Origin of the sequence: Enterobacter sp. ECC-175 (genome assembly GCF_043968675.1) — a bacterium.
Lineage (GTDB): Bacteria > Pseudomonadota > Gammaproteobacteria > Enterobacterales > Enterobacteriaceae > Enterobacter.
The window spans coordinates 912,566-1,143,251 of the sequence record NZ_CP143776.1; the positions used below are offsets into that span (position 1 = coordinate 912,566).

Genomic DNA, 230,686 nt, shown 5'->3' on the forward strand with positions numbered 1-230,686 from the left:
GGGAATGTAGATCATAAAGCCAATCTGGAACGCGGTTTTCAGCTCGCTCAGGAGATAGGCCGGGGTCACGACCGTGAGGTCCTGCTCTTTCGGGTCGCCCGACACGCCTGCAATCGACATCATCTGCGACATCGCCTTACTGCTGGTCTGCGCCAGCATAAAGTGCTTCAACGGCACCTCCGCCTTGCCGAACGCCTGCTTCAGGGTGATTTCGTCATTCTGAAACGGCACGACGGCGTCCTGGTAGATCGTGGTCCACACCGGGCGCATCACCAGCAGCGTCAGGGCCAGCGCGATGCCGGTCAGGATCTTGTTCGGCGGGCTTTGCTGCAGCCCGAGCGCCTGGCGGAGGATCGCCAGCACGATGATGAACCGGGTGAAGCAGGTCATCATCATCAGCATCACCGGGAGCAGGCCCAGCAGCGTCATCAGGATCAGGATTTCAATTTTGACGTTGTAATCCTGGCCGCCTTCCGTCGTCGCCGAGCTGAACAGCGTGATATCGCCGTTGGCCGCCAGCAGCGAAGGGGAAACGAGCAGTCCCCCCAGCAGCAGCCACGGCAGCGCGGCGCGAAGTGGTGCCCTCATCGCGTTAACTCGCCCAGCTCTTTGCTGTTGAACTCCAGAATGCGCAGGCCGTATTTGTCGTTAAGCACCACGGCTTCCGCCTTACCGAACAAAATGCCGTTCACTTTAATATCCAGCGGCTCGCCCGCCATTTTGTCCAGCTCCACCACCGAGTCGTGGCCTACGGTCATCAGCTCGGCCAGCGACACCTCAACGGAGGCCACTTCCAGCGTCAGGGTGACGGGAATGCGGCTAAACAGCGCCATTTTGCGCAGGTCGTCGATGGCCGCCGGGGATTCAGGCTCGGCCTGAATATCCATACGAATATTCCCCTCGACGGTCTCTTCCCGCGGCATGTCGCCGAGATTCAGGTCGCCAAAATCCAGGGACTGGCTCAGGTCTTGTTGCAGATCACTCATAATGCTTCTCGATGGTTCTGTCGTTTAATTCACAGAGGAATAACTTGCCGCTATCTTCAGCGATTTTGGCGTCAAAAATCTGTTCTTTACCGATATATACCGGAACATTGCTATTAATATTGACCGGGATGATGTCTCCGGGCTGGATTTTGGCCAGCTGGGCCACGGTCAAATTGAGGCTGGCAACCTGGCCATTCAGCTTCAGCGGCAGGCCGTAAAACATCTTCTCAATCTGCGCCCGGGTAGGCGGCTGCTGGCGAGCCGATGCGTTATCTGCATCGGGCGAACGCAGTCGCGCCAGCATTCGGTCAACGTGGGCGTTATCAAACAGCAGTGTGAAGCTGCCCTCGTCGTAGCCTTCCAGCGTAAACGTCACGCACCAGGACCACTGGTTGATCACCGTGGTGTTATCGCTTTTAACGTCAAACTCTTCGCCGAAGATCTCTTTATCGATTAACAGCCGGGTCAGGTCCAGACCGATTTTATTTTTTAAGCGGTCTTCCGTTTTGGTCACGGGCTGATCGATATCCAGCGATTTATTGCGGCTCTCTTTTCCCAGTCCGTAATAATCGTGAAGAATTTGTAATAACAACGTTCGTTCAATATTAAAAGCAATCGAACCTAACGGTGTGGCAAATATTTGGGTGTTTTTATAATGTTTATCGATGGCATAGGTCATCGATTTTAGCGCCACGTTAACGCGCAGCTTTTTAAGAAAATAAATACTTAAGCGCGCGTCGAAAATATCAAAACTGTCGTTCATCATTTTCGGCAGTTTATGCCACGGACGCCCAAGCTTGCTCACGTCGAGTTTTACCATATCGGGGAGCGCCTGACGTTGGTAGATTCTGATTCTCTGAGGAGCTGCTGGCATAGGTCTTCCGGATCACACACGCCCTAAGCGTAAAATAGCTTATCGGCATAATAAATATTTAAGTTTTTGGTGACCGTGTCGCTTTATCAGTGAGTCGGTCTCTTTTCCTGTAAAGGCTGATTACAGAGAGCCTTTATTAGGGATAGGCATTAGACGCTGATAGGCTTTCATAATCAAGATGCCTTCCATTATTAATTCGTTATTTCAGGCCAATTAATATGCATTAATTATTTCTGTAACTGCATGATATTTATAGATTAAAGTTTTAATACCCATTAAAAACAAGACAATTCCTAACGGGGCGTTATACTGCGCGTCAGTCATGAGTCTCCGGCGTTGAAAATACCGGATTAATTCATATTATCTCTATTCGAATACACGCCCTTAGCTATGTGCCGTAAATGGCGCATAAGGCATGTATGCGCCCTGAGTTAACAATTAGCTTAAATGTTGGTGAGTTGTTATGAGTATTGTTATTGAACATGAAGCCCGTAATGAAAATGGATTTATTGCCAGCGCGCCTGAAAGCATAAATGTATTTTCATTAGCACGTCGTGTTGCGAAATATAATGTGTCGGTACTCATTACGGGCGAAACGGGTACAGGGAAAGAGTGTGTTTCCCGCTACATTCATGAAAACGCCCTCGGAGCCGATGCGCCTTACGTTGGCGTTAACTGCGCCGCTATTCCTGAAAGCATGCTCGAAGCCATTTTATTCGGCTACGAAAAGGGTGCATTTACCGGCGCGGTGACAAGCGTTGCCGGTAAATTTGAACAGGCAAACGGCGGTACGTTACTGCTGGATGAAATTGGCGATATGCCGCTGGCGCTGCAGGCGAAATTACTGCGCGTGTTGCAGGAGCAGGAGGTTGAGCGCCTCGGCAGCCATAAAAAAATCCCGCTGGATATTCGCCTGGTGGCGTCCACCAATAAAGATTTGCAGCAGGAAATTGCCGAAGGTCGTTTTCGCCAGGATCTGTTCTACCGTATTTCGGTCGTGCCGATTCATATCAAACCGCTGCGCGAGCGCCGTCTGGATATTATTCCGATGGCAATGCGGTTTATCGCCAAATATAAAGCGTTCCACAAGGGCAACGTTCGTCTGAGCGAAGAGGCGCGACACGCGCTGCTGACCTATGACTGGCCGGGCAACGTGCGCGAGCTGGAGAACGTGATCCAACGCGGGATGATCCTGAGCAACGGCGAAGAGATCACCGCCAATGACTTTGGCCTGCCGACGCTCGCGCCGCTCGCAACCTTAGACGGCGTTGACGTGATGCCCGCCTACCGCGAGCAGCAGGCTGCGCCAGCGGCCATCAGCAACGTCAAGCTGCATGGCCGAATGGCGGAATATCAATACATCATCGAACTGCTGAAGCGCCATAACGGCAATAAATCTAAAACCGCCGCGTTTTTAGGGATTACGCCCCGCGCGCTGCGCTACCGGCTCGCCTCCATGCGCGAAGAAGGTATCGATATCGAATGCTACTCATAACGGGCGCCCGAGACTAACACTATGGACAAAATTACCGCTATCGGCCTGCACGCCAGCCAGCAGGCGATGCTGGACAGAATGCGCAACGCCGCCGCCGTGGCCGCCTCAGGCTCAACCGGCAGCGCGGGGTTCATCGCGCCGGGCGCTTCCCTTTCCGGCGTCACCGGCGCGCGCGACCTCTCTTTTTCGCAGGTTCTGAACAACGCCATCGACAACGTCGACGCCTTGCAGCATTCCGCGGGGGCGAAGCAAAAGGCGATTGAGCTTGGGCAAAGCGACGATCTGGCCGGGGCGATGATTGAATCGCAAAAAGCCAGCGTCGCCTTCTCCGCCATGATGCAGGTCCGTAACAAGCTCACCACTGCGCTAGACGAAGTGATGAATACTCCGCTGTAAGGTTTTCCCGTGCTGACTAAGTTAAAAGAAAGATTTTCTGCCTTACCCGTCCCGACCGGGCGCATTAAACCGCAGTGGCTGATGGCCGCGGGCGGCGTGGCGCTGGTTGCGGCAATCGTGTTTTCCCTGTGGCGCAGCAATCAGGGCTACGTGGCGCTGTACGGCAGCCAGGAAAAGCTGCCCGTCGCGCAGGTGGTTGAAGTGCTGGGGGCGGAATCTATCGCCTACCGCATTAACCCCGACAACGGCCAGATTCTGATCCCGGAGGACAAGCTCCCGCGCGCGCGCATGGCGCTGGCGGCGAAAGGCATTACCGCCGTGATGCCGGACGGCTACGAGCTGATGGATAAAGAAGAGATGCTCGGCAGCAGCCAGTTTGTTCAGAACGTGCGCTACAAGCGCAGCCTGGAAGGCGAGCTGGCGCGCAGCATCATGGCGCTGGATCCGGTTGAAAACGCGCGCGTGCATCTGGGGCTGAGCGAGTCCAGCTCGTTCGTGATGACCAACAAGCCGCAGAGCAGCGCGTCGGTGATGCTGCAGCTGCGCTACGGCAAGCACCTGGACGAGCAGCAGGTGGCGGCGATCGTCCAGCTCGTGGCGGGCAGCGTGCCGGGCATGCAGCCCGCCAGCGTGCGCGTGGTGGACCAAGCCGGCACGCTGCTGTCGGAAAATGCCCAGCAGGGCGGCACCAGCATGGCGAGCATTCGCCAGAGCCGCGACGTCATCGACCGCATCAAAAATGAAACCACCAACAACATCGCCGGGCTGCTCGCACCGCTGTTCGGCAGCGAGAACTTCCGCATCAGCGTGACGCCAACCGTCGACATGAGCAGCGTGGAAGAGACGCAGGAGCGTCTGGGCAAAGAGCCGCAGATCAGCGACGAAAATATCTCTCGCGAAAACACCACCAACGAGCTGGCGCTGGGGATACCCGGCTCGCTCAGCAACCGCCCGGTCAATCAGCCGACCGCCGTGACGCCGCCGATGGCAGCCAATCAGCAGACGGCGCAAACCCAGACGCAGACCAGCAATCCCAGCTCCCTTTCGAACCGCAGCCAGGAGCAGCGCAAATACGCGTTTGACCGCGATATTCGCCACATCCGCCACCCCGGCTACAAGCTGGAAAAGCTGCGCGTGGCGGTGGCGCTCAACCAGGCGGCCGCGCCGCTTGCCAACATGACGCCGGAACAGCTCACCGCGCTAACGAAGCTGGTTGAGGATGCCGCAGGCATTGAAAAAGCGCGCGGCGACTCCCTGACGCTGGACAGGCTGGCCTTTATCGACAGAACGCCGGACGGCCTCCCGGAGCTGAAATGGTGGCAGGACCCGAACATCCAGTACTGGGGGCAAAACGGCGGCATTGGCATGCTGATCCTGCTCACCCTGCTATTTGGCCTGCGCCCGCTGGCCCAGCGCTACGGGCGTCGTGAACCGGCCGAGCGGGCGGCAATCGAGGGCGGTGCGCAGAGCGAGGCGATTGAGAACAGCATGGTCACCACGGAATCTGGCCTGACGGGGCTGCCGGGCCCGGCATTCAACCAGGATACGGAACTGCCGCCGCAAAGCTCTGGCCTTGAAGCCAAGGTGGAGTACCTGCAGATGCTGGCGGAAAACGAAACTGAACGTATGGCAGAAGTCTTGAAACAATGGATCAACAGCAATGAGCGAACTGATAACAAGCAGCAGCAGTAAGGGCAGCACCGCGACGGGGCGCAGCCGGCTGGAGCAGGCCGCCATTTTGTTGCTCAGCGTGGGCGAAGAGGCTGCGGCTAAGGTGATGCAGAAGATGAACCGCGACGAGGTGATCCTGCTGAGCGACACCATGGCGCGTCTGCACGGCGTGAAGGTCGACCAGGCTCGCCACGCCATGAACAATTTTTTTGACGATTACCGCGAGCAGAGCGGCATCAACGGCGCGTCGCGCAGCTACCTGCGCGGCATTCTTGAGAAGGCGCTGGGCGGTGAAATTGCCGGCAGCGTGATCAACGGTATCTACGGCGATGAAATCCGCCACCGCATGGCGCGGCTGCAGTGGGTTGATATCCCGCAGCTTGCGGCGCTAATTGAGCAAGAGCACCTGCAGCTGCAGGCGGTGTTCCTCGCGTTTCTGCCGCCGGACGTGGCGGCGGGGGTGCTCAGCGCCCTGCCGCAGGAGCGGCAGGATGAAATCGTCTGGCGCATCGCCCGGCTGGACGACGTCAACCGCGACGTCATCAACGAGCTGGACCGCCTGATCGAGCGCGGCGTGTCGGTACTGTCCGAGCACGGTTCAAAAGTGGTCGGCATCAAGCACGCGGCCAACATTGTTAACCGCATTTCGAGTAACCAGCAGCAGCTGCTCAACCAGCTCCGCGAGCGCGATGCCGAGGTGGTGGACGAGCTGGAAGAGGAGATGTACGAGTTCTTCATCCTCAGCCGCCAGACCCCGGCGACCCTGCAGCGCCTGATGGAAGAGATTTCTATCGAAGAGTGGGCGATTGCGCTCAAGGGCACCGAGCCGGTGCTGCGTCAGGCCATTTTCAACGTCATGCCGAAGCGTCAGGTGACGTTGCTGCAATCCACCACCACCCGCCTGGGGCCGGTGCCGGTGAGCCGCATCGAGCATGTACGTAAAGAGATCATGGCGACGGTGCGCCAGCTGGCGGAAGAGGGCGAGATTCAGGTTCAGCTGTTCACCGAGCAAACCATGGAGTAACCCATGTACAAAAAACAGAGCTTACCGCTGAGCGCCCTGACCCCCAGCCGCCAGGCGGTGGTAAAACCGCGCCTGCATAAATTCCCGCCGCTGCGCAAGCGTCGCCCGGTGCAAAACCTCATCGACGACGCGCGCCAGGCGCTGGACGATGCCGCGCTGCAGTCGCAGCTGCAGCAGGGCTTTCAGGAAGGGCTGAACCGCGGCTTTGCCCAGGGCATGGAAGAGGGCAAAGAAGAGGGTTATCAGGAAGGGCTGCGGCTGGGGTTTGAAGAGGGCGTGCGCAAGGGCCGCTCCGAGGGCAAAACCCAGGCGCGCCAGCAGTTTCTTGAGGCCGCGCACCCCCTGGACAGCATCATCGCGTCGATGGAAACGTTCATGGCCAACTATGAACAGCGCCGCCGCGAAGAGCTTTTGCAGCTGGTGGAAAAAGTGACCCGTCAGGTGATCCGCTGCGAGCTGACGCTCCATCCCACGCAAATCCTCACCCTGGTGGAAGAGGCGCTGGCCGCGCTGCCGCAGCAGCCGGAGCAGGTGAAAGTCATGCTGAACAGCGAGGAACACCGCCGCATCAGCGAGGCCGAACCGGAGAAAGTGGCGCACTGGGGGTTGACCGCCGACCCGGACCTGGCGCCGGGCGAGTGCCGGGTGATCACCAATACCACCGAAATGGACGTGGGCTGCCAGCACCGCCTCGACCAGTGCATGGACGCCCTGAAGGCGAACCTGCTGCCGGAATCGCACGATGAGTGATCACGACTTCGAGCAGGTTTTACGCTCGCTGGAGAACATCAACCTCGCCCGCGTGGCCGGAAGGCTGGTGCGCGTGGCGGGTATTTTGCTGGAGTGCGTCGGCTGCCGCCTCGCCGTGGGCCAGCTGTGCCAGGTTGAAGGTGCGGACGGCGAGCTGATTGAGGCGCAGGTCGTCGGCTTTGATCGCGAAGTGACCTTCCTGATGCCCTTCAAACAGCCTGCCGGACTGATGGCGGGCGCGCGCGTTTATCCCATGGACAAACAGCACGGCGTGCTGATTGGCGACCAGTGGCTGGGCCGCGTGGTCAACGGCCTCGGCGAGCCGATTGATGATAAAGGCAAGCTGACCGGCGACACCGTGCTGCCGCAGCAGCTGCCGCAGGTGCATCCGCTAAGGCGCCAGCCGGTTGATGCGCCGCTCGACGTGGGCGTGCGGGCGATTAACGGCCTGCTGACCATCGGCAAAGGCCAGCGCGTCGGGCTGATGGCGGGCAGCGGCGTGGGGAAAAGCGTGCTGCTCGGCATGATCACCCGCTACACCCAGGCGGAGGTGGTGGTCGTGGGGCTGATCGGCGAGCGCGGGCGCGAGGTAAAAGAGTTTATTGAACACTCGCTGGGCGAAGCGGGGCGGCGCAAGTCGGTGATTGTCGCCGCGCCGGCGGACGAGTCGCCGCTGATGCGCATCAAGGCCACCGAGCTGTGCCATACCATCGCCAGCTACTACCGCGATAAAGGCAAAGACGTGCTGCTGCTGGTGGATTCCCTGACGCGCTACGCCATGGCGCAGCGCGAAATCGCCCTCTCGCTGGGCGAACCTCCTGCCACCAAAGGCTATCCGCCGTCGGCGTTTGGCCTGATCCCGAAGCTGGTGGAGAGCGCGGGCAACAGCGAAAGCTACGGCTCGATGACCGCCATTTATACGGTGCTGGCGGAGGGTGACGATCAGCAGGACCCGATCGTCGACTGCACGCGCGCCGTGCTCGATGGCCACATCGTGCTGTCGCGCCACCTGGCGGAGGCCGGGCACTATCCGGCAATCGATATTGGCCAGTCCATCAGCCGCTGCATGAGCCAGGTGACGCAGCAGGCGCATCAGCGCGCCGCGCGCACGCTAAAGCAGCTTTACGCTGAATATCAAAGCATTAAGCCGCTGATTCCGCTCGGCGGCTACGTGGCGGGGGCCGACCCGCTGGCCGACAAAGCGGTCAACCTCGCCCCGGCCATTACCCATTTTCTGCAGCAGGAGGTTCAGGATGCCGCACCGCTGGAGAAAACCATTGCCGACCTGAACGCGCTGGCGCAGGCAGGATAATTTCCGATGAGCAAACTGATTAACACGCTTGAACAGCTGCACCTGCTGCGTAACCGCGCGGTGCAGGATCTCAGCGCCCGGCTGGCCACGCAGCAGCAGCTGTGCCAGCGGCTGGAAAAGAACATTCACGCCCTGTCGAACCTGGCCAACAACACCGTGCAGGAGCTGCAGGGCGGCGCGACCATGCTCTGCAACCAGTCCGTCTACAAGCGCCACATTCAGCGCGTGATCGACTGGCAAAAGCAGGAGCAGGCGCTGGCGAACGTGGAGGCGCAGAAGCTGCAGGGCAACCTGCTGGCGGAGTCCCGCCGGGAGAAAAGCCTGGAGCTGGTGCTGGCCTCGCGCCGGGAAGCCCAGCGCCTTGAGCAGGAGCGACGCGATCAAAAAACCACCGACGCGGTATCGGCACAGTGCTGGCTGCGTCAACAACAGGCACAGCGACAGCGATAGTATGAGCAATCTGATGCAGACGCTGCTAAAACGCCAGCAGCAGAAAAAAACCTACGGCACCCCGTTCGTGAGCGTGGTTTGCCCCACCTGGAACCGCCGGGCGTTTTTGCCCTATCTGCTCTACATCTTCCAGTATCAGGACTACCCGGCCGACAGGCGCGAGCTGATTATTCTGGATGACTCGGCGCAGAGCAACGAAGACCTGATCGCCATGATGGTGGACCCTGCGGTGTGCACCGTGCGCTACGTTCACAGCCCGGAGCGGCTCGATCTGGGTAAAAAGCGCAACATGCTTAACGAGATGGCGAAGGGCGAGTACATCATCTGCTTCGACGATGACGACTACTATCCGCCGAACAAAATCAGCATGCAGGTGGCGGCGATGCAGCGCAACAACGCGCTGTTTTCCGGCAGCGACACCATCTACATCTGGTACAGCCACCTCGACAAGATTTACCGCACCCACGCGTTTGGGGAGCGCCACGCGCTGAACGGCACGTTTGGCTATCACCGCAACTTCCTGAAAAACCACCGCTATGATGACACCGCCACGCTGGCGGAAGAGCAGGCGTTTCTCAACAACTTCACCGCGCCGGTGCAGCAGATCGATCCGCGGGAGGCCATTCTGTGCATCTCGCACAGCGCCAATACCTACGACAAAGATTTTGTGCTCGGCTCCTGCACGCCCGTTGATCTGACGCTGGAGGATTTTGTCACCGACCGCAACCTGCTGAGCCACTACCGCCGCCTAAGCTCCGCGCCGCTCAGCGCCGCCGTGGACTGGCAGGCGTTTGGCAAGGTGGCGGTGATCTACGATCCCGAACGGCCAGAGATGCTGGAAGCCCAGCGGCAGAGCCTCGCTTCGCTGGGGTTAGGCGACGCGCAGCTGGTGCCCTTTGCCCGCACTCCTGACCACGGCGAGCTGGAGACGCACTGTGCGGTGCTGGAACAGGCGCAGCGCGAGCAGTGGCACAGCGTGGTGCTGATTGATGCGGCGGTGAAATACGTGCGCAAAGAGCACTCCCTCAAAACGGTGAACCGCCTGCTTGAGCGCCTGCCCCACATCGACTGGCAGGCGGTGGTGCTCGGCGGGCGTTACGACAACATTTCCGCGCTGAAGGCCCTGCCCGGCGTGGCGCGCGTGCTGAAGGGAGGCTGCGGATGCGCCTATGCGGTGAAGGGCGACTATATCCCCACGCTGCTTGACGTTTATCGGCAGGCACATCAGCAGGGGGCGGGCCTGGACGCCTGCTGGCCGCTGCTGATGCAGGCCCACTGCTGGCTGGGTCTACAGCCCAGCTTCGCTTTTTTACCCGAGATAAAAGATCCCGCAAGCGGCGACGTTATCGACTTTACCCACTGGTTTTTTCGCAAAAACTTTCAATGAGTATCGCCGCCACTGCCGCGGCTGGAGCAGCATGTATGGAACTGATAGAACACTACCAACCTGAATACGTGATTCGGTTTAACGCGCGGCAGGAGGCATGTAGCTGTCCGGCCTGCCAGGCCGCGTCCGGCGAGTGGCCGAAGACGCGCATCACGCTGGGCAACCAGCAGCGCGAGAGCCTTAACGCGGCCTGTGAAAGCGCCGCGCGTGAAATCCTCCTCAACCCGGACGCGTTTATGCTGCATGCCGGTGAGATCGAATCCGACGGCCACGAGCAGAACCCCTGGGACGAAGCCTTAAACCAGCAGTGTATCAATATGGCCGTGCATCCGGCGCTCGCGCTGGAGAGCAGCCTGTACGCCATCGGCGTGCTGCTCAGCAAAGCGCAGCGCTACGTGGAGGAGAACCAGCGCGATCCGCAGAACCTGAACGACATGGGCGAGCAGCTGGCGCAGCTGGCGGAGGCGGGCGTGTTAAGCGAGCAGCTCGCCCTGCTGCCGCCGATTGAGGTCAACCGAGTTGAGGCGCTGGGCGAGATGGGCGCGATGCGCCTGAATCTGAATCTTCCACCGATGCAGAAGATGATGTTCATGCTGAAGCTCAGCGAGCTGGCGGTAATGGAACCGGCTCGTCTGCAGGAGCGCCTGCGCGAGCTGGAGCAAAAGCCACTTCCTCTGCTGGAGGAGAAGCCCTGGATCCTGCGTAACGCGCTGATTTATCGTCTGTACGGAGAGGGAGTACCGGGGAACAGCGCCGACAACTACGGTGAAGCCCTGATGTCGCTTACCCGTCAGTTTTTCCAGTTGAAAATGCTGAGCGCGATGTGGCTGGAGGATAATCAGTCGCTAACGGAGGAGGTGTTTATCGTCCTGTTTAGCGCGTGGAGCAGTTGGCAAGCTCAGCAGCCACAGGCGGAAGACGCGAAACATACGGCAGATTACGTGCTGCTGCACGGGCTATCGTTAATTTAAAAAAAGGCGGCGTTTGCCGCCTTTTTTGTCACCGTGCTCGCGCATCAGAATGAAGGCGTATTCATTATAAAATCATCAGAATTGATAAATTCTTCAATATGAGCCCACCAGTCAGCATCGGAGAAATGGCTTAAACAGGCGTATTTTTTGCCGTTTGGGCACCACTCTGCAAACTGTTGCCCGTTTGGGAGGGCCCATTTTTTATGCAGCGTTTGCTTAAAGAACTTTTCATTCATAATCAGATGTCCGCACTGGCCATACTGGCAGCCCACATTTATACCCTGCGCATTCCAGCCTAAAACAGTATGCCTGTAGGGCAGACGGTACTGTGAGGGGATAATCGAATAGAGGGCGGATATTGCAATATCCGTATAGCCAGCGAGTGCGACCGGGCCTGAATCACAGGCAACCAGAAGCTGACAAAGGCTCATCAGGTAAATGGTTTGGGTAATGGAAAAGGCGTTGATCGCATTGAATGTGCCCGGTATTTCAAGGGGCATCGTTTTCCTGCTTTGATACTTGTTTTTATCGCTTCCAATAAATATAACCTGCCATCCAGCAGAGACAAAACGTTCCGCCAGCTTTTGCCAATGCTGCTTTGTCCATGTTCTGTTTGGTGCGCCAAGATTAGGATGTAGCAGAGCAACCTTGCCGCTGGTGATATGGTTATCGCGCATGAATTTTTCGACAGGCGCTTTATCAATGGCGTCAAAATCAAGTAACGCGCCTTTATCGGTATCCAGCGCGTCGCGGGTGACCTCACTGATAAATGCATCAGTCATATGGCACGCTGCGACAATTTGTTGCCATCTTTCGAAGAAATGCAGCAGCGAGAACCGGTTAGCCACTTCGATTTCAAAGTATTGCTCCGGCGTTAAGGCATGGATATCCCAATGCTCCACCCCAGAAGGGCTGTTGTCTATTAAATCGCGATAAAGTTTGTGAGTGACAAAAACAAATTTATCCTCAGGGAAGCGTTTTCTTAGCGCGTTTATAGCCCCCAGGCCATACACAATATCCCCCATCGATGCCGATGAATAAAATATCCTTTTGGCATTCCCTTCACGATGCCATCTTTCGATTTCATGCGTAAAGTGAATGTTTTCGTGCGGCAGATTGAACGTTGTGGTTAACGCCTCTTCTGGAATGGGTAATTCATCTTCTTCCTTCGTGGAAATGAGATGGCGTTCGCCTGGGTTATCCAGCACTGACAGATCGTCATCAAGCGTTGAGATAATATTTTTAGGATGAATGCCTAGCCATTGCAGGGCTGAAGGTGACAGACAGGTGGGAAGTTGATGAAAATAGTCACAGGCTGGCTGTAAAAGCGCGGCGTCATTATCCTGGTGCGATAATAAAAACAGGGAACTTTCGCCGCGTCGATTGCGAATTTTGAGTAGCAGCTCGTGAAGGGCTTTTCTATGAACCTCTGCCGTCATCGGGTGACGCGGCGCTATGCGCGAACAATAGTACACATTCTCCTGCGCGAACATCTCTTTTACCGTAGCGAACATCGTTTCGGGGATGCGGAAAATCGCCAGAAAACGCCGTTTCTGCTCATCTGAAAGCGCAGGGATAGTTTTTATCGGCAAATCCCGGGCAGCTGGGTCGCGTTTCTTGATGTAGTAAGCCGCGTCAAGAAAGTGATGCCATAAATAGCCGCAGCGCATTAATTCTGCGCTATTTCCCGTGAACCCCTTATTGCCGATAACCGCTTCACTCAGTTTCTTTCGCAGCGCGGTGTTGCTATCGGATGCAGCTCTTAATGCGTAGTCTCTGATGCTTGTTTCGTAAATGTGGGGTTTAATGATATGAATGTTGCGTTTGAAGAAGGTTGAAAAAATTACCAGGGCAAGACTGGCCGTGCTCGCCTCGACATGGACTTCAAGGGTTTCAACGTCATGATGGTTAAGCGTATTGGCTAAAGAGATCAGCGTATCGTTAAGATCGCCATCCTTATAGGCTATCTCGGAAATGCGGCAGGAGGGAATAGCTTGCGTATTAATATTTTTATGTTTTAAAACAAAAATACTTTCCCACTCTTCTGCGTCAGCTGAGTGAAGGCAGTTTGCAACCTGATGGCAAAAGTTAGACTGCGTGGTTTCGATAAAAATTCTAATTTTCACGACGTATTATCTTCAGCTTATTCTGTCTATAAATACTTTTAGAACGGTAAGGCAGGCCATTACTGTTGCTTAATCGTTTCGATGATCGACGTGGTGGAGATCGTTGGCGTTCGTGAGAGATAGACCACCTCACACAGTGATGAGAGATGATCAAATTTTCCTTTCCAGTCATCGCCCATCACCAGCGTTTGCGCATTGAACTGCCTGATATATTGCGCCTTTAACTCAAGCGATTCCTCCAGAAATACGTCATCAACACACTTCAATTCCTGGATAATGCGCATTCGCTCCTGCTGCTGATAGACCGGGAGTCGAGCCTTTTTATGCAAATTCAGTTGATCCGAGGATATACCGACAATAAGCCTATCCCCCAATGCTTTTGCTCGCTGTAAAATATTGAGATGACCAATATGGAAAACATCAAACGTGCCAAATGTGATAATTGTTTTCATTCATGTTTTCCGTTATGAGGATTCGCCGCGATATCCTGCGGTTGCTTCATCGATAATCTCCGCGGCGCGCAGGCCCGCGTTTCCGTCATTGAATGCATCACAGTATTCCGTTTTGATATATTCTACCGCTGCGGCATTTTTATCCCATGGATAGTCCTCAGAGAGGAAATACCGTAAGTCAGCCATGTCGCGAGCGTCTGGCAGCAATTTTCGAACCTGCTGTTCGGGGCTTTCAGGGTTGCTAAAGGATTTATTGCCCACCAGCAGCTCATCCATTCCCTCCCAGCGAAGCAAAATGACTTTCTTATCCGCATTGATAGCATCAAATATAAAGCCGCTGTTATCGCTGATAACATAGTCTGCGCGTTCCAGCAGGGCAAAAACGGACGTATTGTCCTCAACAATGTTCTTCAGGAAGCGTTTCGCCGTTTTAAGGCTCTGTCGTTCTTCTTTTTTGTACAACGTACCGTGGTGAAGCTTACAAATTAGGGTGTATTCGTTGCTTAACCGCACGAGTTTCTCCGCCCAGTGGGGTAATGAGCTTAGCTCGCCATACGTAGGGGCATACAGCAACGTTGGCTTTGAAGGATGGGGGGAAATATGGGATGGCAATGCCTGCGGATATCTTTTTTTATGCCAGTCATCAAAGCGAGGGTTACCAATAACTTTAACCCGATCGGCTAAATTCAGCGATTTTTCAGTGTAGTGGCTATAGCACAAAATAAGATCGTATTTGGCGTTCCAGGCTGCATGATTCCACTCATTTTTGGCCAGGCCATACACCGTGCGAACATGCTTACGTGCAATTTTCTCGACATAGGAAAGGTAATAAGGCGATACAAGGCAGTCATACACCTTTGCGCTTTTCAGCACCGCCGATAACAGCATAAAGCGTAGCCCGGGAACATTGATCGTTCCCAGGAAGCTGACCATGTTATTAACAAATTCAGCTTCAATGACGTCATTAATGATGATGTCACAGGGAATACCTTTATCCAAAAGGGCGGAAATAATATTGGCGTAGACATCATAGTGAAAAGCAGTTTCCATCAGGAAACCGATGCAGCGAGTTTCAGGATTGCTGGTTAACGACATATTCTTATATTCCCGGTACAGCGCACGAGGCTGTTACGAATCAATATTTTAACAATGGAGAACGGGGTGTAACGACCTCACAGCGGGGGGAGTGGCGTGAGCTTTCCGCTATGGCGCAGCCGATTAGCCCTGCTCATAGAGCCAGTTTTCCGGCTCGCTGATGTTCAGCAGGTTTTGCAGGATCTCCTGCTGCATTGAGAGCACGGCGATGTTGCTATCGTTGAGCGCTTTACACTCGGCGGCGACCTGCTCAAGCGCGTCCCAGAGGCCGTTGAGCTGGTGCTGATGCGTGGCGGGAAGACGGGAGAACAGCGTGCGCAGGCCCGGCGTGCCGACCGGAATGCCCAGCTGAGTCAGGAGCTGGTAGCGCTGCCTGCTGTTGTGTGAAAGGCGCTCGTAGCAGGCGATAAGCTGCGGGTTGAGCGCCTCCAGCTTTGCCGTATCGCGTGCGATAAGCCACTGACGCTGGTTGGAAAGCAGGGCTTTCAGGCTGCCGTAGGTTTCACGGTCTTCTACCATGCCCTGCACCAGGGTTTTTACGCACTGTGCGGCGTTACTCATTGTTACCTCTGATAATATTTCTCAATCGCGCCTGCCAGCGAATCAACGTCGATGCTGATTTTTCCGCTCGCAATGGCGTCTTTCATGCTGGCCACGCGCGCCATATCCACCTCTGGCAGAGCTGCCAGCTGGGTCTGCGCATCGCCAAGCACGGGATCGATGGCTGCGGTTTTGGCTGTTTTCATCTCGTCAGTGCCGGACGCGCGGGTCGTGGCCGTGCTGCTGGCCTGGTTGATCGCACTCGTCATTGCGTACTGGGTGGATGTCACTTTCATCGCATTACTCCATCTACGGATTGTTATTCGTCGTTTTCGCCAGAGCGGAAAGATCGTTTCCCGGCGCCTTACCTGGGTAAAGCGGCGCAATGGCGGAAAAACTTAAGCGCGGCGGCACTTTTTTATTTTGCTGCCGCAAAGCCGGTTCTGACCACGCCCATGTCGATCACCATCGCGGTGACTTCCCGCTCGCTGCTCTCGTTTTTCACCTTGATCATTTCGCCCTTGCGGCCTTTTTTGGCGGCGATCCCCATGGTGCGCGCCTCCACGCCGTCCTGGTCGGCAATCATCAGCACGCGCTGTCCGCGCTCCACCATCACCGGGGAATCCAGCTGGCTCTGGCTCAGGGGCTGCATCTCGCGCACGCGGCGCTTGAGCGTCAGGCCCACCGCGTCATCCGGCCGGGTGATATAGCCGCTGCGCAGGTTGCTGATGTTGAATTTTTTGCGCGTGAGGTCGGACGCCGCCAGCACGTGGCCGCGCTCCAGCGTGCGCGTCGGCATCAGCACCTGCAGGTAGATATCCGGTTTTACCGTAACCGCCACGTCCCAGCCGCTGCCGGCTTCGCAGCGCACGTCAAAGCGCAGGCGGCGCAGGTCGAGATGCTCGCCGCCGGGCATGCTTACGGCAAGCGGCGTGGGGCAGGGGGCGTATTGCGAAATTTCAGACGGGATAAACAGGTTCAGCTTCGCCTGGTAATCCTCCCAGCGGCTGCGCTGGGCCTCCTGGCGAATGGCGTCTGCGGCCTGCTGCTGCACGCGGGCGTAAACCTGCTTACGCGCGGTGGTGGCCTGAGGCTGCGCCGCCGCCGGAAGTGCGAACAGGCACAGCATTGCCGCCGGAACAGACCAGCGGAAAAAAGGTTTCCTGCATGCGCCTGTTGTAACAGATAAGTCTATTAAATTCATGGTGTTATAAACCTGGCACGATAGTTGCTTAATAGGTTGCAGCAACATGGACTCTTGCAGGTGTCCACCAAAGAAAGGAGTGAGTTGTGAGTATTACTTTTGACAAGGCATTGGGCGTTCATCCGCAGGCTGTAGCACTTCGACTTTCCAGGGCGGAACTGCTTTCAGCAAATCTGGCTAACGTCGATACCCCCAACTTCCAGGCTAAAGATATTGATTTTGCCGCAGAGATGCAACGCTCGCAGCGCGATTTCTTTCCCGGCTCCGCGCCGCAGGAGATGTACCGCGTGCCGTATCAACCCTCCTCGGACGGCAACACCGTTGCGCTGGACGTGGAGCAGGCCGAGTTTTCAAAAAACGTGCAGGACTATCAGATGAGCCTGGCGTTTTTAAATATGAAATTCACCGGTCTGAAAAAGGCAATTGAAGGTAAGTAATTGAAACAGGTAGCAAAGAATGGCTTTTAGCGATATTTACCGCGTGTCGGGTTCGGCGATGACGGCGCAAACCGTCCGGCTGAACACCATCGCCAGTAACCTCGCCAACGCCGAAACGCCGGCGGTGGACGAGGACAATGTGTATAAAGCGCGCCGCCCGGTGTTTGCGGCGGTTTACCAGAACGACGAGTTGACTAACCGCGACGCGATCTCCGGTGCCCGCGTGCAGGTGCTGGACGTGGTGGCGTCGGGAAATGCGGTGCAGCGCTACGAGCCGCACCACCCGATGGCGAACCCGGACGGCTACGTCTGGTATCCCGATATCAACGTGGTGGAGGAGATGGCGGACATGATGTCGGCGTCGCGTAACTTCGAAACCAACGTCGATGTTCTTAACAATGTGAAAAGCATGCAGCAGAGCCTGCTGCGGCTTGGCGAGGCGTAATAGATGAGCGTGAATGGCGTTTCCACCCAGTCCGGCGATACCACCACCACCCGGGACGGTACTGTATCCGCGAACGACAATACCGCTGCAGGGATGAACAACCTGTTTATGCAGCTGCTGGTGGCACAAATCCAGAACCAGGACCCGCTTAACCCTACCGACGGTACCGAATACGTCAGCCAGCTTGCGCAGCTGACGCAGGTGCAGTCGATGGAAAACATGATGGTCGGGATGCAGAACATCGGCGTGCTGATGGACAACCTGCAAACCCTGTCGACGGGCAACCTGGTGGGCCAGAAGGTGATGGTCAAAACCGACACCCTCCAGAGCGACGGCAGTACCAGCGTGGACGGTCGCCTGAACCTGGAACATGCCGCCAACACGGTGACCGTCATCCTGAAGGATGAGAACGGAACCGAAACCAAAATTGAGCTGGGCAAGCAGGAAGCCGGCGACGTGAACTTCACGATTAACCCGGAAGAGCTGGGGCTCAAAGAGGGTAAATACACGATGACCGTGGTCACCGACGTCGACGATGCGACGGTGCCGATCGAGGTGAGCGGCGTGGTGAATAACGTGCGTATTCCCATGGACGGCAGCGCGATCGTGCTCAACATTCCGGGCATCGGCGACGTGCCTTATCACCAGATTACGCAGTTTGGCCAGTCGCCTTCGAACAACAGCAACGCAAAAACATTGATGAGTTAACCAGGAACCACTATGAGCTTTGATATTGCCATCTCGGGCTTAAATGCCATCAACGAACAGCTGGGCGCGATCTCCAACAACATTGCCAACTCCGGCACCGTGGGCTTCAAGTCTGGGCGCGCGGAGTTTGCCTCTCTGTATGCGGAAGGCCAGCCGCTGGGCGTGGGCGTTACCGGCATTGCCCAGAGTATTTCCAAAAGCGGAAGCATTTTTTCCTCTGCTAGCAGCCTCGATCTGGCCATTAACGGCGAAGGCTTTTTCGTGATGCGCGACAGCGCGGGCTCCACTGCCTACACCCGCGCGGGCTATATGCAGACCGACAGCCACGGCAATCTGGTCAATAACCAGGGGATGTACCTGCAGGGCTACCCGGTGGACGCCAACGGCGTGATCCAGACCGGTACCGTCGGCAACCTGACCATCAGCAGCGGCTCGATTCCGGCGAAGGCGACCAGCTCGCTCGACTTCACGGCCAACCTCAACGCCAGTGAGGATAAGCCGAAGACGACCACGTTCGATCCGACCGACGATAGCTCCTACAACCACACCTACGCCACCCAGGTGTATGACTCGCTGGGCCGCGAGCACACCATGAAGCAGTATTTCGTCAAAACCGGCGATAACGCCTGGGAAGTGCACTACTACATGGACGACAAGCCGGTCGGCACCGCGCCGCAGGAATTGACCTTCACCGAGCAGGGCGTTCTGCTGACGCCTAACGGCACGGTCAAGCTTGATGCTAGCATCCCCGGCGCGGACAACATTGAGCTGGAGCTGAACTATAAGGGCACCACCCAGTTCGGCTCTGATTTCTCCGTCAGCAAAAACAACGGCAACGGCTATGCCTCCGGCGAGCGCACCGGGCAGACCATCGATAAGGACGGCAGCGTTTACGCCACCTTCTCTAACGGCCAGCGCCTGCTGCAGGGCCAGGTGATTCTGGCGACCTTTGCTAACCCGAACGGCCTTTCGTCACAAAACGGCACCACCTGGACCGAGACCGCCAGCTCCGGCTCGCCGCTGACCGGCACGCCGGGCTCCGGCCTGCTGGGCGCGCTGACGTCCAACACCCTGGAAGGCTCCAACGTTGACCTGACCTCAGAGCTGGTGGGGCTGATGACCGCCCAGCGTAACTATCAGGCCAACACCAAGGTGATCAGCACCAACGACAGCATGATGACGGCGCTGTTCCAGGCGGTGTAATGGACCACTTAATTTATACCGCCGTGAGCGGGGCATCGCGTAGCCTCGCCCAGCAGCAAATCCATGCGAATAACCTGGCAAACGTCAATACGCAGGGCTTTCGTCATGACCTGGAAAACGCCATCTCGCAGCAGATTCAGGGGGAGGGCTACGCCTCCCGCTTCCTGGTTCAGCCGCAGCAGGGCGGCGTTGACCTGACGCCTGGCGCAACCCGCGACACCGGGCGCGATCTCGACGTGGCGATCAAGGGCAGCGGGCTGATTGCGCTGGTGAGCGGCAACCGCGAGGTCTACACCCGCAACGGCCAGATGCAGGTCGGCCCGGAAGGGGATTTGACCATCGACGGCCTGCCGGTCTCCGGCGATAACGGTCCGATCGTGCTGCCGCCGTTTTCGTCCATCAGCATCGCCGACGACGGCGTGATCTCCATCGTGCCGGACGACGGCAACGTGGCCGCGCCGATAGACATCGACCGCATCAAGCTGGTGGACATTCCCGCGTCGCAGCTCAGCAAAAACGCGGCCGGATTTATGGTCACCAGCGCCAACGTGAACCCGCGGACGGAAGAGGTCGAGCTGGTTTCCGGCCATCTCGAAAGCTCCAACGTGTCCGCTATCAGCGAAATGGTCTCCAGCATTGCGCTTAACCGCCAGTTCGAAGCCCAAATCAAGATGATGAAGGCGGCGGAAGACCTGGCGACGGCGGGTAACCGCCTGCTGCGCAACACCTGATTGAGTAAGGAATAACGATGAATCCCGCTTTATGGATCAGTAAAACCGGCCTCGCCGCGCAAGACGCGAAGATGAGCGCGATCTCCAACAACCTGGCGAACGTGAACACCACCGGCTTCAAGCGCGACCGCGTGATGTTCGCCGATCTGTTCTATCAGAACCAGCGCACGCCGGGCGGCCAGCTTGACCAGAACAACACCTCGCCGACCGGCATTCAGTTCGGAACCGGCGTGAAGATCCTCGGTACCCAGAAAGAGTTCTCGACCGGCAACATTCAAAACACCGGGCAGAAGCTGGACGTGGCGATTACCGGCCAGGGCTTTTTCCAGGTAGAAACCAGCGACGGCGATATCGCCTACACCCGCGCCGGTAACTTCCAGAAAAACCCGGACGGCCTGCTGACCAACGCGCAGGGCCTGCCGCTGGTGCCGCAGATCGAGCTGCCGGACAACGTGAAGGATATCCAGATTGGCAAAGACGGCACCGTGACCGCCACGGTGGCGGGCGAAGCCGAGCCGGTCGAGCTGGGGCAAATTACGCTGGTGAACTTCGTCAATCCGGCCGGGCTGGAGGCCATCGGCGGCAACCTGTATCGCGAAACCGCGGCCAGCGGCGAAGCGGTTGAGGGCGTGGCCGGTGAGGAAGCCTTTGGCCAGCTGGAGCAGGGATCGCTGGAGGGGTCTAACGTGCAGGTGGTTGAAGAGATGGTCGACATGATCACCGTTCAGCGCGCCTACGAGATGAACGCCAAAATGGTCTCTGCGGCAGATGACATGCTGAAGTTTGTCACGCAGTCGATGTAACGCGTGAAGTGAAGTGAAGTGAACGAAAAATGAAAAAGCAGCTAGTTATTGGCTTTTTTGCGCTGCTGCTGGCTGGGTGTGAAAGCCCGGCCCTGCTGGTGCATAAAGACGACGCGGCCTACGCGCCGCCAGAAGATTTCTCCTTACCGCCGACGCAGGTTCAGGGCGGCGGGCTGTACAACACCAACTACAACTGGTCATTAACGCAGGATCGCCGCGCCTACCGCGTGGGCGATATTCTGACCATCAAGCTGGATGAGTCCACGCAGGCGAGCAAGCAGGCGCGTACCAACTTCGGCAAGAAAAACGACGTCGCCATCGGCGTGCCGGAGGCCTTCGGCCATTCGGTGGATAAGCTTTCCGGCTCGATAGACGGCAGCCGCAACTTTAACGGTAATGCCACCTCGCAGCAGCAAAACAGCCTGCGCGGTGCCATCACCGTTGCGGTCTACAAGGTGTTGCCGAACGGCGTGCTGGCGATCCGCGGCGAAAAATGGCTGACCCTCAACCAGGGCGATGAGTACATGCGCGTGACCGGGCTGGTGCGTGCGGAAGACATTGAGCGCGACAACTCGGTCTCTTCGCAGCGCATTGCCAACGCGCGGATCTCCTACGCCGGACGCGGCGCGCTCAGCGATGCCAACTCCGCAGGATGGCTGACCCGCTTCTTTAACCATCCGCTGTTCCCGATTTAATGGAGTCCGTAATGCGTAAGGCAATGCTTTTTCTGATGCTGCTGTGGACCGCAGGCGCGGCGGCCGAGCGGCTGGGCAACGTGGTGGATATTCAGGGCGTGCGCGGAAATCAGCTGGTGGGCTACAGCCTTGTCGTCGGCCTGGACGGGACGGGCGATAAAAACCAGGTGAAATTCACCAGCCAGTCGGTGACCAACATGCTGCGCCAGTTCGGCGTGCAGCTGCCGACCAAAATCGACCCGAAGGTCAAAAACGTGGCCGCGGTGGCGATCAGCGCCACGCTGCCGCCGGGCTACGCGCGCGGCCAGTCGATTGACGTCACCGTCTCGTCGATTGGCGATGCCAAGAGCCTGCGCGGCGGCACGCTGCTGCTGACCCAGCTGCGCGGAGCCGACGGCGAAGTCTACGCCCTGGCGCAGGGGAACGTGGTGGTGGGCGGCGTAAAGGCCGAGGGCAACAGCGGGTCGAGCGTGACGATCAACACCCCGACCGTGGGCCGCGTGCCGAACGGCGGGTCGGTCGAGCGTGAAATCCCCTCCGATTTCCAGCAGAACCAGCAGGTGATCCTCAACCTGAAGCGCCCAAGCTTTAAAACCGCCAACAGCGTGGCGGTGGCGCTTAATAACGCCTTCGGCTCGGGCACCGCCACGGCGCAAAGTGCCACCAACGTGGTGGTTAACGCCCCGCTGTCGGCGGGCGAGCGCGTTGCTTTTATGTCGATGCTGGAAGACGTGCAAATCAGCACCGCGAAGCAGCCGCCGCGCGTGGTGTTTAACGCCCGTACCGGCACGGTGGTGATTGGCGACGGCGTGGTGGTGCGCGCGGCGGCGGTCTCCCACGGCAACCTGACCGTGACTATCCGCGAATCTTCCAACGTGAGCCAGCCGGGCGCGTTTAGCCAGGGGCAAACCGTGGTCACGCCGGAAAGCGACGTTAACGTCGACCGTGGCCGGGGCCAGATGGTGACGATTTCGGCGGGCACCAGCCTGCGCAGCATCGTCAACACGCTCAACAGCCTGGGCGCCGCCCCGGACGACACGATGGCGATCCTGCAGGCGCTGCACGAAGCGGGTGCGCTGGATGCCGAACTGGTGGTGATTTAAGGAGTGACGATGCTAGACGCGATTCAATCCCGAACCAGCATCATGCCCGGCGACGTGACCGGGCAGGTGAAGCCGCAAAATCTCGAGCAGGCGGCGGAGCAGTTTGAGGCGATGTTCCTGCGCTCGCTGATGAAGCAGATGCGCAAAGCGTCGCAGGCGCTGGTGGACGATAACCCGTTCGATAGCAAGCAGCAGCGCATGATGCAGGAGTTCTACGACGATAAGCTCACCTCCCAGCTGGCGTCGCAGCGCAGCACCGGGCTGGCGCAGATGATTATCGCCCAGTTGGGAGCGCAGGAGAGCGTCGCGCTTAAGAATGCGCAGCCTTTGGCCGCTTTAGATGAACATCCACAGGAATTAAAAACCCCCGTTGTGCCGGTAATGCGTCGCGGGCAGGAGTAAACCATGAATATGTTCAATATTGCCTGGAGCGGCTTGCAGGCCGCGCAGTTTGGGATGAGCGTGACCTCCATGAACATCTCCAACGTGCTGACGCCGGGCTACAGCCGTCAGGGCATTATCCAGAGTTCGGTTGCCACCATGGGAGCGGGCGGCATGTCGGCGGGCGCGGGCGTGCAGGTCGACAGCATTCGCCGCGTCTCTGATCAGTACCTGACGAACCAGGTGTGGCAGAGCAACAGCAAGGCGAACTACTACGGCATTAATAACCAGTACCTCAGCTCGCTGGAAAAAGTCATCGGCACCGACTCAACGAGCCTGGGTACCGGGCTGGACGATTTTTTTTCCGCCCTCAGCGCTCTGACCAAAGAGCCGGAAAGCGAAGCCAACCGCCAGCAGCTGCTGAACCAGGCCGGCTCCCTGGCGACGCGCTTTAATAACATGAATGACTTCATCAACGGCCAGAAGACGTCCGTGGCGAACCAGCGCGACACCATCGTCGGGCAGATCAACAATCTGACGGCGGGCATTGCTGACTACAACAAAAAAATCATGGAGATGGACTCCACGGGCGGCAACAGCAACGTGCTGCGCGACCAGCGCGACGAGCTGGTTAAGCAGCTCAGCACCTATGCCGACGTGAAGATCACCGAAGACAGTAACGGCAGCTACACCGTGGCGATGAAAAACGGCCAGCCGCTGGTGAGCGGTAACGTGGCGGGCGAACTGAGCAACAGCCTGGACGCCAGCGGCAACCCGGTATTAAGCCTGAACTTTTCCAACACCACCTTCTCCCTGAACCCGTCCACGGGCGGGCAGCTCGGCGCGCTGTACGATTATGAAACCGGCGAGCTGGCGGACATGCAGGCCTCGGTGCAGGGCATGGCGGAAGCGGTGGCTACGCTCTTTAACGACCAGCTGGCGAAAGGGTTTGATAAGAACGGCAACCCCGGCAAGCCGCTGTTCAGCTTCGATCTCAATAACCCGAACGGGATTTTGCAGGTTAACGATCTCGATCCTAACGAGCTGGCGCTGTCCGACACCGCCGGCGAGCAGGGGAACGGCGGCAACCTGCAGGCGCTGATCGACCTGAAAAACACAAAAGTCGATATTGGCGGCATGGGCCACATGAGCCTGAACGAGGGCGCGGCGGCGATTATCTCCAACATCGGTATCGCCAGTAAAAAATCCCAGAGCGAGCTGGAGGCGGCGCAGGGCGTTTACGACCAGGCCCAGCAGCAGCGCAATAACCTCAGTGCGGTAAACCAGGATGAAGAGGCCATGAACCTGCAGATTTACATGCAGTCCTACCAGGCCAACGTCAAGGTGATTTCCACCGGCAACCAAATTTTCAGCGACCTGTTAAGCATGTTTTAACCGGCGCTAAGGAAGAGAGCGATGCGAATCAGTAGTCTTTATAATTCAGATGCCATGCTGGCGCAGCTTGGTGTTAACGGCACCCGGATGAGCAAGCTGATGGAGCAGATGGCTACCCAGAAGCGGATCAACGTGCCGTCCGACGATCCGGTCGCCGCGACGCGGCTGGTCCAGCTTAACCGCGAGCAGGCGGCGATCAAGCAGTATCAAAACAACATTACCGGCCTCAGCGGCGCGCTCTCCAGCCAGGAAGCGCACGTGACCGCCATGAGCAACCAGCTGCTGTCGCTGAACGACAAGCTGCTGGCGGCGGCAAACGGCACCCACAGCACCGCGGATATGGCCGGCTTCGGGGCCGAGCTTTCCTCGATGCTTGATTCGCTGGTCGCGTCAATTAACGCGCAGAACGAGAGCGGCGGTTACCTCTTCTCCGGCACCAAAACCGACACCAAGCCGGTGGTCTGGGACGAGACGCAGGGGAAATATATCTATCAGGGCAATAACGGCTCGCGCGAAACAACGGTAGCCAACGGCGTGAACGTGACGGAAAACACCCACGTGGTGGGGGCCTTTTCCGGCAGCGGCGACGATCTGGAGATGCTGAACAAGCTGAAGGCCCTGAGCGATAAAATGCAGGACCCGGACATTCCCGTGAGCGATTACCTGGATGATATCAACGAGATGATTTCGCTTTCTGGCCAGTCCCGCGATAAGGTCGCTGCCATCTTTACCGACCTCGGCGGGCGTCAAAACCGCCTGACGATGCTGAGCGACGCGCACACGGACGTCAGCATGGCAAACGATCAGGTGGTGCGCGATCTGTCCGACACCGACTGGGCGACGACCAGCATTAACCTGCAGATGTTCACCAACTCCGTGCAGATCACCAACAAAGCGTACAGCATGATCAGTCAGCTTTCGCTCTTTAGCATGATGTAATCGTCATGCAGGTTGGGTTAAAAACAACATCGCTTGCCACCACGCCCGCCCCCGTCAGAACATCGCCGGGGGCGGCAACGTCCGTTGCGCGTTCCGAGGCGCTGGCGAACGCCCGGCACGCCGGGCCGCAGTTTCCCGAGTCGGCGCTGCTTTCCCGGCGCCCGCTGCGCTATAACGTTCAGCTCAACCAGCAGCTGACGTCCGTGCAGCGGGCCGAGAGCTTCCTCAGCGAAACGGAGACGCAGCTGCTGATGCTGCGCCACCAGGCGACGCGCGGCGGCGGCGCGGACAGCGCAAAGGCGGTGAATGCGCTGCTGCGACAGCGCGGTACGCTCTCGGGCGGGACGGTCGATCGTAATTTCAACGTGACGCTGCAGCAGAAAAGCCAGGTGAACTTTACGCTGCCGGGGATGGAGAAAATGCTTGAGTCGTCGTCCGGCGAAACGCTGGTGTTTGCCCTTGGCGGCGGCAGGCGCGAGCTTACCGCCGTGGCAATTCCGCCGCAGGCAACGCCGCGTCAGGCGCTGATGCAGCTGAACGTTGGGCTGGGTAAGCTCGGCATTCACGCGACGCTGGGCGGGGAAGGCCAGGTACGTTTTCAGGTGGCGGAAGATCGCTGGGCGCGGGTGAGCCAGAATTTCAGCGTGCGCGGCGAAGGACAGCAGTTCCCGGCGGATGCCTTTACCCTGCTGGCACCGGTGGCGGAGCCAAGCCGGGAAGATGAGGTGGGCCAGCTCGCCAGCCAGTGGACGCCCGGCGCGAGCGGCAAGATGCAGCAAACGCTGGAGCAAATCACCCGCGAGCGCAGCAAATTGCACCAGCACCAGGAGCGCGTGTCGGCACGCATTCAGGATATGTCGGCGGCCTATACCCCGGACGAAGCGCTAGAGACGGCGCGGGCGCTGGGAAGCGCGTTAGCGAACGGTGGAACGCAGTACGGCGTGCTGGCGAAAGCGCTGGCAGCGCAGGGGAATGTGTCCTTGACGACGGTGAAGAATTTGCTGGGCTAGTGCTTTGAATGGCTGAGGCTTCTTGCCGCCAGCCAATGCGGGCAATGAAAAATCCCCTCTCCTTCAAGGGAGAGGGAGTACCGCAGGCTGCGGGGCTACTTCCTCAACGGATAGAGAAATATCGCACCGCTTTGTCCCACCACCAGCGGCTGCGTATCCACAAACAGCGGCTGCATCCAGAAATCCACGTGCATTAGCATATCCACCAGGCCATCAATCATCAGCCCTTTCTGCATCGTGCTGTAGTAAATCGGGGTGTAGGAAAAGAACTGTCTGCCGTTTTGCTGGTTAAGCTCCGTGAACTTCCCCTTCAGCACAAAGCGGTTGTCATTCGGATTGGTAATGGTCGTCAGGATCGCATTGTTCACGGTCTGCATGCGTGAATCGTACACTTCCTTTCGCTGCGACATCAGGTCGTAAAAGCCGAGCTGCAAGAATCCCTCAACGCTGGGCTGCGTGGAGGTTTGTGCCTGAATGATGCGCATGGCGGCGAGCGCAGTAAGGGCAGCCAGAATATAGGCCAGCAGCCATTTCCAGTTAAGTACAGGTTTCCATCTCACTGATTTTCCTCCTCGTCTCTCGAAGTATCAGGTTGTTCAGCTGGGTGGGGTCAATGCGCCAGTGGTAAATCGCCATCACCAGCTGCTTTTTATCGCAGCGGCTTTCCAGCGCAAAGGTGTAGTTGAGCGTTTGGTCAACGCTTTGGTAGTAGACCGACATGTCGGTTGATTGAGATTTGATCTGCTGGTTGATGGCATAAAGGGTGTCTTTGATCTTGCTGTAAAAGTCTTCTTTATTCATCGTCGGGCGGTTTGCTTCAGAAATCTCATAGATGCGGATGTTGCTGTACACCCCCGCCTCCTGCTCTGCGGCGACCAGCCGCGATCCCCGGAGGTTGGCGTATTGCCAGCCCGCGGTGCCGCTGACAATGACGACCATCACGAGCAGCACAAAAGCCGCCAGCCACTGCGGGAGCCGAAAGCGGGAGGCTTTTTCACGGGGGAAGACGCGGACGTGCGTCGCCTCCGCTTCCGCCTCAATCAGCCCTTGCGGGGCTGGCGGAAGGATCTCTGCCGAACCGCTAGCCTCTTCCTCCTGCTGCGGGACGGGCAGCAGGGCCGGGGCGTCGATCTCTTCGCTGTCACGCTCAACGGAGCGGCACCAGCACTGCTCCAGCAGATAACCCTTTTTGGGGATGGTTTTGATTATTCTCTGCGTTTTTCCATCATCTTCAAGCGCCGTGCGTAATGCATGAATTGCATTCGGCAAACTATTATTGCCAATAACGCGCCGCTCCCAGACCAGATTAGTAAGTTCTTCACGAGTAAGTATTTTTCCGGCATTGGTGACCAGCACATCCAGCAGTTTTAATTGATATTCACCAAGGCGTTTTCTTTCGCCGGTTACGAGGCTGATGATTGAGCCAGAGGGTAAATCGACTAACCAGTTGTTTACCGCATAATATGTTTTATTCATGGCAAGTAATGGTCGTTACCCACTCCTTAAGATTTAATTTTCAGGCATCGCACAAAAAATGTGCAAAATGCTTAATGTAAATTAATCATTAATTCCGTTTAAAATTCATCGAGAATTGCCGCTTGCCTGCGGAAATATGCAAAAAGACGCACTGCGAGGATGAAAAATGAAAAAAAATCCCACTTAGGGGGCGGGAAGTTTCATCCGGCATTTCAGGTCTTTTCTTAGGTGTGTTTAGGAAGTTTCTCTTCCGTGGCACATTTTTACGCGATAAAAGTGTGATATGCAACAAATTATTGAACGATCTCACCCCGGTCGTATTAACGCTTTTCGAAAAAAGTTAAAGCAAATCGGTTTTTGATCGTTTTATTTAGAATTTGTTTAGGAATGTAGCAGGGATGTTTTAATTGAACGCCGGGTAAATGAGACTCTTTTCAGGGAACATGTGAAAACGTAAGCAAATGTAATGGTTGTTTAAGTTTGAATGCCGCCGTGTCGCTTTGTATTCTTTTTTATTCGGTACTTAATGACAGTCGTGACTATTAATTGTCATTTTATTTTCGCACTGAAAATTCATTTTTTTTCATTTTCGATTTAATTCTCCGTCGGGCTGTGTCGTTTTACCTGAGTACCAGAGAGAAGAACCTGACGGACAGGTTCAAAAGGAGAATTTGAACATGGCACTTTCTATTTTTACTAACGCCTCTTCCATGGCATCCGTTAACGCGCTGAATAAATCCAACAGCATGCTGTCCACCGCGATGGAGCGTCTGGGTACTGGTAAGCGCATTAACTCTGCGGCAGATGACGCAGCGGGCCTGCAGATTGCTACCCGTCTTCAGGGCCAGTCCAACGGTATGAGCGTTGCTCAGCGCAACATCTCCGACGCCACCGCGCTGCTGCAGACCGCTGAAGGCGCGTTTGACGAAGTGAGCAACATCATGTACCGCATGAAAGACCTCGCCACGCAGGCAGCGAACGACACCAACGGTACCGAAGATCGTAAGGCGCTGCAGTCTGAAATGGACGAGCTGAACAGCGAACTCGACAACATCATGAACAACACCAAGTATGCTGGTGAAAGCCTGTTCGCAAGCGGCGGCAAATTCTCCTCTGCGATGAACTTCCAGATCGGCGCATCAACAGGTGAAAGCCTGAAAGTTGACGTGAGCAAAGAGCTGTCAACGGTTAAAGGCGCAAGCGGCCTGGGCGCACTGAAGTCGACTTCTGGCGCATCCGGCGCGCTGCTTACCTCCTCTGGTGCACAGGGCATGATCACCAAAGTTGAAAACGCTATCTCTCAGGTGGGTACGCTGCGCTCCAAGCTGGGTGCGAACATCAACCGTCTGGGCCACACCGCGGCGAACCTCGCGAACATGAAAGACAACACCGACCTGGCGTTGGGCAACATTCGCGACGCGGACTTCGCCTCCGAAGCGTCGAGCATGACCCGCAACCAGATGCTGGCGCAAACCAGTATGTCCATGCTGAAGCAGTCCAACAGCATGTCCGGTATGGTGATGAACCTGCTGGGCTAATCCACCTCACCGTTGCAAAAAACACCGCTGTAAGGCGGTGTTTTTGTATGCGGCACTTCCCTTCCTGTTTTCCCTTTAGGGGAAGAACGCCTTCCTTCCAGGTGTTAACTTCCTGAATTTAAATGACTTAAAAACTGGCACGATTGTTGCTTTAAACGGGCATGGTTTAGCAACAGGTGCGAACGGAGAACCTCAACATGGCAGATTTTAGCAGCATTGATCCCCAGACTCTGGCTCAGCAGCTGGCGACATACGACATCATGTCGATGCAAAACCAGTTGAAGACCAAATCGTCCACCATGAACGCGCAGAAAAAAGCCCTCGACGCGCTGAAAACCGCGCTGGGCGATTTCCGCACCGCGATGTCCGGGCTTAACGGTACCAACAGCGGCATGCTGAAAAACGCCGTCAGCATGAACCGGGAAGGCATTGCGAACGTTACTGCAAACTCAAACGCGCTGAAGGGCACCTACAACATTGAGGTGACGCAGCTCGCCTCTGCCCACCAGATCGGCTTTGACGGCATGACCGATGAGAGCATCAAAAATGCCACCGGCACCATGGACATTGAGCTGAACGGTGAAACCCTCTCCATCAATCTTGACGACATGGAAAGCCTGAGCGATCTGACGAAGGCGATTAACGGCGATGAAGATAACCCCGGCGTGACGGCGTCCCTGATCCGCACCGACGGCAGCGTCACGCTGATGTTGAGCAGCGATGAGAGCGGTGCAAAAAATACGATTTCCGTGGGCGGTACGGGCGGCTTCGATTCCAGCAACGCGAAGACGATTTCTGAAGCATCCGACTCTGAAATCAAAATGGGTGACATGACCTTCACCAACAGCTCGAACACGCTGGACAAGCTGATTGACGGGGTAACCATTGAGCTGACCTCATTAACCGAGGCCGGTAAACCGCTGACGATCTCCGTGGGGACCGACACCGAGGGCACCAAAGAGCAGCTTCAGACCTTTATCGATGCCTACAACACGCTGCAGGACACCCTCACCAACCTGACGAAAAGCGGCAACGGCGACGACGAAACCCGCGGCGCCTTTGCCGGTGATGCCACCATGTCTTCGCTCGATCGCGAGCTGAACGACGTGATGCGCCAGGTCTTCGGCGGCGTGCGGATGTCTGATTTTGGCATTACCGCAGACAAAGACGGCAAGCTGGAGATCGACAGCAAAAAGCTGGACGACGCGCTAAAGGCCGATCCGCAAAAGCTCAGCGACCTGTTCAATGGCAAAGACGGGATGCTGGCCAAAATGGACAAGTCTCTCGACCGTTATCTGAACACCACCAATGGCTTACTGAAGGGCCGTCAGGATGTGCTGGATCGTCAGCAGAGCGACATTGAGACCAAAACGGAAGCGATGAACGCGCGCTATGAAACCTCTTATAACCGCTATCTGAAGCAGTTCACGCAGCTGCAGCAGGCGTTGGCATCGATGAATAACACCATGAGTATGTTTGGCTTAGCTTAAGGAAATGACCGCGTTTATGTACGGGAACGAACAGCAAGGCTTCGGCCACTATCGGGAGTCCGACCTGGCGATTCAGGCCGCCGCAGCAAACCCTCACCAGCTGGTGCTAATGCTGTTTAACGGCCTGATGGACGAACTGGTGCGGGCTAAGAGCCACATCGCCGCGCGCCGCTATGACCGCAAGGTTCAGAGCATCAACAAGTGCATCGATATTCTGAACGCGCTCACCAGCTCGCTGGATTTTGAAAAGGGCGGCGAGCTGGCGCTGAGCCTCGCCAACCTTTACGACTACTGCGTGTATCGCCTTTATGACGCCAGCCATAAGCTTTCCGTCAGCCACATTGAAGAGGTTGAAGGCATTCTGCGCAACCTGCAGGAAGGCTGGGAAAAAATGGGGCAGCAGCATGGATGACGTACAGGTGATGCGTTTTCTGGCGCGTTCCCTGGCACATTCGGCCAGCCAGCACGACTGGCCGAAGCTTGAGGACATTGACGCACAGATTGCCGCCCTGCTAACCGCGCTGAAGGGCCAGACGTTGAGCGCCGAAACGCGCGAGGCGCTGGCCGAGCTGCGGCAGACGCACGCCCGGGTTTACCAGTTCTGCCAGACGCAGCGCGACGAGCTTGAGCAGAAGATGGCGCAGTCCCGCCGCAACCAGGCCGGGGCAACCGCCTACGCGCTGTTTGCCGACGCCGAGGATGTGGGACGATGAACCTGGTACTTTCACAGCTGACGCAGCTTCCCGTTGCCGCCGAGCCTGCCGACGCCGCGCCGCTTCCTTCTGCCGGGGCGACCGGGCAGGTGTTGCCCGTGGCGGGAGAAGATGCCAGCCAGGCGGCTCCGGCGTTTAACGATGCGCTGCTGAACATCATCAACACCCTGATGGGCGTCGAGCAGCCGCGCGAGGATCCCCTGGTGCTGGCGGGCGTTAACGCAAAAGAGGATGACGACGAGCGCAAAACGCAGCGCGACGATCCTCAGGCGCTGGCAAACAGCATCATCGGTTCGCCCGAACGGCTGCTGGATGCGCTGCTGATGGCAAGCCAGATGCCGGTGAAAACGCTGAACGTTACCCAGGCTCCCGCGCCGCTGGCGGGGGATGCGCTGCAGATAAAACACCTCAGCGCGGGCCCGCAGCCGGTGGTCGAACCGCTAAACCGGGAGGTGCAGCCTCAGCTGCTGCAGCAACAGCAACAGCAGCTTAACGTGGCGCCTGCGCCCGTCGCGGAGCCGGTAAAGCCGGAGCTGCACGAGCTCGTTAAGCCGCTGGCGACGGCCCTGCCGGGCGCGGCGCAGCCGACGAGCGGCCCGACGTTTACCGCTGCGATGGACAAACAGACGGTGAACCTGCCGCCGATCAAGATGGACGCCGACGAGGCGAAGTGGGCGCAGCAGCTGCACGGCGCGCTGAACGATCGCCTCCAGCTGCAGGTTCGCAGCCAGGTGCAGCACGCCACCATCCGCCTCGACCCGCCGGAGATGGGCAAGGTGGATATTTCTCTGCACATCGAAAACGGGCGCATGCAGGTACACATCAGCGCCAGCAGCGGGGAAACCTACCGCGCGCTTCAGCAGATCAGCAGCGAGCTGCGCCAGAGCCTGACCGAGCAAAACGTGATGCAGGTAAACGTGCAGGTCTCTTCCCAGTCCGGACAACAGCAGCAGCAGGGGCAGCCGCGCAGCATGTTTGCTCCGGAAGAGGGCCCGGCAGCCGGGGCGGAAATTGCCCCTGAAAACACCCTGTCGACCGCTGACAGAGACGATTCAGTACTACTAACGGTTTAAAACACACCCATTATGACAATTAAGACTTTCTCTTTAGGGCTGGTGATTGCCCTTATTGCCGCCGTTTTCGCCGCCGTACTCACCGTCGTCGGCACCCAGTATCTCAGCCAGGACGAGCAAAAAGGCTCGGCTATTCGCGATCTGTTCTCCTCGTCGGAAGAGAGCGTCGTGGAGTTCGTTGAAATCAAAAACGTGGTCGTGACGTTAAAAAGCCGCGGTGATTCGGAACGTTACCTGCTGCTCGAACTGGCGCTGGCGACCAACTCCGCGGCCGACACGCGCCGCGCGGAAGAGATGTCTCCCGCCATTCGCGGCGCCACCGTCAACCTGCTGTCGTCGAAGGAGTACGACGCGGTGCGCGAGATGAGCGTCGAGGCGCTGCGCGAACAGCTGATGGGCGCCTACGCCGCGCGTTTTGAAAGCCTGAAAACGCGGATGCCGTTCAAGGACGTGATCATCAGCAAGATGGTCTTCCAGTAAGTGGCGGTCGCTGAAGGACATGATGGATTTTATCGCTGACGACGCCCTCACGCCGGCAGACGAGGCGAAATACGTTAACGCCTACCTGCCGCTGGTTCACAAGGTGGTGAAACAGCTCGCGTGGCAGACCAGCAGCGTGATGGACAGAGAAGATATGGAGCAGATTGCCCTGATGGGTCTGCTCACGTCTCTGCGCCGCTATGGCCACCCTGACGAGCAGTTTGGCGCCTATGCCGCACAGCGCATCCGCGGCGCGGTGCTTGACGAATTGCGCGAGCTGGACTGGCGTCCCCGCAGGCTGCGCCAGAAGAGCCATAAGATCAACGACGCGATACGAGAAGTCACGCGCAAGCTTGGCAGAACGCCGAGCTTTGAGGATCTCAACCAACATCTCTCCATCACCGCGGAGGAGTACCACGAATATTTGCTGCTGGATTGCGCCAAATCACTGGAGAGTCTTGATGATTTGCTGGGCGGGGATGCCCTGAACGGAACGCTGAACGGCCGTTCGCTGGAAGACGAAATGGTCACCAGCGGTACGTTAAGGGCTGCGCTGGCAAGCCTTGATGAGCGTGAGAAGATGATCCTCACCCTCTATTACCAGCAGGAAATGAGCCTGAAAGAGATTGCGTTAGTCCTTGATTTAACCGAGGCGCGCGTGTGTCAGCTCAATAAAAAGATCGCTCAAAAGATCCAGTCTTTTTTCCAGAAGTGAAAGGTATATGCAAAAGTTTCTCGGTATTTTCATCATTTTCGCCTGCGTAGTGGGCGGTTTTCTTATGTCAGGCGGGCGAATGTCGGCGTTTTGGCAGCCTGGCGAAATCATTATCATCCTGGGCGCGGGCCTGGGCGCGATGGTGCTGGCGAACCCGAAGCCGGTGCTGGCCGAAATGTACCGCCAGTTCCGCGGCATCATGCGTAAAAACGAGTATACCGATGAGTATCAGCGCCAGCTGCTGATGCTGCTGTACGAGCTGCTTGAGCTGGTGCAGGACGGCGGCCTGAAGGTGCTCGACGAGCATATCGAAGTGCCGGAGAGCAGCCCGCTGTTCCAGAAATACCCGCTGATTTTACAGAACAAGGCCATCATCACCTTTATTGCGGACAACTTCCGCCTGATGGCGATGGGCAAAATCAACGAGCACGAGCTGGAAGGTATCCTCGAGCAGGAGCTGGTGGCGATGGAAGAGAACCTGCTCCAGCCGTCCCGTTCGCTGCAGCGCACCGCGGAAGCGATGCCGGGCTTCGGGATCTGCGCGGCGGTGCTGGGGATCATCATCACCATGCAGTCGATCGACGGCTCGATTGCGGTGATCGGCGTAAAAGTGGCGGCGGCGCTGGTAGGGACGTTCCTCGGCGTGTTCTTCTGCTACTGCCTGATGGACCCGGTGGCGAACGCCATGGAGCAGCGCACCAAGAAGCAGATGGCGGTGATCGAGTGCGTGCGCACCGTGCTGGTCAACCACGTGGCCGGTAAGCCTACGCTGCTGGCGGTGGATGCCGGGCGCAAAATGCTGCCGCTGGACTCAAAGCCGACCTTCGCGACGCTGGACGGCTGGGTGAACCAGATGACGGGTGAATCCTGATGCGCAACGGTCGTGGAAAAGAACATACCACTATCATCAAGCGCTCCTCGCGCAAAAGCCATGACGCGTTTCACGGCGGCGCGTGGAAGGTAGCCTTTGCCGACTTTACGCTGGCGATGATGGCGCTGTTTATGGTGCTGTGGATCATGGGCGCGGTCACGGAAGAGGAGCGAAAAGAGATCGTCTCTCAGCTCAACGGCGAGTCGATTTTCAACGGCCAGTCGCTGTCGCCTATCACCCAGCCGCACGGCGTGGGCGGCAAAATTGCGGTGACGGAAAAACGCGATCGCGGGGATCATAAGGCGCCGTCGTCGAAGCAGGAGACGGCAAAAATGCGGGCGGTCGCCGCGAAGGGCGAAAGCCTGGACGACGTGAACACGCGCTCGCAGCGCGAAATTGAAGATCTGGCGCGGATCATCATGAAAATCACTTCGGCCTATGACGCGCAGTCGAACCTGAAAATTGAGATTGTGCCGCAGGGGCTACGCATCCTGATCACCGACGATCAAAAGCGCGAAATGTTCCAGCGCAGCAGCGCGATCCTGACGCCGTTCTTCAAGCGTCTGCTCACGGAGTTCGCACCGGCGCTGAACAAGATCGACAACAAGATCATCATTACCGGACACACCGACGCCACCCGCTTTCGCGATCAGGATCTGTACAACAACTACAACCTGTCGGGCGAGCGCGCGATGCAGGCGCGTAAGGTGCTGACCAATGCCGGGCTGGCGCAGGACAAAGTGCTGCAGGTGAGCGGCATGGCGGATCAGATGCTGCTCGATCCGGACAACCCGCTCAGCTCGTCGAACCGGCGCATTGAGATCATGGTGCTGACCCACTCGGCCAGCGACTCGCTGTATCAGTTCTTTGGCCAGCACGGTGAAAAGATCATTAAGCCGATCGTGGATAAACTCTCGCAGAAAAAATAAACGGTTTTACGATGTTCACCCTTACCCACTTTCAGAAAGCCGCAGGCCTTGCGCTTGCCGCCGCGCTCGTGATGGCATGCAGCATGCCCGCGCAGGCCGCGCCGCGCAGCGAAAAAATGACCGCCGCGGAGAAGGAGCGCGCGGAAAAGATCAGGAAGCGCAACCGTGAAATGCTGCTGAAATCGTCGCGGACCCGCCTCGCCGTGGTGCCCGTGACGCCGGAGCAGAAGCGCCGCATCAGCGAGCAGCGTCGCCTTGAGCGTGCGGAGAACCGCGCGCTGCTGGCGATGCACAAACGCTGGCAGCCGGGAACCCTCTCTATGGACATGATCTGGGAGCCGCTGCCGGGCGAGCGGGTGAGCCCGCGGCTGCAGGCCTCGCTCAAGCAGGTTATCCGCCTGCTGCAGCAGCAGATCGGCAAGCCCTACGTCTGGGGCGGCCAGACGCCCGAGCAGGGGTTCGACTGCAGCGGCCTGGTGTTTTATGCCTTTAACCCGGTGCTGAGCCGCAACCTGCCGCGCACCGCCAACGGCATGTTCCAGGACCGCACGCTGCACCCCGTCGGCCAGGACAAGCTCCGCCGCGGCGACCTGGTCTTTTTCAATATCAACCAGCGCCCGGGAGCCGACCACGTTGGCGTTTACCTCGGCGACGGACAATTTATCGAAGCGCCGCGAACCGGCCTGAACATTCGCGTGAGCCAGCTTTCGGACCGCTTCTGGCAGGACCACTACCTCGGTGCCCGCCGGATATTAACTGAAGAGGCCGTGCTGTAACGGCCTGACGCTGAATACCCCCTCAAGGTATGCGCCGCCACGGATGGCCCCCTTATTTTTAAAAGATTGACTGAGAAACTTGTTATGAACCAGATGCGTAAAAAATTTGCCATTGACGATGGCTCTACCAACGTCAAAATCAGCTGGATTGAGAACGGTACGCTGAAAACCGTGGTCTCGCCAAACTCCTTCCGCAAGGACTGGAAAAGCGCGGCGCTGCTGCGCGGGCAGGCGGTATATAACTACACCATCGGCACCACCAAATACACCTACGACGCTACCTCCGACAAGGCGCTCTCCACCACGCACATTGATTATCAGTATGACGATTTAAACCTGCTGGCGGTGCACCACGCGCTGCTGCAAACCGGCGTTGCGCCCTGCGATGTGGAGGTGATTGTTACCCTGCCGATCACCCAGTTCTACAAGCCGGACGACTGCCAGCGCAACGAAGAGCGTATCGAAGCGAAGCGCCAGAACCTGATGCGCGACATCAGCCTGAACAAGGGCGAGCTGTTCCGCATCGTTGACGTTCAGGTCATGCCGGAGAGCCTGCCCGCCGCGCTGTCGCATCTTTTGAACTCCAACGTGAACGAATTTACCAAATCGCTGGTGATTGACTGCGGCGGGACGACGCTGGATATGGGCATTGTGGTCGGCGAGTTTGACGACGTGTCGGCGATATACGGCAATAACGAGATTGGCGTGGCGATGGTCACGGACGCCACGCGCAAGCTGCTGGCGGCGGCGGACAGCGACTCCAGCTACCTGGTGGCAAATGAGCTTATCAAACGCCGCCACGACGCCGGGTTCGTCCGCAGCGTGGTGAACGATGAGTCGCGCATCGACGACATTCTTGAAAAGATTGAGATCAAGATTCAGGAGCTGGGCGACCAGGTGGCCTACGAGGCGAAAAAATTCGCGAAAAACCCGAACCGCGTCTATCTGGTCGGCGGCGGCGCGCACCTGATTGAAGGGGCGATCCGCGAGGCCTATGCGACGCTCGGCGACCGCGTGGTCAGCATTGAGAACCCGCAGAGCGCGCTGTCGCGCGAGATTTGCCTCTATCATTCGGAGTCGGGCGCGGAGGCGGTCGATGAGCCGCTGATGGCCGAGGTGGGCGAGAATGCGTAAGGGGCAAATCCGCCGCGTAAATCTCTCCCTTCACCTGACGCCGGACCAGTCGCGCGCGGACATGCGCGCGATGCAGCAGCTGCAAAAATGGCATCAGTCGATGAATCAGTCTGACAACATCGACGATACGAATATGGAAATCCGCGCGTTTCACCGCAACGTGTACCTGGCGGGGCTTCAGCTGCACCTGCTGGACCCGTCGCTCTGCCACCACGTGGCGGAATCGCTAGGGCGTGAAAATCTGTCGCTGGCGGCGCTGCTGTCGGAGCTTCAGGCGCAGCCGCAGAGCGATGCCGCGTCGGAGCAGCTGGCAGAGCTGCAGAAGATCCGCGAAGAGATTGCCGCGCTCAGGCCGCTGATGGAGCAGCAGAAGCTGGCCCTTCAGCAGCTGCGCATGGCGGCGAAAACCGTCAGCCCGCCGGCGCCGGAGCGCAGCAGCGGCCCGGAGGAGATGGCGCTCAGCGACGTCGATACGCCGACGAAAAAAATGCAGAAGGTCCGGCAGAAAGGTATTTTTTGACGCACTTCCCCTTTGCAGCGGAAGGGGAAAAGCCGATCAGGTAATGACCACCGGCCACTCTGGCGGCGTGTGGCTCATCGCTTCCACCATCACCACTTTCATATTTTCCCAGATAGCGGCGATATCCAGCAGGGTAATGCCCAGCAGGCCCGTCGCGAACCAGCATGCGGCCCCCAGCCCCAGCAGGGTGCTGATCGCGGCCAGGCCCGCATAGTCAGATTTACGAAATTGAATATTCAGCGTGCTGGCTAAAAACATCAAAACCGCACTCAACAATGGCCAGCGCAGAAGAACCATGCTGGTGGTAATGGTTGCCATAAACCCATCCTCGACAGATCAGATGCATACAATGAAACAATGTTTCTCGTTACATAATAACTGTGAACTATATCACGTTTGCTCTTTTATTCGCCACTGTCAAGGTGATGAAAAGTGACCCGTTTACGATCGGGAAGGGCGGTGAAACCGCGGCAGAGGACGCTATCTTCGCGCGCGAACTCTCCCCCAGGCCGCACCTGCCGATAGCGCGTGAAAGCACGCCGCGAGAACGGGAAAGGGAAAGCGCAGCGGATTGTTTATAAATCAACGCGGAAAATATGCGCAATCAAAAGCAAACATTACCGGGCATCGTTTGTGCCTTTTTCAGGCGGCGAGAGGTGGGGGATAAAAAAAATTTCAACGGAAGGTTATCTTTAAATCAACGGACGGGCTGGATATTATTTTCCTTAATTAAAACTGAATGAATACTTTTAGTTTAGCTTACGGAAAAATATTATCGGCATAACAAAATTTCAGATTTTTAATACCAAAAGTCAGTTGCTAACTTCGCATGATTCATGCAACGTAATCACCTGTTTATCGAAGCACCCGGCCTTCATTACTACAGGCGTACAACAATCAGGGATATAGAGCGGAAAATGAATCGTAGCGCACGGCGCAAGGTGCTCGGGGGATTAGGGATCATCATGGTAGTTTCGCTACCCGTGATGCTTGCGCTATGGTTTGCCCAGATGCGCGCCGTGACGGAAACCAGCGCTGCGTTACGCACATTTGCCGAACTTGCTTTAGACAAAACTGAACTCGTTATTCAAGAAGTTGATTTAGCTCGGGATGACGCCGAGAAATATCAGGGCCAGGTGTGCACGCCCGCGCACCGTCAATATATGCTAAACGTTGTTCGCGGCCGCCTCTTCATCGCTGATTTAATTTACGCCGAAGGTCAGAATTTTCTCTGTTCGACTGTTTTTACCCCTGAACATCCTTACGTAATCCCCACCGCCAATTACACCCGTAAACCCGACGTTGCTATCTATTATTATCGCGATACGCCCTTTTTCAACGGCTATAAAATGACGTATATGCAGCGCGGGAATTATGTTGTAGTGGTCAACCCACTTTCCTACAGCGAAGTGATGTCTTCGGATAATTCGCTGTCGTGGGGAGTGTATGACACGGTGACAAATGCATTCTTCTCGGTCAGTACAAAGGCCAATGTTCCCTTATTAAATTCAATGATTCGGGATAAGGAAGCATCATTTCAGAGAGATGACCGTTTTTATACGGTGGTCAAATCGAATAAACGTCCTATTGCCGCCATCGTCTCGACGTCGAATAAACGCTTTTACGAAACGCTTTATCATCAGGCCACGCTGACGCTGCCGCTGGGAATGATTTGCAGCATTATCATTCTGCTGGTGTGGTCGCGCACCCGCCGTGAGCTTAACTCGCCGGGGCGTCTTCTGCATCGGGCGCTCGCCAGGCGCCAGCTGCGCGTGCATTATCAGCCCATCATCGATATCAAGCACAACCGCTGCGTTGGGGCGGAGGCACTGCTGCGCTGGCCCGGTTTTAACGGGCAGGTCATGAGCCCGGCCGAGTTTATTCCGCTGGCGGAAAAAGAGGGGATGATCGCGCGGATAACGGATTACGTGGTGGAGGAAGTGTTCAGCGATCTCGGGGACTTTCTGGCGGCTCACCCGCACCTTTATATTTCCATTAACCTCTCGGCCTCCGATTTCCACTCCTCGCGCCTGATCGCCATGATATCGGACAAGGCCAGGCACTTCTCCGTGCGCGCGCAGCAGATCAAAATCGAGGTGACGGAGCGCGGGTTTATCGACGTGCCGAAAACCACGCCGGTGATCCAGGCGTTTCGCCAGGCGGGCTATGAGGTGGCGATCGATGACTTTGGCACCGGCTATTCGAACCTGCATAACCTCTATTCGCTGAACGTGGACATCCTGAAAATCGACAAATCGTTTGTCGATACCTTGACCACCAACAGCACCAGCCACCTGATTGCCGAGCACATCATTGAGATGGCCCAGAGCCTGCGGCTCAAAACCATCGCGGAAGGGGTGGAAACGGCGGAGCAGGTCAGCTGGCTGTTGAAGCGCGGCGTGCAGTATTGTCAGGGATGGCACTTCGCGAAAGCGATGCCGCCGCAGGAGTTTATGACCTGGCAGCAGCAGCCTTTACTCTCAGCGCACTAGCCGAGCTGGTGGCGATAGTCGCTCGGCGTGCGGTCAAACTCGCGGCGGAACACCCGGGAAAACGTCTGCTGCGAGACGTAGCCCAGATCCATGGCGATATCAAAAATAGGCCGCTGCGTAGAGCGTAGCGCCTGGGCCGCCATCAGCAGCCTGCGCTGGCGGATATACTCGCCGAGCGTCTGGTGCATGACGGTGCGGAACATTCTCTGCAAGTACCATTTCGAATAGCCCGATTTCTTAGCGACCACATCAATGTTCAACGGTTGGTCGATATGTTCATCAATCCATTCAATAAGCGTCTGAATAATTTGCTGATGCGACATAAGGTTGCCCCTCTTTACATACAACTATCTCTGTTGATTCGTCGTTTTCTCTGCGGGGGAGTATAATTCCTCAAGTTAACTTGAGGTAAAGGGGTTTTATGGAAAAGAGATTACCGCGAATTAAAGCGCTCCTGACGCCGGGAGAGGTCGCAAAGCGCAGCGGCGTGGCGGTATCCGCGCTCCACTTTTATGAAAGCAAAGGGCTGATTAAAAGCATCCGCAACGCGGGGAACCAGCGGCGCTACACGCGCGACGTGCTCCGCTACGTGGCGATTATCAAAATTGCGCAACGGATCGGCATACCGCTGGCCACCATCAGCGACGCGTTCGGCGTGCTGCCTGAAGGCCACACGCTGAGCGCAAAAGAGTGGAAGCAGCTCTCCTCCCAGTGGCGCGACGAGCTGGACAGGCGCATTCATACCCTGGTGGCGTTGCGCGACGAGCTGGACGGGTGCATCGGCTGCGGATGCCTGTCGCGCAGCGATTGCCCGCTGCGTAACCCGGGCGACAGGCTCGGCGAGCAGGGTACGGGGGCGCGGCTGCTGGAGGAAGAGTAACCTTCTGCCGCGGCCCGGCAAAACCCCGCGCCGCAAAAAGAACTAAAGCGCCACAAGGGGCGCTTTAGTTTTTCCCGGTCTTTGTCTTTCTCTCTATCCCGCTGGTTCACGGGAGGGTTTCCCCCGACGTCTGCACCCCTCGTGTCGAGCTGGTTGGTGAGGTTCCGGATTGTGCTGACACTTTAAGTCTATGCAAAGGCCGCTGTTTCGCCAGCCGCAGAGGCCATTTTTTCGCCAAATTTTTTTCGTGATGTTGTTCGATTTTCTATAGTTAAAAAGAATAAAACTCAGGAGAAGACGATGCTAACGGTCCACCACCTTAACCAGTCGCGTTCACATCGCGCGCTCTGGGCGCTGGAAGAACTTTCCGTGCCGTATGAGATTGTGCATTACCAGCGTGAGAAAAATATGCTCGCGCCCGAATCCCTTAAAAAAGTGCATCCGCTGGGCAAGTCGCCGGTTGTGGAGGATAACGGGCTGATCCTCGCCGAGTCCGGGGCGATTCTGGAGTATTTACAGGAGAACTACGATCCCGATTTTCGCCTCAAGCCGCAGGACCCGGCCAATAAAATCCAGTATCGCTTCTGGCTGCATTATGCTGAAGGTTCGCTGATGCCGCTGCTGTTAATGAAGCTGGTGTTTAACAGCCTCGGAAAACCGCCCGTGCCGTTCGGCCTGAGAACCCTGGGCAACGCGCTCGGGAAGGGCGTGCAAAAGGCGTATCTCGATCGCCAGCTTGAAACGCACGCGCGCTTTATCGAATCGCATCTTGCGCAAAACGGCTGGTTTGCTGGCGAAACGCTCAGCATGGCCGACATCCAGATGAGTTTCCCGGTCTTTGCGCTGCTGGCGCGGGGCGGCATTGACAACTTACCCCATACCCACGCCTGGAAGAAAAAGGTGGAAATGCGTCCCGGCTGGCAGCGAACCCTGGAAAAGGGCGGGCCGCTGGATATTCCTGGATAGCACGAAATGCAACGAAATTGCGCAGGGACGATAACGTTTGCGCATCCTCTGTTTATTTCTTCATCGACATAAGAGAATTTTAGCGAAAAACGCGAAAGTTCAGTTGAAAAGGGCGGTGATTCGGCTAGATAATCGTTTGCCTTAAATTGACCACCCGTTTTGTAAGCGCGGAGCTAAACGTTTGCTTTTTTGTGACGCCCTTTTCGTCGCAAACGCAGTACATGGATTTGACGTTTCGCTGGCAGCGGAGACGCCACCACGCTTACCAACGACCTATAAAAACTCTCAGGGGATGTTCTCTATGTCTACGCCATCTGCGCGTACCGGCGGTTCGCTTGACGCCATGTTTAAAATTTCCGCTCGCGGCAGCACCGTGCGCCAGGAAGTCGTTGCCGGTCTGACAACGTTTCTGGCGATGGTGTATTCGGTGATCGTTGTGCCGGGCATGCTGGGCAAGGCGGGCTTCCCGCCTGCGGCCGTCTTCGTGGCCACCTGCCTGGTAGCGGGCGTCGGTTCCATCGTGATGGGCCTGTGGGCTAACCTGCCGCTGGCGATTGGCTGCGCCATCTCGCTGACCGCCTTCACCGCGTTCAGCCTGGTGCTGGGGCAGCACATTAGCGTGCCGGTCGCGCTCGGCGCGGTCTTCCTGATGGGCGTGCTGTTTACCATTATCTCTGCCACCGGCATCCGCAGCTGGATTTTGCGCAACCTGCCGCAGGGCGTGGCGCACGGCACCGGCATCGGTATCGGCCTGTTCCTGCTGCTGATTGCCGCGAACGGCGTGGGCCTGGTGATTAAAAACCCGCTCGACGGCCTGCCGGTTGCGCTCGGCAACTTTGCCAGCTTCCCGGTGATCATGTCCCTGATTGGCCTGGCGGTGATTATCGGCCTGGAAAAGCTGAAGGTGCCCGGCGGCATTTTGCTGACCATTATCGGCATCTCTATCGTTGGCCTGATTTTCGACCCAACCGTCCACTTCTCCGGCATTTTCGCCATGCCGTCCCTGAGTGACGATAAAGGTAACTCCCTGATCGGCAGCCTGGATATCGTTGGCGCGCTGAACCCGGTGATCCTGCCAAGCGTGCTGGCGCTGGTCATGACCGCGGTGTTTGATGCCACCGGCACCATCCGCGCGGTAGCGGGGCAGGCGAACCTGCTGGACAAAGACGGCCAGATTATCGACGGCGGCAAAGCGCTGACCACCGACTCCCTGAGCAGCGTGTTCTCCGGCCTGGTGGGCGCTTCTCCTGCGGCGGTGTACATTGAGTCTGCGGCGGGGACGGCGGCTGGCGGCAAAACCGGCCTGACGGCGATCACCGTGGGCGTGCTGTTCCTGCTGATCCTGTTCCTTTCTCCGCTTTCCTACCTGGTGCCCGCGTATGCGACCGCACCGGCGCTGATGTACGTCGGCCTGCTGATGCTGAGCAACGTGGCGAAAATCGACTTTGCCGACTTCGTGGACGCGATGTCTGGCCTGATCACCGCGGTATTTATCGTGCTGACCTGCAACATCGTGACCGGCATCATGATCGGCTTTGCGTCGCTGGTGATTGGCCGTCTGGTGTCCGGCGAGTGGCGCAAGCTGAACGTCGGCACGGTGGTGATTGCCGTCGCGCTGGTGGCGTTCTACGCGGGCGGCTGGGCGATTTAACTTATCCATTAATGCGAAAACGGGTGGCTCAGGCCGCCCGTTTTTCATTTTCAGCCCCCATCCCGTTGCCTTTTGCGTTACTCTGAGGAAGATATAATAAAAGGCACGACGCCTTTCGAAGTACATAAGAAACGCTGCAAACAGGGAACGCATGGAAATCTTCTTCACAATACTCATCATGACCCTTGTGGTCTCACTATCCGGGGTGGTTACACGCGTACTGCCCTTTCAGTTACCCCTGCCATTAATGCAAATTGCTATCGGCGCGCTGCTGGCGTGGCCGACGTTTGGCCTGCACGTTGAGTTCGACCCCGAGCTGTTCCTCGTGTTGTTCATTCCGCCGCTGCTGTTTGCCGACGGCTGGAAAACGCCCACGCGCGAGTTCCTGGAGCACGGCCGGGAGATCTTCGGCCTGGCGCTGGCGCTGGTTATCGTCACCGTGGTTGGGATAGGGTTCCTGATCTACTGGGCGGTGCCGGGCATTCCCCTGATCCCGGCCTTCGCGCTGGCCGCCGTGCTGTCGCCAACCGACGCCGTGGCGCTCTCCGGCATCGTCGGCGAGGGGCGTATTCCAAAGAAAATTATGGGCATTTTGCAGGGCGAGGCGCTGATGAACGATGCCTCCGGCCTGGTGGCCCTGAAGTTTGCCGTGGCGGTCGCCATGGGAACGATGGTCTTTACCGTCGGCGGCGCGACGCTGGAATTTTTCAAGGTCGCGATTGGCGGCATCCTGGCCGGGTTTGTGGTCAGCTGGCTGTACGGCCGTTCGCTGCGCTTCCTCAGCCGCTGGGGCGGCGATGAGCCCGCCACGCAAATCGTGCTGCTGTTCCTGCTGCCGTTTGCCTCATACCTGATTGCCGAACACATCGGCGTGTCGGGCATCCTGGCGGCCGTCGCGGCGGGGATGACCATCACCCGTTCCGGCGTGATGCGCACCGCACCGCTGGCAATGCGCCTGCGCGCCAACAGCACCTGGGCGATGCTGGAGTTTGTGTTTAACGGTATGGTGTTCCTGCTGTTGGGCCTGCAGCTGCCGGGCATTCTGGAGTCCTCGCTGGTGGCGGCAGAAGCCGACCCGAACGTTGAAACCTGGATGCTGTTTACCGACATCGTGCTGATCTACATGGCGCTGATGCTGGTGCGCTTCGGCTGGCTGTGGACGATGAAAAACTTCAGCCAGCGCTTCCTGAAGAAAAAGCCGATGGAGTTCGGCTCGTGGACCACGCGCGAGCTGCTTATCGCCTCTTTCGCGGGCGTGCGCGGGGCGATTACCCTTGCCGGTGTGCTCTCCATTCCGCTGCTGCTGCCCACCGGAGACGTCTTCCCGGCGCGCTACGAGCTGGTGTTCCTGGCGGCGGGCGTAATTTTGTTCTCGCTGTTTGTGGGCGTGGTGATGCTGCCTATTCTGCTCCAGCACCTGGAGGTGGGCGACCACACCCAGCAGCATAAGGAGGAGCGCATTGCCCGCGCCGCCACGGCAGAAGTGGCGATTGTGGCCATCCAGAAAATGGAAGAACGTCTTGCAGCGGACGCGGAAGAGAACATCGACAATCAGCTGCTGACCGAAGTGAGTTCGCGCGTGATTGGTAACCTGCGCCGCCGCGCGGACGGACGTAACGACGTGGAAAGCTCGCAGCAGGAAGAGAACCTGGAGCGCCGCTTCCGCCTGGCGGCGCTGCGTTCGGAGCGCGCCGAGCTGTACCACCTGCGCGCCACGCGCCAGATCAGCAACGAGACGCTGCAAAAGCTGCTGCACGATCTGGACCTGCTGGAAGCGTTGTTAATCGATAATCAGTAGCGTGCTTTGGCCCTCTCCCCATGGGGGAGAGGGCACCGAACGAGCCCCTCACCCTAGCCCTCTCCCCATAGGGGAGAGGGAACCGAACGAGCCCCTCACTCTGGCCCTTTCCCTGTAGGGGAGAAGGAACCGAACGAGCCCCTCACCCTAGCCCTCTCCCCATAGGGGAGAAGGAACCGAACGAGCCCCTCGCCCTGGCCCTTTCTCTATAGGGTTGAAGGAACCGATCGAGCCCCTCGCCCCTATGGGGAGAGGGGTTGGGGTGAGGGGACCCAAAACCCCTTACAGCACTCCAGCCACGCCTGCGCGCTATGCGATAAATAGACCCCTTCGCGCCAAATCATGCCGAGCTGCCAGCGCAAATCGCTCTCCAGCGGAACCCAGCGCAGCGTGTTTTTATCCAGCCGCTCGCAGATGGGCTGCGGCAGGATCGCAATGCCCACCCCCGCCTCCACCATGGCCGCCAGGAAATCCCACTGGCCGCTGCGCACCGCAATCCGCGGCTTCACGTTGTGCTGGCTGAACAGCGCCATCAGCTGGCGGCTGAGGGCAAAATCTTCGTTGTAGATCAGCAGGGGATGCTCGGCGAGCACCTCTGGCTTTACCGAATCGATGTGCATCCAGTCGCCGGAGCGGGGCACCAGCACGCACAGCGGATGGCTGAACAGCGATAGCGTCGCCAGGCCGCTCTCCTCCTCGACGGGCAGGGCGGTCATCGCCACGTCCAGCTCGCCGTTGATCACCGCCTGCTGCACGGTCAGGCCGCCAAATTCGGAAATTTTTAGCTCGACGCCGGGGTAGCGCTGGCGAAACAGGCTGATGGGCCCGGCCATCATCATGCCGACCATCGGCGGAATGCCGAGCCGCAGCAGGCCCTTGCTGAGGTGGTTGATGTCGCCCAGCTCCGCCTCGAGCTGGCGAAACTCCGCCAGAATCGCCAGGCCGCGCTCAAACACCACGCGCCCGGTATCGGTCAGCAGCAGCTTGCGCCCGTCGCGGATCAGCAGGGTGCAGTTCAGTTCATCCTCGAGGTTTTTCAGCATTTTGCTGATGGTGGGCTGGGTAACAAACAACTTCTCCGCTGCGCGGGTAAAACTTTGCTGGCGAACCACCTCGACAAAATAGCGCAGCGTTCTTATGTCCATGATTATTCCTCGGAACTATACCTTCGATGATTTTAATTCATTTCTTTCACCGACGTGCGCTCTCTATACTGGCGCTCCGTCTCATTTTTGAGGAAATCACCCATGGCCGTGGCGTTAGGTCGCGTTACGCCTGCCGTTGTGCAACGACTCCAGGTCCCGGTTCAGGTTCTGCTCTACGCAGGGCTGTTTGTCTTTGCTGAATATCTCGTTAGCTGGCTGCACCTGCCGCTTCCCGCCAACCTGGTGGGGATGGTGCTGATGCTCACGCTCATCCTTTGCCGCATCGTTCCCCTGAGCTGGGTGCGCGCGGGCGCGCGCTGGCTGCTGGCGGAGATGCTGCTGTTTTTCGTGCCCGCCGTGGTGGCGGTGGTGAATTACGCCCAATTGCTAATGGTCGACGGCTGGCGCATCTTCGCGGTGATCGCCCTGAGCACGCTGATGGTGCTCGGCACCACCGCATGGGTGGTGGATAAAGTGTACCGGTTTGAAATCAGCAGGCAGAAGCATGACTAACTTCCAGATTAGCGTCCTGTGCCTGATCGCCACGCTGGCCATCTACTTTGCCAACAAGCGGCTGTATCGACGTTTTCACGCCCTGCCGCTGATGCCGCTGGTGTTCACGCCCATCCTGCTGGTGCTGATGCTGGTCTTCGGGCATATCTCCTGGCAAAACTACATTGGGGAATCCCACTGGCTGCTGTGGCTGCTCGGCCCGGCGACCATCGCGTTTGCGGTGCCGGTCTACGACAACCTGGCGATCATCCGGCGCCACTGGCTGTCGCTCAGCGCGGGCGTCATTACCGCCACGGTGGTGGCGGTGTGCAGCTCGGTCTGGCTGGCGCGGCTGTTTACCCTCTCGGATGAAATCCAGCGCAGCCTGGCGGTGCGCTCGGTCACGACGCCCTTTGCCCTCGCGGCGGCAAAACCGCTCGGCGGCCAGCCGGATCTGGTGGCGCTGTTTGTGGTGGTGACGGGGGTGTTTGGCATGGCGGTGGGCGACGTGCTGTTTCTGCGGCTTTCCATTCGGGAAGGGATGGCGAAAGGGGCGGGGTTTGGCGCGGCGTCGCACGGGGCGGGCACGGCGCGCTCGTACGAGATCGGCCAGCAGGAGGGCGTGGTCGCCAGCCTGGTGATGATGCTTTCGGGCGTGGTGATGGTGCTGATTGCGCCGCTGGTGGCGTGGGTGATGTTTTAATTCCCCGGCCCTGCGGCCGGGGAGTGATGCTTAGTGCGCGCGGCCCTGCTCAACGCCAAGACCGGTTTGCGAGCGGATAAACTGGGCGCGGAATTTCTCGCGCTCCAGGTTGCCCTCCGGCGAGTTGTCGGTGGCCGAGAAGAACCAGATGCCGATGAACGCCACGGCAATGGAGAACAGCGCCGGGTATTCATACGGGAAGATGGCGCTTTCGTGGCCGAGGATCTGCACCCAAATCGTCGGGCCGAGGATCATCAAAATCACCGCCATCAGCAGGCCCAGCCAGCCGCCAATCATCGCGCCGCGCGTGGTCAGCTTCGACCAGTACATGGAAAGCAGGATGATCGGGAAGTTGCAGCTTGCCGCAATCGAGAAGGCCAGCCCCACCATAAAGGCGATGTTCTGCTTCTCGAACAGAATGCCCAGCAGGATCGCTACCACGCCCAGCACCAGCACGGTGATTTTAGACACCTTCAGCTCGTCGCGCTCGCTCGCGCCTTTGCGGAAGACGTTGGCGTAGAGGTCATGCGAAACCGCCGACGCCCCGGCCAGCGTTAAACCCGCAACCACCGCAAGAATGGTGGCGAAGGCCACGGCGGAGATAAAGCCGAGGAACAGGTTGCCGCCAACCGCGTCGGCCAGATGCACCGCCGCCATGTTGTTACCGCCAATCAGCGCGCCCGCCGCGTCTTTAAACGCCGGGTTCGCCCCCACCAGCATGATCGCGCCGAAGCCGATGATAAAGGTCAGGATATAGAAATAACCCATAAAGCCGGTGGCGTAGAAGACGCTCTTGCGTGCTTCGCGCGCGTCGCTCACGGTGAAGAAACGCATCAGGATGTGCGGCAGGCCCGCCGTACCAAACATTAGCCCCAGGCCGAGCGAGAGCGCGGATATTGGGTCTTTCACCAGCCCGCCCGGGCTCATGATCGCTTCCCCTTTCGGGTGTACCGCCATCGCTTCGGTGAACAGGTTATTGAAGCTAAAGCCGACGTGCTTCATGACCATAAAGGCCATAAAGCTGGCGCCGAACAGCAGCAGGACCGCTTTGATGATCTGCACCCACGTAGTGGCCAGCATGCCGCCGAACAGTACGTACATCACCATCAGCACGCCGACCAGCACCACCGCAACGTGGTAGTTCAGGCCGAACAGCAGCTCGATGAGCTTGCCCGCGCCAACCATCTGCGCAATCAGGTACAGCGCCACCACCACCAGCGAGCCGCAGGCGGAGAGGGAGCGAATCGGCCCCTGTTTCAGGCGGTAGGAGGCGACGTCCGCGAAGGTATAGCGCCCGAGGTTGCGCAGGCGTTCGGCAATGAGGAACAGGATAATCGGCCAGCCGACGAGGAAGCCGAGGGAGTAGATCAGGCCGTCGTAGCCGGAGGTATAAACCAGCGCGGAGATCCCGAGGAACGACGCCGCGGACATAAAATCTCCCGCAATCGCCAGCCCGTTCTGGAAGCCTGTGATGTTGCCGCCCGCGGTGTAGTAATCGTTGCGCGAGCGCACGCGCTTTGAGGCCCAGTAGGTAATGTACAGCGTCAGCAGGACGAAAATCAGGAACATAATGATCGCCTGCCAGTTGGTGGGCTGGCGCTGAACCTCGCCGGTAATGGCATCCGCAGCGTTCGCTGCAAAGGGCAGTGTGGCGGCAAGCGCCGTCAGAACTCGCTTCATGATGCTTTTACCTCGCGCAGGACTTCTTTATTAAGACGATCAAATTCGCCGTTAGCGCGCCAGACGTAGACGCCGGTCAGTACAAACGAAATCACAATCACGCCGATCCCAATCGGGATGCCGCGCGTGACGCTGGTTCCCGCGTGCAGCGGCGTGCCGAGCCAGTGCGGGGCAAAGGCGATCAGCAGAATAAAGCCGACGTAGATAACCAGCATGATGATGGAAAGTAAGAAGGCAAACCGTTGCCGTTTTTCGACGAGCTCCCTGTAGTGCGCACTGTTCTCTATCTGCTGACAAATATCGTTATTCATCACAGAGTCTCCAGAGGTTCCCCTTCGTCTTTCACGCCGCAGGTGCGTTGGCCGCACTCGACCACCCCAGTCACATAGTGAACTATGCTCCTGGGGATGTTCTCGCTTGCCGCCTTCCTGCAACGCGAAATCCTTTGGGGAGGGTTGTTTTTATTCCCTCTCCCCTAAGGGGAGAGGGGTAGGGTGAGGGGTTACGAAGGCATTGCGATGGCCTGCTTCTCTTCGAGCAGTTTGTCCACCACGCCAGGATCGGCGAGCGTTGAGGTATCGCCGAGGTTGCTGGTATCGCCCGCCGCGATTTTGCGCAGAATGCGGCGCATAATTTTGCCGGAGCGGGTTTTCGGCAGCGAGTCGGTCCAGTGCAGTACGTCCGGCGTGGCGAGCGGGCCAATCTCTTTACGCACCCAGTTGCGCACGTCCGCGTACAGCTCCGGCGACGGCTCTTCGCCGTGGTTCAGCGTGACGTAGGCGTAAATCGCCTGGCCTTTAATATTGTGCGGAATGCCGACCACCGCGGCTTCGGCAATCTTCGGATGGGACACCAGCGCGGATTCAATCTCCGCGGTGCCCAGGCGGTGGCCGGAGACGTTCAGCACGTCGTCCACGCGCCCGGTGATCCAGTAGTAGCCGTCCTCATCGCGGCGCGCGCCGTCGCCGCTGAAGTACATGTTCTTAAAGGTCGAGAAGTAGGTCTGCTCGAAGCGCTCGTGATCGCCATACAGCGTGCGCGCCTGTCCGGGCCAGGAATCCACGATCACCAGGTTGCCTTCGGTCGCGCCTTCCTGCGGATTACCCTCGTTATCCACCAGCGCGGGCTGCACGCCGAAGAACGGACGCGTTGCCGAACCCGCTTTCAGCTCCGTCGCCCCCGGCATCGGGGTGATCATGAAGCCGCCGGTCTCGGTCTGCCACCAGGTGTCCATGACCGGGCATTTTTCGTTGCCGATCTTCTTCCAGTACCACTCCCACGCTTCCGGGTTGATCGGCTCGCCCACGGACCCGAGGATGCGCAGGGACGAGCGGTCGGTACCTTCGATGGCCTTGTCGCCTTCCGCCATCAGCGCGCGGATCGCGGTTGGCGCGGTGTAGAGAATATTAACCTGGTGCTTATCGACCACCTGGCACATGCGCGCCGGGGTCGGCCAGTTCGGTACGCCCTCAAACATCAGCGTGGTGGCGCCGCAGGCCAGCGGGCCGTACAGCAGGTAGCTGTGGCCGGTGACCCAGCCGACGTCGGCGGTGCACCAGTAAATGTCGCCCGGATGGTAGTCGAATACGTATTTGAACGTGGTCGCCGCATAGACCAGATAGCCGCCCGTGGTGTGCAGCACGCCCTTGGGCTTGCCGGTTGAGCCGGAGGTATAAAGGATAAACAGCGGATCTTCCGCGTTCATCTCTTCCGGCTGGTGCTGGTCGCTCGCTTTTTCAATCAGATCGCTCCACCAGAGGTCGCGCCCCTCGTGCCAGTCAATGTTTCCCCCGGTACGCTTGAGGACGATGACGTTGCTGACCGTGTTGACGTTCGGGTTTTTCAGCGCCTCGTCGACGTTTTTCTTCAGCGGAATGCCGCGCCCGGCGCGCAGGCCCTCGTCGGCCGTGATCACCAGCTTCGAGCTGGAGTCGACGATTCGCCCGGCAACCGCTTCCGGCGAGAAGCCGCCAAAGATCACCGAGTGAATGGCACCGATGCGCGCGCAGGCCAGCATCGCCACGGCGGCTTCCGGCACCATCGGCATATAGATAGCGACGACGTCGCCCTTTTTAATGCCTCTTTCCAGCAGGACGTTGGCGAAGCGGCACACGTCGCGGTGCAGCGCTTTATAGGTGATGTGCTTGCTTTGAGAGGCGTCGTCGCCTTCCCAGATAATGGCCGTTTCATTGCCGCGCTCGGCAAGGTGGCGGTCCAGGCAGTTTGCGGCCAGGTTCAGCGTGCCGTCTTCATACCATTTAATGGAGACGTTGCCCGGCGCAAAGGAGGTGTTTTTCACCTTCTGATACGGTTTGATCCAATCAAGGATGTGGCCCTGCTCGCCCCAGAAGGCGTCCGGGCTGGAAAGGGATTGCTGATACTTCTCGTGGTACTGCTCCGGGTTTATCAGGCAACGGTCCGCAATGTTTGCGGGAATGTCGTGTTTATGGATTTGGCTCATGGCTTTTTTTCTCCTTGTAAGATGTTAATAATATGTCGCAAAAACGTTAAGAGTAGGGTCTTTACAAGCTTTGTTTAGTATTTGGGCGACAGATCACGCATTGTCTGAATCGATTGAAAAATGAGCGAATGAAACTTTGAAGGGAAATAATTTATGCGGACGATTATTCACATTTAGGTGAAAAAAAGCGTTTTTATAACAAATGGTTATTTATGCGAATTATTACAAATTCGTGTCATAGCCCCTTTTTGCAGTGAAATGCCTCGTTCTTTAAGGCTTGCGCAGCATGCCGTGCAGATGATACTCATACGCCGCGTTAAAAAATCCCATAAACCAACGCAACACAATACATACCCTTTCAGTATGTCTCCCTATTCATGCAGTTCGGTGGTGCGGAGATTTCATTGAGGAAGTCAGTTTTTATGAAAAATGTAAAAATCAGCCTGGCCTGGCAAATCCTGCTGGCCCTTGTGCTGGGCATCTTACTGGGCAGTTACCTCCACTATCACAGCGACAGCCGCGAATGGCTGATCGCGAACCTGCTTTCCCCGGCAGGCGATATTTTTATTCATCTTATTAAGATGATTGTTGTCCCGATCGTGATTTCTACGCTGGTGGTTGGCATTGCCGGCGTGGGCGATGCGAAGCAGCTCGGGCGTATCGGCGCGAAGACCATTATCTATTTCGAAGTGATCACTACGGTGGCCATCATTCTTGGCATCACGCTGGCGAACGTGTTCCAGCCCGGTTCCGGGATCGATATGTCGCAGCTGGCCACGGTGGATATTTCGAAATACCAAAGCACAACCGCTGACGTGCAGAGCCATGCGCACGGGCTGATGGGGACCATTCTCTCGCTGGTGCCGACCAATATCGTGGCGTCCATGGCGAAAGGCGAAATGCTGCCGATCATCTTCTTCTCGGTGCTGTTCGGCCTGGGCCTCTCATCCCTCCCGGCGACCCACCGCGAGCCGCTGGTGACCGTGTTCCGCTCTATCTCTGAAACCATGTTCAAAGTGACCCACATGGTGATGCGCTACGCGCCGGTCGGTGTATTTGCGCTGATCGCGGTGACGGTGGCGAACTTCGGCTTTGCCTCCCTGTGGCCGCTGGCGAAGCTGGTTATCCTGGTTCATTTCGCGATCCTGTTCTTTGCGCTGGTGGTGCTCGGCATCGTGGCGCGCCTGTGCGGGCTGAGCATCTGGATCCTGATCCGCATCCTGAAGGATGAGCTGATTCTGGCGTACTCGACGGCAAGCTCCGAGAGCGTGCTGCCGCGTATTATCGAGAAGATGGAGGCCTACGGTGCGCCTGCCTCTATTACCAGCTTCGTGGTGCCGACCGGCTACTCCTTTAACCTGGACGGCTCAACGCTGTACCAGAGTATTGCGGCTATCTTTATCGCCCAGCTTTACGGCATCGATCTGTCCCTGTGGCAGGAAATCGTGCTGGTGCTGACGCTGATGGTGACCTCGAAAGGGATCGCGGGCGTGCCGGGCGTTTCGTTCGTGGTGCTGCTGGCGACGCTGGGCAGCGTGGGCATTCCGCTGGAAGGGCTGGCATTTATTGCAGGCGTTGACCGTATCCTCGACATGGCGCGTACCGCGCTGAACGTGGTGGGTAACGCGCTGGCGGTGCTGGTGATTGCCAAGTGGGAGCACAAGTTCGACCGCAAGAAAGCGCTGGCGTACGAGCGCGAGGTGCTGGGTCGTTTTGATAAGACGGCCGACCAGTAGTAAAAAAAAGGCCGGTGGCGCTGCGCTTACCGGGCCTACTCTATTATTCCCTCTCCCCTTTGGGGAGAGGGTTAGGGTGAGGGGGGGTCTACTCCCCGCTCAACGCATCAAACTCTTCACACCCCGTATCAAACCCTTCGGTACAGCTCAGGTTTAACCAGTACAGCGCCTTCTGTTTATTTGGCGTGATAAAGCCTTTCTCACCCTGCTGGAACAGCATACCCGCCCAATATTCCGCGTAACCCGTTCGCGACAGCGACGAGCTGCGCTTAAACCACGCGGCGGCTTTTGCATCGTCCTGGGCCACGCCAACGCCGTTGGCATAGATCAGGCCCAGCAGGGATTGCGCATCGACCGCCGAGTCGCTGTCGAGATCCTCCGTGGCGGTTTGCAGCAGCGCAATGGCCTTTGGATAGTCGGTATTGCCCGCCTGAGTATTAACCAGCACGCGCGCCAGCATGATTGCACCGCGCTTGCTGCCCGCAATGTTCGCCTGCTGGGCAAGCGCTTTCGCCTGCACGTAATCACCCTGCGTAAAATGGATTTGCGACAGCAGGGCCATTGCGTCGACGTCGCCGCCCCTGGCCGCTTTCTCCGCCCACTGCGCGGCCTTCTGGCTGTCGCCGGAGCTAAAATACGTGTCGGCCAGATAGTACTGCGCGCGCGCGTCGCCCGCGTCGGCCTGTTCCTGATACTGGCTGCCAATCGCGTTGGCGCGCGCCAGCGAGGTGAAAACGAACAACAACAGTAAAATGTGTTTCATGGATTCTTATCATTAGGGTACGTGCCGCGCAGTATAATCGCGGCGACAAAAGAAAAAAATGGGTGCATTAAGACCTCTGCATCCTTCAAGCCGGGCGGAACGATTGTTCCGCCCGATGAGGTTAGCCCGAAATACAGGCTAATTTCGCCGCCACCTCCTGATGTTCGCTTTTTATTGTGAGCTCGCATAACTTCCCGCGATTAATAAAGGCGAATATCACGATGGTCAGACATATAATTGAAACGATGCCTAACACCGCTTTTAATGGCGTCATGCCTTTTACTCCTTGTCAAAAAAAGAATAAGAGGCTACCCTCAACTTGTTGGTTGTTGAGGGGGTAGCCTCGGGTAAATGAAAATTTCCCGGGGCTTTCCACTTTCTGTCCCTCAACAATGCTCAAGACAGAAAGTCTTAAGCACCCGCCGCACATCTTATTCTCCTGAACGTAAAAGCAAAGATGTAATTCTTTTCTGGGCTAATTACATTTTTCCTGCGAGACGCCTTCCAGAATAAATATAAAATCCGGGAATGATTAATTCATAAATAAAAAGGGGATGAATAGTTCATCCCCTTTATTCAGCGTTTAACTCACGGCCTCATCCCATTGCGCTTTCGCGCAGCCGGGCCTTCAGCCTGGTATATTCGTCGATCACATACTGTTCCGCGGCGCGCTGGTCGGCAATCGGCTCGACGCGTACGGCGCAGTACTTATACTCCGGCGTTTTGGTTATCGGGCTGAGGTTCTCGGTCACCAGCTCGTTACAGGCGCCAATCCACCACTGGTAGGTCATATAGACCGCCCCTTTGTTTGGCCTGTCGCTTACCTGGGCGCGCGTAATGATCCTGCCCTTACGCGAGTTCACCCATATCAGCGCCTCATCCTGGATGCCAAGCCGCTCCGCGTCGGCGGTGTTGATTTGCGCGTAACCGGGCTCATCCGCCAGCGCGGCCAGCGCGGCGCAGTTGCCCGTCATGGAGCGGCAGGAGTAGTGGCCCACCTCACGCACGGTGGAGAGCACCATCGGAAACTCGTCGGTGAGCTTATCGATCGGCGCGACCCAGTCGCAGGTGAAGAACTGCGCCAGCCCGTTCGGGGTGTCGAACTTCTCTTTAAAGAGATACGACGTGCCCTGATCGGCGTCGGACTCTTCGCGGCACGGCCACTGGATGTACCCCAGCTCGCCCATTTTTTCATAGGTTGCGCCGTAGAAATCCGGACACAGATGCCGTAGCTCGTCCCAGATCTCCTGGGTGTTGTTGTAGTGCATCGGGTAGCCCATGCGGGTGGCGATTTCGCTGATGATCTGCCAGTCGGTTTTCAGGTCCCACTTCGGTTCAACCGCTTTGAAGAAGCGCTGGAAGCCGCGGTCCGCCGCCGTGTAGACGCCTTCATGCTCGCCCCATGACGTCGACGGTAAAATCACGTCCGCCGCCGCCGCGGTTTTGGTCATAAAGATATCCTGGACAATCACCAGCTCCAGATCCTCAAACCCTTTGCGCACCGCAGAAAGCTCGGCGTCGGTCTGGAGCGGATCTTCACCCATGATGTAGGCCGCGCGCACCTCGCCGTGCGCCGCGCGGTGCGGCAGCTCGCTGATGCGGTAGCCCGTGTGCTCCGGCAAACTCTCCACGCCCCAGGCCTTCGCGAACTTAGCGCGGTTTTCCGGGAACTTGACGTACTGATAGCCCGGATAGGTATCCGGCAGCGCGCCCATGTCGCACGCGCCCTGCACGTTGTTCTGGCCGCGCACCGGGTTGACGCCGACGTGCGGCTTCCCGAGGTTGCCGGTCAGCATGGCGAGGCTGGTCAGGGAGCGCACGGTTTCCACACCCTGATAGAACTGGGTCACGCCCATGCCCCACAGAATGGCGGCGGTTTTGGCCTCTGCATACATCCGCGCGGCCTGGCGAATCTCCTGCGCGCTGACGCCGGTTATCGCTTCGACCGACTCCGGCGTATAGCCTTCGACAATTTTCCGATACTCTTCAAAACCTTCCGTGCGGCTGGCAACAAACGCCTGGTCGTACAGATTCTCCTCAATGATGACGTGTCCCATTGCGTTCAACAGCGCGATGTTCGAGCCGTTTTTCAGCGCAATGTGCATATCCGCAATGCGCGCTGTTTCAATTTTGCGCGGATCGCAGACGATGATTTTCGCCCCGTTCTGCTTAGCGCGGATAACGTGGTTCGCGACGATAGGGTGAGAATCCGCCGGGTTATAGCCGAAAATAAACACCAGATCGGTGTTATCTATCTCGTTGATGGCATTACTCATTGCGCCGTTACCGACCGACTGGTGCAGACCTGCAACCGAGGGGCCGTGTCAGACGCGTGCGCAGCAGTCGACGTTATTGGTGCCAATAACGGCGCGCGCGAATTTTTGCATCACATAGTTGGTTTCATTTCCCGTCCCGCGCGAGGAGCCGGTGGTTTGGATCGCATCCGGGCCATACTTGGCCTTGATGGCGCTAAGGCGCGCGGCGACGTAGTCCAGCGCCTCGCTCCAGGAGACGGCTTCCAGCCTGCCACCGCGCTCGCGGCGGATCATGGGGGTTTTCAGGCGCGGGGTGAGGATTTGCGTATCGTTAATAAAATCCCAGCCGTAATAGCCTTTCAGGCACAGGGTTCCCTGGTTGGTTTTCCCCTGTGCCGCTTCCGCCCGGATGATTTTGCCGTTATCGACCACCAGGTGGATCTTGCAACCTGAGGCACAATACGGGCATACCGTGACGACTTTTTTCATCAGTCTGCTCCCGTTAGTCAATTCTTACGCAGCCACTATGCAGCTTCTATGCCATGTTTTTAATGTGGGTATTGACTGACTTTACGGCCCCCTGCGGGAAAAAACGCTGACGAAAAACAGGCAATCGTCAAAATTGACGTGTCGAAGGGGGAGCGGATGTGACGCGGGTTGAAATTCCGTCACTGAAAAAACACATTGGCTGGAGCCATCGGCAGAATGGTTCAGACTTAACATAATTTCCTGGCGGAAGCAGATGATGAAACCGGCGATTCTGGTGGTAGATGACGATACGGCAGTGTGCGAGCTGTTAAAAGACGTGCTTAACGAGCACGTCTTTACGGTGCTGGTCTGCCATAACGGCCAGGATGCCCTTGACCGGATCCAGCAGGAGCCGGACATCGCCCTGGTGCTGCTGGATATGATGCTGCCGGATATCAACGGACTACAGGTGCTACTGCAGCTGCAAAAGCGGCGCCCGGCGCTGCCGGTGGTGATGCTGACGGGCCTGGGAAGCGAGTCGGACGTGGTGGTCGGGCTGGAGATGGGGGCGGACGATTACATCGGTAAGCCGTTCAACCCCCGCGTAGTGGTGGCGCGGGTCAAAGCCGTGCTGCGGCGTACCGGCGCGCTGGCTGCCGAAGCCCCGGCCCCTCGCGCGGCGGGCGTGACCTTCAGCGGCTGGACGCTCGATACCGCCCGCTGCGAGCTGAGCGATCCGCAGCGCAACGCCGTGCCGTTAACCCAGGGCGAGTACGGCCTGTTGCTGGCGCTGGCGCAAAATGCCCGTCGGGTGCTGAGCCGCGAGCAGCTTCTCGAGCTGACCCACAGCGAAAGCGCCGACGTCTTTGACCGCACCATCGACGTGTTGATTATGCGCCTGCGGCGTAAAATTGAGGTCAACCCGCACCAGCCCGCGCTGATTAAAACCATTCGCGGGCTGGGGTACGTTTTTGCCGCCGACGTTAACCTTCCCGAGCGGGCGGCGTAGGGCGATTACACCACGGCAGGAACGATAATTGCCGCGAAAATCGCAATGATGACCAGATATTTCAGCGCGTAATAGAGGCGCCGGTTTTTCTTCTTCAGGCGCTGCCCGCGCTCGCGCCCCGCGTGAACGTACTTGAATAGGCGATTTATGCCGCCGGTACGATCGCCGTCATCATTGGGCGAGCTGGCCGCCGACATCAGCGTCGTGCCCACCCAGTGGTTAACCGCCTGCGCCCAGCGCCATTTCATCGGCCGCTCAATATCGCAGAACAGGATGATGCGCGTCCGATCCGTTTTATTTTCCGCCCAGTGTACGTAGGTCTCATCAAAAATGACGGCCTCTCCGTCGCGCCAGCTGTGCCGCTGCTGGTCTACCTCGATAAAACAGCGGTCGTCGTTGGGCGTAAACAGGCCCAGATGGTAGCGCACCGAGCCGGCGTAGGGATCGCGATGCTTGCCCAGATAGGCGCCCGCCGGCAGCTCGGCAAACATGGCGGCCTTCACCGAGGGGATCTCGCTGACCAGCTTCGTCGTGACGGGGCACAGGGCCTGTGCCGACGGGTGCGCGTCGGCATACCACTTCAGATAAAAACGCTTCCACCCGCGCTTAAAAAACGTATTGAAACCGGCGTCGTTATTATTCTGTGCTGCCTTAATATGATCCTGCAGGCGCAGGGCTTCTTCGCGAATAACCGGCCAGCTGTCGGTGAGCTTTTTCAGCTCCGGGAAGCTTTCCGTCTCAAAGAAGGGCTGCTTTGCGGGAAGCGTCGAAAACGCGGTCATGAACATATTGATCGGCGCCATGAACGTGGAGTGATCGAAAAGCTGCCGCGAGAGCGTTTGTTTTTCTCTGCCGCGCGAATGCGCATAGATAACGCTAATAATGAAAATACCGATGATAATGGCTGCGAACATTTTTCCCTTGTCCTGTAGTGATTTTCTCATTCCGGAAAGCGAGCGCATACCGCGCCGCCCGTACCGAAAATGCCAGACGAAGAGAGTGTAGTTCGGGGATTTAAAATTAATAGAACTGTAATGAAAAATCGCAATTATTGTTAATTTGATGGGGTTTATTCCCCTCATCCTGGCCCTCTCCCCAAAGGGGAGAGGGAATGAAAATCGCGCACGGCCTTTACTTCACCGTCCACCCCTTATAGCTGCCGACGTTCTTTTTATCGATCATCGTCACCGGGATCAGCACCGGCTCTTTCGGCGCGGGCTTGCCCTGAAGAATGTCATAGCCGATCTCCACCGCTTTCGCCGCCATCACCTGCGGGTCCTGGGCCGGGGTTGCCACGAACAGGGAGTTTTCGCGCTTCAGCGCCTCTTCGCCGTCGGGCGAGCCGTCCACGCCGACGATAAAGAACTCGCTGCGCTGCGCCTGCTTCGCCGCCAGATCGGCACCGATCGCCGTCGGATCGTTGATTGCGAACACGCCGTCGATCTTCGGATTGGCGGCCAGCAGGGAGGTCATCACCTCCAGCCCGCCTTCGCGGCTGCCCTTGGCGTTCTGGTTATCCGAGAGCACCTTAATGTCCGGGTGGCGCTTAAACTCGGTCTGGCAGCCTTCCACGCGGTTTTGCACCGCCGAGACCGGCGGTCCGTTGATGATCACCACGTTGCCTTTGCCCTTCAGGCGATCGGTAATGTACTTACAGGCCATTTCGCCCGCCTGGGTGTTATCGGAGGTGATGGTGGCGTCCGCGCCTTCCGCCGCGACGTCGACCGCGACGACCACGATCCCGGCCTCTTTCGCGCGCTTCACCGCCGGGCCGATCCCCTTCGAATCCGCAGCGTTCAGGATGATCATATCCACCTTCGCGGCGATAAAGTTGTCGATCTGCGAAACCTGCTGGCCCAGATCGTAACCGCTGGAAACCAGCGTCACCTTAACGTTGTCCCCCGCCAGCTTGCGCGCTTCCAGCTCCGCGCCTTTGGTGATCTGCACGAAGAACGGGTTGGCTAAATCGCCCACCGTGACGCCGATGGACTTCAGGTCTTTCGCCTGCGCGAACGGCGTCGCGGCGAGCAGTGCGCCAGCACAGAGCGCGGTCACTAACGGTTTTAAACGCATCTTGTCTTCCTCACGTAGGGGATTGTTGTTATGCACTTTGATGGTGTCGGGTACGGTATTTGTCGATCAGCACCGCTATGATGATCACCGCCCCTTTGATCACCAGCTGCCAGAAGTAGGAGACGCCCATCAGCGTCATGCCGTTGTTGAGCGTGGCGATGATCAGCGCGCCCACCAGCGTGCCGGTGATCGTGCCGATCCCGCCGACGAAGCTGGTGCCGCCGAGGATCACCGCGGCAATGGCGTCCAGCTCGTAGCCCGTACCGAGGTTGCCGTTGGCGCTGTAAAGGCGCGAGGCGCTCATCACGCCGCCCAGGCCGGAGAGCAGGCCGCTCATGCCGTAGACGAACAGCAGCACCAGCCAGACCTTAATGCCCGTCAGACGCGCCGCCTGCATATTGCCGCCGACCGCGTAGATGTGAACGCCGAGCGTGGTGCGGCGCAGGATGAACCAGCAGAGGGCAATCACCGCCAGCGCGATGACCACCAGCCACGGTACGGGGCCGAGATAGTTATTGCCGATCCACTCGAAGCTGATGTTGGAGTTGATCACCGTGGTGCCGTCCGCCAGCAGGTAGGCCGCGCCGCGCAGCGCCGTATACGTGCCGAGCGTGACGATAAACGGCGGCAGCCCGGCAAAGGCCACCAGCGCACCGTTGAACAGCCCCAGCACCATGCCGAGCATCAGCGCGGCGGGAATGGAGAGCATGGCGAACTCAGGAATGAGCGACACCACCATCGCTGCAACCGCCGTGGTGCCCAGAATCGAGCCGACGGAGAGGTCAATCCCGCCGGTCAGGATGATGAAGGTCATCCCCGCCGCCAGCACGATGTTGATCGACGCCTGACGGGTGATGTTGAGCAGGTTGCTCTCGGTAAAAAAGTTTGGAGCAATAAAGCCAAATACCGCCACGATAAGGATCAGAATCGGCAAAATGCCGACCGTTTGCATCAGATCGCTCATCAGCATTTTTTTGGCGGAGGCGGATTTCGCCACCTGCTGCGGGTTGGTTGTTTGCGTCATGGTTGCACCGCCTGGTGATGAGTGTCGTTAACGCCGGTTGCCAGCGTCATGATGCTTTCCTGAGAGATGTCGCGGCCAGGAAGCTCGCCCGCAATGCTGCCTTCGCGCATCACGTAGACCCGGTCGCTCATGCCCACCACTTCCGGCAGCTCGCTGGAGATCATCAAAATCGCCACCCCTTTGCGCGCCATCTGGTTCATGATGCGGTAGATCTCGCTTTTCGCGCCGACGTCCACGCCGCGCGTGGGTTCGTCCAGAATCAGAATGCGCGGGCCGATCGCCACCCAGCGGGAGATCAGCAGCTTTTGCTGATTACCGCCGGACAGCCCGCCCGCGCGTACCTGAGAATGCGGGACGCGGATATTGAGCAGGGCGATGGCGTCATCGGAAATCGACTGCGCTTTTTTGCGGTTGAGCATGCCGAACGTGGCGTCGCGCTCCAGCGTCGCCATGGTGATGTTCTCCTGCGCCGCCAGCTCGAGAAACAGCCCCTGCTCCTTGCGGTTCTCGGTGAGAAAACCGATGCCGTTCTCAATCGCCGCGCGCGGGGAGTGGATCACCACCGGCTCGCCGTCGACCTCAATCATTCCGCCGGTGGCTTTGCGCACGCCGAAAATCAGCTGCGCCAGCTCGGAGCGCCCGGCTCCGACCAGCCCCGCCAGCCCGACGATTTCGCCGGAGCGGACCTGCAGGCTGCACGGCTGCACTTTTTTGCCGTCGGTGAGGTGGTGGACGTTGAGGCGCGGGCTGCCGAGCGGGATATCGCGCTCCTTGTTGAACAGGTCGCTGAGCGGGCGGCCCACCATCATCTTCACCAGCTCGGAGGCGTTGAGCCTGTCGCGCGTCAGGCTGCCGACGTACTGCCCGTCGCGCAGGACGCTGACGCGGTCGGAAAGCTCGTACACCTCCGCCATGCGGTGGCTGATATAGATAATCGCCATGCCTTCGTCGCGCAGGCGCAGGATCAGCTCAAACAGGCGGTGGGTTTCGCGCGAGGAGAGGGCGGCGGTGGGTTCGTCCATCACCAGAATGCGGCTGTTGCGGTGCAGCGCGCGGGCTATTTCCACCTGCTGCTGCTCGGCGATAGTCAGCTTCATCACCAGGTCAGTCGCGCTGAACTGTGCGCCCAGCCGGTCGATCACCGCCTGCGCCCGGGCGGCCATCTCTTTGCGCTGCACCAGCCCGCCGCGCGACAGCTCGCTGCCGAGAAAAATGTTCTCCGCGACGGTGAGGTTGGGCGCGAGCTGCATCTCCTGGTAGATCAGGGTAATGCCCGCCGCCAGCGCGTCCTTCGGCCCTTTGATGTTAAACGGCTGGCCGTCGATGCGGATCTCGCCGCCGGTGGCGGTGTAGGCGCCCGCGAGGATCTTCATCAGCGTGCTTTTCCCCGCGCCGTTTTCCCCCATCAGCGCGTGGATCTCACCGGGGAAAACCGTCAAATCGACGCCCTTTAGCGCGTGAAAATGGCCAAAGGTTTTGGCTATGCCGCGCATCTCTAAAACCGGGGTTCTGCTCATGGCGGATCTCCTGTGAATGTCGATATCTGCACTTCATCACAGGCGCGTAAATGCAAAATGTCAGAAGCCGTTCATATTTGTCATAGTGATGAATAAATCGCGTGGATCACATTTTACCCTCACCCCAGCCCTCTCCCTGGAAGGGAGAGGGAGCAAATCATTCCCTCGCCCCTTTGGGGAGAGGGCCAGGGTGAGGGGACACCAAACCGCACAGGAGCCCAAATCCATGCCATCACGCCCCCCGTTCTTCGCCAGCGCCCGCGGCCGCCTGCTGATGTTCAATCTGCTGGTTGTTGCGGTTACGCTAATGGTCAGCGGCGTGGCGGTGCTTGGCTTTCGTCATGCCAGTCAAATCCAGGAGCAGGTACAGCAGCAAACGCTGGATGACATGAACGGCAGCATGAACCTCGCGCGCGATACGTCGAATGTGGCAACGGCGGCGGTGCGCCTTTCGCAGGTGGTCGGTGCGCTGGAATACAAGGGGGAAGCGGAGCGGCTGAAGGAGACCCAGACGGCGCTGCGCCGCTCGCTGGAGCAGCTTGCCGACGCGCCGCTGGCGCGACAGGAGCCAGCGCTGGTGGCGCGTATTATTCGCCGCAGTAATGAATTACAGCAGAGCGTCACGGGCATGCTGGAGCGCGGGCAGCGGCGCCATCTTGAGCGCAACGCGCTGCTCAGCTCGCTTTACCAGAGCCAAAGCGAGCTGCGCCATTTGCAGGACATTAACCGCCGCGACGGCAGCAACGTGCCGGACGGACGCCTGCTTGCGGAGATGGACCGGCTGATCCTTGCCGCGATTGGCACGCCGTCCCCCCGCGCGACGGTTCAGCAGCTGGATGCCGTCACGGCCACGCTGCCCCCGCGCAGCCTCCAGCCGGCGGTGAGCGAGGTGCTTCCTGATTTCATCACCGAGCTGCGCAAGCTCGCGCCGCTGGCCAACCGGCTGGAAGAGAGCGAGCTGGCGATCAGCTGGTATATGTTTCACATCAAGGCGCTGGTGGCGATTTTAAACAGCGATATCAATCAGTACGTTGAGCAGGTGGCGCAGGCCTCCCGGCTTCGCATGGCCCAGAGCCACCGGGAGCTGCGCTCCATCAGCGTGTTTATCAGCGTTTTTGCCCTGCTGGCGCTGATCATTACCGGCTGCGCCTGCTGGTACATCTACCGAAATCTCGGCACCAACCTGACGGCCATTTCCCGGGCGATGTCGCGCCTTGCCCACGGGGAGCCGGACGTGACGGTCCCCGCGCTGCAGCGGCGCGACGAGCTGGGCGAGCTGGCGCGCGCGTTTAACGTCTTCGCCCGCAATACCGCCTCGCTGGAACACACCACGCGGCTGCTGAAGCAAAAAACCACCCAGATGGAGATTGACCGCGTTGAGCGCCAGGGGCTGGAAGAGGCGCTGCTCCACAGCCAGAAGATGAAGGCCGTTGGCCAGCTCACCGGCGGGCTGGCGCATGATTTTAACAACCTTTTGGCGGTGATTATCGGCAGCCTGGAGCTTACCGATCCGCAGTCGCCGGACGCGCCGCGCATTACCCGCGCGCGCAAGGCCGCCGAGCGCGGCGCCACGCTCACCCAGCGCCTGCTGGCGTTTTCCCGCAAGCAGTCCCTGAACCCGCACGCCGTGGAGATGAAGCCGCTGCTGGAAAACCTCAGCGAGCTGATGCGCCACTCCCTGCCCGCGACCCTCGCGCTGGAGATTGAGGCGCAGTCCCCGGCGTGGCCCGCGTGGATTGACGTCAGCCAGCTGGAAAATGCGATCATCAACCTGGTAATGAACGCCCGCGACGCGATGGAAGGGCAAAGCGGCGTCATTAAGATCCGCACCTGGAACCAGCGCGTCACCCGCAGCGACGGGCGCAGGCAGGACATGGTGGCGCTGGAGGTGATCGATCGCGGCTGCGGGATGTCGCAGGAGGTAAAATCCCAGGTCTTCGAACCGTTCTTCACCACCAAGCAGACCGGGAGCGGCAGCGGGCTAGGCCTGTCGATGGTGTACGGCTTTGTGCGCCAGTCCGGCGGGCGCGTGGAGATCGAAAGCGCGCCGGGGCAGGGTACGACCGTGCGGCTGCATCTGCCGCGCGCAGCGATGCTGACCGTCCCGCGCGACGAGGCGCTTGTCGCCGCTACGCTCGCGGACAGCGAGCAGCTGGTGCTGGTTCTGGAAGATGAAGCCGACGTTCGCCAGACGCTGTGCGAGCAGCTCCATCAGCTTGGCTACCTGACGCTCGAAGCGGAAAGCGGCGAGCAGGCGCTGAATATGCTGGCCGCGTCGTCGGATATCAGCATAGTTATCAGCGACCTGATGCTCCCGGGCAGCCTGAGCGGCGCGGAGGTGGTTCATCAGGTGCGTACCCATTACCCCGAGATGGCGGTGCTGCTGATCAGCGGCCAGGATCTCCGCCCGGTGCATAATCCTCCGCTGCCGGAGGTTGAGCTTCTGCGTAAACCGTTCACCCGCGCGCAGCTGGCGCAGGCGCTGCATAAGGTGAGGGTAATTTGAGATTTCTCCCTTTTTTCAGAATATAACTCCTGTTTCAGCTATTTACACAGATATGCCCCCATGCAACCATCCTGATTAACCTCAAGTTTAATCAGGTCTTTGTTATGGATAACTGGCTGGCGCTTTTTGACGGACAGACCCGCTACTTTCTGGAAATTAATAACAGTCCGGTAAAGCCGGACGTCCTGCGCTTTCGCGGCAGGGAGGCGCTGAGCGAGCCGTTTAAATGGGACATCGAGTTCACCACGCCGCAGGGCAACCTCGTCCCGGAAGACGTGCTGATGAAATATGCGTCGTTTCGCATGCGCAGCGACAAAACCGTCCACGGCATCGTCACCCGCCTGGAATGGCTCTCCACCACCGCAGACCAGTCTCACTACCGGCTTATGCTCAGCTCCCGCCTGGCCCTGCTGGAGCACACGCGGCAGTGCCGTGTTTTTCAGAACCAGTCGGTGCCGGAGGTGGTGGAGCAGGTGCTGCGCGGCCACGGGCTGGAGGGGCCGGACTTTGCGTTCCGGCTGGAGCGCACCTATCCGCCGCGGGAAATTATCACCCAGTGGCGGGAAACGGACCTGGAATTCATCCGGCGCATTCTGTCCGAGGTGGGCATTTACTGGCGCACGGAGATGGACGACGAGCGCGGTCTGGATACGTACATCTTCGCCGACAGCCAGCTTAACTACCGGTTTGACGTGCGCCTGCCTTACCGCGAGCCATCGGGGCTGTTTGACGGTGCGGCAGAGTCGGTGTGGGACGTGCGGACCTGGCACAGGGTTGTCACGGACACCATCGCCACGCGGGATTACAACTACCGCACCGCCGCCACGCCGATGGATGCGGCGGTCAGCGTGCGTAATGATGCGGTCACTACCGGGGAGCACTACCGCTACGCGGCACCTTATCGTGAGTCTGGCGATGATACCAGCCCGGAGCCGGAAACCGAATCCGGGGCGTTTTATGCGCGAATCCACCACGAGCGGGAGCTGAATAAATCGGCCCGCGTGCACCTGTTCAGCAATGCCTCTGGCCTCGCGCCCGGACAGGTGCTGGAGCCGCAGGGGAACGTCATTGCGGCCCTGAAGGACGGCGTCCTTCTTACGCTCGTGACCTTCCGGGGCGCAAGAGATTTCCGGCTGCACGTGTCGGTCCGGGGCATGCCCTACACCGAACGTTACTGCTTCCGTCCGGCGGAAATCCCGCGCCCTGAAATCCACGGCACCCTGCCTGCCCGGGTCGAGAGCCGGGAGAAGAACGACATTTACGCGCACCTGGACGAGCACGGGCGCTACCGGGTCAGGCTGGACTTCGACCGCGAAGGCACGGAGCAGGGCTTTGGCTACCTGTGGCTGCGGATGGCGAAGCCGACCGCAGGCGATACGCTGGGCTGGCACACGCCGCTTACCGACGGCACCGAAGTGGCGGTTGCCTACAGCAACGGCGATATAGACCTGCCGTACATCGCGTATGCCCTGCACGACTCCGAACACCCTGACCACGTCACCCGCGACAACCACACCCGGAACATCCTCAGAACCCCGGCGAACAACAAGCTGCGGATGGAGGACCGGCGCGGGGAGGAGCACGTTAAACTCGCCACGGAGTACGGCAAAACCCAGTTGAATAGCGGGCACCTGGTGGACGCGCAGGGGCAGCGCCGCGGCACGGGTGCCGAGCTGCGCACCGATGAGCACGGGGTTATCCGCGCCGGGAAGGGGCTGTTTGTCAGCGCGGACGCACAGCCAAAGGCGCAGGGCGAGACCCTGGACATGAGCGCCGCCCTCCAGGAAATCGACCGGCTTAACCAGCAGCTGCAGCAGCTGGAAATGGCGGCAGAACAGGCGCAGGCCCTGAAGGCGGACGTTGACAGCCAGATAGCGATGTTTGCGCAGCGGCTGAAGCCGCTCAATGAAGCGCTGCTGATGTCCGCCCCGGAAGGGATGGCGCTGACCAGCGGGGAGCATCTGCAACTGGCTGCAACCAAAAACGTCGCTATTAACGCCGGAGGGGATATCAGCACTGGCGTCATGGGTAACATGACCGCCCTCGCCGGAGAAAAGCTCGGACTGTTCGCGCGCACCGGGCAGCTGAGCCTGAAGGCCAGTGAGGGCCCGGTGGAGGTGCAGGCGCAGAATGCCAGTATGCGGCTGTTCGCAGAGAAGAAGCTGACGGTGAGTTCGGCGAGCGACATCTCGTTTGCGGGGAAAAAGCGCATCACGCTTATCGGCGGCGGAAGCTACCTGCGCCTGGAGGCCGGAAAAATCGAGTATGGCACGACGGCGATGTATCTGCGCAGGGTGAAAAGGACGATGGCGGCGGGAAGCAGTACCCTCGAACAGGGACCGGTTGAAATGCCCGCGCCATTGCCAAATTTATCATGTGGCCCAAATACGGCATGCTTCAGAGTCATAGATTCCTTGACAGGGTCTGAAGATATGGAGTTTGCATATCAGCTCAGCACATCCACAGGCGCGATCCAGGCAACCACATACTCTTCACTAACGAATGCCGTGAACTCGGATAAAGAGGAGCCGGTAGCGCTCGATTATGTATTCCAGATAAGGGCAGGGACACGTTAATGGCTCAGGCAACGACGACAACATCTGACGATAAAGAAAAACAGGAACAAAAGGTCGAAGTGGAATTTTTTCATATCGACATGATCCCGGATGCTATGGATAAAATGAAATGGCCGGTAGCTGCAGAATTAATGAGGCATTGGTTTAATGCAAAACCAGCGTTGGCTTTTACCGTCAAGTCTAAAGATCAATATCAGAATGGAAAGGCACAGGATATTCCTGATGGTGTAGTCAATTGTGATATTGTAAAAATGACATGGGCCATTCAGTATGAACAAGTAATTAAAGGCATCGAGTTCTTAAGTAATACATGGGATAGCCCAAAAGGTAGAGTGTTGCTAAAAAAGAGGCTTTCCCAAAAAGGTGATTATCTAAAAAATAAGATATCAATTGGTTACACTGATGACATCAGAGAACTGGAAGATACAGCACAAGTTAATGTAACATTAATAGGAAAAAAAACAGATACGATTAATGAGTGGTATGGAGCTATAGGAAATGCAAACTTAAAAGTTTGTGTTCGTGGGAATACTGAAAACCGTAATGAGGGTGCATTCTTTATTGTTGAATCGGTTGGCTATTATTTGAAAGATACATACGACTTTATTGATGATGGATATCCTGAACCCTTAGGTATTTGGAGTAAAGATCGAATTTTAAGTAAGGCGGAATCATCTGTGTATATATCATCTTATTTGTCAGAGTTCTGGGGACATCTGGCCCGCCAATTTTCAGGGTTTGTTCCGGTGTTTAATGAAGATTTCCGAAAATGGCAGGAAAAACATAAAACTGGAGGAGATTACATTGTTTTCTCAGATGTGTACTGGACTGAGCCATTACCTCACAAAAAGGTGATAAAGTTATGGGACTGAAAGCTTTAGGTATTATCGCTATCCTGTTTATGATATGGGTATTTTTGCCATCAACATTGTTCGTGAGTGATCGTGATGAAGTTTTCTCGCATATCAGCCCTGATAAGAAATACACAGCGGTAGTATATAGAACAAAAGTCATGTCACCGTATTCATTTTACAAGTATCTACAAAACGAAAACTACTATTTTATCCTCTATGATGAAAATCAACGTGTTATATTTAAACCATCTATGTTTTATGGTACCTCAGACTTGGGGGCTTCTGATAGTATTGAATATGTTTATAATGAAAAACATTATCTTTTCTACCCTGGACAAAATGGTTACGACTCCTTTGAGTTAAATAAATAACCTTTTGTGCTAGGGGCTGGTGGGTGAAGCTGGACTTCGATCGCGAAGGCACGGAGCCGGGCTGTGGCTGCGGATGGCGAAGCCTGCGCCGGTGCACGCTGGGCTGGCACACGCCGCTCACCGACGGCACCGAAGTGGCGGTTGCCTACCGATGCGGCGACATCGACCTTCTGTACATCGCGTATGTGCTGCACGACTCTGAACACCAGGAGCCCGTCACCCGCGACAATCACACCTGCAACGTTCTGCGCACGCCGGTGAACAACAAGTTGCAGCAACTGGAAATGGCGGCAGAACAGGCGCAGGCGCTGAAGGCGGACGTTGACGGCCAGATACAGATGTTTGCGCAGCGGCTGAAGCCGCTCAACGAGGCGCTGCTGATGTCCGCCCCGGAAGGGATGGCGCTGACCAGCGGGGAGCATCTGCAACTGGCTGCAACCAAAAACGTCGCTATTAACGCCGGAGGGGATATCAGCACTGGCGTCATGGGTAACATGACCGCCCTCGCCGGAGAAAAGCTCGGTCTGTTTGCCCGCACCGGACAACTGAGCCTGAAGGCCAGCGAGGGCCCGGTGGAGGTGCAGGCGCAGAACGGCAATATGAGGCTGTTTGCAGAGAAGAAGCTGACGATAAGCTCGGCGAGCGACATCTCGTTTGCGGGGAAAAAGCGCATCACGCTTATCGGCGGCGGGAGCTACCTGCGGCTGGAGGCGGGAAAAGTCGAGTACGGCACGACGGCGACGTATATGCGTCGGACTAAGAGGACCATGAAAGCCGGACCAGCCACAATGCCGTTAAGCATTCCGCTTCTTCCGGGTCAATATCCACTGCTTAATAGCACAATATGCATTGAGTGTCTCCTCAATGCCATCAAAGCTAACGGCGCTATGGTTCAGGGAGCGTAGTCAATGGATGTCGCAAATATGATGCAGGCGCTATCTGAATCCACTCACACTCATATCTTTCTGATGCTGGAAGGCGGTGCGCAAACACCGGAAGCTTTTCAGGCTTTTTATAACGAACATGTATCGGCTCTGTATTCGCTGTATCTCCATCCGCAGCTTGCTGAGATCAGAAACTATGGCCCCTGGCTGCTCGCGTTAAAAAATACGGAGACGCTACAGCATTATATTGATTCCACACCGGGTTTAACCGCTGTTATCGCCTCTTCACGCACAGGAGAGGCATTAGCCGTTCAGCTTTCTGCGGCATGCACACTTATTTCGCCCGATGGAGCAGCGGCTTTAGTGCGTTTTTATACGCGGGATGTGATGAGTTTGCTGGCAAGCCGTAATGACCGGGAATGGCACAGTATGTTATTCAGAGGTGTTTCACAGTGGTGGGCACCTGAAAAAAATGGATGGCATCCTGTAAATATTCCACCTTCACTGGTAATAAATGCGAGAGACAGCGCCATACGGCTGAATAAAGAAGAATGGCAATACATCTCGGATGAACCGGTTGTCACCAGCGTATTAACCGCCTGGCAAAAATTGCCCTCCAGCCAGCATTTTGCTCCGTGTGTACAAAGAGATATGGTCAAAAAAGCGCTGAACAAAGCCTGCAAGGCGAAAATGAAAGCGGGCACAGAGCAAAAGCTGTATGCCCTTTTTTATCTCAATGGTGGTAAAAAAATTCTGGCGTCAGAGAATATGCAATCTGCATTGGAAAATGTGGCTCAGGGGAAAGTCTCGCTGGAGCAAGCCATAAGAAATAACGTTCAACATCAGGGATGAAAATGCATCATGGGATTTTTCAGCGTGTATAAAAAAATAGATGGTGCGGTTAACCGGGGTTATGCCCGCTGGGGGAAATGGATTTGGGGTGCACTGATACTGCCGGTGGTGATTTATGTTGGCTGGTCGGTGTGGGCTGCGGTCTGGGGGCCACCGTCAGGGCCGGTAACGCTGATTATTCACAGTGAAATTGACAGGCCTATCCTGGGGTTTAGCGTAAATGGCGTGGCGGGGGCGAATGCCTTTGCGCATGGCGGGGGTAAAGCCACCTGCTGCGGCAGTATTAGCGGTGATACTGCCGAAATAATATGGACTCTAAGTACGACGCGAGATCAATACAACGCCGGACTTCGTAAAGAAACTCGTCGTACAGAAATGCCCATGCCAGTACGGAAGCAGGGCGAAAATGATTTACACGTTCATTTTCTGCCGGGCGATAAAGTCCTGTTGGGATGGAGTGATAACGCATGGTCGCCTTATGAAACGCATCAGGAGAATGCTAATAACAGGGAAACAAAATAATGGGATGGTTCGGTAAATATCAAAAAATAGACAGCGCCGTGAATCGCGGTTATGCCCGCTGGGGAAAGTGGCTCTGGGGTGCACTGATACTGCCGGTGGTGATTTATCTTGGCTGGTCGGTATGGGCTGCGGTCTGGGGACCGCCGTCAGGTCCGGTGACGCTGATTATTCACAGTGAAATTGACAGGCCAATAAGAGGGTTTAGCGTAAACGGCGTGGCGGGGGCAAATGCATTTGCTTATGGTGGCGGTGGAGCAACCTGCTGCGGCAGCATTAACGGGAATAAAGCTGAAATTATCTGGACCGTCGATTACACCCTGGCTCAATACAAGGCTGGTGTACGAACAGAAGTTCATCGACTGACAATGCCACTGCCACAACGAAAAAAAGGCGAAAATGATTTACACGTTCATTTTCTGCCGGGCGATAAAGTCCTTTTGGGATGGAGTGATAACGCATGGTCTCCTTATGAAAAACGGCCAGAAGCAGCACACTTAAATACAATGGACAATAACTAATGGATATAGAAAGCCTCATTTCTGCGGCAAACCGGGCACAGCAGGCTGAAGATTACGGCATACACAATTGTTCACGCATCTGGCATGTGGGTTTCTTTTTCGATGGTATTCACAGGAATATTGAACAGGATGCGCCAGAGCAACGACTCAGTAATATTGCTCGTCTGTTCAGAGCTTTTCCTGATGAGCTACAAAATTCGAGTAAAGAATGTTTTTCAAAATTCTACATATCAGGCCTTGGCACACCCTTTAACGAGGATCTTTCTACCAAACTCACTGCATTAATAGATGGCGCCAGAAGTAATGTGCAGGATGATCTCAAATCTCAGCCTGCTGAAATGGCGAAGGAAGCAGGCGGAGAATTATTGAAAGGCGGAAACTGGTATGAAATCCTGAAAAACGAAGGTGCAAAGCTGCTTAAACCCGCAGAGTGGAGAAAACTGGGGAAAAATATAGCAACAAATGTACTTAAAAAAGCCAGCATCGAAGCTACCCCCTGGATTCGTGATAACCCTGCTGTCGCAGATATGCTGGTAACAGGCGTTGATACACGTATCGCCTCGTCGAAAATGCGCTTTGAGCGATTTTATGAGAGGGCAAAATCAGCCAGCCCGGTCCCAATCAAACTGATTTCTGTCTCCCTTTTCGGTTTTGACCTCGGCGCTACCCTGGCACGTAAATTCCTGGACAGTCTGCTGAAAGATATCTGTAAGAAAGAGGGGGATAAATACACCTACCAGGGCATACCCGTTGATATCGTCTTTACCGGCCTGTTTGACTGCTCGCGACGCACGTCGGCCAGCAACAACAACGGCGTGGATTACTTTATCTCTGCGTTTGGCGGGCCGATAAAAGGGATTGGCGTGTTGCTGGGAGACAAGTCCATCGACCAGGACACCCCCTTGCCTGAGTCGGTAAAGAAAAGCCTGCATCTGGTTGCCGCCCATGAAACCCGCGTCTGGCGCTGCCTGTACCGCACCGGCAATAACCCGGCGCACAAGGAAGAACTCTATCCCGGATGCGCGGAGGATATCGGCGGGGGCCTGAAACCGGATGAACAGAAGCCCAGTGCGGAGCTTTGTCGCGTGGCGCTCCACAGGATGTACCGTGAGGCGACCATGGCGGGCGTGCCTTTCCCTGATTTTCAATCGTTAAATGAAAGCAACCCCGTTGTTGCCGAGTATTTCATCGTCCAGGACAACGTTAAAAACCAGTCCGTCCTGGAGTGGGCAGAGGCGTACCAGAGCGCGCTGCCCTTTACTTCATTAAGCACCGCATGCCAGAACCGTCATCTGGACAGCTATATCGACTGGCTGGGCCGTCAGTACTATCAGTACCGAACGGAATGCATGAAATATGAAAAACAGCGCGGCGATGTGCTGGCCTCTGCTGGCGCATCTGCGGGATTTGCAGGCATCACGCAGGAGGCGAAAGAGACCGCCGGGCAGTATGCAAATGAACTGGCCGTATTGCAGCAAAACTGGGGCTGGCTTGATGACGTGAAGGATGCCGCCATCAGGATGCGAAACAGTATGGAACAGGACCCCATGGACAAACGCAGGGATATCGTTCCGAACGTATATGGACCCGCGCTGCGGCGTGCGAAGCGTTTTCTGGAATACTTCCACGCGGCAAACCTCGGTAAACCCCGGCCATTACCCCTGGATACCGCACCGCCAGAAATGTACGCATGGTTTGTACACGACCTGCAGACGGTGGACAAAGGAGCGGGTATCTCACAGGACTTTTTTGCGATCCGCTCAATGGAAATGCCTGAAGCCTGATGAGGGTTGTTCACAACAGAATTTGAGATTCCTCCGCTACCTCAGCTCCCTGCCGTTGATTACCGTGAAGCCAGTCAACCTGCGAGACTGGCTTTATGAAACGTTACTCTACCGCTCTGTTATTTGGCCTGCTGTCGCTCACCAGCCAGCTGGCTCATGCCGATATTGTTGATGATGCCATTGGTAACATCCAGCAGGCGATCAACGATGCCTATAATCCCGGCAGCAGCCGGAGCAATGATGATGACGATCGCTACGATCGCAGCCGTCAAATCGACAGCCGTCAGTACGACGATCGTCGTCGGCAGCTTGAAGACAGACGCCGCCGTCTGGACGAACGTCAGCGCCAGCTGGACGACGATAGGCGGCGTTTAGAGGAAGATGAGCGCAGATTGGAAGACGATTACGATCGTTGAGCACGTGCGGCCTGATGCCCTCACCCCGGCCCTCTCCCACGGGGAGAGGGAGAAAACCTAATCCAGCGCTAATATCATCCCGTCATACCCCGCCTCAATGCCGTTCGGAAGCGGGTTATCCATCATCCACACGTCAAACTGATGGCTGATATGGGTCAGGACCACCTGTGGACAGCCGATCGTCTCGTTTTGCGCAATCACGGTGTTCAAATCACTGTGGTTGCGCGGCGTCTCGTCACGCGGTTCGTGGCTACAGTCGATAATCATTGCCTGCGGGCGGTGGTTAAGCAGGAATTTCACCGTTTTGTCCGGCAGCCCGGCGGTATCGGAGAGCCAGGCCACGCGGCTGTGGGCGCTTTCCAGCAGGTAGCCGAAGGTTAGCTTCGAGTGGTTGAGCGGCAGCGGCGTAACCCGCATCCCCTGAAGTTCAAACGCCACAAACGGCTCGACCGTATGGCTAAAATCCAGAATCCCCGGATGCTTAAACAGGTCGTCACAGCCTGCCTCGTCCGGCGGGCCGTATACCGGGATCGTCGCGCCCACGCCCCAGCGCAGGGGAAACAGCCCCTGCACGTGGTCCATATGGTAGTGGGTGAGTAAAAACTGCTGGAAGCTGCCCGCGGGCCAGTCGTCCATCAGGTGCGGAATGCCCGCGTCCAGCAGGGTCACCGCGTCGTTGAATTTGACCGCCGCGCTGCACGGGCGGCGGCGATAATTTTCCTGCAGGCGCGCCCGGCGGCACGCCGCGCAGTCGCACCCGAAAACCGGCACCAGCTGCGCGCCACCGGTGCCCGTTAGCGTGATCGTCAGACTCATAGCGCACCTCTACAGCGGTTTGGTGAACCTGAAATGGCTCTGCGCGTACCCTTCACGCAGATAAAAACGGTGCGCGTCCACGCGCTTCACGCTGGTGGACAGCTCCGTCAGCTCCGCGCCTGCCTGCCGCGCCGCGTCCTCCGCCCAGGCCAGGAGCTGGCTGCCCACCTTCAGGCCGCGCGCCTGCGGCATGACCACCAGCTCCTGGATCTCGCCGATCCAGCGCGCGTGGTGCAGGTGAAACTGCAGGTGCAGGCCGATCATGCCGACGATCTCGCCGTTCAGCCCGGCGAGCTGATAGCGCATGTTGCGATCCTGAAGGTTGGCGAGGAACCCGGCGCGAAACGCCTCGCGATCGAACTCGGCCTGCTTAAGCTCGCAGATCAGGCCATAGACGACCCGCGCGTCGTCGGCGGTGGCGGGACGAAGTACACACTCAGGCATGCTGTTTTTCCTTCTGGCGGATAAGCGATAAAAAGCGTTCAACCGACTGTAGCAAACTTCCGTCGTTATTGAGGATATGACAGTCCGACGGGGTATAGCGCGCGGCGCGTTCCAGGCGCTGATCGATTTCCCGGGCAGACTCGCGCCCGCGGCTTTGCAGCCTGCTTCGCAGAACATCCGGCGACACTTCGAGACAAACGGGCAGCAGCGCCGCTTCGTAGCGCGCGCGCGCCTGCGGAAGATGCGCCCGCGAGCCGTTGACCAGCACGTCAAAGCCCGCGTGCAGCCACAGGTCGATCTCGATGCCGACGCCATAGTAAAAGCCGTTGGCGTGCCAGCTGAGCGCCAGCAGGTTTTGCCCGGCGCGGGTGAAAAACTCCTGCTCGCTCAGGGCGATATGGTTTTCGCTCCCGGCGTTGGCGGCGCGAGTGATGTAGCGGTGCGCCACCAGCAGCTGCGTATGCTCCTGCTGGCGCAGCGCCGACAGCAGGCTGTCCTTTCCGGAGCCCGAAGGCCCCATTAACCAGATTAATCTTCCCATCAGAACACCCGCTTTCCCTGACGCCAGACGTGGTCGATATGCACGTGATCGCCCCTGCGGTGGGCCAGCACCAGGTCGGCCCGTTTCCCCTCGGCAATCTCGCCGCGATCGTGCAGATTGAGTGCGTTCGCCGGGTTTTTCGTCACCAGGCGAATTGCCTGCGGCAGCGTAAAGCCGTTGCCCTCGTCGTCCGCCACGCGGAACGCCGCGTCCAGCAGGCTCGCCGGATAGTAATCGGACGAGAGAATATCCAGCAGGCCGAGCGAGGCGAGCCTGCTTGCCGCCACGTTGCCTGAGTGCGATCCGCCGCGCACGATATTCGGCGCGCCCATCAGCACGTTCATGCCGTGCTGGCGCGAGGCCTCAGCCGCGTCTAACGTGGTGGGAAATTCGGCGATCACGCTGCCAAGCTGGTGGGATTCGCGCACGTGATCGTGCGTGGCGTCGTCGTGGCTGGCCAGCGCAATGTTGCGGTCGCGGCACATCGCGGCAATCGACAGGCGGTTGGGCTGCGACCAGCGGGCGGCAAGGGCCAGCTGTTCTTCCTCGTAGCGCGCCATCTCCGCGTCGCTAAGGGAATATTTGCCCTGATAGTACTCGCGGTACTTCTCAATGTTGGCGAACTGGCGCTGGCCGGGGGAGTGATCCATCAGGGAGACCAGCGAGACCGGCTCGCGGCTGACCAGCTTTTCAAACAGCGGCAGGGTGGTGTGGTGCGGCAGCTCGCAGCGCAGGTGCAGGCGGTGTTCGGCGCGGTTGAGGCCGCGCTTTTGCGTCTCCTCCACGGCGTTGATCATCTTCTCCAGATTCTCCAGCCGGTCGCCGCCGTCGCGCACGTCGCCAATCGCCACCGCGTCCAGCACGGTGGTAATACCGCTGGCGACCATCAGCGCGTCGTGGCTGCTCATCGCCGAATGGGCGGGCCAGTCCACCTTCGGGCGCGGGGTGAAGAACTTGTCCAGGTTATCGGTATGCAGCTCGATCAGCCCCGGCAGCAGCCAGCCGCCTTCGCCGTCCATCGCCTCGGGGGCGCGGCTTTGGGTTTCGGCAAACGCGCGGATGACGCCGTCATGGATCTCAATCGACCCGCCCACGACCTCGTTTTCCAGCACCAGCCTGACGTTATTGATAATCATGCGTTATTCCCCATCGGGTGCAGCCTGTCCGCCACGCGCTCGCGCACGGCTTCGTCGTGGAAGATCCCGACGATCGCCGCGCCGCGCGCTTTGGCCTGTTCGATCAGCTCAACGACCGCCGCGCTATTTTTGGCGTCCAGCGAGGCGGTGGGTTCATCGAGCAGTAAAATCGGGTAGTCGACGATAAACCCGCGGGCGATGTTGACGCGCTGCTGCTCGCCGCCGGAGAAGGTCGAGGGGGCCAGGTGCCACAGGCGTTCCGGCACGTTCAGGCGCGTCAGCAGGCTGGCGGCTTTGGCGGCGCAGGTCTCGCGCGGCACGCCGAGATCCAGCAACGGCTGCATCACCACGTCCAGGGCGGAGATCCGCGGGATCACCCGCAGGAACTGGCTGACCCAGCCGATCGTCGAGCGGCGCACGTCCAGCACCTTGCGCGCCGGAGCCTGAACCAGATCCACCCACTCGTCGCCGTGGCGGACGTGGATATGGCCCTCATCGGGCAGGTAGTTGGCGTACAGCGAGCGCAGCAGGGTGGATTTGCCGCTGCCGGAGTGGCCGTGCAGCACCACGCATTCGCCCTTGCTCACCTCTAGCGAGGCGTTTTGCAGGACGGGCAGGCGCACGCCGTTTTGCTGATGGAGCACAAAGGTTTTACTGACGTTTTGTACGTGGATCATGTTGGCCTCTTAGTTCTGCAAAACCGACGACACCAGCAGCTGGGTGTACGGATGAAGCGGGTCGTCGAGCACCCGGTCGGTTAACCCACTTTCCACCACCTGGCCCTGCTTCATCACCAGCAGACGGTCCGCCAGCAGGCGGGCAACGCCCAGATCGTGGGTGACAATCACCACCGCAAGGTTCAGCTCTACCACCAGGCCGCGCAGCAGGTCGAGCAGGCGCGCCTGGACGGAGACGTCCAGCCCGCCCGTCGGTTCATCCATAAACACCAGCTTCGGATGCGTCACCAGGTTGCGCGCAATCTGCAATCGCTGCTGCATGCCGCCGGAGAAGGTGGTCGGCAGGTCGTCGATGCGCGAGGCGGGGATCTCCACTTCTTCCAGCCAGTGCCGGGCGGTGTCGCGAATGTTGCCGTAGTGGCGGGCGCCGGTGGCCATTAGCCGTTCGCCGATGTTGCCCCCGGCGGAGACCTGGCGGCGCAGGCCGTCCATCGGGTGCTGATGCACTACGCCCCACTCGGTGCGCAGCAGGCGGCGGCGCTCGGCCTCGCTTATGCCGTAGAGGGAGCGTCCCTGATACAGGATCTCGCCGTTCTGCGGCGCGAGGCGCGCGGAGATGGATTTCAGCAGCGTGGTTTTGCCGGAGCCGGACTCGCCGACGATGCCCAGCACCTCGCCCGGCCACAGCTCGAACGACACGTCGCTAAAGCCTTTGCCCGGCGCGTAAAGGTGGGTCAGGTTATTAACCGAAAGCAGCGGTTTCATTGGCTGTTGGCCTCGCTCTGTTGGCGGCAGTAATCGGTGTCGGAGCAGACGAACATCCGTTTGCCCGTGTCGTCCAGGACCACTTCGTCCAGGTAGCTGTGCGTGGAGCCGCAGATGGCGCACGGTTCGTCCCACGCCTGCACCGTAAACGGGTGGTCGTCAAAATCGAGGCTCTCGACGCGGGTCCAGGGCGGCACGGCGTAGATGCGCTTTTCGCGTCCGGCGCCGAACAGCTGCAGGGCGGGCATCATGTCCATCTTCGGGTTATCGAATTTCGGGATTGGCGACGGGTCCATCACGTAGCGCCCGTTCACCTTCACCGGGTAGGCGTAGGTGGTGGCGATATGGCCGAAGCGGGCGATGTCCTCGTACAGCTTCACCTGCATGATCCCGTACTCCTCCAGCGCGTGCATGGTGCGGGTTTCGGTTTCGCGCGGCTCGATAAAGCGCAGCGGCTCCGGGATCGGCACCTGGAAAATCAAAATCTGATCCTCGACGAGCGGCGTTTCGGGGATGCGGTGGCGGGTCTGGATCAGCGTCGCGTCTTCGGTTTTTTCGGTGGTGTTCACGCCCGTCACGCGGGTGAAGAAGTTGCGGATCGACACCGCGTTGGTGGTGTCGTCCGCGCCCTGGTCAATCACCTTGAGCACGTCCGCTTCGCCGATGACGCTGGCGGTCAGCTGAATGCCGCCGGTGCCCCAGCCGTAGGGCATTGGCATTTCGCGGCCGCCAAACGGCACCTGATAGCCGGGGATCGCCACCGCCTTGAGGATAGCGCGGCGGATCATGCGTTTGGTCTGTTCGTCCAGATAGGCAAAGTTGTAGCCGCTTAAGTTAGCCATTGGCTCGCTCCCGTTGCAGGCGTTTCAGCAGTTCCAGTTCGGCCTGGAAGTCGACGTAGTGCGGCAGCTTGAGGTGCGAGACAAAGCCCGCCGTCTCGACGTTGTCCGCGTGGGCCAGCACGAACTCTTCGTCCTGCGCCGGGCCCGCGACGTGCTCGCCGTAGTCCGGTGCCTGGAGCGCGCGGTCGACCAGCGCCATTGCCATCGCCTTGCGCTCGCTCATGCCGAACGTCAGGCCGTAGCCGCGGGTAAAGTGCGGGTCTTCCTTCTCCGGCGCGACGAAGCCGTTCACCATTTCGCACTCGGTGACCAGCAGTTCGCCGACGTTCACCGCAAAACCCAGCTCTTCCGGCACGATTTCCACGTCGATGTAGCCGCTGCGGATTTCCGCGGCAAACGGGTGGTTACGCCCGTAGCCGCGCTGGGTGGAGTAAGCCAGCGCCAGCAGGTAGCCCTCGTCGCCGCGCATCAGCTGCTGCAGGCGCGACGAGCGCGAGCACGGGTAGACCGGCGGCGTGCGGGTGATGTCGTCCGGCGTGCTGCCTGAATCTTCTTCCGCTTTCGCCAGCCCCTGATTTGCCAGCAGGCTAAAGACGTGCGGAGAGGCGTCCTGTTCGGCGTCGGAGGCGCTGAGCGGCGGGGCGTCACCGTTCGCCATCAGGGTGAAGTCCAGCAGGCGGTGGGTGTAGTCGTAGGTCGGGCCAAGCAGCTGGCCGCCGGGAATGTCTTTGTAGATCGCCGATATGCGGCGCTCAAGGCGCATGTCGGCGGTGTTAACCGGCTCGCTCACCGCCAGCTTCGCCAGCGTGGTGCGATACGCGCGCAGCAGGAAGATCGCTTCGACGTTATCGCCGCTGGCCTGCTTGAGCGCCAGCGCCGCCAGCTCGCGGTCGGCGATGCCGCCTTCGGTCATCACGCGATCGACGGCGAGGTTAAGCTGCTGTTCGATCTGCGCGACGCTCAGCTCGGGGAGCCGTTCATCGCCCCGGCGTCTGTTTTCCTGCAGCGCGTGGGCGGCGGCAATCGCCTTCTCGCCCCCTTTAACGGCGACGTACATCAGCACACCTCCACGTGGGTGGTTCTTGGGATGGCCAGCAGGCGTTCGCCGCAGGTCAGGACCAGGTCAATGCCGAGCGGGAACGGGTGCGGGCGCTCGGTCAGCTCATGAATGATGCACTCCGGCAGCTGCGGCGCGACCATGCGTTCGTCGGCGATGCCCGCGCCGGTCAGGCGCAGCATGCGGCCGCCGCTCAGGCTGGAGACCTGCAAAATCAGCGTGGCGCTGGTTTCTGGGGCAACGGCAGTGCCTTCGCTTAGGGCGTTGAGCTGCTCGCGGCTAATCTGCTCGTCGGCGACGGCAAACAGCGCCTGCTGGGGCTGCTCGACCAGCGGCGCGCTGGTGTGAAAGCGCAGGTTCTGGCGGGCGATATCGTTCGCCATCGCGCCGGAGAGCCACACCGGGGTGTCGTTATCGGCCAGCGTCAGCAGCACGCTGGTGGTGGCGACGTTCAGCGGCAGCCAGCCCTGCGGGAGCGGGTGCAGCGAGACGATGACGCCCGGCTCGCTCATGGCCTTCAGCAGGCGGCGAAAACTCTGTTGGGCATCCTGGACGGCCAGGGTAAAAGCGGGTTGAAGCGTCATGCGTTGTCTCCGCGAACGAGCGTAAAGAAGTCGACCCGGCTGGCGTTCACCTCGGCCTGACGCGCGGCAATGCGCGCGGCGCGGTCGGCTTCCAGCGGGGCGATCAGGGTTTCCATCAGTGTCTGAAAATGGGGCTGTTCCTGCAGCAGGGCGTCGATCGCCGCGCAGCGCTCGGCGTGCGCTTTGTCCCGGCCCAGCACGTAGCCGTAGCCCAGCGTGCCGCTGCTCAGGCGAACCACCGCGCGGGTCAAGGTGGCATCGCCCGCGAAGAAGCGTTCGCCGGTGCCGCCCATGCGGGCCTGCAGCTGGACGAGGCCGATCTCCGGCGCGCGGATCGTTTCGTAATCCGGCGTCAGGCTAAGCGCGTTCATCCGCGCCAGCAGGGCGGCGGGCTGGCTGTGGGCCAGGGCGCGCATCCAGCGCTGTCGGGTGGAGGTATCGAAGTGCATTCAGTGCTCCATCGTAAATTCAATCATGTCGGCGCGGGTCAGGCTGACGGAGTATTCCGTGGCGTTGATCTCGCCGTCGCGGTGGTTGAGGGTGCGTACGCAGAGCAGGGGCGCCATGTTGGGGATTTCCAGCACCTTGCTCTCTTTGGCCTGCGCGCGGCGGGCGCTGATGCGGGTCTGGGTACGTTTTAGCGCAATGCCCGTGGCGTCCTGCAGGAAGTCGTGCAGGGAGCCGCTGGCGAAGCGCTGCAGCACCGGCCAGAGGCTGAGGTCCGCGAAGTAGTGGTCGATCTGGCACACCGCCACGCCGTTCACCCGGCGCAGGGTGCGCAGGTGGGCAACGTTCTCGCCTTCGGCAATCCCCAGCGCGTCGGCAACGTGGCTGGAGGCGGGGCGCAGCACCGACAGCAGCTTTTCGCTGGTGGGATGGCTGCCCTGGTCGAGCAGGTTCTGGCTAAAGCGCGCCTGGGCGTTGAGCGGGTAGTCGAACGGGCGCATCAGCACCAGCACGCCGATGCCCTGGCGGCGCTGCACCCAGCCGCGCTCGACCAGCTGATCGATGGCGCGGCGCAGGGTGTGTCGGTTTACCTCATAGCGATCCGCAAGCTGCTGCTCGGCGGGGAGGTAGTCGCCGCAGCGGTAGTGGGTGCGCAGCTCAACTTCGAGCTTCGCCGCGATCTCTTGCCAGCGGGTGGGGAAACTGGTCGGATGTCTGGATAAGTGCATAGCAATCAAAGCCTCGCTGCTTAGATGAAGTGCTTACGCAAGCGTTGAGAGAGAAAATCCAGCAGGCTAACGGTGACGATGATAAGCACCATCAGGGCGCAGGTTTGCTGGAACTGGAATCCGCGAATCGCTTCCCACAGGGTGACGCCAATCCCGCCCGCGCCGACCATGCCGACGACGGTTGCCGAGCGAACGTTGGACTCAAAGCGGTAGAGCGAGTAGGAGATCAAAAGCGGCATCACCTGCGGCAGCACGCCGTAGAGGATCTCTTCGATTTTGTTGGCCCCGGTGGCGCGGATGCCTTCGACCGGGCCGGGCTCGATGGCTTCCACCGCCTCGGAGAGCAGCTTGGAGAGCACGCCGGTGGTGTGGATGAACAGCGCCATCACGCCCGCAAACGGGCCAAGGCCCACGGCGACCACGAACAGCATGGCGAAGACCATTTCGTTGATGGCGCGGCAGGCATCCATCAGGCGGCGCATCGGCTGATAAATCCACCACGGCACGATGTTTTCGGCGCTCATCAGGCCAAACGGAATGGAGAGCACGACGGCGAGCGCGGTGCCCCAGACGGCGATTTGCAGGGTGACCGCCATTTCGCCGAGGTAGTTCTGCCACTGGCTGAAGTCCGGCGGGAAGAAGTCGGCGGCGAAGGTCGCCATGTTGCCAGCGTCTTTGACCAGCAGCAGCGGGTCCATTTCCGCGCCCTTCCAGGAGATGACGAGTACCGCCAGCAGAATGGCCCAGCTGACGAGCGAGAACCAGCTGCGCTTCGGCGGTGGGACGGTGATGGTTTGCATGGTAACTCCTTTTGGGTTTAGTCCCCTCACCCCGACCCTCTCCCCAAAGGGGCGAGGGGGTTCAAATTCCCTCTCCCCTTTGGGGAGAGGGTTAGGGTGAGGGGTAGAAAAGAAACTACTGCACCGCTTTATTCACGCTGGTCATGGCGCTCAGGGCGGCGGTCAGGCGGTCGAGGTCTTCAAGCTGAGCCTGAATTTCAGCGACTTTGCTGGTCTTCTCCTCTTCCTTGAGCCCTTTGTTGTCCTTGACGCCCTGCATCTGCTTAAAGAGCGCGAGCTGACGAATCGGCACCAGCTGCAGGTCGCTTGACGGGCGGAACGGCGCCCAGCCGAGCTTCTCCAGCACCGCCTTCTCTTCCGGCGTTTTGCCGTAGCTCATAAAGAACTCGTACACCTTGTCCTTGGTGCTTTCAGAGAGGTTTTTGCGCCAGACGATGGGGTCGCCCGGGATCAGCGGCGATTTCCAGATCACCTTCAGTTCTTTCAGCTTGTCCGGCGCGGAGGTTTTCAGCTTGTCGAGGTTTTCGGTGTTGTTGGTCGCCACGTCTACCTGCTTGTTGGCGACGGCCAGGGCGTTGGTTTCGTGGCTGGCGTTCACCGTGCGCTTGAAGTCGCTGGCGGAGGCGTTGTTTTTGGCGAAGACGTAGTAGCCAGGGACGAGGAAGCCGGAGGTGGAGTTCGGGTCGCCGTTGCCAAACGTCAGATCCTTGCGTTTGGCGAGCATGTCGTTGAGGTTGTTGATCGGGCTGTCTTTGTTGACGATCAGCACGCTCCAGTAGCCCGGGGAGCCGTCCGCCGCAACGGTCTGGGCGAAGACCTGGCCGTTGGCGCGGTCTACCGCTTCCATCGCCGACAGGTTGCCGTACCAGGCGATGTCCACCTTGTTAAAGCGCATCCCCTGGATAATGCCCGCGTAGTCCGGGGCGAAGAAGGCATTCACTTTGATGCCGAGCCTGGTTTCCATATCCTTCAGGAACGGTTCCCACTGCGGCTTCAGGTTTTGCTGTGATTCCGTCGAAATAATGCCGAAGTTCAGCGCTTTTTCCTGCTCCTCGGCGTAGGCCGGGCTGAGCAGAGTGCTGATGCTGAACATGCTGGTGAAAGCCAGCGCGGCAACCGTTTTATAGCTCATTTCCATTCCTCGTAGTGGGGCCGTTAAGCAGCCTGCGCGTTCTCTTCGACGCGATTCATGCTGCGGTAGAGATGGTCAAAACGTTCGTTATCAAACTGATGGCTTGCGCCGTCGAAGAACACGTGCCCCTGTCGCAGCGCGACGATGCGCTCGCAGTAGCGCAGGGCGTAATCCACCTGGTGCAGCGTGACGACGACGGTGATGCCGTCGTTCTGGTTGATGTCGCGCAGTGTCTCCATCACGATGCGCGCCGACTCCGGGTCCAGCGAGGCGATGGGTTCGTCGGCCAGAATCACTTTGGCTTTTTGCATCAGCGCGCGGGCAATCGCCACGCGCTGCTGCTGCCCGCCGGACAGGGTAGAGACGCGCTGGTGGGCGAAATGCGCCATGCCGACGCGGGTCAGCGCCCGTAAGGCTTCCTGCTTCTGGGAAGGGGAAAACCAGCGCAGGCAGGTGCGCCAGAACGGGGTGCTGCCGAGCGCGCCAACCAGCACGTTTTCCAGCACCGTCAGGCGGTTCACCAGGTTGAACTGCTGGAAGATGTAGCCCGTCTGGGCGCGGCTTTTGCGGATGTCGCGCGCCAGGCGGCCCGCGCGCTGCACGGTGTTGCCCAGCAGCTCGACGTGGCTTTCAGGCGTGTTATCGCAGGTAATCAGGCCGCTCAGGTGGCGCAGCAGGGTGGATTTACCCGAGCCGGAAGGCCCCAGCAATGCCACCATTTCGCCCTGCTGGACGGTCAGATCAACGGCATGCAGCGCCTTGCTGTGGTGGAACGTTTTGCTCAGTTTCTCGACGCGGATAACGGTTTGCATGTGCGGGGCCTCACGAAAAATGTGGCCCCATGCTGGCGCATCAATGTGACATTTGGGTTAAGTGTTGGTTGCGAAAAGTTGAAGAGTTGAGGCGGGTTTGATGACAGGCGGAGGCGGACCGCCCACCGCCCGACGATCAGTGCTGCTGCTTAACGACGTTTATCATCCACGGCACGCCGTATTTATCGGTGACTTTACCGAAACCGTGCGCCCAGAAGGTCTCCTGCCAGGCCATTTCGACGTTGCCGCCCGCGGCCAGCGCATCGAACCAGCGTTTGCCTTCCGTGACGTCCTGGGTATCAAGGACCAGCGTAAACCCTGCGTACTGAGCCTGGCTGCCGGGCGGTAGCCCGTCGCTCATCATGATATCGCTGCCGGCAATACGGACGTTGGAGTGGGCGATAGCGGAGTCCGGAAACTGCATGCCGGACGGACAGCCTTCTTCGCCATGGTCGTCTTTGGGCATTTCGCCGAAGGTGATTTTGTAGAGGAGTTCTGCGCCGAGCGACTGCTGGTAAAAGGCGCTGGCCTCGGCGCAGTTACCGGCGAAAGAGATGTAGGGACTTAACGGCATAATCATTACCTCAGGTAAGAGAAGCCCGTTAAGTTTAGTTCCCGCGTGCCCGGTAAGCGAAGCGCCACCGGGCAGGAAAATCAGTTCTTTTTCACAAACTCAGATTTGAGCTTCATTGGGCCAAAACCGTCGATTTTGCAATCGATGTTGTGGTCGCCTTCGACCAGGCGGATGTTCTTCACCTTGGTGCCGATTTTCAGCATCGACGAGCTGCCTTTGACCTTCAGGTCTTTTACCACGGTGACGCTGTCGCCGTCGGCCAGCAGGTTGCCGTTCGCGTCTTTGACGATCGGCGCGTCGCTGTCCTGAGCGGGCTCTGCATCGTTCCATTCATGCGCGCATTCCGGGCAGATGAACATGCCGTTATCTTCGTAGGTGTATTCAGAATTGCATTTCGGGCAGTGTGGGAGTTGCATGGTGATATCCTCAAAAGTGCTTAACACGCTGGAAAGTGCCAGCTAAATGACGGCAGGATGCCGAAAAAGGCGGCAAGTATAGCGCAAATCCCACACCTTTGTCGGTGATATTGCGCGTAAGCAAAGCGAACTGAAAACGTTGCGGGTATTCACGGCGTTTAGCCGGGCTAATGCCATTCATCTCATGGATAGAAATATTACTTATTATATCGAATATTTTATTGCAGCAAATTGCTACGCCCTTCCATTTCGGATAAGGTTAAGCAACTCGCGGCTATTTACCCTCATCCTTTGATGCCCTGCACGTTGTTGCGGCGGTAAATCACCTCTCATTTTTGGTGGGTAAATATCACGGATATATCCTGAAGTTTCTTGAAAATGGACGACGCACTCATCCCTTTGGTTTCCCGGCCAAGGGACGTATTACGCGTATTACACGGGTATTGGTTTATTTCTTATAGCCATCAGATGGTTATATTAATGAACGTGTTTTCCAGACGTGATCATATAAGCCCAGACAGCATAATTAAAACAACGCGGCTTAATAAAAGTAATAAATTTGCGTTAAGGGATGGCTTTTATCATGCACACACAGACTATTTTTGAATTAAGCCAGGAAGCTGAACGTTTGTTACAGCTCGCCTTGCAGAATCTTGATACGTTGAAATCCATGCCAACGGCCATGCTGGACGGTGCGGCCGCTGCGATTACGGGTGAAGTGAACAATGTTTTGCCGCTGCATTTCAGCGCGCGCGGCGTGGAGGCTCAGCAGGCCACGCTCAATAATGAATTACGCAAAATAACCCGGCTTGAAATGGTGCTGGCGATCGTCGGCACCATGAAGGCGGGTAAATCCACCACCATTAATGCCATCGTGGGGACGGAGGTGTTGCCGAACCGCAACCGGCCAATGACGGCACTCCCTACGCTTATCCGCCATACGCCGGGGCAAAAAGAGCCGGTACTGCATTTCTCCCATTCCTCGCCGATCGACACCTTAATACGCCAGCTGCAGCGCGCGCTGAGCGACGGCGATCGCGGCAGGCTGGCCCAGCGTCTGGAAATGGATAAAGACATGAATACGCTGCTGGAGCGTATAGAAAAAGGCGAAGCGTTCGAGAAGCACCACCTTGGCGCGGAGCCAATATTCAACTGCCTGAAAAGCCTAAACGATCTGGTGCGGCTTTCTCAGGCGCTCGGCGTTGACTTTCCGTTTACCGAATACGCGGCGATTGAAAATATTCCGGTGATTGAGGTGGAGTTTGTCCACCTGGCGGGGCTGGATGCCCATCTTGGGCAGTTGACGCTGCTGGACACGCCCGGGCCGAACGAGGCCGGGCAGCCGCACCTGCAAAAAATGCTTAGCGAGCAGCTGGCCCGCGCCTCGGCGGTGCTGGCGGTAATGGATTATACCCAGCTTAAATCGATTTCCGACGAGGAGGTCCGCCAGGCAATCTCTGCCGCGGGGAAATCGGTCCCGCTTTATGCGCTGGTCAATAAGTTCGATCAGAAAGATCGCAACAGCGACGATGAGGAGCAGGTGCGGGCGATGATCTCCGGTACGTTAATGAAGGGGAATATTTCGCCGGGGCAGATCTACCCCGTCTCCTCAATGTGGGCGTATTTGGCCAATCGCGCCCGCTATGAGTTAACGACCCACGGGCGGCTTCCCGACCACCAGACGCAGCGCTGGGTCCAGGATTTTGCCGAGGCGGCGCTGGGACGCCGCTGGCGTACCGCCGATCTGGATGATATCGACCACATTCGCCATGCCGCCGATCTTCTGTGGGAAGACTCGCTCTTCGAGCAGCCCATCCGCAAGCTGATCTACGCCGCGTACGCCAATGCGTCGCTGTTTGCCCTGCGCTCCGCGTCGCATAAGCTGCTTAACTACGCGCAAAACGCCCGCGAGTATCTCGATTTTCGCTATCAGGGCCTGACGGTCGCTTTTGACGAGCTGGAGCGGAATATTGTTCGCCTTGAAGACGATATGGCGATGCTGGAGACGCGCCAGCGCGCGGTCAGCGACGAAGTGGCGCATGAGGTCGAACAGGCGCTCCTTAGCACCGGTGAGTTTATTTCGCGTCAGCATAGCGCGCTGCACCAGGCGATTGTCCCGGTGTTCAGCCGCGAGCATATCCTGGCGCTGGCGGGCGTGGATCCGCTCAGTATGCCCGGCGCGCAAGCCGATGAGGCAACGCAGCTGGTTCTGGAGGACGAAGGGCAGGCGCAAATTGTGCTGAGCAAAATCCGCTCCTTATGCGAAACGATTGTGCTGGACGCGCAGAGCAAAATTAGCCGCGAGCTGGCGCTGCGCTTTGACCAGCTTGAAACGACGCTGGCGCGATCGCTGAACGAGGCGATGCGGCCGATTAAGGCGCGCATTAACGCAGAGCTCTGCGATGCCGGGTTTCGGGCGCGGATTAGCTTCCCGGCGTTTCAGGCGAATCAGCTGAACTTCAATTCGCGGATGCTGTTTAACGATGCTATCGCGGCGGATAACCGCACGGTGGGACAGCCTTCGGGCGCGGTAAGCGTGCGGGAAACGGTGTCGCGCTGGCTGAATAATCCGGGCTGGGGGTGGGAAGAGTACGTGGTGGCGCGCACCCGATATGTTATCGACGTTGGCCAGCTGCGGGACAAATTTAAGCGGCATATCGATCAGTTTTGTGAACAAATTGGTAAAGCTTTAGCGGCGCAGGTCGATGTCTCTGTTACGGCGGGTATGGCAACGTTCTTCTCAGAATTTTCACTATGCCTGACCGGGTTACAGGAAAGCTTGCGTGATAGCCTCGCAGTTCGTCAGCAAAATGAGCGCGCTACGCGGGCGCTCGGCCAGCTGCTAAAACACAGCCTTACCGCTGCGACGTGGATTCAGGAAGATACCCGACTGTTACGTGATGATATTCAAACCCTATTCGCAGCAGAGCAACCATGACAACACGGCTACTGGACGGTCCCGGGCGGACGCTGGAGTGTATTCATCCTAAATTTATGGTCGATCTGGTTCAGGGGGGAGATGCGCTGCGTCATACCCGCCAGGGCCCGCAGCAGCTGCAGTTTCGCGAACGGTTAACGCAGGAAATTATGACTCATACGCGGCTGCGGCCGTGGTCAATGACCGGTATGCTCAACGAAAATGCGGCATTGCGCTTAGGTTTGGCTGAAAAGCTGGCGAGCATGCTTGACCCTGGCCATCTGGCGCTAACGCGGATGACCGAAAAATTGCAGTCCGTGCGCCAGCAGGCCAGCCTGCGCACGCCGCTGTCTCCCGGCCTGATGCAGCAATATGACGATCTTGCCTCCCATTTCAGGCAGCGCGCCGTCTATAAAGAAAAGGCGCTGACGCAGCGCGGGCTAACGGTGCAGGCGGGGGAACACAGCGAGCAGATTTTTACCCGCTGGCGCGCCGGGCAGTATGACGGCTGGTCGCTGGCCGGGCGCTGCTATATTGCGCTTGAAGAGCTGCGCTGGGGGGCGTTTGGCGATGCCTGCCGCCTGGCAAATGATGATGTCGCGGCGATGCTTATGGATGACCTGCGCGGCATGGCGGCAAACTACCTTGCGCAGGGGATCAACGCCGCGCCCTCCACTCGCCACTTTTATCACCAGTGGCTGACGACCCCCGCCTCACCGGCGCTGGTGGATCATAAAGATATGCTGGGCTGGCTGGGGGACTGGTGTCAGGCGGACAGCCATCCGGTGAGCTGGTCGGTGACGCAGAACTGGCAGACGGTCGCGCTGGGGATGCCGAGGCTCTGTTCCGCGAAGCGGCTGGTTGATGCGATGGTAGAAGAGATTTTTGGCTGAGTTCACTTGAGATAATGCTTTACCCCTCACCCTAACCCTCTCCCCGGAGGGGAGAGGGAATAGTCAGGTGCGGTTTTCGCCCATATCCCAGAGGAGACTTCCCGGTGCGGTTTTTCCCCTCGCCCCTTTGGGGAGAGGGCCAGGGTGAGGGGGAAACGCCTCAATTCTGCACTTCAACCGGCTGTGCTTTGGTTTGCGCTTCCGGCGCGCTCCCGAAGCGTTTGGCATAAAGCGCGGTAATGATTGGCACCAGAATTGCCGTCACGATAACGCTGGCGGCAACCAGCGCCGTGGCGGATGCGGCAACCGGTTCAAACGCCGGGTTAATCTGGGCGATGATCACCGGGTTCGCGACGGCTGCGCCCGCGGCTGAAGAGGCGGCAACGCCCGCCGTGCCGTTTCCTCCCCCAATCACGCGGTCGGCGATAATCAGCGGGATACCGGTGATGACGATCACCGCAACGCCCAGCGCAATGCCCAGCAGGCCGGTATCCAGGATCACGTTCAGGTTAATCGTATTCCCCAGCGCGAAGCCGAAGAACGGGATCAGGACCGGCGTGGCTTTGCTGAAGAAATCGCGCAGGTCGCGATCGAGATTGCCTAGCGCAAAACCGATCAGGAAGGGCAGAATGGCGCCGATAAAGTGGTGAGGTTCGAACGACGCCAGGCCAGCGGAGCCCAGAATCAGCATGGTCATCAGCGGGCCGGATTCCAGAGACATCAGCACAAACGCGCCCGACTCTTCCTTCGTGCCGTACTGGTTCATCAGGCTGGCATAAAGACCACCGTTGGTCATATCCATTGCGGAGACGATGGCCAGCACGGAGAGCCCGGCGAAAAAGCCGGTTTGAATGCCGTTCTCAGGAATAAACAGCGCACAGATCATGGCGACAATCCAGGCTACCGCTATTTTGGTGATAACCAGCGTGCCGGATTTACGTAATACGGTTCCCGTTGCCCGTAAATTAATGGAAGCACCGATACAAAAAAACCATACCGCCAGGATGGGGACCGTTCCGGTAATCATTCCCTTAGTGAACCCGCCGAAATAGGCGCCGGTATTTGGTGCGACGGTATTTAGAATGGCGCCAAGCACCAGAGGAACCAGCATCATTCCGCCGGGGATACGTTCTATCGCGGCTTTAATCTTCATGTTTAACCCTCAAATCTTATCCCGCGTCGCTGGCGGAGAAGTCAAAAATTGTCCATGTAATTCAATGAACTGAACGCATTCCGCGCTCGGAACATTCTTATCCATGCAATAAAAATTCATTGAAAACACGTAATTAGATTTCATTCAAAAACGTGGTAAGCACGGTTTTCGTCATTATCATGCGATCATTGGAATTGTGATTCAATAGAAATAAAACACTGTTTTAGTTGTATCGATCACATATTTTGTTGAAAGAGATTTACCTGCTTTTGGAAATTAAAATTTATGTAAATCTGATGTGAATGAACGTGGTTTAAGTTTTAGGGCGGTCGATGAAGATGTTCGTGAAGGCGTCTTTGAGAGATATTCGAGGGCAGGCGGATTTGCCCGAATTGACAAAAACTGAAGGAGGCTGACGCGACAAAGAATTATGTGTGAAGTTGATCACAAATATAAACACTGGTAGGGTAAAGATGTCACTAACTGCCCAGACAGGCGTCAACAGGTTCGGTTGTATCGACATTATCGTCAATGTAAGTAAACCTGCTACGCTTGAATAAGGAGATTCGCATGGAGCGAATTTCCACTTCACAGAACGCGAACTGGACTGTGGAACGGACAGGGCTAAGTCTACGAGGAAAGCTATGCTTAGAAGGAAAAAGGTAAAACCTATCACGCTGCGCGACGTCACGATTATCGATGACGCAAAACTGCGTAAAGCGATCACCGCCGCCTCGCTGGGTAATGCGATGGAGTGGTTTGATTTTGGTGTATACGGCTTCGTGGCCTATGCGTTAGGTAAAGTGTTTTTCCCGGGTGCCGATCCCAGCCTGCAGATGATCGCCGCACTCGGTACGTTCTCCGTTCCCTTCCTTATACGCCCGTTGGGCGGCCTGTTCTTTGGTATGCTGGGCGATAAATACGGTCGCCAGAAGATACTAGCTATCACCATTGTTATTATGTCGATCAGTACGTTCTGTATCGGCCTGATACCGTCCTACGCCACCATTGGCATATGGGCACCGATTCTGCTGCTGCTGTGTAAGATGGCGCAGGGCTTCTCCGTCGGTGGCGAATATACCGGCGCGTCAATTTTTGTCGCGGAATACTCCCCGGACCGTAAGCGCGGCTTCATGGGAAGCTGGCTGGACTTCGGCTCCATCGCCGGGTTTGTCATGGGCGCGGGCGTCGTGGTGCTGATTTCCACCGTCGTGGGTGAAGAGAACTTCCTCGACTGGGGCTGGCGTATTCCGTTCTTCCTGGCGCTGCCGCTGGGCATTATAGGTCTTTACCTGCGCCACGCGCTGGAAGAGACGCCTGCGTTCCAGCAGCACGTTGATAAGCTTGAGCAGGGCGATCGCGAAGGGCTGCAGGAAGGGCCTAAAGTGTCGTTTAAAGAGATTGCTACCAAGCACTGGCGCAGCCTGCTGACCTGTATTGGTCTGGTGATTTCCACCAACGTGACCTATTACATGCTGCTGACCTACATGCCGAGCTATCTGTCGCATAACCTGCACTACTCGGAAGATCACGGCGTGCTGATTATCATCGCCATCATGGTGGGTATGCTGTTCGTGCAGCCGATTATGGGGCTGATGAGTGACCGCTTTGGCCGCCGTCCCTTCATCATTCTGGGCAGCGTTGCGCTGTTTGCGCTGGCTATTCCGGCCTTCATCCTGATTAACAGCAACGTGCTGGGGCTGATTTTTGCGGGCCTGCTGATGCTGGCGGTGATCCTGAACTGCTTTATCGGCGTGATGGCTTCGACGCTGCCTGCGATGTTCCCGACGCACATTCGCTACAGCGCCCTGGCCGCCGCGTTTAACATCTCCGTGCTGATTGCCGGCCTGACGCCAACGCTTGCCGCTTCGCTGGTTGAAAGTACCCAAAACCTGATGATGCCAGCGTATTACCTGATGGTTATCGCGGTGGTGGGCTTGATTACCGGCCTCACCATGAAAGAGACGGCGAACCGTCCTCTGAAGGGAGCGACGCCTGCGGCATCGGATATCGCAGAGGCGAAAGAGATCCTGCGCGAGCACTACGATAACGTCGAGCAGAAAATTGAAGATATTGATGCAGAGATTGAAGACCTGCAGAAAAAACGTTCTCGTCTGGTGGATCAGCATCCGCGGATTAACGAGTAACGCCTGATAAAAAAACCCGCCGCTGGCGGGTTTTTTTTGCGTCAAATTTCACCGATCCTCACGACTCTTCTTCTTCACCCAGCGACTGTACGATGAGATCGCGCAGCCACTTATGCGAGGGCTCGCGGTGCAGGTATTCGTGCCAGAGCATATTCATTTCAAAGCCCGGGATATCAATGGGCGGCACGAAGTATTGCAGCTGCGGGTTATCGCGAACCAGGCGCAGCGGCAGCATGCCCACCAGATCCGTGGTGGCGATGGTAAATACCGCAAACATAAAGTGGGGAACCGACAGGACCACTTTTCTGGCTAATCGCATATCCGCCAGCACGCGGTCGGTGTTTCCCCAGAACCCTGCGCCGTCCGGCGAGATAATGACGAAATCCAGTTCCAGAAATTGTTTTAAGGTTGGCGCGGATTTCAGCAGCGGATGACCCACGCGGCTTACCAGCACGTACCGTTCGCTGAACAACATGCGGCAGCGCATGCCCGGAGGCGATTCCTCCACGATGTGAAAGAAGAGATCGACCTTATCCTTCCCGCCCGCCTGGGCGATATGCGAGTTTGCGTTCTCAACAACCGCCACCCGGGTTCCGGGTGCTTCACGACGTAAATTCCTCAGAAGCGGTAGTAGCACCGTTGTTTCGCAGTAATCCGCCGCAACCACCTGCCAGGTATGGTTTGACTCCGCCGGAACAAACGGTCCGGGCGCGGAGACCGCTTTATTCAGCAACGCCAGCGCCTGGCCTAGCGGCGCGCGCAGAAGTTCGGCCCTGGCGGTGGGGCGCATCCCGCGCGGTCCCGGTAAGAACAGCGGATCGTCGAAGTTTTTGCGCAGCTTCGCTAACTGAACGCTGACGGTCGGCTGCGACAAGTTCAGCGAACGGGCCGCCCGCGTTACGTTTGGATCCTTCAGTAGCGTATCCAGCGTCAGCAGCAGATTAAGATCCAGCTTCCTGAGATTATCCATCGTAATACCTGCTATCAGTGAAATTCATTACTACTATATCTGACAAATCCCTACTATTCATTATCGATGTAGCCATAAAGAGGAGCGCCAAAAACTCTGCCATTCTGGTTATATTTTTTTCCAGATAATTCAGCGGCTGCACAAATATGTGATACGCCGCGCCTTATTATATTTAAGAACAAACTAACCACATATTCCATTTATGTTGCTTATTCGTAAATGGTAAATCAAAAAAGATGACAGGAGATGAAAATGCCAACGGGTCTTCTTGCCTTAGCACTTGGCGCATTTGGAATTGGTCTAACAGAATTTGGAATCGTTGGATTATTACCTCAAATAGCCGCTGAATTTTCCATAACAGAACAGGTCGCAGGCTATCTCGTTTCGGGATATGCCATCAGCGTTGCCGTTGGGGCAATTCTGTTAACGGCCGTCATGATTCGTATGGAGCGTCGATTAACGCTGCTGCTGCTGACGGGGCTGTTTATTGTCGGCAACCTTATTTCGGCACTCTCGGTCAGCTATGAAACGTTGCTGTTTGGCCGAATTGTGGCGGCGCTGTGCCACGGCGCTTTCTTTAGCGTTGGCGCGGTGGTGGCTTCCGATATGGTCGCTAACGACAAAAAAGGGGCGGCGATTTCCTTAATGTTCGCGGGCCTCACGGTGTCGAATATTGTCGGCGTTCCGCTGGGAACCTTTGTCGGCCTGGAGCTGGGCTGGCGCACGACCTTCTGGGCGCTGGCGGTCATCGGCGTGGTGACAATGCTGGGGATCAGAGCGCTTATTCCACCCATGCCTGCGCACCAGGACACTAATCTTAGCCGTGAATTTGCCGTGTTTAACCGCCCTCAGGTGTGGATCTCGGCCCTGCTGAGCGTGCTCTCCTTCGGTGGCGTCATCGGTGGTTTCACCTACATTGCCTTTACGCTGACCCAGGTCTCTGGCTTCGCCGCGCAGACCGTACCGTGGCTGCTGGTGCTGTTCGGTATTGGGACGTTTGTCGGCAATATTTTCGGTGGTAAAGCGGCAGATAAATCGCTGAATAAATCTCTCGGCACCATCCTGCTGATGTTGACGATAGTGATGGCGGCATTCGCAACGTTTGCGCATAGCCAAATCATGACCATTGTTCTGCTGCTGCTGATGGGAACGGTTGGGCTTGCTACTGCCCCAGGCCTGCAGCTCCGCATGATGAAGTATGCCAGCGATGCGCCAACGGTGGCTTCCGGCACCAACATTGCCGCTTTCAATATCGGTAACGCATTGGGCGCCTGGCTGGGCGGCATGGCGCTGGATAAAGGCTACGGTTTTGTCTCTCCACTTTGGGTGGGCGCGGCGTTGAGCCTGGCCGCACTGGCCGTCGTGATCATCGGCAGCCTTAATGTTGGGCTGAAAGCCAGCCGCGTGCAGGGATAAGCTCTCTCCCCAATATCGACTCTCGCGATGATATACGTACTTATTAACATCCTCTGAATAAAAGTGCTGGTAAGAGTTAATGACTCTTATCAGCATTATCCGAACGACAAATATATACCCGTTGTTTTACTAGTTCTAAAACACTTTTTATTTAATTGCGTGCCTCTGATTTATTTCAGAGGAGTCGTCACGCCTTCCATAAATACAAATGTTAATGAGACTCAATATGAAATATTTAAAAACAGGAAATGATAAAGCAGCAAATAGATGTAATATCGTTGGATTTTTCCCCGGTTTAGGCAGCCGGGTTGCTTATCAGAATATTGGCGATGAATTATTACGCGCCGGAAATCAGGACATTTTACAGATCTACCGCGATGCGGCCCTGGCGATGGGATACGGTGATTGTCCCGAAAAAATGATCATTACTGAGGAAACCTTGCCAGCGAAGGCGATGGAACGGCAGGGCTTTATTGGGGCCAGTTTTGTTGTTCATAATCTGGCGCTGGCGGCCCAGCTTCGGGCACAGGCAGAAGCGCAGGGTCTGGATTTACACATTAGCGCCTGGACGGGCGAAAGTTTTGGCATGATCAGTTCCGCGGCGGCCAGCGGGGCGCTAAGCGTGGCCGATGCGGTGAAGATTGCTAACTTTTTCACTCCCTATATTTTCCTGGCCTCGCAGGAGCATAGCGATCCGTTTAGCCGGGCAATTTCGTCGTATTTTCCGCCCACGGTAAATGCCCATCGCGTCGTGCCCGAACCGTATTACGTGGTGGCGCTTCGGGGGCGAACGAAAGATCTGGATGACGCCTTAAGCGCGCTGAAGGACGAGTTTCTTGAAAGCGAAATTGAGCTGCACAAAATTTACAGCCACGCGCAGGTCAACCTTTACGTCAAAAGCAGCATCAAGTCGTGTTTCGACATCTTTATGAAAAACCACCCGGCCATTGAGGTGTGCAAGCTTAAGGACCCGACCGCGTTTCTTACCCACTCGAAACAGCTTGCGCCGCTAAAGCAGGGGCTGGAGCAGTTCATTCAGGATCAGAATATTCTCTTTAGCGATCCGCATACGCCAGTGATTGCTAACCACCGTGAAGCGGTATTGACCCGCAAAGAGGAGATCCGCGCGGCGATCGTTGCCCTGGTGGATGAGGTGATGCTTTCGGCCTCTACGGCAAAACTGGCCGACGAATACAACGCCGATGCCATTATCGAGCTGGGGCTGGGAAACAAATCGGTTCAGATGCTGCGCGATAATGATATTCGCACGCCGGCATTTGCCTTTACCGGAGCGGAGGATGCGCCCGTCGTCGATGCGCTCTACGCGCTGGGTATGATTCGCAGAGGACGTACTGCGGGCCAGGTGTGCGGAGCCATTGACCATTGGCTGAGGGTCGCCCGTCAACATGCGGAGCTGGCGGCACAATTTTCACCGAAGATCGTTGAGGCTATTCATCAGGTCGCGTCCCTTAAGCTTGTGGTGCCCGGTGCACTTTCCGTCGGCGTAGAGAGCATCTACAAAAATAGCTGGCGCTTCAGGGATTACCTTCAGCACGGCGAGCGGGTGATCATGGCCCGCCTGCGGCGCAATATTCATGGTTCGGAAAGCGATAAGAACCAGACCTACGCGGACCTGAACATTTTGACCGAGAAGGGCGTGCTGCGTCATCAGAAAACGCCGTTCGTTATCCACGCGGAAAAAACGCTTTTTTACGTGTCCAGCCTGGATGCCTTGAGCAATAGCGATGTCTTTAACGCGCTGTCGGATCTGGAGGCGGCACCGGGCTATTCCGATATTTGCCAGTACATTGAAGCGGAGCGCAACCAGGGTGAGCCGCTGCGCAGGCTCCTGCAGCTCCGTAGCGTGATTGCGCAGCCTGAAACGCAGGTTATTCGCCGCATTATTTTGCAGACCCTCTCGTTCGAACTGATGAAGGTGCACCGTCCGGGGCTGGTGCAGGAAGGAAATACGTGCCTGGTCACCCATGATTTTATCGGCTGGCTGGCCTGCATGGTTATCTCCGGTGCCGCAACGTTTGAGAGTACGGTGCAGCTCTGCCGCGATTATTACTCCTCTCTGGGCCGTAAAATTTCAGCCTGGGCCGTGGTGAAAACCTTTGCCGCCGGGTTAGTCGACCCGAGCATACCGGTGCTTTCGATTAGCGGGCTGCCGCTGATGACAAACCGGGACCTGGAAGTGAACACCTTTAAGATGCTGTTGGGCGATTTCCCCGAACAGCGCGTGCAGGCTGCGCTTGATTGCCATTTATCCGTCATTACCCTCGACAGCGAGCTTACCAGCGCTTCGCTGGCGACCGCGCCTTACCAGTCGGACATTATTCACATCGCCTCTGCCGCGGATATTTGGCGCCGCAATCCTGCGGTGCTCCTCGAGCAGCGCGAGCGCGAGGCCCAGCTTTGCCTGACCGACGAGTTTCTTCAGGTGTCGGATTACGCTATCCGGCGAAACCTGCTGTGCAGCACGGTCAACGCTTATATAGAAGCGGACGAAGTGCCGGTTCTGTTCTGCCAGGGCGGCAGTGAGTCCATGACGATGTTTATCCAGCGCGCGCCTGAGAAACCCATCTTCGTGCGCAAAATCCTGAGCGAGGCCCTTACCGCAGCCAAATGGAACCCCGGCGGTACCGGCGTGATGCTGCCGCCGTTCGCTAAAGCGGCGCGCCAGGTGGATTATCTGCGCGCGCTGCCGGAGGAGGTAAAGCCGTGGTTCCCTCAGGTGTATGCCGTTCTGGAGCGCGAAATCCTGACGCCAGCCAGCCAGGAGCGCGTGGGGAAAGACACCTGTAAAGAGGTGATCTACGAGATGAGCCTCGTGGAAGGGGAGGAGGTGAGCCAGTTTATACAGCGTCATAACCCTTCGCCATCCGTTATCGCCCGGCTGTATGAGGTGATTTTCACCTTCCTGCGCGACAACGTTCATAGCCAGAATCGGGTTTTGACGGCTGGGAATACCCTTGAGATCTCCTACTTCAGGAAAATAGAAGAACGGCTGGCGCTGTGCCGTCAAACGGCGCCTCAATGCTTCAGCGCTGAGCTGCTGGACAGCGAGAAGATCGTGATCAACGGATGCGAATATTTAAACGTTAAGCCTCTGCTGAACATCTTCCGTTCTCACCCTGAATATCAGCGGATGCTGGAGCCGCGGTATCACTCGCTGGTGATGGGCGATACCAATACCGAAAACATTAAGCTTGGCAACGTTGCCCCTCTGCTGGCGGTGCAAGCGTTGATTGATGAACAGCGAAGCGAGGAGGACATTGCCCGCGCGATGGCGGCGATTACCGCCGGGACGCTTGAGCTTCGGTTCCTCGATCCGCGCGCCATCGGTTTTCAGACCGAAGGCGCCGAGTGCCGCGATGATTACATGTATGACAACAAGCCATGGCATAACTCCATCGGCCATTACGATGAGATCCACAACGAGCTGTTCACCCTTGAGATGACCGTGAACGGGGTGAAGAACCCGCTCATAAACATTCACTTTACGCCAGACAATCCGTGGCAGCGGGCGTATCAGGTTGTCGATTGCGCACACAGCAACAGCAACCCGCTAGCTGACCCCACGATTACGGGGCTGGAGACGTATTTTGCCCAGGTGATGGGGGCGGTTTACGAGCTCGATAACCCGAACTCGGTATGGCTGCGTGACGATCCGTACTGGCTGGTGCGCTTTGTCTTCATGATGGGCACGCATTTCACCGCGATGCCGCCTTTCCACTTTACGTCCGAACTGGACGGCACGATTAAAGACAGTATTCGCACCCAGCGCAGGCCGGTGGCGATCTACTGCGAAGGCATCAAATGGCTCAACTGGGCATTAGAGATTTTACAGGGCAAGCGCGACCAGTTCCTGGGCGTGAGCGTGCCGTTCGTTGAACACCTTGCTAAAGAGGCGATGTAATGCTGCAACACTACGAAGTACCTTCATTCGAGTCCGATCTGAACCGCGCCTTAGGGCGTTTGAATAATGAGAACCGCATTATCACGACGCCATGGAGCCGGATTGTGAGGGGCCTGGGGCTGGGCCAATATCCCATCCCCTTCTGCGAGACGCTTTCCGGCTGGATACAGGACGCCTTTGACGAGCTCAAGGTAAAAACCGAGTCGCAGAATAACTATACCCACTTTTCATCCCTGCTCTGTGACTTCATCTGCCTGCTGATCCAGCCCGGCAAAACGCTGGAGCCTCAGGTTCGGCTGGACTATATCTCTAACCTGCTTTTCTTAATCAATAACGAGGCCGATCCGTATCGGCGGATTATGCAGTACACCATCACCATTGACGCGCTGGCGAAGCTGAACATCAACCTGTTTGATGTACTGGAGAAGAGCGTGGATCTGTCGGGCCTGCTTTTTAATACCGTCCATCAGATTAAGTCGAACGACATTCATGATGAGAACAGCGGTAAGCATGGCGATTATGAAAAGCTCTCTGCCTATACGTCCGTTTTCTTTGCGCTGGCCAGCTGCGGCAAGTCCTCTTTATCTATTACCCGCCGACAGAACCACATCGAGAGCGCGCTAAGCCTTCTTAATAACATTCCGTCTCCGTTCTTCCGCGGGCGCGGTGGGAGCATGTTGTTTAGCGCGATTAGCGTGATGGGCCTGGAGCCTGTATTAAAAGAAGAGGTGGGGGATGCGATTATTCATACGCTGGATTATCTGGATCGGGCGGATACGATTGGCATTAATCCGTCGTTCCCGCAGCCAATGTCGCCTGCGTTTGTCAAAATCTATCCGCTGCTCACGATGCTGAACGCCATCGCGGTGACGGGGGCACGGCAGGCGCTTTATTTCCGGCAGGATCGTCTTCGTCAGGCGCGGGATCTGCTTGACGCGCTCACCCCCGTCGAGCAAACCCATATGGGCCTCTACTATATTATGGCGGTCTATAATCTTGGCCTGATCGAACAGGAGCAGGCCCACATCGACGCGCTGGTGGAAACGCTGGCAGGGACGGCGGCGAACATCGATCCTTCGGAGAACTATTTCCTGCACGGCATCGCATGCTCTTATGTCCTTGAGACCGCGCTGATTACCGGCAGGAAAGATCTCATTACCGATCGGCTCACCAGCCGACTGGCCGAAAGCTTCGCCACGATGGATAAATGCGTCGAGGATGAGATCAACAGGCCTTATCCGTTCGCCTATGCGCTGACGATGCTGGGAGAGGCGGGGCAGGCGCGCAAAATGTTTGAGCCTTCCACGTGCTATGGGGATCAATCTGCGACCAGCTGGGTGATTGCGAACCTGACGCAGGTAAAAGATGGCGCTGATGGCAGGCTCTATATGCTCAATCACGCATTGATCAACCTGATGCTGCGTATGCGCGGACACGATCGTTCTGCAGAAAAGGCCTACGGTAACGTCGTCTTCTAAGGTGACATTGCTTTCAAAACAGTAAATCAGAACCCGTCCGCAAGACGGGTTCGTTTGTTTTGTGGATAAGTCTGTGTGTAAAAGGGTATAAGGCGGGGTTTTGCTGTGGAATGCAGCAGTCAGTCATTTTTCTGTCATTTAGCGGTTGCGGCGCGGCGAGAACTCCCTATAATGCGCCTCCATCGACACGGCAGATGTGAATCACTTCACAAACAGCCCGGTCGGTTGAAGAGAAAAAATCCTGAAATAACGGGTTGACTCTGAAAGAGGAAAGCGTATTATACGCCACCTCGCAACGGTGAGCGAAAGCCGCGTTGCACTGCTCTTTAACAATTTATCAGACAATCTGTGTGGGCACTCAAAGTGACATGGATTCTTAACGTCCTCGGACGAAAAATGAATACCAAGTCTCTGAGTGAACACGTAATTCATTACGAAGTTTAATTCACGAGCATCAAACTTAAATTGAAGAGTTTGATCATGGCTCAGATTGAACGCTGGCGGCAGGCCTAACACATGCAAGTCGAGCGGCAGCGGAAAGTAGCTTGCTACTTTGCCGGCGAGCGGCGGACGGGTGAGTAATGTCTGGGAAACTGCCCGATGGAGGGGGATAACTACTGGAAACGGTAGCTAATACCGCATAACGTCGCAAGACCAAAGAGGGGGACCTTCGGGCCTCTTGCCATCGGATGTGCCCAGATGGGATTAGCTAGTAGGTGGGGTAACGGCTCACCTAGGCGACGATCCCTAGCTGGTCTGAGAGGATGACCAGCCACACTGGAACTGAGACACGGTCCAGACTCCTACGGGAGGCAGCAGTGGGGAATATTGCACAATGGGCGCAAGCCTGATGCAGCCATGCCGCGTGTATGAAGAAGGCCTTCGGGTTGTAAAGTACTTTCAGCGGGGAGGAAGGCGATAAGGTTAATAACCTTGTCGATTGACGTTACCCGCAGAAGAAGCACCGGCTAACTCCGTGCCAGCAGCCGCGGTAATACGGAGGGTGCAAGCGTTAATCGGAATTACTGGGCGTAAAGCGCACGCAGGCGGTCTGTCAAGTCGGATGTGAAATCCCCGGGCTCAACCTGGGAACTGCATTCGAAACTGGCAGGCTTGAGTCTCGTAGAGGGGGGTAGAATTCCAGGTGTAGCGGTGAAATGCGTAGAGATCTGGAGGAATACCGGTGGCGAAGGCGGCCCCCTGGACGAAGACTGACGCTCAGGTGCGAAAGCGTGGGGAGCAAACAGGATTAGATACCCTGGTAGTCCACGCCGTAAACGATGTCTATTTGGAGGTTGTGCCCTTGAGGCGTGGCTTCCGGAGCTAACGCGTTAAATAGACCGCCTGGGGAGTACGGCCGCAAGGTTAAAACTCAAATGAATTGACGGGGGCCCGCACAAGCGGTGGAGCATGTGGTTTAATTCGATGCAACGCGAAGAACCTTACCTACTCTTGACATCCAGAGAACTTAGCAGAGATGCTTTGGTGCCTTCGGGAACTCTGAGACAGGTGCTGCATGGCTGTCGTCAGCTCGTGTTGTGAAATGTTGGGTTAAGTCCCGCAACGAGCGCAACCCTTATCCTTTGTTGCCAGCGGTTAGGCCGGGAACTCAAAGGAGACTGCCAGTGATAAACTGGAGGAAGGTGGGGATGACGTCAAGTCATCATGGCCCTTACGAGTAGGGCTACACACGTGCTACAATGGCGTATACAAAGAGAAGCGACCTCGCGAGAGCAAGCGGACCTCATAAAGTACGTCGTAGTCCGGATTGGAGTCTGCAACTCGACTCCATGAAGTCGGAATCGCTAGTAATCGTGGATCAGAATGCTACGGTGAATACGTTCCCGGGCCTTGTACACACCGCCCGTCACACCATGGGAGTGGGTTGCAAAAGAAGTAGGTAGCTTAACCTTCGGGAGGGCGCTTACCACTTTGTGATTCATGACTGGGGTGAAGTCGTAACAAGGTAACCGTAGGGGAACCTGCGGTTGGATCACCTCCTTACCTTAAAGAACCTGCCTTTGTAGTGCTCACACAGATTGTCTGATGAAAAGTAAACAGCAAGGCGTCTTGCGATTGAGACTTTACGTCCCCTTCGTCTAGAGGCCCAGGACACCGCCCTTTCACGGCGGTAACAGGGGTTCGAATCCCCTAGGGGACGCCACTTGCTGGTTTGTGAGTGAAAGTCACCGACCCCCGTATCTCAAAACTCATCTTCGGGTGACGTTTGAGATATTTGCTCTTTAAAAATCTGGATCAAGCTGAAAATTGAAACGACACACATGTTATGTGTGTTCGAGTCTCTCAAATTTTCGCAATCACGATGATGAATCGAAAGAAACATCTTCGGGTTGTGAGGTTAAGCGACTAAGCGTACACGGTGGATGCCCTGGCAGTCAGAGGCGATGAAGGACGTGCTAATCTGCGAAAAGCGCCGGCGAGGTGATATGAACCCTTGACCCGGCGATGTCCGAATGGGGAAACCCAGTGTGATTCGTCACACTATCGTTAACTGAATACATAGGTTAACGAGGCGAACCGGGGGAACTGAAACATCTAAGTACCCCGAGGAAAAGAAATCAACCGAGATTCCCCCAGTAGCGGCGAGCGAACGGGGAGCAGCCCAGAGTCTGAATCAGCTTGTGTGTTAGTGGAAGCGTCTGGAAAGTCGCACGGTACAGGGTGACAGTCCCGTACACGAAAATGCACATGCTGTGAACTCGAAGAGTAGGGCGGGACACGTGGTATCCTGTCTGAATATGGGGGGACCATCCTCCAAGGCTAAATACTCCTGACTGACCGATAGTGAACCAGTACCGTGAGGGAAAGGCGAAAAGAACCCCGGCGAGGGGAGTGAAAAAGAACCTGAAACCGTGTACGTACAAGCAGTGGGAGCACCTTCGTGGTGTGACTGCGTACCTTTTGTATAATGGGTCAGCGACTTATATTCTGTAGCAAGGTTAACCGTATAGGGGAGCCGAAGGGAAACCGAGTCTTAACTGGGCGTTAAGTTGCAGGGTATAGACCCGAAACCCGGTGATCTAGCCATGGGCAGGTTGAAGGTTGGGTAACACTAACTGGAGGACCGAACCGACTAATGTTGAAAAATTAGCGGATGACCTGTGGCTGGGGGTGAAAGGCCAATCAAACCGGGAGATAGCTGGTTCTCCCCGAAAGCTATTTAGGTAGCGCCTCGTGAACTCATCTTCGGGGGTAGAGCACTGTTTCGGCTAGGGGGCCATCCCGGCTTACCAACCCGATGCAAACTACGAATACCGAAGAATGTTATCACGGGAGACACACGGCGGGTGCTAACGTCCGTCGTGAAGAGGGAAACAACCCAGACCGCCAGCTAAGGTCCCAAAGTCATGGTTAAGTGGGAAACGATGTGGGAAGGCACAGACAGCCAGGATGTTGGCTTAGAAGCAGCCATCATTTAAAGAAAGCGTAATAGCTCACTGGTCGAGTCGGCCTGCGCGGAAGATGTAACGGGGCTAAACCATGCACCGAAGCTGCGGCAGCGACACTCAGGTGTTGTTGGGTAGGGGAGCGTTCTGTAAGCCGTTGAAGGTGGCCTGTGAGGGTTGCTGGAGGTATCAGAAGTGCGAATGCTGACATAAGTAACGATAAAGCGGGTGAAAAGCCCGCTCGCCGGAAGACCAAGGGTTCCTGTCCAACGTTAATCGGGGCAGGGTGAGTCGACCCCTAAGGCGAGGCCGAAAGGCGTAGTCGATGGGAAACAGGTTAATATTCCTGTACTTGGTGTTACTGCGAAGGGGGGACGGAGAAGGCTATGTCAGCCGGGCGACGGTTGTCCCGGTTTAAGCATGTAGGCGGAGGTTCCAGGTAAATCCGGTACCTTATTAACGCTGAGGTGTGACGACGAGGCACTACGGTGCTGAAGTGATAAATGCCCTGCTTCCAGGAAAAGCCTCTAAGCATCAGGTAACACGAAATCGTACCCCAAACCGACACAGGTGGTCAGGTAGAGAATACCAAGGCGCTTGAGAGAACTCGGGTGAAGGAACTAGGCAAAATGGTGCCGTAACTTCGGGAGAAGGCACGCTGATATGTAGGTGAAGCCCCTGCGGGTGGAGCTGAAATCAGTCGAAGATACCAGCTGGCTGCAACTGTTTATTAAAAACACAGCACTGTGCAAACACGAAAGTGGACGTATACGGTGTGACGCCTGCCCGGTGCCGGAAGGTTAATTGATGGGGTTAGCGGCAACGCGAAGCTCTTGATCGAAGCCCCGGTAAACGGCGGCCGTAACTATAACGGTCCTAAGGTAGCGAAATTCCTTGTCGGGTAAGTTCCGACCTGCACGAATGGCGTAATGATGGCCAGGCTGTCTCCACCCGAGACTCAGTGAAATTGAACTCGCTGTGAAGATGCAGTGTACCCGCGGCAAGACGGAAAGACCCCGTGAACCTTTACTATAGCTTGACACTGAACACTGGTCCTTGATGTGTAGGATAGGTGGGAGGCTTTGAAGCGTGGACGCCAGTCTGCGTGGAGCCAACCTTGAAATACCACCCTTTAATGGCTGGTGTTCTAACGTAGACCCGTGATCCGGGTTGCGGACAGTGTCTGGTGGGTAGTTTGACTGGGGCGGTCTCCTCCCAAAGAGTAACGGAGGAGCACGAAGGTTAGCTAATCCTGGTCGGACATCAGGAGGTTAGTGCAATGGCATAAGCTAGCTTGACTGCGAGAGTGACGGCTCGAGCAGGTGCGAAAGCAGGTCATAGTGATCCGGTGGTTCTGAATGGAAGGGCCATCGCTCAACGGATAAAAGGTACTCCGGGGATAACAGGCTGATACCGCCCAAGAGTTCATATCGACGGCGGTGTTTGGCACCTCGATGTCGGCTCATCACATCCTGGGGCTGAAGTAGGTCCCAAGGGTATGGCTGTTCGCCATTTAAAGTGGTACGCGAGCTGGGTTTAGAACGTCGTGAGACAGTTCGGTCCCTATCTGCCGTGGGCGCTGGAGAATTGAGGGGGGCTGCTCCTAGTACGAGAGGACCGGAGTGGACGCATCACTGGTGTTCGGGTTGTCATGCCAATGGCACTGCCCGGTAGCTAAATGCGGAAGAGATAAGTGCTGAAAGCATCTAAGCACGAAACTTGCCCCGAGATGAGTTCTCCCTGACCCTTTAAGGGTCCTGAAGGAACGTTGAAGACGACGACGTTGATAGGTCGGGTGTGTAAGCGCAGCGATGCGTTGAGCTAACCGATACTAATGAACCGTGAGGCTTAACCTTACAACGCCGAAGGTGTTTTGGCGAAGAGACGAACAATCAAAATTCAGCCTGATACAGATAACAGAATTTGCCTGGCGGCTTTAGCGCGGTGGTCCCACCTGACCCCATGCCGAACTCAGAAGTGAAACGCCGTAGCGCCGATGGTAGTGTGGGGTCTCCCCATGTGAGAGTAGGGAACTGCCAGGCATCAATTAAGAAGAACCCCGTACCGAAAGGTGCGGGGTTTTTTGCTTTTAGTTTGGCTGAGGCGAAGCTATAACAGCCTGAGAACATTCCAGGATCAGTCCGGTAGTTTATTAGAGAGGAAAAACTACCGACTGAAAGTATTAGTGTTTCAACGCTTTAAAGACGGAAAAGCAAAAATATTTAGAGCTTTTCCTGCAGCTAACAAGGCTTCAGGAGGTTTCCTCAAGATAGATGATTTTGTCTGTGTCAAAGCATCTATGCATTTGAATAATCTCAATGTTCATGATGTTTTCATTACAATACTCATCGCCATTCATGATAACGAACTTAACGTTTTTATCTTTCATGCTGAAAAAAGAGGTTCCAAAACATCCCGCAATGTTTTTAGGTAATAAGTTCTGGGTATGAAGATACTCTAACGGAATATTGTCCGGAAGCACTGTGATGTTATCACCCAAGGCTGTGCATAGTTCATGATTTAATTCATGATTGACTGGGTGGCCTTTGTAAATTATGGACGTATCAATAGGCAGCATCCCTGAAGATTTAAGCTCAGTGATTTTTCTTAACATTGCTTGATGATGTGCTGCTCTCTTTTGAATATCGGGACAGTAAGTTGTTAGAAAGAGCGTGGCATCTCTATGTTTTGCTATTGCTGATAATCGTATACGAAGGTCTTCAGGAATATTTAACAAGCGGTCCCATATTCCATTATTTGATAGCAACGAGATATCACCCTCTCTATAGGATAAAGGAATTATGAAAGGAAGTAGTTCATCAAAAAAGTGGTTTTTTATCGTTTTGTTATAAAAAGGCTCAAGTAAATAGTACTTTGTATCGATAAAATAATGCCAAATATAATTATCAGCAATATTCCATTCCCATGAGCCCAGAGGTTTATTCATCATTAAAAGGTGCTGGAACACTTCCGACCTTTCACGCATCATTGTACTCAATAGTTTACCATCGAATCGACCCATCATAACGCGTTGGATAATGGTGCCGGTGCCATCATCATACAGATGAAGTTGTAGTTGCTTTAATGATATCTTTGGCAGCACTCTTTGTAATAATGGCACTAATATATCTGTTTCACGAATAATATTTGTATGTATCTCAATTTTAAAATCCTTTTTATTCGCGATGAATTTAGCAACGCTATCGAGCTTTTGTGATAAATGGTCATTAACTTTATAAGCAAATACAGTTCTGCCATTGACTTGATTAGCGTTATTTAACTTTAATCTCTCAAGAATAAGCACACTGAAGACGTTTTCGTCATCAATGGACTGAACATAATTTTTCAATTGCTGCGTCAAAGGAAGGGATGCTGGCTCAATAAAGATTTTAAGGGTTTTCATGCTCATATTTTGTTAAGTCTTCGTTTTCGAAAGCGATAATAAAATATTTAATGCAATTTTTGTGCCAGTGATTTTTTGCGCTATTTGGTCAGTTTTGGGGGGGGAGAGCAAACAAAAGGAAGTCTTTCTTCCATAAAAGGAAGATATGTTTCGTATTTATTGAAGTGTTAGCAAAGCCAGGGAGACAAAGCAGGCAGTGCGGGTAGATTGAGCGTCAGGGGAAGGAACTGTATTTCAAGAAAGCAAAAACCCAGCCATAGGCTGGGTTCTTTAAATAGTGGTGCCCGGACTCGGAATCGAACCAAGGACACGGGGATTTTCAATCCCCTGCTCTACCGACTGAGCTATCCGGGCAACGGAGCGCATTAAACCGCAATCACGCCTGACCGTCAACATTATTTCGGGAAAAGTCGTTCAACTGCTTAACTTTGCGACAATCTGACGGTTTACGAAGCGAAAAGGGTAAATTTATCGCTGCAGCTTAGGTCAATGCCCCACCCATACGACACTGCGCAAAGCGCAGAATATCCTCTGCCAGACGATGTGCTGTTTCCACGTCGGCCTGACTACGGTTGACCAGCATGCGGCTCAGGCAGCCTTCCAGAACCAACTCCATCTGTTTCGCCACCATTGCAGGATCGTCCACTTCAAGCGTGGTCAGCAGTTCATGGGTAAAATCATGCGCCGCACGCTTTTGCTGATCCGCCAACTGGTGAATCGGATGGCCAGGGTCCGGATAGAACGTGCAGGCCGCGATAAACAGGCAGCCGGGATAGCGGTTGTTGCTTACGCATTCGCTTAGCGCGGTGTAACGCGCCAGAAGCTTTTGCTCGGCAGTTAATTCTTCATTCAGCATTAGCTGCCTGCGCCAGACATCAACCTGCTGGCTAAGGTAGCGCAGCGCATCGTAAAGCAGCGCTTCTTTATCAGGCCAGAAGCGTGTTAACTCATCCAGAGGGTAATCGATACGGTCGGCGACCATCTCAAGCGTGGTGCTGGCGATCCCTTGAATCTCAAGTAACTGCAGGGCTTGTCCCAGTACGTCTTCGCGTTGCACGGTGTTCTCCTCCGCTATTCCCAACGGTTATCCCGTTTAAAGTGTTGTTTACGGTTGGCGATTGCGCAAATGTGCGCTGAAGGCCGATGCATCCATAAAACCGGTTACGCGCTGCGCCGGCAGCTCAATGCCCTGCTCGTCGAAAAACAGAATTGTCGGCAGGCCGAGGACGCTGAGCTGCTTTAGCAGGGCTTTATCCTGCGCGTTATTCGCCGTTACGTTCGCCTGAAGCAGAACCGTATCTTTCAGCTCGCTTTGCACCTGCGGCGCGCTAAAGGTGTACTTTTCAAACTCTTTGCAGGCGACGCACCAGTCGGCGTACAGATCGAGCATAACAGGCTTGCCTTTTGCCTGCGCGAGCGCGGCGTTGAGATCGTCTACGTTCCTAATCTGCGTAAAATTAAGATGCGCCTGCCTCTGCTGGACCGATGCGCCAAACGCCCAGTCCTGCAGCGGGCGTACGCTTACCAGCGCGGCGGCAAGAAGCATGATTTGCACCAGGCGCATCCACGGTTTTTTCGCCCCAAGGCTCACGATGAATGCCCATGAGAAGAAGGCCACGCCGAGCATCGCCCACAGGCGAATGCCCCAGACATCGCCGATGATACGCTCCAGCAGGAACACCGGTAATGCCAGAATGACAAAGCCAAACGCGGTTTTCACCGCCTCCATCCACGGGCCGCTTTTCGGCAGCAGGCGATTGCCAAATACCGTCACGAGGATAAGCGGAAGCCCCATCCCCAGCGCGTAAAGATACAGCGTCCCGCCGCCGAGCCACATATTGCCGCTTTGGGCGATGTACAGCAGGATGGCGCTTAGCGGCGCAGTGGTGCAGGGCGAGCAGATCAGCCCGGCAATAGCGCCCATTGCAAATACCCCGCCAGCGGAACCGCCCTGCTGACGGTTGCTCATCAGCGTTAGGCGAGTTTGCAGAGAAGAGGGCAGCTGCAGGGTGAACAGGCCAAACATCGACAGCGCCAGCAGGATAAATACTGCTGAAAGGCCGATGAGCACATAAGGATGCTGGAGCGCTGCCTGAAACTGTAGCCCGGCTGCCGCGACCACCAGACCCAGCGCGGTATAGGTCAGCGCCATGCCCTGCACGTAAATAAACGCCAGCAGAAGCGCTCGGGCGGTCGAAAGACGCCGCTTACCACCCAGCACAATCCCGGAAATCAACGGATACATGGGCAGTACGCAGGGGGTAAACGCGATTCCAATGCCAATCAGTAAAGCCCATAGCGCGGAGAAGGGCATGCCTGAAGCCGCTTCATCTTCATTTTTCACATTGTCCTTCTCCCCTGAGGTGAGGGGAGAAACAGCGGCAGACGCTTTGACTGCGGTAAGCGGAACGACCTTTGTTTCAGGAGGATAACAAAAGCCTGCGTCAGCACAGCCCTGGTAGGTGACGGTCAGGGTTGCGCCTTTATCCGCCTGGTTGACCGTCACGGGCACGCTTAAGCGCTGACGATAGATCTCGCTTTTGCCGTAGAATTCGTCCTCGTGCCATTCGCCTGATGGCATCTGCAGTGCGCCCACGCTTGCACCGGAAGGCGTAATGCTTACCTGCTTACGATAAAGGTAATAACCCTCTTTCACCTGCCAGGTGAGATTAAGATCGTGCTGATTTTGCTGAAAGTCGAAAACAAACGCCTGGTCGGCAGGAATAAAATTTGAACGGCCGGGTGCATCAAACAGTCCGGCAAAAGCTGACGTGCTGCACAGCAGCAGGATCAGCGCAAGGAAACGTTGAGCCATGAGAGATAATCGTTATCGCCGTGGACCACTGGCAAAACCAGCAGCTCCGGGGTTTGGTAAGGATGATGAGATTTGAGGCAGTCAAGGAGCGCCTGCTGGTTCCCCAGGTTGGTTTTAAGCAACATCTGGACTTCGTACTCCTGCTCCAGCTTGCCTTCCCAATAGTAGAGGGAAGTCGCGCCGGGCAGAATCGTTACGCAGGCCGCCAGTTTTTCGGCCAGCACTTTGGCGGCGAGATCCTGGGCGGAAGCTTCATCAGGGGCGGTACAAAGCACAACAACAGCGTCAGGCGTGTTCACAAGTCGACCTCCTCATCACGAAAGTCTTCACTATATCACGCAAGCGGATTGGTCATTAAAGAAACGGGCCGCACAGCGACCCGTTTTTAACTATTTTTACAGCGGCAAAACCTTTACAGCACGACGCCGCCGATGATAAATCCGAGGATGACGCACAGGCTGATGGCAACGACGCCTGGGATCAGGAAGGCATGGTTAAACACATATTTACCGATACGGGTAGAGCCCGTGTCATCCATTTCAACCGCCGCCAGCAGGGTTGGATAGGTTGGCAGGACAAACAGCGCGGAGACCGCGGCAAAGGAAGCGATTGCCGTTAACGGCGTGACCCCAAGCATCAGGGCCGCTGGCATCAACGCTTTCGTGGTGGCCGCCTGAGAGTAGAGCAGAGTCGCGGCAAAGAACAGCACCACGGCCAGCAGCCACGGGTAGTTGTGCAGCAGGTCACCCGCGACGGTCTGGATATCGCTGATGTGGGCTTTCACGAAGGTATCGCCAAGCCATGCCACGCCAAGCACGCAGACGCAGGCGCTCATGCCGGATTTGAAGGTGCTGGCATTCAGCACTTCGCTGGTATCGATTTTACAGGTGATGCTAATCAGCGTGGCGATGGTCAGCATAAAGACCACGATGGCTTCGTTACGCGGCAGTACCGGGTTCTGAATCAGCCCCACGGTATCGCTGATGGCGGTGGCGTAGAACATTACCGCGATAATCCCGATCAGGAACAGCAGCACGGCACGTTTCGCGTGCGGCTTCAGCTCAAAGACCTGGCTACCGCGCAGGCTGACTTCGCCTTTAGCCAAACGCTCCTGATATACCGGATCGTCCTTCAGTTCGGCGCCGAGGAAGTTGCACAGTACGGCGGTGATCATCACGGCGATCAGCGTCACCGGAATACAAATCGCCAGCAGCGTCAGGTAGCTCACGCCCAATGGCTCAAGAATGCCGGCGAAGAAAACCACGGCGGCAGAAATCGGTGATGCGGTGATGGCAATCTGTGACGCCACAACGGCAATCGAAAGCGGGCGAGACGGGCGAATGCCCTGCTCTTTTGCCACTTCGGTAATGACAGGCAGCGTAGAGAACGCCGTGTGGCCCGTTCCCGCCAGAATGGTCATAAACCAGGTTACCAGAGGAGCAAGGAAGGTGATGTATTTAGGGTGGCGGCGCAGCATACGTTCTGCCAGACTCACCAGATAGTCCATCCCGCCCGCGACCTGCATGGCTGCGATAGCGGCGATAACCGCCATGATGATTTCGATGACGTCAAACGGGATGGCGCCAGGTTTAATTTGAAAGAGTAGGGTGAGTACAAGCACGCCGAGGCCCCCGGCAAAACCAATGCCGATCCCCCCAAGCCGTGCGCCTAAGTAAATCGCCAACAGCACGACGACGAGTTCTGCTCCAAACATAACGACCTTCCTTGCTTATTAACAAGTTGATATTAAATTGTTGTGTAATTGGTAAAGCCTGAAAAGAAAAAAGGCACGTCACTCAGTGACGTGCCTTTCGGATTCCTACCCGGAACGGTTACTGTTCGCTTTCATCGGTATAACGCTTCGCTTTATACGCCGGATGCATCAGGTTCTGAGCAGAGAAGATATCGTCCAGCTCGGCTTCGGTCAACAGGCCGCGCTCCAATACCACTTCACGCACGCTCTTACCGGTTTCGGCACAAATCTTCCCAACGATGTCACCGTTGTGGTGGCCAATGAACGGGTTAAGGTAAGTCACAATCCCGATGGAGTTGTACACATAGCCTTCACACACTTCTTTATTCGCGGTGATGCCGTTGATGCATTTTTCCAGCAGGTTATAGCAGGCGTTGGTCAGGATGTGGATGGATTCAAACATCGCCTGGCCAATGACCGGCTCCATTACGTTCAGCTGCAGCTGACCGGCTTCGGACGCCATAGTAACGGTCGTATCGTTGCCGATGACCTTAAAGCAGACCTGGTTCACCACCTCCGGCACAACCGGGTTTACTTTTGCCGGCATGATGGACGAACCGGCCTGCAGCTCTGGCAGGTTGATTTCATTAAGGCCAGCGCGCGGGCCGGAGGAGAGCAGGCGCAGGTCATTACAGATTTTGGACAGCTTAACGGCCAGACGCTTCAGGGCACTGTGAACCATCACGTATGCGCCGCAGTCGGACGTTGCTTCAATCAGGTCTTCTGCTGGAACTACTGGCAGGTTAGACACTTCCGCCAGCTTCTGTACCGCCAGCTGCTGATAGCCATCCGGCGTGTTCAGACGTGTACCGATGGCGGTAGCGCCGAGGTTCACTTCCAGCAGCAGCTCGGAGGTGCGCAGCAGGTTTTTGGTCTCTTCATTCAACAGGACGTTAAATGCATGGAATTCCTGACCGAGGGTCATCGGAACGGCATCCTGCAGCTGGGTACGGCCCATCTTCAGAATATCCTGGAACTCAACGGCTTTACGCTGGAAGCCATCGCCCAGCTGGTTAATCGCGTCGACCAGCTTCACCACGGAGGCATACACCGCGATGCGGAAGCCGGTTGGGTAGGCGTCGTTAGTCGACTGGCATTTATTCACGTGGTCGTTCGGGTTCAGGTACTGGTATTCACCTTTCTGATGACCCATCAGCTCAAGGCCGATGTTTGCCAGCACTTCGTTGGTATTCATGTTGACGGAAGTCCCCGCACCGCCCTGATAGACGTCAACCGGAAACTGGTCCATGCATTTGCCGTTGTTCAGCACTTCATCGCAGGCGGCGATAATCGCATTTGCGGCGCTTTTAGGAATGGTTTGCAGCTCTTTGTTCGCCAGTGCTGCGGCCTTTTTCACCATCACCATGCCACGCACAAATTCAGGGATGTCGCTGATTTTGCTGTTGCTGATGTAGAAGTTTTCAATCGCTCTCAGAGTGTGAACACCATAGTAGGCATCCGCTGGAACTTCCCTGGTACCCAACAAATCTTCTTCGATACGAATGTTGTTTAACATGTGAACCTTCTTTTCAAGCTGCCGATGGATTGTACTAAACACACAGTATATATGTGGTTTTGAATATTTTCTGGCCGACGATTATTCCCTCAATCAGCCCGATGTTCGAGATCATATGCTGATGATAGCGAATTGCCGTAATCTGGATCACTTATTATCGCCCCGATTCCATGATAATTATTAATCTGTGAAATAAGTCACCGCTTTAATATTTCCAGAAAAAATATCCGTGCAAACCGATTGAAATTTGGCTAACCGCCTCCACCTCTAGCTGACGCACGTTGCGAACACATTCAGTCAGGCGCCAGGCGGCGCTTGCCCTACAGGAGATACCGGTGCGCTGGATACCGTTTATTGCTTTCTTCCTCTACGTTTACGTCGAGATTTCCATTTTCATTCAGGTCGCCCACGTGCTGGGCGTCCTGCTGACCTTAATCCTGGTCATTTTCACCTCGGTTATCGGCATGTCGCTGGTGCGCAACCAGGGTTTCAAAAACTTCCTGTTAATGCAGCAGAAGATGGCCGCAGGAGAAAGCCCGGCCGCCGAGATGATCAAAAGCGTGTCGCTCATTATTGCGGGCCTGCTGCTGATTCTGCCGGGCTTCTTCACCGATTTCCTTGGCCTGTTGCTTCTGCTCCCGCCGGTGCAAAAGCATCTGACCCTGAAGCTGCTGCCGCATCTCCGCTTCAGCCGGATGCCGGGCGGTGGTTTCAGCACGGGGCCGGGTGAAACCTTCGACGGGGAATATCAGCGCAAGGACGAGCAGCACGATCGCCTGGACCATAAAGACGATCGTTGATTGGCTGTTGAATCAAGGGAAAACTTTCGCAAATTTTTTTTCGTCTTCCCCCTTGAAGGGGAAAAAATCTGGCCCCATCTCTCAGGGCACTAGCCGGAAAACCGCGTGCGGCCCGGCGTCATCCATAACTGATAAAGACTTTCTCAAAGGAGAGCTATCAATGAGTATTCGTCCGTTACATGATCGTGTGATCGTCAAACGTAAAGAAGTTGAAACCAAGTCTGCAGGCGGCATCGTGCTGACCGGTTCTGCAGCAGCAAAATCAACGCGTGGCGAAATCATCGCTGTCGGTAAGGGCCGCATTCTGGAAAACGGAACTGTGCAGCCACTGGACGTTAAAGTTGGTGACATCGTCATTTTCAACGATGGCTACGGCGTGAAATCCGAGAAGATCGACAATGAAGAAGTGTTGATCATGTCCGAAAGCGACATTCTGGCAATTGTTGAAGCGTAATTACGCACGAAACTGTACGAATTTGAGGAACTAAGAACATGGCAGCTAAAGACGTAAAATTCGGTAACGACGCTCGTGTAAAAATGCTCCGCGGCGTAAACGTACTGGCAGATGCAGTTAAAGTCACCCTGGGCCCGAAAGGCCGCAACGTAGTGCTGGATAAATCCTTCGGCGCGCCAACCATCACCAAAGATGGTGTTTCTGTAGCACGTGAAATCGAGCTGGAAGACAAGTTTGAAAACATGGGCGCGCAGATGGTGAAAGAAGTTGCCTCTAAAGCGAACGACGCAGCAGGCGACGGTACCACCACCGCGACCGTACTGGCGCAGGCTATCATCACTGAAGGTCTGAAAGCTGTTGCTGCGGGCATGAACCCGATGGACCTGAAACGTGGTATCGACAAAGCTGTTTCTGCCGCTGTTGAAGAGCTGAAAGCGCTGTCCGTACCGTGCTCTGACTCCAAAGCCATTGCTCAGGTAGGTACTATCTCCGCTAACTCCGACGAAACCGTAGGTAAGCTGATCGCGGAAGCGATGGACAAAGTGGGTAAAGAAGGCGTGATTACCGTTGAAGACGGTACTGGCCTGGAAGACGAACTGGACGTGGTTGAAGGTATGCAGTTCGACCGCGGTTACCTGTCCCCATACTTCATTAACAAGCCAGAAACTGGTGCTGTTGAGCTGGAAAGCCCGTTCATCCTGCTGGCTGACAAGAAAATCTCCAACATCCGTGAAATGCTGCCAGTGCTCGAAGCCGTTGCGAAAGCAGGCAAGCCGCTGGTTATCATCGCGGAAGACGTTGAAGGCGAAGCGCTGGCGACCCTGGTGGTTAACACCATGCGCGGCATCGTGAAAGTTGCTGCGGTTAAAGCACCAGGCTTCGGCGACCGTCGTAAAGCCATGCTGCAGGACATCGCTACCCTGACCGGCGGTACCGTGATCTCTGAAGAGATCGGTATGGAGCTGGAAAAAGCGACCCTGGAAGACCTGGGCCAGGCGAAACGCGTTGTGATCAACAAAGACACCACCACCATCATCGATGGCGTGGGTGAAGAATCCGCTATTCAGGGCCGCGTAGCTCAGATCCGTAAGCAGATCGAAGAAGCAACCTCTGATTACGACCGTGAAAAACTGCAGGAGCGCGTAGCGAAACTGGCAGGCGGCGTTGCGGTAATCAAAGTGGGCGCAGCGACCGAAGTTGAAATGAAAGAGAAAAAAGCGCGCGTTGACGATGCCCTGCACGCGACCCGTGCTGCGGTAGAAGAAGGCGTAGTAGCGGGTGGTGGCGTTGCGCTGGTACGCGTTGCCGCTAAGCTGGCTGGCCTGACCGCGCAGAACGAAGATCAGAACGTGGGTATCAAAGTTGCGCTGCGCGCGATGGAAGCTCCGCTGCGTCAGATCGTATCCAACGCCGGTGAAGAGCCATCCGTTGTAACCAACAGCGTGAAAGCGGGTGAAGGTAACTACGGTTATAACGCGGCAACTGAAGAATACGGCAACATGATCGACTTCGGTATCCTGGACCCAACCAAAGTAACCCGTTCGGCTCTGCAGTACGCGGCATCTGTTGCTGGCCTGATGATCACCACCGAGTGCATGGTGACCGACCTGCCTAAAGGCGATGCGCCAGACTTAGGTGCTGCTGGTATGGGCGGCATGGGTGGTATGGGCGGCATGATGTAATTTAATCTTCATACTTCAAGCCGCAGGCGCGTTGACGGCGTTCGCTCACCCCAGTCACTTACTTATGTAAGCTCCTGGGGATTCACGAACTTGTCGCCTTCCTGCAACTTGAATTATTCGATTAAATAAATATCTCGCAAAAAATGAGAAACCCCTGGGCAGAAATGTCTGGGGGTTTTTCTTTTGGTCATCTTTTAGGTATAAGATTCACACACGGACAACTACTGTCCAGCTTATTGAAATCGAGGAATAACATGCGCGTAAAAGTCTGTGCAGGGATCGTAGGGGCAGCGCTGCTGCTCGCGGGTTGTAGCTCCAGCAATGAGCTTTCGGCAGCGGGCCAGGGCGTTCGCTTTGTGGAAGATAAGCCGGGCAGCGAATGTCAGCTGCTGGGCACGGCAACCGGTGAGCAAAGCAACTGGCTGTCGGGTCAACATGGTGAAGAGGGCGGCTCTATGCGCGGCGCGGCGAATGCCCTGCGTAACCAGGCGGCAGCGATGGGCGGTAACGTGATTTACGGCGTGAGCAGCCCAACGCAGGGTATGCTGTCCAGCTTCGTGCCAACCGCCAGCCAGATGAATGGCCAGGTTTATAAGTGCCCGAACTGATTGCCTTTTCCCTCTCCCTGTGGGAGAGGGTTAGGGGAAACTAGCTCTGCCGCAGCTGTAAATCCAACGGCGTTTTACTCGGCTCGCCGCCGATCTCGCGTGCCAGCTTCGGCACCATATAGCCCGACACCAGCGTGAGCAGTTCGCGCATAATCTGCCGGGCTTCTTCATCCGTGACCATGAAATGCGCCGCGCCCTGTACGCGATCCAGCACGTGCAGGTAATAGGGCATCACGCCCGCATCAAACAGGGCATTACTCAGGTCTGCCAGCACGCGGGCGCTATCATTCACTCCGCGAAGCAGAACGCTCTGGTTCAGCAGCGTCACGCCCGCTTTGCGCAGGCGCGCCATCGCCGCGCGAAAATCATCGTCAATTTCGTTCGCGTGGTTAATGTGGTTGACCAACAGCACCTGCAGGCGCGACTGCTCCAGGCGTGAAACCAGCCCGTCAGTGATACGCGCCGGAATGACAATCGGCAGACGGCTATGAATGCGCAGACGCTTGATGTGCGGGATGGCCTCAAGCTGGGTCAGTAGCCAGTCAAGCTCACGATCTTTTGCCATCAGCGGGTCGCCGCCGGAGAAAATAATCTCATCCAGCTCGGGATGGGCGGCGATATAGTCCAGCGCGACCTGCCAGTTGCGCTTATTGCCCTGGTTATCCGCATACGGGAAGTGTCGGCGGAAGCAATAACGACAATTTACCGCGCAGCCGCCCTTTACCAGCAGCAGGGCACGGTTGAGGTATTTGTGCAGCAAACCCGGCACCACGCTGTTTTGCTCTTCCAGCGGATCGGTGCTGTAACCCGGCGCAGTCACAAACTCATCCTGCGAGGTCAGCGTCTGTTTTAATAGCGGGTCGTTTGGGTTGCCCTTTTCCATGCGGGCAACAAACGCGCGGGGCACGCGCAGGGGGAAGAGGCGCTTTGCCTCACGGCCTGCGAGCCATTCTTGATGCTCATCCAGGTCTAAAAGATGCAATAATTCATCAGGACTGGTGATTACATCGGCAAGTTGCGATAACCAATCTTCTCTGGACGGGGTGTTTAGGGTTACAATATGCGCCATTTTGTGGCTAAGCTACCAGTTAACAAATTTAGAGGGCCTTATGGCAACGTACTATAGCAACGATTTTCGTGCTGGTCTTAAAATCATGATGGACGGCGAACCGTACGCGGTTGAAGCCAGTGAATTCGTGAAACCCGGTAAAGGCCAGGCATTTGCGCGCGTTAAGCTGCGCCGCCTGCTGACCGGCACCCGTGTAGAAAAAACCTTCAAATCTACTGATTCCGCTGAAGGCGCTGATGTTGTCGATATGAACCTGACTTACCTGTACAACGACGGTGAGTTCTGGCACTTCATGAACAACGAAACCTTCGAACAGCTGTCCGCTGACGCGAAAGCCATCGGCGATAACGCCAAGTGGCTGCTGGACCAGGCCGAGTGCATCGTGACCCTGTGGAACGGCCAGCCAATCGCGGTGACTCCACCTAACTTCGTTGAGCTGGAAATCGTTGAAACCGATCCAGGCCTGAAGGGTGATACCGCAGGTACTGGCGGCAAGCCAGCGACCCTCTCCACTGGCGCAGTGGTTAAAGTTCCACTGTTCGTTCAGATTGGCGAAGTGATCAAAGTGGATACCCGCTCCGGCGAATACGTATCCCGCGTGAAGTAATTTACGCAATGATTTAAGGCGCAGCGCCCGCTGCGCCTGATTTATGCAGGCAGGGAAGATGACACGTACCGTTAAAATTCTGCTTCTGTTGGCGCTCTCTGGCGCGCTCCTTTCCGGGTGCAACACCGCGCGCGGCGTGGGTGAAGATATCCAGGATCTGGGCCATATCATTTCGCATGCAGCCAGTTAGTTTCTTCTATTTATCCTAAAAACTCTTCCTTTTCCGTCAAACGGCGCGATCTTGTCTATTCTTATATTGCTATACACAAAACAACTCTGGCTATAAAAGGAAGATATTATGGTTAAGAAAACAATTGCGGCGATCTTTTCTGTTCTGGTGCTCTCTTCAGTGCTGACTGCATGTAATACCACGCGCGGCGTGGGCGAAGATATCTCCGACGGTGGTAATGCTATTTCTGGTGCAGCGACCAAAGCTCAGAACTAATGAAGCAGAGGCGGTACGGCGTATTACTTTCACCGTACCGTCAATTCACACCTCTTGCAGAGATAAAAATGGCGAAAAGCGCGTGTCCATATGCAGCTTCATGCGGATATTACGCTTATAGGTATAAACCGTTTTTCCATTGATACTCAAATGGCTAGCGATTTTCTGATTGCTTGCCCCTTCCATCCACAGCGTAAGCACTTTCTCTTCCTGACGCGTAAGCAGCGGTGCGGCGATTTTCGGGATTTCCACGCTTGCGTAGGCGGTTAACGCATCGCTTATCGCCGTGGCCAGCCCCTCAAGGTCAACGCGCTTCATTAGAGAAGACCAGATCGGATATTGCTTTAAATACTCCGTCATACCCTGCTCTTCGCCCGACTGCAGTAAAATAAACGGCACGGTTTCACTGGCGATGAGCAAAGATGAGAGCTGATGGAGATGATGAATATCGTGTCTGAAACCGTATAGGTCAGCAATGACCAGCGTGGGTTTCCATTGCAGAAGATGCTCTCTGGCAAGGATGAGGTTATTCAGTCCGGTCACGACAAAGTCGTCAGGAAACAAACCAGAATGATTGAGCCATGCTTCAAAACCCGTCCGGGTGAAGTGACAACGGTCAATCAAAAGAATTTTGAACATATCGTATTCGCAGTCGGCTAATGGTTTGGCTTCCTGCCATCAGAAAGCACACCATCATAGGGAAGTCCGATGAGTGATAAAAGGCTGAACTCCGCGGCATACTGCGGCTATTTCTTGCCTTAACGCACAAAATACAAAAGCGTTGAAAAAAAATTGTGCACTGACCAAAATAAGCCTCTGCATCTCAGCCTTACGGGACGACCCGTAAGTGCTTCATTCATCGGGGACGGCCCCAGCTAACGTAAACGTTAAGGAGCCTGATATGTCCTGGATTGTTCTTTTCATCGCCGGTTTGCTCGAAGTGGTATGGGCAATTGGCCTGAAATACACGCACGGCTTTACCCGCCTGACGCCAAGCGTCATCACCGTTACCGCGATGATCGTCAGCATCGTGATGCTCTCATGGGCAATGCGAACCCTGCCTGTGGGAACGGCCTACGCCGTCTGGACGGGAATCGGTGCGGTAGGGGCAGCGATAACGGGGATTCTCCTGCTAGGTGAATCCGCGAGCCTGGCGCGTATTGCCAGCCTCGCGCTGATTGTCGCGGGAATTATTGGGCTGAAGCTCAGCACGCATTAATGTGGCTGTTTCACCCAGATAAGTTTTGATACATCAAACCCTTGCCGGGTCGCGACGTCGAGCATTTGCTGCTTCATTTCCGCTGAAATGGTTGGCGTGCGTGAGAGGACCCACAGATAGTTGCGATCCGGCCCGCAAACCAGCGCGTGGCGATACTCCCTGTCCAGCGCGATGACGTTATAGCCCCCATAGAACGGACCAAAGAATGACACTTTCAACGCCGCGCGGTGAGGATCGCCGGTAAAATACGCCTGGCCCACCGACTGCTGCCACATCGCGCGATCGGGGTTATATCCCCGGTTTACCACCTGAATACCCCCGTCATCCATTGAGCTGTAATTTGCCGTGACTTTCTCCAGGCCGCGCTCGAAGCGGTGATCGAAGCGGGCGATCTCATACCAGGTACCGAGGAAGCGCTGTGCGTCGAAATTGCTTACGACGGTCACGCCGGGAGGTGGGGTAGGTGAACTGCAGGCAACCACTAAAAACGCGGCCGTCACCGCAGCGATAACAGGCAAAATGCGCATAGCGTTTCCTTACTGTTTTTTTTGTTAAGTGTAGATGACGGCAAGGAAAACGGGGATGTAGTGCGGTGAGTTTCGCCGGGTGGCGTAGCGCCACCCGGCAATGTTTTACTGCAGCGCGTTTAGAATACGGTACGCCGCGTCAACCCGCGCCGGGTTAGGGTAGCTCTTATTAGCCAGCATCACGATGCCGAGATTCTTTTCTGGGATAAAGGCGACATAGCCGCCAAACCCGCCCGTAGAGCCCGTCTTATGTACCCACGACGCCTTTACCGGCGGTGCCGGAGGGTTCACTTCAGTGGCCGTCAGCGGCGCAAGCGCGACGCTGTTGTCGCTGCCGCCGACCACCGCTTTGGCCTCGACCGGCCAGTTCAGCATCTCCCAGCCTAGCCCCTGATACATTGAGCCCACGCGCCAGTAGCGCGACTGAGCAAAAGCGATCCCCTGCTTCAGAGAGGCATCCTGCACGGTATCGGGTGACATGTTGGCGATGACCCATCGCGCCATATCCTCCACGCTGGTTTTAACGCCGTACGCTTCACCGTCCAGCATTCCCGGAGAGACATGCACCGCTTTGCCGTCACGATAGCCCCAGGCGTAGTTAGCCTCTTCGGACTTCGGTACGGTAATCCAGGTATGGTTTAGCTTCAGCGGCTTGAAGACGCGCGTCGTCATGGCCTGCTCATAGCGCATGCCCGAAGGTTTAACCGCCAAAGCACCAAACAGCCCAATGCTGGAATTTGCATAAAGGCGCGTCGTCCCTGGCTTCCATTTTGGCTGCCAGGTTTGATAGAAGCGCAGCAGCGAGGCGCTATCCGTCACCTCGTCGGGAAGCTGAAGCGGCAGCCCGCCGGCGGTGTAGGTTGCCAAATCAAGCAGGCGTATGTCCTGCCACTGCTTGCCGGTCAGCGCTGGCCAATATTTGCTTGCCGGATCGCTGAGGGAAATCTCGTGGCGGGCAATAGCATCGCCGCCCAGCACGCCGGTGAAGGTTTTACTAATAGACCCGACCTCAAACAGCGTTTGATTTGTAACCGCACGCCCTGCGGCAACGTCGGCTTTACCGAAGGTAAAGTAGTACGGTTTGCCCTGATAAATGACTGCCACCGCCATGCCCGGAATGGCCTGGCTTTTCATCAACGGGGTAATCGTTTGTTCGACAACGTCAGCCAGCGCGCTATCGGACACCGGCGCGGCAAAGGCGGAGCAGGAGGCGCTGAGCAGCAGGGCGCAGCATAGGGATTTTTTGACCATCAGTTATCTTCCGTAAGGGTATGTCTGGAGTATGTCCGGGCCCATAAGACGAGCGTAGTCTGTGGGATTTGACTGCGCCTGACAAACGGTTAAATTTAGCAGTAGCTGTTAATTTTTCTAACGGATAAACCCATGACCCGCAGCTATATCCCCCTTAATTCGCTGCGCGCCTTTGAAGCGGCGGCGCGACACCTGAGCTTCACGCATGCGGCCATTGAGCTTAATGTGACGCATTCGGCCATCAGCCAGCACGTAAAGGCGCTGGAACAGCATCTTAACTGCCAGCTGTTCGTGCGCGTGTCGCGCGGCCTGATGCTCACTACCGAAGGAGAAAATTTACTGCCGGTGCTGAACGACTCGTTCGATCGCATTGCCGGGATGTTGGATCGTTTTGCTAATCACCAGGCACAGGAGAAGCTAAAAATCGGCGTGGTGGGCACCTTTGCGACCGGGTATTTATTTTCGCGGCTGGAGGCGTTTCGCCGCCGCTACCCGCACGTCGATCTTCAGCTTTCCACCCACAACAACCGCGTCGATCCGGCGGCGGAAGGGCTGGATTATACGATCCGCTACGGCGGCGGCGCGTGGCACGGCACCGAAGCCATCTATCTTTGTCCCGCACCGCTGTCTGCGCTGTGTACGCCGACAATCGCTGCCGGGCTGCACTCTCCCGCTGATATGCTGAAGTTTACCCTGCTGCGCTCCTACCGCCGCGACGAGTGGGCCGCGTGGATGCAGGCGGCAGGCGAGCATCCCCCGTCACCCACGCACCGGGTTATGGTGTTTGATTCGTCAGTGACGATGCTGGAGGCCGCGCAGGCCGGGGCAGGGATCGCGATGGCGCCCGTCGATATGTTCACCCATTTGCTGAACAGCGAGCGTATCGTACAGCCGTTTGCGACGCAGATAGACCTCGGCAGCTACTGGCTCACGCGCCTGCAGTCGCGTGCCGAAACGCCTGCTATGCGGGATTTTGCGCAATGGCTGGTGGGGACGATGCAGAAATAAAAGGCCCGCCGGACGGCGGGCCCGATCGGTCAGATCGTTACGACGGCAATCAGCGTCACGACGGTCAGGATCGTTGCCAGACCGTAGAAGACCCACTTGCCGTTCGGCACGTGGATTTTCAGATCGTGCATCGCATGGTGAATGCGGTGCAGGCCTAACCACAGCGGCAGGACGATCATCAGGAAGATGAACACGCGGCCAATAAAGCTGCTCGCAAACGCCAGCACGCGCTCATAGCTCAGCGCATCGCCCGGGAACAGCCCCAGCGGCAGCATAATACCGACCAGCAGAATAATGACCGGCGCAACGATGGCGCTCCACATGCCGCCTGCGCCAAACAGGCCCCAGAAGACCGGCTCGTCTGAACGTTTTGGATTTGGATTAATCACAGTCGTCTCCTTACCAGAACAGTGCGACAAACAGAATGACCACAGTGACCAGAATCGTCACTCCCCATAACCCTTTAATCACCGGCTCTGGCCCCATTTTCTCGCCTTTTACGATGATGTTTGCCGCTTTTGGCGCCAGTTCAAACCAGGTTTTGGTATGAAGCAGCGCTGCCGCGAGCACGATCAGGTTCAGAATTACGATGATGGGGTTTTGCAGGAAACCGACAAAGTTCGCCCAGGTTTCCGGACCGTGCTTGAGGGCGAAAACGCCGTACATCAGCTCAAGACTGAACCAGACCGCCGGTACCGCCGTGCCTTCACGCAGCATATAGAAGCGATAAAACGGCAGTTTTTTCCACCAGGTGGACGGCATCGGCCGCACGTAGGCTTTGCGTTTAGTCGTCATCATGCACTCCTTAGCGTGGTTTCAGGGTAGCGATAAGAAAGTCTTTCGAGCTTTCTACTTTTCCCTGCTGAATAGCGGCGGCCGGATCGACATGCTTTGGACACACTTCGGAGCAATAGCCCACAAAAGTGCAGCTCCAGACGCCGTTCTGGCTGTTAAGCTGCGCCATACGTTCTTTTTTGCCGTGGTCGCGGCTGTCTTCGTTATAACGGTGCGCCAGGGTGATCGCCGCCGGGCCGATGAACTCTTTGTTCAGGCCGAACTGCGGACATGCGGCGTAGCACAGGCCGCAGTTGATGCAGCCGGAGAACTGATGGTATTTCGCCATCTGCGCAGGCGTTTGGGTGTTTGGGCCCTGATCCGGGGTTCGCGGGTTGCCAATGATGTACGGCTTAATCGCCTCCAGGCTCTCAATAAAGTGGGTCATATCGACCACCAGATCGCGCTCAATCGGGAAGTTGCCCAGCGCTTCAACCTTGATGCCCTTGGTGTATTCGCGCAGGAAGGTTTTACACGCCAGCTTCGGTACTTTATTGACCATCATGCCGCAGGAGCCGCAGATCGCCATGCGGCAGGACCAGCGGTAGCTCAGGTCCGGCGCCAGGTTATCTTTAATGTAGCCGAGCGCGTCCAGCAGGGAGGTTTGCTCGTCATAAGGCACTTCATAGAAAGCGCTATGCGGTGCCGTATCCACTTCCGGGTTGTAGCGCACCACTTCCACTTTCATTTTTTGCATCTCAGCCATTCGCCGTCTCCTTCTTCTCGGCTGCTTCCGCTTCTGCCCCGTACACGCGCTTCGCCGGCGGCAGCGTGGTGATTTTCACATCGCTATAGTCCAGGCGCGTAGTGCCGTCCGCATCGCGGTAAGCGAGGGTGTGCTTGAGGAAATTGACGTCGTCACGCTCGGTACAGCCTTCGTCCAGACGCTGGTGCGCCCCGCGAGACTCTTTACGCGCCAGCGCCGAGTGCGCCATACATTCGGCGACGTTCAGGCCGTGGCCCAGCTCGATGGTGTACAGCAGGTCGGTGTTGAACACGCTTGACGTATCGGTAATACGCACGCGCTTGAAGCGCTCCTGCAGCTCTGCCAGCTTGTCGACGGTTTTCTGCATCAGCTCTGGCGTACGGTAGATGCCGCAGCCCTCTTCCATCGACATGCCCATCTCGTCGCGGATCTTCGACCAGTTTTCGTTGCCTTCCTGGTTCACCAGGTCTTTCAGGCGTTTTTCAACGTCGGCGACCTGAGCGTCCAGCGCGGCGCCATTGGCTTCACCCGCGGTTGCAGCACGCTCCATCGCGCGCTCGCCCGCCATGCGGCCAAAGACCACCAGTTCTGCCAGCGAGTTAGAGCCCAGGCGGTTGGCGCCGTGCAGGCCAACAGAAGAACACTCGCCCACGGCGAACAGCCCTTTAATGCGGGTTTCGCACTGCTGGTCGGTTTCGATACCGCCCATGGTATAGTGTGCGGTTGGGCGCACCGGAATCGGCTCTTTGACCGGATCGACGCCCACGTAGGCTTTCGCCAGCTCGCAGATGAACGGCAGGCGCTCCAGCAGTTTTTTCTCGCCCAGATGGCGCAGATCGAGGTAAACCACGTCGCCGCGTGGGGTGGAAATGGTGTTGCCCTTACGCCATTCGTGCCAGAAGGCCTGAGACACTTTGTCGCGCGGGCCAAGCTCCATGTACTTGTTCTTCGGCTCGCCGAGCGGCGTTTCCGGCCCCATGCCGTAATCCTGCAGATAGCGATAGCCGTCTTTGTTGACCAGAATACCGCCTTCGCCGCGGCAGCCTTCCGTCATCAGAATGCCCGAACCCGGCAGGCCGGTCGGGTGATACTGAACAAATTCCATATCGCGCAGCGGCACGCCGTGGCTCAGCGCCATGCCCATGCCGTCACCGGTCACGATGCCGCCGTTAGTGTTGTAGCGATACACGCGGCCCGCGCCGCCCGTCGCCATTACCACCGCGTTTGCGCGGATCTGGACTAACGTGCCTTCCATCATGTTCATCGCCACCAGGCCGCGCGCATGGCCCTCATCCTCCAGAATATCGAGGACAAAGTGTTCGTCGAAGCGCTGAATTTGCGGGAACTGAAGGGAGGTTTGGAACAGGGTATGCAGCATGTGGAAGCCGGTTTTATCGGCGGCGAACCAGGTGCGTTCAATCTTCATCCCGCCGAAGCGGCGAACGTTGACGCTGCCGTCCGGACGGCGGCTCCACGGGCATCCCCACTGCTCGAGCTGGGTCATTTCCGTTGGGCAATGATGCACGAAATAATCAACGACATCCTGTTCGCAAAGCCAGTCGCCTCCGGCAACCGTGTCGTGGAAATGGTATTCGAAGCTGTCATGATCCTGCGCAACGGCGGCGGATCCTCCTTCTGCCGCAACGGTGTGGCTGCGCATAGGATAGACTTTAGAAATCAATGCGATTTTAGCGTTGGGATTAGCTTGCGCTGCGGCGATCGCAGCACGTAATCCCGCACCGCCAGCGCCTATAACGGCAAGATCGGCTTGAAAAGTTTGCACGACATTCCTCCAGATTGTTGTTATTTCGCAACCCGATGACCTAAAGGTAGTTCATCCGCCCAAAGGGACGATTGCGAAAGCGTTTCCACTGCTCCTTTATGGGTAAAGGAGTATAACCGCGCGGATGTGAGGGAAATTTGACGTGTTCGATTTTTTTGCGGTTCTGTGCGGTGATTTATCATCATGATTGATGGATTACGTCACATAATTTTCGGGATATATGAAATAGTCGCTTTTACTGCGCAAAATTTGTCTCTGCCCACGCTTACGAGTAGACTGCGTGCCCTTGTCTGACATCGGAGAAAAACTCATGAGCGAAACGGCCACCTGGCAGCCGAGCGCGTCCATCCCAAATCTGTTAAAGCGCGCAGCGATTATGGCGGAGATCCGCCGCTTTTTTAGCGATCGCGGTGTCCTGGAGGTGGAAACGCCGTGCATGAGTCAGGCGACGGTAACGGATATTCATCTGGTCCCGTTTGAAACCCGTTTTGTTGGCCCTGGCCACTCTCAGGGGATGAACCTGTATCTGATGACTAGCCCCGAATACCACATGAAGCGCCTGCTGGCGGCGGGATGTGGCCCGGTATATCAGCTGTGCCGCAGCTTCCGCAATGAAGAGATGGGCCGTCACCACAATCCTGAGTTCACCATGCTCGAGTGGTATCGTCCGCATTACGACATGTACCGCCTGATGAACGAGGTGGACGACCTGCTGCAGCAGGTGCTGGATTGTGCGGAAGCCGAAACCCTCTCCTATCAGCAGGCGTTCCAGCGTCATCTGGAGATCGATCCGCTCTCGGCGGACAAAGCCCAGCTGCGCGAGGTGGCGGCAAAACTGGATCTGAGCAACGTGGCGGATACTGAAGACGATCGTGACGCGCTGCTTCAGCTGCTGTTCACCTTCGGCGTTGAGCCGCAGATTGGCAAAGACAAGCCGACCTTTGTGTATCACTTCCCGGCAAGCCAGGCGTCGCTGGCGCAAATCAGCACCGAAGATCACCGCGTGGCTGAACGCTTTGAGGTCTATTACAAGGGGATTGAGCTGGCGAACGGTTTCCACGAGCTGACCGATGCGCGCGAGCAGCAGCAGCGCTTCGAGCAGGACAACCGCAAGCGCACCGCGCGCGGCCTGCCGCAGCAGCCGATTGATAATAATCTGCTTGCGGCCTTACAGGCTGGCCTGCCGGATTGTTCCGGCGTGGCGCTGGGCGTGGATCGCCTGGTCATGCTGGCGCTTGGCGCGGAACATCTCGGCGATGTGATTGCGTTTACGGTCGATCGCGCCTAAAAAAAGGCCGGGTAGCGCTCAGCTTGCCCGGCGTGCCATTCCTGTCAATTTAGCTTTCCATTTCCGCACGACAACATTAAAAACTGCCACATTCTTTATACACGGGTCTTTTTCTTAATTTGCCCCGTATAGCCACAATATCCGTCTGGTCATCTGCTAACATCCGCGCAGTTTATTTCTCTTCGGATGGTCCTATGTCCCACTCGCTAAAAAAGATGACCCTCACCGGGCTCATTCTGATGATTTTCACGTCAGTCTTCGGCTTTGCCAACAGCCCGTCTGCGTTCTACCTGATGGGCTACAGCGCAACGCCGTTTTACATCGTATCCGCTCTGTTCTTCTTTATTCCTTTTGCGCTGATGATGGCGGAAATGGGCTCGGCCTACCGGAAAGAAGAGGGCGGCATCTATTCCTGGATGAACAACAGTATCGGCCCGCGCTACGCCTTTATCGGCACCTTTATGTGGTTCTCCTCGTACGTGGTCTGGATGGTGAGCACGGCGGCCAAAGTGTGGGTGCCGCTGTCGACGTTTCTCTTCGGGTCTGACAAAACGCAGGTGTGGTCGCTGGCTGGCCTGAGCTCTACGCAGGTCGTCGGGATCCTTGCGGTGTGCTGGATGATCGTTGTGACGCTGGTGGCGTCGAAAGGCATCAATAAAATTGCGCGCATTACGGCTGTCGGTGGCATTTCGGTTATGTGCCTGAACCTGGTGCTGCTGCTGGTGAGCATCGCCATTCTGTACCTGAACGGCGGACATTTTGCCCAGGAGGTGAACTTCGTCTCGTCGCCAAACCCAAGCTATCAGTCCGGCCTTGCTATGCTGTCGTTCGTGGTATTTGCCATTTTTGCCTATGGCGGCATTGAGGCGGTGGGCGGCCTCGTGGACAAAACCGACAACCCAGAGAAGAACTTTGCTAAAGGCATTATCTTCGCGGCGATGGTTATTTCCATTGGTTATTCGCTGGCGATTTTCCTGTGGGGCGTCAGCACTAACTGGCAGCAGGTGCTTGGCAACAATACAACCAACCTTGGAAACATCACCTATGTGCTGATGAAAAGCTTAGGGGAAACGCTGGGCCAGGCCATGCACCTGACGCCTGACGCGGCCGCCGCGCTGGGGATCTGGTTTGCGCGCATTACCGGCCTGTCGATGTTCCTCGCCTACACGGGCGCGTTTTTCACGCTGATCTACTCGCCGCTGAAGGCGATTATCCAGGGAACGCCAAAAGCCCTGTGGCCCGCGCGCATGACGCAGCTCAACGCGACGGGAATGCCCGCCAACGCCATGTGGATGCAGTGCATGCTGGTCTGCGTATTTATTCTGCTGGTGTCCTTCGGCGGTGACACCGCGTCGGCGTTCTATAACAAGCTAACGCTGATGGCGAACGTCTCGATGACGCTGCCCTATCTTTTCCTGACCATTGCCTTCCCGTTCTTCAAGGCGAAGCAGGATCTGGAACGTCCGTTCGTGATTTTCAAAACCCGCGCGGCAACGCTTCTGGCAACCTCGGTGGTGGTGCTGGTGGTAGCGTTTGCCAACATCTTTACCGTGATCCAGCCGGTGATTGAGGCCAATGACTGGAACAGCGCACTGTGGATGGTCGGCGGCCCGATCTTCTTCTCGCTGATGGCGATGGGGATTTATGAGAATTACCGTCGACGCTCGACGGCGTATGTCACAGAAGTAGTCTAGTAGAAATGTCCCCCTCCCGAGAAGGAGGGGGGAAAGGATCACAAACTGCCCGCCGGGCGCGTACGCGCCGCAGAGGTCAGCGTTCTTCCCATCTTACGCCCGTCCATGCTTTCCAGACGCATCTGGAACGGTGGGAACGGCATTTCGATACCGTGTTCGCGGAAGCCCGCCAGAATCAGCTGATGGATCTCATGGCGCAGCGGCATGCGGTGCCCCATTTCGGCGGCATAGATTCGTAGCTCGAAAATCTGAATGCCCTGCTGTAAATCGACCAGGAACACTTCCGGGGCCGGGGTGTCGAGCACCAGAGTGCAGCGCTCTGCCGCGGCGTAAAGGATCTGCGTCACCTCCTCGCTGTTGGCATCCGACGGAGCCGGCACGGTCAGCACCACGCGGGTGACGGAGTCAGACAGCGACCAGTTGATAAACTGTTCGGTGATAAACGCCTTGTTCGGAACGATGATCTCTTTACGATCCCAGTCGCTGATGGTGGTCGCACGGGTGTTGATCTTGGTAATGCTGCCGGTCAAATCGCGAATGGTCACCGTATCGCCGATACGAATCGGTTTCTCGAACAGGATGATCAGGCCGGAGACGAAGTTCGCGAATATCTCCTGCATGCCAAAACCAAGGCCAAACGTCAGCGCGGCGACCAGCCACTGCAATTTAGACCACTCAATGCCGATCATGGAGAAACCGACCATCCCGCCAAACAGCAAGATCAGGTATTTAGTGATGGTGGTAATGGCGTATCCGGTGCCAGGGGTTAAATCCAGATGCTGCAACAGCGCCAGCTCCAGCAGCGCCGGGAAATTACGTACCAGCTGCGTGGTAATGATCAGAACCAGAATAGCAATCAGCACCGCGCCCAGCGTTATCGGCTCCAGGCTTTCGACGCCCTGCACCGTGGACGTCACGTCCCAAAGCGAAATGTTCTCCAGGAAGCCAAATGCGGAGTGGATTTCTGACCACAGGAAGATCACCGACAGCAGTGCCACCAGCATCAGGAGGGAGCGCACCAGCCGCAATGACTGGGTGCTGATGGCATCGAGATCGATTTCGACATCGTCGGCATCCACCGCCCCTTCAGTGCTGTTCACGTGGTTGGGTTCTTCTTCACCCCGGGCGCGCTGGGCAAGAATTTCGGCGCGGCGATGCTTGGCGCGGTCAAACGCCAGACGGCGACGCTGGATCAGCATCCCGCGGCGAATGACGTGGTACACCACCAGCAGCAGGAACCAGATCGCGACCGATGTTTCGAGGCGCGCCAGCAGCGCCTGTGCGGTGGCAAGATAGCCTACGGCCGCCGCCAGCATCGCGATCAGCGGCGCGCTCAGCAGCAGGTTCCACAGCAGGCGGTTAAACATGTTCTCGCCGCTGCCGGTTTTATCGAGGTAGAGCGGAATGCCGGCGCGCTTCAGGCTAAGCGTAACCACGGCCAGCGCGCCGCAAATCAGCATGAAGCACAGCCTGCCCAGCGAGCCTGAGAATTCCCGATCGTTGAGATTATCGAACATGATCAGCGCCATAATCAGCGGCACGATAAGCCCGATGCTCATCAGGTAGTAGCGCATGGCGCGCGCAACGCGGTTGCGCGGCCAGCCGAAGTGGGCGATGAACAGGCCATTCGGGCGCGCGAAGGTGGCGCAAATCATCACCACCCACAGCAGCGGGACGGTTGCCGTTACGCCATCGCCAATGGCGACCGCAAGCGGGTAGGGCCAGGCCTCCCGCAGGCCGTATCCCAACGTCATCCACAGCACCGGCAGCGGCGAGGCGACAAGAATCGACCAGAACACGGTGCGCAGCGTCAGCCAGAAGTGATCCTGTGTGACCTTGCCTACCCGGGCGCTTGAACGTTCCAGGAAGCGGGTGAAGTGCCTGCGCGAATAAATGCTAAAGCCGACCAGAATCAGCGCCCCCAGCAGCGGGAAGATCGTCTCCTTGCTGGTGATCATCATCACGCTGGCCTGGCCCAGCTGGCTGAACGTATCCAGCGAGATCAGGCGGCGTAGGTCCTGCACGATGTCGATCGGCCAGGAGAAGGTCATAGGGCGGACGTCGGACGTCCAGAAGAGGTAACGGTGCGTGGCTTCGTTTACCTCTTTCAGCGCATCCTCCAGCTGGCTGTTGGAGACTTTCAGCTTGGTCAGCTCAAGGATCAGGGTGTCGCCGCCCTGAAGCAGGGAGTTCAGAAGCTGACGCTGCGTGCGCAGCTGGGCTTCCAGAATGCGGCTTTGTTCCGCGGTGAGCGGCTGGCCGTCCGCCTGACGAATCTGGCGGATTTGCGGCTGCTTGTTGAGCAGGTCTTCAAAATGCAGACGCTGGACGCGGAGCTGCGCCATCTCGGTGTCCAGCTGCTGCGGTTTTGGCATCTCCGGCAGACGGGCAACCTGCGCGCGGAGCGCTTCGCCCAGCAGGTTCGACGAGCCGAGCCACTGGGACTGCTCGCGCAGGGTATTCAGCGCCTGGCGAACCTGAAGGGTTTGATTGGTGGCCTGGCGCTGCTGTGACGCAACCAGGTCCATGCGCTGCGCCTGCTGGTTTAAGGCGGCAGAAAGCTCGCGGTTGACCTTGAACTGATCGACGATCCCGGCGGGGAGGTTAGCGCTGTTTTCGGCCAGCAGCTCGGTGCTTTCCAGCGCGCGTTCGGCTTCGCGCTGGCGCTGGCTGTTCAGCTGGTTGCGCAGCGCCTGCAGGTAGGCGTCAAGCTGTTCGCTCTGCTTTTGCGCCAGCTCTGAGCGCATGCGCGACAGTTCCTGGCGGTTGTTGGCGGAGAGCTGCGCCAGCTCCAGCTCGTCGACCAGCGCTTTTAGCCGCGCGGATTCGGCCTGCAGCCCAAGGTTTTGCGCCTGACTTTGCGGCGTATTGCCGGTGGACGTCCCTATGCGGCGCTCAACGTCATTTAGCTGGCGGCGCGCATCGGTTTGCTGCTGCGGAAGCTGGCTGAGCGAGTCGGCAATTTCGCGGGCGCGCTCCTGCTCCTGCTGCGCCAGCCGGCTCTTCTCCAGAAGCTGGCTGCTGACCTGCAAAATTTCCTGGTTCAGCGCGTCGGACGTCAGGCCCATTGGCACGTCGCGCGGCTCGTCGCGCAGGTTATTCAGCTGCGAACGTAACGTCTGGGAAAGTTTCGGGAAGTTATCGATAACCTGCTGATACTGCTGGGCGCGCTCAAGGGAACCTTTACGTTCCTCAAGCGCGTTCAGCGCGGCCTGGAGCGACTCAACGGTCTCCGGCTGAGCGGGCTTGGCCGCTTTGGCCTGCTCCAGCTCCTGAGCTATCTGTTTGGCGTCGGGGGCCGTCGCTGCGTACGCCCCCATGCTGAGGCACCAGGCCATCAGTAATACGATAATCGGGCGCACGTCAGCGATCCTTCTTGAGTTAGCCTTCGTCTTTCTTGTCGTCAACCAGCGGGCTGGCGTCGTGTTCCGCTTTGATCTCTTCTTCAGGCAGCGGGGCAGGCTCTGCGTCCGGCGTCACGAAGGTTTCGGTTGAGACCGCCAGCGGCTGGCCGAGTTTGGTCACGGACAGGCTTTCCAGCCCTTCAGCGAGAGTCACTTTACCCGGCGCGAACAGGTTGATCACCGTTGAGCCCAGCTTGAAGCGGCCCATTTCCTGGCCTTTCAGCAGCGCAATGGAGCCTTCCGCTTCGCCGGCAGGCCACGTCCAGCGCTTGATGATGCCTTCGCGCGGCGGGGTAATGGTGCCAGCCCAGACGGTTTCAATGCTGCCGACAATGGTGGCACCCACCAGAATCTGGGCCATTGGACCAAATTCAGTGTCAAACAGGCAGATGACGCGCTCGTTGCGGGCGAAGAGGTTTGGCACGTTTTGCGCGGTCAGGTGGTTTACGGAGAACAGATCGCCCGGCACGTAGATCATCTCGCGCAGGATGCCGTTGCAGGGCATATGAACGCGGTGGTAGTCGCGCGGGGAGAGATAGGTTGTGGCAAACGTCCCGTTGCGGAACAGGTCGGCCATCAGGTAGTTACCGGCCAGCAGCGCTTCAAGGCTGTAGTTATGGCCTTTCGCCTGCAGGATTTTATCGTCTTCAATGTTGCCAAGCTGGCTAATCACGCCGTCTGCAGGCATAACCAGCACGTTAGGATCGGTATTCAGCGGACGCACTTCATCGCGCAGCGGGCGCACGAAAAATTCGTTAAACGTACGGTAGCTGGCGGTGTCAGGCTTTTGCGCCTCTTTCATGTCGACCTTGTAGTATTTCACGAAAAGGTCGATGACCAGTTTGGTCAACCAGCCCGCTCGTTTGCTCGCGCCCCAGCCCGCCAGGCGAGTGAGCCACAGTTTCGGCAGAATGTATTGAAGCGAAAGTTTAAATGAGTTTAACAAGGTAGCCTCCAGGCCATTGTTTTGTCGTTCCTGATCCGGCTGCAGGCAGCCGGAACCTGAAAAAAGGGGACGATTTTAGCGATGCTTAGCTTAGTTGTCAGTTATCAGAATCAGAAAAGTTTTTACGCGTTTTTACCTGGTCCATGCTCTCAAGGATGCGGTGGTAATTTTCAAAGCGGGTTTCCGCAATTTCACCGTTTTCTACCGCTTCGCGGATCGCGCAGCCTGGGTCATTGTCGTGTTTACAGTCCCGGTATTTGCAAGCGCCTAAATAGTCATGGAATTCGACAAAGCCGTTGAAGATTTGTTCCGGCTCGAGGTGCCACAAGCCAAATTCGCGTACCCCCGGGGAATCGATCACGTCTCCGCCGTGCGGGAAGTGGTACAGGCGAGAGGCGGTCGTCGTGTGCTGGCCCAGACCCGAGACGTCGGAGACATCGTTGGTCAAAATCTCTTTCTGCAGGCCAAGCAGGTTATTCAGCAGGCTGGATTTACCCACGCCGGACTGGCCCGCAAAGATGCTGATGCGATCGGTCAACGCCTCTTCGAGCGGCTTCAGGCCGTCTTTGGTGTGGCTGGATACCATCAATACGCGGTAGCCGATGTTGCGATAGATATCCATCTGCTCGTTGACGAAGGCCATGCCTTCCTCATCCAGCAGATCGATTTTGTTCAATACGATAATCGGCTCAACCTCTAGCGTTTCACAGGCGACGAGGTATCGGTCGATAATATTGAGCGAAAGCTCAGGTAAGATCGCCGAAACGATGACGATCTGATTGATGTTGGCAGCAATTGGCTTAATGCCGTCATAGAAATCGGGACGGGTCAGCACCGAGGTGCGTTCATGTACGGCTTCAACGATGCCTTTTACCGTGACCCCTTCGGCGGCTTCTTTTCCGGGGCGCCAAACGACGCGGTCGCCGGTTACCAGCGAACGAATAGTGCGACGGATATTGCAACGGTGGATTTCCCCGTCGGCGGATTCAACGTCGGCATGCATGCCAAACCGGCTAATCACCACGCCTTCCGTCGCTTCGCCAAACAGATTGTCGTCGTAGTCCGGCTTCTCCGAAGTGGTTTTAAGACGGCGCTGGTGGTTGGCGTTTACGCGGCGCTGCTGCCCTTTGGAGAGTTTATTTTTACTCAATCGCGCTGGCTCCTGGTCGCCCGTTGTGGGCAAAACCTCTATGATACACTCTAATTAATACTAGTTAACCTGCTACTGCCGGTTATGCGAGAAGGGTGGAAAATAACATGAGCGCGGATGAAAACAACCTGATTTGGATCGATCTTGAAATGACCGGACTCGATCCCGAGCGCGATCGCATTATTGAAATTGCTACGCTGGTCACCGATGCCAACCTGAATATCCTGGCGGAAGGCCCCACCATTGCGGTGCATCAGTCTGATGAACAGCTTGCGCTGATGGACGAGTGGAACGTGCGCACGCATACCGGCAGCGGGCTGGTGGAGCGCGTTAAGGCCAGCACCCAGGGCGACCGCGATGCGGAGCTGGCGACGCTCGAGTTTCTGAAGCAGTGGGTTCCGGCGGGTAAATCGCCGATCTGCGGCAACAGCATTGGTCAGGATCGCCGTTTCCTGTTTAAGTACATGCCTGAGCTGGAGTCATACTTCCACTATCGTTATCTCGATGTGAGCACCCTAAAAGAGCTGGCGCGCCGCTGGAAGCCGGAAATTCTCGACGGGTTCAAAAAGCAGGGAACGCACCAGGCGATGGATGACATCCGCGAGTCCGTGGCGGAGCTGGCGTATTATCGCGAGAACTTCATTAAGCTGTGATTTTGAGACCCGGCGCCTTGCGCAGCCGGGTTTTTGCCGCTAAATTGTTCAGCTTGCCGATTAAATAAGCACTTGAACTGAATTTCGAAAAAAACGCTTTTAGGGGGGTTGCAGCTAAACGGATTTCTCGTATAATGCGCCTCCCGTAACGACAGAGAATTACACGTTACGACAGCAACAAAAGCAGTACAGATTTGCGGGAATAGCTCAGTTGGTAGAGCACGACCTTGCCAAGGTCGGGGTCGCGAGTTCGAGTCTCGTTTCCCGCTCCAAAATTTGATAAGTATCGCAAGATACGCCAGCACCAAAACACCCAAGCGGGAATAGCTCAGTTGGTAGAGCACGACCTTGCCAAGGTCGGGGTCGCGAGTTCGAGTCTCGTTTCCCGCTCCAAAATTTGAAAGTATCGCAAGATACGCATAGCACCAGAACACCCAAGCGGGAATAGCTCAGTTGGTAGAGCACGACCTTGCCAAGGTCGGGGTCGCGAGTTCGAGTCTCGTTTCCCGCTCCAAATTCTTCTCCATATCTATATTATCCACAGTCAATTGCTTTGCTGGGGACGCTTTCTATTTTATCTGAAATACTCTTGTAAACAGAGTTATCCACAGAAACCCAACGTAAAGCAGTTTGAGCGAAATGTTAGCAGGGTGAATAATATCTTCATAATTGACTGTAATTAATGAAGAAATTTTGATTTCAAAATGTTATTGAGATCACTTGACCTGTTTGTCAGAGCTGGTGGCGCCTCACTTCTTATTTTTATTCACAGGCTGTGAATATATCACGCATCCCGTATCAGCCCTTTCTCAACGACTCTGACCAGGCGCTGTTTCTTCGGAAGCTGCACCTCGACCACGCCGGCATTTCGCTTATCGATTTGCTGCGCAATCGCCCATTCTATGTGTTCATCAAGAAGTGGGTGCTCACCTTTACGGCTTTCAAGCGCCTGAATATTGGCTTCATCCCACGGCGCATTCCCCAACGCCACGGCGACATTGCGCAGCCAGCGCAGATGACCAATGCGGCGAATGGCCGATCCTTCGGTCACTTTCAGGAACCAGGCTTCAGTCCAGGCAAACAGCTCGATAAGCTGCGGCGCGTGCAGCGCCTTACGCGGACTAAAGTCCTCTTCTTCCGTCAGCTGTGAATAGCGATTCCACGGGCAGATCAGCTGGCAGTCGTCGCAGCCGTAGATGCGGTTGCCGATAAGCGGGCGAAATTCCTCTGGAATGGCACCTTCCAGCTCGATGGTGAGATAAGAGATACAGCGGCGTGCGTCAACGACGTAAGGCTCGACGATCGCGCCCGTGGGGCAGATGGTCATGCAGGCCACGCAGCGCCCGCAGCCTTCCTCCACGGGGCCATCTATCGGCAGCGGTAAATCAATGAGCAGTTCTCCCAGAAAGAAGAACGATCCGGCATCGCGGCTGAGAATAAGTGAGTGCTTACCTGTCCAGCCAAGCCCCGCTTTTTCGGCGATGGGGCGCTCAAGAATAGGCGCAGAGTCGACAAACGGTCTAAAATTCAGCGAAGCACAGTGCTGCTGAATGGTTTCCCCGAGTTTTTTTAAGCGGTTACGCAGAAGCTTATGATAGTCCCGCCCAAGGGCATATCGGCTAACGTAGCCCAGAGAGGGATTTTTAAGCGTGCGGGCAAATGCCGCATTGGCAGGCAGATAGTTCATGCGCACGCTAATAACGCGCAGCGTGCCCGGCAAAAGCTCGTGCGGACGCGCGCGCATCATGCCGTGACGCGCCATCCATTCCATTTCGCCGTGGTATTGTTTGTCCAGCCATGCCTGAAGTTTTGGCTCGCTGGCGGAGAGGTCGGTATCGGTGATACCCACCTTCTGGAAGCCAAGCTCAGCACCCCACTGTTTAATTTTTTGCGCTAATTCATTGAGATCGAGGGGCTGTGACATGACGGACCATACTGTGAAGAAAAACCCCGAAAGTATACCACATTCCATCTGGCATGCGGACGACCTCCGACGCGCCGAAAAAGAGGCGGCAGACAGCCTGGGGATCACGCTCTATGAACTGATGCAGCGCGCGGGCGAAGCGGCGTTTACCGTAGCCCGCGAGGCCTATCCAGATGCGCCACACTGGTTAATCTTGTGCGGACATGGCAACAACGGCGGCGATGGCTACGTGGTGGCGCGCCTGGCCGTGGGGGCGGGGCTTCGCGTCACGCTGCTGGCGGTGGAAAGTGAAAAACCTCTGCCGGAGGAGGCCACCCTGGCGCGCGAAGCGTGGCTGAACGCAGGGGGCCTGATACATGCCTCCGACGTTGCGTGGCCTGATGACGTTGATCTGATCGTTGATGGCCTGCTTGGCACGGGGTTGAAGCAAGCGCCCCGCGAAGTCGCGGCGGCGCTCATCGCGCGCGCCAACGGGCATGCCGCACCGGTTATCGCCCTGGATATTCCCTCCGGGCTGCTTGCCGAAACCGGCGCAACGCCCGGCGCGGTGATAAGTGCGGCACATACCGTGACCTTTATTGGCCTCAAGCCGGGGCTGCTGACGGGCAAAGCGCGGGACGTCGTAGGCACCTTGCACCACAGCGCGCTGGGGCTGGAGAGCTGGCTTGCGGGGCAGGAAACGCACCTCGCGCGTTTTGATGCGTCGCAGCTTGCAGAATGGCTCCCGCCGCGCCGACCTACGTCCCATAAAGGCGACCACGGCAGGCTGGTGATTATCGGCGGCGATCGCGGTACGGCAGGGGCAATTCGTATGACCGGCGAAGCGGCATTACGCAGCGGTGCCGGATTAGTGCGAGTACTTACTCGCGTTGAGAATATTGTGCCGATAATTACCGCGCGGCCAGAGCTGATGGTTCACGAGCTGACGCCGCAGTCCCTTGAGGAAAGCCTCCAATGGGCCGACGTGGTGGTGATTGGCCCGGGACTTGGACAGCAAAGCTGGGGCAAGCAGGCCCTGCAAAAGGTCGAGAATTTTCGCAAACCGATGCTCTGGGACGCCGACGCGCTGAACCTTCTGGCAATCAACCCGGATAAGCGTCACAATCGCATCCTGACGCCACACCCCGGTGAAGCTGCGCGCCTGCTCAACTGCAGCGTGGCAGAAATTGAAAGCGATCGCTTACTTTCTGCCCAACGTCTGGTAAAACGTTACGGAGGTGTTGCCGTTTTGAAAGGGGCGGGAACCGTCGTGGCCAGCGAAAGCGAGCAGGGCATTGTTGATGCCGGCAATGCGGGCATGGCGAGCGGTGGGATGGGCGACGTGCTGTCCGGCATTATCGGCGCGTTGCTTGGGCAGAAACTTCCCCTTTATGATGCAGCCTGTGCGGGCTGCGTGGCCCACGGGGCGGCGGCCGACAGGCTTGCTGCACGTTACGGTACGCGCGGCATGCTGGCGACCGATCTTTTTGACGCGCTGAGGCGCGTTGTTAACCCGGATGTGATTGACGTAGAAAATGACTAACCGAGCGATTCCTTTACCTGATGAACAAGCCACTTTAGATCTCGGCAAGCGCGTGGCGCAGGCCTGTCTGGGGGCAACCGTCATTTATCTGTATGGCGATTTAGGCGCGGGTAAAACAACCTTCAGCCGCGGTTTTTTGCAGGCGTTAGGCCATAGCGGCAACGTGAAAAGCCCGACCTATACGCTGGTAGAACCCTACACGCTGGAAAACTTAACGGTGTATCACTTCGACTTGTACCGTCTTGCGGACCCGGAGGAGCTGGAGTTTATGGGGATCCGCGATTATTTCGCCAATGACGCCATCTGCCTGGTGGAGTGGCCGCAGCAGGGGGCGGGCGTGTTGCCTGACCCGGATGTCGAAATTCACTTAGATTACCAGGCGCAAGGGCGTGAGGCGCGCATCAGTGCTGTTTCCTCATCAGGCAGTTCCTTACTGGCGCGTTTAGCCGGTTGAGCGTAGGGATAACGGAATGATTAGTCGCGTTAAAGGTTGGTTGTTAGCTGCAACGGTGCTGCTGTGTGCGCACGCCGGGGCGGCAAATCTTTCCGATATTCAGGTATCAAACGGCGATAGCCAGGCCCGGATCACCTTCAGCTTTATGGGCGACCCTGAATATGCGTTCTCACAAATCGACGGCCGCAGCGTGGCGCTCGATATTAAACAGACCGGCGTAATCCAGGGATTGCCGCTGCAGTTCAGCGGAAACAACCTGGTGAAAAGCATTCGTTCAGGGACGCCACAGGACAGCCAGTCGTTAAGGCTGGTGGTCGATCTGACCGAAAAGGGGAAAACGAAGGCGGTTAAGCAGAAGAACGGCGCGAACTATACGGTCGTCTTTACGATTAACGCTGATGTACCGCCGCCGCCTCCACCGCCGCCCGCGCCGGTTATCGCGAAGCGTGTCGAACAGCCCGCTTATACACCGCGCCCTACGGAACCCGCGCGTAACCCGTTTAAAGCGCAAAACGATCGCCTGACCGTTGCAACCAGCAGCAATACGGTGACGCGCCCTGCGGTCAGCGCACGGCGAGCGGTGAGCGGCAGCGAGAAAGTCATCATCGCTATTGATGCCGGTCACGGTGGGCAAGATCCGGGGGCTATCGGACCGGGCGGCACGCGAGAGAAAAACGTCACCATTGCCATTGCCCGCAAGCTGCGCGCGCTGCTGAATGACGATCCGATGTTCAAAGGCGTGATGACCCGCGACGGCGACTATTTTATCTCGGTGATGGGGCGTTCAGACGTAGCGCGTAAGCAGAATGCTAACTTCCTCGTGTCCATTCACGCGGATGCTGCGCCAAACCGCAGCGCCACTGGCGCCTCCGTCTGGGTGCTCTCAAACCGTCGCGCAAACAGCGAAATGGCAAACTGGCTGGAAGAGCACGAGAAGCAGTCTGAACTGTTAGGCGGGGCGGGCGACGTGTTGGCTAACAGCCAGGCCGATCCATACCTTAGCCAGGCGGTGCTTGATTTACAGTTCGGTCATTCCCAGCGCGTCGGGTATGATGTGGCCACTAACGTACTCAACCAGTTACAGAGCATCGGGTCGCTGCATAAGCGCCGCCCGGAGCATGCCAGCCTTGGCGTGCTGCGCTCTCCGGATATTCCGTCGATTCTGGTCGAGACGGGCTTTATCAGCAACAACGGCGAAGAGCGTCTGCTGGGCAGCGACAGCTACCAGCAGCAAATTGCCGAAGCGATTTATAACGGTCTGCGCAAATACTTTGACGCGCACCCGCTGCAGTCCGCGCCGCCGGGCGGAGCAGGCCAGGTGGCCAATGCTTCACTGCCGGGTGAGATGACCGCGACCAACTAAGGAGACGTCATGCCGATTCAGGTTCTACCGCCGCAGCTCGCGAACCAGATCGCCGCCGGTGAAGTGGTGGAACGCCCTGCATCGGTGGTGAAGGAGCTGGTGGAAAACAGCCTCGACGCGGGCGCAACCCGTATCGACATTGATATTGAACGCGGCGGGGCGAAGCTTATCCGCATTCGCGACAACGGCTGTGGCATCAAGAAAGACGAGCTGGCGCTTGCGCTGGCGCGTCACGCCACCAGTAAAATTACCTCGCTTGACGATCTGGAGGCGATTATCAGCCTCGGTTTTCGCGGCGAGGCGCTCGCCAGCATCAGCTCCGTTTCCCGTTTAACCCTCACGTCACGGACCGCAGATCAGCAGGAAGCCTGGCAGGCTTACGCCGAAGGGCGCGAGATGGACGTGACGGTCAAGCCAGCGGCGCACCCGGTAGGGACGACGCTGGAAGTGCTGGATCTGTTTTACAACACCCCCGCCCGGCGCAAGTTTATGCGTACCGAGAAGACCGAATTCGGACATATCGACGAGATCATTCGCCGCATCGCGCTGGCGCGCTTTGACGTCACCATTAACCTCAGCCATAACGGCAAGGTGATGCGTCAGTACCGCGCGGTGGCGCAAGGCGGACAGAAGGAACGCCGTCTGGGCGCAATCTGCGGGACGCCGTTCCTCGAGCAGGCGCTGGCGATTGAGTGGCAGCACGGCGACCTGGCCATGCGCGGCTGGGTAGCCGACCCTCAGGCTAACAGCGCCGCCTATGCTGAGATCCAGTACTGCTACGTCAACGGCCGCATGATGCGCGATCGCCTGATCAACCACGCCATTCGCCAGGCCTGTGAAGACAAGCTTGGTGCCGATCGACAGCCCGCGTTTGTGCTTTATCTGGAAATTGACCCGCATCAGGTGGACGTCAACGTGCATCCTGCCAAGCATGAGGTTCGTTTTCATCAGTCTCGGCTGGTACATGATTTTATTTATCAGGGCGTATTGAGCGTGTTACAGCAGCAGGTGGAGCCCGCGCTGCCGCTGGCGCATGATGAACCTGCACCTCGTTCGCTGCCGGAGAACCGCGTAGCGGCAGGACGCAACCATTTCGCCGAGCCCGCCGCGGCGCGCGAACCGGCGGCGCCGCGTTTGGCATCCGCGGGCAGCGCACCGCGCCCAACCGGCGCGAATTATCCCAACGCGCAGGCGGGGTACCAAAAGCAGCAGGGCGAGTTATACCGTAAGCTGCTGGATACGCCAGCCGTCGAGCGAAAAGAGCACGTAGAGGTGCCCGCACCCACGCTTGAAGGGCACAGCCAGAGCTTTGGGCGCGTGTTGACGATTGTCGCCCCCGACATGGCGCTGCTGGAGCGTGAAGGCAAAATTTTCCTGCTGGCGCTGCCCGTCGCGGAGCGCTGGCTCAAGCAGGTACAGCTGACGCCTGGCCAAAATGTGGCCTGCGCGCAGCCGCTGCTGATCCCCGTACGCTTGAAAATATCCCCTGAAGAAACAGGGGTTTTGCAGCGTTCGCAGGGCAAACTGGCCGAAATGGGCATTGAAATCGTTCTGGAAGCGCAGCATGTGACAATTCGCGCAGTGCCTTTACCCTTACGCCAACAAAATTTACAAAACTTGATTCCTGAACTGATAGGCTACCTGGCGCAGCAAACGTCGTTTGATGCTGCCAACACCGCGCAGTGGATCGCCCGCCATCTGGCAAGCGAACACAGTTCGTGGAGTATGGCGCAGGCGATTACCGTGCTGGCTGAGGTTGAACGCCTTTGCCCGCACCTGGTGAAGACGCCGCCGGGTGGATTATTGCAACCTGTTGATTTGAAAATGGCGATGACCGCCCTGAAAGATGAGTGACGTAAGCAAGGCGAGCCTGCCTAAGGCGATTTTTTTAATGGGCCCAACGGCCTCCGGCAAAACGGCGTTAGCCATTGAGCTACGTAAAGTTTTGCCAGTAGAGTTGATTAGCGTTGATTCTGCCCTCATTTACAAGGGGATGGATATCGGTACGGCGAAGCCAGACGCAGAGGAACTGCGCGCGGCACCGCACCGTTTGCTGGACATTCTCGATCCGGCCCAGGCTTACTCCGCAGCGGATTTTCGCCGCGACGCGTTAGCCGAAATGGCCGAGATCACCGCGGCGGGACGTATTCCGCTGCTGGTGGGAGGAACCATGCTCTACTTTAAGGCGCTGTTGGAAGGGTTATCACCTTTACCCTCAGCGGACCCTGAAGTGAGGGCTAAAATTGAACAGCAGGCGGCAGAGCAGGGTTGGGACGTATTGCACAAGCAGCTGGCGGAGATTGACCCGGTTGCCGCAGCACGGATTCATCCAAATGATCCGCAAAGGCTTTCCCGGGCACTGGAAGTTTTTTTCATTTCGGGTAAAACTTTAACGGAACTGACGCAAACGTCAGGAGACGCTCTGCCGTATCAGGTGCATCAGTTCGCTATCGCCCCGGCGAGCCGTGAACTGCTGCATCAGCGAATTGAGCAGCGTTTTCATCAGATGTTGGCTTCAGATTTTGAAGCAGAAGTGCGGGCGCTTTTTGCCCGTGGAGATTTGCATACGGACATGCCTTCCATTCGTTGTGTGGGATATCGCCAGATGTGGTCGTATCTTGAAGGTGAAATTTCATACGATGAAATGGTTTATCGAGGTGTTTGCGCCACGAGGCAGTTAGCGAAGCGCCAGATAACCTGGTTACGCGGTTGGGAGGGCGTTCACTGGTTAGACAGTGAGAAACCACAACAGGCGCTTAACGAAGTCATTCAGGTTGTTGGTGATATCGCTCACTGAATGTGTACAATTGAACCGTATCGTGCGCAATTTTCAGAATCGCAAGGTTCTAAGTAGAAAACAATCATATAAGGAAAAGATAGAATGGCTAAGGGGCAATCTTTACAAGATCCGTTCCTGAACGCATTGCGTCGGGAACGTGTTCCAGTTTCTATTTATTTGGTGAATGGTATTAAGCTGCAAGGTCAAATTGAGTCTTTCGATCAGTTCGTGATCCTGTTGAAAAACACGGTCAGTCAGATGGTCTATAAGCACGCGATCTCTACTGTTGTTCCGTCTCGTCCGGTATCTCATCACAGCAATAACGCTGGCGGCGGCACTGGCAGTAACTACCATCATGGCAGCAACGCGCAGGGTTCTTCAACGCCAGCGCAGGACAGCGAAGAGACCGAATAAGGTCTTGAGCTGTTATCCACACGGGGAGCCAGGGATCCTGCGTTCCCCGCTGATCTTTTTAGAGGGTTATACGCTTGTTTGACCGTTATGATGCCGGTGAGCAGGCGGTGCTGGTACACATCTATTTTTCGCAAGACAAAGATATGGAAGACCTCCAGGAGTTTGAAACTCTGGTCTCTTCCGCCGGTGTCGAAGCAATGCAGGTGATTACCGGTAGCCGTAAAGCGCCGCACCCAAAGTATTTTGTTGGTGAAGGTAAAGCAGTTGAAATTGCGGATGCCGTAAAAGCAACCGGCGCCTCCGTCGTGTTGTTTGACCATGCGCTGTCTCCGGCTCAGGAACGTAACCTGGAAGCCCTTTGCGAATGCCGTGTTATCGATCGCACAGGCTTAATTTTAGATATTTTTGCTCAGCGTGCGCGCACCCACGAAGGGAAGCTGCAGGTTGAGCTGGCGCAGCTGCGCCATCTGGCGACGCGCCTTGTGCGCGGCTGGACCCACCTTGAAAGACAAAAGGGCGGGATCGGTTTGCGCGGGCCGGGTGAAACCCAGCTCGAAACCGACCGTCGTTTATTGCGCGGCCGTATTACCCAGATCCTCTCACGTCTGGAAAGAGTTGAGAAACAGCGTGAGCAGGGACGTCGTTCGCGAACGAAAGCCGACATCCCAACGGTGTCGCTGGTGGGGTATACCAACGCCGGTAAATCCACCCTGTTTAACCAGATTACCGAAGCCCGGGTGTATGCCGCAGATCAGCTGTTTGCGACCCTGGACCCTACGCTGCGTCGCATTGACGTTGCTGACGTGGGGGAAACGGTGCTGGCGGATACCGTAGGGTTTATTCGCCATCTGCCGCACGATCTGGTGGCGGCGTTTAAAGCCACCCTGCAGGAGACGCGTCAGGCGACCCTGCTGCTGCACGTGATAGATGCAGCGGACGTCCGCGTGCAGGAGAACATCGACGCGGTAAACGTGGTGCTCGAAGAGATCGAGGCCCACGAAATCCCAACGCTGTTGGTGATGAATAAAATCGATATGATGGATGATTTTGAACCGCGTATCGACCGGGATGAAGAGAACAAACCGATTCGGGTCTGGCTTTCCGCCCAGACCGGTGTTGGTGTGCCACTGCTTTTCCAGGCTTTGACAGAACGTCTTTCCGGTGAGGTAGCTCAGCACACGCTGCGCCTGCCGCCACAGGAAGGCAGGCTGCGCAGCCGGTTTTATCAGCTTCAGGCGATAGAAAAAGAGTGGATGGAGGATGACGGCAGCGTGGGGATGCAGGTGCGTATGCCGATCGTTGACTGGCGTCGCCTCTGTAAACAAGAACCTGCGCTGGCGGACTATATCGTCTGATCAGAAAGGGTAAGCCTGAAAATTCGCCCTTGCATAACAAATATGGAGCATATACATGGCGTGGAATCAGCCCGGTAATAACGGACAAGACCGCGACCCGTGGGGAAGCAGCAATAATCAAGGCGGCAACTCTGGGGGAAATGGCAACAAAGGTGGTCGCGAGAAGGGGCCACCGGATCTGGATGATATCTTCCGCAAGCTCAGCAAAAAGCTGGGTGGCCTTGGCGGAGGAAACGGGTCCGGCTCGGGTGGTAATTCCACTCAGAGTCCTCGCCCGCCAATGGGTGGCCGCGTGGTGGGCATTGTCGCCGCGGCGGTCGTTATCATCTGGGCAGCCAGCGGGTTCTACACCATTAAAGAAGCAGAACGCGGCGTGGTGACTCGTTTCGGTAAGTTCAGCCATCTGGTTGAGCCGGGCCTGAACTGGAAACCGACGTTTATTGACGACGTCACCGCAGTGAACGTGGAGTCCGTTCGTGAACTGGCGGCGTCCGGCGTGATGCTGACCTCGGACGAAAACGTCGTGCGCGTAGAGATGAACGTGCAGTACCGCGTGACCGATCCTGAGCGCTACCTGTTTAGCGTGACCAGCGCGGACGACAGCCTGCGCCAGGCAACCGACAGCGCCCTGCGCGGCGTGATCGGCAAATACACCATGGACCGTATCCTGACCGAAGGTCGTACCGTTATTCGTAGCGATACCCAGCGCGAGCTGGAAGAGACCATTCGTCCTTACAACATGGGTATCACCCTGCTTGACGTCAACTTCCAGGCCGCGCGTCCGCCGGAAGAGGTGAAAGCCGCGTTTGATGATGCCATTGCCGCGCGTGAAAACGAGCAGCAGTACATCCGTGAAGCAGAAGCGTACACCAACGAAGTCCAGCCGCGTGCGAACGGTCAGGCGCAGCGTATCCTTGAAGAAGCGCGCGCGTATAAGACCCAGACCATCCTGGAAGCACAGGGTGAAGTGGCTCGCTTTGCGAAAATCCTGCCGGAGTATAAAGCCGCGCCGGAAATTACCCGCGAGCGTCTCTACATTGAGACCATGGAAAAAGTGCTGAGCCACACGCGTAAGGTGCTGGTTAACGACAGCAAAGGCGGAAACCTGATGGTCCTGCCGCTGGATCAGATGCTGAAAGGCGGTTCTGCACCGGCTGCGAAAGACACCAGCGGCGCAAACAACCTGCTGCGCCTGCCGCCTGCCTCAAAGGGCAGCTCCAGCGCGAACTCAACGCCTTCTACGAACGATGGTGACATTATGGACCAACGCCGTGCTAACGCGCAGCGTAACGACTACCAGCGTCAGGGGGAATAAGGATGCGTAAGTCAGTTATTGCGATCATCATCATCGTACTGGTCGTACTTTATACCTCTATTTTTGTGGTGAAAGAGGGTGAGCGCGGGATCAAGTTCCAGTTCAGCAGCGTCGTGCGTGATGGCGACAAAAAGCCGCTGATCTATGAGCCAGGTCTGCACTTCAAGGTGCCGTTCATTCAGTCTGTTAAAACGCTCGACGCCCGTATCCAGACCATGGATAACCAGGCCGACCGTTTTGTTACCAAAGAGAAAAAAGACCTGATCGTTGATTCTTATATCAAATGGCGCATCAGTGACTTCAGCCGCTACTTCCTGGCAACGGGCGGCGGCGACGTTTCTCAGGCCGAAGTTCTGTTGAAACGTAAGTTCTCTGACCGTCTGCGTTCTGAAATTGGTCGTCTGGACGTGAAAGACATTGTCACCGACTCCCGCGGCCGTCTGACTCTGGAAGTGCGTGATGCGCTGAACTCCGGTTCTGCGGGCACGGAAGATGAAGTGGAAACGCCAGCGGCTGATGATGCTATCGCCAAGGCCGCCGAGCGCGTTCAGGCTGAAACCAACGGTAACGTACCGGTGATCAACCCGAACAGTATGGCTGCGCTGGGTATTGAAGTGGTCGACGTGCGTATCAAGCAGATCAACCTGCCTGCCGAAGTGTCCGAGGCGATCTACAACCGTATGCGCGCCGAGCGTGAAGCGGTAGCCCGTCGTCACCGTTCACAGGGTCAGGAAGAGGCTGAGAAGCTGCGCGCGGCAGCGGACTATGAAGTCACCAAGACGCTGGCGGAATCAGAGCGTCAGGGCCGTATCCTGCGCGGTGAAGGTGATGCCGAAGCGGCGAAACTGTTTGCCGATGCATTCAGCCAGGACCCAGACTTCTACGCCTTTATCCGCAGCCTGCGTGCCTACGAGAATAGCTTCCAGAGCAACCAGGATGTGATGGTGCTCAGCCCGGACAGCGATTTCTTCCGTTATATGAAGACGCCGGCTAACGCAACGCGATAAACTCAGGCGCGTTTGAGTATTCAAACCACCGCTCCGTAGAGAGCGGTGGTTTTCTTTTATGAGGAATGAAAATGAATTCAACGATCTGGCTCGCGCTGGCTCTGGTTTTGGTGCTGGAAGGCCTTGGGCCGATGATTTATCCGCGCGCCTGGCGTCGAATGATCGCGACCATGAGCGCACTACCGGATAATATTTTGCGCCGATTTGGGGGCGGACTTGTGGTTGCCGGTATCGTGATCTACTACATGTTGAGGAAAACGATTGGCTGATCAAAAAGTGGTCGGATTTGGCATATTTTGGGGTCAAAAAGTGCTGTATATCTGAAAAAGCGGTGGTAGAATCCATTTTTAAGCAATCGGTGATTTTGAAAAAATGGGTAACAACGTCGTCGTACTGGGCACCCAATGGGGTGACGAAGGTAAAGGGAAGATTGTCGATCTTCTGACTGAACGGGCTAAATATGTTGTACGCTACCAGGGCGGTCACAACGCAGGCCATACTCTCGTAATCAACGGTGAAAAAACCGTCCTCCATCTTATTCCATCAGGCATTCTTCGTGATAACGTGACCAGCATCATCGGTAACGGCGTTGTGCTGTCTCCAGCGGCGCTGATGAAAGAGATGAAAGGCCTGGAAGACCGTGGTATCCCGGTTCGCGAGCGTCTGCTGCTCTCCGAAGCCTGCCCGCTGATCCTCGACTATCACGTGGCGCTGGACGTTGCGCGTGAAAAAGCTCGCGGTGCGAAAGCGATCGGCACAACCGGCCGCGGCATCGGCCCTGCTTACGAAGACAAAGTTGCTCGTCGCGGCCTGCGCGTAGGCGATCTCTTCGACAAAGCCACCTTCGCTGAAAAACTGAAAGAAGTGATGGAATATCACAACTTCCAGCTGGTGAATTTCTACAAAGCTGACGCCGTTGACTACCAGAAAGTGCTGGATGACGTCATGGCGATTGCCGATATTCTGACCGGTATGGTTGTTGATGTTTCCGATCTGCTGGACCAGGCGCGCAAGCGTGGCGATTTTGTCATGTTCGAAGGCGCGCAGGGTACGCTGCTGGACATCGACCACGGTACCTATCCGTACGTGACCTCCTCTAACACCACCGCGGGTGGCGTAGCGACCGGTTCTGGCCTGGGGCCGCGCTATGTAGATTACGTTCTGGGCATCATCAAAGCTTACTCCACGCGCGTGGGTGCAGGTCCATTCCCGACCGAGCTGTTTGATGAAACCGGCGAGTTCCTCTGCAAGCAGGGTAACGAGTTTGGCGCGACCACCGGTCGACGTCGTCGTACCGGCTGGCTGGACGCGGTTGCCGTACGTCGCGCGGTGCAAATCAACTCCCTGTCTGGCTTCTGCCTGACCAAGCTGGACGTGCTGGACGGCCTGAAAGAAGTGAAAATCTGCGTAGGCTACCGTATGCCAGATGGCCGCGAAGTGACGACCACTCCGCTGGCTGCTGACGACTGGGAAGGCATCGAGCCAATCTACGAAACCATGCCTGGCTGGTCTGAGACCACCTTCGGCGTGAAAGAGCGTAGCGGCCTGCCGCAGGCGGCGCTGGACTACATCAAGCGTATTGAAGAACTGACCGAAGTGCCGATCGATATTATCTCTACCGGCCCAGATCGTTCTGAAACCATGATTCTGCGCGATCCGTTCGACGCTTAATCAGGGTTTTGCCCGGCGGCACTGCGCTTGCCGGGTCTACAAAATCCATCACAGGCCGGAAAGCTATGCGCATCCGGCTTTTTCGTCCTCTTTCCCCCTTTCCATTCAAATAAATTAGCTGCTATCTATCTGGCTGGTTTATCATCATTAATGAATATCTGTGCGGTTTTACCGCGTTTTCCCTTTTTCCTGAGGTTGATGTGCAGTTAACAAGTTTCACCGATTACGGCTTACGCGCCTTAATTTACATGGCGTCGTTACCCGATGGGAAAATGACCAGTATCTCTGAGGTGACAGAGGTCTACGGTGTGTCCCGTAATCATATGGTCAAAATAATCAATCAACTTAGTCGTGCCGGATACGTTGCTGCCGTCCGCGGGAAGAATGGGGGAATTCGTCTGGGTAAACCGGCGCAGAGTATTCGCGTTGGGGATGTGGTGCGTGAACTGGAGCCGCTGTCACTGGTGAACTGCAGCAGCGAGTTCTGCCACATTACTCCCGCTTGTCGTCTGAAACAGGCGCTTTCTCAGGCCGTGCAAAGTTTTCTCAAGGAACTGGATAACTACACGCTGGCCGATTTGGTTGAAGAGAATCAACCGCTTTATAAATTATTGCTGGTGGAATGAAGAAAATTTCCACCGGAGCTGACAACGGAGGAACCGACATGTCACATGATCCTTTCCAGGAACGCGAAGCCGAAAAATACGCGAATCCTATCCCCAGCCGCGAGTTCATCATTGAACACTTAACTAAACGCGAAAAACCCGCCAACCGTGAAGAACTTGCCGCTGAATTACACATTGAAGGTGAAGAGCAAACTGAAGCCCTTCGCCGCCGCCTGCGCGCGATGGAGCGCGACGGGCAGCTGGTCTTTACCCGCCGCCAGTGCTATGCGCTGCCTGAACGCCTCGACCTGGTGAAAGGTATCGTCATTGGCCACCGCGATGGCTTTGGCTTCCTGCGCGTTGAGGGCCGCAAAGATGACCTGTACCTCTCATCCGAACAGATGAAGATGTGCATTCATGGCGATCAGATCCTGGCGCAGCCGCTGGGCGCTGACCGCAAAGGCCGCCGCGAAGCGCGCGTTGTGCGCGTGCTGGTGCCAAAAACCAGCCAGATCGTTGGCCGCTACTTTACCGATGCCGGCGTGGGCTTTGTGGTGCCGGACGATAGCCGCCTGAGCTTCGATATCCTGATCCCGCCTGAAGAGGTCATGGGCGCGCGCATGGGCTTTGTGGTGGTGGTGGAACTTACCCAGCGTCCAACCCGCCGCACCAAAGCGGTAGGTAAAATTGTCGAAGTGCTCGGCGACAACATGGGCACGACAATGGCCGTGGATATGGCGCTGCGTACCCATGAGATCCCGTACGTCTGGCCGAAAGCGGTTGAAGAGCAGATTGAAAGCCTGCGCGAAGAAGTGCCGGAAGAGTCCAAGGTCGGCCGCGTGGACCTGCGCTCCCTGCCGCTGGTTACCATTGATGGCGAAGACGCCCGCGACTTTGATGACGCCGTTTACTGCGAGAAAAAACGCGGCGGCGGCTGGCGCCTGTGGGTTGCCATTGCGGACGTGAGCTACTACGTTCGCCCGCACACGCCTCTGGATAACGAAGCGCGCAGCCGCGGCACGTCGGTCTACTTCCCGTCTCAGGTTGTGCCGATGCTGCCGGAAGTGCTTTCCAACGGCCTGTGCTCCCTGAACCCGCAGGTTGACCGCCTGTGCATGGTCTGTGAAATGACCATCTCGACCAAGGGCCGCTTAACCGGCTACAAATTCTACGAAGCGGTGATGAGCTCGCACGCGCGCCTGACCTACACCAAGGTCTGGCATATGCTGCAGGGCGACCAGGAGCTGCGCGAGCAGTACGCGCCGCTGGTTAAGCACATCGAAGAGCTGCATAACCTCTATAAAACCCTGGATCAGGCGCGCGAAGAGCGCGGCGGGATCTCGTTCGAGAGCGAAGAGGCGAAATTCATCTTCAACGCCGAGCGCCGCATTGAGCGTATCGAGCAGACCCAGCGTAACGACGCGCACAAGCTGATCGAAGAGTGCATGATCCTGGCTAACATCTCGGCGGCGCGCTTCGTTGAGAAAGCCAAAGAGCCTGCGCTGTTCCGTATTCACGATAAGCCAACAACGGAAGCCATTACGTCGTTCCGCTCCGTGCTCGCCGAGCTCGGCCTGGAACTGCCTGGCGGTAGCAAGCCGGAGCCGCGCGACTACGCCGAGCTGCTGGAATCCATCAGCGATCGTCCTGACGCGGAAATGCTGCAAACCATGCTCCTGCGCTCCATGAAGCAGGCGATTTACGATCCGGAAAACCGCGGCCACTTTGGCCTGGCGCTTCAGTCCTACGCCCACTTTACCTCGCCGATCCGTCGTTACCCGGATCTCTCTCTGCACCGCGCGATTAAATATTTGCTGGCGCAGGAGCAGGGCCACAAGGGGAACACCACCGAAACCGGCGGCTATCACTATTCGATGGAAGAGATGCTGCAGCTCGGCCAGCACTGTTCCATGGCCGAACGCCGTGCCGATGAGGCGACGCGCGACGTGGCGGACTGGCTGAAGTGCGACTTTATGCTGGACCAGGTCGGCAACGTCTTTAAAGGCGTCATTGCCAGCGTGACCGGCTTTGGCTTCTTCGTGCGTCTGGACGAGCTGTTCATCGACGGTCTGGTGCACGTTTCCAGCCTTGATAACGACTACTACCGCTTTGACCAGGTGGGCCAGCGTCTGATTGGCGAATCCGGCGGCCAGACCTACCGCCTGGGCGACCGCGTGGAAGTGAAGGTTGAGGCCGTGAATATGGACGACCGTAAGATAGACTTTAGCCTGATCTCCAGCGAGCGCGCGCCGCGTAACGTCGGCAAGACCGAGCGTGAGAGAGCGAAGAAAGGCGGTAACGGCAACGGTAAATCGGGTGGAAAACGCCGTCAGGCGGGTAAGAAGGTGAACTTCGAGCCGGACAGCGCGTTCCGCGGCGAGAAGAAGCAAAAGCCAAAAGCGGCGAAGAAAGAGGCCCGCTCGGCGAAAAAGCCTTCCGCCAAAACGCAGAAAATAGCCGCTGCCACCAAAGCGAAACGCGCAGCGAAAAAAAAGCAGGCGGAGTAAAATACCCCTCACCCTGACCCTCTCCCCGCGGGGAGAGGGGAAATGCATATTATGAGAACCATCAATGAGTGAAATGATTTACGGCATCCACGCGGTGCAGGCCCTGCTGGAGCGCGCACCGGAGCGCTTTCAGGAAGTCTTTATTCTGAAAGGGCGTGAAGACAAACGTCTGATGCCGCTGATCCACGCGCTGGAAGCCCAGGGCGTGGTGATCCAGCTGGCGAACCGCCAGTTCCTGGATGAGAAAAGCGAAGGCGCGGTGCATCAGGGCATTATCGCCCGCGTGAAGCCGGGCCGCCAGTATCAGGAAAACGATCTGCCGGATCTGATCGCCGGGCTGGATAACCCATTCTTCCTGATCCTCGACGGCGTGACCGATCCGCACAACCTCGGCGCGTGCCTGCGCAGCGCCGACGCGGCGGGCGTCCATGCGGTGATCGTGCCGAAAGATCGCTCCGCGCAGCTGAACGCAACGGCCAAGAAGGTGGCCTGCGGCGCGGCGGAAAACGTCCCGCTGATCCGCGTGACTAACCTGGCGCGCACCATGCGCCTGCTGCAGGAAGAGAACATCTGGATCGTCGGCACTGCCGGTGAAGCGGATCATACGCTGTACCAGAGCAAAATGACCGGCCGTCTGGCGCTGGTGATGGGGGCGGAAGGCGAAGGCATGCGCCGCCTGACGCGCGAGCACTGTGACGAGCTAATCAGCATCCCGATGGCGGGCAGCGTGTCGTCCCTGAACGTCTCCGTCGCGACGGGCATTTGCCTGTTTGAAGCGGTGCGCCAGCGCGGAGAATAAACAGGAAGGCCGTCCACAGGACGGCCTTTCGTGTTTTCGCCCTCTCCTACGGGAGAGGGCCGGGATGAGGGCACCAGACGGCGATCGCCTCACTCCTCTAACGACCGCAAATGGTCATCCTTCCTGAGCGTCATCAGCGCTACGATACTCACCACCGCCGTCACCATCACGTAATAGGCCGGAATATCCAGATTCCCCGTCTCTTTAATCAGCCCGGTAATGATCAGCCCCGCGCAGCCAGAGAAAATAGCGTTCGACAGAGAATAAGCCAGGCCAAGCCCGGTATAGCGTACCCGCGTCGGGAACATCTCTGAAAGCATGGCAGGCCCTGGCCCCGCAAGCATGCCCACCAGGCCACCCGCAATCAGCACCACGAGTGCCTTCACCGCCAGCGTGCTGGACTCCGCCTGCAAAACTTTCAGCAGCGGCAGGGCGAGAACCAGCAGTAGCACGGTAGCGACGATCATCACCGTGCGGCGCCCTATTTTGTCGCTGAGCATGCCCGACGGAATTATGGTGAGTGCGAAACCGATATTCGAAATCACCGCAATCAGCAGCGCCTGGTTAAACCCGGTATGCAGCGCCGACTGCAGGTAGGTTGGCATGATCACCAGATAGGTATATCCCGCCGCAGACCACACCATCACGCGGCCAATGCCCATCACGATGGCTCTGAGCGTGGCCGTAGTTGAGGCCTGAGCTGCGACTGGCTTTTCCTGCTGGTGCACAAAGCTTGGCGTTTCCTCCATGCTGACGCGCAGCCATAGCGCCACCACGCCCATCGGCAGCGCCAGGAAAAACGGGATACGCCAGCCCCAGTCGTGCAGCGCGTCCGGCGTGAGCAGGGCGGAAAGCAGCGCCACAATGCCTGCACCAGCCAGTAATCCAAGCGCAACGGTAAAGGACTGCCACGCCCCGTACAGGCCGCGCCTGCCGCGCGGGGCGAACTCCGTCATCAGCGAAACCGCGCCGCCGTATTCCCCGCCGGCGAAAAGCCCCTGCAGGATGCGCAGCAGCGTGATAATCAGCGGCGCGGCAATCCCGATGCTGGCGTAAACCGGCACCACTCCGATGGCCGCGGTGGCCAGCGTCATCAGCACCAGCACGATAATCAGCGTTGGCTTGCGGCCAATCCTGTCGCCGATGCGGCCAAACACCACCGCGCCCAGCGGGCGAAAAAAGAAGGCAATCGCAAACGAGGCGTAGGTGAGGATCAGGCTCGTCAGGCCCGATTCCCCTTCAAGCTGGAAGAAATTTTTCGCAATCACGGTTGCCAGAAAACCGTAGACCGCAAACTCATACCACTCGATGAAGTTACCAATAGAGCCGGCAATTAACGCGCGCTTGTGCGCGTCCGGCGCACGGTGTGAAGGTTGCATGGCGAGCCTCGCAGAAGGGGGTAAGAATAAATTATTCAACAAAAATGACGTCGTGAAATAGTTTATTCTTATGTTATGTGAGCTATTTCACGAATGATTTCAGTGCGATTGCCATGGTGTGACCGTACTCCCATGCAGCGTTGATCCACCCTGTCCATACTTATCTTCATTGCCACTGAAGGAGGGAGACAGCATGCACTGGCAGACACACACCGTTTTCAATCAACCCGCGCCGCTTTCTAACAGCAATCTTTTCCTCTCCGACTGCGCCCTGCGCGACGCGATTGCCCGGGAAGGGGCCGAATGGGACAAGGAGCTGCTGGCCAGCATCGGGCAGCAGCTGGGCACCGCGGAGTCGCTGGAGCTTGGCAGGCTGGCGAACGTCAACCCGCCGGAGCTGCTGCGCTATGACGCGACGGGTGAACGGCTTAACGACGTGCGTTTTCACCCGGCGTGGCACCTGCTGATGCAGGGGCTCTGCGCAAACCGGGTGCATAACCTGCCGTGGGAGGAGGAGGCACGCAGGGGATCGTTTGTTGCCAGAGCCGCGCGCTTCGTGCTGCATGCCCAGGTTGAGGCGGGCACGCTTTGCCCCATTACCATGACCTTCGCCGCTACGCCGCTGCTTTTACAGTCGCTGCCTACACCGTTCCACGGCTGGCTGACGACGCTTCTTAGCGACCGCTACGATCCGCACTTTGCCCCCGGCGGGCAGAAGCGCGGCCTGCTTATCGGCATGGGGATGACGGAAAAGCAGGGCGGCTCCGACGTGCTGAGCAATACCACCAAAGCGGAAAAAACGGCTGACGGCAGCTATCGGCTGGTGGGGCATAAATGGTTTTTCTCCGTACCGCAAAGCGATGCGCATCTCGTCCTGGCGCAGGCGAAAGGCGGCCTTTCCTGCTTTTTCGTTCCGCGCTTTTTGCCTGACGGAAAACGCAATGCGGTGCGCCTGGAGCGGCTGAAGGACAAGCTCGGCAACCGCTCAAACGCCAGCAGCGAAGCCGAGTTTCTTGACGCCTCCGGCTGGCTGGTGGGGGAGGAGGGCGAAGGCGTGCGGCAAATCCTCAAAATGGGCGGGCTGACGCGCTTTGACTGCGCGCTCGGCAGCCACGGGCTAATGCGCCGGGCGCTCTCCGTGGCGCTGTATCACGCCCACCAGCGGCAAACGTTCGGCAAGAACCTGATCGATCAGCCGCTGATGCGCGAGGTGCTAGGCCGGATGGCGCTAATGATGGAGGGGCAAACCGCGCTGCTGTTCCGTCTTGCCCGGGCGTGGGACAGGCGGGACGACGCCCGGGAGGCCGCGTGGGCCCGCCTGTTCACACCGGTGGCGAAATACGGCGTGTGCAAAGCGGGCATCCCCTTCGTCGCCGAGGCGATGGAGGTGCTGGGGGGGATCGGCTACTGCGAGGAGAGCGAGCTTCCGCGCCTGTACCGCGAAATGCCGGTCAACAGCATCTGGGAAGGGTCGGGAAACATCATGTGCCTGGACGTGCTGCGCGTGCTGGCGAAGCAGCCGGGCATTCTCGAGCTGCTTGCCGAGGATTTTGCACAGGTGAAAGGGCAGGATCGGCACTTCGACCGCGGCTGGCGTCAGCTGCAGCAAAAGCTGCGCAAGCCGCAGGAGGCGCAGGGCAGGGAGATCGCGCAGCAGCTGTTTTTACTCGGTGCGGGGAGCCAGATGCTGCGGCACGCATCGCCGCCGGTGGCGCAGGCGTGGTGCCGCATGATGCTCGATACCCGCGGTGGCTCCTTGCTGAGCGCGCAGGTGCAAAACGATCTGCTGCTGCGCGCTACGGGCGGCGTCGGTTAGCCCTTCAGCTGGAAAAGGCTCACCAGCTGGGTGAGGTGCGAGCCTTTCTCACGCAGGGTCTGCGCGGTTTGCTCGCTGCGCGTCACGCGGTCGGCGTTGATGTGCGACGCTTCGCCGATGTGGGCCATCGCGAGATTCACCTGGCCAATCCCCGCGGACTGCTCGCGCGAGGCGTGGTTAATCTCCGTCACCAGCTGGCTGATGTTGTCGATGTGAACGATGATATCGTCCATCGCCAGGCGCGTTTGCTCGGAAAGGGCGTGGCCCTCGCTGACCTTATTGAGCGTGTCGCCAATCAGCTGTTCAATCTCTTTGACCGCATCGGCGCTGCGTGCCGCCAGGGCGCGAACCTCCTGCGCTACGACGGCGAAGCCCTTGCCGTGCCCGCCCGCCCGCGCCGCTTCTACCGCGGCGTTGAGCTCCAGAATGTTGGTCTGGAAGGCGATAGACTCAATCACGCGGGTGATGTCTCCGATGCGTTTTGAGGCATCGCGAATGTCATCCATCGTGGCGACGGCGTGCGTAACCGTCTTGCCGCCCAGGTGTACAGCGCGCGAGGTTTCGCCGACCAGCATCTGGGTTTGCTCCATGTTCGCGCGACGAAAAAAGGCGATCATAAATTGCTCATTATTGAAAAGGGATGGCTCTTCAATGGCAGACCGGGGATAACATTTATCAGCTTAATGTAACTAAATGTTACGTGTCTGTTTTGGAAAGATTTATAGACTGGGAGGAAAGTTACGTGAACAAAAAAGCCACTATAAATCAGTGGCTTTTATCGTGATGCCTTATGCATAAAGAATGGCCTGTACCCGCCAGCGATCGTCATGGTTGTCCTCCTGCATCTGTATGATGCGATACCAGGATGCACCCTGCTCATCCGCTTTTAATGCCACTACGCGTTCAACGTCCTGCGGGCTCCCCGAAATGTTGTTCACGGAGATCTGGCCGATTTCGTTAAGGCCAGTCACGCAGTCAGCGCTGGCAAATTCGGCCGACTGCGCGGTTGTGCTCACCAGGCCAGCGGAGAGCAACAGGGTAGTCAAAGCAAGAGTTCGTTTCATCGTCAGCTCCATTTCACATTTCTCCGGTATCCGCCGGGCAATCCTTCGCAAATAAACTCACTTCCATTAGCGCGGGCATGGAGTTTATTGTGGACAGGAAAATGTCTATGGACGCAAAGCAGTGTAAATGTCGTTCAAATCATGACCGTTATTTGCGGTACAAAATGGCTTGTGAATACCACTGTCCCGTAATGATGGTTTCATCGACCATGACGATGACGTAATAATCTGCTTTTGCTGCGATGGCCTGTGCTTTAATTGCCTCTTCCGCGTCGTCCGGGGAACCCCGAACCATTGCGGAGACAGATCCGATCCGCTGTAGTCCTTCCGTCTGATTACGACGGATTTCCTGCGGACGATCGGTGGCCGGCGGAGCAGGCTGCGGCGTTCCCTGAAGAGCCTGACAGCCGCTGAGCACGGAGACAAGTAACAAAGCAGCAAACCTGCGCATAACCATATCTCGTTTCCTGATAGCCATAGTGTAGTTGTCTGTGAATTTAGTTTTGGGGGAATGTTCCCGAAATGTTATCTGGGGCGTGTATTTCGAATGAAAATAGCGTGAAACCGTAACCCAGTTCTCAACATTATGAATCACTCATTAATACAGGATAGACAATGATTGAACTTGAAACGCGACGCCTCGGCAACCATGAAATTTTGCATGCATTCCCGGCGGGAAAGCGCGAGAGGCCGCTGCCCGTAGTGCTGTTCTATCATGGGTTTACCTCTTCAAAGCTGGTCTACAGCTATTTTGCCGTTGCGCTGGCGCAGGCGGGTTTTCGCGTGGTGATGCCTGATGCGCCCGATCATGGTGCCCGGTTTACGGGTAACGAACAGGCCCGGCTGGGACAGTTCTGGCAAATTCTTTGCGGCAGCCTGAGCGAGTTTACCGGGCTGCGCGACGCGCTTTATGAGGCAGGCCTGGTGGCGGATAACCGCCTGGCCGTGGCGGGCGCGTCAATGGGCGGCATGACGGCATTAGGGATTATGGCGCGTCATCCTGAGGTGAAATCCGTGGCCTGCCTGATGGGCTCGGGCTATTTTTCCTCTCTTTCAAAGACGCTTTTTCCGCCCCAGGAACCTGAAGGCATTGACGCGAAACTCGCGGAATGGGACGTGGAGAACGCGTTGCCAGCGCTGGCCGACCGCCCGCTGCTGCTGTGGCACGGAAATGAGGATGACGTCGTTCCGGCGGGGGAAACGTTCCGCCTGCAGCAGGCGCTGCGGCGCGACGGCCTGGATGGCAATCTCACCTGTTTATGGGAAGCGGGTGTTCGCCACCGCATTACGCCCACGGCGCTGGATGCTACGGTGGCGTTTTTCCGCCAGCACCTCTAAACGCGCAGTACCGTGACGCCCTGGCCTTCAAGCTTCTGGAGGATCTCCGGGTTCGCTTTTTTACCGGTGATCACCATGTTGATCTGCTCTGCCCGGCTGAACAGCATGCCGGCGCGCTCGCCCACCTTGCTGCTGTCGACCAGCACCACGAGCTTGCCCACAACGTTCAGCATGTTCTGTTCTGCCATCGCGGTGAGCATATCGGTCTTGTACAGTCCATCCGTGGTCAGCCCCTTGCCGCTGGTAAACATCCAGTGCCCGGCATAGAGCGTATTTTCGCTGTCCTGGGGGCTAAGGGTGATCGAGTGGCTCTTGTTGTACTGGCCGCCCATGATCACCACGCTCTCGTGTTCCTGATCGATAAGGTAGTTTGCCAGCGGCAGGTAGTTGGTAATGATTTGCACCGGTTTGCCGCACATTTCCCGCCCCAGCAGAAAAGCCGTCGAGCCGCAGTTGATTACCACGCTTTCCCCGGGGTTCACCAGCTGCGATGCCGCGCGGGCAATGCGGACTTTTTCATCGTGGTTCTGCGCCTGATGAATGTTCATCGGCGTCCAGCGCGGGCGCTGCTGGCTAATCGCTTCCGCGCCGTTACGGACTTTTTTCAGCTTGCCGCTTTCGTCCAGCTTGTTGATATCCCGGCGCGCCGTCGCTGGGGAAATTCCTAAGCGTTCTATTACTTTCTCAACGGTGACAAATCCTGTCTGCGCCAGGAGTTCCAGTAAAATTTGATGCCGCTGCGCTTCCGTCATGAGCTATTCCGATAAGAATTGATTTGAAAAGATAATATTTGAAATAGCATGAAATTACTAAGATAAATATGTCATCGCCAGGCGGGGTGCCTGGCGATTGAGCATGACGATTAGAGGAATGACTTGAACGGCAGATCGGGCTCAATGGTGAAGCAATCATCGAAGCCGCGCGGATAGTGATATTCGAAATTATCTTTATCCAGTGGCCAGGTGAACTTACCGCCAACCTGCCAGATAAACGGCTTGAAGCCATACTTCAGGCGGTCTTTCTTCATTTCCCACAGCACGCGAATCTCCTGCGGATCGGCCTGGAAGTTTGACCAGATGTCATGGTGGAACGGGATCACCACTTTGGTGTTCAGCGCTTCAGCCATGCGCAGCATATCGGCGCTGGTCATTTTGTCCGTAATACCGCGCGGATTCTCGCCGTACGAGCCCAGCGCCACGTCGATCTGATGTTCGTTACCGTGCTTCGCATAGTAGTTCGAGTAGTGAGAATCACCGCTGTGGTACAGGGAACCACCCGGCGTTTTGAACAGATAGTTCACCGCGCGCTCGTCCATACCGTCCGGCAGCACGCCCGCGGCTTTTTGATCGGCCGGCAGGGTAATCAGCGCGGTACGGTCAAACGCATCCAGCGCGTGGATCTCAATGTCTTTGATTTTCACCACGTCGCCCGGCTTCATCACGATGCAGCGCTCTTTCGGCACGCCCCAGCCGATCCACAGATCGACGCAGGTTTGTGGCCCGATGAACGGCACCGTGTCAGGGCAGTTTTGCATAACCGCAGCCGCGACGTTGACGTCGATATGATCGTTGTGATCGTGCGTCGACAGCACGGCATCGATCTGACGAATGGCAAACGGATCGAGCACAAACGGCGTGGTGCGCAGGTTTGGCTGCAGTTTTTCCACGCCCGCCATGCGCTGCATCTGATGTCCTTTTTTCATCAGCGGATTGCCGTGGCTCTGTTTACCGGTGCCGCACCAGAAGTCGACGCAGATATTGGCTCCGCCTTCTGATTTTAACCAGATGCCCGTGCAGCCCAGCCACCACATGGCGAAAGTGCCTGGCGCGACGTTTTCCTGCTCAATTTCCTCGTTCAGCCAGCTGCCCCATTCCGGGAAAGTGCTCAGAATCCATGATTCACGGGTGATGGTGTTCACTTTACTCATCGTTTTGACTCCTGGTATTAATCAAAAGTAATCATTTGGTGATTTGTTGTGATTAATGCTGGCACTCTTTTAAACGCTTTGCAACGGGAAAATCACGCAATTTTGCCTGTCATGCATCACGGCAAGATGAGGTTGAAGCTGTTGTTTATTCATGCATGTATGTTTAAGTTTATGAATATAAATAGATAATTCGGCAATGTAAGTTGGGAGTGAAAATCATTACTTTCTGAATGGAAATAAATTGCGTGATGCGTCACAAATAATCACGTTCAATCTTGTGGTGATTATTTGTGATTAATAGAGTGATGGCACCAACCACGCGGGGACTGCGCCTCGTGTCATCATTTTCTGGAGAGAGTTATGGAGATCCTCTACAACGTCTTTACCGTTTTCTTTAATCAGGTAATGACCAATGCCCCGCTGTTACTGGGTATCGTGACGTGTCTGGGCTACATCCTTTTGCGTAAAAGCGTCAGCGTCATTATCAAGGGCACCATCAAAACCATCATTGGCTTTATGCTGCTGCAGGCGGGGTCGGGCATTCTGACCGGCACCTTTAAGCCGGTCGTCGCCAAAATGTCCGAAGTGTATGGCATCAACGGCGCGATCTCTGACACTTACGCCTCCATGATGGCGACCATCGATCGCATGGGCGACGCCTACAGCTGGGTGGGCTATGCGGTTCTGCTCGCGCTGGCGCTGAACATCATTTATGTGTTCCTGCGCCGCATTACCGGCATTCGCACCATCATGCTAACCGGCCATATTATGTTCCAGCAGGCCGGGTTAATCGCGGTTTCCCTTTATATCTTCGGCTACTCAATGTGGACGACGATCATCTTCACGGCGGTGATGGTGTCGCTCTACTGGGGCATCACCTCCAACATGATGTACAAGCCGACCCAGGAAGTGACCGACGGCTGCGGCTTCTCCATCGGCCACCAGCAGCAATTTGCCTCCTGGATTGCCTATAAGGTCGCGCCCTATCTGGGGAAAAAAGAGGAGAGCGTAGAAGATCTTAAGATGCCGGGGTGGCTGAATATCTTCCACGACAACATCGTCTCCACGGCGATTGTGATGACCATCTTCTTTGGCGCCATCCTCCTCTCCTTCGGCATTGACGTTGTGCAGGCGATGGCGGGTAAAACGCACTGGACGATCTACATCCTGCAGACCGGTTTCTCCTTCGCGGTGGCGATCTTCATCATCACCCAGGGCGTGCGCATGTTCGTGGCGGAACTGTCTGAAGCCTTTAACGGTATCTCCCAGCGTCTGATCCCTGGTGCCGTGCTGGCGATTGACTGTGCGGCAATCTATAGCTTTGCGCCAAACGCCGTGGTCTGGGGCTTTATGTGGGGCACTATCGGCCAGCTGATTGCGGTGGGCATTCTGGTGGGCTGCGGTTCCTCCATCCTGATCATTCCTGGCTTTATCCCAATGTTCTTCTCTAACGCCACCATCGGCGTCTTTGCTAACCACTTCGGCGGCTGGCGCGCGGCGCTGAAGATCTGCCTGGTGATGGGCATGGTGGAAATCTTCGGCTGCGTGTGGGCCGTCAAGCTCACCGGTATGAGCGCCTGGATGGGGATGGCGGACTGGTCGATTCTGGCACCGCCGATGATGCAGGGCTTCGCCTCTGTAGGGCTGGTCTTTATGGCCGTCATCATTCTGATTGCACTGATTTATATGTTCTTCGCGGGCCGTTCGCTGCGCGCTGAAGAAGATGCTGAAAAACAAACAGCAGAAGTTTCTGCTCACTAAGGAGTTTTGACTATGACCGTACGTATCCTGGCCGTGTGTGGCAATGGACAAGGCAGCTCCATGATCATGAAGATGAAAGTGGACCAGTTTTTAACGCAGTCAAACATCGACCACACGGTAAACAGCTGCGCGGTGGGGGAATACAAAAGTGAGCTGGGCGGCGCGGATATCATCATCGCCTCTACCCACATCGCCGGTGAGATTACCGTAACAGGCAACAAATACGTGGTGGGCGTGCGCAACATGCTGTCGCCTGCGGATTTCGGCCCAAAACTGCTGGAAGTGATCAAAGAACATTTCCCGCAGGACGTGAAGTAAGGACGCCACATGAAGCTACGTGATTCGCTGGCACAAAATAACTCAATCCTTTTGCAGGCCGAGGCCAGCACCTGGCAGGAAGCGGTCAAGCTGAGCGTCGATCTGCTGGTCAAGGCCGACGTTGTTGAGCCGCGCTATTACCAGGCCATTCTTGATGGCGTTGCGCAGCACGGTCCCTATTTTGTGATTGCGCCAGGCCTGGCGATGCCGCATGGCCGCCCGGAAGAGGGCGTCAAAAAAACCGGCTTTGCGCTGGTGACGCTGAAAACGCCTCTGGTGTTTAACCATGAGGATAACGACCCGGTCGATATTCTTATCACCATGGCGGCCGTTGATGCCAATACCCATCAGGAAGTCGGCATTATGCAGATCGTGAATCTGTTTGATGACGAGGCCAACTTTGACCGTTTACGCGCCTGCCGCACCGAGCAGGAAGTCCTGGATTTAATCGATCACGCCACTGCGGCGGCTGTTTAAGAAGGAATTGAAAATGTCATTACCAATGTTGCAGGTCGCGCTGGATAACCAGACTCTGTCCCACGCTTACGAAACCACCCGCCTGATTGCGGAAGAGGTGGACATCATCGAAGTGGGTACCATTCTGTGCGTGGGCGAAGGCGTTCGCGCCGTTCGCGACCTGAAGGCGCTTTATCCGCACAAAATCGTGCTGGCGGATGCCAAGATCGCTGACGCGGGCAAAATTCTCTCCCGCATGTGTTTTGAAGCCAACGCCGACTGGGTCACCGTGATTTGCTGCGCGGATATCAACACCGCCAAAGGCGCGCTGGACGTGGCAAAAGAGTTCAACGGCGACGTGCAGATTGAGTTGACCGGCTTCTGGACCTGGGAGCAGGCCCAGGAGTGGCGCGAGGCGGGCATCCAGCAGGTGGTTTACCACCGCAGCCGCGACGCGCAGGCAGCAGGCGTGGCGTGGGGCGAAGCGGACATCAGCGCGATTAAGCGTCTGGCGGATATGGGCTTCAAGGTCACCGTCACCGGTGGACTGGCGCTGGAAGATCTGCCGCTGTTCCAGGGCATTCCAATTCACGTCTTTATCGCTGGTCGTAGCATTCGCGACGCCGCGTCTCCGGTGGAAGCGGCGCGTCAGTTTAAACGCTCTATCGCTCAGCTTTGGGGTTAAGGAGCGGCTATGTTGTCAAAACAGGTCCCGCTAGGCATCTATGAAAAGGCACTCCCCGCGGGGGAGTGCTGGCTGGAGCGGTTGCAGCTGGCGAAACAGCTGGGTTTCGATTTTGTCGAAATGTCGGTAGATGAAACCGATGAGCGCCTGTCTCGCCTCGACTGGAGCCGGGAGCAGCGTCTGGCGCTGGTGAGCGCGGTGGCGGAAACCGGCGTGCGCGTGCCGTCCATGTGCCTCAGCGCCCACCGTCGCTTCCCGCTGGGGAGTGAAGATGATGCCGTGCGCGCTCAGGGGCTGGAGATCATGCGCAAAGCCATTCGCTTCGCGCAGGACGTGGGCATTCGCGTGATCCAGCTTGCGGGTTACGACGTTTACTATCAGGAAGCGAATGACGAAACGCGCCGTCGCTTCCGTGATGGCCTGAAAGAGAGCGTCGATATGGCAAGCCGTGCGCAGGTGACGCTGGCGATGGAGATCATGGACTATCCGTTAATGAACTCCATCAGTAAGGCGCTGGGCTATGCGCACTACCTGAATAACCCGTGGTTCCAACTCTATCCAGATATCGGCAACCTGTCGGCATGGGATAACGACGTTCAAATGGAGCTGCAGGCGGGCATCGGGCATATCGTGGCGGTTCACGTCAAAGATACCCGTCCAGGCGTGTTCAAAAACGTTCCGTTCGGCACCGGGGTGGTGGATTTCGAACGGTGCTTCCAGACGCTCAAGCAGACAGGCTATTGCGGGCCATATCTTATTGAGATGTGGAGCGAAACGTCGGACGACCCGGCAGCGGAAGTGGCGAAGGCGCGCGATTGGGTGCGCGAGCGCATGGCGCGGGCAGGATTGCTGGAGGAAGAACATGCAGACGCTTAAGCAGCAGGTCTTTGAAGCCAATATGGATCTGCCGCGCTATGGCCTGGTGACCTTCACCTGGGGCAACGTCAGCGCGATTGATCGTGAACGCGGCGCGATCGTCATCAAGCCCAGCGGAGTGGCGTATGAGACCATGAAGGTCGACGATATGGTTGTCGTGGACCTTGAGGGTAACGTCGTAGAGGGACAGTGGCGTCCTTCTTCGGATACCGCTACCCATCTGGCGCTGTATCGGCGCTATCCCTCTCTGGGCGGGGTGGTGCATACCCACTCCACGCACGCCACCGCCTGGGCACAGGCCGGGCTGGCGGTTCCGGCGCTGGGGACTACGCATGCGGACTACTTCTTTGGCGACATCCCCTGCACGCGCGCGTTAACGCAGGCCGAAGTGGAGGGCGAATACGAGCTCAACACCGGCAAGGTCATCGTTGAAACGCTGGGTGAGCGCGAGCCGCTGCATACGCCGGGAATCGTGGTGTATCAGCACGGTCCGTTCGCCTGGGGGAAAGATGCGCACGATGCGGTGCATAACGCGGTCGTGCTGGAAGAGGTGGCGCGAATGGCGTGGATCGCTCGCGGCATTAACCCGCAGCTTCAGGGCATCGATGATTACCTGATGAACAAGCATTTCATGCGCAAGCATGGCCCCAACGCCTATTACGGGCAGAAGTGAATAAGTGCTCTGGAATACCAAAAAAGTTGTAACCGGTGGGTATTTCAGGGCCATTCATGCAAAAAAAAGCCCCCGGGCAGGGGGCAAATTTAACTATGGCTCTTTTCTTCGTTGGCTTTCCTGGTGCTAGCGTAAAACGTTATTGGTAAATATCTGCACTGGCGTGCATATTGCCGTTGCTGCCGGGTTCACGCATTAAGATGACGTGATAATAGGTTGCGCCCCGGGCATCGGTCTCTTGATTAAGCGCCCGATCTGCTTCGCTTTCAGTGGCGAAATTATGATTGATGTAGATTACGCCTAAGCTTTGCACATCATCCATGTTCCTGGCCTGACGGCCGTCTAGCCTGATGGCTGCTATCGCGTTTGCGCTGAGCAACAGTGCAGCCATCACGGCAATTGCGATTTTTTTCATGATATACGCTCCACGACTGCGTGCTATGTGACGGTGATTTGCTCTCCTTTTGTATCGGATGGGCTTTGATTAAAGTGTAACCGCTTCTCTGACGGGGAATGCTGACCATTTCTGATGCTGTTGTTCAAAAAAACAACGCTTCCTGACGTGATTAATTTTAAATCACCCACTTAGACCCGCTTTGCGCTTAGTGCGAATTATTTGTGCAATCAGCTTGAGTTTCCCGGGGCGCGCAAGTATTATGACGCGTCAATTTTTCGGCCGACCTTTAACACGTTCCTTGCCTCCCCGGGCCTCGGCTGACCCAGACAGGAGGCTGAATAATCCGTAAGGAGCAATTCGATGCGTCATTACGAAATCGTTTTTATGGTCCATCCTGACCAGAGCGAACAGGTTCCGGGCATGATCGAGCGCTACTCTGCTGCCATCACTGGTGCAGAAGGTACGATCCACCGTCTGGAAGACTGGGGCCGCCGTCAGCTGGCTTACCCGATCAACAAACTGCACAAAGCACACTACGTTCTGATGAACGTTGAAGCGCCGCAGGAAGTGATCGATGAGCTGGAAACTACCTTCCGCTTCAACGATGCCGTTATCCGCAGCATGGTTATGCGTACCAAAAACGCAGTGACCGAAGCATCTCCGATGGTTAAAGCGAAAGACGAGCGCCGTGAGCGTCGCGATGATTTCGCAAACGAAACCGCAGATGATTCTGATGCTGGGGATTCTGAAGAGTAATTTCTGATGACCAACCGTCTGGTGTTGTCCGGTACCGTGTGCAGGACCCCCCTTCGAAAGGTCAGCCCATCAGGAATTCCGCATTGCCAGTTCGTGCTTGAGCATCGTTCTGTGCAAGAGGAAGCCGGCTTTCACCGGCAGGCATGGTGCCAAATGCCCGTTATTATTAGCGGACACGAAAACCAGGCCATTACTCACAGTATAACGGTCGGTAGCGCAGTAATCGTTCAGGGGTTCATCTCTTGCCACAAGGCAAAGAACGGTCTGAGCAAAATGGTTCTGCATGCCGAGCAGATTGATTTGATAGATTCTGGAGACTAGCCATATGGCACGTTATTTCCGTCGTCGCAAGTTCTGCCGTTTCACCGCGGAAGGCGTTCAAGAGATCGACTATAAAGATATCGCAACGCTGAAAAACTACATCACCGAAAGCGGTAAGATTGTCCCAAGCCGTATCACCGGTACTCGTGCAAAATACCAGCGTCAGCTGGCTCGCGCTATCAAACGCGCTCGCTACCTGTCCCTGCTGCCGTACACTGATCGTCATCAGTAATCGGGCACGGTCCATTAATACGACTTTAAGAGGATAAGGTAATGCAAGTTATTCTGCTTGATAAAGTAGCAAACCTGGGCAGCCTGGGTGATCAGGTTAACGTTAAAGCGGGTTACGCACGTAACTTCCTGGTTCCACAGGGTAAAGCTGTTCCAGCTACTAAGAAAAACGTAGAGTTTTTCGAAGCACGTCGTGCTGAACTGGAAGCCAAACTGGCTGACGTTCTGGCGGCTGCTAACGCTCGCGCTGAAGCAATCAACGCACTGGGCACCGTTACTATCGCGTCTAAATCTGGCGACGAAGGTAAACTGTTCGGTTCCATCGGTACCCGCGATATCGCTGATGCAGTTTCTGCAGCTGGCGTTAAAGTGGCTAAGAGCGAAGTTCGCATGCCGAACGGCGTTCTGCGTACCACTGGTGAGCACGAAGTTGACTTCCAGGTTCACAGCGAAGTGTTCGCTAAACTGGTTGTTAACGTTGTAGCTGAGTAATTTTTTACTCTGCTCGCGTCAAAGCGCCGGCCTTGTGCCGGCGTTTTGCTTTTTTGCACAGCAGAAAGTCAATCTTTGCATCTTGTATGGCCGTTATTCCTGAGTCCATCTCTGTTAATAAAGTAAAGCGTCATTTTATCTTTGAGATTTGCCAGGGATACCGCTCTGCCTGCACCCGTCTTTGCCCGCCATCCCGCTACCTTCTTCATCGTGCCGCTGGCGCACTACTTTAACCACAACGACAGGCTGAGCTATAACAAGGCGCTCGACTACGTGCTGGTCTGCTCGGGGATTTGGTGGGTGAACAGGGCAAACGGATAACGGCCGGGCGGTGGTTTCGCCTACCCGGCTGGAACATTATCGCACCCGAATAAAACTGCCGTCGTTCTGACGGGTAAAGAGCACCTGCTGCCCATTTCCCGTGTCGATGGTGAGGCCCGTGACCACGCCGCTGGCGTTCTGGCGAATTTGCACCATCTGGCCGTTTTGCAGATTGCTGAGCGGCTTTCCTGCTCCCTCAACCTGCGCCATAGCATAAACGTCTGTTGGGGGAAGGTTATGATCGCGGAACAGCTGGGCAAGGGTTTTGCCCGGCTCTACGCGATAGGAACGCCACTGCTGCTCAATGCCCGTAGCCTGCGGTTCAGCTGTCGTCGCGGCCTGCTCCTGTGGCTGCTCTTCCTGAACCGGTTCCGGCTCCACCGGGGCTACCTGTCCAGGGTCGTTAGAGGGCGTCACCAGCTGCGTCTGCATCGGCTGCGCGTCAGGCTGCGGCTGTGATTGCGACTGGATATTCAGCTCCGCGTTGCGGGTTACCGGTGCCGTCTCGACGTCATCGCCGCCGGAAGGAAGCAGGAAGCCGAGGATCACCAGCAGCGCGCCAATGATAATCCCTCTGCGGTGCAATGGAGGCAGCGGGTCCATGATGCGAAAATTGTCCGGCGCATGCCAGATTTTCGCCAGGGTAGGTTTCAGTTCAAATCGCCCGGGCATGGCTCTCCTCCTGCTCCGCGTCTTTTTTATCCTGTGTTTCGAAGTATAGTTGGCTAACTGCCTGAACGGCGTAGCAAACCCGACATCCGTGACATCAGTTCGGGATTAATCCTGGTCCCGCCTATTGTTTCTGTTTCACCGCAATTTGTCACCTTAACTTAAGACAAAGTTTTACCCATAAAGGCATGGCTGCTATGCTGCCCGCTACTTTAAATGTGATGGAAGGAAAACCCATGACCACCCCGACTTTTGACACTATCGAAGCGCAGGCAAGCTACGGTATCGGCTTGCAGGTAGGCCAGCAGCTGAGCGAATCCGGCCTGGAAGGTCTGCTACCAGAAGCGCTGGTGGCGGGTATTGCGGACGCGCTGGAAGGCAATCATCCGGCCGTTCCGGTTGACGTTGTTCATCGTGCGCTGCGCGAAATCCACGAACGTGCTGACGCGGTACGTCGCGCGCGCTTCGAAGAGATGGCGGCCGACGGCGTGAAGTACCTGGAAGAGAACCGCGAGCGTGAAGGCGTGAGCAGCACCGAATCCGGCCTGCAGTTCCGCGTGATTAAGCAGGGCGATGGCGCTATCCCGGCGCGCACCGACCACGTTCGCGTGCATTACACCGGTAAGCTGATTGACGGCACCGTCTTTGACAGCTCCGTACAGCGCGGCGAACCGGCTGAATTCCCGGTCAACGGCGTGATCGCAGGCTGGATCGAAGCGCTGACCCTGATGCCGGTAGGCTCTAAATGGGAACTGACCATTCCTCATAACCTGGCCTACGGCGAGCGCGGCGCGGGCGCATCCATTCCGCCGTTCAGCACCCTGGTGTTTGAAGTCGAGCTGCTGGAAATCCTGTAATCGACATACGTTTTTCCTCTCCCCGCGCGGGAGGGGAAAATAGCGAGAAAACCTATAGTTACGCCGGAATCAACATTTTATCTTGCAAATGTACACGTTGCGTGTATTTTTGTGAGCTGTTTCGCGTTGTATGAGTGATATGACACTCACTTTAAACATATAATTAACATTATATTCAAATCATAGTATTCATCCCGCCGATTCTTACCTACTATCGATGAGTCCTTAACCGGGACCGTCACTTCTTGACGCAATTAAAGGCCAGAAGAGCCTTAACAACACAGACAGGCACAAACAGGAAAATCACATGGTAGATCAGGTCAAAGTCGCCGCCGCAGAAGAGGCGGAGTCTGAACAGTCGCTACGGCGAAATCTCACAAACCGTCATATTCAGCTTATCGCCATCGGCGGTGCCATTGGCACTGGGCTGTTTATGGGATCGGGCAAAACCATCAGCCTTGCCGGGCCGTCGATCATTTTCGTGTATATGATCATCGGCTTTATGCTCTTTTTCGTGATGCGGGCAATGGGCGAGCTGCTGCTCTCGAATCTCGAATACAAATCCTTCAGCGACTTCGCGTCCGATCTGCTTGGCCCGTGGGCGGGCTATTTTACGGGCTGGACCTACTGGTTCTGCTGGGTGGTCACCGGCATGGCGGACGTCGTTGCGATAACGGCCTATGCGCAGTTCTGGTTCCCCGGCCTGTCGGACTGGGTGGCCTCGCTGGCGGTCATCGTTCTGCTGCTGAGCCTTAACCTCGCCACCGTGAAAATGTTCGGCGAAATGGAGTTCTGGTTCGCGATGATCAAGATTGTCGCCATTGTGGGGCTTATCGTCGTCGGCCTGGTGATGGTGCTGACGCACTTCCAGTCGCCAACGGGCGTTCAGGCCTCGTTTACCCATCTGTGGGACGACGGCGGCTGGTTCCCTAAAGGCATTAGCGGCTTCTTTGCGGGCTTCCAGATTGCGGTGTTCGCGTTTGTCGGCATTGAGCTGGTGGGCACCACGGCAGCGGAAACCAAAGATCCGGAGAAATCCCTGCCGCGCGCCATCAACTCGATTCCGATTCGCATCATCATGTTCTACGTCTTCGCGCTGATCGTGATTATGTCCGTGACGCCATGGAGCTCGGTCGTGCCGACCAAGAGCCCGTTCGTTGAACTGTTCGTGCTGGTCGGGCTGCCTGCTGCGGCGAGCCTGATTAACTTCGTGGTGCTGACCTCAGCGGCTTCCTCCGCGAACAGCGGCGTGTTCTCCACCAGCCGCATGCTGTTCGGCCTGGCGCAGGAGGGCGTGGCGCCGAGCGCGTTCGCTAAGCTCTCTAAGCGCGCGGTACCGGCGAAAGGGCTGACCTTCTCCTGCATCTGCCTGCTGGGCGGCGTGGTGATGCTCTACGTGAACCCGAGCGTGATTGGCGCGTTCACCATGATCACCACGGTCTCCGCGATCCTGTTCATGTTCGTCTGGACCATTATCCTGTGCTCATACCTCGTGTACCGCAAAAAGCGTCCACAGCTGCATGAGAAGTCGATCTACAAGATGCCGCTGGGCAAGCTGATGTGCTGGGTGTGCATGGCGTTCTTCGTTTTCGTGCTGGTGTTGCTCACGCTGGAAGACGATACCCGTCAGGCGCTGATTGTTACGCCGCTGTGGTTCATCGCGCTGGGGATGGGCTGGCTGTTTATCGGTAAGAAACGTATGGCGGGCATAAGGTAAAAGCAAAACGGCAACTTCGGTTGCCGTTTTCAGTTTTTGCATCCTCTCCCCGTGGGATAGGGCCGGGTGAGGGCATCAGGCTGTAGCGGCCTTTTTTTATTCCCCGGACAGGGCGCGCGGGAACAGCACGTTATTCTCAAGGCTGATGTGTTCCATCAGGTCGTCGATCGTTTCGTTAATGCCGTTATACATCGCTTTCCACGTGGTGCACGCTTCCGGCGGCGGCGTCACGTTGTTGGTGGTGTGTTTAATCACTTCCAGCAGCTCGCCCGCGTCATCATGTTCGCTCTCCATCACGCTGATGGGCCCCATCGCCTGGCTGCCCATGCCCTGCTTAATCATCGGGAACAGGATCTGCTCCTCTTTCATCATGTGGCTGGAAAGCTCTTCGTGCAGCATGGTCAGGTATTTCGCCAGGCCGCGCGGAACGGAAGGTTTATCGGCGTGAACGCGCTCCACTTTGGTTGCCTGCATAATTAGCTCCGGCAGCTGCTCGCGGTGGCGGTCGTGGTAACGCACGATGATGTGATCGATGATTTCCGCAAGCGGTGCGGCACGCCAGTCTTTCTCTATCGGCTGTTCGGCCAGCTTTGCCAGCTCGGCTTCAATAACCTCAACGTCCAGCTCCTTGCGCGAGGCGGCGCGCGCCAGCGTCTGCTTACCGCCGCAGCAGTAGTCCATGTCGTATTTACGGAACAGCGCGGAAGCGCGGGGGATGGAGAGCGCCAGCTCGCCCAGGGGTTGGTCGCGGAAGGCCATAGCAGTTACCTCGTTATCAAGAATATAAGATGCATATTAAATGCATCTTTAAGCCGAGGCTATAACCCTTTAGAGGCAAGGGTGAAAATGTTATGCCGATCACAAAAAAATCTTATTCATTAACCTGCTGAATGAACGCGGGAATTTCCTTTCGAAAGTTTTTAAAGGCGCAGAGGCCGTAAACAACCCGCTTCGCCTGCCGATAGATACAGGTCTGACAATATATCCTGCACATACAAGGCCAAGCATGTTTAAACGTATAAAAGTGATAACCCTTCTGATCTCGGTGCTGCTCGTCCTCGGCGTCATGCAGCTGATCTCCGCCGGCATTTTTATTAATGCGCTCAATAACGATAAGCACAATTTCACGGTGTCCCAGCTTTCCAGCCAGAACGTTGCAGAATTTACCGACGCGTGGATCAGCCTGAACCAGGCGCGCGTGACCCTGAACCGCGGCATGCTGCGCCTGCAAAGCAGCATGGCGAACCAAATTAACGGCGGACAGCTGAACGAGCTGGTCTCTACCGCGAAAAAACTGCTGGCCGACGCGCAGGCGCATTACGACAAATACTACGCGCTGCCGGAAACGCCGGGCATGGACGAGAGCCTCGCGGATCGCCTGGAGGCGGAATACCGCAACTACTCCTCGACGCTGGCACAAATGAATACCCTGCTGGCGCAGGGCAATCTGGAAGATATGTTCAAGCAAAACGCCGAACAAAAGCAGGTGGCGATGCAGCGCGTCTACGGGGAATGGCGCGAGGCGCAGGCAAAGCTCACAAACGCCGGCATTAAGGATAATGAGAGCGACTACAAGCGCATTCTGTGGACGCTTTCCGCGGTCATGATCCTGGTCATTGCCGTCATTATTACCAGCTGGATCGCGATGCGCCGGGTGCTGCTGCTGCCGCTGCAGGACGTCATCAGCCATATCCGCGCGATTGCCGCAGGCGATTTAACCCAGCCGATTCAGGCGGAGGGAAAAAATGAGATGGCCATCCTTGCGCGCAACGTGCAGGAGATGCAAACGTCGCTGGCGAACACGGTCGGCGCGGTGCGTGAAGGCGCAGATACCATTTACACCGGGGCCGGCGAGATTTCGGCGGGCAGCAACGATCTCTCCTCCCGCACCGAGCAGCAGGCGGCGTCTCTGGAAGAGACGGCTGCCAGCATGGAACAGCTGACCGCGACGGTGAAGCAAAACGCCGACAACGCCCGTCAGGCCTCTCGTCTGGCGCTTGACGCGTCATCCACGGCGAAGAAGGGCGGCAGCGTGGTCGAAGGCGTGGTGCGCACGATGGATGAGATCGCCACCAGCTCCAGCAAAATTGCCCAGATCACCAACGTGATCGACGGCATTGCCTTCCAGACCAACATTCTGGCGCTGAACGCGGCGGTGGAAGCGGCGCGGGCGGGCGAGCAGGGGCGCGGCTTTGCGGTCGTGGCGGGCGAAGTGCGTACCCTCGCCCAGCGCAGCGCGCAGGCGGCGAAAGAGATCAAGGCGCTGATCGATGATTCCGGCGAACGCGTCAGCGCGGGATCCCAGCTGGTGAATGAAGCCGGGTCAACCATGGCGGAGATTGTGAATGCAGTCACCCGCGTCACCGACATCATGGGCGAAATTGCGTCGGCCTCCGACGAGCAGAGCCGCGGTATCGATCAGGTGGGTCAGGCGGTTGCTGAGATGGATCGCGTGACGCAGCAAAACGCCTCGCTGGTGGAAGAATCTGCCGCGGCGGCAGCCGCGCTGGAAGATCAGGCGGCGCGCCTGAACGAAGCCGTCGCGGTGTTTAAAATTACCCGCAGCCAGGCGGTAAAAGCCGCACCGGTGAAAACCTATGCCCCAAAAGCGCAGCCGGTAGCAGCGGCGCCTGAAGCGAACTGGGAAACGTTTTAACAACATGCCGGGTGGCGCTGACGCTTACCCGGCCTACGGTTTTATAGGCCCTGCAAGCGAAGCGCCGCCGGGCAATGCTCACACATCCGACGCCGGAATCACCGTTGGTTTTTCCGGCTTTGCCCTCACCGCTATCACCACGCCCACCACCAGCAGCGCGATCCCGCAGGCCGTCAGCAGCGGCGGCACGCTCTGGCGCATCAGGAACGTATACAGCAGCCCGGCCAGCGTTTCGAAGACGATCAGCGGCCCGAGGATCACCGTCGGCAGCTTCTGGCTGGCAATGTTCCAGCACAGCGCGCCGACCCAGGAGCACAGCACGGCGATGACGATCATCAGCCCGACGAACACCCACGGGCGCGGCCCCAGCGGCAAAGCAAACTCTGGCTGCTGGCTCCCCAGCCACAGGCAGGCGCCCGCGTAGCCTACCAGCGAGACGGGAAGCGTCACCAGCGCCTGTGCCGTGGCCCACATCATCGGGTGTTTGTCCGGGTTCTCGCGCAGCCAGCGGGCGTTGCGCAGGGCATACCACGCCCAGCACACCACGGACACACAGGCCAGCAGAATGCCGGAGACGTAGCGCCACGGGCTAAAATCGGCCAGGCCGTGGCTCAGCTCGGCAATATTCACGCACGCCAGCCCGACGGCAATGCACGCCAGCGCTGGCACCATCTTTACCCACGCCAGCTTGCCGTCCCGCTGGCTATACAGCAGGTTGGCAAAGACGGGGATCACCACCGGCAGCGTGCCGATAATCATGGTCGATACCGGCGCGCCCGTGCGCTGAATGGCGCTCGCCAGGCAGAAGTAGTAGATGAGGTTGCCCATCATGGTTAGCGCCAGCGCGGTGAGCCAGTCCTTGCGGCTCAGCTGGCGCAGCCTTGCGCGGCCAAGCCAGGCGAGAGGAAGGGCAATCAGCCCCAGCGCCAGATAGCGCCCCATGGACTGCAATACCGCCGGGTATTCCGGCACGATCAGAGGGCCGACAAATATCAGCCCCCACATCAGACCTGCAAGCAGGGCATACAACACGCCGCTAATCATCTTTCTTTCCCAATCACTTAACCCGGCATGGAGTCTAGGCAGGAAAACCGCGTCCGTATTGTATGAGGTTGCGCATTAGCGCTGAACGACCTGCTTTTGGTAGCGCACGGGCGTAATGCCGTAGCGGCGGGTAAACGCGCGGGTCAGATGCGACTGATCGGTCAGCCCGGCCGCGGCGGCGACGTCGGCGGCGGGCATGCCGCGGGTGAGGAACGCCTTGGCGCGCCAAAGGCGGATGGCCATCAGCATCTGGTGCGGCGTCACGTGGAAATGGGCCTTAAACTGGCGCTGGAAGTGGTACGGGCTAAGCGACACCACGCTCGCCAGCTCGTCCAGCGTCAGCGAATGCATATAGTTATCGTGCAGGTATTCCCGCACGCGCTCGAAGCGATGCGCTCCTTCCCGAATAACGGGCGCGTGGCGGGCCAGCGGCTGAAACGTCTCGATCAGATCCAGCAGCAGCCCCTTCTGCGCAAGCGGATCGTCCGTATGCCACAGGCCGTAAATCAGCCGGCCAATCTGGACGGAGCGCAGGGGATCGTACCGCGTGACGTCGCTAAACCACCAGTGGCGAAGGCCGGTCACCTCCTCCAGCAGGTCGGGTTCGATGTAAACCATCCGATAGCGCCAGCCGTCGTCGGTCGCAGACTCCCCGGTATGGATCTCATCCGGGTTCATGGTGACAACGGATTTTTCCGGCGCGAGGTGCTGCGTGCCGCGATAGCGAAAGCGCTCGGCGCCGGTTTCAATCGTGCCGATGCCGAACGCTTCGTGGGTGTGAGGCTCAAAGGCATAGCCGGAGATATGCGCGTGATACAGTTCGATGCCCGGCACCTGCGCCAGGTGGCGAAAGCGCGCGCTGTCTCTCTCATCAATGAACTGGTCCGGTACGCCTTGCACGGTGAGCCTCCTCATAGGTCATCTCTCCATTATCAGAGATGACCCGAGGGGATGCCACAAAAAATAACCAGTTTGTAACATTTACAGGATGGCTTTAATGCTCTCCGAAAGCGGCGTGGTTGGGCGGCCGATCAGCGCGCTCAGGGTGCGGCTGTCGTCGAACAGGCCGCCTTTGGATGCGCCGGTGTCGGAATCCGCCAGCATCTCCGCCAGCCCGGCAGGCAGCCCAACGCCCTTCAGCGCGGCGGCAAAATCGGCCTCGCTCAGGTTCTGGTACGCCACCGGCTTGCCGCTCTGTTTGCTCAGCTCGGCCGCCAGCTCGCTCAGCGTCCACGCGTTATCGCCCGCCAGCTCATAGACCTTGCCCGCGTGGCCATCCTCGGAAATCACCTTCGCGGCCGCTGCGGCGTAGTCCGCACGGGTCGCGGAGGCAATCTTGCCTTCGCCTGCGGCACCGATAAACACGCCGTGTTCCAGGGCCGGTGGCACGCTCGCCAGGTAGTTTTCGGTATACCAGCCGTTGCGCAGCAGGGCATAAGGAATGCCCGATTCCGCCAGCGCCTTCTCGGTTTCGACGTGCTCAACGTGCAGACCCAGCGGGGATGTATCCGCGTGCAGCAGGCTGGTGTAGGCAATAAACGTCACGCCAGCCGCTTTGGCGGCGTTAATCACGTTCTGGTGCTGCGCGGCGCGCTGGCCCACTTCGCTTGAGGAGACCAGCAGCAGCTTATCCACGCCGCCCAGCGCGGCGGTGAATGCGGCCTGGTCGGCGTAGTCCGCCTGACGAACGATAATTCCCCGCTGGCTCAGCGCGTCGGCTTTCGCCGGGTTACGCACGATGGCCACAATCTGGCCTGCCGGAACGGTTTTCAACAGCTCTTCAATAACGTGCTGGCCCAGCTGGCCGGTAGCGCCGGTAATCGCGATCATGGTAAATCTCCTTCGTGTTTGTCTGGTGTTGTGGCACACTATCACCATAGCTAACTTAAAGTAAGTACGCACAAAAAGGTAAGTATGAAAACAACGAATCCCACGCTCAGCGAACAAATGCGCGACGGCAACCTGTTTGCCGAGCAGTGCCCCTCGCGCGAGGTGCTCAAGCACGTCACCAGCCGCTGGGGCGTGCTTATCCTGGTGGCGCTGCGCGAAGGTACGCACCGCTTCAGCGATTTGCGCCGCAGGATGGGTGGCGTCAGCGAGAAGATGCTGTCCCAGTCTTTACAGGCGCTGGAGCAGGACGGGTTTGTCGATCGCGTGTCGTATCCGGTCGTGCCGCCGCACGTGGAATATAGCCTGACGCCGATGGGCGTTGAGGTCAGCGAGAAAGTCGCCGCGCTGGCGGACTGGATTGAGGTGAATACGCCAAAGGTGATGGAGAATCGGGACGATCGCGCGGCGTGATGCCTTACCTTAACCCACTCCCCGTGGGCCGAGGGCTCCCCACACATTTCAGCCAGTCACAGAACACGCCCTCTCCCTTGAGGGAGAGGGCTGCGGTGAGGGGGAGCATAGGGCTGCTACCTGCTCAAATCCACCTGATAAATGGCAAAGCCAATATCGTCCGTCGCCACCTTCGTCATCGGATACTGCGCCTTGTCTTTAATAAACGCGGCGGCCTTATCTGACGGGGAGGTCTCGAAACGGATATCCAGCTTCGTGTCGCCGTGGATCGGCGCGAGACGCCAGTTGTTATCCACTGCCGGATGGATTTCGCCCGCCTTTTTTGACTCCGCGCTAATCCACGCCGCCAGCACCGAGCGGTTCTCGTCCGGTGAGGCAAAGGCGATGTGGCCGTCGCCGGTTCCGGCAAACTTGCCGCCGTAGGCGCGGTAATTGTTGGTGACGACCAGGAACGTGGCGTTCGGATCGATCGGCTTATCGTTAAAGGTCAGGTTTTTGACGCGCTCCGCCTGCGGATTTACCGTCTGGCACTCGCCGTCGTATTTCGCGGGCTGCGTCACGTCGATCTGATACTTCACGCCGTCGATCACGTCGAAGTTGTAGGTGCGGAACCCGTCCCAGTTGATCAGCGACTGCGGTTTACTGCTCTTCGGATCGATCTGGTTAAACTGCCCGGCGGAGCACTCGAGCCACTCCTTCACCTCTTTACCCGTCGCTTTTACCACCACCAGCGTGTTGGGGTAGAGGTACAGATCCGCGGCGTTGCGGAAGGTGAGCTGGCCTTTTTCAACCTCAACGTAGCTGGCCGGATCGTTCTTGCGTCCGCCCACCTTGAACGGCGCGGCGGCGGAAAGCACCGGCAGCGTTGCCAGGTCCGGGTCGCCCTGAATGAAGTGCTCGGCGTAGGCCTTTTGCGCCATGTTGACCACCTGCACGGTCGGGTCATCCTGGACAAGCGCGAGGAAGCTGTACATGTTGTCGGCGGATTTGCCGATCGGCTTGCTGACGAACGCGCGGGTGGCGTCGTGGTCGTGCTTCAGCACCTCGGCAAGCTTTTTATCTTCAGCCGCCAGCGATTTTTTCGCCGCCGCGTCGTAGATTGGCCGCGCTTCGGCTTTAGACTGGGTGACCTTCCAGCTGCCGCTGTCGTTGTTCAACACCAAATCCACCACGCCAAGATGATCGCCCCACATGCCCGGCATCACGGACGGCACGCCGTTCAGCGTCCCCTTTTCGATATCCGCGCCCTTAATGCTGGCGAAATCCTTGCCCGGGAACACCGCGTGGGCGTGGCCAAACAGGATCGCATCCACGCCCGGCACTTCGCTGAGGTAATACACCGAGTTTTCCGCCATCGCCTGATACGGATCGGCTGACAGGCCAGAGTGAGCGACAACGACAACCAGATCGGCGCCTTTTTCGCGCATCTCCGGCACGTATTTGCGCGCGGTTTGGGTGATGTCGTTAACGGTCACTTTCCCGTCCAGATTCGCCTTATCCCACGTCATGATCTGCGGCGGCACGAAGCCGATGTAGCCGATTTTCAGCGTCTGTTTTTTACCGTCCTTATCTACGACCTCGGTCTCTTTAATCAGGTACGGTGTAAAAAGCGGCTTTTGGGTCTTAACGTCGATGATATTGGCGTTAACGTACGGGAATTTCGCACCGGCCAGCGCGTCGTGCAGATATTTCAGGCCGTAGTTAAATTCGTGGTTGCCGAGGTTGCCCACGGTATAGTCCAGGGTATTCATCGCCTTGTAGACGGGATGGATCTCGCCTTTTTTCAGCCCCTTCGCCGCCATATAGTCGCCGAGCGGGCTGCCCTGAATTAAATCCCCGTTGTCGACCAGCACGCTGTTTTTCACCTCACCGCGCGCGGCGTTGATCAAACTTGCGGTGCGCACCAGTCCGAATTTTTCAGTAGGGGTATCTTTGTAGTAATCGAAGTCCATCATGTTGCTGTGCAGATCGGTCGTTTCCAGTATGCGGAGGTCGACCGTCGCCGCCTGAACGCTGGCCGCAACCAGCGTTGCCAGGAGCGTTGCGCTAAACTTAATCATCTGAGGAGTCCTTTTTCCGATCCAGGCCACAAAAGAATATGTATCTACATTGAGTTACTTACAGAAGTGTGAATCCTGCCAGAAAAAGAAGCGTGTAAACCGGAATTGCTTCACAGATAGCGGAATTGTTCACAATACGATATAAATAAAACAACGAGTTATACCCACTGCGTTAACGAAGAGGTGGAGAATGCTAGATAAAATTTGTCAGCTCGCACGGGATGCGGGTGATGCCATTATGCAGGTGTACGACGGCGCGAAGCCGATGGACGTGGCCAGCAAGGCGGATGACTCGCCGGTGACGGCGGCGGATATCGCGGCGCACGGCGTGATCCTGAGGGGCCTGCAGGCGCTCACGCCGGACATCCCCGTGCTTTCAGAAGAAGCGCCGCAGGGCTGGGACGAGCGCCAGCACTGGCAGCGCTACTGGCTGGTCGACCCGCTGGACGGTACTAAAGAGTTCATCAAGCGCAACGGCGAGTTCACCGTGAACATCGCGCTGATTGAAAAAGGAAAAGCGGTGCTCGGCGTGGTCTACGCCCCGGCGATGAAGGTCATGTACAGCGCCGCGGACGGCAAAGCCTGGAAGGAAGAGTGCGGCGTGCGCAAGCAGATTCAGGTGCGCGACGCGCGTCCGCCGCTGGTGGTGATCAGCCGCTCCCACAGCGACAGCGAGCTGGAGGAGTACCTGCAGCAGCTGGGTGAGCACCAGACAACCTCGATCGGTTCCTCGCTCAAGTTCTGCCTGGTGGCGGAAGGGCAGGCGCAGCTCTATCCGCGCTTTGGGCCCACCAACGTTTGGGATACGGCGGCAGGCCACGCGGTGGCTGCGGCAGCCGGTGCGCACGTCCATGACTGGCAGGGCAAGCCGCTGGACTACACCCCGCGCGAGTCATTCCTCAACCCCGGCTTCCGCGTGTCTCTTTACTGAGCCAGCAGCTTGTGCAGCAGGGCAACCACCTGCTGCACCTCGTCCTGCGTCAATGCGCCGTCTTTTACCCACTGGACGCGGCCCTCTTTATCAAGCACCACAATCGCCGAGCTTTCCTCTTCCAGCTGCCAGGCCTTGCGCGTCACGCCGTTGCTGTCGACGATAAACTGCGACCACGGGTAGAGCTTTTTATTGCTCTCAAGGCTTGAGCGAACAAACATGCCGGAGCCGGGAATGGCGTCATCGGTATTCACAATCGTGGTGGTCTGGTAGCGATCGTGCGGGAATTTCGCGGACTTGATCGCCTCCACCAGCGTGGCGTTTTTCTCTTTTGCAGATGTACGCCCGGCAATATGTTGTACAACTCTCACTTTCCCCGCGAGCTGCGCGCTATTCCACGGTTTGTAGCTAAACTTATCATTGTCGAGAATCAATTCTCCCCGGTCTGCAATACCGACAGGGGGCACGCGTTGTCCTTTCTCAATAGTGTGCGCGCAAGCCCACAGGGGCAGAAGCAGGAGTGCGGCTGCCAGGATGTTACGTAGGGTCATGGTGTTTCCTTATTGTTAGCAGGTGATCCGACCACTTGGTCATGCACTTTTAATCATAAGTGCGATCAATGTGGTTTTCCCGCAATCCCAATGCCAGTTTGCGGGTGAACGCACATATCCATGAAAAAACGACGGCTTATACTGCCCCGGCTCACGGTTTGCAAAGATTATTCTGATTAATTGTAATCAAACGGTAAATAAACTTATGCATACTGGGTATCAATGGTTTTCTGGTCTATAGTCAATGGGCATTAAATTTGCGCTCAGGACAGTCGGGCCGATTGTGGCACCGCAAGAGCGTATGATTCGCAGGAGAGACAAGAATGAAAATTTTCCAACGCTACAACCCGCTTCAGGTGGCGAAGTACGTGAAGATCCTGTTCCGAGGACGGTTGTATATCAAGGATGTTGGCGCTTTTGAGTTCGATAAGGGCAAAATCCTTATCCCAAAAGTGAAGGACAAACAGCACCTGTCTGTGATGTCCGAAGTCAACCGTCAGGTTATGCGTCTGCAAACTGAGATGGCTTAACCAACGTGCTATGCAGTAAGTTGTAAAAAAACGGCTCCCCGATGGGAGCCGTTGATGTTTGTGGGGCAGGCACCTTACGCCGACACTTTCTCTTCCGCGTCAGGCATCCGTGGCACCAGCACGGTCGGCTTGTTATCGATGCGCGTCACCAGCAGCTGGTCAATGCGGTAGTTATCAATATCCACCACTTCGAACTTATAGCCGGAGAACTTCACCGAGTCGGTGCGTTTCGGGATTTTACGCAGCATAAACATCATAAAGCCGCCGATGGTCTCGTAATTGCCGGACTGCGGGAACTCGTCGATATCCAGCACGCGCATCACGTCCTCGATCGGCGTACCGCCGTCAATCAGCCATGAGTTATCGTCACGCTGAACAATCTGCTCTTCCAGCCCCTGGCCGACCAGGTCGCCCATCAGGGTGGTCATGACGTCGTTCAGGGTGATAATGCCCACCACCAGCGCGTACTCGTTCATGATCACCGCGAAGTCTTCCCCGGCGGTTTTAAAGCTTTCCAGCGCTTCCGAAAGCGTCAGCGTATCCGGCACAATCAGCGTATTGCGGATCTGCACGCCGCTGTTCAGCGCCAGGCTCTGGTTCGCCAGCACGCGGTTCAGCAGGTCCTTTGAATCCACGTAGCCAATGATGTGGTCGATATCTTCATTACAGACCAGGAACTTAGAGTGTGGATGCTCGGCGACCTTTTGCTTCAGGCTCTGCTCGTCTTCGTGCAGATCGAACCAAATCACGTTTTCGCGCCCGGTCATGGACGACGGTACGGTACGGGACTCCAGCTCAAACACGTTCTCAATCAGCTCGTGCTCCTGCTTGCGCAGCACGCCCGCCAGGGCGCCCGCTTCGAACACCGCATAAATATCATCAGAGGTAATGTCGTCTTTTCGCACCATCGGAATTTTAAACAGGCGGAAAATGCTGTTAGCCAGGCCGTTGAAGAACCACACCAGCGGGCGGAACAGGAACAGGCAGAAGCGCATCGGGTTGATGATGCGCAAAGCCACGGCTTCTGGCGCAATCATACCGATGCGTTTCGGGGTCAGGTCAGCGAAGAGGATGAACAGGCCCGTCACCAGCGAGAAGGAGAGGATAAAGCTCAGCTGCTCGGAAAGTTCAGGCGAAAAGTAGCGTGAGAAGAGGCCGTGAAACACCGGCGAAAACGCCGCATCGCCGACGATACCGCCGAGGATGGCGACCGCGTTCAGGCCAATCTGCACCACGGTAAAGAACATGCCGGGGTTCTCCTGCATCTTCAGAATGCGGGAGGCATTGACGTTGCCTTCATCGGCAAGCAACTTGAGTTTGATTTTACGAGAGGCGGCCAGCGAGATCTCCGATATCGAGAAAAATGCGCTGACGGCAATAAGGCAAAGTATTACTAAAATACTGTTTAACATAGTTTATCTGACTTCTGTCAGATCCTCGGAAGGGAAGTTGATCTTAGTTGTGTGAAAACACATTGAACACCGGTTCGTAGCGTTGAGCCGATTATTTCAGCGGTAGTATAGCGTAAAGACATGTAAATCTGCCAGAGGTCACGTTTTAGCCGACACGCCCGATTTGCCCAGCTGCGGCGTGGCGATTGCTGAAAGATGCAAGCTGCCAGCTACGGCGGTGCGCGCGACGCATTCCGATGACGGTCTGCCGAAAATTAACATTCAATAGATTAATCTTAACGCCAGAGACTTTAAATGTTAATAATCTGATATTTTATTAACTTATGGAGCTTGTCGTTATAATGCATGAATTTTGTAGATTAATATTCTGTCATCGCTGAAAATAGGACAATTCCCGATATTTTTATCGGCATCGTAAGGCATGAGGGTAATAAAAGGCGTGCGAAGCCGTAAAATTGACACTTCTTTGAAAATCTTTGTGTTATATAACTAATGAAATTAACGCAAAAATGTACATCCCGCATATTACAATATTTTCTTAAATAACAATGCGCTTAACATCGCGCAAAAAAGTCGCTATTTCTTCCATTTGTCTAGAAACCACAGGAATTGTCTTATTGTTAACACCTCGTTAACATTGTGGGTATAGTTCTCACTGAAGCGTTTTGTTATGCTTCAGACAAATCTTAAGTTTAACTAATCTAATTCCTGTTTTTTTAATGGGACGACTATCTACACCCTAAATTCAGGTATCGCGAAATCAGGCCCGGATAAATAAGGAGGGTAACCATTGCGGTCGTTATTAATATTTCAGATGGCTACAGCCTGTATTTTATTTATGGGCTTAACCTCAGGGGCCATTTCCAGTAATGGATTACCCGGTGCGGCAACGGTAGAGAAAACCTCGCTGAAGGAGAGCATTTTATTTGCTTTCGATCGCGACCCCTCTATTAACCAACAGGCTGCACAGCTGGGTATCGGGCAGGCGCGCATCGACGAAGCGCGCAGCGGCTGGATGCCGCAAATCTCCCTGACGGGCAGTACGGGACATAGCCAGACGACCGACTCCAGCGGATCGCTGAAAAACTCTGCGGCCTATGGATTAAGCCTGACCCAGCTGGTGTACGACTTTGGTAAAACCAACAGCGCCATCGACCAGGCTTCCGCCCAGCGCGATAGCTACCGCTATCAGCTGATGGGCACGCTGTCTGACGTGGCGGAGAAGACCGCGCTGAGCTACGTCGAAGTGCTGCGCTATACCGCGCTGACCCAGGCGGCGCAGGAGAACATTGTTGCGCTGCAGAACGTGCAGCGGCTGGCGACGCTTCGCTCTCAGGCCGGGCTCAGCTCTACGTCCGACGAGCTGCAGACAGAAACGCGCATCGCGGGCATGCGGGCAACGGTTGAGCAGTACAAAGCCGCGCTGAACAGCGCCCGCGCGCGCCTGAGCGTGCTGACGGGAATCAACGCCAAAACGCTTGCCCCGCTGCCCGCCTCGCTGGAGGTGGAGGAAGGCGCGCTGGACAGCATTGATTATTCGCTGATCCCGGCGGTGCTTGCCGCGCAAACCATGGAAACGGCGGCACAGCACGGCGTTTCACAGGCCCGCGCCCAGCACTGGCCGACCGTCAGCCTTCAGGGCGGCAGGACGCGCTACGAATCCACCAACCGCGCCTACTGGGACGACCAGATCCAGCTCAACGTGAACGCGCCAATTTACCAGGGCGGAGCCGTTTCAGCCCGCGTCCAGCAGGCCCAGGGCGCACGCGCGATGGCCGCCTCGCAGGTCGATCAGGCCCGTTTCGACGTGCTGCAGAAAGCCTCCGTCGCCCAGGCCGACTGGGCGGGGGCGCGCGGACGCATGCAGGCCGGCATACAGCAGCTGAATAATGCCCTGCGCACGCGCGACGTTTATAAAAATGAATACACCCTGAGCAAAAGAAGTATCAACGATTTACTCAGCGTTGAGCAGGACGTCTGGCAGTCAACGCTGTCGAAAATCTCAGCAGAATATGACGGCTGGAGCGCAGCAATTAATTACGCTTCCGCTATCGATAATTTAATGCCAATCACCGGCATTGAAAAAAACGCTGAAGCAAAACTACCTAGTTTGAGTTAGGTGAGCGCGGAGTCATCCGCAAAAAAAATAAAACCGTATCGTATGGGATTATTTCCCAGGGACGAAAATATCCGTCGGTCGGAAATATCTGCCTGACGCGTACGCCTGCAAGGAGTCTAAAAAATGAGTCACGTTAAGATTGTTGATGTCATCATTCGTAAAACGGCTGAAAAAACGGTACTGACGGGAGAGGGAAATCTTTCCGTATCCGTGGCCTCACCGAGCGTTATTGAAATTCACGGTTCTGCCCAGGACGTGGCGCGCTATATGCGCCAGGGTAAGGACCTGCTGATTTATATGAAAGATGGCAGCGTTATTCGATGCAATAACTATTTTCTTGACGATCCTGAGGGTAAAAACCACTCCGAACTGGTGTTTAACGACCAGCAGGAACTGACGCATATCTCCTTCGCGGATACGGGCGAAGCCAGCGGCCTGGCGATGACCGAACTCACCGCGCAGGCAACGCCAATCAGCAGTATTGAGCCGTTCCTCGCACAGGAGAGCGTGCTCGGCGATGTGCCGTGGGGCTGGCTTGCCGGTGCGGCGCTCGGCGGCGGCGCAATTGGCGCGCTTCTCGCGCACGGCGGCGACGGCGATACCAAAACCGAAGTCATCGACAACACGAAGGAAGTTGAAAGCGCGACGCCAACCTTCCTGGTGACGGACAAAGCGGGTGATAAGCAGGGCGTGCTGACGGCGAAAGAGATCACCGACGATAATACCCCAACCTTTAGCGGAACCGGGCAGCCGGGCGCAACCATCCAGATTAAAGACGCCAGCGGCAGCACCATCGCCAGCACCATGGTGGGCTCAAACGGCGCGTGGACGGTAAAACTGCCGACCCAGACCGACGGCGAGCACACCTGGTCCGTGGTGCAGATCGACGGCAGCAAAACCACCCAGGCGGGCAGCATTACCGTGACCGTTTCCACCGCCGACGCCACCGTCACGCTGGCGACAACGGCAGGGGATAACGTCATTAACGCCAGCGAGCAGTCGGCGGGCTTTACCCTGTCCGGCGCGAGCAAAAACCTGGCCGCGGGCACCGCCCTGACCGTAACCCTGAACGGCAAAACCTACGCCGCGGAAGTGGGCGCAAACGGCGCGTGGAGCGTGAAGGTACCGGCCGCCGACGCGGCCGCGCTGGGCGACGGCACCTGGACCGCCACCGTGAGCGGCAAAGACGCGGCGGGGAACACCGTCACCGGCAGCCAGACGCTCACCGTCGATACCGCCGCGCCAACGATCTCCGTCGACGCCATCGCACAGGACAATATTGTTAACGCCGCCGAGCACGGCCAGCCGCTGACGATCGCCGGGAAAACCAACGCCGAAGCCGGGCAGATCGTCACCGTGACCCTCAACGGCAAAAACCATACCGCCACCGTGGGCAGCGACGGCAAATGGTCCGTCACCCTGAGCGCCAGCGACGTCAAGGCGCTGGCCGACGGCGATCATACCCTGACGGTGAACGTCAGCGACAAGGCGGGGAACGGCACGTCCACCTCCGCGGAGTTCAGCGTGGACACCGCCGCGCCGGTGGTGACCATTAACAGCGTGGCGGGCGACGACATCCTCAACGCTACCGAGCAGGGGAGTGCGCAGATCATCACCGGCCACGCCAGCGGCGCGGCGGCGGGCGACGTGGTGACGTTGACGCTCGGCGGTAAAACCTATACCGGCGTCGTGCAGGCAGACGGCAGCTGGAGCGTGGGCGTTCCGGCATCCGGCATCAGCGCCCTGGGCGAAGGTGGACACACCTTCTCCGTGACCGTCACCGACGCGGCGGGCAACACGGGCAGCGCCACGCACGGCGTGACCCTGAGCGGCAACCCGCCGGAATTCACCATCGACGCCCTGAGCCAGGACAACGTGCTGAACGCCCAGGAGGCGATGCAGCCGCTGGCCTTAAGCGGCACCAGCAATCTGCCGGACGGCAGCGCGATTACCGTCACCCTGAACGGTGTGGGCTATCCGGCAACCGTGACGAACGGCGTCTGGTCGGTTAACGTGCCGGTCACGGACGTGATTAACCTGGCGAACACGCTGTACACCGTGAGCGTCAGCGGCACCGACAGCATCGGCAATACCGGCTCCGCCGAAGCGAACCTGCTGGTCGATACCGCGCTTCCGCAGGTGATTATTAACACCTTCGCGGGCGATAACCTGGTCAACAGCAGCGAAGTGAGCGTCGACCAGGTCCTGAGCGGGCGCGTCACCGGCGCGGCGGCGGGCGATACCGTCACCATCAGCGCGGGCGGCAAAACCTACACCGCGAAGGTCGGCAGCGATCTGACCTGGAGCGTCACCGTTCCGTCCGCGGACCTGACCCAGTTCGGCGACGGCGATCTCACCTTCACGGCCTCGGTCACTAACGCCCACGGCAACACCGGCACCGGCGAGCGCGATATCAACATCAACGCCAACCAGCCGGGCCTGCGGGTAAACACCATTTCCGGCGATGACGTGATCAACGCCATCGAACAGCAGCAGGATTTAACCGTCACCGGCACCAGCAGCCATTTGGCCGCAGGCGCGCAGGTCACCGTCACCATCAACGGCATTGACTACCCGGCGGTCATTACGGCCAGCGGCAGCTGGCAGATCGGCGTTCCGGCGGCGGATCTGCAGAACTGGGCGGCGGGCGATGTTGACGTAAAAATTTACGCCAAAGACACGTGGGGCAACGAAGCCTCTGCCGACCACCACATCGCGCTGGATCTTAACGCCGTGGCGGTGACCGTGGACACGGTGAGCGCGGACGACATGATCAACGCCGCCGAGAAGGGGGCCGACCTGACGCTCTCCGGCAAAACGCAGGGCGTGGAGGCGGGCCAGACCGTGGTGGTGAAATTCGCCGACCAGACCTTCACCGCGCAGGTCCAGCAGGACGGAAGCTGGAGCCTGACCGTTCCCGCGGCCGCGATGGACGGCCTGAGCGACGGCCGCGCGCAGATTAGCGTGAGCGTCACCAACGTTAGCGGCAACAGCGCCGACGCCTCGCGCGTGGTTGTGGTAGATACCCAGCCGCCGGCCATCACCCTCGACAACCTGACGTCCGACAACATCATTAACGCCGCCGAAGCGCAGCAGCCGCTCACGGTGAGCGGAACCACCACTGCCGAAGTGGGCCAGACCGTCACCGTGACCCTCAACGGCAAGCAGTACACGACGACGGTGCAAAGCGGCGGAACCTGGCAGCTGGACGTGCCGGCGGCCGACGTGGGCGCGCTGGCCGACGGCAAGGTAACGGTGACCGCCAGCGTTAGCGACGTGGCGGGCAACGGCAGCAGCGTCGACCGCATCGGGCTGGTGGACGCCACCGTGCCGCTGGTGACGATCGATGATTTCGTCACCAGCACCAACACCATCAACCACATCGCCCATTCGCAGGCGCAGATCCTGAGCGGCTCCGTCACCGGCGCGGACGCGGGCGATCGCGTCACGATTACCATCAATAACGTGGACTACACCACGGTGGTCGACGCGGCGGGCCGCTGGAGCCTGGGCCTGCCTGCGTCCGTCGTGCAGGGGCTGGCGGACGGCACCTGGCCGGTCAGCGTCACCGTGACCGATAAATCGGGCAACACCGGCAGCGGCTCGCTGGACGTGGTGGTGAACACCTCTACGCCAGTCATTGCTATCGACACGCTGGCCGCGGATGACGTGATTAACGCCAGCGAAAAAGGGGCCGATCTGCGCCTCTCCGGCACCAGCAACCAGCCGCAGGGCACGACCGTTACGCTCACCCTGAACGGCATCCACTACACCGCCACCACGGCGGCTGACGGCAGCTGGAGCGTCAACGTGCCGGCCTCCGCCGTGGGCGCGCTGGGCGAAGCGAACTATACCGTTACCGCCAGCGTCACGGACAGCGTCGGCAATACCGCCTCTGCCAGCCACGACGTGCTGGTGGACAGCTCCCTGCCGGTAGTGACCATTAACACCCTGGCGGGCGACAACATCGTCAACGCGGCGGAAGTGGCCGCGGGCCAGGCGCTGACCGGGAAGGTCAGCAACGCGGCGGCGGGCGATACGGTCACCGTGACGCTCGGCGGCAAAACCTACACCGCCGTGGTGCAGAGCGATCTCACCTGGAGCCTGCCGCTGACTCAAGCACAGCTTACCGCGCTGGGCAACGGCGAGCTGACCGTGACGGCGAGCGTCACCAACGCCCACGGCAATACCGGTTCCTCCACGCTGGATATCACCATTGACGTCCAGCTGCCGGGCCTGCGCTTCGACACCGTGGCGGGCGATGACGTGATCAACATCATCGAGCACGGCCAGAACCTGATTATCTCCGGTTCCAGCACCGATCTGGCGGCGGGCAGCATCGTCACCGTCAACGTGAACGGCAAAGGCTACCCGGCCACCGTGCTGGCGGACGGCACCTGGCAGGCGGCAATTCCGGCGGCGGACGTGGGCCAGTGGGCCGACGGCAAGCTGACGATTACCGCCAGCGCCCAGGACAGCGCCCAGAACCCGGTGAACATCGGTACCATCGTCGACGTCGACCTGGCGCCGGTCGCGATTAGCATTGACGCCATCGCCACCGACGACGCGATCAACGCGGCGGAAAAAGGCCAGAATCTGGTGCTGTCCGGCACCACGGCGAACGTGGAAGCGGGGCAGACCGTAAGCGTGACCTTCGGCGGGAAAACCTACACCGCGAAGGTGGACGCGGAAGGCAAGTGGACGACTACCGTGCCGTCGGCGGATCTGGCGGGTCTGAAGGACGGCGACGCCAGCGTGCAGGTGAGCGTGAGCAACGTGAACGGCAACGGCGCATCCGCGGGCCGCGAGTACAGCGTGGACGCGACCGCGCCAGCGGTTACCATTGATACCGTCAGCGGCGACAACATGCTGAACGCCGCGGAGGCCGGGGCCGATCTGATCCTGAGCGGCACCTCCAGCGCGCAGGCGGGACAAACCGTCACCGTTGCCTTCAACGGCAAGCAGTACACCGCGCAGGTGCAGGCGGACGGCACCTGGTCGCTGAACGTTCCGGCGGCGGATATGGCGGGCATCGCCGACGGCAATGCGGCCATTACCGCCTCCGTTTCCGACAAGGCGGGCAACCCGGCCAGCGCCAATGCCTCGGTGCTGGTGGACACCACCGTGCCGAAAATCACCTTCGATACCCTCGCGGAAGACGACGTGATTAACCTTGCCGAGCACGGCCAGGCGCTGATCGTTTCCGGGAAGGTGACGGGCGCGCAGGCGGGCGACGTGGTGACCGTGAACCTGAACGGTAAAGACTACACCGCCATTCTCGACGCGGCGGGCAGCTGGAGCGTGGGCGTTCCGGCCGCGGACGTCGGGGCGCTGGCCAATACCGACTACACCCTGACCGCGACGGTGACGGACAGGGCGGGCAACAGCGGCAGCGCACAGCACGATCTCGGCGTCGCCCTGACCGCGCCGACGCTCGCCATCAACACCATCGCCGGTGATGACGTGATTAACGCCCTGGAAAAAGGGGCCGACCTGGTGCTTTCCGGCACCAGCAACCAGCCGCAGGGCATCACCGTGACGGTAACCCTGAACGGCATTAACTACACCGCCACCACGGCGGCCGACGGCAGCTGGAGCGTGACCGTTCCGGCCTCCGCCGTCGGCGGGCTTGGCGAAGCGAACTACACCGTGAGCGCCTCCGTGACCGACGAGGCGGGCAACAGCACCAGCGCCGCGCATCATGTGCAGGTGGACAGCGCCCTGCCGGTCGTCACCATCAACGCCATTGCTACCGACGACGTGATCAACGCCCAGGAGCTGGCGGCGGGCCAGACCATCAGCGGCAAGGTAGCAAACGCCGAAGCGGGCAACACCGTGACGGTCACCCTTGGCGGCAACACCTACACCACCACCGTGCAGAGCGATCTGACCTGGAAGGTTGACGTCTCCGCGGACGACCTCAAGGCGCTGGGCAACGGCGACCTGACCGTCACCGCGAGCGTGACCAACGGCCACGGCAACGCCGGCAGCGGCGATCGCGATATCACCATCGACGCTAACCTGCCGGGCCTGCGCGTGGATACCGTGGCGGGCGACGACGTGATCAACAGCATCGAGCACGGGCAGAACCTGATTATCACCGGCAGCAGCGACGGCCTGACGGCGGGCACGGCGCTGACCGTCACCGTTAGCGGCAAAACCTATGCGGCGACCGTGCTGGCGGACGGTACCTGGGTCGCGGCGGTTCCGGCTGCGGACGTGGGCGCGCTGGCGGCGGGCAAGCTGGTCATTACCGTTGAAGGCCAGAGCAGCGCGGGCAATCCGGTCTCTATCGGCCACGGCGTGACCGTCGATCTGGCCGACGTGGCCATCAGCGTGAACGCCATCGCAACCGACGACGTAATCAACGCGGCGGAGAAAGGCGCGGACCTGGTGCTTTCGGGCCTCACCGCCAACGTGGAAGAAAACCAGACCGTTACCATCACCTTCGGCGGGAAAACCTACACCGCGAAGGTGGACGCGGAAGGCAAGTGGACGACTACCGTGCCGTCGGCGGATCTGGCGGGTCTGAAGGACGGCGACGCCAGCGTGCAGGTGAGCGTGAGCAACGTGAACGGCAACAGCGCCTCGGCGGGCCGCGAGTACAGCGTGGACGCCACCGCGCCGTCCGTGGTGATTGATATCGTCAGCGATAACAATATTGTCAACGCGCAGGAAGCGCAGTCCGATCTCACCATTCACGGCACCAGCAATGCCGAAGCGGGCCAGACGGTGACCGTCACCCTTGGCAGCAAATCCTGGACCACGACCGTGGGCGCGGACGGCAGCTGGACGCTGGACGTCCCGGCGGCGGACGTCGGCGCGCTGGCGGACGGCAGCTACACCATCGGGGCATCGGTGGCGGACAAGGCGGGCAACCCGGCCTCCACCGCGCGCGACGTGCTGGTGGACACTACCGTGCCGCAGCTCACCATCAACCGCGTCTCCGACGATGACGTGATCAACAGCGTTGAGCACGGCCAGGCGCTGACCGTTAGCGGCAGCGCCACCGGCGCACAGGCGGGCGACGTGGTGACCGTGACCCTCAACAATAAATCCTATACCGCGACGCTGGACGCGGCGGGCAAGTGGACCATCGGGGTACCGGCTGCCGACGTTGGCGCGCTGGTCGCCGGGGATTACACCATCACCGCCTCCGTCACCGACAGGGCGGGGAACAGCGACAGCGAAACGCACGACATCAACGTGAACCTGACCGCCCCGGTGCTGACCATCGACGCCGTCTCCGGTGACGACGTGATCAACAGCGTTGAGAAGACGCAGGATCTGGTCATTAGCGGCACGGCGACCGGCCTTGCGTCGGGCGCCGTCGTCACGGTGATGCTGAACGGCAAAGCCTACAGCGCGACGGTGGACGGCAGCGGCAAGTGGACCACCACCGTACCGGCCGACCAGGTTTCCGGCCTGGGCGAAGCGCTCTACGCGATTACCGCCACGGCGACCGACGCGGTGGGCAACAGCGGCAGCGCGTCGCATACCGTGACCGTGGAGTCCGTGCTGCCTGGCGTGACCATCAACGCCATCGCCACGGATGACGTGATCAACGCGGGCGAAGTCGGCGCGGGCCAGACCATCAGCGGCAAGGTCATCAACGCCGAAGCGGGCAACACCGTAACGGTGACCGTGGGCGGCAAAACCTATACCACCACCGTGCAGAGCGATCTGACCTGGAAGGTGGACGTCTCCGCGGACGACCTCAAGGCGCTGGGCAACGGCGATCTGACCGTCACCGCGAGCGTCACCAACGGCGTGAACAACACCGGCTCGGCGGATCGTGACATTACCATTGACGCCAACCTGCCGGGCCTGCGCGTGGACGTGGTGGCGGGCGACGACGTGATCAACAGCATCGAGCACGGGCAAAACCTGATCATTACCGGCAGCAGCGACGGCCTGACGGCGGGCACGGCGCTGACCGTCACCGTCAACGGCAAAACCTACCCGGCGACCGTGCTGGCGGACGGCACCTGGAGTGCGGCGGTTCCGTCTGCGGACGTGGGCGCGCTGGCGGCGGGCAGCGTGACGATTACCGTGGCGGGCCAGAGCACCGCGGGCAACCCGGTCACCATCAGCCACGACGTGACGGTGGATCTGGCGGCGGTCGCCATCAGCATCGACGCCATCACCTCTGACGACGTGATCAACGCCGCGGAAAAAGGCGCGGATCTGGTGCTGTCCGGCACCACCGCGCAGGTGGAAGAGAATCAGACCGTCACCATCGTCTTTGGCGGGAAAACCTACACCGCGAAGGTGGATGCGGACGGCAAGTGGAGCACCACCGTGCCGTCGGCGGATCTGACCGGCCTGAAGGACGGCGACGCCAGCGTGCAGGTAAGCGTGAGTAACGTGAACGGCAACGGCGCCTCCGCGGGCCGCGAGTACAGCGTGGACGCAACCGCGCCGTCCGTCACCATCGGCACGATCGCCGGGGACGACGTGCTCAACGCGGCGGAAGCGAAAGCCGCGCTGACCATCAGCGGCACCAGCACGGCCGAAGCGGGCCAGACGGTGACCGTGACCCTGAACGGCAAAACCTACACCGCGAAGGTGGGCGCGGACGGGGCCTGGACGCTGGACGTTCCGGCGGCGGACGTCGGCGCGCTGGCGGACGGCACGGCGACGATCACCGCCTCCGTTTCTGACAAGGCGGGCAACCCGGCCTCGGCTAACCATAACGTCACGGTGGACGTGACCGTTCCGGTGGTGACCATCAACACCATCGCGGAAGACGACGTGATCAACGCCACCGAGCACGGCCAGGCGCAGATTATCAGCGGCTCGGCGACCGGCGCGGCGGCGGGTGATAAGGTCACCGTGAGCATTGGCGGCAAGGACTACACCACCGTGCTGGACGCGGCGGGTAACTGGAGCGTCGGCGTGCCGGCGAGCGTGATTTCCGCGCTTTCTGACGGCAAGGTGACGGTCAGCGTCAGCGTGACCGACGCGGCGGGCAACACCGGCAGCGGCACGCACGACGTGACCGTGGAGACCGGCCTGCCGTCGCTGAACTTCGACGCGATTTCCGGCGATAACGTGCTGAACGCGGTGGAAAAAGGTCAGGATCTGAGCGTGAGCGGCACCAGCGCCAACCTGAGCGCGGGCACCACGGTCACCGTGACCCTGAACGGCAAGCAGTACACCGCCACCACGGCGGCGGACGGCAGCTGGAGCCTGACGGTGCCGGCGGCGGATCTGGCGGCGCTGGGCGAGGCGAACTACACCCTGAGCGCGGCGGCGACCAACGGCGTCGGCAACGGCATCAGCAATACCGCGAACCTGCAGGTGGATACCGCCCTGCCGACCGTGACCATCAGCACCGTGGCGGGCGACAACGTGATCAACGCCGCCGAGGTGGCGGTGGATCAGACCGTCAGCGGCAGGGTTGCCCACGCGGAAGCGGGCAACACCGTGACCGTGAAGATCGGCGGCAATACCTACACCACCACCGTGCAGAGCGATCTGACCTGGAAGGTTGACGTCTCCGCGGACGATCTTAAGGCGCTGGGCAACGGCAGCCTGTCGATCGTTGCGACGGTCACCAACGGCCACGGCAACACCGGCAGCGGCGAGCGCGACATCACCATCGACGCCAACCTGCCGGGCCTGCGCGTGGACACCGTAGCGGGCGATGACGTAATTAATAGCATCGAGCACGGGCAGAACCTGATTATCACCGGCAGCAGCGACGGCCTGACGGCGGGCACCGCCCTGACCGTGACCGTCAACGGCAAAACCTATCCGGCGACCGTCCTCGCGGACGGCACCTGGCGTGCGGCGGTTCCGTCTGCGGACGTGGGCGCGTGGGCTGAAGGCACGGTAAAAATCACCGTCTCCGGCGACAGTGCGGCGGGTAACCCGATTACCATCACCCACGACGTGACGGTGGATCTGGCGACGGTTGCCATCAGCATCGACGCCATCGCCACCGACGACGTGATCAACGCCGCGGAAAAAGGCGCGGATCTGGTGCTGTCCGGCACGACGCTTAACGTCGAGGCGGGCCAGACCGTGACCGTGAGCATGGGCGGTAAGATTTATACCGCGAAGGTCGACGCGAACGACAGGTGGACGGTCACCGTGCCGTCGGCGGATCTGGCGGGGCTGAAGGACGGCGACGCCAGCGTGCAGGTGAGCGTGACCAACGTGAACGGCAACGGCGCCTCCGCAGGACGCGAGTACAGCGTGGATGCGACCGCACCCGTTGTGACAATCCACACCGTTGCCGGAGACGACGTGCTCAACGCGGCGGAAGCGAAAGCGGATCTGACCATCAGCGGCACCAGCACGGCCGAAGCGGGCCAGACGGTGACCGTGACCCTGAACGGCAAAACCTACACCGCGAAGGTGGGCGCGGACGGGGCCTGGACGCTGGACGTTCCGGCGGCGGACGTCGGCGCGCTGGCGGACGGCACGGCGACGATCACCGCCTCCGTTTCTGACAAGGCGGGCAACCCGGCCTCGGCTAACCATAACGTCACGGTGGACGTGACCGTTCCGGTGGTGACCATCAACACCATCGCGGAAGACGACGTGATCAACGCCACCGAGCACGGCCAGGCGCAGATTATCAGCGGCTCGGCGACCGGCGCGGCGGCGGGTGATAAGGTCACCGTGAGCATTGGCGGCAAGGACTACACCACCGTGCTGGACGCGGCGGGTAACTGGAGCGTCGGCGTGCCGGCGAGCGTGATTTCCGCGCTTTCTGACGGCAAGGTGACGGTCAGCGTCAGCGTGACCGACGCGGCGGGCAACACCGGCAGCGGCACGCACGACGTGACCGTGGAGACCGGCCTGCCGTCGCTGAACTTCGACGCGATTTCCGGCGATAACGTGCTGAACGCGGTGGAAAAAGGTCAGGATCTGAGCGTGAGCGGCACCAGCGCCAACCTGAGCGCGGGCACCACCGTCACCGTGACCCTGAACGGCAAGCACTACACCGCCACCACGGCGGCGGACGGCAGCTGGAGCCTGACGGTGCCGGCGGCGGATCTGGCGGCGCTGGGCGAGGCGAACTACACCCTGAGCGCGGCGGCGACCAACGGCGTGGGCAACGGCATCAGCAGCACCGCGAACCTGCAGGTGGATACCGCCCTGCCGACCGTGACGATCAATGCCATCGCCACGGATAACATCATCAACGCCGCCGAGGTGGCGGTGGATCAAAGCATCAGCGGCAAGGTCGCCCACGCGGAAGCGGGCAACACCGTGACCGTGAAGATCGGCGGCAACACCTACACCGCCGTTGTGCAGAGCGATCTGACCTGGACGGTGAACGTTCCGGCTGACGTGCTGAAGGCGCTCGGCAACGGCGATCTGACCGTGACCGCGAGCGTGACTAACGGCCACGGCAACACCGGCAGCGGCGAGCGCGACATCACCATCGACGCCAACCTGCCGGGCCTGCGCGTGGACGTGGTTGCGGGCGACGACGTGATCAACAGCATCGAGCACGGGCAGAACCTGATCGTTACCGGCAGCAGCGACGGCCTGACGGCGGGCACCGCCCTGACCGTGACCGTCAACGGCAAAACCTATGCGGCGACCGTGCTGGCGAACGGCACCTGGAGCGCGGCGGTTCCGTCTGCGGACGTGGGCGCGCTGGCGGCGGGTAACCTGACGATTACCGTGGCGGGCCAGAGCACCGCGGGCAACCCGGTCACCATCAGCCACGACGTGACGGTGGATCTGGCGGCGGTCGCCATCAGCATTAACGCCATCGCCACCGACGACGTGATCAACGCGGCGGAAAAAGGCGCGGATCTGGTGCTGTCCGGTCTCACCACCAACGTGGAAGAGGATCAGACCGTTACCATTACCTTCGGCGGCAAGACTTACACCGCGAAGGTCGACGCGGACGGCAAGTGGACGGCCACCGTGCCGTCGGCGGATCTGGCGGGGCTGAAGGACGGCGACGCCAGCGTGCAGGTGAGCGTGACCAACGTCAACGGCAACGGTGCGTCCGCAGGCCGCGAGTACAGCGTGGACGCGACGGCGCCAACGGTGACGATTGACGTCATTGCGGCGGACAACACCATCAACCGCGACGAAGCGGCGGCGGGCGTAGCGATCGCCGGTACCACCACCGCGGAAGTGGGCCAGACGGTCACCGTGACCCTGGGCGGCAAATCGTACACCGCGCAGGTCGGGCAGGGCGGCGCGTGGCGCGTTGACGTTCCGGCGGACGACCTGGCGGCGCTGGCCGACAGCGGCTACACCGTGCAGGTGAGCGTCAGCGACGCGGCGGGCAACCCGGGCAGCGCCAGTAAGGCCATCACCCTTGACACCACGCCGCCAACCATCAGCTTCAACGCCGTGGCGGGTGACGACGTCATCAACGGCGTGGAGCACGGGCAGGCGCAGATCGTGAGCGGCACCGCCACCGGCGCATCCGCGGGCGATAAGCTGGTCGTTACGATTGGCGGCAAGCAGTACACCACCACCGTTGACGCCAGCGGCAGCTGGAGCGTGGGCGTTCCGGCCAGCGTCATCTCGGCCCTGGCGGACGGTAAAGTGACCATCAGCGCGACCATCACCGACGGCGCGGGCAACAGCAGCACCCAGACCCACGACGTGATGGTCAATACCGCCGCGGTTGCGCTGACCGTTAACACCATTAGCGGCGACGACGTGATTAACGCCGCCGAAGCGGGCAGCTCGCTGGTCATCAGCGGTTCCAGCGCCCAGTTCGCCAGCGGCACGAAGGTGACGGTGATGCTGAACGGCAAGTCCTACACGGCGACGGTGCAGAGCGACGGTTCCTGGAGCACGACGGTTCCGGCAGCGGACGTGGGTGCCCTGGCGGACGGCTCAAGCTATCAGGTCACCGCGTCGGCGCAGGACAGCGCGGGCAACAGCGCGTCGGCGACGCACGGCGTCAGCGTGGACGCCACCCCGCCGGTGGTCAGCATCGCGGCGATCTCCGGCGACGATATGCTCAACGCGGCGGAAGCACAGCAGCCGCTGACCGTGCACGGTTCGAGCAGCGCGGAGGCCGGGCAGACGGTCACCGTCACCCTCGGCGGCAAAACCTACACCGCGCTGGTGAAGGCCGACGGCACCTGGACGCTGGACGTTCCGGCGGCCGATCTCGCCTCCCTGAGCCAGGGCGCGCTCACCGTAACCGCCTCGGTTAACGACAGGGCGGGCAACGGCGGCAGCGCCTCGCACACCCTGACGGTAGATACCGTCGCGCCAACCGTCACCATCAATACGGTGGCGGACGACAATATCGTCAACAACGCGGAACAGCAGGCGGGACAAACCGTCAGCGGGACCACCACCGCCGAGCAGGGGCAAACGGTGATCGTGACCTTTAACGGCCACAGCTACCAGGCCACCGTTGGCGCGGACGGCACGTGGTCGGTCTTCGTGGAAGGGCACGATCTGGTGGGGCTGACCGACGGTAAATACACGATTACCGCATCGGTGGCCGATAAGGCAGGCAACCCGGGCAGCGCGACGCACGACGTCACGCTGAGCGGCGACGTGCCGACGATTGCTATCAATACCTTTGCGCAGGACGACATCGTGAATGCCGCGGAGCACGGCACGCCGCTGGTCGTCAGCGGTACGACCAGCGCGCCAGCGGGCCAGACGGTGACCATTACGCTGAACGGCAAAACCTACACCACGACCGTACAGAGCGACGGCAGCTGGAGCTATACCGTTGGCAGCGCGGACGTGACGGCGCTCGCGGACGGCGGCGCTTACGTGATTAACGCCCAGGTCAGCAACGCGATCGGCAACGGCGCGAGCGCGGACCATACGGTCACGGTCGATTTGACCCCGCCGTCGATGGGCATCAGCATCGACTCGCTGCAAAACGACACCGGCCTGAGCGCGAGCGATTTCATCACCGGCGACAAAAACGTGGTGATTAACGGCTCGCTGACGGCGCAGCTCGGCAACAACGAGAAGGCGCAGATCAGCCTCGACGGCGGCGCGACCTGGATTGACCTGACGGTGACTGGCACCACCTGGCGTTACGCCGACGGCCGCACCTTAACCGACGGTACGTACCAGTATCAGGTCCGCGTGATTGATAACGCGGGCAACGTTGGCGCGACCGACAGCCAGGACGTGGTGCTCGATCTGACCGCGCCTGCGGCAACCACCATCACCGTGGATGCCGTCACGCAGGATACCGGGCTGTCCGGCAGCGACTTCATCACCAGCGATAACCAGATCACGCTGAACGGCACGCTCGGCGCGGCGCTGGGGCGCGGCGATCACGCGCAGATCAGCATTGACGGCGGGACGACCTGGATTGACGTCAACGTCAGCGGGCTGACCTGGACCTACGTCGATGGCCGCACGCTGGCCGACGGCGACTACAACTACCAGCTGCGCGTGATCGACGACGCGGGCAACGTCAGCGCCACCGCTAATCAGGTGGTGACCATCGATACCGTTGCGCCGGACGCCAGCAAAACCGTCTCTATCGACAGCATCAGCGACGATACGGGCCTGAGCAACAGCGACTTCGTGACCAACGACACCTCGCTGACGCTGCACGGCTCCCTCGGCGCGACGCTGGCCGACGGCGAAGGCGTGCAGATCAGCCTTGACGGCGGCAGCACCTGGCAGAACGTCATCGTGGTCGGCAAGACCTGGTACTACGTCGATGGTCGTACGCTGGGTAACCAGACCTACGACTACTGGGTGCGCGTGATTGATGCGGCCGGCAACGTGGGCGAATCTGCGCACCAGCAGGTGACGGTGGATACCGTTGCGCCGGACGCGGCGATCACCGTGACCGTGGATAACATCACCGTTGATACCGGTTTTGACGACAACGACTTCCTGACCAGCCAAACCTCGTACACGCTGAACGGCACGCTCGGCGCGGCGCTGGGCAACAACGAGTACGTACAGGTTAGCCTCGACGGCGGCGCGACCTGGGTTTATGCGAAGGTGAACGGCACGAGCTGGAGCTACACCGACACGCGCACGCTTGCCGACGGGGAGCACGACTATCAGGTACGCGTGGTGGATCAGGCGGGCAACGTCGGGGCAACCACCTCGCAGACGGTCACCGTGGACACCAGGGCGCCGCAGTACGGCATCACCATTGACGCCATTAGCGACGATACCGGGCAGTCCGGCAGCGACTTCATTACTAACGATACCTCGCTGACCGTGCGCGGCACGCTCGGTAACGAGCTGGCGGGCGACGAACGGGTGCAGATCAGCCTGGACGGCGGCGCGACGTGGATTGACGTCACGGTGAACCATACCCAGTGGACCTACACCGATACCCGCACGCTGACCGACAATGATTACACCTATCAGGTACGCATCATCGACCAGGCGGGCAACGTCGGCTCCACCGCGCAGCAGGTGGTGACGGTAGACACCACCCCGCCGGTGACGAAGGGCACGATCGTCAGCTATACCGATAACGACGGCGAGCGTACCGGGGTCTTTGGTGAAAACGTCTCGACGGACGACACCACGCCGCTCATCAGCGGCACCCTGAACCAGGGGCTGGCGACCGGTGAGATTGCGCAGCTTTATCGCGACGGCGTCCTGCTGGGCCAGGTCACCATGAACGGCGCGACCAGCTGGTACTTCCAGGACAGCGGCCTGCACGACGGTAACCACACCTACGTGCTGCGGATCACCGACGTGGCGGGGAACTACACCGACTCGGACGATTTTGTTCTGAAGGTCGATACCAGCATCCCAACCACCACGGCGACCATTGCCGCCCTGACGACGCCTGACACGACGCCAATTCTGAACGGCACCGTGTCGGCAGCGCTGACCAACGGGGAATATCTGGTCGTTACCGTTAACGGTAAAACCTACACCTCCGAAGCGGGCGGCGCGGTGGTGGTCGACCCGGACCACAACACCTGGTATCTGCAAATCCCGGACGGCGACGCGCTGACCGTGAAGAGCTATGACGTAACGGCGCAGGTGAAGAGCAGCGCGGGCAACGGCAATACGACCGGCACCACCACGGGCAGCATCGTGATTGGTAACGAGGAGTCGGTCACGGTGGGCTTTACAACGACCAGCGCGACCACGGCGAACGCCGCGGGCTATATGCTGGATTCGGACGGCCTGTGGACGGTGACGGCGAACCAGCAGATTGCTTCGGCAAATGCCGACAGCCGCAGCTCGTGGACGGTGGGCAGCAACTTTACGATGACGGGGAACTATACCTCCGGCACGTACGCGGATATCAACCGCGACGGCCTGAACGATATCCTGGCCGAAAGCACCAACTACAACTATATGCAGCAGCTGATTAACAACGGCGACGGCACCTATACCTCGACGGCGCTCAGCGGCTTTGGCGCGCTGGTCTGGTACGGCGCGGTGGTGGCGATTGATATTCAGGGTGACGGCTACACGGACTTTGTGGTGGGCGATGCGGGCGGCCCGGACTCCAGCACCTTTATGCTGAACAACAACGGCACGCTGGTCGGCAGCTCGAAGGCCGGAACCTACGGCACCTTTGTGTCCGGCTCGAAGGTGGGGAACTACAACAGCCTGATTGAAGTCTCCGGCGTCGACTTAAACAACGACGGTAAGGTGGATATTGCCCAGCACACCACCAACGGCGGCAACAACTTCGCGCTGTCGACGATGTTCAACCAGGGGGACGGCTCGTTTACCTGGGGGCAGAACTTCATCAACACCATGTACAGCGCCACCGGCTCCGGCGCGGCGAGCAACGCCGTCAGCATGACCTGGGGCGACTTCAACGGCGATGGCTACATGGATCTGTACATGAGCATGTACCGCACCTCCAGCGGCACCAACACTGGCGGCGTGCTGATGCTGAACGACGGCACCGGCAACCTGCTGGCGGGCACCGCGGTGGGTACGGCGACCACGGACAAGTTCGTCGGCAACGTCAGCGTGGCGGTGGACTGGAACATGGACGGCAACATGGACATCATCAAGCTGGCCAACGGCGGTCAGTCCTGGCTCTACACCAACGATGGCATCGCGGGCTCGGCGACCTTCACGGCCTCGAAGTTCAGCACCGCCACCTCCACGCAGGTGTCCGGCGCGGCGCGGCTCGACTACGACTGGGACGGCGCGCAGGATCTGCTGATCTTCCGCCAGAACGGCAGCGTGATCCTGGAGCGCAACACCAACACAGTTAAGCCGGGTACGGCGATGCACCTGAAGATTGTCGACAACGAAGGGATCAACGCCTTCTTTGGCAACACCGTTCAGCTGTACAACTCCGCGGGCAAGCTGGTGGCCAGCCAGATCCTTAACGCGCAGTCGGGGATGGGCATCAACGACTCCTCGTCGCTGATCAGCTTCTACGGCCTGGACGCCAACGAGACCTACCACGCGGTGCTGGTGCGCGCGACCAACGGCGTCGCGAGCAACGTCACCTGGGACGGGCTGGAAGCGGGCAACGGTAAGGAAGGCTACGTGCTGACCGCCGAAGCCGCCACCGGCGGCCACAGCGGGACGATCGTCGGGACCGGCTATAACGACACCTTCGTCGCGGAAGCAGGCACCTATACCTACAGCGGCTCCGGCGGCTGGACGACGACCTCGGAGCACGACACCTGGAGCAGCACCGGCGGTATGGACGTAGTGGATTACATTAACGCCGGAACGGGCGTGACGGTGAACCTGGGGCTGACGACGGCGCAAAACACCGGCTTCAACACCGCGACGCTGGTGAATATTGAAGGGGTGGCAGGCTCAAACCACGACGACGTAATTACCGGCAACAGCGGGGATAACCAGTTCGAGGGGCGCGGCGGCAACGACATCTTCAACATCGGCAGCGGCGGCCACGACACGCTGCTCTACAAGCTGATCGATGCTTCCGACGCCACCGGCGGCAACGGCAGCGACGTGGTCAATGGCTTTACCGTCGGCACCTGGGAAGGGACCGCGGATACCGACCGCATTGACCTGCGCGATCTGCTGACGGGCAGCGGCTATACCGGTAACGGGTCGGCCAGCTACGTCAACGGGGTGGCTACGCTGGACAGCGGCGCGGGCAATCTCAGCGACTATATCCGCGTGGTGCAAAACGGCAGTAACACCGAGATTCAGATTGACCGCGACGGAACGGGCAGCAGCTTTGACCCAACCACCGTGGTCACGCTGAACGGGGTGCAAACGGATCTGGCAACGCTGCTGGCTAACCATCAGCTGCTGGTGGTCTAGTCCACAGGCCGCGGAGGGCAACCTCCGCGGCACTTTGCCGTTCTTTACAACACTTACAGTAACCCTATAAACAATATGGTAAATTTTCGGTTGCGTTAAGGAACTGTTCAGTTTCTAACCATTCGAAAAGGATATCATTTCAGTGCGTGAATAACGCGCTGGACAGGACGTAGCATTATGAAAACTCATCCGCTCTATGAGCCGTGGCTTCAGGCCATGATCATCGTCGCACGGCACTATCGTCTGGACTTCTCCACGGAGCACGTCCGGGTGACGATCAATCACGAAAGCCACTCCCCGCGCCAGCAGGTGCTGGAGGATATGGCGCGCCAGCTTGGGCTGGGCATGCGGCTGGCTCCGGCGGACTCCACGCTTCTCGACCCGTGGCGGCTGCCGCTGGTGGCCGAATTTACCGGCGGACAAATCGCGGTGATCAACCGCATGGACAACGACGGCAACGTCAGCCTGCAGTTCAGCGGCGACGGCGGGCTTGAAACGGTGCTTACGCGCGAAGAGCTGGGCACGCGCCTGAAGGCGCTGCTGGTGCTCCGTCCGCTGGAGTCCACGCCGGACGCGCGCGTTGACGATTACATCAAGCCTTACGAGAAAAACTGGTTCTGGCAGCTGGCGCTCAAGGACTGGCGGCGCTATAGCGACATCATGCTGGTGGCGCTGGTCGCCAACGTGCTGGCGCTTTCCGGAATGATTTTCTCCATGCAGGTGTATGACCGCGTGGTGCCCTCGCAGTCAGAGGCGACCCTGTGGGTGCTGTTCGGCGGCGTAATGGTGGCGATCCTGTTTGAGTTCATCATGCGCATGCTGCGGGTGCACATCTCCGACGTCATCGGCAAGCGCGCCGACCTGCGCATCTCCGAGCGCGTGTTTGCCCACGCGTTACGCATTAAAAACGGCGCGCGCTCGAAGTCGACCGGGTCGTTTATCGCCCAGATCCGCGAGCTGGAGTCGGTGCGCGAGCTGATCACCTCCACCACCATCGCGGCGATTTCCGACGTGCCGTTCTTCCTGCTGTTCGTCTTTATCCTGTGGATGATCGGCGGCCCGCTGGTGCTGGTAGTGCTGCTGGCGGTGCCGCTGCTGCTGATCCCCGGCCTGCTGGTGCAGCGCCCGCTCGGACGGCTCTCCAGCGAAGGGATGCGCGAGTCCGCCATCCGCAACGCCACGCTGGTGGAAGCGGTGCAGGGCATCGAGGACATCAAGCTGATGCGCGCGGAGCAGCGTTTTCAGAACCAGTGGAACAACACCAACGACGTGGCGGCAAGCGTGGGGATGAAGCAGCGCTGGCTGACCGGCATGCTGCTGACCTGGACCCAGGAAGTGCAGTCCATCGTCTACGCGGTGGTGCTGCTGGTCGGCTGCTATCTGGTCATCAGCGGCGACATGACCACCGGCGCGCTGGTGGGAACCTCGATTCTGGCCTCGCGCACCATCGCGCCGCTGGCGCAAATCTCCGGCGTGCTGTCGCGCTGGCAGTCGGCGAAGGTGGCGCGCAAGGGGCTGGACGATCTGATGCAGCGCCCGATTGACGACCCGCAGCACGGCAAAAAGGTGCATAAATCGCACCTGTACGGCCGCTACGCGCTGGAGGACGTCGGGTTTTACTACGATGACGAAGAGAAGCTGAACGTGCTCAATATTGCCCGCCTGAATATCAAAGCCGGGGAGCGCATCGCGGTGCTGGGGCGTAACGGCTCCGGCAAAAGCACCCTGCTGCAGCTGTTGGCCGGCATGCAGGAGCCGCAGCAGGGATCGATCCTGCTCGACGATATCGCCCTGAACCATCTTGACCCGGCCGATCTGCGCCGCGATATGCAGCTCCTGAGCCAGCAGGCGCGGCTCTTCTTTGGCTCGGTGCGCGACAATATCGTGATGGGCAACCCGCTGGCGACCGATGAGGAGATCCACCAGGCGCTGACGGTGAGCGGTGCGCTGGACTTTGTGCGCAAGCAGAAGATGGGCCTCAACTATACGATCAGCGAAGGCGGCGCCGGGCTGTCCGGCGGGCAGCGTCAGGCGCTGCTGCTGGCGCGCGCGCTGATGACCTCGCCTAACATCCTGCTGCTGGATGAGCCGACGGCGTGGCTCGACGAGGTGAGCGAGAAGCAGTTTATCCAGCAGATGAAGGGCTGGCTCGGCAAAAACCGCACGCTGGTGGTGGCAACCCATCGCCTGCCGATCCTTGAGCTGGTGGACCGCATCATCGTGCTGGATAACGGCAAAATCGTGATGGACGGCCCGCGCGACGTCATTCTTCGCGACCACGGCATGGCGCCGATGAAGGCCGCGCCGCAGCGCACGGTGACCATGAAGCCAAAACAGGAGGCCACGGCATGAGCGACTTAACCCGCTACAACAGCCGCCTTCAGGAGCCTAAGCTGCCGCGTTCGACGCTGGTGGCGTGGAGCCTGTTTGCCCTGCTGGCGGTCTTTATCGCCTGGGCGAGCCTGTTCCACCTGGACGAAGTGACCACCGGCAGCGGCAAGGTGGTGCCCTCCTCGCACGAGCAGGTGATCCAGTCTCTTGAGGGCGGCATCATCCACAAGCTGCTGGTCCACGAAGGGGATATCGTCGAGCGCGGGCAGCAGCTGGCCCAGCTGGATCGCACCAAGACGGAGTCCAGCGTGCTGGAGAGCGAATCGCGCCTCAACGCGGCGATGGCCACGGCGGCACGGCTGAGTGCCGAAGTGAACGACACGCCGCTGGTATTTCCCGCCGAGCTGGACGACGACGTAGAGCTAGTGAAACAGGAAACGGCGCTGTATAACTCTCGCCGCGACAGCCTCGAAAAAGGGATGGCCGGGCTTCGTCAGGGGGCGGCGCTGGTTCAGCGCGAGCTCTCTCTGACCCAGCCGCTGGTGAAGCAGGGAGCCGCCAGCAGCGTCGAGGTGCTGCGTCTTCAGCGTCAAAAAAACGAGCTGGAGAACAAAATGACCGAGATGCAAAACCAGTACTACGTCCGCGCCCGGGAAGAGCTGGCGAAAGCCAACGCGGAAATTGAGGCGCAGCGTTCGGTGATGAAGGGGCGTGAAGATTCGTTGACCCGCCTGACCTTCAACGCGCCGGTCCGCGGCATCGTTAAGGATATCGACGTGACCACCGTTGGCGGCGTCATTCCGCCAAACGGCAAGCTGATGACCCTGGTGCCGCTGGACGATCAGATGGTCATTGAAGCGAAAATCTCGCCGCGCGACGTCGCCTTTATCCATCCGGGCCAGCGGGCGCTGGTGAAAATTACCGCCTATGACTACTCCATCTACGGCGGGCTGGACGGCGAAGTGACCCTGATCTCGCCGGATACGATTCAGGACGAGGTCAAGCGCGATATTTATTATTACCGCGTGTATATCCGCACCAGCGACAACCACCTGACCAACAAGCAGGGCAAAACGTTCCCTATTTTCCCGGGGATGATTGCCACGGTGGATATCAAAACCGGTAATAAAACGATTCTCGACTATTTGCTGAAACCGCTTAACAAAGCGAAAGAAGCGCTGCGCGAAAGATAAGCCAGTGGCGATCGGTCTCCCGATCGCTATTGTTATTTTTGAAGCACGGCCTGCTGAGGCTGTCGTCTTTCTACCGGATGAATATTGAGGTAGTGGGTGACGTAGGCAAAATAGAGCGCCGCGTAATTTTCAACCAGCTCGATAAAGCACTGGCGAACGTCAAGCGTACCGTCACCGCGATCTTTAAGGTAGCCAGCCTCTTCTGCGGATTTAATGATGCGATGAACGTGAATGCGCGAAACAAAAAATTCTTTTGCCAGCACGCTTGCTGAATACTCAATAATGGCCCCGCGCGCATTGAGATGCCGTCTCGCCTGGAGATAGAGATACAGCATAATCATTCTTCCGCCGTCCTTTTCGATGAATAACCCGACCTCCGGGAATATCTTCTTGAACGTTACGCCGCGGAAAAGATATTCCGCCGCGCGGCGGAAGAAATTATTCCGCAGGGTGTCATTATCGAGAAGGTCAACGTTAATATTATTGTCCGGGAAAAGATGCTTAACGGGTAAAAACGCGCCGGCCATGTAGCGCTTGAGTTCATCGAGACCCTTTTGCGTGGGCTCGATTAACACTTTTCGTCGGTCGTCTTCGCTGCGCCAGGTTTTTATACGGTGCGTCGTTTTCAATAATGTGATGATGGCGATAACGCTGTTAGGGCTGGCAATACCGTAGCGTGAGCACAGCGTCTTGATCTCTGACACGGATGACGCCTGGTTACCAAACACGAAACAGCACATTGAAAGGACAATATTAAAACGCGATTCCTGGAGCATGACTTTATAAAAAAGAGGCTGTTTCTTATAGATGGCATCGTTGATGTCATAGTGTTCTTTTATCGCTTCATGGAAGCGGAGGTTCTTTTTTATAAAGTTTCTACGATGCAGGAGTGCATCAATGGAAACATGTATATCCATAAATGGCCTTATTAAAAAGAAGTGTTTTGTGTATTTTCTCTACTTATAAATCTAGATTATATTATACACGGAATAAATGAAACTTACGCTCGACTTTACCGAAATATAAGCTTTATGCCGCATTTGCGCATTTTGTTACACCTTCGTGCTCGTCTTAACCTGCATCTCTTAACAGCCAGATAAAATTGCGTTAACCACAGAGGGAAATAAGCGCAAATTTGTACAGGCTTTGCCCTGCGGATTATGTGGTTTTATATTTCTTTTTATTATAAAGAAGAGAATAAATGTTGTGTATTAGCGCTTTTTGTTTGGTGAGATATGGTGCAATGGTAGTTGTTTTGCTACCATTTTGTTAGCCGGATGGAGTAAGCGCGCGACATTCCGATTATAAAAAAATCTATGAAATACCCCTTTGTGGGTATTATTTATATTGTTTGATGACATTCAACATTATTGCTTTAGTACGCATGCATGACAGGAAATAGTTATGGACAGGATTTCAACGCATAATATGGTATCCGTTATTTCTGGCTGCAATTTTGCTTTTGCAGGTCTGGCCGGATTACTAAAACAAGAGAATATCGCGATCAAAAGAGTGTCTTACGATGTAGAAGAGGCCAGTAACGATGAGTGTATATTATCGCAGACGGCTTCCGCATCCAGACTCTTTGTTTTCTTTCACAGCGGTGTGGGAAATGTTCTGGAAGCATTAAAAAAGACCGTTGATATTATCAATAATTGCGAAGCAAGTGTAGAGGTTATTGCTTTCGGTCAGGGGTCAGCAAGCTGGTTATTCAGAATGTTTGCCTCTCTCGTTATTGATAAGAAAAAATTAAAGCAGATTTACGTCATGCCCTGTAAAAACAGGAAAGAGAGTATTTCCTCTGATGATTTCGTTCTGCTTGAGCCGGTGGCCATTCAGGAAGAATTGCATCAAGGATATATTTTTGAGGGGCTAACCGAGAGAGAGCTTGATGCGGCAATCTATTTCTTCCGCGGGCTAACCGTTAAGCAGCAATCCCTGCGCGACGGCATCTCGATCAAAACAATCTATATTCACAGGCAAAAGGCGCTGCAGAAGCTGCAGCCCGCCATGCACTGCGTCAACGGCGCGCCGGGCAAGCAGAACGCACCGCTCGCGGTGCAGACGTCCGTCAATCACGAGCTGATTTTTACGGATGAGAACGTCGCGAAAGCGATTGAAAAAAATGAAATTTTCCCCGTTTATCAGGCGATTGTCGATCGCCAGCGGCGCGCCGTAGGATTTGAAATTTTGCTGCGCTGGCAGCGTGACAATACGCTGCTGATGCCGTGCGATTTTCTGCACAATTTACGCAGCCGCTATATTTGGCTGAAGCTGACGGCTATTGTCATCAACGCCGCGGTGCGCGCGGTCAATAAATATAAAGGGGCATATTACTTTGCCGTTAATATTCCGGCGGTGCTTGCTTCAGGCAATGCGCTGCCGGGGATGGCCAAAAAGGCGCTCGAGCTGTTGCATAATCCCGCGTGGGCCGACAGGCTGGTTTTTGAATTTGCGGAAAATATCGATATCACGCAGGACAAAGATATTGTTAATACCATGGCAAGGGTGAAAGAAACCGGCTGCAAGCTGTATCTTGATGATTGCTTCTCACGGGATCACGTGATGTTCCCGGTAAGACAAATACATTTCGACGGCCTGAAGCTGGATAAAGATCTGATCGACACCTTCGCCGCGAGCGAAACCGACTCTAGCCTGATAAAAGCGCTTATCTATTTCAGCCAGATGACGGGGTGCGACTGCGTGGCCGAAGGCGTAGATAGTCAGGAAAAATTCGCCGCGCTGGCTGAAATGGGGGTCCCCCGCTTTCAGGGCTTCCTTTTCTCGCCGCCGGTAAAGGAAGCGGGGCTGGACGATACGCTATACCGGTTAAACGCGGTTACGCCTGATGCGGTGAGCTAGCGGGTCATCCCTGACCCTGCCGTCTTACGCCAGCTGCGGCGGCAGGCAGACGCCAATCCCGCCGATGCCGCAATAGCCGTACGGGTTTTTATGCAGATACTGCTGATGATCGTCTTCTGCATAGTAAAACGGTTTTGCGGTGGCGATCTCCGTCGTCACCTGGCGCGAGTCGCCTGCGTCATGCATGGCTTGCTGGAAGCGTTCCAGGCTGGCGCGGGCGGCGCTGTCCTGCTCGGGCGTGAGCGGGTAGATTGCGGAGCGATACTGCGTGCCGCTGTCGTTGCCCTGGCGCATCCCCTGGGCCGGGTCATGATTTTCCCAAAAGACCTGCAGCAGCTGCTCGTAGCGAATCACGTTCGGGTCATAGACCACGCGCACGGCTTCCGCATGGCCGGTATCGCCGGAGCACACTTCACGGTAGGTTGGGTTCGGCGTGTATCCGCCGGTATAGCCCGCCGCGGTGCTGTAGACGCCGGGCAATTGCCAGAACAGGCGTTCAACGCCCCAGAAGCAGCCCATAGCGAACAATGCGATTTCCATTCCATCAGGAACATTTGTCATTGAATGACCGTTTACAGCGTGTAAAGTCGCTACGGGCATAGGGGTGTTTCGTCCCGGTAATGCATCGGCCTGAGAAACAAGATGCTGTTTGTTGAATAAACTCACGGTGGGGCCTCCCGGGGAGCGATGTTTCGGTTAAGGTTGTCACGGCGCGTTTAATTGAACACAATAAACGTGCTGAATGAGTCTAGATTTAATCATAAGAAATATTTGGGTGTTATACCCTTTTTCAACCCTTGAATGGGGTTTTGGGCTAATTAGCCGTCAAGGCCGCGGAGCGGCACTTCATTTGCTTCCAGGGGTGGACACAAGGATATTCAGGAGAAAACGTGCCAAAAATCCGCCAGTTATGTTTAGTCAGTCTTTTGCTGACAAGCGGAGTCGCCAGTGCGGCGAATGTTCGTTTGCAGGTTGAGGGGTTATCCGGGGCGCTGGAAAAAAACGTACGCGCGCAGCTGTCTACCATTGAGAGTGACGAAGTCACCCCGGACCGCCGCTTTCGCGCGCGCGTTGATGATGCCATCCGCGAGGGGCTAAAAGCGCTGGGCTATTATGAGCCGACGATTGACTTCGATCTGCGTCCGCCGCCGGCCAAAGGGCGCCAGGTGCTGATTGCCCGCGTCTCGCCGGGCGAGCCGGTCAAAATTGGCGGCACCAACGTCATCCTGCGCGGCGGCGCGCGTACCGATCGCGATTTTCTCGACCTGTTAAGCACGCGCCCGAAGGTGGGCACCGTGCTTAACCACGGCGATTACGACCACTTTAAAAAGTCACTGACCAGCGTCTCGCTGCGCAAGGGCTATTTCGACAGCCAGTTTGATAAAAGCCAGCTGGGCGTTGCGCTGGACCGCCATCAGGCGTTCTGGGATATCGATTACGACAGCGGCGAGCGCTACCGCTTCGGCGAGGTGACGTTCGAAGGCTCGCAAATCCGCGAAGAGTATTTGCAAAACCTGGTGCCGTTTAAGCAAGGCGATTATTACCAGTCGAAAGACCTGGCCGAACTCAACCGCCGCCTGTCGGCGACCGGCTGGTTTAACTCTGTCGTCGTTGCGCCGGAGTTTGAAAAATCCCGCAAGACCAAGGTGTTGCCGCTGCACGGCGTGGTATCGCCGCGCACCGAGAACACGATTGAAACCGGCGTGGGCTACTCCACCGACGTGGGGCCGCGCGTTAAGGCGACGTGGAAAAAGCCGTGGATGAACTCTTACGGCCACAGTCTGACGACCAGCGCCAGCATCTCGGCGCCCGAGCAGCAGCTCGATTTCAGCTACAAAATGCCGCTGCTGAAAAACCCGCTCGAGCAATATTACCTGGTGCAGGGCGGCTTCAAGCGTACCGATCTCAACGATACCGAGGCGGACTCCACCACGCTTGCGGTCTCCCGCTACTGGGACTTGTCCAGCGGCTGGCAGCGCGCCATTAACCTGCGCTGGAGCCTCGACCACTTTACCCAGGCCAACGTCACCAACACCACCATGCTGCTTTACCCGGGCGTGATGATCAGCCGGACCCGCTCGCGCGGCGGCCTGATGCCGACCTGGGGCGATTCCCAGCGCTACTCCATTGATTACTCCAATACCATGTGGGGTTCCGATGTGGATTTCTCGGTGATTCAGGCGCAAAACGTCTGGATCCGCACGCTGTATGACAAGCACCGCTTCGTGGTGCGCGGCAACCTCGGCTGGATCGAGACCGGCGATTTCGACAAAGTCCCGCCGGACCTGCGCTTCTTCGCCGGGGGCGACCGCAGCATTCGCGGGTACAAATACAAATCCATCGCGCCTAAAGACGACGACGGCAAGCTAATCGGTGCGTCCAAGCTGGCGACCGGCTCGCTGGAGTACCAGTACAACGTCAGCGGCAAATGGTGGGGCGCCATGTTCGTCGACGGCGGCGAGGCGGTAAGCGATATCCGCCAGAGCGATTTCAAAACCGGCGCGGGCGTGGGCGTGCGCTGGCAGTCTCCGGTCGGGCCCATCAAGCTCGACTTCGCCGTTCCGGTCGGCGACAAAGAAGAACACGGTTTACAGTTTTACATCGGTCTGGGGCCTGAATTATGAGTTTATGGAAGAAGATAAGCCTCGGGGTGCTGATTTTTATCGTGCTGCTGCTCGGTACGGTGGCGTTCCTGGTGGGCACCACCACCGGCCTGCACCTGCTGTTTAACGCCGCGAACCGCTGGGTGCCGGGGCTGGAAATTGGCCAGGTGACGGGCGGCTGGCGCGATCTGCGCGTGAAGAACCTGCGTTATGAGCAGCCTGGCGTGGCGGTCAACGCCGGCGAGTTTCATCTGGCGGTGAAGCTCGGCTGCCTGCGGGACAGCAAGCTCTGCGTTAACGATCTGTCGCTAAAAGACGTTAACGTGGCGATAGATTCAAAAAAAATGCCGAAGTCTGCGCCGGTTGAAGAGGAGGACAGCGGCCCGCTGAACCTCTCCACGCCGTACCCGATTGCGCTTTATCGGGTCGCGCTGGATAACGTCAATATCAAGATCGACGACACCACGGTGTCGGTGATGGATTTCACCTCCGGCCTGCGCTGGCAGGAGAAAAACCTCACTCTGACGCCTACCTCGCTGCAGGGGCTGCTGATTGCCCTGCCGAAAGTGGCGGACGTGGCGCAGGAGGAGATCGTCGAGCCGAAGATCCAGAATCCGCAGCCGGAAGAGAAGCCGCTGGGCGAAACCCTGAAGGACCTCTTCTCCAAACCGGTGCTGCCGGAAATGACCGACGTCCATCTGCCGCTTAACCTCAATATTGAAGAGTTTAAGGGCGAGCAGCTGCGCCTGACGGGCGATACCGATCTCACGGTGTACAACCTGCTCCTCAAAGTCAGCAGCATCGACGGCAATATGAAGCTGGACGCGCTGGATATCGACACCAATCAGGGATCGGTTAACGCGTCAGGGCATGCCCTCCTGCGCGACAGCTGGCCGGTGGATATCACGCTCAACAGCGCGCTCAACGTCGACCCGCTGAAGGGCGAGAAGGTGAAGCTGAAGGTCGGCGGCGCGCTGCGCGAGAAGCTGGATGTCGGCGTGAATCTCTCCGGCCCGGTGGATATGGTCCTGCGCGCGCAAGCGCAGCTGGCGGAAGCCGGGCTGCCGATCAACCTTGAGGTTGTCAGCAAGCAGCTGTACTGGCCGTTTACCGGTGAAAAACAGTTCCAGGCCGACGACCTGAAGCTGAAGCTGAGCGGCAAGATGACCGATTACACGCTGTCGTTCCGCACCGCGGTGAAGGGGCAGGGCGTGCCGCCTGCAAACATCACCCTGGATGCAAAAGGCAACGAGCAGCAGGTCAATCTCGACAAGCTGACCGTGGCGGCGCTGGAAGGCAAAACCGAGCTGACCGCGCTGCTGGACTGGCAGCAGGCGATCAGCTGGCGCGGCGAGCTGAAGCTGACGGGCATCAACACGGCGAAAGAGGTGCCGGAGTGGCCGTCAAAACTCGACGGGCTGATCAAAACCCGCGGCAGCCTCTACGGCGGCACCTGGCAGATGGACGTGCCGGAGATCAAGCTCTCCGGCAACGTGAAGCAGAATAAGGTTAACGTCGATGGCTCCCTGAAGGGAAACAGCTATCTGCAGTGGGTCATTCCCGGCCTGCACGTGGCGCTGGGGCGTAACACCGCGGATATTAAAGGCGAGCTTGGGGTGAAGGATCTTGATCTGGACGCCACCATCGACGCGCCGAATCTGGACAACGCTCTGCCGGGCCTCGGCGGCACGGCAAAAGGGCTGGTCAAGGTGCGCGGCACGGTGGATGCGCCGCAGCTGCTGGCCGATATCACCGCCAATAACCTGCGCTGGCAGGCGCTTTCCGTTGCGCGCGTTCGCGTGGAAGGTGACGTGAAATCCACCGACCAGATCGGCGGCAACCTGAACCTGCGCGTGGAGCGTATCTCCCAGCCGGACGTCAATATTGGCCTTGTCACGCTGGATGCCAAAGGCAACGAGAAGCAGCACGACCTCCAGCTGCGGGTGCAGGGCGAGCCGGTCTCCGGGCAGCTGCATCTGACCGGGAGCTTTGACCGCAAGGAAGAACGCTGGAAGGGCACGCTGGATAATACTCGCTTCAGCACGCCGGTCGGGCCGCTGGCGCTGTCGCGGTCCATCGCGCTGGACTACCGCAACGCCGAGCAGAAAATCAGCATAGGGCCGCACTGCTGGACCAACCCGAACGCCGAGCTGTGCGTGCCGCAGACTATTGATGCCGGTGCGGAAGGGCGCGCGCAGATCACCCTCAACCGCTTCGATCTGGCGATGCTGAAACCGTTTATGCCTGACACCACGCAGGCGAGCGGCGTCTTCAGCGGCAAGGCAGACGTGGCGTGGGACACCACCAAAGAGGGGCTGCCGCAGGGCAGTGTGACGCTCTCCGGGCGTAACGTGAAGGTGACGCAGGTGGTCAACGACGCCTCGCTGCCGGTGGCGTTCGACACGCTCAACCTGAATGCGGATCTGCACAACAACCGCGCCGAGCTCGGCTGGACGATCCGCCTGACCAACAACGGCCAGTTCGACGGGAAAGTGCAGATTACCGATCCTCAGGGGCGGCGCAATCTGGGCGGCAACGTCAACATTCGCAACTTCAACCTGGCGATGGTAAACCCGATCTTCTCGCGCGGCGAAAAAGCGGCGGGCATGCTGAACGCTAACCTGCGCCTGGCGGGGGATGCGCAGAACCCGCAGCTGTTCGGGCAGATGGGGCTTAACGGCGTCGACATCGACGGCAACTTTATGCCGTTCGATATGCAGCCGAGCCAGATCGCCATGAACTTCAACGGCAGAAGCTCGACGCTTGCCGGGGTGGTGCGCACGCAGCAGGGCGAAATTAACCTCAGCGGCGACGCCGACTGGAGCCAGCTGGAAAACTGGCGCGCGCGCATTGCGGCGAAGGGGAGCCGGGTGCGCATTACGGTGCCGCCGATGGTACGCCTCGACGTATCGCCTGACGTGGTCTTTGAAGCGACGCCGAGCCTCTTCACGCTGGACGGCAGCGTGGACGTGCCGTGGGCGCGAATCGTGGTTCACGACGTGCCGGAAAGCGCGGTCGGCGTCTCCAGTGATGAAGTTATGCTCAATGAAAATCTGAAACCTGTCGAAGAGAAGAGCGCGGGCATACCGATCAATAGTAATCTTATCGTACACGTGGGGAACAACGTGCGGTTGGATGCGTTTGGGCTGAAGGCGAGACTCACCGGCGACCTGAAGGTTGCGCAGGATAAACAGGGGCTTGGTCTGAACGGGCAAATCAATATTCCTCAGGGGCGCTTCCACGCCTATGGGCAGGATTTGATTGTGCGTAAAGGCGAGCTGCTGTTCTCCGGACCACCGGATCAGCCGCTGCTGAACATCGAGGCGATCCGTAACCCAGACGCCACGGAGAACGACGTGATTGCCGGGGTGCGCGTGACCGGCTCGGCGGATGAACCGAAAGCGGAGATCTTCTCCGACCCGGCAATGTCGCAGCAGGAAGCGCTCTCTTATCTGCTTCGCGGGCAGGGCCTGGAGAGCGGGCAAAGCGACAGCGCGGCGATGACCTCAATGTTAGTTGGTCTGGGGGTTGCACAAAGTGGTCAGGTTGTGGGTAAAATCGGCGAGACGTTTGGCGTAAGCAATCTGGCGCTGGACACCCAGGGCGTAGGTGACTCGTCGCAGGTGGTGGTCAGCGGCTATGTACTGCCGGGTCTGCAGGTGAAATACGGCGTGGGGATCTTTGACTCGCTGGCCACACTCACGCTACGCTATCGCCTGATGCCTAAGCTATATCTGGAAGCAGTGTCTGGCGTAGATCAGGCACTTGATCTGCTCTATCAGTTTGAGTTTTAGCAATGCGAATATTTGTTTACGGCAGTTTACGCACCAGGCAGGGCAACAGTCACTGGATGACTAACGCCCTGCTGCTGGGAAATTACAATATCGAAAACTACCAGTTGTACAGTCTGGGCCACTATCCAGGCGCGGTTCCCGGAAACGGAACGGTACAGGGTGAGGTTTATCGTATTGATAATGCCACGCTTGCCGAACTTGATGCCTTGCGCACCAGGGGCGGTGAGTACGCACGTCAGTTGATCCAGACTCCTTATGGGAGCGCCTGGATGTATGTCTATCAGCGTCCCGTCGAGGGACTGAAGCTGATAGAAAGCGGTAACTGGTTGGACAGAGATCTGTACTGATCACGATTGAAATGAACAGCGCCACCCTCGGGTGGCGCTGTTTTTTTTGTGAACATCCGATGGGAAGCTTATCTATTCTGTACAGGAACTGGCCGGATAAGATGATTGCTGAAGGAAGCAACGATCTCAGCATTAGCCGCTTTAGCATCCTTTTTCAGGTCTTCTCAAAAATCATAAAGTACAGGATCATCTGTAATCGGTTGTCCAGTAAGTCTCAGACTGACTGTGAGCAGAGAATTTAAGGAAGCGATCGTGCCAGTTATCAAATATTGCCTCATCTGATAAGGGACGCATCCGACGCCATTGCTCACCTTGATCATAAGAGACATACCAGTGGAAGGCATCGCCCGAACCTTTACCAATGAACCAACTATTGAGGCCGATCTTTATCGATGACAGGCGATCAATATGTTCCAAAACCTGTTCAGGCATCCCATTGTCTTGAAGCCGGTACAGCCCGTATCGTGCATAATTTTCTCCGCGCTGCGTGAAAAAAATGTTCCCATCAGCAGAAAGCGCTGCAGCGTTAATATCAGCCCCTAACATCTCATCTGGATATTTGCCATTCAAAAGATAAAGGAAACGCCGCTCTCTTAAACCATCGTCATAACGAACGAGAACCTCAACATCGGCAACAATATGTTGCTGATTATCAATAAGCCAGTTTAATTGACTTAATGGATTACCCTCCTCAGTATAATGGGGGTGTATGCCATTTCGCTTTAAAAATGCGGCGGTATCAACGCGACGTTGCCAGTGACGTCCCTGATCGGTAGATGAATAAAGGGTAACATCGTCTGCCAGCCAGATCTGACCGTTATCCTCCGCTTTTACGATTTTCCATAAATGGATTTCTGAGAGGCTATTTTCCGCCGGGAAGGTCCAGTTTTTCAGTTGCTGCCAATTGTCACCGCCATTGGCGCTATACCATACAGAGGTTGTGCTATCGCCCCAGAAAGGAGAAGAACCCACAAAATAGCATTTTCCATTCGCGCTACAGGAATGGGTTTCAATACTCCCCAACCAAAGGGCCTTAACCTGTAACTCGCCATTAGTATCGACTCGCATAATACGGCTCATCGATTTACTATTCATATATGACAAGGCATCGTTGGTACCCCGAATTAACTTTTCACGCTGCTCTTCAATCTGTAAATTCAGCAACAAAGGGGATGGCGGGGAAAGATATTGATGATAATCGATGATGTTATTTTCATAGTCATAATCGTCAGGATAGAGTTTTTTCGGTTCAATCAGTAATGCTCCATCCTGAAAGCTGTTAATTTTCATATGATCAGCTCCAGGTGGGGGAGTTATGCTGCTATGACGAGCACGCCATTCTGGCCCAGGTAGAAAGAAGCCATATAAATTTATCCCTGCGTAACAGAAAACAACAACAGACGTGATAAAAAGTAATAACAACCTGCCGCGAGCTGAGCTAAACATTATGGCAGCTCCTGAATTTTGGCTACATCACCTGAAGTGACAATGGTTTGCTTCAGGATCTTGCTCAGTTTTAACCAGTCATCCACCTGAGGTGAAAAAGTATTCAGGATAAATGACACCACTTCTATTATCACCAGAATAATATTGCTACACCAGAAAGCGAGAATCACCATATCCAGCATTGAATCGCCGTATTTCAACCAGTCCCATTGGGAAAGTGACTCGATATCGAAATAATAAATTAGTGTGCTGACAATAAGGAAGATGCAGGGCAGAGCCAGGTAGAAGAATTTGTAGGCGGCACGTTTCATCCCATTGGTTATACAGAAATTATTTCTTTTCAGATAAACTCGGTCATCGGTAATATTATGTAGAGCATCAATTTGGCAAGAGTTTTTATGATACACAGCCAGTACATTATCATTTTCCGCCAAAAAAGGCGGACATTGGCGCGTAAAAATAGCTGGGATAGGGACGATGAAATCGCTCACCTGCCATTTAAATAATAATTTATGTCCTGCACATTGAAACTGGATACCATGAAAGTCTCTGCGGTATTTTCCGGATCCCGTCGTCCATGTTGAAAATTCAGGATGCAGAACCTCTCCTTCAGCAATGGCGTAGCGCGTCGGTAAAGATGTGATAAGTGAGGGCTGAAGTTGAACATCGCGTTGTTTTGAATACGCTTCACCAGAATCTTGGCAACATCCATATTCCCCTCGTCTGGCGAGTTCCATTTTTTCTTTTAAATCGCGCATCCCTTTATGTCTGAGCAGGGCGATATAGAAGAATAATTTCACCAACTGGTAAAAAGATAATCCAAAAGAAAGGATGGCAACTATCATAAATGGAAATATTGGCCAGTCGAAGGGGGGATGCAATGTCAGAAAACCGCTTAGGGTAAAAATTATTATGCTGATAAGCGCGATCAGAAACGACGGATGATAGCGACGTTTCGCGTGCTCAGGTTCCAGCATAATCTCGCCATCGGTAATCCAGTGTATCCAGAATGTACCGTCTTTTAATTGGTGAGCGCCTACGTAAATCGTCGACTCTTTTTTAAGTCGTGCAAATAATGAGCAGTCCTGAAAATAACGTTTATCGGTATAGAAAATACCCTTGTCGGTAATCAGACGAAGATAATGGAGACCTTTGGATTCGCCAGTCGTAAACCCGGTGAAATGCAGTTTGAAGGTGTGAGTATTCATCAGAATCAATCCCTGAAAGAAAGTGCAAACAATCCTTTTGCATGGTCAGGCAGGAGCACGCCCTGCCTGACGGGTAAAACTTACTTCTTCGCCGCGCGCTCGAAAGACGCCACGATCTCAGCTTTCGCTGCTTCCGCGTTGTCCCAGCCGTCGACTTTAACCCACTTGCCTTTTTCGAGGTCTTTATAGTGCTCGAAGAAGTGAGTGATCTGCGCTTTCAGCAGCTCTGGCAGGTCGTTCACATCTTTGATGTGATCGTATTCTTTGCTCAGCTTGGTGTGCGGAACGGCAACCAGCTTCGCATCTTCACCGGATTCGTCCGTCATTTTCAGCACGCCAACCGGGCGGCAGCGAATAACGGAGCCTGGCTCCAGCGGGTATGGCGTTGGGACCAGCACGTCAACCGGGTCACCGTCCAGAGACAGGGTGTGGTTGATGTAGCCGTAGTTGCACGGATAGAACATCGCGGTAGACATGAAACGGTCTACGAACAGGGCGCCGCTCTCTTTGTCCACTTCGTATTTGATAGGATCTGCGTTTGCCGGGATTTCGATAACAACGTAGATGTCTTCTGGCAGTTCTTTACCCGCAGGGACGTTGAGTAAGCTCATGTCGGTGTCCTTAAAAATGGATGGTAAATAAGTGGCAGGTATTATAGCCAACTGGCGCTGAAAGTCTTCGCCTGTTTTCACCTTCTCTCCTCGTCTGGCCCACTTTTCAGACCGATTCCATGACAGGAAAATCCATAAACGCAGCCACATTTTTCATGCGGAAATGAAAGCGATTACAAACTTGTGATTAACGTTTTATTCACTTTTCCGAAGTGTGATGTAACGCAATTCGTTACATATATCATCGGCTATAGTCATTTCGCAGAACACCTTTTAACCAACAATAATTCACCCTACGAGGACGTTCATATGTGGAAGCGCTTACTTCTTGTTACAGCAGTTTCGGCAGCCATGTCGTCTATGGCGATCGCCGCCCCTCTGACCGTAGGTTTTTCGCAGGTTGGATCGGAATCCGGCTGGCGCGCGGCAGAGACCAGCGTTGCGAAAAGCGAGGCCGAAAAGCGCGGTATTACGCTGAAAATCGCTGATGGTCAGCAAAAACAAGAGAACCAAATCAAAGCGGTACGTTCATTCATCGCCCAGGGCGTGGATGCCATTTTCATTGCGCCCGTGGTTGCAACGGGCTGGGAGCCGGTGCTGAAGGAAGCGAAAGACGCTGAAATTCCGGTCTTCCTGCTCGATCGTTCCATCGACGTAAAAGACAAATCTCTCTATATGACCACCGTCACCGCCAACAACGTGCTGGAAGGGCAGCTGATCGGCGACTGGCTGGTGAAGCAGGTCGACGGCAAGCCGTGCAACGTGGTTGAACTGCAGGGCACGGTCGGCGCGAGCGTGGCGATTGACCGTAAAAAAGGCTTTGCGGAGGCGATTGCCAAAGCGCCAAACATCAAGATTATCCGCTCCCAGTCCGGCGACTTTACCCGCAGCAAGGGTAAAGAGGTGATGGAAAGCTTTATCAAGGCGGAAAACAACGGCAAGAACATCTGCATGGTTTACGCCCACAACGATGACATGGTGATTGGTGCCATTCAGGCCATCAAGGAAGCGGGCCTGAAGCCGGGTAAAGATATCCTCACCGGCTCCATTGACGGCGTGCCTGATATCTACAAGGCAATGATTGACGGCGAGGCTAACGCCAGCGTCGAGCTGACGCCAAACATGGCCGGTCCGGCCTTCGACGCGCTCGAGAAATTCAAAAAAGACGGCACGATGCCGGAAAAAGTGACCGTCACCAAATCCACGCTCTACCTGCCTGACACGGCGAAAGAAGAGTTAGAGAAGAAGAAAAATATGGGCTATTAAAACCCGCGCTCCTCACGCCAGCCCTCTCCCCGGAGGGGAGAGGGAGAAAGGCGAGTTGGGCAGAAAATTAAAGGCTGGCACGAACAGTTCCCTCTCCCCTCCGGGGAGAGGGTCAGGGTGAGGGGGAACCATGACCACTGAACAGCACCAGGAAATCCTCCGCACAGAGGGCTTAAGCAAATTTTTCCCCGGCGTAAAGGCGCTGGATAACGTCGATTTCAGCCTGCGGCGCGGCGAAATCATGGCGCTCCTCGGGGAAAACGGCGCGGGAAAATCGACGCTGATCAAAGCCCTGACCGGCGTATACCACGCCGATCGCGGCACCATCTGGCTGGAAGGCAATGCCATTTCGCCAAAAAATACCGCCCACGCGCAGCAGCTGGGCATCGGGACGGTGTACCAGGAGGTAAACCTGCTGCCCAATATGTCGGTGGCGGATAACCTGTTTATCGGACGCGAGCCAAGGCGCTTCGGCCTGCTGCGGCGTAAGGAGATGGAAGCGCGCGCCACGGCGCTGATGGAATCTTACGGCTTCTCGCTCGACGTGCGCGAGCCGCTGAACCGCTTTTCGGTGGCGATGCAGCAGATCGTCGCTATCTGTCGCGCCATCGATCTCTCGGCGAAGGTGCTGATCCTCGATGAACCCACCGCCAGCCTCGATACCCAGGAAGTGGAAATGCTCTTTACCCTGATGCGCCGGCTGCGCGATCGGGGCGTTAGCCTGATCTTCGTCACCCATTTCCTCGATCAGGTCTACGCGGTGAGCGATCGCATTACGGTGCTGCGCAACGGCTGCTTCGTCGGCTGCCGCGAAACCCGCGAGCTGCCGCAGATCGAGCTGGTCAAAATGATGCTGGGCCGTGAACTGGAGACCAACGCGCTGCAGCGTGCGGGCCGCACGCTGCTGAGCGATAAGCCGGTCGCCGCGTTTAGCGGTTTCGGCAAAAAAGGGGTGATTGCGCCGTTCGATCTGCAGGTACGCCCCGGCGAGATCGTCGGCCTGGCGGGGCTGTTAGGATCGGGCCGCACCGAAACCGCCGAGGTGATCTTCGGCATCAAGCCTGCCGACAGCGGCAGCGCGCTGATCAAAGGCAAACCGCAAACCCTGCGATCGCCGCATCAGGCGTCGTGCCTGGGCGTCGGCTTCTGCCCGGAGGATCGCAAAACGGACGGCATTATCGCCGCCGCCTCGGTGCGGGAAAATATCATTCTGGCGCTGCAGGCCCAGCGCGGCTGGCTGCGCCCGATCCCCAGACGCGAGCAAAACGCCATCGCCGAGCGCTTTATCCGCCAGCTCGGCATTCGCACCCCGAGCGCGGAGCAGCCGATTGAGTTTCTCTCCGGCGGGAATCAGCAGAAGGTGCTGCTCTCCCGCTGGCTGCTCACCAAACCGCAGTTCCTGATCCTCGACGAGCCGACGCGCGGCATCGACGTGGGGGCGCACGCGGAGATTATCCGCCTGATCGAAACGCTCTGCGCGGACGGGCTGGCGCTGCTGGTGATCTCGTCCGAGCTGGAGGAGCTGGTGGGCTATGCCGATCGCGTCATCATCATGCGCGATCGCAAACAGGTGGCAGAGATCCCGCTGGATAAGCTGTCGGTTCCGGCGATCATGAATGCCATCGCGGCATAAGGAGTTAATGGTGATGCCCCGATCCCTTTCGCAAACCGGCGAGGCAAAGCGTCGCTTCCGCTGGCCAACCGGCACGCCGCAGCTCGCGGCGCTGCTGCTGGTGCTGCTTGTCGATAGCCTCGTTGCGCCGCACTTTTTCCAGATTGTGGTTCAGGACGGGCGGCTGTTCGGCAGCCCGATCGATATCTTAAACCGCGCGGCCCCCGTCGCTCTGCTGGCGATCGGCATGACGCTGGTGATTGCCACCGGCGGGATCGACCTCTCCGTGGGGGCGATCATGGCGATTGCCGGCGCAACCGCCGCCTCAATGACCGTCGCCGGGCATAGCCTGCCGATGGTGCTGCTGGCGGCGCTCGGAACGGGCGTGCTGGCCGGATTATGGAACGGCATTCTGGTGGCGGTGCTTAAGATCCAGCCGTTCGTCGCCACCCTGATCTTAATGGTCGCCGGGCGCGGCGTCGCGCAGCTGATCACCTCCGGGCAGATCGTCACCTTCAACTCGCCGAGCCTGGCGTGGATCGGCAGCGGCAGGCTGTTCTTCTTCCCTACGCCGGTAATCATTGCCCTGGCCACGCTGGTCGTCTTCTGGCTGTTCACCCGCAAAACGGCGCTGGGCATGTTTATCGAAGCGGTGGGGATCAATATTCGGGCGGCGAAAAACGCCGGGGTCAACACGCGGCTGATGGTCATGCTCACCTACGTGCTGAGCGGCGTCTGCGCCGCCATCGCGGGGGTGATTGTGGCGGCCGACATTCGCGGCGCGGACGCCAACAACGCCGGGCTGTGGCTTGAGCTGGACGCTATTCTGGCGGTGGTGATCGGTGGCGGCTCGCTGATGGGCGGACGCTTTAACCTGCTGCTGTCGGTGGTGGGCGCGCTGATTATCCAGGGCATGAACACCGGGATCTTGCTCTCCGGCTTCCAGCCGGAGCTTAATCAGGTGGTAAAAGCGGTGGTCGTGCTCTGCGTGCTGATCGTGCAGTCGCCGCGCTTTGTCAGCATCATCAAGGGGATACGCGCTCATGATAAAACGTAATTTACCGTTAACCATCACGCTGGGCGTGTTTGTGCTGGGCTATCTGTACTGCTTAACCCAGTTCCCCGGCTTCGCCTCTACGCGCGTGATCTGCAACATCCTGACGGACAACGCCTTTCTCGGCATCATCGCCGTCGGCATGACCTTCGTGATCCTCTCCGGCGGAATCGATCTCTCGGTTGGCTCGGTTATCGCGTTTACCGGCGTGTTCCTCGCCAAGGCGATTGGCTTCTGGGACATTTCGCCGCTGCTGGCCTTCCCGCTGGTGCTGGTGATGGGCTGCGCCTTTGGCGCCTTTATGGGGCTGCTGATCGACGCGCTAAAAATCCCAGCGTTTATCATTACCCTCGCGGGGATGTTCTTCCTGCGCGGCGTAAGCTATCTGGTGTCGGAGGAGTCGATCCCCATTAACCACCCGGTCTACGACACGCTCTCCAGCCTGGCGTGGAAAATCCCCGGCGGCGGGCGCCTCAGCGCGATGGGCCTGCTGATGCTCGGGGTGGTGGTGATCGGCATTTTCCTCGCCCACCGCACCCGCTTTGGCAACCAGGTGTACGCCATCGGCGGCAGCGCGACGTCGGCGAACCTGATGGGGATCTCGACCCGCAGCACGACGATCCGCATCTACATGCTCTCGACCGGCCTGGCGACGCTGGCGGGGATCGTCTTCTCCATTTATACCCAGGCGGGCTACGCGCTGGCGGGCGTCGGCGTTGAGCTGGATGCGATCGCCTCCGTGGTGATTGGCGGCACGCTGCTCAGCGGCGGCGTGGGTACGGTGCTTGGCACGCTGTTCGGCGTGGCGATCCAGGGGCTGATCCAGACCTACATCAACTTCGACGGGACGCTCAGCTCGTGGTGGACAAAAATCGCCATCGGTATCCTGCTGTTTATTTTCATCGCGCTGCAGCGCGGCCTGACCGTGCTTTGGGAGAATCGGCAGAGCTCGCCCGTCACGCGCGTATAAATATTCTCCGGTAGCGGCCGATACTCTTTCTTTATGCCCAGAAATATCTCGCTACCGGAAATAACATCATGCTTAAAACGCTATCGATTCGTACCGGCTTGCTTTCGTTACTGGCCGTTATGACCCTTCTGCTGCTGATCGTCAGCGGCATCGGCATTTATGCCCTCACCCAGAGTTCCGCTTCGCTCCAGCGCATCAACCACCTCCAGGGTGAGCAAATGGTGCAGCTGAATTCAGGCTACACGCTTCTCCTGCGCGCCCGCAACGAGGCCGGACAGGCCGTTCGCATGATGGAGATCGGCCTGCTGGACGATGCCACCCGATCGGTGAAGAACATCAATCAGGAGGTTGGCCAGGCGCAGAAAACGCTTAAGCGCGTGATCGACGGCGGCGTGGCGGACGAGCAGGGGCAGGCGCTGCTCGATAAGGTGGCGGCGAGCCTCGCGGCCTATAGCCAGCAGGGGATTAACCCGATGCTGAAGGCCCTTAACGAGCAGAGCGCGGACGGTTACTACGACCTGCTGGAGAATACGCTGATCCCGGTGGCCAGGCAGTTTGACAACGACATGCAGGCGTTTCAGGCCTGGAGCGAGGCGCGCGGCAGGGCGGAAGTGAGCGCCGTGCAGTCGAGTAAAACCCGGGTGCTGATCCTCATCGTGGTGGCGGCGCTGCTCACGGCGGGCATCATCGTGCTGGCCTGGCTGGCGCTGCGCCATATGCTGCTCAGGCCGCTGTCGGCCTCTATTTCGCAGCTCGAACATGTGGCCGCGGGGGATTTGACCCAGACGCTCAACGCCCCGGCAAGCCAGGAGTTTAACCGCCTGAACGCGGCGATAGAGGAGATGCGCCAGTCGCTGATGGGATCGGTTCTGCGCGTTCGCGACGCCAGCTCGCAGATTGATACCGGCAGCCGCGAACTCACTGCGGGGAATGTGCATCTGGCCCAGCGCACGGAGTCTACCGCCACCTCGCTTGAGCAGACGGCGGCCAGCATGGAGGAGATCACCGCCACGGTGAAGCTCAACGCGGACAACGCCGAGCAGGCGCACAAGCTGGCGAAGTCGGTCTCCGATACCGCCGACCACGGCAGCGAGATGGTCTGCTACGTGATTGAGAAGATGCGCGATATCTCCGGCAGTTCGGCGCGCATCGCCGACATCCTGAGCGTGATTGACGGAATCGCCTTCCAGACCAACATTCTGGCGCTGAACGCCTCCGTCGAAGCGGCGCGCGCGGGCGAGCAGGGGCGCGGCTTCGCCGTCGTCGCGGGCGAAGTGCGAAACCTTGCCAGCCGCAGCGCCGATGCCGCAAAAGAGATCCGCGCGCTGATTAGCGATTCGCAAACCCACGTCACCGAGGGCAGCGAGCTGGCCCAGCAGGCGGGCGAGACGATGGATGAAATTGCCACCGAAGTGCTGCGCATGACCAAACTGATGCGCGAAATTGCCACCGCTTCCCAGGAGCAGAGCCGCGGCATTGAGCAGGTGAACATCGCGGTGAATCAGATGGACGAAACCGCCCAGCAAAACGCGGCGCTGGTTCAGCAATCCTCCGCGGCAACGCGCTCGCTGGAAGCGCAGTCGCGCGAGCTGATGGAGGCCATGGCTTCGTTTAAGCTGACGGCGCAAACCGCCTGATGGAAAAGAAAAGGGGAGCCGGGCGGCTCCCCTGAGGAACTGCGTTACGCGTCAGGGTATTCGCGGATCATGCGCTCAACGTCTTCGACCATGTGGTCATTGCCGACGAAGAACGAGCGGCGCTGGTGCAGGCTTTCCGGCACGATGTCCAGAATGCGCTGCTTGCCGTCGCTCGCCTTGCCGCCCGCCTGCTCGGCGAGGAATGCCATCGGGTTGCATTCGTACAGCAGGCGCAGCTTGCCTTCCGGGTGGCTGGCGGTGCTTGGATAGAGGTAGATACCGCCCTTCAGCAGGTTGCGGTGGAAATCCGCGACCAGCGAGCCAATGTAGCGGGAGGTGTACGGACGCTGGGTGGCCTTATCTTCTTCCTGGCAGAACTTGATGTACTTCTTCACGCCGTTCGGGAAGCGGATGTAGTTGCCTTCGTTAATGGAGTAGGTATTGCCTTTCTGCGGGAAGCGCATGCGTTCCTGGCTGAGGCAGAACACGCCCAGCGACGGGTCGTAGGTAAAGGCGTGAACGCCGCAGCCGGTGGTGTACACCAGCATGGTGGACGAACCGTATACCACGTAGCCTGCGGCAACCTGCTTGCTGCCCGGCTGGAGGAAATCTTCTTCCGTGACCGGCGTGCCGACCGGGGTCACGCGGCGGTAGATAGAGAAAATGGTCCCGACGGAGACGTTAACGTCGATGTTGGAAGAACCATCCAGTGGGTCCATCAGCACGACATATTTTGCGTGCTCACACCCTTCGAATACGACGATTTCGTCTTCTTCTTCAGAGGCGATGCCCGCCACGATGTCGCGCGCGCGCAGTGCAGCTTTGAGTTTTTCATTGGCGAACAGGTCGAGTTTCTGCTGAACCTCGCCCTGCACGTTTTCGGCACCGCTGGCACCCAGGATATCGACCAGCCCGGCCTTGTTGATATCGCGGTGGATGATCTTAGCGCCCAGCTTTATTGCCGACAGCAAAGCAGTGAGCTCACCGGTAGCATGAGAGAACTCGTGCTGCTTTTCGACAATAAATTCACCTAACGTTTTCATAACACTTTCCCTGCATCTTATGTGAGTAGAGCGATCGTATGTTCACTAAAACGACTGAAGCCCAACAATCTTAACAAATATTCAAATAGTAGCGCAGAGGTGAATCGCGCCAGCAAAATACGGATTTACCTGAAATGCGTTTCACACCCGCGAACATGTGAGTAAAATGTGCGCCACATTAAAGAAGGATAGTGACGTATGCGCATTCATATATTGGGGATTTGTGGCACGTTTATGGGCGGACTGGCACTGCTGGCGCGTTCTTTGGGCCACGAGGTGACAGGTTCGGACGCCAATGTGTATCCGCCAATGAGCACGCTGCTGGAGAAAGAGGGGATCTCCCTGATTCAGGGTTACGATGCCGGCCAGCTGGACCCGCAGCCGGACCTGGTCATCATTGGCAACGCCATGACCCGCGGTAACCCGTGCGTTGAGGCGGTGCTGGAGCGCAACATTCCGTACATGTCCGGCCCGCAGTGGCTGCATGATTTTGTGCTGCGCGACCGCTGGGTGCTGGCCGTGGCCGGTACGCACGGCAAAACGACGACCGCCGGCATGGCGACCTGGATCCTGGAAGCCTGCGGCTATAAGCCTGGCTTCGTGATTGGCGGCGTGCCGGGCAACTTCGACGTCTCTGCGCGGCTTGGCGATAGCCCGTTCTTCGTGATCGAAGCGGACGAATACGACTGCGCGTTCTTCGACAAGCGCTCCAAGTTCGTGCATTACTGCCCGCGCACGCTGATCCTCAACAACCTTGAGTTCGATCACGCGGACATCTTTGACGACCTGAAAGCCATTCAGAAGCAGTTCCACCACCTGGTGCGCATCGTGCCGGGGCAGGGGCGCATCATCTACCCGGAAAACGACATCAACCTGAAGCAAACCCTGGCGATGGGCTGCTGGAGCGAGCAGGAGCTGGTGGGCGAGCAGGGCCACTGGCAGGCGAAAAAGCTGAATGCGGACGCCTCCGAGTGGGAAGTGCTGCTCGACGGTGAAAAAGTGGGTGAGGTGAAGTGGGCGCTGGTCGGCGAACACAACATGCATAACGGCCTGATGGCGATTGCCGCCGCGCGTCACGTGGGGGTTCTTCCTGCGGATGCCGCCAGCGCGCTGGGCTCGTTCATCAACGCCCGCCGCCGCCTGGAGCTGCGCGGTGAAGCCAACGGCGTGACGGTGTATGACGATTTTGCGCACCACCCGACGGCGATCCTCGCGACGCTGGCCGCGCTGCGCGGAAAGGTCGGCGGAACGGCGCGGATTCTGGCCGTGCTGGAGCCGCGTTCCAACACCATGAAGATGGGCATCTGCAAAGACGATCTTGCGCCGTCGTTAGGGCGTGCGGATGAGGTCTTCCTGCTGCAGCCGCAGCATATTCCGTGGCAGGTGGCGGAAGTGGCCGACGCCTGCGTACAGCCTGCGCACTGGAGTGCGGACGTGGATGTCTTAGCGGATATGGTGGTGAAAGCCGCGCAGCCGGGCGATCACATTCTGGTGATGAGCAACGGCGGCTTTGGTGGGATCCATCAGAAGCTGCTGGACGGCCTGGCGAAGAAGGCGGCAGCGGCAGCGTAGTTTTTTCCCCTCACCCTAACCCTCTCCCAAAGGGAGAGGGGATCTTATCCTTCCTCTCCCTTTGGGAGAGGGCCGGGGTGAGGGAAACCGACGAGATTACTCTTCGTTCTCCGCCAGCTCGCGCAGGTACTGGAAAATCAGACGCGCGGATTTCGGCGGCTTATTCCCTTCTTTCTCTTTCTTCGCGTTGCGGATCAGCGAACGCAGCTGCTGGCGGTCTGCGTCTGGCCACAGGTTCAGCACTTCCGGCACGGCATCATCACCCTGTTCAATCAGGCGATCGCGAATTTGCTCCAGCTTGTGGAACAGCGCAACCTGCTGGTTGTGGCGGTTTTTCAGCTTGTCCAGCGCCTGGCGGATCGGCTCAACGTCGCGCTGACGCAGCATTTTCCCGATAAGCTGAAGCTGGCGACGACGGCCTTCTTTTTTGATTTTCTGTGCCAGTTCAATGGCATCACGCAGATCCTGGTCGAGCGGGATCTTATCCAGCGCGTTTTTACCCAGTTCTACCATTTCCGCGCCAAGCTGTTTTAACTCTTCGGCGTCACGTTTAATTTCACTTTTACTGACCCAGATGATCTCATCATCTTCGTCTTCGATGTCATCACCGGGAACGTCGTCGAGCCAGTCTTCGGGCTGCTTAGTCATGTCAGGCTCCTTAAAAAAAGAGGCTAATGTTACCAGTTAAGACGCGCACTGAAAAACGGTTCTCTGTTAGACTTCAGATAACTCTCTCTTACAGTATGGCATTTGCGATGAAAGTAACCTCCCAAGTTGAAGCGCAGCGTAAGATCCTTGAAGAAGCTGTCTCCACCGCGCTGACGCTCGCTTCAGGCAAATCAGATGGCGCCGAAGTGGCGGTCAGCAAAACCACCGGCATTAGCGTGAGCACCCGCTATGGCGAAGTGGAAAACGTCGAATTTAACAGCGACGGCGCGCTGGGGATTACCGTCTATCACCAGAACCGCAAAGGCAGCGCGTCATCAACCGATCTCAGCCCGGATGCGATTGCCCGTACGGTACAGGCCGCGCTGGATATCGCCCGCTACACCTCGCCCGACCCTTACGCGGGCGTGGCGGACAAAGATCTGCTGGCCTTTGACGCCCCGGATCTCGATCTTTTCCATCCGGCGGAAGTGACCCCGGATGAAGCCATTGAAATGGCCGCGCGCGCCGAGCAGGCTTCCCTGCAGGCCGACAAGCG

At 57.6% G+C, this 230,686-nt stretch carries 198 protein-coding genes, 5 tRNA genes, 3 rRNA genes and 2 pseudogenes (2 of these 208 cut by a window edge); 125 read left to right on the forward strand and 83 right to left on the reverse strand.

Features of this window, described 5'->3' with window-relative positions:
- The 3 genes in view from fliP to V1599_RS04350 are tightly spaced (each overlapping or abutting the next) and all read right to left on the reverse strand, a layout consistent with a single transcriptional unit that may run on beyond the window.
- Nucleotides 1-588 carry the 5' portion of a flagellar type III secretion system pore protein FliP gene (gene fliP / locus V1599_RS04340; RefSeq protein ID WP_395301069.1) on the reverse strand. It extends 165 nt beyond the left edge of the window, so the window shows 588 of its 753 coding nt (coding positions 1-588); the start codon lies at nucleotides 586-588; its stop codon lies off the left edge, out of view.
- Nucleotides 585-986: a FliM/FliN family flagellar motor switch protein gene (locus V1599_RS04345; RefSeq protein ID WP_112012150.1), complete on the reverse strand. Its 402-nt coding sequence runs from the start codon at nucleotides 984-986 to the stop codon at nucleotides 585-587. The genes fliP and V1599_RS04345 overlap by 4 nt, the downstream gene beginning before the upstream one ends.
- Nucleotides 979-1,806, reverse strand: coding sequence for a FliM/FliN family flagellar motor switch protein (locus V1599_RS04350; RefSeq protein ID WP_258458744.1), 828 nt, complete (start codon nucleotides 1,804-1,806; stop codon nucleotides 979-981). Before V1599_RS04350 ends, V1599_RS04345 begins: the two co-directional genes overlap by 8 nt.
- Before the next feature lie 517 nt (nucleotides 1,807-2,323).
- Between V1599_RS04350 and V1599_RS04355 the strand changes: the two genes are divergently transcribed.
- From V1599_RS04355 to V1599_RS04395, 9 genes are read left to right on the forward strand one after another with little or no spacing between them, the layout of a single operon-like run.
- Nucleotides 2,324-3,355 carry a sigma-54-dependent Fis family transcriptional regulator gene (locus tag V1599_RS04355; RefSeq protein ID WP_112012152.1) on the forward strand — a complete coding sequence of 344 codons (1,032 nt, stop codon included), beginning with the start codon at nucleotides 2,324-2,326 and terminating at the stop codon, nucleotides 3,353-3,355.
- A gap of 21 nt (nucleotides 3,356-3,376) precedes the next feature.
- Complete coding sequence (fliE, locus tag V1599_RS04360; RefSeq protein WP_297122545.1) at nucleotides 3,377-3,751, forward strand: flagellar hook-basal body complex protein FliE; 375 nt, start codon at nucleotides 3,377-3,379, stop codon at nucleotides 3,749-3,751.
- 9 nt (nucleotides 3,752-3,760) lie between these two features.
- Complete coding sequence (gene fliF, locus V1599_RS04365; RefSeq protein ID WP_112012154.1) at nucleotides 3,761-5,443, forward strand: flagellar basal-body MS-ring/collar protein FliF; 1,683 nt, start codon at nucleotides 3,761-3,763, stop codon at nucleotides 5,441-5,443.
- A complete protein-coding gene (locus tag V1599_RS04370) occupies nucleotides 5,412-6,446 on the forward strand; it encodes a flagellar motor switch protein FliG (RefSeq protein ID WP_112012155.1) in 1,035 nt (344 codons plus the stop codon). Before fliF ends, V1599_RS04370 begins: the two co-directional genes overlap by 32 nt.
- A gap of 3 nt (nucleotides 6,447-6,449) precedes the next feature.
- The gene (gene fliH, locus V1599_RS04375; RefSeq protein ID WP_112012156.1) at nucleotides 6,450-7,196 is read left to right on the forward strand and encodes a flagellar assembly protein FliH; all 747 of its coding nucleotides are present in this window, start codon (nucleotides 6,450-6,452) and stop codon (nucleotides 7,194-7,196) included.
- Entirely contained in the window at nucleotides 7,189-8,508 is a 1,320-nt protein-coding gene (gene fliI / locus V1599_RS04380; protein ID WP_112012157.1) for a flagellar protein export ATPase FliI, read from the forward strand. Before fliH ends, fliI begins: the two co-directional genes overlap by 8 nt.
- A gap of 6 nt (nucleotides 8,509-8,514) precedes the next feature.
- A complete protein-coding gene (fliJ, locus tag V1599_RS04385; protein ID WP_045328822.1) occupies nucleotides 8,515-8,958 on the forward strand; it encodes a flagellar export protein FliJ in 444 nt (147 codons plus the stop codon).
- 1 nt (nucleotide 8,959) lies between these two features.
- Nucleotides 8,960-10,345 (forward strand): glycosyltransferase family 2 protein, encoded by a 1,386-nt coding sequence (locus V1599_RS04390; RefSeq protein WP_395301070.1) that lies wholly within the window; start codon nucleotides 8,960-8,962, stop codon nucleotides 10,343-10,345.
- Nucleotides 10,346-10,380: 35 nt separating this feature from the next.
- Nucleotides 10,381-11,316, forward strand: coding sequence for a hypothetical protein (locus V1599_RS04395; protein ID WP_181573251.1), 936 nt, complete (start codon nucleotides 10,381-10,383; stop codon nucleotides 11,314-11,316).
- A gap of 44 nt (nucleotides 11,317-11,360) precedes the next feature.
- Here the strand turns inward: V1599_RS04395 and V1599_RS04400 are convergent, their stop codons facing one another.
- From V1599_RS04400 to flgA, 6 genes are all read right to left on the reverse strand, one after another.
- Nucleotides 11,361-13,442 carry a glycosyltransferase family 9 protein gene (locus V1599_RS04400; RefSeq protein ID WP_395301071.1) on the reverse strand — a complete coding sequence of 694 codons (2,082 nt, stop codon included), beginning with the start codon at nucleotides 13,440-13,442 and terminating at the stop codon, nucleotides 11,361-11,363.
- 59 nt (nucleotides 13,443-13,501) lie between these two features.
- Nucleotides 13,502-13,894, reverse strand: a complete 393-nt coding sequence (locus V1599_RS04405; protein ID WP_112012161.1) for an adenylyltransferase/cytidyltransferase family protein — start codon at nucleotides 13,892-13,894, stop codon at nucleotides 13,502-13,504.
- A 12-nt stretch (nucleotides 13,895-13,906) separates the two neighbouring features.
- Nucleotides 13,907-14,989, reverse strand: coding sequence for a CDP-glycerol glycerophosphotransferase family protein (locus tag V1599_RS04410; RefSeq protein WP_395301072.1), 1,083 nt, complete (start codon nucleotides 14,987-14,989; stop codon nucleotides 13,907-13,909).
- Between the two features lie 123 nt (nucleotides 14,990-15,112).
- Nucleotides 15,113-15,550, reverse strand: a complete 438-nt coding sequence (locus V1599_RS04415; RefSeq protein WP_112012163.1) for a flagellar protein FlgN — start codon at nucleotides 15,548-15,550, stop codon at nucleotides 15,113-15,115.
- A 2-nt stretch (nucleotides 15,551-15,552) separates the two neighbouring features.
- The gene (flgM, locus tag V1599_RS04420; RefSeq protein ID WP_112012164.1) at nucleotides 15,553-15,825 is read right to left on the reverse strand and encodes a flagellar biosynthesis anti-sigma factor FlgM; all 273 of its coding nucleotides are present in this window, start codon (nucleotides 15,823-15,825) and stop codon (nucleotides 15,553-15,555) included.
- A 122-nt stretch (nucleotides 15,826-15,947) separates the two neighbouring features.
- Complete coding sequence (gene flgA / locus V1599_RS04425; RefSeq protein ID WP_112012165.1) at nucleotides 15,948-16,733, reverse strand: flagellar basal body P-ring formation chaperone FlgA; 786 nt, start codon at nucleotides 16,731-16,733, stop codon at nucleotides 15,948-15,950.
- Nucleotides 16,734-16,819: 86 nt separating this feature from the next.
- On the opposite strand from flgA, the gene flgB reads away from it, so the two are divergent.
- The 12 genes from flgB to V1599_RS04485 are packed head-to-tail and all read left to right on the forward strand — an operon-like array spanning nucleotide 16,820 to nucleotide 26,583.
- Nucleotides 16,820-17,170: a hypothetical protein gene (gene flgB / locus V1599_RS04430; protein WP_006177433.1), complete on the forward strand. Its 351-nt coding sequence runs from the start codon at nucleotides 16,820-16,822 to the stop codon at nucleotides 17,168-17,170.
- A 19-nt stretch (nucleotides 17,171-17,189) separates the two neighbouring features.
- A complete protein-coding gene (gene flgC / locus V1599_RS04435) occupies nucleotides 17,190-17,615 on the forward strand; it encodes a flagellar basal body rod protein FlgC (protein ID WP_112012166.1) in 426 nt (141 codons plus the stop codon).
- Between the two features lie 3 nt (nucleotides 17,616-17,618).
- Nucleotides 17,619-18,323, forward strand: a complete 705-nt coding sequence (gene flgD, locus V1599_RS04440; RefSeq protein WP_112012167.1) for a flagellar hook assembly protein FlgD — start codon at nucleotides 17,619-17,621, stop codon at nucleotides 18,321-18,323.
- Nucleotides 18,324-18,335: 12 nt separating this feature from the next.
- Entirely contained in the window at nucleotides 18,336-19,526 is a 1,191-nt protein-coding gene (flgE, locus tag V1599_RS04445) for a flagellar hook protein FlgE (protein WP_112012168.1), read from the forward strand.
- Complete coding sequence (locus tag V1599_RS04450; RefSeq protein WP_297122535.1) at nucleotides 19,526-20,257, forward strand: flagellar basal body rod protein FlgF; 732 nt, start codon at nucleotides 19,526-19,528, stop codon at nucleotides 20,255-20,257. The genes flgE and V1599_RS04450 overlap by 1 nt, the downstream gene beginning before the upstream one ends.
- Before the next feature lie 17 nt (nucleotides 20,258-20,274).
- Entirely contained in the window at nucleotides 20,275-21,060 is a 786-nt protein-coding gene (flgG, locus tag V1599_RS04455) for a flagellar basal-body rod protein FlgG (protein ID WP_297122534.1), read from the forward strand.
- 29 nt (nucleotides 21,061-21,089) lie between these two features.
- On the forward strand, nucleotides 21,090-21,755 hold the full coding sequence (flgH, locus tag V1599_RS04460; RefSeq protein ID WP_112012170.1) for a flagellar basal body L-ring protein FlgH: 666 nt from the start codon (nucleotides 21,090-21,092) through the stop codon (nucleotides 21,753-21,755).
- An 11-nt stretch (nucleotides 21,756-21,766) separates the two neighbouring features.
- Nucleotides 21,767-22,858 carry a flagellar basal body P-ring protein FlgI gene (locus V1599_RS04465; protein ID WP_395301073.1) on the forward strand — a complete coding sequence of 364 codons (1,092 nt, stop codon included), beginning with the start codon at nucleotides 21,767-21,769 and terminating at the stop codon, nucleotides 22,856-22,858.
- A gap of 9 nt (nucleotides 22,859-22,867) precedes the next feature.
- Nucleotides 22,868-23,260 (forward strand): rod-binding protein, encoded by a 393-nt coding sequence (locus V1599_RS04470; RefSeq protein ID WP_112012172.1) that lies wholly within the window; start codon nucleotides 22,868-22,870, stop codon nucleotides 23,258-23,260.
- Nucleotides 23,261-23,263: 3 nt separating this feature from the next.
- Nucleotides 23,264-24,634, forward strand: coding sequence for a flagellar hook-associated protein FlgK (gene flgK / locus V1599_RS04475; RefSeq protein ID WP_112012173.1), 1,371 nt, complete (start codon nucleotides 23,264-23,266; stop codon nucleotides 24,632-24,634).
- A gap of 21 nt (nucleotides 24,635-24,655) precedes the next feature.
- Nucleotides 24,656-25,573, forward strand: coding sequence for a flagellar hook-associated protein FlgL (flgL, locus tag V1599_RS04480; RefSeq protein WP_112012174.1), 918 nt, complete (start codon nucleotides 24,656-24,658; stop codon nucleotides 25,571-25,573).
- A gap of 5 nt (nucleotides 25,574-25,578) precedes the next feature.
- The gene (locus V1599_RS04485; RefSeq protein ID WP_297122530.1) at nucleotides 25,579-26,583 is read left to right on the forward strand and encodes a hypothetical protein; all 1,005 of its coding nucleotides are present in this window, start codon (nucleotides 25,579-25,581) and stop codon (nucleotides 26,581-26,583) included.
- A gap of 95 nt (nucleotides 26,584-26,678) precedes the next feature.
- On the opposite strand, the gene V1599_RS04490 is transcribed toward V1599_RS04485, so the two are convergent.
- Both V1599_RS04490 and V1599_RS04495 read right to left on the reverse strand, forming a co-directional pair.
- On the reverse strand, nucleotides 26,679-27,143 hold the full coding sequence (locus V1599_RS04490; RefSeq protein WP_112012176.1) for a hypothetical protein: 465 nt from the start codon (nucleotides 27,141-27,143) through the stop codon (nucleotides 26,679-26,681).
- Entirely contained in the window at nucleotides 27,121-28,059 is a 939-nt protein-coding gene (locus tag V1599_RS04495) for a transcriptional regulator (RefSeq protein ID WP_112012177.1), read from the reverse strand. The genes V1599_RS04490 and V1599_RS04495 overlap by 23 nt, the downstream gene beginning before the upstream one ends.
- 677 nt (nucleotides 28,060-28,736) lie before the next feature.
- On the opposite strand from V1599_RS04495, the gene V1599_RS04500 reads away from it, so the two are divergent.
- From V1599_RS04500 to V1599_RS04555, 12 genes are all read left to right on the forward strand, one after another.
- On the forward strand, nucleotides 28,737-29,597 hold the full coding sequence (locus V1599_RS04500; protein WP_297122529.1) for a flagellin: 861 nt from the start codon (nucleotides 28,737-28,739) through the stop codon (nucleotides 29,595-29,597).
- A 197-nt stretch (nucleotides 29,598-29,794) separates the two neighbouring features.
- Nucleotides 29,795-31,087 (forward strand): flagellar filament capping protein FliD, encoded by a 1,293-nt coding sequence (gene fliD / locus V1599_RS04505; protein ID WP_297122528.1) that lies wholly within the window; start codon nucleotides 29,795-29,797, stop codon nucleotides 31,085-31,087.
- A gap of 16 nt (nucleotides 31,088-31,103) precedes the next feature.
- On the forward strand, nucleotides 31,104-31,499 hold the full coding sequence (gene fliS / locus V1599_RS04510; protein WP_045328787.1) for a flagellar export chaperone FliS: 396 nt from the start codon (nucleotides 31,104-31,106) through the stop codon (nucleotides 31,497-31,499).
- On the forward strand, nucleotides 31,492-31,800 hold the full coding sequence (gene fliT, locus V1599_RS04515) for a flagellar protein FliT (protein WP_112012180.1): 309 nt from the start codon (nucleotides 31,492-31,494) through the stop codon (nucleotides 31,798-31,800). Before fliS ends, fliT begins: the two co-directional genes overlap by 8 nt.
- Nucleotides 31,797-32,873, forward strand: a complete 1,077-nt coding sequence (locus tag V1599_RS04520) for a flagellar hook-length control protein FliK (protein WP_395301074.1) — start codon at nucleotides 31,797-31,799, stop codon at nucleotides 32,871-32,873. Before fliT ends, V1599_RS04520 begins: the two co-directional genes overlap by 4 nt.
- Nucleotides 32,874-32,885: 12 nt before the next feature.
- The gene (gene fliL / locus V1599_RS04525; RefSeq protein WP_395301075.1) at nucleotides 32,886-33,353 is read left to right on the forward strand and encodes a flagellar basal body-associated protein FliL; all 468 of its coding nucleotides are present in this window, start codon (nucleotides 32,886-32,888) and stop codon (nucleotides 33,351-33,353) included.
- A gap of 22 nt (nucleotides 33,354-33,375) precedes the next feature.
- A complete protein-coding gene (locus tag V1599_RS04530; RefSeq protein ID WP_395301559.1) occupies nucleotides 33,376-34,068 on the forward strand; it encodes a FliA/WhiG family RNA polymerase sigma factor in 693 nt (230 codons plus the stop codon).
- A 7-nt stretch (nucleotides 34,069-34,075) separates the two neighbouring features.
- Nucleotides 34,076-34,939 carry a flagellar motor stator protein MotA gene (gene motA / locus V1599_RS04535; protein ID WP_297122525.1) on the forward strand — a complete coding sequence of 288 codons (864 nt, stop codon included), beginning with the start codon at nucleotides 34,076-34,078 and terminating at the stop codon, nucleotides 34,937-34,939.
- Nucleotides 34,939-35,868 carry a putative lateral flagellar export/assembly protein LafU gene (lafU, locus tag V1599_RS04540; RefSeq protein WP_297122524.1) on the forward strand — a complete coding sequence of 310 codons (930 nt, stop codon included), beginning with the start codon at nucleotides 34,939-34,941 and terminating at the stop codon, nucleotides 35,866-35,868. Before motA ends, lafU begins: the two co-directional genes overlap by 1 nt.
- A gap of 11 nt (nucleotides 35,869-35,879) precedes the next feature.
- Nucleotides 35,880-36,644, forward strand: a complete 765-nt coding sequence (locus tag V1599_RS04545; RefSeq protein WP_395301076.1) for a C40 family peptidase — start codon at nucleotides 35,880-35,882, stop codon at nucleotides 36,642-36,644.
- A gap of 84 nt (nucleotides 36,645-36,728) precedes the next feature.
- Nucleotides 36,729-37,778: a plasmid segregation protein ParM domain-containing protein gene (parM, locus tag V1599_RS04550; RefSeq protein ID WP_297122523.1), complete on the forward strand. Its 1,050-nt coding sequence runs from the start codon at nucleotides 36,729-36,731 to the stop codon at nucleotides 37,776-37,778.
- Nucleotides 37,771-38,298, forward strand: a complete 528-nt coding sequence (locus V1599_RS04555) for a hypothetical protein (protein WP_112012187.1) — start codon at nucleotides 37,771-37,773, stop codon at nucleotides 38,296-38,298. The genes parM and V1599_RS04555 overlap by 8 nt, the downstream gene beginning before the upstream one ends.
- 36 nt (nucleotides 38,299-38,334) lie before the next feature.
- On the opposite strand, the gene V1599_RS04560 is transcribed toward V1599_RS04555, so the two are convergent.
- Nucleotides 38,335-38,616 carry a YjcB family protein gene (locus V1599_RS04560; RefSeq protein WP_112012188.1) on the reverse strand — a complete coding sequence of 94 codons (282 nt, stop codon included), beginning with the start codon at nucleotides 38,614-38,616 and terminating at the stop codon, nucleotides 38,335-38,337.
- Nucleotides 38,617-39,215: 599 nt separating this feature from the next.
- Between V1599_RS04560 and V1599_RS04565 the strand changes: the two genes are divergently transcribed.
- On the forward strand, nucleotides 39,216-40,790 hold the full coding sequence (locus tag V1599_RS04565) for an EAL domain-containing protein (protein ID WP_395301077.1): 1,575 nt from the start codon (nucleotides 39,216-39,218) through the stop codon (nucleotides 40,788-40,790).
- On the opposite strand, the gene soxS is transcribed toward V1599_RS04565, so the two are convergent.
- Entirely contained in the window at nucleotides 40,787-41,113 is a 327-nt protein-coding gene (gene soxS / locus V1599_RS04570; RefSeq protein ID WP_112012191.1) for a superoxide response transcriptional regulator SoxS, read from the reverse strand. The two genes, V1599_RS04565 and soxS, sit on opposite strands and share 4 nt — an antisense overlap.
- A 98-nt stretch (nucleotides 41,114-41,211) precedes the next feature.
- Here soxS and soxR point away from each other — a divergent pair, with 98 nt between their 5' ends.
- The 4 genes from soxR (at nucleotide 41,212) to V1599_RS04590 (ending at nucleotide 46,085) form a co-directional block, all read left to right on the forward strand.
- A complete protein-coding gene (gene soxR / locus V1599_RS04575; protein ID WP_112012192.1) occupies nucleotides 41,212-41,670 on the forward strand; it encodes a redox-sensitive transcriptional activator SoxR in 459 nt (152 codons plus the stop codon).
- Nucleotides 41,671-41,970: 300 nt separating this feature from the next.
- Nucleotides 41,971-42,636: a glutathione S-transferase family protein gene (locus tag V1599_RS04580; RefSeq protein ID WP_297122520.1), complete on the forward strand. Its 666-nt coding sequence runs from the start codon at nucleotides 41,971-41,973 to the stop codon at nucleotides 42,634-42,636.
- Between the two features lie 301 nt (nucleotides 42,637-42,937).
- Complete coding sequence (gene ghxP / locus V1599_RS04585) at nucleotides 42,938-44,287, forward strand: guanine/hypoxanthine transporter GhxP (RefSeq protein ID WP_112012194.1); 1,350 nt, start codon at nucleotides 42,938-42,940, stop codon at nucleotides 44,285-44,287.
- A 151-nt stretch (nucleotides 44,288-44,438) separates the two neighbouring features.
- Nucleotides 44,439-46,085: a Na+/H+ antiporter gene (locus V1599_RS04590; protein WP_395301078.1), complete on the forward strand. Its 1,647-nt coding sequence runs from the start codon at nucleotides 44,439-44,441 to the stop codon at nucleotides 46,083-46,085.
- Between the two features lie 242 nt (nucleotides 46,086-46,327).
- Here the strand turns inward: V1599_RS04590 and V1599_RS04595 are convergent, their stop codons facing one another.
- On the reverse strand, nucleotides 46,328-47,230 hold the full coding sequence (locus tag V1599_RS04595) for a LysR family transcriptional regulator (RefSeq protein ID WP_395301079.1): 903 nt from the start codon (nucleotides 47,228-47,230) through the stop codon (nucleotides 46,328-46,330).
- 102 nt (nucleotides 47,231-47,332) lie between these two features.
- On the opposite strand from V1599_RS04595, the gene V1599_RS04600 reads away from it, so the two are divergent.
- Both V1599_RS04600 and V1599_RS04605 read left to right on the forward strand, forming a co-directional pair.
- A complete protein-coding gene (locus V1599_RS04600) occupies nucleotides 47,333-47,743 on the forward strand; it encodes a CidA/LrgA family protein (RefSeq protein WP_112013230.1) in 411 nt (136 codons plus the stop codon).
- A complete protein-coding gene (locus V1599_RS04605) occupies nucleotides 47,736-48,425 on the forward strand; it encodes an LrgB family protein (RefSeq protein WP_395301080.1) in 690 nt (229 codons plus the stop codon). Before V1599_RS04600 ends, V1599_RS04605 begins: the two co-directional genes overlap by 8 nt.
- Nucleotides 48,426-48,455: 30 nt before the next feature.
- On the opposite strand, the gene actP is transcribed toward V1599_RS04605, so the two are convergent.
- The 3 genes from actP to acs form a co-directional block, all read right to left on the reverse strand.
- Nucleotides 48,456-50,105: a cation/acetate symporter ActP gene (gene actP / locus V1599_RS04610; protein WP_395301081.1), complete on the reverse strand. Its 1,650-nt coding sequence runs from the start codon at nucleotides 50,103-50,105 to the stop codon at nucleotides 48,456-48,458.
- Nucleotides 50,102-50,416 (reverse strand): DUF485 domain-containing protein, encoded by a 315-nt coding sequence (locus V1599_RS04615; protein WP_112013227.1) that lies wholly within the window; start codon nucleotides 50,414-50,416, stop codon nucleotides 50,102-50,104. Before V1599_RS04615 ends, actP begins: the two co-directional genes overlap by 4 nt.
- A 191-nt stretch (nucleotides 50,417-50,607) precedes the next feature.
- The gene (gene acs / locus V1599_RS04620; RefSeq protein ID WP_395301082.1) at nucleotides 50,608-52,566 is read right to left on the reverse strand and encodes an acetate--CoA ligase; all 1,959 of its coding nucleotides are present in this window, start codon (nucleotides 52,564-52,566) and stop codon (nucleotides 50,608-50,610) included.
- A gap of 422 nt (nucleotides 52,567-52,988) precedes the next feature.
- On the opposite strand from acs, the gene gltP reads away from it, so the two are divergent.
- Nucleotides 52,989-54,302: a glutamate/aspartate:proton symporter GltP gene (gltP, locus tag V1599_RS04625; protein WP_112013225.1), complete on the forward strand. Its 1,314-nt coding sequence runs from the start codon at nucleotides 52,989-52,991 to the stop codon at nucleotides 54,300-54,302.
- An 88-nt stretch (nucleotides 54,303-54,390) separates the two neighbouring features.
- Here gltP and V1599_RS04630 read toward each other — a convergent pair whose 3' ends face one another.
- From V1599_RS04630 to fdhF, 3 genes are all read right to left on the reverse strand, one after another.
- On the reverse strand, nucleotides 54,391-55,065 hold the full coding sequence (locus tag V1599_RS04630) for a tetratricopeptide repeat protein (RefSeq protein ID WP_395301083.1): 675 nt from the start codon (nucleotides 55,063-55,065) through the stop codon (nucleotides 54,391-54,393).
- 121 nt (nucleotides 55,066-55,186) lie between these two features.
- Nucleotides 55,187-55,339, reverse strand: a complete 153-nt coding sequence (locus tag V1599_RS04635) for a Hok/Gef family protein (RefSeq protein WP_371186784.1) — start codon at nucleotides 55,337-55,339, stop codon at nucleotides 55,187-55,189.
- A 322-nt stretch (nucleotides 55,340-55,661) separates the two neighbouring features.
- Complete coding sequence (gene fdhF / locus V1599_RS04640; RefSeq protein WP_395301084.1) at nucleotides 55,662-57,809, reverse strand: formate dehydrogenase subunit alpha; 2,148 nt, start codon at nucleotides 57,807-57,809, stop codon at nucleotides 55,662-55,664.
- A 256-nt stretch (nucleotides 57,810-58,065) separates the two neighbouring features.
- Between fdhF and V1599_RS04645 the strand changes: the two genes are divergently transcribed.
- A complete protein-coding gene (locus V1599_RS04645; protein WP_112013221.1) occupies nucleotides 58,066-58,797 on the forward strand; it encodes a response regulator in 732 nt (243 codons plus the stop codon).
- A 5-nt stretch (nucleotides 58,798-58,802) separates the two neighbouring features.
- On the opposite strand, the gene lpxO is transcribed toward V1599_RS04645, so the two are convergent.
- From lpxO to V1599_RS04665, 4 genes are all read right to left on the reverse strand, one after another.
- The gene (lpxO, locus tag V1599_RS04650) at nucleotides 58,803-59,711 is read right to left on the reverse strand and encodes a lipid A hydroxylase LpxO (protein ID WP_112013220.1); all 909 of its coding nucleotides are present in this window, start codon (nucleotides 59,709-59,711) and stop codon (nucleotides 58,803-58,805) included.
- Nucleotides 59,712-59,928: 217 nt separating this feature from the next.
- Nucleotides 59,929-60,870, reverse strand: coding sequence for an ABC transporter substrate-binding protein (locus V1599_RS04655; protein ID WP_395301085.1), 942 nt, complete (start codon nucleotides 60,868-60,870; stop codon nucleotides 59,929-59,931).
- 28 nt (nucleotides 60,871-60,898) lie between these two features.
- The gene (locus V1599_RS04660) at nucleotides 60,899-61,894 is read right to left on the reverse strand and encodes a ribose ABC transporter permease (RefSeq protein WP_112013218.1); all 996 of its coding nucleotides are present in this window, start codon (nucleotides 61,892-61,894) and stop codon (nucleotides 60,899-60,901) included.
- The gene (locus tag V1599_RS04665) at nucleotides 61,891-63,411 is read right to left on the reverse strand and encodes a sugar ABC transporter ATP-binding protein (protein WP_395301086.1); all 1,521 of its coding nucleotides are present in this window, start codon (nucleotides 63,409-63,411) and stop codon (nucleotides 61,891-61,893) included. Before V1599_RS04665 ends, V1599_RS04660 begins: the two co-directional genes overlap by 4 nt.
- A 226-nt stretch (nucleotides 63,412-63,637) precedes the next feature.
- Between V1599_RS04665 and V1599_RS04670 the strand changes: the two genes are divergently transcribed.
- The 10 genes and pseudogenes from V1599_RS04670 to yjdP all read left to right on the forward strand — a co-directional run bounded on the left by V1599_RS04670 (nucleotide 63,638) and on the right by yjdP (nucleotide 74,694).
- Nucleotides 63,638-65,917, forward strand: a complete 2,280-nt coding sequence (locus V1599_RS04670; RefSeq protein ID WP_395301087.1) for an ATP-binding protein — start codon at nucleotides 63,638-63,640, stop codon at nucleotides 65,915-65,917.
- Nucleotides 65,918-66,021: 104 nt separating this feature from the next.
- Complete coding sequence (locus V1599_RS04675; RefSeq protein ID WP_395301088.1) at nucleotides 66,022-68,493, forward strand: type VI secretion system Vgr family protein; 2,472 nt, start codon at nucleotides 66,022-66,024, stop codon at nucleotides 68,491-68,493.
- Nucleotides 68,493-69,365 carry a DUF6402 family protein gene (locus V1599_RS04680; protein ID WP_395301089.1) on the forward strand — a complete coding sequence of 291 codons (873 nt, stop codon included), beginning with the start codon at nucleotides 68,493-68,495 and terminating at the stop codon, nucleotides 69,363-69,365. The genes V1599_RS04675 and V1599_RS04680 overlap by 1 nt, the downstream gene beginning before the upstream one ends.
- Nucleotides 69,356-69,718, forward strand: a complete 363-nt coding sequence (locus V1599_RS04685; protein WP_395301090.1) for a DUF6201 family protein — start codon at nucleotides 69,356-69,358, stop codon at nucleotides 69,716-69,718. Before V1599_RS04680 ends, V1599_RS04685 begins: the two co-directional genes overlap by 10 nt.
- 23 nt (nucleotides 69,719-69,741) lie before the next feature.
- Nucleotides 69,742-70,623, forward strand: a pseudogene (locus tag V1599_RS04690) (DUF2345 domain-containing protein); the annotation flags it as partial.
- Nucleotides 70,624-70,626: 3 nt separating this feature from the next.
- Entirely contained in the window at nucleotides 70,627-71,454 is an 828-nt protein-coding gene (locus V1599_RS04695) for a DUF4123 domain-containing protein (protein WP_395301091.1), read from the forward strand.
- A 9-nt stretch (nucleotides 71,455-71,463) separates the two neighbouring features.
- Nucleotides 71,464-71,976, forward strand: a complete 513-nt coding sequence (locus V1599_RS04700; RefSeq protein ID WP_395301092.1) for a DUF3304 domain-containing protein — start codon at nucleotides 71,464-71,466, stop codon at nucleotides 71,974-71,976.
- Nucleotides 71,976-72,494: a DUF3304 domain-containing protein gene (locus V1599_RS04705; protein WP_395301093.1), complete on the forward strand. Its 519-nt coding sequence runs from the start codon at nucleotides 71,976-71,978 to the stop codon at nucleotides 72,492-72,494. The genes V1599_RS04700 and V1599_RS04705 overlap by 1 nt, the downstream gene beginning before the upstream one ends.
- Complete coding sequence (locus tag V1599_RS04710; RefSeq protein WP_395301094.1) at nucleotides 72,494-74,278, forward strand: hypothetical protein; 1,785 nt, start codon at nucleotides 72,494-72,496, stop codon at nucleotides 74,276-74,278. Before V1599_RS04705 ends, V1599_RS04710 begins: the two co-directional genes overlap by 1 nt.
- Before the next feature lie 95 nt (nucleotides 74,279-74,373).
- Nucleotides 74,374-74,694, forward strand: coding sequence for a DDRRRQL repeat protein YjdP (yjdP, locus tag V1599_RS04715; protein ID WP_395301095.1), 321 nt, complete (start codon nucleotides 74,374-74,376; stop codon nucleotides 74,692-74,694).
- Nucleotides 74,695-74,751: 57 nt separating this feature from the next.
- On the opposite strand, the gene phnP is transcribed toward yjdP, so the two are convergent.
- The 16 genes from phnP to V1599_RS04795 form a co-directional block, all read right to left on the reverse strand.
- Nucleotides 74,752-75,510, reverse strand: coding sequence for a phosphonate metabolism protein PhnP (phnP, locus tag V1599_RS04720; RefSeq protein ID WP_395301096.1), 759 nt, complete (start codon nucleotides 75,508-75,510; stop codon nucleotides 74,752-74,754).
- Between the two features lie 9 nt (nucleotides 75,511-75,519).
- Nucleotides 75,520-75,954: an aminoalkylphosphonate N-acetyltransferase gene (phnO, locus tag V1599_RS04725; RefSeq protein ID WP_395301097.1), complete on the reverse strand. Its 435-nt coding sequence runs from the start codon at nucleotides 75,952-75,954 to the stop codon at nucleotides 75,520-75,522.
- A complete protein-coding gene (phnN, locus tag V1599_RS04730; protein WP_395301560.1) occupies nucleotides 75,947-76,498 on the reverse strand; it encodes a ribose 1,5-bisphosphokinase in 552 nt (183 codons plus the stop codon). The genes phnO and phnN overlap by 8 nt, the downstream gene beginning before the upstream one ends.
- Entirely contained in the window at nucleotides 76,495-77,631 is a 1,137-nt protein-coding gene (gene phnM / locus V1599_RS04735) for an alpha-D-ribose 1-methylphosphonate 5-triphosphate diphosphatase (RefSeq protein WP_395301098.1), read from the reverse strand. Before phnM ends, phnN begins: the two co-directional genes overlap by 4 nt.
- On the reverse strand, nucleotides 77,628-78,308 hold the full coding sequence (gene phnL / locus V1599_RS04740) for a phosphonate C-P lyase system protein PhnL (RefSeq protein WP_112013140.1): 681 nt from the start codon (nucleotides 78,306-78,308) through the stop codon (nucleotides 77,628-77,630). Before phnL ends, phnM begins: the two co-directional genes overlap by 4 nt.
- A 9-nt stretch (nucleotides 78,309-78,317) precedes the next feature.
- Nucleotides 78,318-79,073 carry a phosphonate C-P lyase system protein PhnK gene (gene phnK / locus V1599_RS04745; protein ID WP_112013141.1) on the reverse strand — a complete coding sequence of 252 codons (756 nt, stop codon included), beginning with the start codon at nucleotides 79,071-79,073 and terminating at the stop codon, nucleotides 78,318-78,320.
- Nucleotides 79,070-79,915: an alpha-D-ribose 1-methylphosphonate 5-phosphate C-P-lyase PhnJ gene (phnJ, locus tag V1599_RS04750; RefSeq protein WP_112013142.1), complete on the reverse strand. Its 846-nt coding sequence runs from the start codon at nucleotides 79,913-79,915 to the stop codon at nucleotides 79,070-79,072. The genes phnK and phnJ overlap by 4 nt, the downstream gene beginning before the upstream one ends.
- Nucleotides 79,908-80,972, reverse strand: coding sequence for a carbon-phosphorus lyase complex subunit PhnI (locus tag V1599_RS04755; protein WP_395301099.1), 1,065 nt, complete (start codon nucleotides 80,970-80,972; stop codon nucleotides 79,908-79,910). The genes phnJ and V1599_RS04755 overlap by 8 nt, the downstream gene beginning before the upstream one ends.
- On the reverse strand, nucleotides 80,972-81,556 hold the full coding sequence (phnH, locus tag V1599_RS04760) for a phosphonate C-P lyase system protein PhnH (RefSeq protein ID WP_112013144.1): 585 nt from the start codon (nucleotides 81,554-81,556) through the stop codon (nucleotides 80,972-80,974). The genes V1599_RS04755 and phnH overlap by 1 nt, the downstream gene beginning before the upstream one ends.
- Complete coding sequence (gene phnG, locus V1599_RS04765; RefSeq protein WP_395301100.1) at nucleotides 81,553-82,005, reverse strand: phosphonate C-P lyase system protein PhnG; 453 nt, start codon at nucleotides 82,003-82,005, stop codon at nucleotides 81,553-81,555. Before phnG ends, phnH begins: the two co-directional genes overlap by 4 nt.
- A complete protein-coding gene (phnF, locus tag V1599_RS04770; RefSeq protein ID WP_395301101.1) occupies nucleotides 82,006-82,731 on the reverse strand; it encodes a phosphonate metabolism transcriptional regulator PhnF in 726 nt (241 codons plus the stop codon). It abuts the gene before it with no gap.
- A gap of 20 nt (nucleotides 82,732-82,751) precedes the next feature.
- Nucleotides 82,752-83,531, reverse strand: coding sequence for a phosphonate ABC transporter, permease protein PhnE (phnE, locus tag V1599_RS04775; protein WP_395301102.1), 780 nt, complete (start codon nucleotides 83,529-83,531; stop codon nucleotides 82,752-82,754).
- A 115-nt stretch (nucleotides 83,532-83,646) separates the two neighbouring features.
- Nucleotides 83,647-84,663, reverse strand: coding sequence for a phosphonate ABC transporter substrate-binding protein (gene phnD / locus V1599_RS04780; protein ID WP_112013148.1), 1,017 nt, complete (start codon nucleotides 84,661-84,663; stop codon nucleotides 83,647-83,649).
- A 23-nt stretch (nucleotides 84,664-84,686) separates the two neighbouring features.
- Entirely contained in the window at nucleotides 84,687-85,475 is a 789-nt protein-coding gene (phnC, locus tag V1599_RS04785) for a phosphonate ABC transporter ATP-binding protein (protein ID WP_112013149.1), read from the reverse strand.
- A gap of 136 nt (nucleotides 85,476-85,611) precedes the next feature.
- The gene (yjdN, locus tag V1599_RS04790; RefSeq protein WP_112013160.1) at nucleotides 85,612-86,049 is read right to left on the reverse strand and encodes a VOC family metalloprotein YjdN; all 438 of its coding nucleotides are present in this window, start codon (nucleotides 86,047-86,049) and stop codon (nucleotides 85,612-85,614) included.
- Nucleotides 86,050-86,129: 80 nt separating this feature from the next.
- Nucleotides 86,130-86,465 (reverse strand): zinc ribbon domain-containing protein YjdM, encoded by a 336-nt coding sequence (locus V1599_RS04795; RefSeq protein ID WP_112013150.1) that lies wholly within the window; start codon nucleotides 86,463-86,465, stop codon nucleotides 86,130-86,132.
- A 583-nt stretch (nucleotides 86,466-87,048) separates the two neighbouring features.
- Between V1599_RS04795 and crfC the strand changes: the two genes are divergently transcribed.
- On the forward strand, nucleotides 87,049-89,403 hold the full coding sequence (gene crfC / locus V1599_RS04800; RefSeq protein WP_395301103.1) for a clamp-binding protein CrfC: 2,355 nt from the start codon (nucleotides 87,049-87,051) through the stop codon (nucleotides 89,401-89,403).
- Nucleotides 89,400-90,275, forward strand: a complete 876-nt coding sequence (locus tag V1599_RS04805; protein ID WP_395301104.1) for a diguanylate cyclase regulator RdcB family protein — start codon at nucleotides 89,400-89,402, stop codon at nucleotides 90,273-90,275. Before crfC ends, V1599_RS04805 begins: the two co-directional genes overlap by 4 nt.
- A 160-nt stretch (nucleotides 90,276-90,435) precedes the next feature.
- Here the strand turns inward: V1599_RS04805 and kdgT are convergent, their stop codons facing one another.
- Entirely contained in the window at nucleotides 90,436-91,428 is a 993-nt protein-coding gene (gene kdgT, locus V1599_RS04810; RefSeq protein ID WP_112013153.1) for a 2-keto-3-deoxygluconate transporter, read from the reverse strand.
- Nucleotides 91,429-92,072: 644 nt separating this feature from the next.
- On the opposite strand from kdgT, the gene proP reads away from it, so the two are divergent.
- A complete protein-coding gene (gene proP / locus V1599_RS04815; protein WP_112013154.1) occupies nucleotides 92,073-93,575 on the forward strand; it encodes a glycine betaine/L-proline transporter ProP in 1,503 nt (500 codons plus the stop codon).
- 58 nt (nucleotides 93,576-93,633) lie between these two features.
- Here proP and V1599_RS04820 read toward each other — a convergent pair whose 3' ends face one another.
- A complete protein-coding gene (locus V1599_RS04820; protein ID WP_112013155.1) occupies nucleotides 93,634-94,545 on the reverse strand; it encodes a LysR family transcriptional regulator in 912 nt (303 codons plus the stop codon).
- Between the two features lie 252 nt (nucleotides 94,546-94,797).
- Here V1599_RS04820 and V1599_RS04825 point away from each other — a divergent pair, with 252 nt between their 5' ends.
- The 7 genes from V1599_RS04825 to rrf all read left to right on the forward strand — a co-directional run bounded on the left by V1599_RS04825 (nucleotide 94,798) and on the right by rrf (nucleotide 106,810).
- Nucleotides 94,798-95,961, forward strand: coding sequence for an MFS transporter (locus V1599_RS04825; protein ID WP_112013156.1), 1,164 nt, complete (start codon nucleotides 94,798-94,800; stop codon nucleotides 95,959-95,961).
- A 226-nt stretch (nucleotides 95,962-96,187) separates the two neighbouring features.
- Nucleotides 96,188-99,883, forward strand: coding sequence for a hypothetical protein (locus V1599_RS04830; RefSeq protein ID WP_395301105.1), 3,696 nt, complete (start codon nucleotides 96,188-96,190; stop codon nucleotides 99,881-99,883).
- Complete coding sequence (locus V1599_RS04835) at nucleotides 99,883-101,361, forward strand: hypothetical protein (protein WP_395301106.1); 1,479 nt, start codon at nucleotides 99,883-99,885, stop codon at nucleotides 101,359-101,361. Before V1599_RS04830 ends, V1599_RS04835 begins: the two co-directional genes overlap by 1 nt.
- 462 nt (nucleotides 101,362-101,823) lie before the next feature.
- Nucleotides 101,824-103,365: ribosomal RNA gene (locus V1599_RS04840) — 16S ribosomal RNA — on the forward strand.
- Between the two features lie 84 nt (nucleotides 103,366-103,449).
- Nucleotides 103,450-103,525, forward strand: a tRNA-Glu gene (locus tag V1599_RS04845).
- Between the two features lie 193 nt (nucleotides 103,526-103,718).
- A 23S ribosomal RNA gene (locus V1599_RS04850) occupies nucleotides 103,719-106,624 on the forward strand.
- Nucleotides 106,625-106,694: 70 nt separating this feature from the next.
- Nucleotides 106,695-106,810 (forward strand): 5S ribosomal RNA (gene rrf, locus V1599_RS04855).
- Together the 16S, 23S and 5S rRNA genes with 1 tRNA gene alongside form the textbook arrangement of a ribosomal RNA operon.
- 209 nt (nucleotides 106,811-107,019) lie before the next feature.
- On the opposite strand, the gene V1599_RS04860 is transcribed toward rrf, so the two are convergent.
- The 7 genes from V1599_RS04860 to aspA all read right to left on the reverse strand — a co-directional run bounded on the left by V1599_RS04860 (nucleotide 107,020) and on the right by aspA (nucleotide 114,255).
- Nucleotides 107,020-108,171: a hypothetical protein gene (locus tag V1599_RS04860; RefSeq protein ID WP_395301107.1), complete on the reverse strand. Its 1,152-nt coding sequence runs from the start codon at nucleotides 108,169-108,171 to the stop codon at nucleotides 107,020-107,022.
- 278 nt (nucleotides 108,172-108,449) lie between these two features.
- A tRNA-Phe gene (locus tag V1599_RS04865) sits at nucleotides 108,450-108,525 on the reverse strand.
- Nucleotides 108,526-108,652: 127 nt separating this feature from the next.
- Complete coding sequence (locus V1599_RS04870) at nucleotides 108,653-109,228, reverse strand: transcriptional regulator (RefSeq protein ID WP_297122594.1); 576 nt, start codon at nucleotides 109,226-109,228, stop codon at nucleotides 108,653-108,655.
- A gap of 48 nt (nucleotides 109,229-109,276) precedes the next feature.
- Nucleotides 109,277-110,986, reverse strand: a complete 1,710-nt coding sequence (locus V1599_RS04875; RefSeq protein WP_395301108.1) for a protein-disulfide reductase DsbD — start codon at nucleotides 110,984-110,986, stop codon at nucleotides 109,277-109,279.
- Nucleotides 110,962-111,285: a divalent cation tolerance protein CutA gene (gene cutA, locus V1599_RS04880; RefSeq protein WP_112011971.1), complete on the reverse strand. Its 324-nt coding sequence runs from the start codon at nucleotides 111,283-111,285 to the stop codon at nucleotides 110,962-110,964. Before cutA ends, V1599_RS04875 begins: the two co-directional genes overlap by 25 nt.
- Nucleotides 111,286-111,398: 113 nt before the next feature.
- Nucleotides 111,399-112,700, reverse strand: a complete 1,302-nt coding sequence (locus V1599_RS04885) for an anaerobic C4-dicarboxylate transporter (RefSeq protein ID WP_297122596.1) — start codon at nucleotides 112,698-112,700, stop codon at nucleotides 111,399-111,401.
- A 118-nt stretch (nucleotides 112,701-112,818) separates the two neighbouring features.
- The gene (gene aspA, locus V1599_RS04890; RefSeq protein WP_003855923.1) at nucleotides 112,819-114,255 is read right to left on the reverse strand and encodes an aspartate ammonia-lyase; all 1,437 of its coding nucleotides are present in this window, start codon (nucleotides 114,253-114,255) and stop codon (nucleotides 112,819-112,821) included.
- A gap of 335 nt (nucleotides 114,256-114,590) precedes the next feature.
- On the opposite strand from aspA, the gene V1599_RS04895 reads away from it, so the two are divergent.
- The 4 genes from V1599_RS04895 (at nucleotide 114,591) to V1599_RS04910 (ending at nucleotide 117,799) form a co-directional block, all read left to right on the forward strand.
- Nucleotides 114,591-115,055 carry an FxsA family protein gene (locus V1599_RS04895; protein WP_181573245.1) on the forward strand — a complete coding sequence of 155 codons (465 nt, stop codon included), beginning with the start codon at nucleotides 114,591-114,593 and terminating at the stop codon, nucleotides 115,053-115,055.
- A gap of 160 nt (nucleotides 115,056-115,215) precedes the next feature.
- A complete protein-coding gene (locus tag V1599_RS04900; protein WP_003855929.1) occupies nucleotides 115,216-115,509 on the forward strand; it encodes a co-chaperone GroES in 294 nt (97 codons plus the stop codon).
- Between the two features lie 38 nt (nucleotides 115,510-115,547).
- Nucleotides 115,548-117,191: a chaperonin GroEL gene (gene groL / locus V1599_RS04905; protein ID WP_112011974.1), complete on the forward strand. Its 1,644-nt coding sequence runs from the start codon at nucleotides 115,548-115,550 to the stop codon at nucleotides 117,189-117,191.
- 254 nt (nucleotides 117,192-117,445) lie between these two features.
- Nucleotides 117,446-117,799, forward strand: a complete 354-nt coding sequence (locus V1599_RS04910) for a DUF4156 domain-containing protein (RefSeq protein ID WP_112011975.1) — start codon at nucleotides 117,446-117,448, stop codon at nucleotides 117,797-117,799.
- Nucleotides 117,800-117,839: 40 nt separating this feature from the next.
- Here the strand turns inward: V1599_RS04910 and epmB are convergent, their stop codons facing one another.
- Complete coding sequence (epmB, locus tag V1599_RS04915; protein ID WP_112011976.1) at nucleotides 117,840-118,868, reverse strand: EF-P beta-lysylation protein EpmB; 1,029 nt, start codon at nucleotides 118,866-118,868, stop codon at nucleotides 117,840-117,842.
- 40 nt (nucleotides 118,869-118,908) lie between these two features.
- On the opposite strand from epmB, the gene efp reads away from it, so the two are divergent.
- The 3 genes from efp to ecnB all read left to right on the forward strand — a co-directional run bounded on the left by efp (nucleotide 118,909) and on the right by ecnB (nucleotide 119,920).
- Entirely contained in the window at nucleotides 118,909-119,475 is a 567-nt protein-coding gene (gene efp / locus V1599_RS04920; protein ID WP_003855940.1) for an elongation factor P, read from the forward strand.
- Between the two features lie 58 nt (nucleotides 119,476-119,533).
- Nucleotides 119,534-119,665: an entericidin A/B family lipoprotein gene (locus tag V1599_RS04925; protein ID WP_112011977.1), complete on the forward strand. Its 132-nt coding sequence runs from the start codon at nucleotides 119,534-119,536 to the stop codon at nucleotides 119,663-119,665.
- 108 nt (nucleotides 119,666-119,773) lie between these two features.
- Nucleotides 119,774-119,920, forward strand: coding sequence for a lipoprotein toxin entericidin B (gene ecnB, locus V1599_RS04930; RefSeq protein WP_003855942.1), 147 nt, complete (start codon nucleotides 119,774-119,776; stop codon nucleotides 119,918-119,920).
- Nucleotides 119,921-119,965: 45 nt separating this feature from the next.
- On the opposite strand, the gene V1599_RS04935 is transcribed toward ecnB, so the two are convergent.
- On the reverse strand, nucleotides 119,966-120,559 hold the full coding sequence (locus tag V1599_RS04935) for a LuxR C-terminal-related transcriptional regulator (RefSeq protein WP_112011978.1): 594 nt from the start codon (nucleotides 120,557-120,559) through the stop codon (nucleotides 119,966-119,968).
- Between the two features lie 262 nt (nucleotides 120,560-120,821).
- Here V1599_RS04935 and sugE point away from each other — a divergent pair, with 262 nt between their 5' ends.
- Nucleotides 120,822-121,139, forward strand: a complete 318-nt coding sequence (sugE, locus tag V1599_RS04940) for a quaternary ammonium compound efflux SMR transporter SugE (RefSeq protein ID WP_112011979.1) — start codon at nucleotides 120,822-120,824, stop codon at nucleotides 121,137-121,139.
- Here the strand turns inward: sugE and V1599_RS04945 are convergent.
- Nucleotides 121,136-121,666: a lipocalin family protein gene (locus V1599_RS04945; RefSeq protein ID WP_112011980.1), complete on the reverse strand. Its 531-nt coding sequence runs from the start codon at nucleotides 121,664-121,666 to the stop codon at nucleotides 121,136-121,138. The genes sugE and V1599_RS04945 overlap by 4 nt on opposite strands.
- Before the next feature lie 105 nt (nucleotides 121,667-121,771).
- Nucleotides 121,772-122,917: a CMY2/MIR/ACT/EC family class C beta-lactamase gene (ampC, locus tag V1599_RS04950; protein ID WP_112011981.1), complete on the reverse strand. Its 1,146-nt coding sequence runs from the start codon at nucleotides 122,915-122,917 to the stop codon at nucleotides 121,772-121,774.
- 132 nt (nucleotides 122,918-123,049) lie between these two features.
- On the opposite strand from ampC, the gene ampR reads away from it, so the two are divergent.
- A complete protein-coding gene (gene ampR, locus V1599_RS04955) occupies nucleotides 123,050-123,925 on the forward strand; it encodes a LysR family transcriptional regulator AmpR (RefSeq protein WP_112011982.1) in 876 nt (291 codons plus the stop codon).
- A gap of 29 nt (nucleotides 123,926-123,954) precedes the next feature.
- On the opposite strand, the gene frdD is transcribed toward ampR, so the two are convergent.
- The 4 genes from frdD to frdA are packed head-to-tail and all read right to left on the reverse strand — an operon-like array spanning nucleotide 123,955 to nucleotide 127,248.
- Nucleotides 123,955-124,314, reverse strand: coding sequence for a fumarate reductase subunit FrdD (gene frdD, locus V1599_RS04960; RefSeq protein WP_112011983.1), 360 nt, complete (start codon nucleotides 124,312-124,314; stop codon nucleotides 123,955-123,957).
- Between the two features lie 10 nt (nucleotides 124,315-124,324).
- Nucleotides 124,325-124,720, reverse strand: a complete 396-nt coding sequence (gene frdC / locus V1599_RS04965; protein ID WP_112011984.1) for a fumarate reductase subunit FrdC — start codon at nucleotides 124,718-124,720, stop codon at nucleotides 124,325-124,327.
- A 10-nt stretch (nucleotides 124,721-124,730) separates the two neighbouring features.
- Nucleotides 124,731-125,465, reverse strand: a complete 735-nt coding sequence (locus V1599_RS04970) for a succinate dehydrogenase/fumarate reductase iron-sulfur subunit (RefSeq protein WP_112011985.1) — start codon at nucleotides 125,463-125,465, stop codon at nucleotides 124,731-124,733.
- A complete protein-coding gene (gene frdA, locus V1599_RS04975; protein WP_112011986.1) occupies nucleotides 125,458-127,248 on the reverse strand; it encodes a fumarate reductase (quinol) flavoprotein subunit in 1,791 nt (596 codons plus the stop codon). The genes V1599_RS04970 and frdA overlap by 8 nt, the downstream gene beginning before the upstream one ends.
- A 310-nt stretch (nucleotides 127,249-127,558) precedes the next feature.
- Here frdA and epmA point away from each other — a divergent pair, with 310 nt between their 5' ends.
- Together epmA and yjeM are read left to right on the forward strand one after the other, a co-directional pair.
- Nucleotides 127,559-128,536 carry an elongation factor P--(R)-beta-lysine ligase gene (epmA, locus tag V1599_RS04980; RefSeq protein WP_112011987.1) on the forward strand — a complete coding sequence of 326 codons (978 nt, stop codon included), beginning with the start codon at nucleotides 127,559-127,561 and terminating at the stop codon, nucleotides 128,534-128,536.
- Nucleotides 128,537-128,730: 194 nt separating this feature from the next.
- Entirely contained in the window at nucleotides 128,731-130,230 is a 1,500-nt protein-coding gene (yjeM, locus tag V1599_RS04985) for a glutamate/gamma-aminobutyrate family transporter YjeM (RefSeq protein WP_395301109.1), read from the forward strand.
- 38 nt (nucleotides 130,231-130,268) lie between these two features.
- On the opposite strand, the gene mscM is transcribed toward yjeM, so the two are convergent.
- The 3 genes from mscM to rsgA form a co-directional block, all read right to left on the reverse strand.
- Nucleotides 130,269-133,592, reverse strand: coding sequence for a miniconductance mechanosensitive channel MscM (mscM, locus tag V1599_RS04990; RefSeq protein ID WP_395301110.1), 3,324 nt, complete (start codon nucleotides 133,590-133,592; stop codon nucleotides 130,269-130,271).
- Between the two features lie 19 nt (nucleotides 133,593-133,611).
- Entirely contained in the window at nucleotides 133,612-134,580 is a 969-nt protein-coding gene (gene asd / locus V1599_RS04995; protein ID WP_395301111.1) for an archaetidylserine decarboxylase, read from the reverse strand.
- 97 nt (nucleotides 134,581-134,677) lie between these two features.
- On the reverse strand, nucleotides 134,678-135,730 hold the full coding sequence (gene rsgA, locus V1599_RS05000; RefSeq protein ID WP_395301112.1) for a small ribosomal subunit biogenesis GTPase RsgA: 1,053 nt from the start codon (nucleotides 135,728-135,730) through the stop codon (nucleotides 134,678-134,680).
- 107 nt (nucleotides 135,731-135,837) lie between these two features.
- Between rsgA and orn the strand changes: the two genes are divergently transcribed.
- The 4 genes from orn (at nucleotide 135,838) to V1599_RS05020 (ending at nucleotide 136,897) form a co-directional block, all read left to right on the forward strand.
- Complete coding sequence (orn, locus tag V1599_RS05005; protein WP_112011992.1) at nucleotides 135,838-136,383, forward strand: oligoribonuclease; 546 nt, start codon at nucleotides 135,838-135,840, stop codon at nucleotides 136,381-136,383.
- Nucleotides 136,384-136,579: 196 nt separating this feature from the next.
- Nucleotides 136,580-136,655 (forward strand) — tRNA-Gly (locus V1599_RS05010).
- Nucleotides 136,656-136,700: 45 nt separating this feature from the next.
- A tRNA-Gly gene (locus V1599_RS05015) sits at nucleotides 136,701-136,776 on the forward strand.
- A 45-nt stretch (nucleotides 136,777-136,821) separates the two neighbouring features.
- A tRNA-Gly gene (locus tag V1599_RS05020) sits at nucleotides 136,822-136,897 on the forward strand.
- A gap of 270 nt (nucleotides 136,898-137,167) precedes the next feature.
- Here the strand turns inward: V1599_RS05020 and queG are convergent.
- A complete protein-coding gene (queG, locus tag V1599_RS05025; protein WP_112011993.1) occupies nucleotides 137,168-138,307 on the reverse strand; it encodes a tRNA epoxyqueuosine(34) reductase QueG in 1,140 nt (379 codons plus the stop codon).
- Between queG and nnr the strand changes: the two genes are divergently transcribed.
- From nnr to rlmB, 14 genes are all read left to right on the forward strand, one after another.
- On the forward strand, nucleotides 138,306-139,829 hold the full coding sequence (gene nnr / locus V1599_RS05030) for a bifunctional ADP-dependent NAD(P)H-hydrate dehydratase/NAD(P)H-hydrate epimerase (protein WP_395301113.1): 1,524 nt from the start codon (nucleotides 138,306-138,308) through the stop codon (nucleotides 139,827-139,829). The two genes, queG and nnr, sit on opposite strands and share 2 nt — an antisense overlap.
- Nucleotides 139,822-140,283 (forward strand): tRNA (adenosine(37)-N6)-threonylcarbamoyltransferase complex ATPase subunit type 1 TsaE, encoded by a 462-nt coding sequence (gene tsaE / locus V1599_RS05035; RefSeq protein ID WP_297122605.1) that lies wholly within the window; start codon nucleotides 139,822-139,824, stop codon nucleotides 140,281-140,283. The genes nnr and tsaE overlap by 8 nt, the downstream gene beginning before the upstream one ends.
- A 16-nt stretch (nucleotides 140,284-140,299) precedes the next feature.
- A complete protein-coding gene (gene amiB / locus V1599_RS05040) occupies nucleotides 140,300-141,646 on the forward strand; it encodes an N-acetylmuramoyl-L-alanine amidase AmiB (RefSeq protein WP_297122606.1) in 1,347 nt (448 codons plus the stop codon).
- 9 nt (nucleotides 141,647-141,655) lie between these two features.
- A complete protein-coding gene (gene mutL / locus V1599_RS05045; protein ID WP_395301114.1) occupies nucleotides 141,656-143,500 on the forward strand; it encodes a DNA mismatch repair endonuclease MutL in 1,845 nt (614 codons plus the stop codon).
- Complete coding sequence (miaA, locus tag V1599_RS05050; RefSeq protein WP_297122608.1) at nucleotides 143,493-144,443, forward strand: tRNA (adenosine(37)-N6)-dimethylallyltransferase MiaA; 951 nt, start codon at nucleotides 143,493-143,495, stop codon at nucleotides 144,441-144,443. The genes mutL and miaA overlap by 8 nt, the downstream gene beginning before the upstream one ends.
- An 84-nt stretch (nucleotides 144,444-144,527) precedes the next feature.
- Nucleotides 144,528-144,839, forward strand: coding sequence for an RNA chaperone Hfq (gene hfq / locus V1599_RS05055; RefSeq protein WP_003855990.1), 312 nt, complete (start codon nucleotides 144,528-144,530; stop codon nucleotides 144,837-144,839).
- 74 nt (nucleotides 144,840-144,913) lie between these two features.
- Nucleotides 144,914-146,194, forward strand: coding sequence for a ribosome rescue GTPase HflX (hflX, locus tag V1599_RS05060; RefSeq protein WP_395301115.1), 1,281 nt, complete (start codon nucleotides 144,914-144,916; stop codon nucleotides 146,192-146,194).
- A gap of 55 nt (nucleotides 146,195-146,249) precedes the next feature.
- Nucleotides 146,250-147,509 carry an FtsH protease activity modulator HflK gene (gene hflK / locus V1599_RS05065; protein WP_112012000.1) on the forward strand — a complete coding sequence of 420 codons (1,260 nt, stop codon included), beginning with the start codon at nucleotides 146,250-146,252 and terminating at the stop codon, nucleotides 147,507-147,509.
- 2 nt (nucleotides 147,510-147,511) lie between these two features.
- A complete protein-coding gene (gene hflC / locus V1599_RS05070) occupies nucleotides 147,512-148,516 on the forward strand; it encodes a protease modulator HflC (RefSeq protein ID WP_112012001.1) in 1,005 nt (334 codons plus the stop codon).
- Between the two features lie 71 nt (nucleotides 148,517-148,587).
- The gene (locus tag V1599_RS05075) at nucleotides 148,588-148,785 is read left to right on the forward strand and encodes a DUF2065 domain-containing protein (RefSeq protein ID WP_395301116.1); all 198 of its coding nucleotides are present in this window, start codon (nucleotides 148,588-148,590) and stop codon (nucleotides 148,783-148,785) included.
- Nucleotides 148,786-148,888: 103 nt separating this feature from the next.
- Complete coding sequence (locus tag V1599_RS05080) at nucleotides 148,889-150,187, forward strand: adenylosuccinate synthase (protein WP_040077496.1); 1,299 nt, start codon at nucleotides 148,889-148,891, stop codon at nucleotides 150,185-150,187.
- A gap of 200 nt (nucleotides 150,188-150,387) precedes the next feature.
- The gene (gene nsrR, locus V1599_RS05085; RefSeq protein WP_112012003.1) at nucleotides 150,388-150,813 is read left to right on the forward strand and encodes a nitric oxide-sensing transcriptional repressor NsrR; all 426 of its coding nucleotides are present in this window, start codon (nucleotides 150,388-150,390) and stop codon (nucleotides 150,811-150,813) included.
- Between the two features lie 38 nt (nucleotides 150,814-150,851).
- Nucleotides 150,852-153,299, forward strand: coding sequence for a ribonuclease R (gene rnr / locus V1599_RS05090; protein ID WP_112012004.1), 2,448 nt, complete (start codon nucleotides 150,852-150,854; stop codon nucleotides 153,297-153,299).
- A gap of 64 nt (nucleotides 153,300-153,363) precedes the next feature.
- Nucleotides 153,364-154,098, forward strand: coding sequence for a 23S rRNA (guanosine(2251)-2'-O)-methyltransferase RlmB (gene rlmB, locus V1599_RS05095; RefSeq protein WP_024907330.1), 735 nt, complete (start codon nucleotides 153,364-153,366; stop codon nucleotides 154,096-154,098).
- 89 nt (nucleotides 154,099-154,187) lie between these two features.
- Here rlmB and V1599_RS05100 read toward each other — a convergent pair whose 3' ends face one another.
- Nucleotides 154,188-155,477, reverse strand: a complete 1,290-nt coding sequence (locus V1599_RS05100) for an MFS transporter (RefSeq protein WP_395301117.1) — start codon at nucleotides 155,475-155,477, stop codon at nucleotides 154,188-154,190.
- A 193-nt stretch (nucleotides 155,478-155,670) separates the two neighbouring features.
- On the opposite strand from V1599_RS05100, the gene V1599_RS05105 reads away from it, so the two are divergent.
- Nucleotides 155,671-157,293, forward strand: a complete 1,623-nt coding sequence (locus tag V1599_RS05105) for an isovaleryl-CoA dehydrogenase (RefSeq protein WP_395301118.1) — start codon at nucleotides 155,671-155,673, stop codon at nucleotides 157,291-157,293.
- Here the strand turns inward: V1599_RS05105 and V1599_RS05110 are convergent.
- The 3 genes and pseudogenes from V1599_RS05110 to bsmA form a co-directional block, all read right to left on the reverse strand.
- Nucleotides 157,290-157,952: pseudogene (locus tag V1599_RS05110) on the reverse strand (methyl-accepting chemotaxis protein); the annotation flags it as partial. The gene V1599_RS05105 and the pseudogene V1599_RS05110 overlap by 4 nt on opposite strands.
- Nucleotides 157,953-158,081: 129 nt before the next feature.
- A complete protein-coding gene (gene yjfN, locus V1599_RS05115) occupies nucleotides 158,082-158,357 on the reverse strand; it encodes a DUF1471 family protease activator YjfN (protein ID WP_146745780.1) in 276 nt (91 codons plus the stop codon).
- 148 nt (nucleotides 158,358-158,505) lie between these two features.
- Entirely contained in the window at nucleotides 158,506-158,835 is a 330-nt protein-coding gene (gene bsmA / locus V1599_RS05120; RefSeq protein ID WP_112012009.1) for a biofilm peroxide resistance protein BsmA, read from the reverse strand.
- 137 nt (nucleotides 158,836-158,972) lie between these two features.
- Here bsmA and yjfP point away from each other — a divergent pair, with 137 nt between their 5' ends.
- Nucleotides 158,973-159,695: an esterase gene (yjfP, locus tag V1599_RS05125; RefSeq protein ID WP_395301119.1), complete on the forward strand. Its 723-nt coding sequence runs from the start codon at nucleotides 158,973-158,975 to the stop codon at nucleotides 159,693-159,695.
- Here yjfP and ulaR read toward each other — a convergent pair.
- The gene (gene ulaR / locus V1599_RS05130) at nucleotides 159,692-160,447 is read right to left on the reverse strand and encodes an HTH-type transcriptional regulator UlaR (RefSeq protein WP_112012011.1); all 756 of its coding nucleotides are present in this window, start codon (nucleotides 160,445-160,447) and stop codon (nucleotides 159,692-159,694) included. The genes yjfP and ulaR overlap by 4 nt on opposite strands.
- A 110-nt stretch (nucleotides 160,448-160,557) precedes the next feature.
- A complete protein-coding gene (gene ulaG, locus V1599_RS05135) occupies nucleotides 160,558-161,622 on the reverse strand; it encodes an L-ascorbate 6-phosphate lactonase (RefSeq protein ID WP_112012012.1) in 1,065 nt (354 codons plus the stop codon).
- Between the two features lie 360 nt (nucleotides 161,623-161,982).
- Here ulaG and ulaA point away from each other — a divergent pair, with 360 nt between their 5' ends.
- Genes ulaA through V1599_RS05165 form a run of 6 tightly spaced genes read left to right on the forward strand, consistent with a single transcriptional unit; the run spans nucleotide 161,983 to nucleotide 166,391 of the window.
- Nucleotides 161,983-163,383 (forward strand): PTS ascorbate transporter subunit IIC, encoded by a 1,401-nt coding sequence (gene ulaA, locus V1599_RS05140; protein WP_297122611.1) that lies wholly within the window; start codon nucleotides 161,983-161,985, stop codon nucleotides 163,381-163,383.
- Nucleotides 163,384-163,395: 12 nt separating this feature from the next.
- Nucleotides 163,396-163,701 carry a PTS ascorbate transporter subunit IIB gene (ulaB, locus tag V1599_RS05145; protein WP_112012014.1) on the forward strand — a complete coding sequence of 102 codons (306 nt, stop codon included), beginning with the start codon at nucleotides 163,396-163,398 and terminating at the stop codon, nucleotides 163,699-163,701.
- Between the two features lie 9 nt (nucleotides 163,702-163,710).
- Nucleotides 163,711-164,178: a PTS ascorbate transporter subunit IIA gene (ulaC, locus tag V1599_RS05150; RefSeq protein ID WP_112012015.1), complete on the forward strand. Its 468-nt coding sequence runs from the start codon at nucleotides 163,711-163,713 to the stop codon at nucleotides 164,176-164,178.
- Between the two features lie 13 nt (nucleotides 164,179-164,191).
- On the forward strand, nucleotides 164,192-164,842 hold the full coding sequence (gene ulaD, locus V1599_RS05155) for a 3-keto-L-gulonate-6-phosphate decarboxylase UlaD (RefSeq protein ID WP_017694667.1): 651 nt from the start codon (nucleotides 164,192-164,194) through the stop codon (nucleotides 164,840-164,842).
- A gap of 9 nt (nucleotides 164,843-164,851) precedes the next feature.
- Nucleotides 164,852-165,718 (forward strand): L-ribulose-5-phosphate 3-epimerase, encoded by an 867-nt coding sequence (locus V1599_RS05160; protein WP_112012016.1) that lies wholly within the window; start codon nucleotides 164,852-164,854, stop codon nucleotides 165,716-165,718.
- Entirely contained in the window at nucleotides 165,705-166,391 is a 687-nt protein-coding gene (locus V1599_RS05165) for an L-ribulose-5-phosphate 4-epimerase (RefSeq protein WP_395301120.1), read from the forward strand. The genes V1599_RS05160 and V1599_RS05165 overlap by 14 nt, the downstream gene beginning before the upstream one ends.
- A 139-nt stretch (nucleotides 166,392-166,530) precedes the next feature.
- Here the strand turns inward: V1599_RS05165 and yjfY are convergent, their stop codons facing one another.
- Nucleotides 166,531-166,806, reverse strand: coding sequence for a DUF1471 family protein YjfY (gene yjfY, locus V1599_RS05170; RefSeq protein ID WP_112012018.1), 276 nt, complete (start codon nucleotides 166,804-166,806; stop codon nucleotides 166,531-166,533).
- A gap of 342 nt (nucleotides 166,807-167,148) precedes the next feature.
- On the opposite strand from yjfY, the gene rpsF reads away from it, so the two are divergent.
- The 5 genes from rpsF to V1599_RS05195 all read left to right on the forward strand — a co-directional run bounded on the left by rpsF (nucleotide 167,149) and on the right by V1599_RS05195 (nucleotide 168,909).
- Nucleotides 167,149-167,544 (forward strand): 30S ribosomal protein S6, encoded by a 396-nt coding sequence (gene rpsF, locus V1599_RS05175; RefSeq protein ID WP_014068637.1) that lies wholly within the window; start codon nucleotides 167,149-167,151, stop codon nucleotides 167,542-167,544.
- Between the two features lie 6 nt (nucleotides 167,545-167,550).
- Nucleotides 167,551-167,865, forward strand: coding sequence for a primosomal replication protein N (gene priB / locus V1599_RS05180; protein ID WP_014068638.1), 315 nt, complete (start codon nucleotides 167,551-167,553; stop codon nucleotides 167,863-167,865).
- Nucleotides 167,866-167,869: 4 nt separating this feature from the next.
- Nucleotides 167,870-168,097 carry a 30S ribosomal protein S18 gene (gene rpsR, locus V1599_RS05185; protein WP_000135199.1) on the forward strand — a complete coding sequence of 76 codons (228 nt, stop codon included), beginning with the start codon at nucleotides 167,870-167,872 and terminating at the stop codon, nucleotides 168,095-168,097.
- A 41-nt stretch (nucleotides 168,098-168,138) separates the two neighbouring features.
- On the forward strand, nucleotides 168,139-168,588 hold the full coding sequence (gene rplI / locus V1599_RS05190; protein WP_112012019.1) for a 50S ribosomal protein L9: 450 nt from the start codon (nucleotides 168,139-168,141) through the stop codon (nucleotides 168,586-168,588).
- Nucleotides 168,589-168,729: 141 nt separating this feature from the next.
- The gene (locus V1599_RS05195) at nucleotides 168,730-168,909 is read left to right on the forward strand and encodes a hypothetical protein (RefSeq protein ID WP_395301121.1); all 180 of its coding nucleotides are present in this window, start codon (nucleotides 168,730-168,732) and stop codon (nucleotides 168,907-168,909) included.
- A 36-nt stretch (nucleotides 168,910-168,945) separates the two neighbouring features.
- Here the strand turns inward: V1599_RS05195 and V1599_RS05200 are convergent, their stop codons facing one another.
- A complete protein-coding gene (locus tag V1599_RS05200) occupies nucleotides 168,946-169,581 on the reverse strand; it encodes an OapA family protein (RefSeq protein WP_395301122.1) in 636 nt (211 codons plus the stop codon).
- A gap of 233 nt (nucleotides 169,582-169,814) precedes the next feature.
- Between V1599_RS05200 and fklB the strand changes: the two genes are divergently transcribed.
- Both fklB and cycA read left to right on the forward strand, forming a co-directional pair.
- Complete coding sequence (gene fklB, locus V1599_RS05205) at nucleotides 169,815-170,435, forward strand: FKBP-type peptidyl-prolyl cis-trans isomerase (protein ID WP_181573247.1); 621 nt, start codon at nucleotides 169,815-169,817, stop codon at nucleotides 170,433-170,435.
- Between the two features lie 307 nt (nucleotides 170,436-170,742).
- On the forward strand, nucleotides 170,743-172,152 hold the full coding sequence (gene cycA / locus V1599_RS05210) for a D-serine/D-alanine/glycine transporter (RefSeq protein WP_395301123.1): 1,410 nt from the start codon (nucleotides 170,743-170,745) through the stop codon (nucleotides 172,150-172,152).
- 96 nt (nucleotides 172,153-172,248) lie between these two features.
- Here cycA and ytfE read toward each other — a convergent pair whose 3' ends face one another.
- Nucleotides 172,249-172,911 (reverse strand): iron-sulfur cluster repair protein YtfE, encoded by a 663-nt coding sequence (gene ytfE / locus V1599_RS05215; RefSeq protein ID WP_112012024.1) that lies wholly within the window; start codon nucleotides 172,909-172,911, stop codon nucleotides 172,249-172,251.
- 247 nt (nucleotides 172,912-173,158) lie between these two features.
- Here ytfE and V1599_RS05220 point away from each other — a divergent pair, with 247 nt between their 5' ends.
- Complete coding sequence (locus V1599_RS05220) at nucleotides 173,159-174,808, forward strand: methyl-accepting chemotaxis protein (RefSeq protein ID WP_395301124.1); 1,650 nt, start codon at nucleotides 173,159-173,161, stop codon at nucleotides 174,806-174,808.
- Nucleotides 174,809-174,886: 78 nt separating this feature from the next.
- On the opposite strand, the gene V1599_RS05225 is transcribed toward V1599_RS05220, so the two are convergent.
- The 3 genes from V1599_RS05225 to V1599_RS05235 form a co-directional block, all read right to left on the reverse strand.
- Nucleotides 174,887-175,852 carry a DMT family transporter gene (locus tag V1599_RS05225; RefSeq protein ID WP_395301125.1) on the reverse strand — a complete coding sequence of 322 codons (966 nt, stop codon included), beginning with the start codon at nucleotides 175,850-175,852 and terminating at the stop codon, nucleotides 174,887-174,889.
- 75 nt (nucleotides 175,853-175,927) lie between these two features.
- Nucleotides 175,928-176,752 carry an AraC family ligand binding domain-containing protein gene (locus V1599_RS05230; RefSeq protein WP_395301126.1) on the reverse strand — a complete coding sequence of 275 codons (825 nt, stop codon included), beginning with the start codon at nucleotides 176,750-176,752 and terminating at the stop codon, nucleotides 175,928-175,930.
- A gap of 81 nt (nucleotides 176,753-176,833) precedes the next feature.
- Complete coding sequence (locus V1599_RS05235; protein ID WP_395301127.1) at nucleotides 176,834-177,682, reverse strand: SDR family oxidoreductase; 849 nt, start codon at nucleotides 177,680-177,682, stop codon at nucleotides 176,834-176,836.
- A gap of 84 nt (nucleotides 177,683-177,766) precedes the next feature.
- Here V1599_RS05235 and V1599_RS05240 point away from each other — a divergent pair, with 84 nt between their 5' ends.
- The gene (locus V1599_RS05240) at nucleotides 177,767-178,153 is read left to right on the forward strand and encodes a helix-turn-helix domain-containing protein (protein WP_112012029.1); all 387 of its coding nucleotides are present in this window, start codon (nucleotides 177,767-177,769) and stop codon (nucleotides 178,151-178,153) included.
- A 116-nt stretch (nucleotides 178,154-178,269) separates the two neighbouring features.
- On the opposite strand, the gene cpdB is transcribed toward V1599_RS05240, so the two are convergent.
- Nucleotides 178,270-180,213: a 2',3'-cyclic-nucleotide 2'-phosphodiesterase gene (gene cpdB, locus V1599_RS05245; RefSeq protein ID WP_395301128.1), complete on the reverse strand. Its 1,944-nt coding sequence runs from the start codon at nucleotides 180,211-180,213 to the stop codon at nucleotides 178,270-178,272.
- A 190-nt stretch (nucleotides 180,214-180,403) separates the two neighbouring features.
- Between cpdB and cysQ the strand changes: the two genes are divergently transcribed.
- Entirely contained in the window at nucleotides 180,404-181,144 is a 741-nt protein-coding gene (gene cysQ / locus V1599_RS05250) for a 3'(2'),5'-bisphosphate nucleotidase CysQ (RefSeq protein ID WP_395301129.1), read from the forward strand.
- On the opposite strand, the gene V1599_RS05255 is transcribed toward cysQ, so the two are convergent.
- Entirely contained in the window at nucleotides 181,138-181,695 is a 558-nt protein-coding gene (locus tag V1599_RS05255; RefSeq protein ID WP_112012032.1) for a YtfJ family protein, read from the reverse strand. The genes cysQ and V1599_RS05255 overlap by 7 nt on opposite strands.
- Nucleotides 181,696-182,018: 323 nt before the next feature.
- Between V1599_RS05255 and V1599_RS05260 the strand changes: the two genes are divergently transcribed.
- Complete coding sequence (locus V1599_RS05260) at nucleotides 182,019-182,225, forward strand: DUF1107 domain-containing protein (protein ID WP_003856054.1); 207 nt, start codon at nucleotides 182,019-182,021, stop codon at nucleotides 182,223-182,225.
- 74 nt (nucleotides 182,226-182,299) lie between these two features.
- Here the strand turns inward: V1599_RS05260 and V1599_RS05265 are convergent, their stop codons facing one another.
- Nucleotides 182,300-183,637 (reverse strand): hemolysin family protein, encoded by a 1,338-nt coding sequence (locus V1599_RS05265; RefSeq protein ID WP_112012033.1) that lies wholly within the window; start codon nucleotides 183,635-183,637, stop codon nucleotides 182,300-182,302.
- An 838-nt stretch (nucleotides 183,638-184,475) separates the two neighbouring features.
- Here V1599_RS05265 and V1599_RS05270 point away from each other — a divergent pair.
- The 4 genes from V1599_RS05270 (at nucleotide 184,476) to V1599_RS05285 (ending at nucleotide 207,457) form a co-directional block, all read left to right on the forward strand.
- Nucleotides 184,476-185,756, forward strand: coding sequence for a TolC family outer membrane protein (locus V1599_RS05270; protein WP_258458743.1), 1,281 nt, complete (start codon nucleotides 184,476-184,478; stop codon nucleotides 185,754-185,756).
- Nucleotides 185,757-185,879: 123 nt separating this feature from the next.
- Nucleotides 185,880-203,933, forward strand: coding sequence for an Ig-like domain-containing protein (locus V1599_RS05275; RefSeq protein ID WP_395301130.1), 18,054 nt, complete (start codon nucleotides 185,880-185,882; stop codon nucleotides 203,931-203,933).
- A gap of 177 nt (nucleotides 203,934-204,110) precedes the next feature.
- Nucleotides 204,111-206,285: a type I secretion system permease/ATPase gene (locus V1599_RS05280; RefSeq protein ID WP_395301131.1), complete on the forward strand. Its 2,175-nt coding sequence runs from the start codon at nucleotides 204,111-204,113 to the stop codon at nucleotides 206,283-206,285.
- A complete protein-coding gene (locus tag V1599_RS05285; RefSeq protein WP_112012037.1) occupies nucleotides 206,282-207,457 on the forward strand; it encodes an HlyD family type I secretion periplasmic adaptor subunit in 1,176 nt (391 codons plus the stop codon). Before V1599_RS05280 ends, V1599_RS05285 begins: the two co-directional genes overlap by 4 nt.
- Before the next feature lie 32 nt (nucleotides 207,458-207,489).
- Here the strand turns inward: V1599_RS05285 and V1599_RS05290 are convergent, their stop codons facing one another.
- Nucleotides 207,490-208,374, reverse strand: a complete 885-nt coding sequence (locus V1599_RS05290; RefSeq protein ID WP_112012038.1) for a MarR family transcriptional regulator — start codon at nucleotides 208,372-208,374, stop codon at nucleotides 207,490-207,492.
- 850 nt (nucleotides 208,375-209,224) lie between these two features.
- On the opposite strand from V1599_RS05290, the gene V1599_RS05295 reads away from it, so the two are divergent.
- Nucleotides 209,225-210,319 carry an EAL domain-containing protein gene (locus V1599_RS05295; RefSeq protein ID WP_297121437.1) on the forward strand — a complete coding sequence of 365 codons (1,095 nt, stop codon included), beginning with the start codon at nucleotides 209,225-209,227 and terminating at the stop codon, nucleotides 210,317-210,319.
- 24 nt (nucleotides 210,320-210,343) lie between these two features.
- Here the strand turns inward: V1599_RS05295 and msrA are convergent, their stop codons facing one another.
- Nucleotides 210,344-210,985, reverse strand: coding sequence for a peptide-methionine (S)-S-oxide reductase MsrA (gene msrA, locus V1599_RS05300; protein WP_112012040.1), 642 nt, complete (start codon nucleotides 210,983-210,985; stop codon nucleotides 210,344-210,346).
- Between the two features lie 224 nt (nucleotides 210,986-211,209).
- On the opposite strand from msrA, the gene tamA reads away from it, so the two are divergent.
- Genes tamA through V1599_RS05315 form a run of 3 tightly spaced genes read left to right on the forward strand, consistent with a single transcriptional unit; the run spans nucleotide 211,210 to nucleotide 217,063 of the window.
- Nucleotides 211,210-212,943, forward strand: coding sequence for an autotransporter assembly complex protein TamA (gene tamA / locus V1599_RS05305; RefSeq protein ID WP_112012041.1), 1,734 nt, complete (start codon nucleotides 211,210-211,212; stop codon nucleotides 212,941-212,943).
- Nucleotides 212,940-216,716 (forward strand): autotransporter assembly complex protein TamB, encoded by a 3,777-nt coding sequence (tamB, locus tag V1599_RS05310; protein ID WP_112012042.1) that lies wholly within the window; start codon nucleotides 212,940-212,942, stop codon nucleotides 216,714-216,716. The genes tamA and tamB overlap by 4 nt, the downstream gene beginning before the upstream one ends.
- Before the next feature lie 2 nt (nucleotides 216,717-216,718).
- Nucleotides 216,719-217,063 carry a gamma-glutamylcyclotransferase gene (locus V1599_RS05315; RefSeq protein WP_395301132.1) on the forward strand — a complete coding sequence of 115 codons (345 nt, stop codon included), beginning with the start codon at nucleotides 216,719-216,721 and terminating at the stop codon, nucleotides 217,061-217,063.
- 186 nt (nucleotides 217,064-217,249) lie between these two features.
- Here the strand turns inward: V1599_RS05315 and V1599_RS05320 are convergent, their stop codons facing one another.
- The 3 genes from V1599_RS05320 to ppa form a co-directional block, all read right to left on the reverse strand.
- On the reverse strand, nucleotides 217,250-218,353 hold the full coding sequence (locus tag V1599_RS05320) for a hypothetical protein (protein ID WP_395301133.1): 1,104 nt from the start codon (nucleotides 218,351-218,353) through the stop codon (nucleotides 217,250-217,252).
- Between the two features lie 155 nt (nucleotides 218,354-218,508).
- Nucleotides 218,509-219,717: a hypothetical protein gene (locus tag V1599_RS05325; RefSeq protein WP_395301134.1), complete on the reverse strand. Its 1,209-nt coding sequence runs from the start codon at nucleotides 219,715-219,717 to the stop codon at nucleotides 218,509-218,511.
- Between the two features lie 80 nt (nucleotides 219,718-219,797).
- On the reverse strand, nucleotides 219,798-220,328 hold the full coding sequence (gene ppa / locus V1599_RS05330) for an inorganic diphosphatase (RefSeq protein WP_112012044.1): 531 nt from the start codon (nucleotides 220,326-220,328) through the stop codon (nucleotides 219,798-219,800).
- Nucleotides 220,329-220,637: 309 nt separating this feature from the next.
- On the opposite strand from ppa, the gene ytfQ reads away from it, so the two are divergent.
- The 5 genes from ytfQ to V1599_RS05355 all read left to right on the forward strand — a co-directional run bounded on the left by ytfQ (nucleotide 220,638) and on the right by V1599_RS05355 (nucleotide 226,867).
- Nucleotides 220,638-221,594: a galactofuranose ABC transporter substrate-binding protein YtfQ gene (ytfQ, locus tag V1599_RS05335; RefSeq protein WP_112012045.1), complete on the forward strand. Its 957-nt coding sequence runs from the start codon at nucleotides 220,638-220,640 to the stop codon at nucleotides 221,592-221,594.
- A gap of 130 nt (nucleotides 221,595-221,724) precedes the next feature.
- Complete coding sequence (ytfR, locus tag V1599_RS05340; protein ID WP_395301135.1) at nucleotides 221,725-223,227, forward strand: galactofuranose ABC transporter, ATP-binding protein YtfR; 1,503 nt, start codon at nucleotides 221,725-221,727, stop codon at nucleotides 223,225-223,227.
- 10 nt (nucleotides 223,228-223,237) lie between these two features.
- Entirely contained in the window at nucleotides 223,238-224,263 is a 1,026-nt protein-coding gene (gene ytfT, locus V1599_RS05345; protein WP_181573249.1) for a galactofuranose ABC transporter, ATP-binding protein YtfT, read from the forward strand.
- Entirely contained in the window at nucleotides 224,250-225,230 is a 981-nt protein-coding gene (gene yjfF / locus V1599_RS05350; protein WP_395301136.1) for a galactofuranose ABC transporter, permease protein YjfF, read from the forward strand. Before ytfT ends, yjfF begins: the two co-directional genes overlap by 14 nt.
- A 68-nt stretch (nucleotides 225,231-225,298) precedes the next feature.
- Nucleotides 225,299-226,867, forward strand: coding sequence for a methyl-accepting chemotaxis protein (locus tag V1599_RS05355; protein ID WP_395301137.1), 1,569 nt, complete (start codon nucleotides 225,299-225,301; stop codon nucleotides 226,865-226,867).
- Between the two features lie 44 nt (nucleotides 226,868-226,911).
- Here V1599_RS05355 and fbp read toward each other — a convergent pair whose 3' ends face one another.
- Nucleotides 226,912-227,910 carry a class 1 fructose-bisphosphatase gene (fbp, locus tag V1599_RS05360; protein ID WP_112012049.1) on the reverse strand — a complete coding sequence of 333 codons (999 nt, stop codon included), beginning with the start codon at nucleotides 227,908-227,910 and terminating at the stop codon, nucleotides 226,912-226,914.
- Nucleotides 227,911-228,108: 198 nt separating this feature from the next.
- On the opposite strand from fbp, the gene mpl reads away from it, so the two are divergent.
- Entirely contained in the window at nucleotides 228,109-229,482 is a 1,374-nt protein-coding gene (gene mpl / locus V1599_RS05365; RefSeq protein WP_112012050.1) for a UDP-N-acetylmuramate:L-alanyl-gamma-D-glutamyl-meso-diaminopimelate ligase, read from the forward strand.
- A 96-nt stretch (nucleotides 229,483-229,578) separates the two neighbouring features.
- Here the strand turns inward: mpl and yjgA are convergent, their stop codons facing one another.
- On the reverse strand, nucleotides 229,579-230,130 hold the full coding sequence (gene yjgA / locus V1599_RS05370) for a ribosome biogenesis factor YjgA (protein ID WP_112012051.1): 552 nt from the start codon (nucleotides 230,128-230,130) through the stop codon (nucleotides 229,579-229,581).
- Between the two features lie 95 nt (nucleotides 230,131-230,225).
- Between yjgA and pmbA the strand changes: the two genes are divergently transcribed.
- Nucleotides 230,226-230,686, forward strand: partial view of a metalloprotease PmbA gene (gene pmbA / locus V1599_RS05375; RefSeq protein ID WP_395301138.1) — the start only. The gene runs 892 nt beyond the window's last position; only the first 461 of its 1,353 coding nucleotides appear in the window; its start codon is at nucleotides 230,226-230,228; the stop codon falls past the right edge of the window.

Coding starts and splice junctions, on each gene's coding strand:
- V1599_RS04345 (WP_112012150.1), bottom strand. CDS start 986: ATGAGTGATCTGCAACAAGACCTGAGCCAGTCCCTGGATTTTGGCGAC.
- V1599_RS04350 (WP_258458744.1), bottom strand. CDS start 1,806: ATGGTAAAACTCGACGTGAGCAAGCTTGGGCGTCCGTGGCATAAACTG.
- V1599_RS04355 (WP_112012152.1), top strand. CDS start 2,324: ATGAGTATTGTTATTGAACATGAAGCCCGTAATGAAAATGGATTTATT.
- fliE (WP_297122545.1), top strand. CDS start 3,377: ATGGACAAAATTACCGCTATCGGCCTGCACGCCAGCCAGCAGGCGATG.
- V1599_RS04370 (WP_112012155.1), top strand. CDS start 5,412: ATGAGCGAACTGATAACAAGCAGCAGCAGTAAGGGCAGCACCGCGACG.
- fliH (WP_112012156.1), top strand. CDS start 6,450: ATGTACAAAAAACAGAGCTTACCGCTGAGCGCCCTGACCCCCAGCCGC.
- fliI (WP_112012157.1), top strand. CDS start 7,189: ATGAGTGATCACGACTTCGAGCAGGTTTTACGCTCGCTGGAGAACATC.
- fliJ (WP_045328822.1), top strand. CDS start 8,515: ATGAGCAAACTGATTAACACGCTTGAACAGCTGCACCTGCTGCGTAAC.
- V1599_RS04390 (WP_395301070.1), top strand. CDS start 8,960: ATGAGCAATCTGATGCAGACGCTGCTAAAACGCCAGCAGCAGAAAAAA.
- V1599_RS04395 (WP_181573251.1), top strand. CDS start 10,381: ATGGAACTGATAGAACACTACCAACCTGAATACGTGATTCGGTTTAAC.
- V1599_RS04405 (WP_112012161.1), bottom strand. CDS start 13,894: ATGAAAACAATTATCACATTTGGCACGTTTGATGTTTTCCATATTGGT.
- V1599_RS04410 (WP_395301072.1), bottom strand. CDS start 14,989: ATGTCGTTAACCAGCAATCCTGAAACTCGCTGCATCGGTTTCCTGATG.
- V1599_RS04415 (WP_112012163.1), bottom strand. CDS start 15,550: ATGAGTAACGCCGCACAGTGCGTAAAAACCCTGGTGCAGGGCATGGTA.
- flgM (WP_112012164.1), bottom strand. CDS start 15,825: ATGAAAGTGACATCCACCCAGTACGCAATGACGAGTGCGATCAACCAG.
- flgA (WP_112012165.1), bottom strand. CDS start 16,733: ATGAATTTAATAGACTTATCTGTTACAACAGGCGCATGCAGGAAACCT.
- flgC (WP_112012166.1), top strand. CDS start 17,190: ATGGCTTTTAGCGATATTTACCGCGTGTCGGGTTCGGCGATGACGGCG.
- flgD (WP_112012167.1), top strand. CDS start 17,619: ATGAGCGTGAATGGCGTTTCCACCCAGTCCGGCGATACCACCACCACC.
- flgE (WP_112012168.1), top strand. CDS start 18,336: ATGAGCTTTGATATTGCCATCTCGGGCTTAAATGCCATCAACGAACAG.
- V1599_RS04450 (WP_297122535.1), top strand. CDS start 19,526: ATGGACCACTTAATTTATACCGCCGTGAGCGGGGCATCGCGTAGCCTC.
- flgG (WP_297122534.1), top strand. CDS start 20,275: ATGAATCCCGCTTTATGGATCAGTAAAACCGGCCTCGCCGCGCAAGAC.
- flgH (WP_112012170.1), top strand. CDS start 21,090: ATGAAAAAGCAGCTAGTTATTGGCTTTTTTGCGCTGCTGCTGGCTGGG.
- V1599_RS04465 (WP_395301073.1), top strand. CDS start 21,767: ATGCGTAAGGCAATGCTTTTTCTGATGCTGCTGTGGACCGCAGGCGCG.
- V1599_RS04470 (WP_112012172.1), top strand. CDS start 22,868: ATGCTAGACGCGATTCAATCCCGAACCAGCATCATGCCCGGCGACGTG.
- flgK (WP_112012173.1), top strand. CDS start 23,264: ATGAATATGTTCAATATTGCCTGGAGCGGCTTGCAGGCCGCGCAGTTT.
- flgL (WP_112012174.1), top strand. CDS start 24,656: ATGCGAATCAGTAGTCTTTATAATTCAGATGCCATGCTGGCGCAGCTT.
- V1599_RS04485 (WP_297122530.1), top strand. CDS start 25,579: ATGCAGGTTGGGTTAAAAACAACATCGCTTGCCACCACGCCCGCCCCC.
- V1599_RS04495 (WP_112012177.1), bottom strand. CDS start 28,059: ATGAATAAAACATATTATGCGGTAAACAACTGGTTAGTCGATTTACCC.
- V1599_RS04500 (WP_297122529.1), top strand. CDS start 28,737: ATGGCACTTTCTATTTTTACTAACGCCTCTTCCATGGCATCCGTTAAC.
- fliD (WP_297122528.1), top strand. CDS start 29,795: ATGGCAGATTTTAGCAGCATTGATCCCCAGACTCTGGCTCAGCAGCTG.
- fliS (WP_045328787.1), top strand. CDS start 31,104: ATGTACGGGAACGAACAGCAAGGCTTCGGCCACTATCGGGAGTCCGAC.
- fliT (WP_112012180.1), top strand. CDS start 31,492: ATGGATGACGTACAGGTGATGCGTTTTCTGGCGCGTTCCCTGGCACAT.
- V1599_RS04520 (WP_395301074.1), top strand. CDS start 31,797: ATGAACCTGGTACTTTCACAGCTGACGCAGCTTCCCGTTGCCGCCGAG.
- fliL (WP_395301075.1), top strand. CDS start 32,886: ATGACAATTAAGACTTTCTCTTTAGGGCTGGTGATTGCCCTTATTGCC.
- V1599_RS04530 (WP_395301559.1), top strand. CDS start 33,376: ATGGATTTTATCGCTGACGACGCCCTCACGCCGGCAGACGAGGCGAAA.
- motA (WP_297122525.1), top strand. CDS start 34,076: ATGCAAAAGTTTCTCGGTATTTTCATCATTTTCGCCTGCGTAGTGGGC.
- lafU (WP_297122524.1), top strand. CDS start 34,939: ATGCGCAACGGTCGTGGAAAAGAACATACCACTATCATCAAGCGCTCC.
- V1599_RS04545 (WP_395301076.1), top strand. CDS start 35,880: ATGTTCACCCTTACCCACTTTCAGAAAGCCGCAGGCCTTGCGCTTGCC.
- parM (WP_297122523.1), top strand. CDS start 36,729: ATGAACCAGATGCGTAAAAAATTTGCCATTGACGATGGCTCTACCAAC.
- V1599_RS04555 (WP_112012187.1), top strand. CDS start 37,771: ATGCGTAAGGGGCAAATCCGCCGCGTAAATCTCTCCCTTCACCTGACG.
- V1599_RS04560 (WP_112012188.1), bottom strand. CDS start 38,616: ATGGCAACCATTACCACCAGCATGGTTCTTCTGCGCTGGCCATTGTTG.
- V1599_RS04565 (WP_395301077.1), top strand. CDS start 39,216: ATGAATCGTAGCGCACGGCGCAAGGTGCTCGGGGGATTAGGGATCATC.
- soxS (WP_112012191.1), bottom strand. CDS start 41,113: ATGTCGCATCAGCAAATTATTCAGACGCTTATTGAATGGATTGATGAA.
- soxR (WP_112012192.1), top strand. CDS start 41,212: ATGGAAAAGAGATTACCGCGAATTAAAGCGCTCCTGACGCCGGGAGAG.
- V1599_RS04580 (WP_297122520.1), top strand. CDS start 41,971: ATGCTAACGGTCCACCACCTTAACCAGTCGCGTTCACATCGCGCGCTC.
- ghxP (WP_112012194.1), top strand. CDS start 42,938: ATGTCTACGCCATCTGCGCGTACCGGCGGTTCGCTTGACGCCATGTTT.
- V1599_RS04590 (WP_395301078.1), top strand. CDS start 44,439: ATGGAAATCTTCTTCACAATACTCATCATGACCCTTGTGGTCTCACTA.
- V1599_RS04595 (WP_395301079.1), bottom strand. CDS start 47,230: ATGGACATAAGAACGCTGCGCTATTTTGTCGAGGTGGTTCGCCAGCAA.
- V1599_RS04600 (WP_112013230.1), top strand. CDS start 47,333: ATGGCCGTGGCGTTAGGTCGCGTTACGCCTGCCGTTGTGCAACGACTC.
- V1599_RS04605 (WP_395301080.1), top strand. CDS start 47,736: ATGACTAACTTCCAGATTAGCGTCCTGTGCCTGATCGCCACGCTGGCC.
- actP (WP_395301081.1), bottom strand. CDS start 50,105: ATGAAGCGAGTTCTGACGGCGCTTGCCGCCACACTGCCCTTTGCAGCG.
- V1599_RS04615 (WP_112013227.1), bottom strand. CDS start 50,416: ATGAATAACGATATTTGTCAGCAGATAGAGAACAGTGCGCACTACAGG.
- acs (WP_395301082.1), bottom strand. CDS start 52,566: ATGAGCCAAATCCATAAACACGACATTCCCGCAAACATTGCGGACCGT.
- gltP (WP_112013225.1), top strand. CDS start 52,989: ATGAAAAATGTAAAAATCAGCCTGGCCTGGCAAATCCTGCTGGCCCTT.
- V1599_RS04630 (WP_395301083.1), bottom strand. CDS start 55,065: ATGAAACACATTTTACTGTTGTTGTTCGTTTTCACCTCGCTGGCGCGC.
- V1599_RS04635 (WP_371186784.1), bottom strand. CDS start 55,339: ATGACGCCATTAAAAGCGGTGTTAGGCATCGTTTCAATTATATGTCTG.
- V1599_RS04645 (WP_112013221.1), top strand. CDS start 58,066: ATGAAACCGGCGATTCTGGTGGTAGATGACGATACGGCAGTGTGCGAG.
- lpxO (WP_112013220.1), bottom strand. CDS start 59,711: ATGTTCGCAGCCATTATCATCGGTATTTTCATTATTAGCGTTATCTAT.
- V1599_RS04655 (WP_395301085.1), bottom strand. CDS start 60,870: ATGCGTTTAAAACCGTTAGTGACCGCGCTCTGTGCTGGCGCACTGCTC.
- V1599_RS04660 (WP_112013218.1), bottom strand. CDS start 61,894: ATGACGCAAACAACCAACCCGCAGCAGGTGGCGAAATCCGCCTCCGCC.
- V1599_RS04665 (WP_395301086.1), bottom strand. CDS start 63,411: ATGAGCAGAACCCCGGTTTTAGAGATGCGCGGCATAGCCAAAACCTTT.
- V1599_RS04670 (WP_395301087.1), top strand. CDS start 63,638: ATGCCATCACGCCCCCCGTTCTTCGCCAGCGCCCGCGGCCGCCTGCTG.
- V1599_RS04675 (WP_395301088.1), top strand. CDS start 66,022: ATGGATAACTGGCTGGCGCTTTTTGACGGACAGACCCGCTACTTTCTG.
- V1599_RS04680 (WP_395301089.1), top strand. CDS start 68,493: ATGGCTCAGGCAACGACGACAACATCTGACGATAAAGAAAAACAGGAA.
- V1599_RS04685 (WP_395301090.1), top strand. CDS start 69,356: ATGGGACTGAAAGCTTTAGGTATTATCGCTATCCTGTTTATGATATGG.
- V1599_RS04695 (WP_395301091.1), top strand. CDS start 70,627: ATGGATGTCGCAAATATGATGCAGGCGCTATCTGAATCCACTCACACT.
- V1599_RS04700 (WP_395301092.1), top strand. CDS start 71,464: ATGGGATTTTTCAGCGTGTATAAAAAAATAGATGGTGCGGTTAACCGG.
- V1599_RS04705 (WP_395301093.1), top strand. CDS start 71,976: ATGGGATGGTTCGGTAAATATCAAAAAATAGACAGCGCCGTGAATCGC.
- V1599_RS04710 (WP_395301094.1), top strand. CDS start 72,494: ATGGATATAGAAAGCCTCATTTCTGCGGCAAACCGGGCACAGCAGGCT.
- yjdP (WP_395301095.1), top strand. CDS start 74,374: ATGAAACGTTACTCTACCGCTCTGTTATTTGGCCTGCTGTCGCTCACC.
- phnP (WP_395301096.1), bottom strand. CDS start 75,510: ATGAGTCTGACGATCACGCTAACGGGCACCGGTGGCGCGCAGCTGGTG.
- phnO (WP_395301097.1), bottom strand. CDS start 75,954: ATGCCTGAGTGTGTACTTCGTCCCGCCACCGCCGACGACGCGCGGGTC.
- phnM (WP_395301098.1), bottom strand. CDS start 77,631: ATGATTATCAATAACGTCAGGCTGGTGCTGGAAAACGAGGTCGTGGGC.
- phnL (WP_112013140.1), bottom strand. CDS start 78,308: ATGATCCACGTACAAAACGTCAGTAAAACCTTTGTGCTCCATCAGCAA.
- phnK (WP_112013141.1), bottom strand. CDS start 79,073: ATGAAACCGCTGCTTTCGGTTAATAACCTGACCCACCTTTACGCGCCG.
- phnJ (WP_112013142.1), bottom strand. CDS start 79,915: ATGGCTAACTTAAGCGGCTACAACTTTGCCTATCTGGACGAACAGACC.
- V1599_RS04755 (WP_395301099.1), bottom strand. CDS start 80,972: ATGTACGTCGCCGTTAAAGGGGGCGAGAAGGCGATTGCCGCCGCCCAC.
- phnH (WP_112013144.1), bottom strand. CDS start 81,556: ATGACGCTTCAACCCGCTTTTACCCTGGCCGTCCAGGATGCCCAACAG.
- phnG (WP_395301100.1), bottom strand. CDS start 82,005: ATGCACTTCGATACCTCCACCCGACAGCGCTGGATGCGCGCCCTGGCC.
- phnF (WP_395301101.1), bottom strand. CDS start 82,731: ATGCACTTATCCAGACATCCGACCAGTTTCCCCACCCGCTGGCAAGAG.
- phnE (WP_395301102.1), bottom strand. CDS start 83,531: ATGCAAACCATCACCGTCCCACCGCCGAAGCGCAGCTGGTTCTCGCTC.
- phnD (WP_112013148.1), bottom strand. CDS start 84,663: ATGAGCTATAAAACGGTTGCCGCGCTGGCTTTCACCAGCATGTTCAGC.
- phnC (WP_112013149.1), bottom strand. CDS start 85,475: ATGCAAACCGTTATCCGCGTCGAGAAACTGAGCAAAACGTTCCACCAC.
- yjdN (WP_112013160.1), bottom strand. CDS start 86,049: ATGCCGTTAAGTCCCTACATCTCTTTCGCCGGTAACTGCGCCGAGGCC.
- V1599_RS04795 (WP_112013150.1), bottom strand. CDS start 86,465: ATGCAACTCCCACACTGCCCGAAATGCAATTCTGAATACACCTACGAA.
- crfC (WP_395301103.1), top strand. CDS start 87,049: ATGCACACACAGACTATTTTTGAATTAAGCCAGGAAGCTGAACGTTTG.
- V1599_RS04805 (WP_395301104.1), top strand. CDS start 89,400: ATGACAACACGGCTACTGGACGGTCCCGGGCGGACGCTGGAGTGTATT.
- kdgT (WP_112013153.1), bottom strand. CDS start 91,428: ATGAAGATTAAAGCCGCGATAGAACGTATCCCCGGCGGAATGATGCTG.
- proP (WP_112013154.1), top strand. CDS start 92,073: ATGCTTAGAAGGAAAAAGGTAAAACCTATCACGCTGCGCGACGTCACG.
- V1599_RS04820 (WP_112013155.1), bottom strand. CDS start 94,545: ATGGATAATCTCAGGAAGCTGGATCTTAATCTGCTGCTGACGCTGGAT.
- V1599_RS04825 (WP_112013156.1), top strand. CDS start 94,798: ATGCCAACGGGTCTTCTTGCCTTAGCACTTGGCGCATTTGGAATTGGT.
- V1599_RS04830 (WP_395301105.1), top strand. CDS start 96,188: ATGAAATATTTAAAAACAGGAAATGATAAAGCAGCAAATAGATGTAAT.
- V1599_RS04835 (WP_395301106.1), top strand. CDS start 99,883: ATGCTGCAACACTACGAAGTACCTTCATTCGAGTCCGATCTGAACCGC.
- V1599_RS04860 (WP_395301107.1), bottom strand. CDS start 108,171: ATGAAAACCCTTAAAATCTTTATTGAGCCAGCATCCCTTCCTTTGACG.
- V1599_RS04875 (WP_395301108.1), bottom strand. CDS start 110,986: ATGGCTCAACGTTTCCTTGCGCTGATCCTGCTGCTGTGCAGCACGTCA.
- V1599_RS04885 (WP_297122596.1), bottom strand. CDS start 112,700: ATGTTTGGAGCAGAACTCGTCGTCGTGCTGTTGGCGATTTACTTAGGC.
- aspA (WP_003855923.1), bottom strand. CDS start 114,255: ATGTTAAACAACATTCGTATCGAAGAAGATTTGTTGGGTACCAGGGAA.
- V1599_RS04900 (WP_003855929.1), top strand. CDS start 115,216: ATGAGTATTCGTCCGTTACATGATCGTGTGATCGTCAAACGTAAAGAA.
- groL (WP_112011974.1), top strand. CDS start 115,548: ATGGCAGCTAAAGACGTAAAATTCGGTAACGACGCTCGTGTAAAAATG.
- V1599_RS04910 (WP_112011975.1), top strand. CDS start 117,446: ATGCGCGTAAAAGTCTGTGCAGGGATCGTAGGGGCAGCGCTGCTGCTC.
- epmB (WP_112011976.1), bottom strand. CDS start 118,868: ATGGCGCATATTGTAACCCTAAACACCCCGTCCAGAGAAGATTGGTTA.
- efp (WP_003855940.1), top strand. CDS start 118,909: ATGGCAACGTACTATAGCAACGATTTTCGTGCTGGTCTTAAAATCATG.
- V1599_RS04925 (WP_112011977.1), top strand. CDS start 119,534: ATGACACGTACCGTTAAAATTCTGCTTCTGTTGGCGCTCTCTGGCGCG.
- ecnB (WP_003855942.1), top strand. CDS start 119,774: ATGGTTAAGAAAACAATTGCGGCGATCTTTTCTGTTCTGGTGCTCTCT.
- V1599_RS04935 (WP_112011978.1), bottom strand. CDS start 120,559: ATGTTCAAAATTCTTTTGATTGACCGTTGTCACTTCACCCGGACGGGT.
- sugE (WP_112011979.1), top strand. CDS start 120,822: ATGTCCTGGATTGTTCTTTTCATCGCCGGTTTGCTCGAAGTGGTATGG.
- V1599_RS04945 (WP_112011980.1), bottom strand. CDS start 121,666: ATGCGCATTTTGCCTGTTATCGCTGCGGTGACGGCCGCGTTTTTAGTG.
- ampC (WP_112011981.1), bottom strand. CDS start 122,917: ATGGTCAAAAAATCCCTATGCTGCGCCCTGCTGCTCAGCGCCTCCTGC.
- ampR (WP_112011982.1), top strand. CDS start 123,050: ATGACCCGCAGCTATATCCCCCTTAATTCGCTGCGCGCCTTTGAAGCG.
- frdC (WP_112011984.1), bottom strand. CDS start 124,720: ATGACGACTAAACGCAAAGCCTACGTGCGGCCGATGCCGTCCACCTGG.
- V1599_RS04970 (WP_112011985.1), bottom strand. CDS start 125,465: ATGGCTGAGATGCAAAAAATGAAAGTGGAAGTGGTGCGCTACAACCCG.
- epmA (WP_112011987.1), top strand. CDS start 127,559: ATGAGCGAAACGGCCACCTGGCAGCCGAGCGCGTCCATCCCAAATCTG.
- yjeM (WP_395301109.1), top strand. CDS start 128,731: ATGTCCCACTCGCTAAAAAAGATGACCCTCACCGGGCTCATTCTGATG.
- orn (WP_112011992.1), top strand. CDS start 135,838: ATGAGCGCGGATGAAAACAACCTGATTTGGATCGATCTTGAAATGACC.
- nnr (WP_395301113.1), top strand. CDS start 138,306: ATGACGGACCATACTGTGAAGAAAAACCCCGAAAGTATACCACATTCC.
- queG (WP_112011993.1), bottom strand. CDS start 138,307: ATGTCACAGCCCCTCGATCTCAATGAATTAGCGCAAAAAATTAAACAG.
- tsaE (WP_297122605.1), top strand. CDS start 139,822: ATGACTAACCGAGCGATTCCTTTACCTGATGAACAAGCCACTTTAGAT.
- amiB (WP_297122606.1), top strand. CDS start 140,300: ATGATTAGTCGCGTTAAAGGTTGGTTGTTAGCTGCAACGGTGCTGCTG.
- mutL (WP_395301114.1), top strand. CDS start 141,656: ATGCCGATTCAGGTTCTACCGCCGCAGCTCGCGAACCAGATCGCCGCC.
- miaA (WP_297122608.1), top strand. CDS start 143,493: ATGAGTGACGTAAGCAAGGCGAGCCTGCCTAAGGCGATTTTTTTAATG.
- hfq (WP_003855990.1), top strand. CDS start 144,528: ATGGCTAAGGGGCAATCTTTACAAGATCCGTTCCTGAACGCATTGCGT.
- hflK (WP_112012000.1), top strand. CDS start 146,250: ATGGCGTGGAATCAGCCCGGTAATAACGGACAAGACCGCGACCCGTGG.
- hflC (WP_112012001.1), top strand. CDS start 147,512: ATGCGTAAGTCAGTTATTGCGATCATCATCATCGTACTGGTCGTACTT.
- V1599_RS05075 (WP_395301116.1), top strand. CDS start 148,588: ATGAATTCAACGATCTGGCTCGCGCTGGCTCTGGTTTTGGTGCTGGAA.
- V1599_RS05080 (WP_040077496.1), top strand. CDS start 148,889: ATGGGTAACAACGTCGTCGTACTGGGCACCCAATGGGGTGACGAAGGT.
- rnr (WP_112012004.1), top strand. CDS start 150,852: ATGTCACATGATCCTTTCCAGGAACGCGAAGCCGAAAAATACGCGAAT.
- rlmB (WP_024907330.1), top strand. CDS start 153,364: ATGAGTGAAATGATTTACGGCATCCACGCGGTGCAGGCCCTGCTGGAG.
- V1599_RS05100 (WP_395301117.1), bottom strand. CDS start 155,477: ATGCAACCTTCACACCGTGCGCCGGACGCGCACAAGCGCGCGTTAATT.
- V1599_RS05105 (WP_395301118.1), top strand. CDS start 155,671: ATGCACTGGCAGACACACACCGTTTTCAATCAACCCGCGCCGCTTTCT.
- yjfN (WP_146745780.1), bottom strand. CDS start 158,357: ATGAAACGAACTCTTGCTTTGACTACCCTGTTGCTCTCCGCTGGCCTG.
- bsmA (WP_112012009.1), bottom strand. CDS start 158,835: ATGGCTATCAGGAAACGAGATATGGTTATGCGCAGGTTTGCTGCTTTG.
- yjfP (WP_395301119.1), top strand. CDS start 158,973: ATGATTGAACTTGAAACGCGACGCCTCGGCAACCATGAAATTTTGCAT.
- ulaR (WP_112012011.1), bottom strand. CDS start 160,447: ATGACGGAAGCGCAGCGGCATCAAATTTTACTGGAACTCCTGGCGCAG.
- ulaG (WP_112012012.1), bottom strand. CDS start 161,622: ATGAGTAAAGTGAACACCATCACCCGTGAATCATGGATTCTGAGCACT.
- ulaA (WP_297122611.1), top strand. CDS start 161,983: ATGGAGATCCTCTACAACGTCTTTACCGTTTTCTTTAATCAGGTAATG.
- ulaB (WP_112012014.1), top strand. CDS start 163,396: ATGACCGTACGTATCCTGGCCGTGTGTGGCAATGGACAAGGCAGCTCC.
- ulaC (WP_112012015.1), top strand. CDS start 163,711: ATGAAGCTACGTGATTCGCTGGCACAAAATAACTCAATCCTTTTGCAG.
- ulaD (WP_017694667.1), top strand. CDS start 164,192: ATGTCATTACCAATGTTGCAGGTCGCGCTGGATAACCAGACTCTGTCC.
- V1599_RS05160 (WP_112012016.1), top strand. CDS start 164,852: ATGTTGTCAAAACAGGTCCCGCTAGGCATCTATGAAAAGGCACTCCCC.
- V1599_RS05165 (WP_395301120.1), top strand. CDS start 165,705: ATGCAGACGCTTAAGCAGCAGGTCTTTGAAGCCAATATGGATCTGCCG.
- yjfY (WP_112012018.1), bottom strand. CDS start 166,806: ATGAAAAAAATCGCAATTGCCGTGATGGCTGCACTGTTGCTCAGCGCA.
- rpsF (WP_014068637.1), top strand. CDS start 167,149: ATGCGTCATTACGAAATCGTTTTTATGGTCCATCCTGACCAGAGCGAA.
- priB (WP_014068638.1), top strand. CDS start 167,551: ATGACCAACCGTCTGGTGTTGTCCGGTACCGTGTGCAGGACCCCCCTT.
- rpsR (WP_000135199.1), top strand. CDS start 167,870: ATGGCACGTTATTTCCGTCGTCGCAAGTTCTGCCGTTTCACCGCGGAA.
- rplI (WP_112012019.1), top strand. CDS start 168,139: ATGCAAGTTATTCTGCTTGATAAAGTAGCAAACCTGGGCAGCCTGGGT.
- V1599_RS05200 (WP_395301122.1), bottom strand. CDS start 169,581: ATGCCCGGGCGATTTGAACTGAAACCTACCCTGGCGAAAATCTGGCAT.
- fklB (WP_181573247.1), top strand. CDS start 169,815: ATGACCACCCCGACTTTTGACACTATCGAAGCGCAGGCAAGCTACGGT.
- cycA (WP_395301123.1), top strand. CDS start 170,743: ATGGTAGATCAGGTCAAAGTCGCCGCCGCAGAAGAGGCGGAGTCTGAA.
- ytfE (WP_112012024.1), bottom strand. CDS start 172,911: ATGGCCTTCCGCGACCAACCCCTGGGCGAGCTGGCGCTCTCCATCCCC.
- V1599_RS05220 (WP_395301124.1), top strand. CDS start 173,159: ATGTTTAAACGTATAAAAGTGATAACCCTTCTGATCTCGGTGCTGCTC.
- V1599_RS05225 (WP_395301125.1), bottom strand. CDS start 175,852: ATGATTAGCGGCGTGTTGTATGCCCTGCTTGCAGGTCTGATGTGGGGG.
- V1599_RS05235 (WP_395301127.1), bottom strand. CDS start 177,682: ATGATCGCGATTACCGGCGCTACCGGCCAGCTGGGCCAGCACGTTATT.
- V1599_RS05240 (WP_112012029.1), top strand. CDS start 177,767: ATGAAAACAACGAATCCCACGCTCAGCGAACAAATGCGCGACGGCAAC.
- cpdB (WP_395301128.1), bottom strand. CDS start 180,213: ATGATTAAGTTTAGCGCAACGCTCCTGGCAACGCTGGTTGCGGCCAGC.
- cysQ (WP_395301129.1), top strand. CDS start 180,404: ATGCTAGATAAAATTTGTCAGCTCGCACGGGATGCGGGTGATGCCATT.
- V1599_RS05255 (WP_112012032.1), bottom strand. CDS start 181,695: ATGACCCTACGTAACATCCTGGCAGCCGCACTCCTGCTTCTGCCCCTG.
- V1599_RS05260 (WP_003856054.1), top strand. CDS start 182,019: ATGAAAATTTTCCAACGCTACAACCCGCTTCAGGTGGCGAAGTACGTG.
- V1599_RS05265 (WP_112012033.1), bottom strand. CDS start 183,637: ATGTTAAACAGTATTTTAGTAATACTTTGCCTTATTGCCGTCAGCGCA.
- V1599_RS05270 (WP_258458743.1), top strand. CDS start 184,476: ATGGGCTTAACCTCAGGGGCCATTTCCAGTAATGGATTACCCGGTGCG.
- V1599_RS05275 (WP_395301130.1), top strand. CDS start 185,880: ATGAGTCACGTTAAGATTGTTGATGTCATCATTCGTAAAACGGCTGAA.
- V1599_RS05280 (WP_395301131.1), top strand. CDS start 204,111: ATGAAAACTCATCCGCTCTATGAGCCGTGGCTTCAGGCCATGATCATC.
- V1599_RS05285 (WP_112012037.1), top strand. CDS start 206,282: ATGAGCGACTTAACCCGCTACAACAGCCGCCTTCAGGAGCCTAAGCTG.
- V1599_RS05290 (WP_112012038.1), bottom strand. CDS start 208,374: ATGGATATACATGTTTCCATTGATGCACTCCTGCATCGTAGAAACTTT.
- V1599_RS05295 (WP_297121437.1), top strand. CDS start 209,225: ATGCCCTGTAAAAACAGGAAAGAGAGTATTTCCTCTGATGATTTCGTT.
- tamB (WP_112012042.1), top strand. CDS start 212,940: ATGAGTTTATGGAAGAAGATAAGCCTCGGGGTGCTGATTTTTATCGTG.
- V1599_RS05315 (WP_395301132.1), top strand. CDS start 216,719: ATGCGAATATTTGTTTACGGCAGTTTACGCACCAGGCAGGGCAACAGT.
- V1599_RS05320 (WP_395301133.1), bottom strand. CDS start 218,353: ATGAAAATTAACAGCTTTCAGGATGGAGCATTACTGATTGAACCGAAA.
- V1599_RS05325 (WP_395301134.1), bottom strand. CDS start 219,717: ATGAATACTCACACCTTCAAACTGCATTTCACCGGGTTTACGACTGGC.
- ppa (WP_112012044.1), bottom strand. CDS start 220,328: ATGAGCTTACTCAACGTCCCTGCGGGTAAAGAACTGCCAGAAGACATC.
- ytfQ (WP_112012045.1), top strand. CDS start 220,638: ATGTGGAAGCGCTTACTTCTTGTTACAGCAGTTTCGGCAGCCATGTCG.
- ytfR (WP_395301135.1), top strand. CDS start 221,725: ATGACCACTGAACAGCACCAGGAAATCCTCCGCACAGAGGGCTTAAGC.
- yjfF (WP_395301136.1), top strand. CDS start 224,250: ATGATAAAACGTAATTTACCGTTAACCATCACGCTGGGCGTGTTTGTG.
- V1599_RS05355 (WP_395301137.1), top strand. CDS start 225,299: ATGCTTAAAACGCTATCGATTCGTACCGGCTTGCTTTCGTTACTGGCC.
- fbp (WP_112012049.1), bottom strand. CDS start 227,910: ATGAAAACGTTAGGTGAATTTATTGTCGAAAAGCAGCACGAGTTCTCT.
- mpl (WP_112012050.1), top strand. CDS start 228,109: ATGCGCATTCATATATTGGGGATTTGTGGCACGTTTATGGGCGGACTG.
- yjgA (WP_112012051.1), bottom strand. CDS start 230,130: ATGACTAAGCAGCCCGAAGACTGGCTCGACGACGTTCCCGGTGATGAC.